This is a genomic window from Martelella sp. K41-7 (genome assembly GCF_055808365.1).
This window is the reverse complement of sequence record NZ_CM147867.1, coordinates 2,301,954-2,529,746: the sequence shown is the minus strand read 5'-3', so window position 1 is coordinate 2,529,746 and position 227,793 is coordinate 2,301,954. Positions and strand designations below refer to the sequence as shown.

The following is a 227,793-nucleotide window of genomic DNA, read 5'->3' as shown; positions in this document are numbered from 1 at the left end:
CAAATATGTCATTTAGAACTGACCTGTTTTCTCCGAGATAGCTGTGAGATGACTCTCCAATTTGCGAATCATTGACCAATACCGTATCGAGGCCGTCACTTACGAAGGTAGGAGGTGTGATTCCAATGCGAGGAAATTCGTGAAGCCAGCCTGAAACTTTAAGGGCATTGTCCTGATCTGATATATAGGATGTGGTCCTCGTACAGTATTTAAGTGTGCGTTTAATTTGGTACGGCATTGTGGCGGCGTCTATGTCGGCCGCAGCTAAAATAATTTGGTTAATCTTTTTAAGAGTATTCGTTCGCCCATTCGCCAAAATTTCCAAGGCGCCGATGAGACAGCGGCACCCCATGCTGTGTGCAATTATGTTTACGCGACCTTTTTCCGAATTCGACGTAAAGGTATAAATGTGTTCAGCAAGAAGGTATTTGCTCGCTTCGGAAGATGCCTCATCGGCACTGTAACTACCAATTCTACCTTTGGAGGGCCAGCTAAACAGACCGATTCCTTGACCTAAACCTAGGTCATGACCTAATTGAGCCGCTCTTTTCACTGATTCAGAAAATGAAACATTGTATCCATGAATGAATATAGTTGGATGTTCCTTGATTTTCATTTTTTCCGAAGAGTCTCGGATATGCCGCCAAAATAGATTATCGTTCAGGGAAATTAAGCTTTCCAAATATATGCGGTCATCTTTTCTACTTAAAAGCCTCTTCCAAAGCGGAGATCCCAGCGACCCAACTGTGTGTGAATCGGGGATAATTACCTCTGACAGTCCGTAGCTCAGCTTCTGATTGTTCTCGCCGCTGAAATCAATTAGCTCGCCGCGGCCATATATTGGCTTTCTATTTGTGGCATAAAATACATCATACTTTACTTTTTTTGTCCTTTTGTCGTCTCCTTCCTTCGATTCTTTTTTTAAATCAGACAAAGGGGCTGGCGACAATATTTTGCTGTCAAGATAAGATTTTTGGTTGCTGAATATTTTTTCAGGTTCTATTTCAAGTTCATTTTTTTGCTTTGCAGTGAGCCTACTATTAATTAATATAGAACCATCAAATTCTGAACCAAATAGTCTGACTTTTGCGAAATTGCAATTCTCAAATTTTGCCGAGTTGAAAAGGGATTTTTCTCCGTTCGCCGAAAAAAGGTTAGTGTCTTTGAAAATAGCCTTTTGAAAATTCGACATCGAAAGGTCTGAATGCGACAAGTCAGCATTCGTGAATTTCGCGCCAGAGAAATTCATATTTGATAAATTTGCGCCCGAAAGATTTGCCCCGGACAGATCAATCTTCTCGAAAAACCGTGAAGTCTTTGGAGCGTCGCGAAAATCTTTAGGAAGCAGATCAAAAAAGACGACCCCTGACAAGTCCGGCGAAAAAGCTATCCTTTTTCTTCGCCTATTCCAGCTTTTAACCCCTTCTTTTAGCCATTCTACATGCCATTCGTTGGGCATAGCTACCTTCAATGTAATACATTAGAATGTAGATATGTTTCATCATCGATGTCTGTGGAGTCAATCCCTTCTTTTTTGCGATCGATCCGCTATCAGAAGAAGAGAACAAAAAATGCTGTTAGCCTTCACCGCTCGGAATAATCCACGGCTTCTTCCCCTCCCTTGCCATCAAACCCATGCATCTTCAGCGCCCATTGCAGGCCGATGACGGCGCCTTTCATGGGTTGGATGAGGGCGAAGGCGGCAAGCGCTGTCAGCGGCACCCAGACGGCAAGGTGGACCCAGTCGGGCACGTCGAAAAGCTCCGCACCGGTCATATAGCCGCCGACCATGAAATGGCCGAGCACGAGGATGACGAGATAGGCGGGCAGGTCATCGGCGCGGTGGTGATGGATCTCCGTGCCGCAATGGCCGCATTCATCCACGGTCTTCAGATATTTGTAGAACAGCTTGCCCTTGCCGCAGGCGGGACAGCGGCCCTTGAGTCCCGTCAGCATGGCAGGCGCGAGCCGGCGTTCGTCGGTCGGCTTTTCGCCATAGCGTTGGTGGTTGTCGTCAGACTTTGCGGGCATGGTGTCCTCCGTGAGGCCCGATTTATCCCGAAAGTCTGATGAAACGCAATGGCTCAGGCACTCACGTGGAGCCAGAGCGGGGGCCTTGTTCGTCACCGCGCGGCGCAGACCGTGGCGCTGCCGTTGGTCCAGCAGCCGCCACTTGCCAGGCGGAAATCATCGCCCAGAGGAGCCTGGGCATGGGTCGCACCGGCTTCGGCATTCCAGTGGGCGCCTGCCGTTCCATCGCCGAACGGCGAGACTTCCGCAAAGAATTGGCCGAGATAGTTCTCGCGGTCGGTGTTGATCCAGAACGTGCCGGTGCCGTCATTGGCAAGCCAGATCGGGCAACCCGCGGCCATGTCCACATAGGTCTTGCCGGACACGATCAGCTTGCAGGCGCCGTAGATCACATTCGGCCCGGATGATAACTGCTGCGGCGCGGGTTCCGGCACGCTTGATGCGTTCTGGAAACAGGCGGAGGTCTCTTCTAAGGCCCGGTTGCTGCCGGTCAGCGCGAAGGCCGCTTCGGTCCATCCCGTTCCGGTGTCATAGCCGAAATGGATGGAGGAGGCGTTGGCGAAGAGATCGATCTCGCCCCACGGTTCGTCATTCGGCAAAAGCAGCGTGCGCCATTCGAAGCCGTTGGCGTCGGTCACCGGCTGCATCGCATAGGTCATGCGTGATGAACGGTCGCCGTCAAACCACATCTCGACATCGGTCGGAAAGGGCGAGGCGGCCGAGGCATAGCTTGAAAAGCCGATGCCGGTGGCTGCGCCATCATGGCGGAAATAAAGCCCCTCTTCAGAACCGGTGATGCGCATGGCCTCGCAGGCGGTGACTGCGCCATTGTCTTTCAGCTGCGTGATTTCCCAGCCATTGGCCCCGCCATAGGGCACGGCCTGCTGCGCCAGCGCCGTCGGAGCCACCCCAAGGGCGGCTGTTGCGAGCGCTGCCGCGCATGCCGAGCAGATCGATTTCATCCGGACGCTCCCCTGTTCGCTCAGGCGGACATCCCCCTCGGATCCGCGCTGGCGATGATAGCGTTATCCAAAGCTCTCGATCAGTCAAGACGGACTGCGTAACAGGTGGCAGAATTTCATTCGATTTTTCTAATAAGAGAAGGTCGAGGGTCGCCGGCTCACTCAGCGGCGGCCGCGTCCGCTGCGTCGTCCCGCACCGCCGCCGCGCATCGGACGGCCGGTTTGCGATTTGTGGAAGGAGCGGGTCGGGGCTGGGAGCTTGCGGCCGGATGAGAGCATCTCGAACCGCAGTGCACCGGCAAGCGGGATCGCCTCCACAAGCTGCACTTCGACATTGTCGCCGAGCTGATAGCCGAGATTGGATCGCTCCCCGACAAGCGCCTGGCGCACCTCATCATGGACGAAGTAATCGCCGCCCAGCGTGGAAACCGGCACAAAACCGTCGGCGCCATATTCTGGCAGGGCGATGAACAGGCCGGAACGGGTGACTCCGGCCACACGCCCGTCGAAACTCTCGCCGATTCGGTCCGCCAGATGGTGGGCAATCAGCCGGTCGACGGTTTCCCGCTCGGCGGCCATGGCGCGGCGCTCGAAGGTGGAGATTTCGGCGGCAATATCGTCGAGCTGCTCTTCCTCTTCGCGTTCCAGCCCGCCTTCGCCGAGGTGAAGGGATGCCACCAGAGCGCGGTGGACGATCAGGTCTGCATAGCGGCGGATGGGTGAGGTGAAATGGGCGTATTTCAGCAGGTTCAGGCCGAAATGGCCGCCGTTTTCGGGCGAATAGACCGCCTGGCTCTGGGAGCGCAGCACCATCTGGTTGACGAGATCCTTGTGCGGGGAACCATCGGCCTTGGACAGGATGCCATTGAACGAATTGGCCCTGAGATTGCCCCCCTTGGCCAGCGGGATCGAAAGCGTCGCCAGGAATTCGCGCAGGCTTTCCTGCTTGGAAAGCGAAGGCGCGTCATGGGTGCGGTAGATCAGCGCCTGGCGCTTCTTTTCCAGCGTTTCGGCAGCGGCGACATTCGCCTGGATCATCATTTCTTCAATGAGCTTGTGCGCATCGAGGCGTGGCGGCACCACCACCTTGTCGACAGTGCCGTCTTCCTTCAGGAGGATACGGCGCTCGGGCATGTCGAGTTCCAGCGGCTGGCGGCGATCACGGCCACGCTTCATGGTCTCGTAGGCAGCCCAGAGCGGCTTCAGCACGGGTTCCAGCAGCGGGCCGGTCTTGTCATCGGTCGTGCCATCAACGGCAGCCTGTGCCTGTTGGTAGGATAGCTTGGCCGCGCTCTTCATCATGATGCGGTGGAAGGTGTGGGAGGCTTTGCGGCCATCCTTCGAGAATACCATGCGCACAGCCATGGCCGGGCGGTCTTCGCCCTCGCGCAGCGAGCAGAGGTCGTTGGAAATCCGCTCGGGCAGCATCGGCACGACGCGATCCGGAAAATAGACCGAATTGCCGCGCTTCAGCGCCTCGCGGTTGAGCGCGGATTTGTGGCGGACGTAATAGGAAACATCGGCAATGGCGACGGTGACGATGACGCCGCCCTCGTTTTCGGGCCGGGTGTCGGGCTCGGCAAAAACCGCGTCGTCATGGTCTTTGGCATCGGCCGGGTCGATGGTGACCAGCGGAATATTGCGCCAGTCCTCGCGGCTTTTCATGTCCGCGGCAGTCGCCGCATCGGCTTCGTCGATCACGTCCTTTGGAAAGATATGCGGAATGCCGTGGGAATGGATGGCGATCATCGAGACCGCTTTTTCCGAGGCCAACGAGCCGACAATGGTCAGCACTTCGCCGCGCGGCAGGCCGTAGCGGCCGGACCGCTTGACGTCGACTTCGACGAGATCGCCGTCCTTCGCACCGTTGAGCGCGGTGTCCTCGATATCAATCTCGTTGTCGCGGCGCTCGATCGGCATCAGCCGTACCGAACCGTCGTCCAACACGCGTATGACCCCGAGAGCGGCCGCACCGCGCTTGTCGATCACCTTGATGATGCGGGCTGTATAGGCCGGGCCGGTGTCGGATTTCGACGGGAAAATCTTGGCGACAACGCGGTCGTTGAGGCCCGCGGTCGGTGCCTTGCGCTTGCCATTCTTGCCGCCGCCGGACTGGCGAATGAGCACGGCAGGTGCTGCACCGTCCTCTTCCGGCCATTCGGCCGGCCGGCCGATCAACTCGCCATCCTTGTCACGCGTGGTGATGTCGAGAACGGTTACCGGCGGCAGTGCGCCGGGCCGCAGCAGGCTCTTGCGCTTTTTCTGCAGCAGGCCTTCATCCTCAAGGTCGCGCAACAGGTCCTTCAGAGCAACGCGCTCGGCACCCTTGATGCCGAACGCCTTGGCGATTTCACGCTTGGATCCGCGGTCGGGGTTGTCGGCAATGAACTTCAGCAGCACATCGCGCGGCGGCACCTGGCCGTGAATGATTGCGTCGGGTTTGTTTGCACCCGCGCCGGTTTTCGGTTTTGCGCTCAACTATCGCTCTTTTCGGCCTCGGCATCATCGGCCTTCTTCTTCTTTGAAGCCGATGCCTTTTTGGTTGCCGAAGCGGTTTTGGTTGTCGTTTTCTTCGTTGCCGTCTTTTTCGCCGGCGCTTTCTTCTTGGCGGGCTTTTTCAGCCCGGCCTTTTCCGCGCGGGCGGCCAGAAGCGGAACGGCCTCTTCCATGGTCACCGATTGCGGGTCCTTGCCCTTGGGAATGGTGGCGTTGATCTTGCCCCATTTGACATAAGGCCCGTAGCGCCCTTCATTGACGGTGACTTCGCCGCCGCCGTCGGGATGCTCGCCCAGCGATTTCAGCGCGGCTGGCGCACCGCGCCGCCGTCCGCCATTGGCACGCTTGTCGGCAATAATGGACACCGCGCGGTTGACCCCGACGGAAAACACTTCGTCGATGCCTTCCACATTGGCATAGGTACCGTCATGCAGCACGAAGGGGCCGTAGCGCCCGAGGCCGGCGGTGATCATCTTGCCGTCTTCCGGATGCGGGCCGACGTCGCGTGGCAGCGAGAGAAGCCGCAGTGCCTTTTCCAGGTCGATATCTTCCGGCTTCCAGCCCTTCGGCAGCGAGGAGCGCTTGGCCTCCTTGCCTTCGCCGCGCTGGACATAAGGGCCGAAACGCCCGGTTCTGAGCGTTACGGTTTCGCCGGTTTCCGGGCAGGTGCCCAGTTCGTTGGGCTCGTTCGGGTTGATGCCGTTGGCCTCTGCTTCTCCATCCGCACCCAGCTGCCGGGTGAAATTGCAATCAGGATAATTGGAGCAGCCGACGAAGGCGCCGTATTTGCCGAGCTTCAGAGACAGATTGCCGGTGCCGCAAACCTGGCAGATACGCGGATCGGAGCCGTCCTCACGCTTAGGGAAGACGAGCGGCGCCAGCGCCTCGTTCAGCGCATCCAGCACGTTGGTGACGCGCAGTTCCTTGGTGCCCTCGACCTGGGCAAAGAAGTCCTTCCAGAAATCGCGGAGAACCTGTTTCCACTCGAGCGTGCCGTCGGAGATCTTGTCGAGCTTTTCTTCAAGGTCTGCAGTGAAATCATATTCCACATACCGGTCGAAGAAGTTTTCAAGAAAGGCCGTGACCAGCCGGCCCTTGGCCTCCGGCGTCAGCTTGCGGTTCTCAATGACGATATATTCGCGATCGCGCAGCGTCGCCAGTGTCGAGGCATAGGTCGACGGGCGGCCGATGCCGAGCTCTTCCAGCTTCTTGATCAGCGAGGCTTCCGAATAGCGCGGCGGCGGCTCGGTGAAGTGCTGGGTGGCGCGGATCTTTTCCTTGTCGATATTTTCCTGAGCATTGATCTCGGGAAGACGGCCATCGTCCTCATCCTCGTCGGATGGCTGTTTTTCCTCGCGGTTGTCGGCATAGGCCTTGAGGAAGCCGTCAAACTTCACGACCGTGCCGACAGCGCGCAGGCCGGCGCTTTCGCTGCCCTTGGTCGCGGTAATTTCGGCCGTGGTGCGTTCCATTTCGGCAGAGGCCATCTGGCTGGCGATGCCGCGCTTCCACACGAGGTCATAGAGGCGGAACTGGTCGGCATCGAGGAATTTCTTGACCGATTGCGGCGTGCGGGTGAAGTCGGTCGGGCGGATGGCTTCGTGGGCCTCCTGCGCGTTCTTGGCTTTCACCGAATAGTGTCGCGCCTCAGCCGGCAGGTAGCGCTGGCCGAACTGGTCGCCGATCGCATCGCGCGCGGCGGAGACCGCTTCGGGCGCCATCGAGACACCGTCGGTACGCATATAGGTGATAAGACCGGCCGTTTCGCCACCGATATCGACACCTTCATAAAGCCGCTGCGCCACCTGCATGGTGCGCGAGGCGGAGAAGCTGAGGCGCGACGAAGCGGCCTGCTGCAATGTCGATGTGGTGAAGGGCGGGCCGGGATTGCGGCGGACGGGCTTGGCCTCGACGCTGGCGACAGAATAGGTCGCGCCCTCAAGCAACTCTTTGATACGTCCGGCGTGTTCGCCATCCTTGACGGAGTTTTTCTGGATGCGCTTGTCGTCGGCTTTCACCAGACGGGCTTCGAACTGATCGCCGCGCACGGTTTTGAGGTCGGCGACAATGTTCCAGTATTCTTCCGGAATAAAGCGCTCGATCTCGCTTTCGCGCTCGCAGACGAGACGCAGCGCCACCGATTGCACGCGACCGGCAGAGCGCGCGCCGGGCAGCTTGCGCCACAGCACCGGCGACAGGTTGAAGCCGACCAGATAATCAAGCGCGCGGCGGGCGAGATAGGCATTCACCAGCGCTTCATCGATCTCGCGCGGATTGGCCATGGCTTCGAGTACGGCCTTCTTGGTGATGGCGTTGAAGACCACGCGCTTGACCGGCTTGTCCTTGAGCACCTTCTTCTTTTGCAGAAGGTCGAGCACATGCCAGGAAATCGCTTCACCTTCCCTGTCCGGGTCGGTCGCGAGGATCAGGCCGTCGGCGTTCTTCATCGCGTCGGCTATGTCTTTCACGCGCTTCGCCGATGCGGTGTCGACTTTCCAGGACATGGCAAAATCGTCGTCGGGCAGCACGGAGCCATCCTTGGCCGGCAGGTCGCGCACGTGGCCGAAGGATGCCAGAACCTTGTAGCCCGAGCCCAGATACTTGTTGATGGTCTTTGCCTTGGCGGGGGACTCTACAACGACTACGTCCATATCTTCCGTCTCAATTCTTCTTTGCCACGTAAGGTGCCGTCCGCTCTCGTATCGGCACATCGCGTTTTCCGGTAAAAGCCGTTCTGTCGTTGGCCGAGCCGTCGGTAACGCATTCGAAAAAAATGCCCGGAATCAGAGCGTTTCCGGCCGTATACAGACTGTCCGCAAGGCCCGCTTTCGAAAGCCGGCGAGGAATGGGCGGTATGTCCGTCTTCCGGCTTGCAGGACTGTTCAGCGTTGCCTTTACCCCGAAAGATGCCCTGGACGCAAACCGGATGTTTCTGTTGAGCATGTTCCGGACTCGAAATGGACAGAGTTTGCTCGTTGGTCAAGTCCCAGTGCGTGAAAATTCACGACGCAGGTCCGATGTAACCAGAAGGATATTCTTTTTCAGGTTGCGATTAATAAATCAGCAACTACTCTTTTGAGTTGAGGTATAGCTGAATGGTACATGAAACGGGCATCAGGGATTTGGATGTAGCATGTTGCTGCACAGGTCTGGAAAACAAAGCGGCAAAACACTGACGGAAGAAGAATTATCTATATCAGGCAGATTCTTGCTCAGGTTCGGCGTCTTGCCGACAAGGAAGGGGCGGAGTTGCTTTGTTATCTGCTCGATATGGCCTGTATCGAGGCGAGCTCGGCTCAGACTCGTATGATTACCGACTTCGCTGTCGACTAGAAATGCGTTAGCACCACGGCTTTCTTGTTGCGCCGGCTTGGTATGACGTTCACGCAGCCCACTGCCGGACTTGGACCTGTTGGGCGACATTGAACGTGCAACAGGCTGCCAGATCGGCGGAAGAAACCCACCGCTGGAAATAGGGCATTCCCGGCTTGGCTCCGGGAACGCGTGTTTTAGAAAATGTGTGGGGGCTGAACGCCAGTCGGTCAGAAATCGCGCTCGAGGCGCACCCAGCCAAACCAGTTCTGCTGGTTCCAGCTATCGTCCAGAAAGGCGTAGTTGATATTTGTGCGGACATGGAAATCATCAACAATTTCCCAGTCTGAGGTAAAGCCTGCCTCCCAGAATACCTTGTCATTGCTGGCGACAGTGTACTGGGTCTGCGGCGCCAGGATAAAGTTTTCGGTGACATTGAAATAGTAGTTGGCCGCGACCGCATACTTCATATAGGTGTCAGCGATCGGCAGAATCGTCCCAGTTCGCGGACGTGAAATCGGGCACATAGGCGATGAAGCCGCTTGCATAAAGGCCCGCGATTTCAAACGTGCCTGGACCGATCCCGAAGCCAGCCCAGGGGCGGACGGCATAGGTCTCGTTATAGGTATCGTAGGCGGTATCCAGCTTCAGGTAATTGCTGTCAGAGACCACATAGCCGAGACGCCCTGAAAGACCGATCTTGGCGAGCTCGCCATCACTGCCGGTTTCATCCGGCGTCATTCCGACGGCAGCAAGCGCGATCTGGAAATGATCTGCGCCATTATAGGCAAGGCGGATCGAGTTGTAGCGGCTCACATTGTCAATGTTGTCGAGTTCGCCCCAAAGGTCTTCATTCCAATAGCCCTTGATGTAGCCGGCTCTGAATGCGAGCGCATCGCCAATTTCAAGATAGGCTTCGTCAAACTTGAAGTCGTCGCCCGTACCGTTGGAATAGAAATAGAACTCCGGGACCATTCTCGACGTCAGCGTACCAAGCTCGGTTGCGGACTTGGCCGTTACTGCCAAGTTTGTCTTGACGTAAGGATACCAGTCGTTGTCGAGAGACGAGCCTGTCTGAATGCCGCCAAATTTGGTCTCGAAGCGGACATAGCCGCCGATCTGGAGGCAGGTCTCTGTACCCGGGATAAAGAAATAACCGCTGCCGAAGGCATCGCAGGCTTCGACGTAGTTGGCTGTGACCGGTTCGATCATCACGACCGGATCAGCGGCCTTGGCACCTGTTGCAGCCACGATCATCGAAGCGGAGCCGATGAGCAATTTCTTGATTTTCATTGCAGCAATCTCCAGAGACTTTTTCGTTAATCATCACACCAGTGCAGGACGCCATGACCGCATTATAGTTTTTTCTGTTTCGGCGATTGCACGTAAAACTATACGTCTCCTCGCTCTAAACACAATCCATGCAAGACCCGTCGGTCCGTAAATGCAAGCATGTAGCCTTGTTTGGGCTGGAAGTGTTGTCAAACAGCAACGCCTGGCACATCGATATTATCGATTATTCATGGACAATGATGCGAACGCCAAGCGACACTTTATCGCGGAAAAACAGTTCCTTATCCCAAAGACGGAGTTTGATTCGCGGCTAGACGGAAAATCGAATTCGTGGCAACCTTTCCAAGGTTGCGCACGCACATCTGGTCGTAAACCATCTGGATGCAATTGCATCCTTAAGCTGCATCGTGAATTATCTTTTGTCTCGGAATTTCTGCCCTCGTCTTGTGCGAATCGCGCGGGTAAGGCGGATTTGAAGCCAAAAATCAATGATTTGGGTGCTTGTTCGCTCAAAACAATTGGAGTATCAGCCAATTCGACAAAAAGGGGCCGTAGCTCAGCTGGGAGAGCGCTGCAATCGCACTGCAGAGGTCGGCGGTTCGATCCCGCTCGGCTCCACCATTTCTGCGAACGCTTTGCTGCGAATTTCGCAGCCGGCGCGCCGGCTAGTTGTTGTCTTCCGGTAGGGTTGGAAGCGGCATGATCTCGATGCCTTCCTCAAGCAGATCGCGGACCTCGTCTGCCTTTGCTGCGCCGATAATACCGCGCTGTTCGCTCTCGCCATAGTGGATCTTGCGGGCTTCTTCGGGGAAGCGCTCACCGACATCTTCCGAGTTCTTGCGGATTTCGGTCACGGCCTGTTTCAGCTTTTGCAAAGCCTCCCGGCGTGCCTTGTCGACAAGAGCGGTCTTGCGCTCGTCCTGCTTGCGCGCGGTAGAGACCTGCGGTGCCATCAGACCCTTGGCGATTTGAGCGGAGTTGCAGACCGGACAGGTCAGGAGGCCGCCCGCCATCTGCCTGTCGAAGTCTTCACTGCCGGAAAACCAGCCGTCGAAGGCGTGGCCGTTATCGCAAGAGAGTGAGTAATGGATCACAGGGTCGGTCTTTCGCTCAGGCCTATACGTCAGCGCCGTGCAGATTGTCGCTTTCTTCAAGCGTGAAAGCGCGGATGTTCTTCAGGTTCGGCACTTTGCCGCGCGCCGCCGTCACCGCATCGGTGTCGATCTCGGCGGTGATTACCGCTTCGCCCGTGCCGCCCGCTTCTGCCAGAACGCGGCCCCAGGGATCGATGATGATCGCGTGGCCGAAGGTTTCGCGCCCGTCATCGTGAAAGCCTGCCTGCGCCGCCGAAATCATGAAGGCGCCGTTTTCAATGGCGCGCGCACGCTGCAACACATGCCAGTGGGCTTCGCCGGTCTGTTTTGTGAACGCGGCAGGCGCAGTCAGAACCTCGGCGCCTGCAAGTGCGTAGGCGCGGAACAGGTCAGGAAAGCGCACGTCATAGCAGATGCCCATGCCGATCTTTGCAAACGGAAGGTTCGCCAAAACTGCGCTCTCGCCGGGCCGGTAGACCGCGCTTTCACGCCAGCTTTCGCCATTGTCGAGGTCGACATCGAACATGTGGATTTTGTCGTAGCGCGCGGCAATGGTGCCGTCGGGCGCAAACAGCAGTGCCCGATTGGCGACCATTCCGTCGTCAACGGCAATCGCCGTCGAGCCGATATGAAGGTGAAGGGCGTGTTCACGCGCAAGGGCGGCGGCCGTGCGGACGGTGATGTCGTCAGCTTCCGCCTTTAAACCCGCCATCAGTTGTTTTCGGTCTTTCTGGACCGCGCCCGTCATTTCCGGCGTCTGCACATATTGCGCGCCTTTGACGGCGGCCTCTCGAACCAGCGTTGAAAGCGTATCGGCGTTCTGCTCGGGATCGGTGCCCGAGCGCATCTGGATGGCGGCGGCGGTGAAACGGGTCATGCGCGGATCCTTAAGCGGCAAGAAGCGGATCGAGCTTGCCTTCGCGCTCAAGCGCGAATAGCTCGTCGCAGCCGCCAATGTGCCGGTCGTCAATGAAAATCTGCGGGAAGGTCGAGCCGCCCTTGGCACGCTCGATCATCGTTGCGCGCACGTCCGGGGTCTCGGTGGCATTGTATTCAGTGAAGCCGACGCCCTTGTCCGACAGAAGCTTTTTTGCACGGGCGCAGAAACCGCAGAATTCCCGCGTGTAAATCTCGACATTCGCCATGATGATACTGGGGTCCTTTCGTTGCAGGCCGGGGTGATCAGCCCTTCATATAGTTTCATCGAGCACGCGTGCAAAGGTCAAAACATTGATCTCGCTTGCGCCCTTGCGTCTCAAAACCCTTGCGGCCGCCGAAACGGTGGCACCGGTGGTGTAGACGTCATCGATCAGCAGGATCGATTTTCCGAAGACCTGGTCTTCGTGATCGCGCGCAAGCGCGAAGGCGCCCCGCACATTGTCCTCGCGCGCCGATCGCGTCAGGCCGACTTGCTGGCTGGTGCGCCGCTTGCGCCGCAAAAGCCCCGGCAGAAACGGTTTGCTGGAAAGCCGTGCCAGATTGCGTGCAAGCTCTGCCGACTGGTTGAAGCGGCGCGACATCAGCCGGGTCGTATGCAGCGGCACAGCGGCAATGCCGTCACAGCGTGCGATCATTCCATCATCGGCGCGCTGCATCCATGTGGCCATCATCACCGCAAGATGGGTGTTGTCGCGATATTTCAGCGCGTGGACGAGGTTGCGCACCGTTCCGGAATAAAATGCAGCCGAACGCAGCCGATCGAAATCCGGCGGGTGGGCGATGGCCTCTGCACTCATGATCTCGGGGCCCAGATCGTGTGAGAACGGCGTTCCGAGAACCGCGCAATAGGGGCGTTCGATGAAACGGATATTGCTCCAGCAATTGACGCAGAGCGCGCGATGCGTCCCCGTGGTTTTGCCGCAGGCCGCACAGACCGGCGGGAAGACGAGATTGCCGAGCATGGCCAGCGTATCACGGGCCACAGCCGCAGATCGGGCGCGCATCGCCTGAAGTCTCAACGGTCTGATCTCATCCATGACCTCAAGGTAGCGCGTTGACGGACGCTTTGCGACTCCCTAATTGGCGGGGATTATGTGAACTGGAAAGGCCGCAGGCGATGGAACAGGTTTTCGATGCACGACGCGTGGAGGCGAACCGGCTGAAGGCCTGGCGCGCGGCAAAGCCCGGTGCCGATTTTCTGCTCGACATCGTGGCCGAGGAAATCGCCGACCGGCTTGCCGTGGTCGAGCGGCAATTTGATGAGGCCGTCGAACTGCACGGAGTTACAGGCGCTGTCGCCAGAGCCGCGCTTGCCACAGGCAAGGTCGGAGCGATCACGCGGGTGGAGAGTGACGCGGCCTTTGCCGATGGGACTGTGCCAAACCAGGTGGCTCCGCTGGAACTGCCCGGGCTTGAGGACCAGTCGCTTAATCTGGTGCTGTCGCCGCTGGTCGCTCATCTCACCAATGACACGCCCGGCTATTTCATCCAGGCGCGCCGGGCGCTCAAACCGGACGGGCTGTTTCTGGCGGCGATCCCCGGTTCCGGCACGCTGGCCGAGCTGCGCGAATGCCTGCTTGCGGCTGAAACGGAGCTTTACGGCGGCGTCAGCCCGCGCGTGATCCCCTTTGCCGATGTGCGCGATATTGGCGGTTTGCTGCAACGGGCGGGGTTTGCCCTGCCTGTGGTCGATCAGGAAAATTACACGGTCCGCTATGACACGCTGTTCGAGCTGATGGCGGATCTGAGGGCGATGGGTATGGCCAATCCAATCGCAGACCGCTCGAAAAAGCCTGTCAGCCGGGCGTTCTTTCTGCGTGCGGCCGAACTCTATGCCGAACGCTTCAGCGATACGGATGACCGCATTCGCGCGACTTTCTCGATCGTTTATGTCTCCGGCTGGGCACCGCATGAAAGCCAGCAGAAGCCGCTGAAACCGGGTTCGGCGAAAGCGCGCCTTGCCGACGCGCTCAACACCGAAGAATACAAACTCAAGCGGTAGCGCCGCTTCACCGCTTCAAATGGGGGAGTCTGCCGCTTGCCAGAAGGATACCGAAGATCGCGATGGCAACACCGGCGATCTGGAAGAGATCGGGCATGCGCCCGAACAGCGCCGCGACCAATAGGGCAGAGACCGGCACAAGGTTGAAGACTACCGATGTTGCGCTGGGTCCGCGCCGGGCAATGCCGATCTGCCAGAAAATATAGGCGAGAACCGAGCCTATGAGCGCCATCCACAACACTGCGCCGAGAGCCGGTGCATCCGCGGCGGTGAGTGCGGCAAAGGGATTTTCGAAGAAAAAAGCGGCAAGCAGAAGCGCGATTGCGCCACCGCTCATGGTCCAGGCTGTTGTCTCCATCGGCGTGGCTTCGTGCACGATCCGGCGGCAGCCGATGGTGTAGAGCGCCCAAGCGAGGCTGCCCGCAAGGATCAGGATATCGCCGGAGGTGAACTGGGTGCCTGAAAATGCACCGACTGTCAGTGAAACGCCAAAAAGGCTGATGGCCATACCGACAATGGCGCTAAGCGAGGGGAGGCGTCGCTGAAAGACGGCGTCGATGAGATTGGTCGTCAGCGGGCTTGTGCCCATGATCAGCGCCGCCGTGACCGGGCTTGATGTTTGCATGCCCAGAAACAGCGCGGCGTTGAAGCCTGCGACGCCGACGATCCCGAGCGCCAGAAAAGCGCAGACGTTCTGTTTCAGGACGCTGACACGAAAGCCGCCGCTGAAGTATAGCCATGTCAGAATCGCGATGGCGGCGATTGCAAACCGAAGGGCCGCAGCCGTCCATGGCGGCAGGCCGGAAAGCGCAATCCGCGTTGCCTCGAAATTCGTGCCCCAGAAAATGGCGGAAAGGGCGCTGAGCCCGAGTGCTGCCGCGTCGGCGGAAGCAGCATTGGCCCGATTGGACAAAGCGTCGTTTGAGACGGTCATGGCAACCTCGTCTGTTAATCGAATGCGCGGAGGATGCCTTTCCGAAAAAGAGTATGATACAGACAATATCGGTATGTCGTTTTCCGAAAATGGAAAATTGAATGGTTCAATTCAACTGGGATGATAACCGTGTTTTTCTCGCTGTTGCCCGCGAGGGAACACTGTCCGGCGCTGCGGCACAGCTCAAAAGCGGTGTCGCCACGATTGCGCGGCGGATCGAGCGAATGGAAAACGCACTCGGGGTCCCGCTCTTCCTCAGGCATCAAAGCGGTTACATCCTGACCGATCAGGGTGAGGCGCTACTGCCGCGTGCCGAAGCTGTGGAACTGGCCGTCGGTGACATGCGCCTTCAGGCCAGTGACGATGCGGGTATTCGCGGTCAGGTGCGACTTGCCAGTGTTGAAAGCCTGGTGGCAGGCTTCATCGTGCCGGCGCTCGAACCGCTGCTTGCCCAAAACCCGGGACTGGATGTCGAGATCGCGTTTTCAACGGTGGCGGTCAATATGCACCGGCACGATGCTGACCTCGCGCTCAGAATGGTCCGGCCGGAGCGCGGCAATCTCCGGGTCCGCCAGCTCGCCACCATGGGCTTTGGCCTCTACGGGCCGAAACACGGTGCGGAGCCATTGCGGATCGTCACATGGCCGCAATCGGAAAGCCTCGCCGTTCCGCTCGGCTGGTCGAAAGCCTTTGCAAATGAAAGAAACGCACGTTTTGCCGTCAACACGCTTGCGGGGCAGGTGGAAGCCGTGCGGCGCGGCATTGGCAGGGCTGTGCTGCCGCATTTCCTGGCTCAAGATGACCTTCGGCTGCTGGCAGATCGCTTGCCGGACGGCGGTATGATGGAGCGTCCGATCCTGCTGGTGACCCACAGTGACCTGATTGCCTCGCAAAGGGTCAAAAGCGTGGCGGATGTCGTCTCGGCCGAGATTACACGCCGCAGGGGCGAACTGTCAGGGCTTTGACGCTGTTTACAGCAGATCCTGCAGGATGGGGATGAGGGGCTCGTCTGCGGGTGGCATCGGGTAATCGCGCAGGTCTTTTGCGCGCACCCATTTGATCGCCTGGCCTTCTTGGCCGGAGGGAATGCCCTGATAGCGGCGGCAGACGAACAGCGGCATCAGCAGATGGAAGTCGTCATAGGTGTGGCTGGCAAAGGTCAGGGGCGCGAGGCAGTCGGCCTTGGTGGTGATGCCCAGTTCCTCTTCCATTTCGCGGATCAGGCAGGCTTCGGGCGTTTCACCGGTTTCCACCTTTCCGCCGGGAAATTCCCACAGGCCCGCAAGCGTCTTGCCCTCAGGGCGTTGCGCCAGCAGAATGCGGCCATCGTTGTCGATCAGGGCACAGGCTGCCACCAGCAGCAGCTTCTTGTCGGTCATTGTTCAGCCTTTTCACGCCAGTAGCGATATCGATATGCCTCTTTGAAGCTGAAGCACCGGTAGAGCGAAAGCGCCGCTTCATTGCTTTCCGTCACCTGAAGCCAGACGGTGCGCGCGCCGCGCCCCTTCAGCCACCGCATCATGCCGGTTGCCAGTTCGCGTCCATGGCCTTTGCGCCGCGCATCTGGTGCGACTGCGAAGGCTTCAATGCCGGCCATATCGAAATCATGTACGCATAGCCCGGCCGCGACAGGCTCACCGCGATCTTGCGCGCGGATGAAGAAGCCATGCGATGGCTTGATGGCGGTAACCACTTCGGCCAGGCCAGCCTTGGTTAGACCTGGCACGGGGTTCACCTTCAGTGCTGCGCCAACGAAACGGCTGACATCCTGGCTCGGCAACAGTTCGATGCCTTCCAAGGGGTCAAAAAGGTTGAGATCGAGTGTCATGACAACGGTCGTGTCAAACGGCTCGGCGCCCTCGGCTATCAGATATTCGACGAGCGTGGGCGGTGTCAGCGGGGTTTCGCGCACCAGAAGCGGCCGTCCGAAAGTCTCGTAGTGACGACGCGCCTTCTCGATCCTGATCTCGATATCGGAAGTATCCGACTGATCAAGAACTGACAGGCTGTTCAGACGTTTTGACGGGTGACCCGCTGTCAGCCGAAGCTGCCAGGCGCCGTCATATAGCACGTTCTTTGCCGGCCACGCGCGCAACCCCATGGCTTCAAGCCGACGCACAAGTGGAAGATCCGCACTCACCTTTGATCCGATCCTGTCGCGACGTTATCGTTGTTTTTCATTCATCTAGTGCGGGAGAGGCCGGTCTGTAAACACAGGCTTTTTGTTGAGGCGGTCGGTGTTGCGCGATGGCAACGCGACCGCCTGCCGGTTCAGCTGCGATAGTCGCCGTTGATGGCGACATATTCCTTGGTGAGGTCGCAGGTATAGACGGTTGCCTGTCCGTCACCGAGGCCGATATCGGTACGGATGATGATTTCGTCTTCGCGCATGACTGCGGAGGCGAAATCTTCCTCGTAGTCAGGATCGCGCTCGCCGTTGACGGCCACGCGGATATCACCGAACCAGATCGCGAGCCGATCGCGGTCGGCCTTCTCCCCGGCCTTGCCGACAGCCATGACCACACGGCCCCAATTGGCGTCCTCGCCGGCAACTGCGGTTTTGACCAGCGGGGAATTGGCGATCGAGCGGGCAATCACGCCGGCGGCGCGGTCATTTTCAGCACCCGTCACGCGGACGGTCACCATCTTGCGGGCACCTTCGCCATCGCGCACGATCTGCAGTGCCAGATCCTGCATCAGCGCGTGCAACGCCGCCCGGAAGTCGTCCAGCCGCGGGTCGGTGCCATCGTTGACTATGTCCTGACCTGGCGCCTTGCCGGTGGCAAAGGCCAGCACGGTATCGGAGGTGGAGGTGTCGCTGTCGATGGTGACAGCATTGAAGCTTGCGCCCACGCCTTCGGAAAGGAGTTGCTGGAGGGCTTCGGCGGAGACCGCCGCGTCGGTGGCGATGAAGGATAGCATGGTTGCCATGTCGGGCGCGATCATGCCTGCGCCCTTGGCTATGCCGTTCAGCGTTACGGAAACCCCGTCGATCATGGCGCCACGGGTGGCGACCTTCGGATAGGTGTCGGTTGTCATGATCGCCTTGGCCGCATCGAGCCAGCAGTCGGGCCGGGCTCCGCCTGCCATGGCCGATAGAACGTCGGAAAACTTGGTTGCGTCGAGCGGCTCGCCGATGACGCCGGTGGATGCGAGGAACACATCACCTTCGGAGCAGTTTGCAGCCTTGGCGGCGGTTTGTGCTGTCAGCGCGGTTGCTTCCGCACCCTTCTTGCCGGTGAAGGCATTGGCGTTGCCGGAATTGACCACAAGTACCCGGGCTGATCCGCCGGCAAGATTGCTGCGGCAGAAATCGACAGGCGCGGAGGGGCATCTGGACCGCGTGAAGAGGCCAGCGACAGAAGTCGTCTCGTCGAAAATCATCATCATGACGTCCGTCCGCCCCTTGTATTTGATGCCAGCGGCGGCGGTCGCGATACGCACGCCGTCAATCGGTGGCATCGGGGAGAAGAATTTGGGCGCAAGCGGAGATACGGCAGTCGTCATGGCAGGCCTCTGAAGTTCCGGCCCGCGGTGATGCGCGGGCCGGGTGGTTTGGATCACTGCATTTTATTGACGGCGTTATAGGCGTCTTGCAAGTCCTGATCTTCGATCACGATCTTGTCGTTGGTCTTCAGCTTGCTGACCACCTCGTTGTATTTCTCGCTAGCGACGAGCTGGCGCAGCTGCGGTTCGACCTGTTCGAACGGGGCCGGTGCCTTTTCGCGGACGTCCTCGACCTCGATCACATGATAGCCGAACTGGCTCTGGACAGGGGTCTCGGTGTATTCGCCGGGCTCAAGCGCGAACGCGGCTTCTTCGAATTCCGGAACCATCTGGCCCTTGGAGAAGTACCCTAGATCGCCGCCATTGGATGCGGAAGGACCGGTCGAATGCTGCTCGGCGAGTTTGGCGAAATCGGCGCCATTGTCGAGTTCTTTGATGATTTCCTGAGCTTCGGCTTCGCTGTCGACCAGAATATGGCGGGCGTGAACCTCTTCCTGCTTCGGCGCGTCGGCGATTTCCTCGTCATAGCGTGCCTTCAGCGTTTCCGGGGTGATCTCGGCGTTGATCTTTTGCTCGAAGAATGTGTTGTAGAGCTCTTCCTGGCGAAGCTGATCCATGCGGGTCTTGAAGGCTTCTGTTTTGTCTAGGCCATCTTTTTCGGCCGCGTCGGCGATGACCTTCATGTCGATCAGGCTCGAAAGCGCAATCGCGCGGACCTGCTCTTCCGGCATCTGGCCGAACTGACCCTGAAACTGTTCAACAGTGCTACGCAGTTCCGACTGGTAGATCGGAGTGCCGTCAACGGTTGCGACAACCGGTTCATTGGCGGGTGAACCGCTATCCTGGGCGAAGGACGGCACAGCGAAGCTGACGGTTGATGCCAGAAGTGCCGCTGCTGCCAAATGTCTTTTCTGCATGAAATCACCTTTTATTCTTTGGTTTTGCGAAATGTGTTGTTTCGCCGTCTGCGCTGAACGGTACAGCCGCATGTGGTGGAAGCGCCACCGGGCGTCAACGGATGGCGGCGAATTGTGTTGCACCCTTACAGACTTTTAATGTGCAGCGGCTCATTTGAAGACCGGCAACACAGGAATGTGGCCATTCTGGCGCGGCGTTTGACGTTGACATCCCCCGACCCCCTCTTATCTGTCTGCCAAGCCCGCGTCCAGTGAAGCTCAAAAAGCAATCTGGACCCTGCTTGTCAGGAGTGCGTCTGTACGGCGCCACGTACAGGATAGATATGACAACTTTCGGAAAGAGCTTTTGAAATGGTCTCACTCGGTGGCGTAGCCCGCAAATTGTTCGGTTCGGCCAATGAACGCCGTATTCGTGCCTACAAACCCCGTGTGGCTGCAATCAATGCTCTCGAAGAGCAAATGGCTGCTCTTTCTGACGACGACCTCAAGGCCAAGACCTCAGAATTCAAAAAGCAGATCGCCGATGGCAAGAGCCTGGACGATCTTCTTGTTGAAGCTTTCGCCGTTGCCCGGGAGGCCTCCAAACGTGTGCTGGGCCTGAGACCCTTCGACGTTCAGCTGATCGGCGGCATGATCTTGCATGAAAATTCGATTGCCGAGATGAAGACCGGTGAGGGCAAGACTCTTGTCGCAACGCTTCCCGTCTATCTTAATGCGCTTTCAGGCAAGGGTGTTCATGTCGTAACCGTCAACGACTATCTTGCCCGCCGCGACAGCGAGAATATGGGCAAGCTTTACGGCTTTCTCGGCCTGACCACCGGTGTGATCCATCACGGTATTGAAGACCAGCAGCGCCGGGCGGCCTACCAGGCCGACATCACCTACGCCACCAATAACGAACTCGGTTTCGATTATCTGCGCGATAACATGAAGATGCAGCGCTCCGAGATGGTTCAGCGCGGCCACAATTATGCGATCGTCGACGAAGTTGACTCGATCCTGGTTGATGAAGCCCGTACGCCGCTGATCATTTCCGGTCCGCTGGATGATCGCTCGGATCTTTACGTGACCATCGACAAGATCATCCCGATGCTCGAAGAGGGCGATTACGAAATCGATGAAAAGCAGCGCTCGGCCAATTTCTCCGAAGACGGCATGGAGAAGCTCGAGCAGATGCTGACCGAGTCGGGCCTGATGAAGGGCGCCTCGCTTTACGACGTCGAAAACGTCACAGTCGTCCATCATCTGAACAACGCGCTCAAGGCCCACAAGATGTTCTCCCGTGACAAGGACTACATCGTGCGTGACGGCGAGGTCGTGATCATCGATGAATTCACCGGCCGGATGATGCCGGGCCGCCGTTATTCGGAAGGCCAGCACCAGGCGCTCGAGGCCAAGGAAAATGTCAAGATCCAGCCGGAAAACCAGACGCTGGCCTCGATCACTTTCCAGAACTATTTCCGAATGTATGACAAACTGGCCGGCATGACCGGTACTGCTGCGACAGAAGCGGAAGAATTCGGTAATATTTACGGGCTCGAAGTGGTTGAAGTTCCGACCAACCTGCCGATTGTCCGTCTGGACGAGGATGACGAGGTCTACCTCACCGTCCAAGAAAAATATCTGGCGATCGTCGAAGAAATCAAGATTGCCAAGGAAAAGGGCCAGCCTGTTCTCGTCGGCACAACTTCGATTGAGAAGTCCGAACTTCTGGCCGCGGCCCTGACGCGCGACGGCATCACCGATTTCAAGATCCTGAACGCGCGCTATCATGAAAACGAGGCCTTCATCATCGCCCAAGCCGGCGTTCCCGCCGCGCTGACCATTGCCACCAATATGGCCGGTCGCGGTACCGATATCCAGCTCGGCGGCAATCTCGAGATGCGCATTCAGGAAGAGCTTGGCTATCTGGAGCCGGGCGTCGATATCGTCACCAATGAAGAGGGCGAGCGCGTCGAAGTCGAGCGCAAGGTCACACCGGCCGGTCCCGAGCGCGATGCCAAGGAACAGGCGATCCGCGAGGACGTTGAGCGTCTCAAGCAGGAGGCACTTGCCGCTGGCGGTCTTTACGTGATTGCGACCGAGCGCCATGAGAGCCGGCGTATCGACAATCAGCTGCGCGGCCGCTCAGGCCGTCAGGGCGACCCGGGCCGTTCGAAATTCTACCTGTCGCTTCAAGATGACCTGATGCGCATCTTCGGCTCCGACCGCATGGAGAGCATGCTCACCAAGCTTGGCCTGAAGGAAGGTGAGGCGATCGTCCATCCTTGGATCAACAAGGCACTTGAGCGCGCGCAGAAGAAGGTCGAGGCCCGCAACTTCGACATTCGTAAGAACCTCCTGAAATATGACGACGTTCTCAACGATCAGCGCAAGGTGGTCTTCGATCAGCGCAAGGAACTGATGGATTCCGACGATATTTCGGAAATCGTAGAGGATATGCGCCACGAGGTGATCGAAAATGCCGTGAACCGCCGTATTCCGGAGCGCGCCTATGCCGAGCAGTGGGATACCGCAGGTCTTAAGGAAGATTGCGTCCGCATCCTCAACCTCGACCTGCCGATCGAAGAGTGGGCCGCAGAAGATGGAATTGCCGAGCCTGAAATTCTCGAGCGGATCAACGCCGCTGCCAATCAGGCTGAAGAGGTGCGCGCCAACCAGGCCGAGCAGTTCGGTCCCGATGTTATGAAATATGTCCAGCGTCAGGTTTCCATGCAGGCTTTGGATCATCTCTGGCGGGAGCACATCGTCAATCTCGACCATCTTCGCTCGGTCATCGGTTTCCGCGGCTATGCCCAGCGCGACCCGCTGCAGGAATACAAGGCCGAAGCCTTTGAGCTGTTCAGGGTGCTGTTGGGCAGTATGCGCGAGGTCGCGATTTCGCAGCTTTCGCGCGTTCAGCTCGTGCGCGAGGCTCAGCAACCACAGCCCCAGCCGGAAGTCGATCCGGCCAGCCTGCGCGCAAGCCATATCGATCCGGATACCGGCGAAGACGAGATGAACGGCGAGCAGGTCGGCGCCGGAGAAGCAGCAGCGCGGGTAGGCGAGTTGCCCGAGGAATATCGCAATGTCGGTCGCAACGATGTGTGCCCTTGCGGATCCGGCCGCAAGTTCAAGCATTGCCACGGCCGGTTGGCCTGAGGTATTTTTAACCCAGGCATAATATCAAAACGGCGCCCGCAAGGCGCCGTTTTGCATTTCAGGCTTTTTCCGCGTCAGGCAGGAAGCCTCAGGACCACCGCTTCCCAGGGCGAGAGCGTCAGTGTGTCATCTGACAGGGTGTCGCCGCGACTGGTGTCATTGCTGATGAGGATTGCAGTGCCTTCAAGCCGCGCATCGCTCCATGTCTCTGGTTCACGCGAGAAATTGATGACGGTGACGAGGCGAACATCATCAAGCTTGCGTTCGAAGGCGAAGACCGTTTCGTGGTCGGGGGCAAGGTCTTCATAGGTGCCGTAAGTGAGGGCAGGGATATGGTGGCGAAGCGCAATCAGCCGCCGGTAGTGATGATAGATCGAGCTTTCATCTGAGCGCGCGGCCTCGGCATTGATCTCCGGATAATTCGGGTTGATGGCCAGCCATGGCTTTTCGGCGGTCGTGAATCCGGCGTTTTCCGAAGCATCCCACTGCATCGGTGTGCGGGCATGGTCACGGCTGACCTTGTTGAGGTTTTCCAATAGCTCCTCGGCGCTCGCCTTGCCTGTTTCCACGTAGTCCTGCCTCAAGCCCCGCACCTCGATATCGTCGAACTGGTCGAGGCCGGTGAACGGGTAATTGACCATGCCCAGTTCCTCGCCTTGATAGATGAACGGTGTGCCGCGCATGGTCAGCATCATCGTCGCCAGCGCCTTGGCGGAAAGCGCGCGATATTCCGGCGCAGGGTCGCCGAAATGGCTGACAGTGCGCGGCTGGTCGTGATTGCCGAGAAAGACGGTGTTCCAGCCGGTCATGCCGACGGCCTTGTCGAGACGGTCGAAGGTCGCTTTCATCTCGGTCAGCTTGCGCTGTTTCCAGCGCCAGCCATCGCGGTCGAGCATGACCACGGCGAAGTTGAAGATCATGTTGAGCTCGTTGCGGGCCTCATCGACGAACAACGGGGTCTGGGCGTCGGAAACGCCTGCGGCCTCGCCCACCGTCATGCAGTCGTATTTCGACAGCACCTCGCGATTCATTTCCTGCAGATAGTCGTGCAGACGCGGCCCGGAGGCATAGACACGGCCCGGGTCCTTCATCTCTTCTTCCGTCAGGTCCGGAAATGCAAAATTCTTGGAAATGAAGGGGATCACATCCATGCGGAAGCCGGAGATCCCCTTGTCGAGCCAGAACCGCATCAGGTCGTAGACTTCCGCGCGAACGTCCTCATTGTCCCAGTTGAGGTCCGGCTGCTTTTTGGCGAAATAGTGCAGGTAGTAATCGCCGGTAGTCTCGTCTTTTTCCCAGGCGGAGCCGCCGAAATAGGAAACGAAATTGTTGGGAACGCCCTTCGCGCCATCGCGCCAGATATAGTAGTCGCGTTTGGGGTTGTCGTGCGATGACCGGCTTTCCACGAACCATTCATGTTCGTCGCTGGAGTGGTTGATCACAAGATCGATGATCAGCCGCATGCCGCGCTTCTGGATCTCGGCAAGCAGGTGGTCGAAATTGGCCATGGTGCCGAATTCTTGCATCACCTTGCGATAATCGCGGATGTCATAGCCGTTATCGGCATTAGGACTGTCGAAATGCGGCGACAGCCAGATGACATCGATGCCGAGGCCGGCGACATGATCGAGCTTTTCGATGATGCCGGGGATATCGCCGATGCCGTCACCGTTGGAATCGGCAAAGGAGCGCGGATAGATCTGATAGGCGACGGCTTCTTTCCACCAATGCCTGCTTTGCGCGGGTTGCGGCATGTCTGCCTCCCTTAAGGATTGTTTTTCAATATGTTTCTGCTTCCGGATTATGTCCGCGCGCGCGTGAGGGCAACCGTCGCCCAGTGAAATGCGCTTTTCATCCATGTGCGTATCAAGGCTCCTGAACCGCCAGAAACGCCGTCATTGCGCTTCCTGCTTGCCAGCCCGCACAAGCTGGGTTAGAAATCATCCCATGATGATCACGATAAACATTGCAAACTGGTGGTGGGCTCGCTAAAGGCGGCCGCGATCACGCATGTCTGGATGATCTGACGAAGCCGCCCTCAAACCGAGGCGGCTTTTTTCGTATTGTCGCCGCCTTTGCGGGGTTCAACGATTGAAAATGCGGGATGCGCGGGAAAACCGCTTCCGTGAAAAGGTGGAGCAGGGACAATGAACCTTCATGAACGGCCGGATGGCGGGGAAAGCTATGTGACGAAAGGCGGCGTGAAGATCACGCGCACCCGCCGTTTCGTGCCCTATGGCGATTCCGTTTCAAGCTATATCGAGCGGCTGGACGAGCGGCGCGGGGCGGTGTTTTCGTCCAATTACGAATATCCCGGTCGCTACACTCGTTGGGACACCGCCGTGATCGACCCGCCCGCTGCCATTTCCTGCAATGGCCGCACCATGTGGATCGAAGCGTTCAACGGCCGGGGCGAGGCGCTGCTTTCTCTGATGGTGCCCGTTGTCGAGGCGCTGGACGCGGCGACGATCACAGCCCGTTCGCCGCGCCGCATTGACCTGCTGGTCCGCGAGCCCGATCGCCAATTTACCGAGGAAGAGCGTTCCAAGGCACCGACGGTGTTTACTGTCCTGAGGGCCATTGTTGACCTGTTCCATTCGGATGAGGATGCGAGCCTTGGGCTTTATGGCGCGTTCGGCTATGACCTTGCCTTCCAGTTCGATGCAGTCAAGCTGAAGCTTGAACGTCCTGAAGAACAGCGCGATATGGTGCTGTTCCTGCCCGACGAAGTGTTGATGGTTGACAATCACGCCGCCAAGGCCTGGATCGACCGCTACGATTTCGAAAAGGACGGGCTTTCGACCGAGGACAAGAACGGCGATATCGAGCCGGAGCCTTTCCGCCCCTCCAACAGCGTGCCGCCGAAGAGCGACCATCACAAGGGCGAATATGCCGAACTCGTCACCAAGGCCAAGGATAGCTTCGTGCGCGGCGACCTGTTCGAGGTCGTGCCCGGCCAGCAGTTCATGGAGCGCTGCGCCAGCAAGCCGTCGGCGATCTCCAAGCGGCTGAAGGCGACCAACCCGTCGCCCTATTCCTTCTTCATCAATCTCGGCAATCAGGAGTATCTGATCGGGGCATCGCCGGAGATGTTTGTGCGGATTACGGGACGGCGGGTCGAGACCTGCCCGATCTCCGGCACCATCAAGCGCGGCGAAGATCCGATCGCCGACAGCCAGCAGATCCTGAAGCTTCTGAACTCGCAGAAAGACGAATCCGAACTGACGATGTGTTCCGATGTCGATCGCAACGACAAGAGCCGGGTTTGCGAGCCGGGCTCGGTCAAGGTCATCGGTCGTCGCCAGATCGAGATGTATTCGCGTCTGATCCACACCGTGGACCATATCGAGGGCCGTCTGCGCCCCGACATGGACGCTTTCGATGCGTTCTTGAGCCACGCCTGGGCTGTGACGGTCACCGGCGCACCAAAGCTCTGGGCCATGCGTTTCATCGAAAACCACGAGAAGAGCCCGCGCGCCTGGTATGGCGGCGCCATCGGCATGGTTGGCTTCAATGGTGACATGAACACAGGGTTGACGCTGCGCACCATCCGCGTGAAGGAAGGGGTGGCCGAAGTCCGCGCCGGTGCTACCCTGCTTTACGATTCCGACCCTCACGAGGAAGAAGCGGAGACCGAATTGAAGGCTTCAGCCATGCTCGCCGCCATCCGCGAGGCAGAGACGGAGAAACTTGCGCCGGCGACCCGGCCGGTTTCGAAAATCGGGGCGGGGCTGAAGGTGCTGCTTGTCGATCACGAAGACAGTTTCGTTCACACGCTTGCCAATTATTTCCGCCAGACCGGTGCGGAGGTCGCAACCGTGCGCTCTCCGGTTGCCGACGAGACCTTCGATCGCATTGCGCCCGATCTCGTCGTGCTCTCACCCGGCCCCGGCATGCCGAAGGATTTCGACTGCAAGGCGACCATCAAGAAAGCCCGCAGCCGCAAGCTGCCGATCTTTGGTGTCTGCCTTGGTCTTCAGGCCTTGGCAGAAGCGTATGGTGGCTCGCTCAGGCAGCTTGCGGTGCCGATGCATGGCAAGCCTTCGCGCATCCGCATTCTGGAACCTGGCCGGATTTTTGACGGGCTTCCGAAGGAAATCACCGTCGGGCGCTACCACTCGATCTTCGCCGATGCCGTGCAACTGCCGACCGATTTCGCGATTTCGGCGGAAACGGATGATGGCATCATCATGGGCATCGAGCATGCGCGTGAGCCGGTCGCTGCCGTCCAGTTTCATCCCGAATCGATCATGACACTCGGCGGCGACGCCGGCATGCGCATTATCGAAAATGTGATGGGCAAGCTGGTTACCCGTTCCGGCGAGGCGCTTGCTGCTCGAAAAGCGGCAGGCTGAGAGTTGTCTTGCTATTGTCGCGGTAAGGCGCTAGCAAGCCGATAGCGCCGGACGACTGATCCGGCCCTGTCGTTCGGCAAAACGGGAATTTCCAATGACTGGTGATCACGCACAGGGCGGCGGCGCAAGCCGTACGCGAACACTGGCATTCTGGACGATCCCGCTTTCGCTTCTGGTGCTTGCAATCAAGCTTTTGGCCTGGCGCGTGACCGGCTCGGTGGCGCTTCTTTCCGATGCGCTGGAATCGATCGTCAACGTGGTGGCTTCGATCGCGGCCTTCGTCGCAATCGTCTACGCATCCAAACCAGCCGACCATGACCACCAGTTCGGTCATCACAAGGCCGAGTACATCTCTGCGGTGATCGAGGGCGTGGCGATTGTCGTTGCGGCGCTTATGATCTTCAAGGAGGCGTTCGGTGAGCTGTTCGACCCGACCATGCCGACCGAAGTAGGTCTCGGCCTTGGCGTGAACATCTTCGCCAGCCTGATCAACGGGGTCTGGGCCTATGTGCTGATCCGGGCCGGACGGGCTATGCGATCCCCGGCGCTGGTGGCAGACGGCAAGCACATCCGCACCGATGTTGTCACCTCTGTCGGTGTCGTCATCGGTCTCGGCATCGCGCTGGCTACGGGTTTTCCGATCTTCGATCCGCTGATCGCGCTTCTGGTGGCGGCCCACATCCTTTACGCTGGCTGGCAACTGATCGCCGAATCGGTTGGCGGACTGATGGATGCTGCCCTGACCGGCGAGGAGGAAGACGCCATCCGCAAGGCGATCCTCGACAACGCCGACGGATCATCCGACGTGCACGACCTGAAGACACGCCGCGCCGGTTCCGCTGCTTTCATTGATTTTCATCTCGTGGTCAGCGAGGACATGACGGTGGGAGAGGCCCACGGCATCTGCGACCGGCTCGAAGGTGCAATCAAGGAGGCGATCCCAGGCTCCACGCTTGCCATTCATGTCGAGCCGGAGGGGGTCAAGCCGCACGGGATGCGGGTCAAGATCGAGTGAAGCAGGTAAAGCGTGGAGCTTGCCTCAGGCGGTAATCGAGCGAATTGTCATTTACCTGACCGGAGGAGCTGCAGTGCTTGCGACACCAGCTCGGCATTTTCGTTCGCAACGTCACCGTTTCTAAGCAGGCAGCCATCTTCAAGGCCGATCCGCGTCGACAGACGCTGATGATGTGCACGTTCGACAAAGCGCCAGACGGTTGCGTCAAAGCCGTGCAAGAGCACGGGCCTTTTGACACCAGTTCGCGCAAGAACTTCGAAAATCCGGCCCGCAGTGCTATCGGCCTCGTCGATATCCTGCTCTTCGATTTCAATGAGAATACGGAAGGCTCTGTGACAATCCGGAAGCGTCACAAACCGTTCGGCGTCCGACTGGGAAGCAAGGCCGGCTTCAACGCCTACACCAATTTCGTGGAGCAAGGCGGTGACGGCCGGGGCATCCGGCTCCGAGAGGTTGACGGATGCGTAGTCGGGCAATGCGGTCCATGAGGCGATGCAGTCGCGGGTTTTCTGCTCGTCTTCCTCGATCCAAGCCCCGGTTGAAACGCCCAGGAGCGTTCCAGGGCAGGCTGCTCGTGTGGCCTCTATCACGTCACTGACTGTCGAGAGGCTTTCGCGTCCATCAGAGCTGCGCGGGTGTATGTGAAGCTCGGCAGCGCCTGCGGCAACATAGGCTGCGCCATCGCGGGCGATCGTTTCAGCCGAAAATGGCAGTTTCGGGTGGTATCCGGCAGGGCGGGCGCCATTCAGGCAGGCTTGAAGGATCATGATTGTCTCGCTTCATGACAGCTTCCCTCGCAAGGAAGGCGCTGCAAAATCCCGCCTATGCGACTGGATTTTAGAGGTTTTCACTGCGGCATTGCCTGTATATCAGCACGGGCATGCATGCGAACATGCCCGTGCAAAGCTTCGTTTATCAGCCTGCCATCATGGCAATGCCGGCAAGAGCGGTTGCGCCGCCGAGAATACGCGAAAGGCGCATGCCGCCAAACCGGTTGAGGCCGATGCCGAGGCCAACACCTGCGGCATGCAGAAGGGCTGTGCCGGCCATGAAACCGAGCCCGAATGACATGGCACCGGCACCACCGAGTTCGCTACCGTGGGCAAAGCCATGAAACAGAGCGAACACGGCAACAACAGCGGCCGAGACCGGGGTGGGGACCTTGACCGCAAGAGCCACCAGCAGACCGAGACCGACGACCGAGGCGAGAATGGCCGGTTCAACGAAGGGAAGATGGAAGCCGGTAAGCGCCAGTGCAAAGCCGATTCCCATGGTGATAACGAAGGATGCAGGAACGGCAAGCATCGCCCGCCCGCCAATCATCGCCGCCCAGATGCCGACCGCGACCATCGCCAGAATATGATCCGCACCGAAGAGCGGATGCGAGAAACCGGCCATGAAAGAGCCGTGCTCGACCGGATTTAGGTGGGCAAAGGCTGGTGCTGCAGCTGCGAGAAGAAGACCGGTGGATAGACTGGCGCTTTTGGCGATGCGCTTGAACATTGTTCCCTCATTTATCGGATGCCCCGGTGGCGCACAGAAAAATCAATGCACTCAGACTATCGCTGCCGGTCCTTTTCTGTCCACATGGAAAATGACGTATGCCCTTATGAAAGAAAGGCGGCCCGGGAAATCCGGACAGCCAGACGCATCTGTATTGCTTTGCTGAGCTTATTTTGGAACGCGCGGCGGCGACACGGTTTCTCCGCCGGACTGGCGTTCCAGCATCCAGCCGGGATATTCGCGCGGCAGTGCGGAAACCGTATCGAGGCGTTCCATCTCTTCGGCCGTCATCTCGACTTCGGTCGAAGCGATATTGTCCTTCAACTGTTCCGGCCGCTTGGCGCCGACGATGACGCTGGTGACCGCCGGTTGGTAGAGCAACCAGGCGAGCGCGATCTGCGCCACCGAAACACCTTTGGCCCCGGCAATCTCGCGCATCACGTCGATCACCGCAAAACCGCGTTCCTTGTCGATAGGCGGGAAATCAAAATTGACGCGGCGGCCTTCGCCGTCTGTCTGATTGTTGCGGTCATATTTGCCTGAGAGGAACCCGCCGGCAAGCGGTGACCAGACCATCAGCCCAAGCCCTTCGGATTTCAGCATCGGTACGATTTCGCGTTCGAGGTCACGGCCGGCAATGGTGTAATAGGCTTGCAGCGACTGGAACGAGGCAAGACCCTTGCGCTCGGAAAGGCCAAGCGCCTTGGCGATTTGCCAGGCTGCCCAGTTTGAGACGCCGACATAACGCACATGGCCGTGGCGCACGAGCGTGTCGAGGGCCTCAAGCGTCTCCTCGATCGGCGTCGTATTGTCGAAACCATGAAGCTGATAGAGGTCGATGTGGTCGGTCTGGAGCCGTCTGAGGCTGTTCTTGACCTGCTCCATGATGTGATAGCGCGAACTGCCGCGCGCGTTCGGCCCTTCGCCCATGCCGCCGAACACCTTGGTGGCAATCACCACCTCGTCGCGCGGAACACCGAGATTTTTGATGGCCTGACCGGTGATCTCCTCAGAGAGGCCCTCGGAATAGACATTGGCCGTATCGATGAAGTTGATGCCGGAATCGATGGCCAGCTTGACCAGCTCTTCCGACGCGCTCTGGTCCAGCTCGCCGATTGCTGTCCACATCCCCTTGCCGCCAAAGGTCATGGCGCCGAGACAGAGTTCGGAGACCTTCAGCCCTGAATTCCCAAGTCGGTTGTAACGCACGGTCCAGTCCTTTCAGATTTTTTGAGATTGGCCGGTTTGCTGCCTTGTTCAGTTCGCTGAACGCGCCCAAATCGGATCGGATGTGCCGGGCCGCTGGTCCGGATATCGAATTGACATGACTGACGTGGGGGCCGGTTCCCGCAGTTTCAAGGCAGGGGCGCTGTTTGCGGCAAGGCCGAAGCGCAGGGGACATTGTATTGGCGCGATATTCGCATTAAGTCGGGTATCAGAACCCTTACCCTTGGAGATGCCGAATGAACGAAGAAGACGACGACAAGAAGACCGAACTGCCCCTGGGCAAGGAAGCCGAAGCCAATCTGTTCAAGTCGCGGTCGATCTTCATTTACGGCCCGATCACGCAGGAACTTGCCCAGCGCGTCTGCTCACAGCTTGTGGCCATGGCTGCCGTATCCGATGAGGATATCCGCGTATTCGTGAATTCGCCGGGCGGTCATGTGGAATCGGGCGATTCGATCCACGATATGATCAAGTTCATCAAGCCGAAGGTCGTCATGGTCGGTTCCGGCTGGGTTGCCTCTGCCGGTGCGCTGATCTATGCGGCGGCTGCCAAGGAAGATCGCATCTGCCTGCCGAATACCCGCTTCCTGCTGCACCAGCCCTCCGGCGGCACCCGCGGTCCGGCATCGGATATCGAAATCCAGGCGCGCGAAATCATCAAGATGAACCAGCGTCTGATCAAAATCTTTTCCGTTGCCACCGAACAGCCGGAAGACAAGATCGCCAAGGATATTGACCGCGACTACTGGCTCTCAGCTGAAGAGGCAATCGAATACGGCCTCGTGTCGCGGATTGTCACCAGCGAGGCTGAAATCTGATCATCAGTATCTGCTTGCGAACCGAGAAACCGGGTGTGGGGCTTGCTCCGCCCGGTTTTTTCATGCTTGCAATTGACTGATCAGGTGGCCGTATTCAGGAGGGCAGGGCTTGTTCAGGGATTTTTCGGCACAGAGCCTGTTCATGGGCCTTCTGGTTGCCTTTGTCGGTTTTGCCAGTTCTTTTTCAGTCGTCCTTCAGGGGCTTGAGGGGGTCGGCGCAAGTCCGGCGCAGTCGGCTTCCGGTCTGATGGCGCTTTCGATTGTCATGGGCGTCAGCGGGATCGTCATTTCTGCCGTCACCCGCATGCCGGTCAGCGTGGCGTGGTCCACGCCGGGTGCCGCTCTTCTGGCAACGGCGGGAACGCTGCCGGGTGGCTTTGCCGAGGCCGTCGGCGCCTTCATCATCGCCAATCTGCTGATCATCGCTGCCGGTCTTCTGAAACCGGTCGGCCGGGCGATCTCATCGATTCCCGCACCGCTTGCCAATGCCATGCTTGCCGGCGTTCTGCTGGCTCTGTGTTTTGCACCGGTGGAGGCGGTGAAGTTTGATCCGCTGCTGGGGCTTCCGATCATCGCCGCCTTCATTGTTGTCGGCGCGTTCAATCGGCTGCTGGCGGTGCCCGCCGCGCTTGGGGCCTTTGTTCTGGTGCTGGTCTTCGGCGTCGATATTCCGGCCGGTGCCTGGGCCAGTGTCTGGCGCGAAGCGGTGCCGCTTCCCGTCTGGGTGACGCCGGTGTTCAGCCTTCAGGCGGCGATCTCCGTTGCCCTGCCGCTGTTCATCGTCACCATGGCCTCGCAGAATATCCCCGGCGTGGCGATCCTCAATATCAATAATTACCGGCCGTCTGCGGGGCGCATGTTTTCGGTGACCGGGCTGTTCTCGCTGCTGTCTGCGCCCTTCGGCGGGCACGGCGTCAATCTCGCGGCGATTACGGCGGCGATGTGCGCTGGCCCCGATGCGCATCCTGACCCGAAGCGGCGATACTGGGCGGCGATCATTGCCGGCATCGGCTATATCGCCTTCGGGCTGATGAGCGGGCTGGTGGTGGCGCTGGTGTCGCTGGCACCGCCCATCCTGATCGAGGCGGTCGCAGGTCTTGCTCTGATCGGCGCATTCGGGGCTGCCGCCGTCGCCGCCTTCAAGGATCCCGGTGCACGGGAAGCCGCTGCGGCAACCTTTCTTGTGGCGGCATCCGGGGTCGGCTTCTTTGGCATTTCAGGCGCGTTCTGGGGACTTGCGGCCGGGCTTGCGATAACAGGCGTCAAGCGCTTGGCACACAAACGGGCATCAGGCAGCTGAGGCGATTTTGGATTGCAATCGGCTGTCGATGCCGCTATGGAACATGCCATGATGAATTTTGATGCATATCGGCAGGGCAGATTTTCGGGTGGCGCATGCGCCGCCGCCGCTCCCATGCGCGCGTCAAACTCGCTCCTTCTTCTCGGCCTTAACAGCGGTTGCCGGGTCCTTTAAGGAGCGCCCGGCGGCCGGAAAGCCGCTTGGCACCAAGCGCTCCTTCATTCCCGAACACTTGATGATAACGAGAATGGCCCAAGCCGGAATGCGCCCCTGAGGCAGCATATGGCAGGCCGGATAAGAGGACAAAATGGACGCGAGTCATTCCACAAAATCCAAGGGTATGCCGACGGCTGCCAGCAAGTACCAGCCTTACCCGCAGATCGATCTTTCCGATCGGCAGTGGCCGTCGCGACGCATCGAAAACGCGCCGACCTGGTGCTCGGTCGACCTGCGCGACGGCAATCAGGCGCTGGTCGATCCTATGGGGCATGACCGCAAGGCGCGCATGTTCCAACTGCTGCTCGATATGGGGTTCAAGGAAATCGAGATCGGCTTTCCCTCCGCCTCGCAGACTGATTTCGATTTTGCCCGCTGGTGCGTCGAAAACGATCAGGTCGGCGATGATGTTTCGCTGCAGGTTCTGGTGCAGTGCCGGCCAGAGCTGATCACGCGGACCTTTGAGGCGCTGGAAGGTGCGCACCGCCCGATCGTGCATTTCTATAATTCCACCAGTGAATTGCAGCGTCGCGTGGTGTTCGCCAAGGACGTGGCCGGCATTCGGCAGATTGCTGTCGACGCCGCCAGGATGATCACCGACATGGCTGCAAAGGCCGGCGGCGGCTACCGGTTCGAGTACTCACCGGAAAGCTTCACCGGAACGGAACTGGACGTTGCGCTGGAGGTTTGCAATGCCGTGATCGCGGAAATGCAGCCGACGCCCGACAACAAGCTGATCATCAACCTGCCGTCGACCGTCGAGATGTCGACGCCGAACATCTATGCCGACCAGATCGAGTGGATGTGCCGCAATCTCGACAATCGCGAAAACCTGATCATCTCCGTCCACCCGCATAATGACCGGGGAACGGGTATTGCGACCGCTGAAATGGGCCTGCTGGCCGGTGCAGACCGTGTCGAGGGCACGCTGTTCGGCAATGGCGAGCGCACCGGCAATGTCGATATCGTCACGCTGGCGCTCAACATGTTCACGCAAGGTGTCGATCCAGAGCTCGACTGTTCCGAGATCGGGCGGATCAAGGAAGTCTACGAATATTCCAACCAGATGGTGATCCCGGAACGCCATCCCTATGTCGGCGAGTTGGTCTATACCGCCTTTTCCGGATCGCATCAGGATGCAATCAACAAGGGCATGAAGGCGATCCGGATTGCCAACAAGCCGGTCTGGGAAGTGCCCTATCTGCCGATCGACCCGCAGGATGTGGGCCGCACCTATGAGGCAATCATCCGCATCAACTCCCAGTCGGGCAAGGGCGGCATCGCCTACATCATGCAGAGTGATTACGGTATCAACCTGCCGCGCGGCCTGCAGGTGGCTTTCCGCGAACTGATCCAGAAGATCACTGACGAGGAAGGCCGCGAACTGCCTTCGAAACGCATTTACGACGTGTTTATGGAGCACTATGTCGATCAGCCGGAAGGCCGCATCAAGTTCATTGACCACCACACCTACCCGCAGGGAGCGGCCAAGGGCGTGCGTGTCGTGACCGCCGAAATCACTGACGGTGGCGAGAAAAAGCGGATTGATGCGAAGGGGAACGGCCCGGTCGACGGCTTTGTCAATGCGCTGTCAGCCTATCTCGGGATCAATCTTTCCGTTGAGGACTATTCCGAGCATTCACTCAATCACGGTTCGGATGCCAAGGCGATTGCCTATGTTGATGTGAAATATGACGGTGGCCGGATGTTCGGCGCTGGTATCAACACCAATATCGTGGCGGCCTCGCTGGAGGCCATTGTTTCGGCGGTAAACCAGATCCTGGCAGGGCGGGGCTGAGAAATCCCCGCTACGGCGGCGTCCCCGGGTGGATGCCGCCGCTTCAAAAATGCAGATATACAGACTGGGCAAGCGCAGGCATATCGGTATCTGAAGACGGGCCGACGACGGCAATCAAGGTTCTTTCGGCCTGCCACCATGCCACTGTCAGATCGTCGCGGATCGTTTCCTGAACGTCGGTGATTTGGTTATCCGTCGATGTCGGACGTGCCAGGATGAACAGGGAAAGCAGGTCGCCGCTATTGTTGCGGTAGAACAACTCCACACCTGGCGTGCGATCGATGGCGACGATCCTTGCACCTTCAAAAATGCTTGCACCCTGATCGAATGACGGGATTGTGATATCAAGGCCGGTCGTTCTTGCAATAAGTTCCGTCACAGCGGCCGGATTTTCCGGACCGATGTCGGTGATCGGCTGATATTTTTTGCCAAAAATCCGGAAGCTGGCACAGACATCGTCAATCCAGTCGAAGGACCGGTCCAGGCTAAGGTCAACAGTCTGGGTTGCGACGGAGCCGCGTGACGCAGCCATGCCGATAGCGATGCCGATACCGAGAAATGCACAGCAGAGCAGTGCGGGCAGCCAGTGTCGTCTTGCTTTTCCGCCAATCATGTTGCCGGTCTGTTTTGTTCTGACGGCGATGTCCATCGTTTCCTTGAGTGTCTCGACTATGGAATGGGCCGGGGTTAGCGTTCACGCAGATATGCGGGTTGCCGGCGCGATATTGCCCCGAGTGAAACACGGAAACAAGAGGCGCGCGACAGTTTGTCGACGAACACAAGAGCGATGCAATTGTGGACTATCCCGCTTCTGTGCTTGTTATGATACGGCTGATTAAAAAATGAGGCATAAATGTGTTTTTCATGACTTGTCCCATTGCGATGTGGATCATTTGCAGGGACGATGACGTTAACGGGGAATAAAAAGAGAGCCGGACAATTACCGAGCAATCGAAAGTAAACATGAACGCAATGACAGAAAATCTTCAGGGGGCAGCGGCCACACGCAATGCGATTATCTCAACCGCTGTGCGTCTCTTCGCCGAATACGGATATAATGCCGTCTCCACGCGCAAGATCGCTGAGAAATCGGGCGCTAACATTGGCAGCATCGCCTATCATTTCGGGGGCAAGCCGGGACTTCTGATTGCCTGCGCGCATCGCGCGGTCGAGGCAATCGAGCAAACGCTTGGAACTTCGGTTCTTCAGCCGATGGCTGATGATGTTTCGGCAGATGAGGCCCGCACGGAGCTTCTGGCGATTGCGCGGCTGCTCGTGACTCCGATCTCCGGACGGCCTGATGCAGATGACATTTCCGCCTTCGTGATGCGCTTTATCAACCAGCGCAGCGAGGCCTTTGACCTGCTCTATAAACAGATCAGCGAACCGATCCACCGTCATCTCTGTCAATTGCTGGGACGTGCCGCCGGTCGTGACCCTGATGCGGAAGAGACAAAAATTCTGATATTCACCATTATGGGGCAATCCATGTATTTTCGCACCAGCCCCCAGGCCGTCAAAAACGGTATGGGGTGGGACAGCTTCGGCGGTGGCGAATGCGCGAAGGTTGGGGCTGCTCTTTCTCTCAGCATAAATGCCCTGATTGATGCCTATGCCGCCGGCGCTCAGGTGTAGGAATAGCTGAATTCGCTTTCCGGTTCGATGGTGCCGCTGATCGCGTCAAGCGCGTGGCGCCTGCAGTGCATTTCCCATTCTCCCGTTTTGCCTTTGACAGTGATCAGGTTGAAGGCCGACGGCGGTTTTTTTCCGCCTGTTCCCTGGCCAGCCGCAGCGATCCCGATAACCGGGGTCTTGCCGTGCGGCGTTTCAATGAAATTGACGGTGTTGAGGTGAGTGTGTCCGTGCAGTACGAGCTCGCATCCGCCTGTCGAAAGCGCGGCGCGAAACCGCCTGATTCCGATCAGTCGCTTGTGGCGGGCCGCCGCATTGCGCACCGGCGGGTGATGGATCATCACAATTCGAAACAACCCTTCCTCGCCAGCCTGGCGCAACAGCTCGGATGTTCTGCGCGCTTGTTTTCTCTCGAATGCCCCGATGGCCATGAAGGGTGGCGATGCGATCGCGGATGAACAGCCAATCAGCGCCACCGACCCACGTTTGCGCAGGTAGGGAAATGTGAGCGAATCGGATGTCTTGCTGAGGGGCCGGACGTCGTCGCCCTGCATATTGTCGTGCCAGGCCTTTGCGACCTTTGCATAGGCGCCGCCGACATAAGCGTCGTGGTTGCCGGGCACCAGAGAGACGTCTTTCGCGGGGCCGACGCTCTTAAGCCATTCGGCGGCGTTTTCGATTTCCTTGGTGGTGGCAAGATTGACGAGGTCGCCAGTGATCGCGAGATGATCCGGCGCTTCGTCGGCAATCGCCAGAAGCAGGTTTTCCAGCGTGTTCTTGCCCAAATGCTTGCGGCGATTGCGATGCCAGTTCAAAAACCCGGTGATCCGCTTGGAGACCAGCTCGCGCGGCGAGAGCTGCGGCAGGGGACCGAGATGAATGTCTGAAATGTGGGCCAATGTGAACATGGGAAATTCATAGACGGGCGGGCTGCAAGCTGCAAGCGGTGACTTTCGAAGCGGGCGGCGGAAGCCAGATAGGCTTGACTTATCGCATAATAAGGATATCAAATATCCTTAAGGATAAAATGTATCCTTATTATTGCAAGAGGAAGAGATCATGAAACAGCCGTCTTATGTTGAGTTCACGCCTGCGCTTGCCGAGGCCTACATCGCTTTTTCGACAAAGCTCAAGGCAAACAGCCTCAGTGCGCGCCTGAGGCATCTGGTGGATATCCGGGTGTCGCAGCTAAACAGCTGCGCATTCTGCCTCGACATGCATAACAAGGAAGCCAAAATCGCAGGTGAAAGGGAGTTGCGCCTCTACCATGTTGCCGTCTGGGATGATTCACCGCTGTTTACAGACCGGGAAAAAGCCGCACTGGCTTATGCCGAGGCGCTTACCGGCATAATCGATCCGCACAAGGCGGTCGCGGCGCGCACGGCTCTTGCTCTCCATTTCAGCGAGCAGGAGATCGCTGAATTGACCTATGTGATCGTGTCGATTAATGGATGGAACAGATTGGGCGTTGCCTATCAGAGCCGGCCCGGCTCGATGGACAGACTTTACGGTCTTGAAAAGGCCGGCTTGGAAGCGGATGCAGCTTAGAAATCAGGTCGAATGGGTCCTTCATGCGGCCACCGTGCTCGCCGGTCTGCCGCCCGGACGCTATTTGCCCACAAAGGTGCTTGCAACCTTCCATGGCATTCCCAAGGAATACCTTTCGAAGGCTTTGCAATCCCTTTCCCAGGCCGGGCTCGTTGAGAGCGCACTCGGCCCCGGAGGCGGCTACAGGCTCGCTGCAGATCCCAGAGATATCTCATTTCTCGAGATCGTCGAGGCAGTTGAGGGGAAAGCGCCGTTGTTTCAATGCCGCGATATCCGCTTTGCCAATCCGTGTCTGCCGAAGGGTTTTTGTCCCAAGGCGATATGCCCGATCGCCAAGGTCATGATGCGTGCCGATGCTGCCTGGAGGGCCTCACTGGCTGAAACAAGCCTTGCCGACCTCGGGGCGGAGGTTCTGGAAAACCTCGGCCCCGAGCTCATGGAGGAAACCCGGCACTGGCTCGAAGAGCGAAGCGGCGCGGGATAGAACCACGACTTGGCCCTTTCGCTTTCTGGCAGGAACCACTATCGCCCGTGGGGGTATCAAGTTCCTGGATCGGCCCTTCCGGTACGATCCCGGTTGGATTGATTGTCTTGTGCGATCCGTAGTAGTGGCCCTTGATGTGATCGAAATTGACCGTCCCGGCAATCCCCGGCATCTGGTAGAGTTCGCGCAGATAGCCATAGAGGTTCGGATAGTCGGCGATCCGCTTCAGATTGCACTTGAAGTGGCCGACATAGACCGGATCGAAGCGAACCAGCGTCGTAAACAGCCGCCAGTCGGCTTCCGTCAGGGTGTCGCCCAACAGATAGCGGTTTCCCCCGAGCCGCTCTTCAAGCATGTCGAGCGTTTCGAACAGTTTTTTCACATGTTCCGAATAGGCGTCCTGCGTTGTCGCGAAGCCGGACTTGTAGACGCCGTTGTTGACCGTGTCGTAGACGATGGCGTTGATCTCGTCGATCTCGCCGCGCAGGTCTTCGGGGTAGAAGTCGAGGTCGTTGCCGGTCAGATGATCAAAGGCGCTGTTGAACATCCGGATGATTTCGGCGGATTCGTTTGAAACGATGGTCTCGCGCTTCTTGTCCCATACCACCGGAACGGTGACGCGGCCGGTATAGTTCGGATCGGCCTTGGTATAGACCTGCCAGAGAAAATCGGTGCCGTTTACGGGGTCGTCGGTGCCGCCGTCGCGGTTCTTGAATTCCCAGCCATTTTCCAGCATCAGCGGATCGACGATTGAAACGTCGATGAAGTCCTCAAGCCCCTTGAGCTTGCGGAACACCAGAGTGCGATGCGCCCACGGGCAGGCGAGCGCGACATAAAGGTGATAGCGGTCCTTTTCAGCCTCGAACCCACCTTTGCCATCCGGTCCGGCGCTGCCATCGGCGGTGATCCAGTTTCTGAACTTCGAGCTTTCGCGCTTGAAATGGCCCTTGGACTTATCGGTGTCATACCAGACGTCCTTCCAGACGCCGTCTACCAGCATACCCATCGGATGCTCCTTTCATTCCTCTCTCTTCTCTTTGCACCTTACATACGGCGCCATATTTGCTTTGCCAGTCCCGAAACGTTTGACACTGTGTTGCGGGTCACCAGAAATTGCGCTTTTCTTCCCGTCATGCTGGACGGTCTGCGGTTTTCCTGCTAGTGGCGTTTGGCCCAGAAACTGGAATTTGTCATGCGGATCCTGCGACGACGCTGATTGAAGATTTGAAACCGGAGATTTTCTTCGGCGACTTCCAATTGCGTATTCCAGACAGGTTCTTAGAAAAATGACAAACGAACTGTGCTACCTCCCCGAAGAGGTTTCCCACGACCAGATCATTGAAGAAATCAACGCCGAGGCTTTCGGACCAGGTCGTTTCGCGCGTACGGCCAGCCGTATCCGTGAGCAGGGGCCGCATGATCCCGCGCTGTCATTCGTCTGTCTGGATGAAGGCGCAGTGATTGCCTCCGTGCGGCTGACGCCGGTCTGGGCGGGCAGGGCTGTCGGCCACATGCTCGGCCCGCTCGCCGTCCGGCAGTCCCACAAGAACCGGGGGATCGGGCGCAATCTGGTCCGCATCTCCGTGGAGGCTGCTGCAAAGGCGGGCTCCGAGGTTGTGATCCTGATCGGGGATGCGCCCTATTACGGTCCGCTCGGCTTCCGTCCGACCGTTCCTCCGACCCTGCTTCTGCCGGGGCCTGTCGATCCCCGTCGTATCCTTGCCGATCCGCTGGTGGAGGGCGTCGAGGCAAAGCTCGTTGGCATGATGCGTTTCAGGCTAATCGCCTGATGCTCCGGAGCGGCCCTCGCGCCACCAGGTTGCCGAAATCAGTGCCAGAAGGGCGGCCAGTCCGAAAAAACCGTTAAAAAGCGGCAGTGAGCGGATGCTTTCAAGCCTTGTATCTGACGTAGCGACAATCGGCATGAAGCTGTTATTGCCGGGCCTGAGCGGGCCGGAGGTTACCCGCACCGGCGGCAGGCCGTCGGCAATCCGCTGCACCATCCCGAAACTTTCACGCCCAAGCGGTGCCAGAGTTTCGGTGGTCGAAATCATCGCCTTGAATTCCGGCGCATCGGGATCGCCGATATTGATCAGGCGTTGCAGGTCGCCGTTCTGAATGGAAAAAAGCCCCATTTCGCTGACAGGAGCTTCGCCTCGGAAGAGCCCCGGTTCCTGTTCTTCAAGCGTCACGGTTATCGCTTGCCCCGAAGGTGTGCTGACCGTTGCATCACGTGGGGCCTCGCCCATGGTCTGGCGGGTGATTTCAAGCCGCTCGCCATCGCTTGTCGCCGTCAGCGCTTCTTCTTCCAGCGCCGGTTCCTGCATCAGCCAGTGGGCGATGCGCCGGTAAAGCGGCACATAAGGCCCGCCGCCTTCAAAGCCGCGCGCCCAAAGCCAGCCCTGATCGGACAGAAATTCTGCGATCCGGCCCTGACCTTCGCGTGAGAGCACCAGAAGCGGGGCACCGTCTGCCGTCAGCACCGTTTCACCGCGCGCTTCACCGACGGGAATGGAGCGGAACCAGCGGCCCCAGGCCGGCGGTTCTGAACCATCACCCGGCAGATCACGGGTGACAGGATGCATCTCGCCTGTGTCGGAGACTTCCGGATAAAAACCGCCCTCTGACAGATTGCCGGTGGGAATTGCCGGAAGCACGGCAGACAGCGGCGTTGCCGCAATCGATTCCGGGCCTGCAATTTCCGGCCCGGCGGCCACAAGAAGCGCACCGCCATTCAGCACATATTGGGCGATATTGTCGTAATAGAGCAGCGGTAGAACGCCACGGTTCTGGTAGCGGTCAAAGATGATCAGGTCAAAATCGTCGATCTTGTCGATGAACAGTTCGCGCGTCGGAAAGGCGATCAGCGACAATTCGTTGATCGGCGTGCCGTCCTGCTTTTCCGGCGGGCGCAAAATCGTGAAGTGCACGAGATCGACGGACGGATCGGATTTCAGCAGGTTGCGCCATGTGCGTTCGCCCGAATGCGGCGAGCCGGACACCAGCAGCACGCGCAGATTCTCGCGAATGCCCTCGACGATCTGGACCGCGCGGTTATTCACCTCGGTCAGTTCGCCGGCAACGGGATCGACGGAGAGTTCCAGAATATTCTCGCCGCCATTTTCGATGTCGAAGACGTAACGCGTCGAAATACCGGGCGCGACCAGCATTTCGGCCACCACAGTGCCGTTCAGCCGGGCGGTGACCATGGCGGGACCTGTGCCGCCCTCGGCCTGGTCTACCGGACCATCATTGACCACGGTGAACTCCACCGGCAGGCTTTCGCCGACAAGGCCGAAACGCGGGGCCTCGTTGATCTCGATGCGGCGGTCATATTCCTGCGCCGTGCCCGTCACCAGCGCGTTGACCGGAATGTCGGCTGGCAGCGCGGCAGCGTTATCCGGAATGTCGTGGATCTGGCCATCGGTGATGAAAAAGGCGGCCCCCATCCGGCTTGGCGGCACATCGCGCACGGCATCGGCAAGAGCACGGAAGGCAAGCGTTTCGGCGCGGCCGTTTTCGTTGGCGGTTGCCACGTCAACGATGCGGGGTTCCAGCATCGGGTCTTCGGCAAGCCGTGCCTTCAGCGTTTCGAGCGCCGCGTCTGTCTGTCCGGTGCGATCTTCTGTCAACTGGCTCTGGCTGCGATCGACAATGATCGGCACGATGGTCGTCAGCGGCGAGCGCTCCTCCTGGCTGATCGTCGGGTTGGCAATGGCTGCGACCAGCAGAAAACCGGCGGCGGCACGCAGTGTCGTTGCGCGCATACGGGTGAGATAGCCGAGCACCATCAGGGCGATGACGGCGGCAAGCGCTGCGTAGATTGCGGTCAGCGGCACCAGGGGGGCGAAGGTCAGGTTCATTATTGCCCCAGCCTTTCCAGCAGCGCCGGAACATGCACCTGATCGGCCTTGTAGTTGCCTGTCAGCATATACATCACGATGTTGACGCCGGTGCGGTAGGCGAACTGGCGCTGGCGCGGGTTTTCGGGCACGGTTGGCAGCATCGGCGTCATGTCGGCATTGGTGGCCCAGGCGCCGGCGAAATCATTGCCGGTGATGATAATCGGCGAAACGCCATCACCGCCGCTCGTCACCATGTCGGAGGTCGCGCCCGAACGCGCCTCGACCCAAAGCGGCGAACCGTCATAGCGGCCGGGAAAATCAGACAGCAGATAGAATGAGCGCGTCAGCACGTGACCTTCGGGCACCGGCTCGAGCGGCGGCACGTCGATATTGTCGAGGATTGCACGCAGCCTTGCTGTATTGGCGCTGACGGCATTCTGGCCGAGCGGCGAATACTGGTCACGGGTATCGAATAACACCGTGCCGCCATTGCGCATATAGGCCTCGATCCCGGCAATGGCCTCCTGCGAGGGCATCGGTGCGGAGGCAGAAACCGGCCAGTAGATCAGCGGATAAAACGCCAGTTCGTCTTCCGCCGGATCGACACCGATGGGGTCGCCCGGCTCCAGTGCTGTGCGATAGGAGATGTAGTCGGACAGGCCCTTGAGCCCGCGTTCGGAAATCCGGTCGGTCTCCGCCTCGCCGGTGACGACATAGGCAAGATGCGTTTCATAGAGCAGGTCGGCGATTTCCATGTCGCTCATCTGCGCATGGGCCTTGCTGACGACGTCGGGCGCAAAGGGCAGAGCGGCGGCAAGGCTTGCCGCGAGGATCAGCGGCAGCGCCGCGCGCCGCGCCTTGAGGCTCGAAAATGCACCATTCATGGCCAGCATGATCAGCCCGTCGGCAATCAGCAGTATCATCGCGGCCGTCAGCAGCCAGGGTTTGAGGCTGAAGGCACGGGCATCGCCGATCGGCTGGAAACGACTGCCATCGCCAAACGCGGAAACGTCCAGCGGCGAAAGCGTATCCTGCGGGCCGAAGAGATTGACGGCGGTAAAGCCGTCGGCCGAGCCGTAGAGCCCGGGCGGGTTTTCCGCTGTCGCGATCAGATTTCCACCGGTATCGGCAAGCGGGTTTGCGCCGCTGATATTGCCGGTCAGCGTGCCGTTGGCAACAAGCAGACGATAGGGGGCGAGCAGGGGCGCTGAACCGCCGTCGCCGTCAGCGGCCGCACTGGCCTGCGAGAGATTGACGATCCGGCGCAGCATTTCGACGAAATAGCCAGAGATCGGAAGGTTCGACCAGTTGGGATCGGCAGAGGTATGGAACAGCACCAGCCGCCCGTCGCCGAGCACGCCTTCGGTCACCAGCGGCGTGCCGTCAGCAAGGCTTGCCCAGGTGTGGTCGGCCAATGTCGGTGCGGGTTCGGCCAGAACCTGGCGGGACACGGTGATGTCCTCCGGCACGGGCAGGCCGTAAAACGGGCTGGTCTGCGGGAAGGGCGCAAGGCTTTGCGGCTCGCTCCAGCTCATGGCCCCACCGAATGCGCGCGCGCCGGAGCGAAGGCGCACCGGCAAAAGCGTATCGTCACCTTCTGAAGATGCCAGACGAGGCCCGGCAAAACGGATCAGCGTGCCACCGCCTTCCACCCAATGTTCGAGAAGCGCATGGGTCTCCTCGCTCAACGTTCCTATGTCGCTTAAGATGATGACGGACGGCTTCTGTTCGATAAGGGCGTCAAGCTGTTCGGGCAGCGTTGCCGTATCACTTGAAATCAGATCGGCATAAGGGGCCAGCGCCTGGCGCAGGTAATAGGCTGCAGACAGCAGCGGCTGGGCCTCATTGGCTGGGCTGCCGGAAACGAGTGCCACTCTGCGGCGCTGGAAGCCGTCGTCGAGAAGCTGCACCGCACCTGCATTGGCTGCGCCATCGATCGCGATCCGGGCGAAATCATTGCGGACTTCGAAGGGCGCGCGGATTTCCGTGGTTGACGCGCGCGCGCCGGTCTCGAAGACAAGTGGGCTCGCAGCGATCACGCGCCCCTGCAGGTCATAGGCGTTGACGGTCAGCTCTTCACGCGGGCCCGGTTCGGCTCGCACAGCCGTGATCCGGCTCGCCGTTGCGCCGTTGTCCACTTCTGTGATCGCTGACGGGAGAGGGCGCTCGGAGCGCATCACAAGAAGGTCATCGGCGTTCGCGCTGGCCAGCATGTCGATGGTGGCGGCATCGTCCGGCCCGGCAAGCCCGTCGGTCAGGAAGGCGATGGTGCCGGGGGGCGTGCCGTCCAGCGCTGCGACAAGCGCGCTCGCGGCCGGCAACCTTTCGGGACGCGCGGCTTGCGGCTCGGCAGCGGCCAGTCTCTGCCGGGCCTCGCTTGCCGAAACCGGGCGTGTGTCTGCGGTTCTGTCTGCGGTGAATGCCAGTGCCACGGGCTGGTCGGCGCGCCCGGCCGCCTCGATCAGCGCGTCGGCGGCGCTGGTTCTGGCGGCCCAGTCTTCGGCGCTCGCCCAGCCATTGTCGATCAGCAGTGCCAGCGGGCCATCTGATGATATCTCGGTGCGGTCCGGATTGATCACCGGATTGGCGATGGCGAGAACGACGAGCGTTGCAAGCGCCATCCTCAGCAATGTCAGCCACCACGGGCTTTTGGCCGGGGTTTCGTCGCGCTTTGCCAGACTGAGAAGGATGGCAAGCGGCGGAAATACCTCGCGGCGCGGGCGTGGCGGCGTGAGTTTCAAGAGCCACCAGATTGCGGGCAGCACCACCAGGGCGGCGAGCACAAACGGGCTGATAAATTCAAAACCACCCATCAGCGCTGCCCTCCGTTATCACCGGAAAGCCGCATATGCATCGCCGTCAGCGCTTCGGAGGCCGGGCGGTCGGTGTGATGGGTGAAGAAGGTCCACCCGGAACGGCGCGCGGTGTTTGAAATCACGTCACGTCGGGCCAGATATTGCTCCAGATAGGCGTCCTTCAGGCTTTCGGCACGACCGAGGGTGAGTTCCTGGCCCGTTTCCGGATCGGCAAAGGCGGTGCGGCCGCTATAGGGAAAGCTTTCTTCCGCCGGGTCTGCAACCTCCACCAGATGGGCTTTCAGCCCGCGCTCTGAAAGCGGTGCAATCTGCGAAAACAGCGCGTCCGGGGTATCAAGGAAATCGCCGATGATGATCAGTTCGGATGGTCCCCGCATCATCTGTGTGTCTGGCAGAACAGAAGGCATGTCGGGCGCGGTGGCCAGAAGGTGGGCGAGCTTTTCCGCGCCATTGCGGTTTGCCACAGGCTCCATCAGGCCGGGACAACCGACCCGCTCGCCCGAGCGCAGCAGCGTGTCGGCAACGGCCAGCAGCAGAACCAGCGCGCGGTGCTCCTTGGAGACCGGGGCAAGTTCGGAGCGGAAATGCATCGATGGCGTCAGGTCGGCAAAAAGCCAGACCGTGTGGGCCGCCTCCCATTCCATATCCCGCACATAGGTGTGGTCGTCACGCGCAGAGCGCCGCCAATCGACCTTCATCAGAGATTCGCCCGGCGCATAGGGGCGGAACTGCCAGAAGTTCTCGCCCGGTCCCCGACGGCGGCGACCATGCCAGCCGGCAATCACCGTATTGGCAATGCGACGCGCCTCGATCAGGCAATCCGGCAGCAGTGCTGCACGTCTCTTGCCTTCGACAAGGGCCGAGTTGCGGGCGGTCGGCGGTGTCGTTTGTCCGATCGAAGCCAATGGCGGCTGCCTGTCAGTTTAAGTCGCGCTCGGCGATGGTGGCGATGACGTCGGTGACGGTAATGCCTTCGGCGCGTGCGGAAAATGTCAGCGCCATGCGATGCTGGAGAACCGGTGCAGCAAGCGCGCGCACATCGTCAACAGAAGGCGCAAGCCGTCCCTGATAAAGCGCACGGGCGCGTGCCGTCAGCATCAGCGCCTGTCCGGCGCGCGGGCCCGGACCCCAGGCCACATTGCGGTCGGTCTCCTCAAAGCCCTGGCCAGGGCGGGCGGCGCGTACAAGTTCCAGGATTGCGTTCAGCACGTTTTCGCTTACCGGCATCTTGCGGATCAGCGCCTGGATTTCCATCAGCCGTTCGGCTGTGACGACGGCGCTTGCCGTTTCTTCCGTCGCGCCGGTGGTTTCCAGAAGGATACGGCGTTCCGATGCCATGTCCGGATAGCCCACATTGACCTGCAGCAGAAATCGGTCGAGCTGGGCTTCGGGCAGGGGATAGGTGCCTTCCTGCTCCAGCGGGTTCTGGGTGGCGAGCACATGGAAGGGGCGCGGCAGATCGTAATGCTGGCCGGCGATGGTGACGGAATATTCCTGCATCGACTGCAAAAGTGCCGACTGGGTGCGCGGCGAGGCACGGTTGATTTCATCGGCCATCAGCAATTGCGCAAACACCGGCCCCTTGATGAAACGGAAGGACCGGCGTCCGGTCTCGCTTTCCTCAAGCACTTCGGAGCCCAGAATATCCGACGGCATCAGATCCGGGGTGAACTGGATACGGCTGCCCGCAAGCCCGAGCACTGTGCCAAGCGTCATCACCAGCTTGGTTTTGGCCAGTCCCGGAACGCCAACGAGCAAGGCATGCCCGCCGGAAAGAACGGCCAGCAGCACGCTCTCCACAACATTCTCCTGGCCATAGATGACCTTGGAGACTTCTGCCTTTACGTTCTGGATGTCTTCAAGCGCTTTTTCGGCCTCTGCCACGATCTCCTGAGCAGCATTCGTGTCAGTCGCATCCATACAAACGTCTCCACGGCCTAGAGCCAGTTCGGGTTTTGCCAGCATATCGCTGGTTTTGTCTTTCAAAAAGGATAATCACCTGCCAGCGGCTGACAAGCCGGTTTGGAATGACTATTTCGAGAGCGAACAATATTCGACCCGAAACTGGGACGGAAAGATGACGGACCGGACGACATCACAGATAAACGACGCGCAGGGGCTGGCCTCGGCGATTGCGCGCCAGCTTGAGGGCGGAGGCAAACGCGGGCCCGCGCCGGTTGAAAAGTGGGACCCGGCGTTTTGCGGTGATCTCGACATCGAAATCCGCCGCGATGGTACATGGTTTTATTGTGGGACGGCCATCGGCCGTGCAGCGCTTGCGCATCTGTTTTCAACGGTATTGCGCAAGGATGCCGACGGCGAGACCTATCTGGTAACGCCTGTTGAAAAGATCAGGATCCGCGTCGAGGATGCCCCGTTTGTCGCCGTTGCCATGGATATTTCAGGCGAGGGCGATCAAAAGATTCTTTCGGTGCGGACCAATATGGGTGACGTGGTGGAGATCGGCGGCGACCATCCGTTGCGGTTTGAAATTTCAGGGGAAAACGCGGAACTGAAGCCCTATGTGCTGGTCAGGGGACGGCTGGAGGCGCTGTTTTCGAGGGCGCTGACCTATGATCTGGTCGAATTTGGCGAGGAGGTTGTTATCGAAGGTGAAGCTATGTTTGCGATACGTTCCTGCGGTCAGCTGTTCCCGGTGATGGAAATGGCGAAGCTGGAGAAAGGCCTGTGACTGCCATGAACCCGCCTTTTGCCGCGGCGAACTTTCGCCAGCGCGCACTCAGCCAGCGCGGGCTCCCGGCAGAACAGGCATGGCGCGATCACGGCGATCACAAGCTCAATCCGGACCTTTCCGCTTATATCGAGAACCTTGAAATGCGCGCGGCAGCCGTGCTGATCCCTGTCGTCGATTACGGAGATGAGGCGCGGGTGATTTTTACACGGCGTACCACCAAGCTTCGCAAGCATTCCGGCCAGATTGCCTTTCCGGGTGGATCAATCGACCCTGAGGACCTGTCGCCGGAGGATGCGGCTTTGCGTGAGTGCGAGGAAGAAATCGGCCTCGAACGCCGTTTTGTGCAGCCCGTTGCACGGCTTCCGGTCTATCTCGCAGGCACCGGTTACAGGATTACGCCGATCCTCTCGGTAGTGCGGACGGGATTTTCGCTGAAGGCGAGCCCGGACGAGGTCGACCACATTTTCGAAGTGCCGCTCGGTTTCATCATGGACCCGGCCAACCATCAGCATGGAAGCGGCATGCTGGGCGGCAAAACCAGGCGCTATTACGAAATCAATTATGGCGAATACCGGATCTGGGGCATTACGGCCAGCATCGTCAGGACAATATATGAAAGGCTTTATGCGTGAAAACAGTCAGTGACGATCCATGGTTCAACGAAACCCGGCTGCAACAGGTGCTTGATGTGCTCAACGGCGAAGGCGCTGAAACGCGGGTTGTCGGCGGGGCCGTGCGCAATGCGCTGATGGGCATGCCTGTCGGCGATATCGATATGGCGACCACGCTGGTGCCGGACGCGGTCATCGCGCGAGCAAAGGCGGCGGGTATGAAGCCCGTGCCGACCGGTATCGAGCACGGCACGGTGACAATTGTCTGCGAGGGTAAGCCCTTCGAGGTCACGACACTGCGGGCCGATATTGAAACTTTCGGGCGCCACGCGACGGTGCGGTTTGGCACCGACTGGGCTGAGGATGCCGCGCGCCGCGATCTGACGATCAACGCGCTCTACGCCGGTCGCGATGGCAATGTGATCGATCTCGTCGAGGGGCTGGCCGATATCGAGACCAAGACTGTCCGTTTCATCGGTGAGGCAGAAACGCGGATCACCGAGGACTATCTCCGGATCCTCAGGTTCTTCCGGTTCTTCGCCTGGTATGGCGGCGGCAGACCCGATGCGGATGGCCTGAGAGCAAGCGTGCGCCAGCGCGACGGATTGAAGACGCTTTCGGCTGAACGGGTCTGGGCCGAGTTGAAGAAGCTTCTGGGCGCCACTGACCCATCGCGTGCGCTGTTGTGGATGCGCCAGACCGGTGTTTTGACCATCGTGGTGCCGGAAACAGAGAAATGGGGGATTGATGCCATCCCGGGCCTGATTGACGCCGAGCGCCATTTTGGCTGGGCGCCGGATCCCTGCCTCAGGCTTGCAGCCATGGTGCCACCCTATGATGTGCGGCTGAAAGAAATGGCGGAACGGCTCAAGTTTTCGAATGCCGAGCGCGACCGGATGCTGGCCTTCGCCGTCGCACCTTCCGTAGAATCTGCAAGTTCAAAGGCGCGTCTGCACAAGCTGCTCTATGAACACGGACAGTCGGGGATCATGATGCAGCTCCGTCTGGCACTTGCAACGGCGCGGACAAAAGCGGCTGGCGGTGACCACGACGCGCTTGCCGATGCTGCGGGATTGTCACGGCTCGTCCAAGAGGCAAAGGTTTGGGAGAAGCCGCAAATGCCGATTTCGGGCGGGGAGGTCGTCAAGGCCGGAGTTCCGGCTGGTCCCGAGGTTGGCAAAATACTTGCAAGCCTGGAAAAGCAGTGGGTGGAAAGCGATTTTGAACTGGACCGGGCAGCGCTGGCCGCCCGGTTGGATATGCTGAAGTCAGATAGGACGTAGGGTAGGGCCTCAGGCCTTTTCTTCGTCCTTGATCCGCTCCTTGATATTTTCGACCATGTTTTCGCGAATAATGTGTTCGCCATGGCTTGTGCGCAGATGCTGAACTGAGCGGCGGACAACTTCGGCTTCGTCTTCTGCGCTTGTGTGCCAGGTGCAACCCGGCACCAGCGTTCCGCAATCAAAACGTTTCATGTCTTCCTCCTTCGTTTTCCGTCTTCAGTTAAAACGCCGGTGGAGGTCAATTGTTCGCCCGAAACCGGCGCCTTGAGACATTTTTTCGTGGTTGCTGCCGCCTCGGCGGTAAATATGCGCCGAGGTGGAGCGTTCAACACCCTTTCAACGGAAAAGAGCATTTGTCCATTGTATCACCGCTGGGACTCAGTGCTGGGCCCAGGTCTCGAACACTGCTGAGGATTCGCATGGCCGACCATGCCGGTATGCCATCTCGGCGGCGTATTTGCTGTCATCGGTACCCGCCACCTTCTGAGGTTTGGGTTTGTAGTCGTCCAATGATGCCTTGTGTTCGGTATGCTTGACTTTGTCTGCCATTGTCCTGCTCCTCTCGGACAAGTTCGGGGTTCAAGTCTTCTTCCGACTTGGTCAGTAGAACCCTTTTGTGCAAGGTGAACAAGGCAAATTATGGGTAAAAAAATAACTATAACGATTTAGATTAAGGCCATCTCGTGACAGGCGGCAGGGAAGAGAGAATTGCCTCGATATTGCCACCGGTTTTCAGCCCGAAAACGGTGCCGCGGTCATAGAGCAGGTTGAACTCGACGTAGCGCCCCCGGCGGATCAACTGCTCGTCGCGATCGGCAGATGTCCATTCGTGGTTGAAGTTGGAGCGCACCAGCCGCGGATAGACGAGATTGAAGGCGCGGCCGACATCCTGCACGAAGGCAAAATCGGCATCCATGCCGCCTTTTTCATCCGCCGAGTGCTGCCAGTCGAAGAAAATGCCGCCGACGCCGCGGTGCTCCTTGCGATGCGGCAAATAGAAATAGTCGTCGCACCACTTTTTCATCTTGTTGTAATCAACGACGCCCTGATGCCGGTTGCAGGCAATTTCCATGGCGCGGTGAAACAGGATGGTATCCGTGTCTTCCTGGCGACGGCGGCGGTTGAGCACCGGGGTAAGATCGGCGCCGCCGCCGAACCACCAGCTTCCGGTCACGATCATCCGCGTGTTCATGTGGACGGCAGGTACATTCGGATTGACGGGATGGGCGATCAGCGAGATGCCGCTTGCCCAGTAGCGCCCGTTTTCATCGGCGCCCGGCATGGACTTGGCCATCTCCTCGGAGAATTCGCCCTCGACGGTCGAGGTGTGAACCCCGACTTTCTCAAACACGCGACCGTGCATCACCGACATCCGGCCGCCGCCCTCTCCGTTTTCACGGGTCCAGTCCTTGGCCTCGAACTGTCCGGGCTCAAGATCGCTGAGCGGGCCGGTAAGCTCTTTTTCAAGGGTCTCGAAGCCGGAACAGATCGTATCGCGCAGGCTTTCGAACCAGGCTCGGGCCGCACTCTTTCTGGTCTCGATATCGTCCGGTAGACCTGTGGACAGGTTCGGCCGTTCCATGTCATGCACTCCGCTTCGACGCACGAGAACATTTCCGGTGAAAGTTGTGTCACCTGCAATGCTCTGTCTTTTCGTTTTTACGCATTCCGAACGGAAAACCGGTTTCCACTTTTCCTGGAATTGCTTTTCCCCGGTTGTCCGGGCTTTTGATTTGACTCGCAAATCTAACGATAAAACCTTATCTTTTTTGCAGGTTGAAGGATAGCGGGATGGCCAATCTTCCCAAGCCGCCCTCCATGGACGGGCTGAAAAAGCGGATCAGGCAACACCGTCAGCTTGAAGGCGGCGGCGGTTTCGTGCGCGAACGCTATTGCCTGTCACGCGAGGACGCCCGCGCCAAGGCGCGCGAATGGTTCGACAGCTATCCCAAGGCCGCTTACTGGACCGAGGTCGAAAGCTGGCGTGTGCTGAGCGGCGACCGGATCGAGTTTACCATGCGCAGGCTGTCGTCGGCGGATTGAGTTCTCACGAGAGTCCTTCAAATCCGCCTGTCTGCCTGAGCGCCTCTCCGGCCATCATCCCGACGGAAACGGCGAGGTTGATCGAGCGCTCGTCCGGCACCATCGGAATGCGCACCCGGTGGTCGGCGCTTTCATGGACGATATCCGGCACCCCCGCGCTCTCGCGACCGAAAAGCAGAATGTCGTCTGTTTCAAACGGAAATTCAGTATAGGCAAGGCTTGCCTTGGTGGAGGCCAGCACTAGGCGCCTGCCGCTCTCAAGCCGCCAGTCCTCAAACGCTTGCCAGTCGACATGCCGGGTCATCACCGCCTTGGCGATGTAATCCATGCCTGCGCGTTTGAGGTTCTTGTCGGAGAGTGCGAAACCCGCCGGCTCGATAATGTCGACGGCAAGGCCGAGGCAGGCCGCGAGCCTCAAGATCGTGCCGGTATTGCCGGCGATATCAGGCTGATAAAGTGCGATACGCAGGGTCATTGCGGCAATCCATGTGCTGTTCATGCAGTTCTCAACCGGGCCTGATTACATGAAGCCGAGCAACTTCCACCAGAGAAAATCGAGCGGCACCAGAATGAATGTGGTGATCAGCGCCAGCGGCAACAGAATCTTCATCATGTTTTTGATCGGTTGCTCCGTCACCTGCATGCCGACCATCAGCGGCGCGGACTGGTATGGGAACAGAATGGTCGAAAAGCCGATGACCTGCGTCATCAATACGGTCATCAGGGAAAGCCCCGTCAAAGACGACAGCTCCGCGGCCATCGGTGTCAGCACGGCGGGCACCCCGGGCAGAATCGAAATGATGCCAACCACGAACGCCATCAGCGATAGTGACAGGAAATTCAGGAAATCCTGGCCGGGGGCGAGCGGCAGAACCTGCTCCATACCATGGGCGATGACAACGCCAAGCCCGGTGATGTTGACGACGGCGCCAACGGCAAGGAAGCCCGCCATGAACAGGAAGACGCTGAAATTCATGTTCTTGTCGAAATCCTCCGGACCCACGGGACCGATGCCCGGCATCAGAAGCGCAATCGAGGCGCAGATCCCGATCCAGGCCGGATTGATGCCGTGAAATGTGTCCGTCATCCAGAAGGCGAGCGTGACGACCAGCACCGCGATCACATACCATTGCCGCCAGTCGAGCGGCGCTGGTTGCGTCTTGGTCTGGTCCTGCGAGGCAACAGGGACTGGCGTGTCAGGGAAGAAATGCAGGATCAGGGCGATGATGATCAGGCTTTTCACAAGGCCCAGAATGGGAAAGTGCAGAGCCATGTATTGGGCATAGGTGAGATCGACGCCGTAAATCGTCTGCGCCGCACCCGCGAGCACGAGGTTTGGCACGTTGGACGGCAGCAGTGTGAAACCGGGAATGTGGCAGGCAAAGGTGGTGGCAAGCGCGACCGCCGCCCGTCCCGCCGTTCCTTTGGAAAAGCCGAGTTTGTCGGCGAGAGCGGATGCGATTGGCCAGAGCAGGAAGAACCGGCCAAGCGAGGAAGGCATGACGAAACTGAGGACAATGGCAATCGCGAAGATGCCGAAGATCAGCAGCGTGAAATTATGTGAAATCCGCGCTGTCAGGCCAGCACCGATGCGTTCGCTGAGCCCTGCCTTGCGGACACCGGCAGCGATCAGAAAGCCGGAGAAGATCAGCCACATGGCCGAAGAATGGAAACCGGAAAAGACGACGTCCGGCGGTGCCAGTTTGAACAGCAGCGCTACGGCGACGAAAATCAGGCTTGCCAGATAGGCGGGAACAAGCGCGGTCGCCCACAGGCTGAGCGTCACCAGAACAATGCCGAGGGTACGCGCCTGTTCCGTGGTCATCAGCGATTGGGGGTAGAAGGCAAGCCCAAGCGCGAGAGCGGCAAGGGCGGCAACGATGATCTTCTTGTAGGTCAGCATGCGAACCGTTCGAATGTCTTGGAAAATTTCACAACCCATACTATGCGTACAGCCGAAACTACGGAACAGCTACATGATGCCAAATGATATTGAATTTGCGTCATTCTTGATGCCGGAGGTCGGTCCCGGCTGGATCATCGATGCCTCGCGTCCGGTCACGGCGCGGGTGCAGCGCTGGCGGGCGGGGAAATCGGCCGTGCATCGCACGCGCATCCCCGCGGCCAGCTTCTGTGGGCAGAGGAGGGCATCCTCAGGGTGCGCTCCTGCGGCGCGCACTGGCTGGCGCCGACCAGCCATGCGGTCTGGATTCCCGGCGATACCGTACATGAGGTGATGATGGAGACAGATGTGTCGGCGTGTTTCATCTATATCGACCCCTCGGTGACTGGGGTCCGTGGCAAGCGCTGCGAGGTTCTGCACATGACGCCGCTGATGCGTCATCTTCTTCTGCGGTTTCGCATACCCGAACCATTGACCGAAGAAGCAGAGGGACGCCTGTCACGCCTGGCTGCCGTTATTATCGACGAGCTTTCAACCTTGCCGAACGCTCCGCTGAACCTGCCGGCGGGCAGTGATCCGCGCCTCAAGCGCGTTACCAACAGGCTTCTCGAAAACCCCGATGATCATGCCAGTCTGGAAGAACTGGCGCGTTTCGCCGGCGCCGGCGCCCGCACGCTCGAGCGCTTGTTCCAGAGGGAGACCGGGCTGCGCTTTTCCGAGTGGCGCAACCGTCTGCGGCTGATGGAGGCCGTGGAACACCTGAGCCATGGCCGGAGCAGTGTCGAAATTGCCGGGCTTCTGGGATATCGCAGCGCCAGCGCCTTTGTGGCCGCCTTTCGGCGACATTTCGGGCTACCGCCGCAATCCTATCTGAGAACCGGTTCGGGCGATGTCGGCTGAGCCTGCTTGGTGCCTGGCCTGCGCTTGAGATAGCTCCGGATCCAGGCGATTTCTGCCTCGACCTCACCGAAATGATCATCCTTTTCTCGCCCGTTGGCTTCATCTGCGGGCTTGCCGACACCTGCAATGGCGGCAAGTGCTGCTTGGGCACGTTGCGCGCGCTCGGCATCAGGCGGTGGATCGCCGAGTCGGCGTCCCTCCGCATAAACGGTGATGGCGTCGGAAAGCCTTTCGGCGCCGGCGACCGCCGGAAACCAGGAGGCGGCTTCGCGACCAGCAGGTGGAGGTTCGGCAACCAGGCGGCCGAGCACGGTGCGAAGGTCGGAGAGAGCCCGCGAGGCTGTAAATTCACTGCTGAGGAGGGTTTGACGCAGCTGCGCAAGCCCGGTTTCATCTTCAGGCTTGGGTACGGTTGCCGCGGCGAGAAATGCGCCTACCTTGAGCATCGTGTCGGCAAATGCCTTGCCAAGTTCCTTTTCCTGCGACCGAGGCCAGATCAGGTAGCCGAATATGAGCGCGATCACGGAGCCGGCGATTGTGTCGGCAAGCCTCTGAATATCATAGCTTGCGGCCGGTCCCGGTGCCACCAGATCGATCATCAGCAGGATGACGGGCGTCAGAAAGGTGACCATCACGGCATAGCTGCGCAGAACGGCATACGGAATGAAGGCGCAGAGCACCATGATGACCGGTATGAACGCGAGGCCCTTCGGAACGACGGCGGCAAGTGAAAGGGCGATGGCGACGCCGACGAGCGTGCCGAGGCTGCGGTGGATCGCCCGGAGAAAGACCGAGCCGAAATCGGGCTTGAGTACGATAGCGACGGTCATTGGCAGCCAGTAGGAGTGATCGCCGGGGATCTGGCGGCTGACGGCAACCGCCAACCCCATGCAGAGCGACAGCCTGACGGCAGAAATGACGACCTCGCGACCGAGGACGAGGCGGCGTGCGATCCTTTTGACGAGACCGGCGGAAAAGACGGCGTCGTGTGCGGTGTCGGGCAGAGCGTCGCCAGCCGTGTCGGCTGCGGATGATGAAGGCCACATCGCCGCGGCGAGGCGCGCAACAAGCCGGTCCGGTTCATGCGCGCCGCTATCGTCTGACGCGGCGTCGGATGGCCGCCGGGCGCGGGTCATATAGGCGGCGGCAATGGCGTCGAGCTGTCGCGCGGTCGCTTCCATTTCGCTGCCGCGCGCGGCGATGATTGCCATTGAGAGCTGGTTGACGAGTGAAAGCACGGCCGCGGTTCTCAGCGTGTATCTTGTGCGCGCCCGTCCGTGGCTTCGTTTTTCGATCAGCGTCGCATAGGCGGTCTTGGTGGCATCCGCCAGCGCGCGCCGCGCTGCGATCATCTGGCTGCGGTTTTCCGGCGTCGGGGCCTTTCCTGCTGCCTCGGAGGCGCGGGCGAGACGCGCCAGCATGCCGACAATGTCGGAGAGCATGCGCCGTTCGGGCCGGTCGCGCTCAAACAACGCGCCGATGCCGAGCATCGCCGCCACAAAACCCGCACCGGCGAGAAAATTTATAAAAACCAGCCATGCCGGAATGGCCGCCGGAGCATGGGCATTGACCACGGCAAGCACCAGCATGTTGAGCGCCCCGGTGGAAAATGCAGCGCCATAGCCGCTGATGAGGCCGGAAATGAGGCCGACCGCCATCAAAAGCGCAATGGTCGCTAGGCCGTGCTCACCGATTTCCGGGCCGATCAGGCACCCCGTTGCACCGATCAGCGCGGAGATGCCAAGCTGGCGGAAACGCTCGCGATAAGGATCGAGGCGCACGGTCACGGCTGCCAGAAAGCCACCCAGCGCGACATAGAGCATCGGCACCGGATGGCCGCTCAGTTCGCCGATCAGCAACGGCAGTCCGGTGCCGAGCGACAGCCGGATCGAATGACGCCACGGTCGGTAAGGGGTTGGCTTCAGCAAAGCGAGATTGTGGAGCCAGCGTGCTTTCCCGAACACTTCTGTCCTTTCAAAGGATGATTCTCAGCCCATCTAACACGGCTACCTGCAAGCGACACAACACCGGACTGTGTCCAAAAATCATTTCAGGTGCCGCAAAGGGCGTTGCCGAGAGGCAACATAATTGCACTAAACCTCGGGCTCCGGGCAAGGGCTATGGCCAATCCAGACGGATGGGGCTATAACGGCCCGGCTTTTCTCAAACCGGCGAAAGGAGCACGGCAGGATGAACATCACTGGCTTTGAATTGCTCCGCGTTCCACCGCGTCGCCGTCTCGTGTGACCTTTCACACGCCCTTCTTGTTTCCTATTTAATCATCTGAATTAGCGCGGCCGTTTGAACGGCCGCCGTTCCTGTCCCGGATCCGTTTGTGCGGATGCCTTGTGCTCTTTGCGTTTGAGGGCAGCCGGGGGTCATTGGAGTCCGATTATGTTTCGTTGGTTTGAAAACCGCCTCAATCCTTATCCCGAGGCAGAGCCCACCGCACCCCCCACGGGGCTGATCCCGTTTTTGTGGCATTATTCGAAGCCTGCCGCCCCCTATCTGGCGGTGATGGCTTTCGTGGCCGCGCTGGTGGCTTTCGGGGAAGTCTATCTGTTCCGCTTTCTCGGTGACATCGTTGACTGGCTGTCGACGGCCGATCGGTCAACCTTCCTGGCCGACGAAGGCTGGCGCCTTGCCTTTATGGGCGCGCTGGTGCTGGTGCTGCTGCCGGCGTTGACGATCTTTTCCTCGCTGCTGATCCATCAGGTGCTTTTGGGCAACCTGCCGATGATCAGCCGATGGCAGATGCACCGCTATGTGCTGCGTCATTCGATGAACTTCTTCGCCAACGAGTTTGCGGGGCGGGTGTCGCAAAAGGTCATGCAGACCTCGCTGGCTATCCGTGAAACCGTGATGAAGGCGCTCGACATGTTCGTCTACGTCATCACCTATTTCGTCTCGATGATTTTCATTGTCGCGGCGGCGGACAAGCGTCTCGTCATTCCGCTTCTGGTGTGGATCGTGGTCTATGCGTTGTTGTTGTGGTATTTCATTCCGCGTCTGCGCAAGATCTCGGCAGATCAGGCCGATGCCCGGTCGCTGATGACGGGGCGGGTGGTCGACAGCTATACCAATATCGCCACCGTCAAGCTGTTCTCGCATGCCGGACGCGAGGAGCTGTTCGCGCGCGAAGGCATGGATGGGTTCCTCGAGACGGTCTACCGTCAGATGCGGCGGGTAACCCAGCTTCAGGCTCTGGTCTACCTCAACAATGCGGTCGCGCTGTTCGCAGTGAGCGCGCTGGCGATCCGCTTCTGGCTTGAGGAGAGCATCACCATCGGCGCCATTGCTCTGACGCTCGGCCTTGTGATGCGCATTGGCGGCATGTCGCAATGGATCATGTGGGAAGTTACCGCGCTGTTTGAAAACATCGGTACGGTTTATGACGGCATGTCGATGATGGCGAAGAAGCACGAACTGGTCGATGTCGAGGATGCACCCGTACTTGTCGTGAAAAAGGGCGAGATCGTCTATGACGATATCTCCTTCCACTACGGCAAGCAGGGCGGTGTGATCACCGGTCTCTCGCTCATCATCAAACCGGGCGAGAAGGTCGGCCTTGTCGGGCGCTCCGGCGCGGGCAAGACCACGATGATGAACCTGCTGCTGCGGTTTTTCGATCTGGAGGCCGGGCGCATCACTATTGACGGTCAGAGTGTCTCGGATGTGACGCAGGACAGCCTGCGTTCGATGATCGGTGTGGTGTCGCAGGATACCTCGCTGCTGCATCGTTCGATCCGCGACAACATAGCCTATAGCCGTCCGGGCGTAACCGATGAGGAGGTGATTGCCGCGGCCAAACGCGCCAATGCCTGGGAGTTCATTGAAGGGCTTTCTGACCTGCAGGGCCGCACCGGCCTTGATGCCCATGTCGGCGAGCGTGGTGTGAAGCTTTCCGGTGGCCAGCGCCAGCGCATCGCGATTGCCCGCGTGTTTCTGAAGGACGCGCCGATCCTGGTGCTGGACGAGGCAACCTCGGCGCTCGATTCCGAAGTCGAGGCGGCCATTCAGGAAAGCCTGTTCGGGCTGATGGAAGGCAAGACCGTGATCGCGATTGCCCACCGGCTGTCGACGCTGACAGAGATGGACCGGCTCGTGGTCCTCGACAAGGGTGAGATCATCGAGACCGGCACGCATCAGCAGCTTGCCGAGGCCGGCGGTATCTACGCCGATCTCTGGAAACGCCAGTCCGGCGGCTTTCTTGCCGAAGACGACATTGTCGCCGGAGAAGCAGCCGAATGAATATGAACGGGCCCGCTGATCGGTGGGCCCGTTCTCTTTTGATCAAACGATAATTGCGCGTTTGCGCGGAACGCGAATCCCTGTATCTCTTTTCATCATGATATTTCAGCGCATTGCAGAACTTTTCGAGCGGTGGATCGATCCGCTGGCCGCGCGCTCGCCGGAGCGGCCGCCCGAGAAGCTCGTGCCGTTTCTCTGGTATTTCCTGCGTCAGGCCAAATGGCCGTTCTTCGCCATGCTTGTGGTCGGCGGCGGTGTCGCGGTCATGGAAACGGCCTCATTCTGGTTCATGGGCGTGCTGATCGATATTCTCGATAGCATCCCGCGTGAGGCCGGCTGGTCGGGGCTGATGGCCGAGTATGGCTGGGTGCTGATCGGCATGGCCTTCGCCATGGTCGTTGTCCGGGTTAGCCTGACAACATTGCAGATGCTGATCGAGGAACAGACCATTGTTCCCGGATTCAACAATCTGGTGCGCTGGCAGTCCTATCGCTATGTTGCGCGCCAGTCGCTCGACTTCTTCCAGAATGATTTCGCAGGGCGGATCGTCACCAAGGTGTCTGCTGCGGGGCAGTCGATCGGCGATTTGATGTCGTCACTTCTGCAGGTCGTGTGGTTCATGGCAATCTATGCGATCTCGACCATGGCGCTGGTGGCAGCGCTTGACTGGCGGCTGGCAGCGCTCATTGCGCTCTGGATTGTGGTGTTTGCCGTTTTGGCGCGGTTCTTCGTGCCGCGCATCCGCGAAAACGCCCGTGAACTGGCCGAGGCCAATTCGATGATGTCCGGGCGGATGGTCGATTCCTTCTCCAATATCATGACGCTCAAGCTGTTCGGCAGCGACGATGGCAATGACGGCTACATGCGTCGCGGGTTCGAGCGGCTGATCGCCCGTGTCCAGGCGTTTACGCGGCTGATCACCGGGGTCAGGGCCTCGCTCAGCCTGCTGTCCGGCGTGATGATCACGGCGATTGCCGCCTTTTCTGTGCATCTGTGGTTCACCAGTGATATTTCCTCTGGCGATGTCGCCTTCACGCTCGGCCTTTCGCTGAGGCTTTCCATGCTGCTCGGGCGGTTGATGATGCAGCTTAACGGCATCATGCGCGCCATCGGCACCATTCAGAACTCGGCCGAGTTGATCTCGCAACCGATCGGACTTGTCGACAAGCCGGAGGCAGTGCCGCTTGTCCTGCGCAGTCCCGAGGTTCGCTTCGATAGTGTCAGCTTCGGCTATGACGGCGGCAAGGGCGTGATCCGCGATCTGTCGCTCGAGGTATCGGCGGGGGAGAAGGTCGGCATCGTTGGCCGCTCGGGCGCGGGTAAGTCCACGCTCGTCAATCTGCTGCTACGCTTCTATGACATCGACACGGGAAGAATTCTGATCGATGGCCACAACGTTGCCGACGTGACACAGGAAAGCCTGCGCGCGCAGATCGGCATGGTCACCCAGGACACAGGCCTGTTGCACCGCCCGATCCGCGACAACATCCGTTTTGGCAATGAAGACGCCGATGATGACATGCTGTGGGAGGCTGTCGAACGGGCGGAAGCTGACAGTTTCATTGCCGATCTTGCCGATATGCGCGGGCGAAAAGGACTTGATGCTTATGTCGGAGAACGCGGGGTGAAGCTGTCGGGTGGTCAGCGTCAGCGCATCGCGATCTCGCGCGTGATGCTGAAGGATGCGCCGATCCTGGTGTTGGACGAGGCCACGTCCGCGCTCGATTCCGAGGTTGAGGCCGCAATCCAGGCCAATCTGATGAAATTGATGGAAGGCAAGACCGTGCTTGCCATCGCCCACCGGCTTTCCACCATCGCGGCGCTGGACCGGCTGATCGTCATGGACAAGGGACGAGATCGTCGAGGAGGGTACCCATGACGCGCTGATCGGATTGGGCGGGCTTTATGCCTCGCTGTGGGCCCGCCAGTCCGGAGGTTTTCTGCCGGAACTGGGCGACGAGGACGCTTAAGCTGCGTCGTATGATGTCTCGTCCAGACTATCCGTAGTTGGAAAATGAGGCGTGTTTCGATTGCTTCGCAAACGTCAAGAAGGGTCTGAATTTCACAGACTTTTTTCTTTGCCTCTTGCCTGTTATTGAAATAGGTCAAACACTGGACATCGAAAGTAATCGCGCATAAAACTTGGCGATCATATGAACGTTGCCTAGGCGCTTTCGCAAACCATGCGAAGGAGGGACGTCACCGCAGGCAACGGCATCAGCTGATGGAGGGATAGCGGTGCAAGACGAGACTGTTTCGACGGATCATTCCGGCGAACCGACCCGGCGTGATTTTCTGTATCTGACGACTGGCGTGGCTGCGGCAGTGGGAGCGGCAGCTGTTGCCTGGCCGTTCATCGACCAGATGCAGCCCGATGCTTCGACGCTGGCCCTTTCGACCGTTGAAGTGGATGTTTCCAGCCTTGAGCCGGGAATGTCACTGACGGTGAAATGGCGCGGTAAGCCCGTCTTCGTTCGCAACCGCACAGAGCGCGAGATCGAAGAGGCAAGGGAGGTGCCGCTTTCCGAACTCAAGGATCCCGAGGCACGCAACGAGAACTTGCCTTCAGGCTCTCCGGCAACCGATGTTGACCGCTCTGCTGGCGAATCCAACGAAAACTGGATCGTCATGATCGGGTCCTGCACCCATCTCGGCTGTATCCCGCTCGGTCAGGCCGGCGATTTCGGCGGGTGGTTCTGTCCCTGTCATGGCTCGCACTACGATACGGCGGGCCGCATCCGCAAAGGCCCCGCGCCGCAAAACCTTGCCATACCGCTATACGAATTTACGTCCGACACTGTGATCAGGATCGGTTGAGGGGGAGAGACTGAATCATGAGTGGACACTCGAGTTATGTGCCGAAGAATGGTGTGTCGAAATGGGTGGATACGCGCCTGCCGCTGCCCCGCATGCTGTATGACAGCTTCGTCAGCTATCCCGTACCGCGCAATCTGAATTACGCCTACACCTTCGGCGCCATGCTTTCGGTGATGCTGATTGTGCAGATCGCGACCGGCATTGTCCTGGCCATGCACTACACCTCCTCCACGTCCGCCGCCTTCCTGTCGGTCGAGAAGATCATGCGGGACGTGAATTATGGCTGGATGCTGCGCTATATGCACGCAAACGGTGCCTCTTTCTTCTTCATTGCGGTCTATCTGCATATCGCCCGGGGGCTTTATTACGGGTCCTACAAGGCACCGCGCGAAATTCTCTGGATGCTCGGCGTCGTGATCTATCTCTTGATGATGGCGACCGGCTTCATGGGCTATGTGCTGCCCTGGGGCCAGATGTCGTTCTGGGGCGCGACCGTGATCACCGGTTTCTTCACCGCCTTTCCGTTGATCGGCGACTGGGTCCAGCAACTTCTGCTCGGCGGGTTTGCCGTTGGTGAGCCGACGCTGCAACGGTTTTTCGCGCTGCACTATCTGCTGCCCTTCATGATCGCCGGCGTTGTGGTTCTGCATGTCTGGGCGCTGCATGTGACCGGGCAGACCAATCCAACCGGTGTAGAGGTCAAGCAGAAGAGCGATACCGTGCCGTTTACGCCCTATGCGACCCTCAAGGACGCGCTCGGGGTGACGATCTTCCTGATCGCCTATGTCTGGTTCGTGTTCTACATGCCGAATTTCCTCGGCCATCCGGATAATTACATTCCGGCTGATTCGATGAAGACGCCCTCCCATATCGTTCCCGAATGGTATTACCTGCCGTTCTACGCGATGCTGAGAGCGATCACCTTCGACATCGGCCCGATCGATTCCAAACTCGGCGGCGTGCTGGTGATGTTCGGCTCGATCATCATCCTGTTCTTCCTGCCCTGGCTCGATACCTCCAAGGTTCGCTCCGCATCCTATCGTCCGTGGTTCAAGCTGTTCTTCTGGCTGTTCGTTGCCAATGCGGTTCTGCTTGGCTGGCTTGGCTCACAGCCTGCCGAGGGCGTCTTTGTGGTGATGTCGCAGCTTGGAACGCTGTTCTATTTCGGGTTCTTCCTTGTGATCATGCCGGTGCTGGGACTGGTCGAGAAGCCAACCCGGATACCGAACTCAATCACCGAGGCGGTGCTTGAAAAGGAGGCCGCGCGCAAAAAGCCGGCCGGGAGCAACGGTTGATGCGTGGCGAGAGGGAAAACATCATGAAAAAGCTTATCGCCCGTGTCCTGTTCACCGCACTGCTGACGCCCTTCTGTCTTCCTGCTGCTCAGGCGGCAGAAGAGGGCGAGGGCGGCGGAACGCCGCACTATCCGATCGAGCACCCGCATCCCGTCGACTGGAGCTTTGCCGGGCCGTTTGGTACCTATGACCGCGGCCAGCTCCAGCGCGGTCTGAAGGTCTACAAGGATGTCTGCTCGGCCTGTCACTCGCTCGATCTGGTGGCCTTCCGTACCCTTTCGGGGCTTGGTTATTCCGAAGAGCAGGTGAAGGCCTTTGCCGCCGAATACGAGATAGAGGCCGGTCCCGACAATGATGGCAACATGTATATGCGGCCCGGCATCCCGTCGGACTATTTTCCGGCGCCTTTCGAAAACACCGAACAGGCAGCCGCCTCAAATAATGGTGCCGCTCCGCCTGATCTTTCTCTGATGGCCAAGGCGCGCGGGATCACGCGCGGTTTCCCGACCTTCGTGTTCGATATTTTCACGCAGTATCAGGAAGGCGGCCCGGACTATATCCATGCGCTGCTGACTGGCTATGAAGAACCGCCCGCAGGTGTCGAAATCCCGGCTGGGACCTACTACAATCCTTATTTCGCCAACGCTGCCTCGCTTGCCATGGCGCCGCCGCTTTCAGATGGCGTTGTCGCATATGACGATGGTGCACCGGAAACGGTTGATCAGTATGCGCGGGATATCTCCGCTTTTCTGATGTGGACGGCCGAACCCAAGCTGGAAGAGCGCAAGCAGACAGGCCTCGTGGTCATGATCTTCCTGGTGATCATGACCGTTCTGGTCTTTCTCACGAAAAAATCGGTCTATGGACGCAAGCACGATTGATTTTTCGTGCATGGGCGTGAACAAGGAAAGGCGGCTCAGGCCGCCTTTTTGATGAGGCGGCCCGGTCGCGTGTGCCTGGACAAAAGCCGAGAAAAGGACGTCAGAAGATGAGTGCCAATCCCGAATTGCTCAATGCCATTCGCTCGATTCCGGATTATCCGAAACCCGGTATCATCTTTCGTGACATCACCACGCTTCTGGGCGATGCGCGCGCCTTTCGCCGTGCCGTCGACGAACTGGTGCAGCCCTATGTCGGGATGAAGATCGACAAGATCGCCGGTATCGAGGCGCGCGGCTTCATTCTGGGCGGTGCATTGGCACACCAGCTTTCCGCCGGTTTCGTGCCGATCCGCAAGAAGGGCAAGCTGCCCGACAAGACCGTTTCCATGACCTATTCGCTGGAGTACGGCGAAGACGAGATGGAGATGCATGTCGATGCCGTCAAACCGGGCGAGAAGGTCATTCTGGTCGATGATCTGATTGCCACCGGCGGTACGGCCGAAGGCGCTGTCAAACTTCTCCGTCAGATCGGCGCGGAGATCGTGTCTGCCTGCTTCATCATCGACCTGAAGGACCTGCCCGGCCGCAAGAAGCTCGAAGCCATGGATGTCGAGGTCCGTTCACTGGTTCAGTACGAAGGTCATTAGGCCCTCGCCGCCAGTCTCCTCAGTCCCTCGCGGCGGCCAGAGCGTCGTTGATATCGTCCTGGATATCTTCCGGCTTGACGGTCGGGGCATAACGTTTGATCGGTTCGCCATTGCGGCCGATCAGGAATTTCGTGAAATTCCATTTGATGATCCCGGAACCGAGAAAGCCCGGCCGTTCCTTCTTCAGGAACCGGAACAGCGGGTGGGCGTCGTTGCCGTTGACGTCGACCTTGGCGAACATTGGAAAGTTGACGCTGAATTGCGTTTTGCAGAATTCAGCGATTTCGGTCTCATCCCCCGGTTCCTGACCGCCGAACTGGTTGCAGGGAAAGCCGAGCACCGAAAACGCCTGTTCGCGGTATTTCGTGTAAAGGTTTTCGAGGCCTTCATATTGCGGTGTAAAACCGCAGCCGCTCGCCGTGTTGACGATCAGAAGCACATGTCCGCTGTATTCGGAAAGGTCGACGGTGCTGCCGTCGATGCTTTTGGCTGAAAAATCATAAATGCTCATCTGCTGCCCGCACGGTTTGTTTCGCTGTGGCACGAAGGTGGGGCAGAGCGGCGGGCGCTTCAAGTCAAAAAAGGCCGGCGCGCTGATGCGCGGCCGGCCTTTCCTGTCATCGGTCGTGTGTTCGGCGGTTAAGTATTGAACCGGAAGTGGATCACGTCGCCGTCCTGGACAACATATTCCTTGCCTTCGTCGCGGGCCTTGCCGGCTTCCTTGGCGCCGGTTTCCCCCTTGAAGGTGATGAAGTCGTTATAGGCGATGGTGAAGGCGCGGATGAAGCCGCGTTCGAAATCGGTGTGGATCACGCCTGCGGCTGCCGGTGCCTTGGTGCCCTGGTGCACGGTCCAGGCGCGAGTCTCCTTGGGGCCGACGGTGAAATAGGTAATCAGCTCCAGAAGCTCGTAACCGGCGCGGATCAACCGGTCGAGGCCAGCTTCCTCAAGACCCATTTCGGAGAGGAACATTTCGGCTTCCTCGGCGTCGAGCTGGGCGACTTCCGCCTCGATCGCCGCTGAAATGGTGACTGTTCCGGCCGATTGTTCCGTGGCCATGGCGGCCACTTTTTCGGTCTGGGCGTTACCCTTCGAGGCATCGCCCTCGGCGACGTTGCAGACGTAAAGCACCGGCTTTGAGGTCAGCAGGTTCAGCCCCTTGAGGATTTTGATATCCTCGGCGTCAAGCTCATTCAGAAGGCCGCGCACCGGTTTGCCATCCTGAAGCAGCTTCAGCGAGGCTTCCATGACCGGCAGCAGGGTCTGGGCTTCCTTGTCCTTGCCGGTCGCGCGCTTGCGCGTCTGGTCGACACGGCGCTCCAGACTGTCAAGGTCGGCCAGCATCAGTTCGGTCTCGATGGTATCGGCGTCGGCGACCGGGTCGATTTTGCCTTCGACATGGGTGATGTCATCGTCTTCGAAACAGCGCAGCACATGAACCACGGCATCGACCTCGCGGATATTGGCGAGGAACTGGTTGCCGAGGCCTTCGCCCTTGGAGGCGCCACGCACGAGGCCTGCAATGTCCACGAAGGAGATGCGGGTGGGAATGATCTCCTTCGAGCCGGCGACCTGGGCAAGTGCTGCCATGCGCGGATCGGGAACGGCGACTTCACCGGTATTGGGCTCGATCGTGCAGAACGGATAATTGGCGGCCTGAGCTGCGGCGGTCTTGGTCAGCGCGTTGAAGAGGGTTGATTTGCCGACATTGGGCAGGCCGACAATTCCGCATTTGAAGCCCATGGGGATATCCTGCTTTAAACTCGTTTCTCTGGCCCGAGGCTATGGGCGATGAAGGCGGCCAAGGTCAAGGCCTCATCGCCAATGAGCGGCTTTTCTGAAGGCGGAGCCTTGCGAAATCGGGCCTTAGGGCGCAAAATGGGTCAATTGCGGTTTGTCAGTTTCAGAGGCGATGCGCGCTTGCGCCGGCCGCACATTCTTCATTTTCGAACGCTGAAAAGAAGGGACGGGTCGGCCATGAGCGACACGGGCTCCGATACGAAACGCAAGACAAAGACCAAGCTGAAGCTAGCCAAGCCGCGACTTTACAAGGTCATTCTCGTTAACGACGACTTCACGCCCCGCGAGTTCGTGCTGGTCATCCTCAAGGCGGTTTTCCGCATGAGCGAGGAGCAGTGCTACAGTGTGATGATGACCGCGCACCAGAAGGGCAAGTGCGTCGTCGCCGTCTACAGCCGCGATATTGCCGAGACCAAGGCCAAGGAAGCGATTGACCTCGCCAAGCAGGCCGGTTTTCCGCTGATGTTTGTTACCGAACCAGAAGATTAGCATCCGGCCTTGCGGTCAGTCCTTCTTCTGGCCGAACATTTTTTTCAGCATATCGGCCATCGGGCCGCTTTCGGGCAGTTTCTGCTGTCCGCGCTGGCGTGCTTTATGGATGTGCGATTGCGGTTTTGCCGCCGGTTTTTGCACTGGCTTCGGTTTCGGTTTATCCCCGCCGCCGAGTGCAATCTTGTTCATGAATTGCGAATCCTCGCCGCGCACCAGAAGATCGGCGTTGAGCGCAATGCCTTCCAGCAACGGTTCCAGCCATTCATTGTCGACCTTGGCGAAATTGCCGAGCACATGGCCGTGGACACGTGCCTTGTCGCCCGGATGACCGATGCCGAGGCGCAGGCGCCGGTAATCCTTGCCGCAATGGGCATCGATCGATTTGATGCCGTTATGCCCGCCCGAGCCGCCACCGGTCTTGATCCGTGCCTTTCCGGGGATCAGGTCGAGCTCGTCATAGATCACCAGAAGGTCCGCGACGGTAAGCTTGTAGAAGCGCAGCACTTCGCCGACGCTTTCGCCTGACAGGTTCATGAAGGTCTGCGGCTTGATCAGCAGCGCTTTCTCGCCGGCAAGGCTGCCTTCGGAAATCAGCCCTTTGAATTTGGCCGTCCAAGGCGAAAAACGATTCTTGTCGGCGATGACATCGACGGCCATGAATCCGATATTATGCCGGTTTCCGGCGTACTGGCCGCCCGGATTGCCGAGCCCTGCAATAATGAACATGTAATGCCGTCCTCTGGAGAAGCGGCCCTTTTCCAGCGTGTTTCGCGTCTTGTGTCAATATGTGTTGCCGGACAACGCGTAAAGCATATTGCGATTCCGCCTGCCACAGGGGGGACAACCAGGGAAAGGCAGGCCGGTAGTGAAAACGTTTTGGAAACGTCAGGGATGCGTTAGCGCGCGCCGCCGGCCACATGCAGGCCGCATTCGCGCTTGGCGTCGTTTTCCCACCACCAGCGCCCGGCGCGTTCCGGCTCACCCGGTTTGATGGCGCGGGTACATGGCTCGCATCCGATCGAAGGGTAGCCGCGTGCGTGAAGCGGGTTCAGCGGAACATCGTGGGTGTCGGCGAAGGTCTGCACGTCCTCGATGCGCCAGTCGGCCAGCGGATTGATCTTGGTGAGCCCGCGCGCGGCATCTTCTTCGGCAAAGGGAATTGTGGCGCGGTTGCCCGACTGGCTGCGCCTAAGCCCGGTGACCCAGTATGCCGCACCCTTGAGTGCGCGGGCCAGCGGCTCGATCTTTCGGATCTGACAGCAGGCATGGCGTGCCTCGATGCTCTCATAAAACCCGTTGCGGCCATATTCGGCCACATAGTCGGCAACCGTATTTTCGCGCGGCGTATAGCGCTCGATCGTGATGCCGAACCGTTGTTCGGTATCGTCAATAAGCTGCAGCGTTTCCTCAAAAAGCCGGCCGGTATCGAGTGTGATAACCCTAATCGGTAATCCGGCCATGGCGATCGCGGCGGTGACCACCTGATCCTCGATGCCGAGGCTTGATGTGAACACCGCGGGGCGTCCCGTCTCGGCAATGCGCCGCAACCGTCCCTCAAGGTCCAGCTCTGCCAGAGTGTTTTCAAGATCAGTCGTGGTCGAAAGCGTCATCATCAAACTCGTTTTCGGGGCATTTGATGCAGTATCGCGGCGCAATGCATTGCGGGCGAGGAACCGGCTTGCCGATTTTCAAACGCCAACGGAAAAACCATGGCGTTGAAACCGTGATTGCTAGAACGCACCGCTCTTTATCCGGTCCTAGACTGCGCCCTTGTCGTTGAAACGGCGGGTTTCCTCGCGCATTTCGTCAACGGTGTCGCGGTCTTCGTCGGAGGTCTCCCGTCGGCGTGCGCGCTGGAATTTGATACTGTCGGCGATGAAGGCGCGCGACAGGCCGTGATAAAGCGGTTCGCGCGAGATCATCCGCGACGCGATATAGCCGAGCATCGAGGTTGCCATCAGCGTGATGATGCCGTCGTGATTGTCGGTCATTTCCAGAATGATGACGAAGGCCGTCATCGGCGACTGAACGACACCGGCGAAATAACCCGCCATACCCAGGATCGCGCCAAGGCCGATGCTGACTCCGAGAACATCGGCGACCGTCGAGCCGAGCGTTGCACCAACGGAAAGAGACGGTGCGAAGATGCCGCCGGGAATGCCGGACGCCATGGAAAGGAACGTTGCCGCAAGCTTGCCGAGGAAGAAGAACGGGCTGATCGACCCGCCTTCGATGACGGTTCTGGCCTGCGCGTAACCCGTGCCGAAAGTCGCGCCATCAAAGACGATGCCGATCAATGCGACGGCCAGTCCGCAACCGCCGGCAACAAGCGCCATCCGCTTGACCGGCGTGCGCTGCGCCCAGCGCTTGATGCGGCGGGCCGCCTTCAGTGAGTAGAGCGAGAACATCGCGCCCAGAAGACCGCCACCGATGCCGCAGACGAAAACCGCGACCCATTCCTCAGGTTTGACGGCAATGGCCGAGGCCTGGCCGAAATAGGTGTAGTTGCCGGCGAGGCCGATGGCGGCCAGACCGGACAGGATGATGGCCGAGACGACAAGGCCGTTGGCGCGCGATTCATAAGCCCGGCTCATTTCCTCGATCGCGAACACGATGCCCGCCAGTGGCGTGTTGAAGGCGGCCGAGATGCCGGCCGCCGAACCCGCGACGATCAGGCCCTTGGTCTGGATCATCTTTCCCCAGCGTGCGGTCTGGATCATGATCGAGGCGCCGACCTGCACGGTCGGACCCTCACGGCCAATCGAGGCGCCGCAGAACAGCCCGATAATGGTCATCAGGATCTTGCCGGCGGCGACCTTCAGATTAAGCAGGCGATGTTGGCTTTCGGTATTGTGCAGATGCCGCGCGGCGATTGCCTGCGGAATGCCGGAGCCTTGCGAGTTGGGAAACCAGCGACTGCTCATATAGGAGCAGAGCATGAACCCAAGCGGGGTCAGAATGAGGGGCAGGTAGGGCGAATAGGCGGTCGCGTGCCGCATGGTTTCGAACAGCTCATAGGCGAAATCAGCGGCCCAGGCAAAACCCACGCTGATCACGCCGATCATGAGGGCTCCGATCCAGAACACCAGCCGCGGCTGCCAGATGCGCCATGATCCCCACATCACCCGTGTACGGCGGACCATTTTGACGTTCTTGTAATAGGGGCGCATGGCTCGGCTTTCGCGGCAATGTCTTGAATGTTCGAAAATATCCCGGTCCGAAGCCCGGTATCAATGAACAGGAAGCGGGGCGGTTGCCCCGTTATCCTCTTGCCTTTGGCCGATTTCAAGGCCGGATAACGGAAATTCCGTTCATGGTCCGGCTTTTGTGTTTTGCCCCGCAAGTTGGCGGAAATGTTCACTGAGCCGGGTACTGCCGAAACATGGAGCGATCATGTCACCGCGCGAGGCGGCCAGAAAAAATTCGAAGGGGCCCCATGTGCCAGGCCCGGAAAACCTTTTCAGAATAAACAATGCGCTATCGGCAAGAATGAAGGGAAGGCGCAAAAAACGCGGCTTTTTTCCAAGGGCGGAAAAAGCGAGTGCACCAATTTCGTTGAAGGTAAGGATATCGGGGCCGCCGACATCGACAAATGGTGAGCCGTTTTTCACTGCATCCACCGAGACTGCCGCAAGGTCCGCACCGTCAATCGGATTTACGTGTTGACGGCCATCGCCGAACAGATAGACGCGTCCGCGCGCGGCCATGTCGAAAATATCGCCCATGTCCGAAAAATAGCCAGTCGGCGCGATGACCGTCGAAGGCAAGGCGCTGTTTTCAAGTCTTGTGACAAAATCCTGTTTGGCACGGGCAAGGGCGCTTTTGGAGGCCATCTGAGCGCCGTTGAAAACATGGACATAGGCAAAACGCGAAACGCCGGCCCGTTCAGCCTCTTCGAGCAGATTGCAATTTGCGCCGAAATCGACGTCACGATAGGTGAGGCCGTCCTTTTGCCGGGTGATGCCGAGGGCCGATATCACGATATCGACGCCCTTCATGATGCCCTGAAGGCTTTCGGGCGCTGTCGCCTCTGCCTCGATCAATCCGTCTGCTTCGGGCAAAATCTGTTTCGCACGCTCTTCGTTGCGCACAAGGGCGATCACCCTGAAACCGGATGCCCGGAAGGCTGAAACCAGATGACGTCCAAGATAGCCGGTAGCCCCGGCGACAAGCACCGTGCGGGGCGAAGTGCCGTCTCTCTGCCGGGAATGTTCATTTTCAATGTTGTCATTCATTTTGGGCGCAACCCTTCGTAGGATACCATGACATGAGTGCGATAGGCCTCGCGTTTGCTCAAAGCGGAATAATAGGCCTCGACTGCCGGGCGAGGCGGGCGATCGATCTCCATCGTGTAATAGCGGTAGAGCAGGTGGCCGAGCATGATGTCGGCGAGCGTGAACAGGTCGCCTGCCAGAAAGGCGTGTTTGGAAAGCTGGGCTTCGGCCATGCCCAAAAGCCTGTCGAAAGCGGCAATGGCGCTGGCGATTGATTGCGGATCGCGGTCTTTTTCCGGCATGCGCACCATCGGCCAGAAGATCGGCATGGTAAAGGCGGCAGCGGCTGTGATCTTGGCCCATTCGGCCCATTTGTCGACCTGCGCGCGTGCAACAGGGTCGGCCGGCCAGAACGTATCGCTGCCATAGCGGGCGGCGAGATAGCGGCAGATGGCAGCCGATTCGAACAGCGCCTCGCTGCCGTCCCCGTCTTTCAGCACCGGGATCAGCCCGTTCGGGTTCATTGCAAGGAATTCCGGTGTGTCGGTGCCGCCGAACTTGAAGCCGACATCATAGCGTTCGAATTCAAGATCGAGTTCGCCGACGGTCCACATGACGGCCTGCACGTTGGATGATGTCGTGCGCCCCCAGATTTTCAGCATGTCATGGTCCTTCAGTTGTGATTCGTTTGCGAAGGGTATTATGCAGTGCTGCATTGCCGCAATCAGCCCGCTCGTGGCTTGCCTGCAACAAACTGATCAAGATCAAAGCGAAGGCGGCCGAGATTGCTAGATATCGGCCACGCGCCCCTCCCAAGCGCATACTGACGGAGTTTCCTGATCATGCAGCATTTCAATTTCGATGCCTTCCCGCCCCATGTCATGGCCGAAAAGGCCGAGACAGCCGGTATTGCAAAGGTCAACAAGGATCCCGTTTCCCTGCTCGTTTCAGCGATGATGGCCGGGGCCTTCATCGGCATAGCGTTCATCTTCTACACAGTCGTGACAACCGGCAATGGCGACATGGGCTGGGGTGCCAACAAGTTCATCGGCGGGCTGGCCTTCAGCCTCGGACTGGTGCTGGTCGTACTGACGGGCGCCGATCTTTTCACCAGCACCGTTCTCACCATCCTTGGCAAGGTGACCGGACAGATTACCTGGGTCGCGCTCGCCCGTAACTGGGCGACGGTTTATATCGGCAATTTCATCGGTGCGATGACGCTGGTGATCATCATGCAGGCCGCACGTCACTATGAAGGCGATGGCGGTCTTCTGGGGATCAATTACATGCACATTGCCCAGCACAAGCTACACCACACCTTCGTGCAGGCTGTGGCGCTCGGGATCATGTGTAACGTGCTTGTCTGCCTCGGTGTGTGGATGACCTATGCCGGCCGGACGGCGACGGACAAGATCCTGGCGATCATTCTGCCGGTTGCCATGTTCGTGGCTGCCGGGTTCGAACACTGTGTTGCCAACATGTTCCAGATCCCGATGGCGATCCTCACCAAGGCGTTTGCCGGGCCGGAGTTCTGGGAGGCTTCGGGTGCGAATATCGCGGATTTTGCCGACCTTACATGGAGCAATTTCGTTTTTGCCAATCTGATACCAGTCACCATCGGCAATATCATCGGCGGCGCTCTCTTCGTCGCTATTGCCTATTGGATCATTTATCTCCGACCTGCTGTTCGCCATCAGGCGCATTGAAATCGCAGGCGGAAAACGCTGCTGCTCGCGAAGAATAGTTGCTAATATTCAGCTTCCTCACTATCGTCTGCTCGATTTTACGCGGTGATGAAGGGGATATTCCACCATGACAAATTTTGCGGGGCAGGGCCCGGATGTTGACAAGATGAGGGGGCGCTGGGGCTGGGTCATGGCCTTTGGCCTGTTGCTCGTTCTTTTCAGCCTGATACTTCTGGGCAATCTGGTGGTGGCAACTGTCGCCTCGGTGGTGTTCTTCGGCGCCATGCTGATCGTTGCGGGCGTGGTTCACCTGTCGCAGCTCTTCTACAACCGCTCCACCGGGCATGTGGCCTTCTGGGTGATTTCGGGTCTGCTTTATGTGCTGGCCGGCATTCTTCTGATGCGCAATCCGGTGCTGGCTTCCAGCCTGTTCACGATTATTGTCGGTATTTCACTGGCCGTTGCCGGGGGCTTTCGTCTTTACCTCGGCATGACCATGCGGCCGGTCAAGGGCTGGGGCTTTATGATCTTTTCCGGTCTGGTGCTGATCCTTGCCGCCGTGATGATCGCCTCCAACTTCCCGCAGAACAGCCTGTGGCTGCTCGGCCTGTTCGTCGCCGCCGACTTCCTGGTCTATGGCGTATCGATGGTGGTCTTCGCGCTCGCACTGAAGCCGCGCAGCAACGGATGACCCTACGCGACAGGCCCGGCTGACGCGCCCACAACAGGGCGGAAGCCGGGCCTTTGTGTTATCGGATACAGGTGTTTTACGGCCGAGGGAGGAAGCCGATGTCTTCAATGCGCTATATCGCAATCAGCGGCTTTGGCGGTCCGGAGGTGATGTCGGTCGCAACGGGACCGCGCCCGAAGCCGGGCCCGAACGATGTGCTTGTCAGGGTCGCTGCCGCTGGTGTGAACCGGCCGGATGTGGCCCAGCGGCAGGGCAGCTATCCGCCACCGCCCGGTGCCAGCGCGGTTCTGGGTCTGGAAGTCGCCGGCACCATTGTTGCAAAGGGTGATCAGGTCAGCGGGTTCGAGATCGGCGAACGGGTCTGCGGCCTCGCCAATGGCGGTGGCTATGCGGAATATTGTGTTGTTCCTGCCGGTCAGATTTTGCCGGTCCCTGATGGCATTGACGATGTCGCGGCGGCAGCGATCCCCGAGACCTTCTTTACGGTATGGGCCAATCTTTTCCAGATGGCGGGGCTGCGTGAAGGGCAGGATGTCATGATCCATGGCGGCTCGAGCGGTATTGGCACCACAGCCATCCAGCTCGCCAGCGCCTTTGGCGCCCGGGTGTTTGTGACCGCAGGAACCGACGAAAAATGTGAGGCCTGCCTGAAACTCGGCGCTGCCGTTGCGATCAACTATCACCAGCAGGATTTCGTCGAGGTTGCGAAGGCCGAAACCGACGGGCGCGGCGTCGACATCATTCTCGACATGGTCGGTGCCGCCTATTTCCAGCGCAACCTTTCCGCCCTTGCCAGAGACGGCTGTCTTTCGATGATCGCGTTTCTGAGCGGGCCGAAGGCTGAAAACGTCAATCTGGCGCCTATCATGGTCAAACGCCTGAAGCTGACCGGGTCGACCATGCGGCCGCGCACGGATGACGAAAAGCGATCCATTCGCGACGAACTTCTTGAAAAGGTCTGGCCATTGATTGAAGCGGGCCGCGTGACGTCGCTGATCGACCGCGTGTTCGCGTTCGAGGATGCTGCCGATGCGCACCGCCACATGGAAGCGGGCGATCATATCGGCAAGATCGTTTTGACATTCGAATGATACCAACGTTCCGAGAGGTTGTGATCCATGGTGAATCCTGTTCTGGTTGAGGTGACGCGCGGCGCGCTTACCGAAAGCCGCCACCGTGGCATGATCGCGGTAACCGATTCGGCAGGCAGCGTGGTCTATTCCGCCGGTGATATCGATGCGGTGGTGTTTCCGCGTTCGGCCTGCAAGGCGATCCAGGCGCTGCCGCTTGTCGAAAGCGGTGCGGCTGACGCTTATGGCTTCGGCAATCGCGAGATAGCGCTCGCGGCGTCCTCCCATTCCGGCGAGGATGCGCATGCGGCCCTTGCTGCCGACATGCTCGCAAGGGCAGGGCGCGGCGTTGCCGATCTTGAATGCGGTGCGCACTGGTCGTTTCAGCAGCCGGTTCTCATTCATCAGGCCCGCACACGGGATTTCCCTGACGCATTGTGCAACAATTGTTCGGGAAAGCATGCCGGCTTTGTCTGTGCCTGCTGCCATCAGGACATCGATCCGAAGGGCTACACCGGCTACGATCACCCGCTTCAGGTGCAGATCCGGGAAGCGATGGAGGACGTCACCGGTGCCATTGTCGGAACCGATGTCTGCGGCACGGATGGCTGCAATATTCCGACCTACGCTGTGCCGCTGAAGGCGCTGGCACGCGGCTTTGCCCGGATGGCCACGGGTGACGGGTTTTCAGCTGAAAGGGCCCGTGCGTCACGGCGCATTCTGGATGCGGCCATGGCCGAGCCATATTATGTCGCCGGCACGGGACGGGCCTGCACCACGCTGATGTCCCTTGCTCCAGGGCGGATTTTTGCCAAGACCGGTGCAGAAGGCGTGTTCTGCGCGGCTCTGCCGGAACAGGGGCTTGGCATTGCACTGAAGTGCGAAGACGGTACGACGCGTGCCGCTGAGGTCATGATTGCTGCCGTTTTCGCCCGGCTTCTCGGCGATGATCAGGAACTGGCAGAGCGGCTCCTCGGCATCGCCGATTCCGAGTTGAAAAACTGGAACGGAACTGAAGTGGGACGTGTGCGCGCCGTTCTGCCCTGATTATTCCTCTTCGCTCGCGAGCAGATGCTGGCGCAATGCATTCAGCCGTGCGTGAAGCTCGCGGGCCTCTTCGGCTGTGCAGCCGGTCTTGACGGCAATCGAGCGGGCGACGGCTTCTGCGTCCTTGCGGGCATCCATGCCTTTTTGCGTGACTGTGATCTCGACGCGGCGCTCGTCGTCTTGCGCGCGCCGCCTTGCGATGTAGCCTGCCGTCTCGAGTCGCTTCAGCAGCGGTGACAGCGTGCCGCTGTCGAGCCCCAGCCGGGCGCCGATTGCATTCACCGAAAGCGTTCGGTGCTCCCACAAAACCATCATCACCAGATATTGCGGATAGGTCAGCCCCAGCTGCGACAGCAGCGGCTTGTAGGCGCGGGCAAAGGCATGCTCGGTCGCGTAGACGGCAAAGCAGAGCTGGCTGTCAAGCCGGGGCAAAAATGTCAGGTCGTCATCATCAGTCATAACCGGAATATAATAGCTGAAATAAAATTTTGCAAAATAATATTGTAAACAACTAAATTGCGCACTATGTAAAATACAAGCGAGGCATAATGGAACCGATCCGTTTTCGCCGCCTCGTAGAAGAAACGGGAATTCTCCCGCAACAAGACGATTTCTCGTCCCGAAAGGAGTAACGCCATGATCAAGACGCTTTACACCACCAAAGCCATTTCGACCGGCGGTCGCGAAGGTACTGCCCGCACAGAAGACGGCGCATTCGAAGTCAATCTGGCTCTGCCCAAGGAAATGGGCGGCCCGGGCGGCGATGGCGCCAATCCCGAGCAGCTGTTTGCTGCCGGTTATGCAGCCTGCTTCAATTCCGCGCTTCACAATGTTGCCTCCAAGAACAAGGTCAAGCTGCCGAAGGATACGGCCGTTGCCGCAACCGTCGGCGTCGGTCCGCGTGACGACGGCGAAGGTTTCGGCATTACCGCCGAGCTTACCGTCGCGATTCCCGGCATTGATCGCGCAACGGGCGAAGATCTCGTCAAGCAGGCCCATATCGTCTGCCCCTACAGCCATGCGCTCAGGGTGAAATATGAGGTTCCGGTATCGCTGGCCGAATAAGGCCAATCGAAATCAACATGACCAGGCCGGTGGGTTTTCCGCCGGCCTTTTCGTTTGCGTTTTTGCGGTCGTGGAAAATGGACCTTAGAAGAATTTCCGCTTGACCTTCTGGCGGGCGAAGTCTTGATTGGCGACGTTGAATTTCCGCCGCCATCCTGCCGCGCTGGCTGCCGCTCCGGCCCATTTTCCAAGTGACCGACACTGCAGCGCGCATTCCAAGAGCCGCGGCGTTGCAAGGAGAATGAAATGGCAGTCGATACGTCCCCATCATCTGAAACCTGGACCCATGTCGATGGGGAGTGGCTTCCCGGCAATCCGCCGCTGATCGGCCCGACCTCACACGCGATGTGGCTTGCCTCGACAGTGTTCGATGGCGCTCGTTTTTTCGAGGGCATGGCGCCGGATCTGGATGAGCATTGCAAGCGCATCAACCGTTCGGCCCGTGCGCTTGGCCTTGAACCGACACATACGCCTGAGGAGATCGAGGCGCTCGTCTGGGAGGGGCTGCAGCGCTTCAAGGGGGCCGAAGCCGTTTATATCAAGCCGATGTACTGGGCCGAGCACGGGCTTGCCGGTCTGGTGCCGCCCGACCCCACGTCGACACGGTTTGCGCTTTGTCTGTTTGAAACGCCGATGCGCTCGACCGTGCCGGTTCGCCTCACGCTTTCGCCTTTCCGCCGCCCGTCGCCGGAAGTGGCGATGACCCAAGCCAAGGCCGGCAGCCTTTATCCCAATTCCGGCCGTATGATGCTGGAGGCGCGCAGCCGCGGCTTCGACAATGCCCTTGCCTGCGACATGAACGGTAATATCGCCGAAACCGCCTCTGCCAATATTTTTCTGGTCAAGGACGGCGTCCCGATGACACCGGCCGACAATGGCTGTTTTCTTGCCGGCATCACCCGCCGCCGTACCCTGAAACTGTTCCGCGAAAACGGCATTGCCGCCGAAGAACGGACGCTGACGGTCAAGGACTTCATGGAAGCCGACGAGCTGTTCATGACCGGCAACTACAACAAGGTTGTCCCGGTCTCCAAACTCGACGACCGTGATTACGACCTCGGGCCGATGGCTAAAAAGGCGATGTCTCTCTACATGGACTGGGCCCGCGTCAACTGCAAATAGGCGGAGGGTCTTCGCTCAGATAGGAAGCCCGGACGGCACCGTCCGGGCTTTTTATGTCTCAGCCGCGCCGATGGCGCAACAGCCGTAGCCTTTTCTTGAAGCATCCAAAATGCCGTTTAAAAGGGGGCGTGGTCATGCCCGCAATGCGCGCTCATTGTCTGGTACCTGTTGTTTTTGGTATTGAGCGCCACCATTATAGCTCCAGAGACTATAGCTTCAGAAGGTTTTTCAAAACATGTTTTCAATCGGTGAACTTTCCCGGCGCACCGGCGTCAAGGTGCCGACGATCCGTTATTATGAGCAGAGCGGATTGATGGCGCCGGCCGAGCGCTCCGAGGGTAATCAGCGGCGCTATGGGCGCGAAGAGGAAAGCCGGCTGACCTTCATCCGCCATGCCCGTGACCTCGGCATCAAGGTTGATGCCATTCGCGAATTGCTGGAGCTTTCGGCCCATCCGGAAAAGCCCTGCGAACGCGCGGATGCCATTGCCCGTGACCATCTTGCGCTGGTGCGCGAGAAGATCGCACGGCTGAAACGTCTGGAGGCGGAGCTTGCGCGGATCACGGAGCTTTGCGGGGACCATGCCGTTGGTGAATGCTATGTGCTGCGATCTCTTTCAAATCATGATCTTTGTGAGAGCGATCATTGAAGTGAAATAATTATTACTTGTGTTATTGAGTATAGTATTTGTCATGTGTATTTTATAGTAATTGTTATAAATAAAAAATGGAGGGTAAAATGAAGAGTAATGTGTTCTTTTTGACGGTTTTTGCATTATTGGCAACCGTTCTTCTTCCCACCTCTAAAGCCCTTGCTGATGATTGTGTGCCCACTATCAGTCTCGCACAAAAATCAATGGCTTACTATCACGGAGGTTTCTACACCGTCTGGAGTTTCTCGGGTGATACATACGAATCAGGCAATTTTACCGTAACAAGCGGGAAGCTCACGGGTGATGGCGTCGTAGATTTGGCGGCAGGAAGTTGGTCGACAACATGCTACGATTATACTTTTGATGGTGTATCAGGATACGAAACCGAGTTGAAGTTCAACGCTGTAAATAAAATGGGAATTGTCACTGGCGGATGTTATTCCCAAACGGGATCTCAAAAAGTAGATGGGATGTATCCGTGTTCTTCCAATGGATATTATCTGATCGTTCCGAATTCAAATACCAGTCCTTTGTGGATTGTAAAGCATGTTTCTTATGAAAAATTTGTTGGTACTACAGGTAGCAATATATTTAATTCTGCGCAATATTCACCAATTTACTGATGGGGTGATTGTCATGCCAATATTTCGTGCTCTCGTTGTGATCACTATTACTTCTATTGGATTGGGGGCTGGGGTTGGATCTGCCTCAGCCGATAGTGGAACGCAAGACTGCCAGAATACGCTGGATCCAACAGGGAACTACATCGGAACACTTGTCTTTCTGGATGAAAATGCGTGTAGCGGTGGACTTCTCGATCCGGCTTTAGGGGTAACCCTGGTTCCTGAGTGGAACGGACAGGCCGTTGCCAGCGGATATACGCTATGCTCGTTTGAGCGGTCTGCCGTATCTGCCAGGGACAATCCGCCGGAAACATACATATGCCAATTAGATCACCATGATATTTCGTTTAGTAAATATCGAGTGAAGTATGGGTATCAAGATAATATTGACTATGAATCCTATTCTCGAGTTGAGTATTTTTACTATTTGAACGGACGTAAGTCTAATATGTACAAATATAACACAGGAGGTAGAACTCATATTAATGCCGCTTATAGTAAAAATGGATCATATTTCAGCATTCCTTCTGTAGTTACAGCCCCAGATGGTACGACATCGTATTCGCAAGCGGACTCAATGTTGTTTGGAACGGAGGTCCTTGATTATGTCTCTGGAGACAGCGCAAGTGTATCAGTGCAGCTCCTGTTTAAAATCCTGTATGATTGATGATATTGCTTTCTTGAGCCTCGGTTGAGACGCTAAGCGTGATACTGAGGCAACTTGGAGCTTTGATGCGGCATGCAATGGCTGTTTTCTCGCGTGATATTGACAACAGGATCAACTTGAAGCATTGGAACTGTGATGATCAAGCACATGACCCACATTTGCGCGTATTTTTGGCAGTTCCAATAGGAGCGGCCGCGATTGATCATGTTCATCACCGGCCGCCTGGGGCGGCACGGTGTTGAAAACATAACGTCCCAAGCGGCACTGCAGAAAAGGCCAAGGGACGACAATGACTGAAGATCAAGACGAAATTTCGCTGGAAAGACCCGCTCTGATGACCATCAGAAAAGCGGTCGAAACTGATATTCCCCAAATTCTTGAAATGATCGGCCTCTTGGCTGCGTTTCACGGCGATGCGCTGGAAGCAAGCGCTGAGGGACTGAGACGCGACCTCTTCGGAGCTTCACCCTGGGTGACGGCGCTTGTTGCCGACAGCGGATCAACGCTTTTGGGGTATGCGCTGATGACACCGCTTTACAGGGCCCAGCAGGGCAAGCGCGGCATGGATCTGCACCATCTGTTCGTGCGCGACGGTCACAGAAGCCATGGTGTCGGCCAGCATCTGATCTCCCGCGCGCGTGACTTCGCAAAGGCGGCGGGTTGCGCCTACCTGTCCGTCAGTGCAGCCACGGGTAACACCAGGGCGCACCATTTTTACCAGCAGATGGAGTTTGTCGCCCGGCCGGTGACGGGCATGCGCTATCTGCAGACGTTGGCCTGACGGGCTGGTTCTTCAGTGTGCCGGAATGGCCTTCAGATAGGCGCCGATCGCTTCAAGGTCGGCGCGCGGCAGACGCGAGATGTTTTTCTGCACCTCCACCATTGAACCGCCGACCGTGTCGTAATCGGGCGTGAACCCGGTTTCGAGGTAGTCGGCGATTTCGCTTGCTGTCCAGCTACCGATTTCGGGGGATCCCGGTGTGATATCGGGCACTATGCCGCCGCCTTCGGGGTTTCGCCCGCCAGCCAACCAGTCGTCATATTTCAGCCCGCCGAGAATATTGCGCGGGGTGTGACACTCCCCGCAATGGCCCGGGCCTTCCACCAGGTATTGTCCGCGCATCACGTCCGGTGCGGCATTGGCCAGTTGAATACGCGGCTCATCGTCAAAAAAGAGCTGCTTCCAGAAGGAAACGGCCAGCCGGTTATTGAAGGGGAAGGCGAGGTCATGGGGCTTGCTCGGATCGCTGCTTTTCGGCAGTGTCATGATGAAGTCGTGAACGTCCCTGACATCCTGGACCTTCATGTGCACATAGGAGGTGTAGGGCAGGGACGGATAGAGGTTTTGGCCATGCCGTCCGATGCCTTTTTTCAGCGCGTTGGCAAACTCATAGAAGGTCCAGTCGCCGATCCCTTGGCTTTCATCAGGTGAAACGTTGGGCGCATAAAACGTGCCGAAATCGGTTTGAATGGGCAGGCCCCCGGATAACACCAGCCTTTGGTCACCCTCTGCATACGGGGCGGCATGGCAGCCGGAACAGCCGCTCGCCCAGAAGATATTCTCTCCGTTTTTGGGGTTGGCGGCTGCAAGGCTTCCAAGATCGTCCGGGTCAAGCTTGGGGGCGCGAGCGCAACCAGAAATGCTGAGCCCATGAACAGACCTGCAATGATCAGAACCCCAATCGTAATGCCTGGTTTCACGCCTTGGCTCCTTCAGGCCCATTATCGCCAGAAGACGACCGGTCCTGCCCTGTCACTTCTTGACGCGATAGATCTCGTGGCAGGCGCCGCAATTTGCGCCGAGTGTCTGCATTGCCTTGCCAACAGCGGCTTGATCCGCCGGCAGGTTGGCGAGAAGAGCGTTGGCGTCGCTGGCGAGCTTCTTGGAACGGGCCGTGAAGTCGTCCATGTTTTCCCAGATCGCAGGGCTTGCTTCGCTATCGTTTCCGGTTTTCGAATCCGGCGGGAAATGCGTCGGGAAGTCCGTCGCGTGCGTGGCGATCGAGGAAAGTGCGCCCTCGACGACGACCGGATCATAGTCCTTCTGGCCCTTGGCGATGGCGCCAAGCTGGCCCATCGCTTGACCGATGGCCTTCATGTCATCCTGACGCAGCATTTGTGGGGCGTCCTGTGCAAAAACAGCACCCGCGCTCAGACACAGCGACAGAGCGCCCGCAATCAAAAAACCGTTTTTCATCAATGCCTCCTTCTCTTCTCAGGATCAGTATAGCGTGCTGCCAACAGGAAACCAGAGGCAAGAGAATGTTGCATAATGTCAATTCGACATGGTCGCTGATATCGCCATCACGATTTGTTGAGATCACGACCAGAGCGCGTGGAAATGATGGGTGGGGCCGTGGCCGGATCCGACGGCAAGCTTGTCGGATGCGGCAATGGCGCCAATGACATAGGCCTTTGCCTCGGCTACGGCTTCCGGCAATGAAAGCCCTTTGCCGATTTCGGCGGCAATCGCGCTGGAGAGCGTGCAGCCTGTACCGTGTGTATTGGCGGTGTCGATGCGCTCGCCTTCAAGCCAGTGATGACCTTCGGCGGTCACCAGAAGGTCCGGGCAATCGTCGCCTTCGAGATGTCCGCCCTTCATCAGCACAGCCTGGGCCCCAAGTCCGCGCAGGGCCTTGCCCTGGGCAATCATCGCCGCGCGGTCGTTCGCAACGTCTTCGTCAAGCAAGGCGGCGGCTTCCGGCAGGTTGGGTGTCAGAAGCGCAGCAAGTGGCAGCAGATGCTCCTTCAGCGCCTCAACCGCGTCTTCCGGCAGCAGCCGGTGACCGCCCTTGGCGACCATCACCGGGTCCAGGACGACCGGCACTTCGACATGGTGGCGCAGACTGTCGGCGACGGTGACCGCGATATTGGCATTGGCGATCATGCCGATCTTGATCGCGCTGACCGAAACATCGTCGAAGATCGCTGCAATCTGCTCGGCCACAAAAGCTGATGGCACCTGGTGCACGCTGGTGACACCGCGCGTGTTCTGTGCCGTCAGCGCCGTCAGCACGGCCATGCCGTAGGTTCCGCGCGCCGAAAACGTCTTGAGGTCGGCCTGAATGCCGGCGCCGCCCGAGGGGTCGGAACCTGCGATCGAAAGAATGTTCGCAATCATGTCTTTGCCTTCCCGATGGCTTCCATGAGCGCCATCGATGCCTGATAGGGATCGGTTTGTCCGCAGATCGCGGAGACCACGGCAATGCCGTCGGCGCCCGCTTCGAATGTGGCGGCCACATGTTCGGCTTTCAATCCGCCGATAGCGACGACGGGCAGGGCGGAAAGCGCCGTTATTTCTGTGAGCCCCTCAAATCCGAGAGGAACGGCATGACCGGGCTTGGTATTCGTCGCAAAAATTGGCCCGGCGCCGATATAATCCAGCCCTGCCGGGTCGAAATTGTGCGCGGCCTCAAGGCTGTCGATTGACAGGCCGAGCAGCATATCCGGTCCGATACGGCCTCTGACCGCTGCCGGATTGTCATCCGACTGACCGACATGGACACCATCGGCGCGAAGCGCGATTGCCGCGTCGACATCGTCATTGACGATCAGGCGGGCATTGGTCCCGTCGAGCCCCTTTTTCAGTTCTTGGCCCGCAGTGATGCGTTCCACTGTTGTGGCGTCCTTCATGCGGAGCTGCACCATGGTCACGCCACCACGCACGGCGGCTCTGGCTGTTTCTGCCATGCCAAAGGAAGCGCAGAGCACAGGGTCAAGTACGAGATAAAGCGACAGATCGAAAACGAGCCTCATGAAAGGGTAACCCTTGCACCGGCCTTGAGTTCCGCAGGTGTGACAGCCGCAAGCTGATCCAGGAACTGAACGGCGAAAGAACCCGGTCCGTTGGCACGCTCATGGGCACGTTCACCGGCGACGGCGTAGAGCGTGAGCGCGGCGACAGTTGCGGAAAACGGGTCGGCGGGGCGGGTGCCGGCGAAGGCGCCGACAAGGCAGGTCAGCGCGCAACCGAGCGCTGTCACGCGCGGCATCAGTGGCGATCCGCCTTCTATGCGGGCACTGCGGCTGCCGTCGGTCACAAAGTCGCTTTCTCCGGTGACGGCCACCACCATGGAGCGTTCATTGGCCAGGTGGCGCGCCGTTTCTTCCGCCGCCTCAACACTGTCACCGGCGTCCACGCCCCTGCCGCCGCTGGTCGCACCGGAAAAGGCGAGAATTTCGGAGGCGTTGCCGCGCAAGACTGTCGGGCGGAGATCAAGTAGTTCGAGGGCTGCATTTTTTCGGAACCCGGTCGCAAAATGGGCAACGGGATCGAACACCCACGGCGTGCCCTTTGCCGCGGCACCCGCGATTGCCGCCTTCATGCCTCCGATCCATTGCGGCGACAGCGTACCGATATTGATGGTCAGCGCGGAGACCAGGCCGGCGAACTCTCCGGCTTCCTCCTCACAATGGACCATGGCAGGCGAGGCGCCTGCGGACAGCAGTACATTGGCTGCGACATTCATCGCCACGTAATTGGTAATGCATTGCACAAGGGGAGCCTTTGCACGCATCTCGGTCAGCAGAATATCGGGGGTCGCATCCGTCATCCCGGTTTCCCTTTCTTTTGTGGCGGGAAAGCCGGTCGGGCCAGATTGAGGAAAGGCCCGAGTGACTCCCTCCGCCGGTATGATCCGGATCAGGTTCCAAGGGTGCTTCTCAGCCCGCAAAAGCGGACGCCCCCGTCGCTCATCATGGCAGTCTTATAGCAGAAAAATCCGCCCCGATAAGGGGGCGGATTGAACCGGCAGGAATTTAATCTCTGCCGTTACTTCATCGTCGGCATGGAGAATTCTGCGCCTGAGCGGATGCCCTTGGGCCAGCGGCTGGTGATGGTCTTCAGGCGCGTGTAGAAGCGCATGCCTTCCGGGCCATGCATGTGATGATCGCCGAACAGCGATGCCTTCCAGCCGCCAAAGGAATGAAACGCCATCGGAACCGGGATCGGCACATTGATGCCGACCATGCCGACCTGGATCTTGTGCGCGAATGCGCGGGCTGCATCGCCGTCGCGGGTGAAGATCGCCGTGCCATTGCCGAATTCGTGGTCGTTGATCCACTGTGCCGCCTCGTCATAGCTGGATGCACGGGCGACCGAGAGAACCGGGCCGAAGATTTCTTCCTTGTAGATCTTCATGTCGGTGGTGACGCGATCGAACAGGGTTGCGCCGACGAAATAGCCGTTCTCGTAGCCCTGAAGATTGAGGTCGCGTCCGTCGATCACGAGGTCCGCACCTTCTTCAACGCCCGAATCGATATAGCCGAGGATCTTGTCGCGGGCAGCAGCTGTAACGACCGGTCCCATGTCGGCTTCCGGATCGTTGCCGGGGCCGACCTTGAGGGCGGCAATGCGGGGCTTGAGCTTTTCGATCAGACGGTCCGCTGTCTCGTCGCCGACGGGAACCGCGACCGAGATCGCCATGCAGCGCTCGCCGGCCGACCCGTAGGCCGCGCCCATCAAAGCGTCGGCTGCCTGATCCATATCGGCGTCGGGCATCACGATCATATGGTTCTTGGCACCGCCGAGGGCCTGGCAGCGTTTGCCGTTTGCTGTGGCCGTGGTGTAGATATAGCGCGCGATCGGCGTCGAGCCGACGAAGCTTACGGCCTGAATATCAGGATTGGCGAGGATAGCGTCGACGGCCTCCTTGTCGCCCTGTACGACGTTGAAGACGCCATCGGGAAGGCCGGCTTCTTTCAGCCATTCGGCAATCAGCAGTGCGGCGGAAGGGTCGCGCTCGGATGGCTTCAAAATGAAGCAGTTGCCGCAGGCAAGCGCCACCGGGAACATCCACATAGGCACCATGGCGGGAAAGTTGAACGGCGTGATCCCGGCAACAACGCCAAGCGGCTGGCGCATCGACCAACTGTCGACGGCGGTGCCGACATTTTCGGTGAATTCGCCTTTCAGAAGCTGCGGGGCTGAGGTGGCGAACTCAACGACCTCCATGCCGCGCTGGATTTCGCCGAGCGCATCGGAATGGACCTTGCCGTGTTCGGCGGTGATCACCTTTGCAAGGTCGCCCACGCGTTCCTCGAGAATGCCGAGAAATTTGTTCAGGATGCGGGCACGGCGCAGCGGGGTTGTTTCTGCCCAGCCGGGAAAGGCAGCCTTTGCGGCCTCGACAGCGGTGCGCACATCGGCAGTATTGGCAAGCGACAATGCACCGCTTTGTTCGCCCGTCGCCGGGTTATAGGTCGGCACGGTGCGGGTGCCGGAACCGCTGACGATCTTGCCGCCGATAAAATGCTGGATGGATTTCATGGTGTTTCCTCCGCAGTCTGTCTGCATCATGTTTTTCACTTGCCGCCATCTTGCCTGTTAATTTCTGCAAAGAAACAGGATAGTTTACAAATCCATTGTGCAAAAATTAAAGGCCATGCATGGATTGGGATCACCTGCGCATCTTTCTCGCCGTCGCACGACGCGGCCAGATCCTCGCCGCCGCACAGGCACTCGCGCTCAATCATGCCACGGTTTCGCGCCGCCTTAATGCGCTGGAAGATACGCTCGGGGAGCCGTTGTTCGAACGCACGCCTGCTGGTTCGGCATTGACGGAAGCGGGGGAACGGCTTTTGTCGGTTGCCGAAAGGGTGGAGACGGAAATCCTCGGGGTTGCCGAGGATACACGGGCGCGCGGGGCAAGTCTTGCCGGAACCGTGAGGGTCGGCGCGCCGGATGGTCTCGGGACCTATTTCCTTGCCGGTGAACTTGGTCGGCTGCAGGAAGACCATCCCGGGCTCGTGATCGAACTGGTGCCTCTGCCGCGCACATTCTCTTTGTCAAAGCGTGAGGCAGATCTGGCGATCACGCTTGATCCGCCAGAAGAGGGCAGGCTGGTGATTTCGCGGCTGACGGATTACACGCTCGGGGTTTACGCAGCCCGTGCCTATCTCGACCGTTACGGCACGCCGGAGGATGAGCATGCACTGTCCGGCCATGCGGCGGTGACGGGGGTTGAGGACTACGCCTATGCCTCATCGCTGAACTATGCCAATCATCTTGGACGGTCGGCCGGGCGGCTGTTCCGCTGCGCCGGTGTCGCCGGTCAGATCGAGGCGGTGCGCGCCGGCATCGGCATCGGCATTCTTCATGATTTTGTGGTGCGTGACAGTCCGGGCCTGGTCAGCATCCTGCCGTCAATTCGCTTCAGGCGCTCCTATTATCTTCTGTCGCATCCCGATACCGGCAATCTGGCGCGCATCGCGCTGGTGCGGGCCTTCCTGACCCGACGGTTCCGTGAGGAACGAAGCCGGTTTATCTCAGACCCTGCCTGATGCCGTCAGCTCGGCAGGCCGAAATCCTTTTCCAGCTGCTCCCAGGTCTTGTCCATGGCATAGGGACGGGTCAGGGGAATATTGAGGTGTCCGTAGATCGGGGAGAGCTGCCATTCAGCGCGTTCCTCGTCCACACCGGCCACCTGCTGGAGATACATCACCGAGGCCAGGCCCGTGCGGTCGGCGCCGGCCTTGCAGTGGATCAGAAGCGGTTTTTCGGCATCCCGCATCAGTGCCAGAAGTTCCATGCTGCGCTCAAGCGGCAGTTCCTCGCCGTCCGACATGGCGAAATCGATATGGGTTATGCCCAGCGCTTTGCTTGCCGCAACTTCCGAATCATACCATTCCCGGTTCGGATGCGCCCCGCGCAGGTTGATCACCGTCCTGATGCCATGACGCTTGGCATAGTCTGCAAGATCGCCGGCACTTGGCTGAGCCGAGCGATAGAGCGTACCCGCATGAACCTCATGGAAGTTGCCTGTCAACTGCAGGCCGCCAAGATAGAGGCCACCGCTAATCAACAGTGCCCCGGCCATCCAAGTACAGCGCTTCAAAGCGGATTTTACGCCCATTTGCCTTCACCTTCGACCTTTTCAGTAGGTTAATTAGCATCGCTTTGATGGCGGACCAAGCCTGAGATGGCATCGAATAAGTCATCTGTCTGCTGCGGTGTAACCACAGCGTGGAAATTGTGACAGAAATCAGGCAATTTAACTTGACAATAAAACTCATGTTTTATAGCGGATAACTCTAGAAGCCGGCGTGCTGCCGGTCCAGAATGCCCAGCCAGCCAGTTCGTTTCGGGTTTTCCCTTGCGCCAGCCAGCCAGGTTCTCGAGAGAACAGAAGGAATGGGTGATGCGTATGGGAATTTCCCGCACGGTATTGCTGGCGTCGTGCACAGCGCTCGCGTCGGCGTTTTTGACACATTCTGCGTTTGCGCAGGATGCCACATTGGCCGACACGACCACGGTTCTGGCCCCGGTCAACGTGACCACGACCAGCGGCAAGACGGGGATTGCGGACACGCCGCTTGCCACCGAGACCACGCGCGATGCGCTTGATGCCAATATTGTCACCAACTTCGATGACTTCACGCGCATCCTCGAACCCGGCGTCACTTTTGTCGGCGACGATTCCGGCTCGGTCAATATTCGCGGCATGCAGGGTCCGCGCGTCTCCACCGTTATCGACGGCATCCAGATTCCGTATCTGGACGATACCGCGCGTGGCGATGCCAATGGCGGCATGGACAGCTTCAGTTTCGACTCGATTGCAACCATCGACATTGTGCGCGGCTCCGATTCGTCGCGCTCCGGCAGCGGATCGCTCGGCGGCACTGTGGTGCTGCGTACACTTGAGCCCGAAGACCTGATCGATCCCGAAAAGGGCTGGGGCGGGCGCACCGGCATCATGTATGACAGTGCCAGCGAGAGCATTAATGCCCAGGGGGCGTTTGCGATACAGTCGGGCAACACCTCGATGTTGTTTCAGGGTGATATCACCTCGGGCAGCGAAACGGAGAACCAGGGCACGGTCGGAGGCTACGGCGCGACACGAACCGAAGCGAACCCGGCAAACTTCGATGAGAATAATCTTCTGTTCAAACTCCGCCAGCAGTTTATGGGCGCCCACACGCTCGGCCTGACGCTCGAGCGTTATGACAGGGACAAAAATACCGAGCTTTTGACCGAGCAAGGTTCGACCTATGCGCCGGACAACTGGGATGGCAGCGAGAACAAGCATCGCGACCGCGTATCGATCGACTATAATTACGAGGCGATCGCCAATGACGGCCTGTTCGACAGCGCGTTCGGCACGCTTTATTGGCTGAAGAGCGAGCGCGACAGCGGCACCAGCGGTATCCGCCTGCCAAGCGGACGCCCCACGCCGCCCTACGGCCCCTATTCGCGGGCCTCGAATACATCTGACGAACGCTATGGCTGGTCCGGCTGGGCAGAAAAGGGCGTCGACACCGGTTCACTGTTCCACACTTTCACGCTCGGCGGCGATTTCTACTATTCGCAGACCAGTCAGTATTCGAGTGGCAAGGACAATTGCGGCCCCGGACCCTATTCGCCCTACAGCGCATGTAACTTCCTCCACACCAACCAGGCGGACACGCCGGATGTGGATGGCTATGTTCTCGGCCTTTACGCCCATGACGAAATTGTCTTCGGTGACAGCGGCTTCGCGCTGACCCCGGGCGTGCGTTTCGACTGGTACCAGTATGATCCGAAGGAAACGGAAGCCTACACCAACAACCCGAACTACAACGGGTTGCCGGATGGCCAGAGTGACTGGCGGATTTCGCCGAAGATCCTGGCGACCTACGATCTGACCGATTTCACCCAGCTCTACGGGCAGTTTTCGACGGCTTTTCGTGCGCCGACGCCGGGCGAACTTTATGTGAATTACGGCGGGCCGGGCACCTATCTCAGGATCGGCAACCCGGACCTCAAGCCGGAAACCAGTTGGGGCTTTGAACTCGGCGCCAATTTTGGTGACGACATGAATGGCGGCCGGCTCTCTGCCTTCTACAGCCGCTACAAGGACTTCATCGACACTCAGTCGGTGGAACCGGGCGATGTTGGAATTCTGCCCGGCCTCTATCCGTTCGGGATCACCCAGACGGTCAATATCGACAATGTCGAGATCGCCGGTGTCGAGGCAAGCTTCCAGAAGTCATTCGTCAACAACTGGGACATCCATGCTTCGCTGGCCTTTGCCCGTGGCTTCAATATGGATACCAACGAGAAACTGGGCTCCGTGGCGCCGCTCAAGGCTGTCATCGGCGGCGGATACAATGACGAGACCTGGGGCGTGAACTCAAACTGGATCCTCGCCGCCAAGGTGCCGGATGGTTCGACGGCAAGCTTCCAGGCGCCGGGTTACGGCATTGTCGATGTTACCGCCTGGTGGGCGCCCGAGCGTTTCGAGGGCATGACGCTTCAGGCCGGCGTCTACAACCTGTTCGACCAGACCTATTATGACGCACTGGACCTGCAGGATGTAACGATGGATCAGCCGGAGCCCTTCTATTCGGAGCCCGGACGGACCTTCAAGATCTCGCTCACACAGACTTTTTGAGGTCGTGCAACAGCAACGAAAATGAAAGGCCGGGCGCTTTCGCACCCGGCCTTCGCAATTGGTTGATGCTGTGACGCGGATCAGACGCCGGAGCGGCCGTCCATGCCGATATAGGCAATGCGCAGCATGTTGGTGGCACCCGGTGTGCCGAGCGGTACACCGGCGGAAATGATGATCCGGTCGCCGGGCTTGCCAATGCCTTCGTCAACGACGATCTGGCAGGCGCCGTCCACCATGGTGTCGAGGTCCGTCGGTTCGTCGGCGACGACGCAATGCAGACCCCAGACCACCGAAAGTCGCCGCGCGGTCTTGACCACCGGTGACAGCGCGATAATCGGAACATTCGGCCGCTCGCGGGCAGCGCGAAGACCGGTGGTGCCGGAGGCGGTGTAGCAAACCAGTGCAGTCAGCTTCAGCGTTTCGGCGATCTCGCGTGTGGCGAGCGAGATGGCGTCGGCGCCGGTGGCTTCCGGCTGCGGGCGCTGCGCGTAGAGGATCTGCGGGTAAAGCTGCTCACGCTCGATTGTGCGGGCGACCGAGGCCATCGTGGAAACGGCTTCGACCGGATACTGACCGGCAGCCGATTCGGCTGACAGCATGACGGCGTCTGCACCTTCGAACACGGCGGTTGCGACGTCGGAGACCTCGGCGCGGGTGGGAACCGGCGATTCGATCATCGATTCCAGCATCTGGGTGGCCACGACAACCGGCTTGCCGGCGGAGCGGCACAGGCGGATCAGCTTCTTCTGGAGGCCCGGTACGGTTTCAAGCGGCATTTCGACACCGAGGTCGCCACGCGCAACCATCAGCGCGTCGCTCATCTCGATGATCTCCTCGATACGCTCGATGGCCTGCGGCTTCTCGATCTTGGACATCAGGCCGACCTGGCCACGGGCGATCTTGCGGACTTCGGCAATGTCGTCGGGGCGCTGCACGAAGGAAAGCGCGACCCAGTCGGCATCACCGGTTTCCAGAACGGCGTCGAGGTCGGCGCGATCCTTGTCCGTCAGGGCGCCGACAGCCAGAAGCGTGTCGGGGAGCGAAACACCCTTGCGGTCGGAAATCGTGGTGCCGGCAACAACGGTGCATTCGATGCTCTTGCCGTCGCATTTTTCGGCGCGCAGCTGCAGCTTGCCATCATCGATAAGCAGCCGGTGACCGGGCTGAACCGATTGCAGAATTTCCGGATGCGGCAGGAAGACCCGCTTTTCGTTGCCGGGTTCGTCCTTGTCGTCGAGGGTAAACGTCTGGCCGATTTCAAGCTCTACCTTGCCGTCGAGAAATTTGCCGACGCGCAGTTTCGGGCCCTGAAGGTCGCAGAGAATGCCGATCGGACGGCCGATGCGGGCTTCGACGTTGCGGATTCGTTTGATCAACGTGCGCATCAGGTCATGGCTTGCATGGCTCATATTGATGCGAAAGAGGTCGGCACCGGCTTCATGGAGCTTCTGGATCTGCTCTTCTTCAGACGAGGCGGGGCCGAGCGTGGCGAGGATTTTGACTTTTCTGTTACGTCTCATCAATTCTGACTTTCTTGAGTGCTGGGCTTATTGGAGAGCTGAACGGTCCAGCTTTCTTCCCGCCCTGTGTCGTATTCGCTGAACCCCATCTGCTGAAAGCCGCGCGTGAAGCAGTTCTGGACGCCGACGACTTCGAATTCGTCTTCGGCGACACACATGTTTGTGTAGCCCGTCCAGCGCCCGCTTCCGGAGGCGTCTTCTGCGTAGAGGTAGTAGTAGCGTGATTGCAAGGGGCCCGGAACAACGGTCGCGCAGGTGGTGGCCGGGAGTTGCCACCAACCTTCCGAAGTCCAGCCTTCTTCTGCGCGATAACCGACCGCAACACCGACAAGGTTGGCCGTATCGTTGCAGACGCGAAATTCGGCGTGCGCCTGATCTGACGGCCATAGTGTCGCCAGGACGAGTCCGCCGGCGAACATGCCGAAGCAAGTGAGGGACCGCGCCATGCTCTTGGGTGCATGGAACGCAAGGCCGTTTATGGGACGTTTCGGTTTATCTCGCATGTGCCTAGTCTCAATTTGCGTCTCCTCATCGGAGTCGCTTTCAATCGATTTGCAGCCCCTATCATAATCCCCCGCCGCAGGCGAGGCAAATGGCGCTGTCGCGGCTTGCCGAATGTGCCGATCCTATGCCATCACCCGCATTATTGTTAATTATGCGGCGGATATCCATGCCGAACATCAACGCTTATGAGAGAATAGACGGAAAATATGACACGGGTTTAGTCCTGCTGGCTGATCATGCCATGGCGGCGGTGCCTGCGGAATATGGCGATCTCGGCCTGGACCCCAGCGTTTTCAGGCGTCACGTCGCTTATGATATCGGCGTGGAAGCCTTGACGCGGGCGCTTGCCCGGCGGCTTTCCTGTCCTGCGGTCCTGTCCACCTTTTCCCGTCTTCTGATCGATCCCAATCGCGGCGAGGACGATCCCACGTTGATCATGAAAATATCTGACGGGGCGATCATTCCTGCCAATCATCCAATGTCCGTGGAAGAGCGTGAAAGACGGCTTCATCTTTTCCACAGACCCTATCACGACGCCATCGACACGGTGATCGGCGCGGCCGAAGCGGCCGCCGGCAAGCCACCATTGGTGATTTCGGTGCATTCCTTCACGCCGCGCTGGAAAGCAACTGCGCGACCCTGGCATGCCGGTGTGTTGTGGGATAGCGATCCGCGGGCCGCACGCCCGATGATCGAGATGCTTGCCGGCATTGACGGTGTGATCGTCGGAGACAACGAGCCCTATGACGGCGCGCTGAAGGGCGATACAATGAACCGGCATTGCATGAAAAACGGCATCGCCCATGTGTTGCTGGAGGTTCGCCAGGACCTGATTGCGGATGAGGCCGGTGTTAATCTCTGGGCTAGCCGTCTCGAGCCGATCTTCGCCCTTTTGAATGCAGATGACCAGCTGCATGAACGCCGCCTTTATCCCACCCGAACCGAATGAAAGTGCCGGAGGCTGAGATGACAGATTTGAGTGAAGAGCAGCAACGCGATCTTGAGGCTGCGGCCTTCCGGCGGCTGGTGGCGCATTTGCGCGAACGTAGCGACGTGCAGAACATCGATCTGATGAACCTTGCCGGTTTCTGCCGCAATTGCCTGTCCAACTGGTACCGCGAGGCAGCCGAGGCGGACGATATAGCGCTGACCAAGGACGAAGCGCGCGAAATTGTCTACGGCATGCCCTACGAGGTTTGGAAAGCGCTCAATCAGCAAGAAGCAAGCGCGGCGCAAAAGGCAGGATTTGAAAACAACAAGCCAAAGTGAATAATCGGGACAATCGAAGAACGAACTTGACCTGACCGGCCGTTTTCGGCAGGCAGAAGCCCAAACATTTTTCAGCGACATAAGGAGTTGACCATGGCCGACGACGCACACGGCATTGCGCGCGATCAGTTGCGTTCGATCATCGAGCGGATCGAACGTCTCGAAGAAGAAAAGAAAACGATCTCGGATGACATCAAGGATGTCTATGCCGAGGCCAAGGGCACCGGTTTCGATACCAAGGCGCTGCGCAGGATCATCGCGCTGCGCAAGAAGGACGAGCAGGAGCGTATGGAGGAAGAAGCCGTTCTGGACACCTACATGATCGCGCTCGGCATGATTCGCGAGCCTTCCGAGGGGTAGTGGTTCGCGCGCCCTGAACGGCAGAACGCGGCCAACGGCCGGCTGAGACCGTGGCCGCGATCAGCTTTCCTAAAAGCCGTCGAGGACGAGTTTCATGCCGGCCAGAAATGCCATGGCGTACATGAACGGATAAAAAACCTCCATCCGCATGCGCTTGACGACCATGGCGCCGGCCACCGTGGCGACCACGGCGAACGGCAACAGGCTTGCCGACGCCACAAGGTTCGGCGTTCCGAGCTCGCCGAGCGCGTAATAGGGCAGAAGCTTCATCACGTTGACGATGGCGAAGAAGCGGACACTGGCGCCGGTGTAGGATTTCGGATCGAGCTTCAGCGGCAGGGTATAGATCTGATAGGGCGGTCCGCCGGAATGGGAGATGAAGCTGGTGTAGCCGGCGATGCCGCCCCAGATGGTGGCGGCAACAGGGCGCTGGCCTGCGGCAGGTTTTTCGATCTTTTCGCCGGGCTTCCATCTGTCATAGAAATATTTTCCGGCAAATGCCACAGTGGCGAGACCGACGAGCATGCGTGTCAGCTCGAAGGGAACGGCAGAGAAAGTGTACCAGCCGAGAATAGTGCCAATCACAGCACCGGGGAGGAGTATCCGCAATGTCGGCCAGTGGCCGTATTGTCGCCACGACCATAACGCGACCGCATCCATGACGATCAGGATTGGAAGCATGATGGCTGCTGCTGTGGCCGGTTCGACAACAAAGGTCAGGATAGGGACGCCGAGCAGCGCGAGCGCGCCGCCCATGCCGCCTTTCGTCAGGCCGACAAGAAGAACGGCGGGGATCGCCGCCGCGTAAAAAATCGGATCGGGAAGCATGAAATCAAAGCACCTGTTGAAACTCCGCTCTAACGGATTTATCGGGAAATAGCGAGGGGGCGAACCGCCGCCTCCGCACCGGAAGGGATTGAGGAACATGGATACGGAACAGGATCGTTGCCGACTGGTGCTGATAGCGCCGCAGATCGCAGATATGAAAACGCAGGAAAAGGCGATTGCCGATGCGCTGCGCGGTGGGGATGTTGCCTCGGTGATACTTCCCCAGTTCGATGAGCCGGTCGAGGCCTTTCAAGAACGCGCCGAGCTGATCGTGCCGATGATCCAGAACTATGAAACGGCCGCAATCATTGCCGGTGATACGCGGGTTGCCGGGCGCGTGAAGGCGGATGGTGTTCATGTCGAAGGCGGCGGGGTGGAGGCCCTTGCCGATGCGATGGAGCGGTTCTCTCCGCGCATGATTGTCGGTGGCAGCGCCCCCAAGGACCGGCACCAGGCGCTGGGGATGGGGGAACTAAACCCGGACTATGTTTTCTTTGGAAAGCTTGATGGTGACACCCATCCGCATGCGCACCCCAAAAACCTCGAACTCGGGGAATGGTGGGCTTCGATGGTCGAGATTCCCTCCATCGTGATGTCTGGAAGCGAACCCGCCAGCGTTATCGAAGCGGCGCTGACCTGGGCGGAGTTTGTTGCTGTCGGCAAGGCCGTCTTCTCGGCACAGGGGGCGCTGCTGCCATGGTTGCCCAGATCAATGCCGCGCTTGACGAAAAAGCGCCACGGTTTGATTATTGATGAGGTCATGACCCTTTCCTGTCGTCGCACACTTGCCGCTATTCTCGTTGTTCTCGCGTCTCCCGGGGTCGGCTTGGCGTTGACGGCGCGGGAGTTCGCAACAGATGCAGGGTTGGTGGCCGGTGCGCCGGGCGATGCCCTGCAAGGCGGAACCTTTCTGCCGCCCGATCTGGCCGCTCGGCCGCATCAGGGTTTCCTGTTGAGCGGAGAAGATGCCGTCCCCGCTTCCAGTCTTTCGGAGCCGCCTGAACGGACGCCCTATGAGGGGCCGGTCGACGACGCCTACGGGGCGTATCAGCGCGGCCTGTTCAATGCCGCCTATGAGGCCGCGATCAAGCGTGCCGGCAAAGGCGATCCGCGTGCCGAGACCCTGATTGCGGAACTTGTTGAACGAAAGCTGATCGCTGAAAGCCGAGCCGGGCCGCCCGACCCATGGTATCGCATGGCCGCCGACAGCGGTATGCCCTTTGCGCTTAACCGCTATGGCATGCTTCTGCTGGAATCCGATGACGAGGGTGAGCACGACAAGGGGCGCATTCTCATCAAGCAGGCTGCCGAGGCGGGCGACCCTATTGCCGCTTTCAATTATGCAAGCCTTCTTGTGCAGGACAGTCCCGGACGAGAGGGGCTTTTGGCGGCGCTGCCCTGGTTCGAACGTGCCGCCGAGGCCGACGTTGCAGACGGTCAGTATGCACTCTCGCAGATCTATCGGTCGGTTGAAGGTGTCCCTGATGAAAAGAAACGCCTTTGGCTCTACTGGCTGCGCCGCGCGGCCGCTGCGGAACACGATACCGCCCAGATCGATCTGGCGCTTGCGCTGATCAATGGCGCGGGCATTCCCCGCAATGTTGCCGAAGGCTTCGACTGGATGCACCGTGCCGCCCTCAACGGTAATCCGGCCGCGGCAAGCCGGCTCGCTTATCTCTATCTCAACGGCATCGGCACACCTGTCGACGAGGATGCTGCCATCACTTTTTATCTCAGTGCAAGGTCCGTCGGACTGAAGGACCAGAAGATGGAGTCGCTCCTGTCATCGTTGCCGCCTCAAGAGCGTGCGAAGCTGAGATTGAGATCGCAGGCAATCGTCAGACGGTATTAGGTTGAAATTTGTTTTTGCCTATCGCTTCGGATGGGGGTGGTGTATCTCTGAAAGGGGCAAAGCGCTTGTGGCATGTCTCGCGGGGGCGGCGAAAGCGGGGAGTTCGGTTATTTGATACAGTTCAGTATTCTCGGACAATTGATAGCGAGCCTCGGAATGGGCGCGCTCGTTGTGATGGGATACGGACTGATCCTGCGCCATTTTCGCGGGCGGTGGTATGAGCAATATGCCAGCGCTATCGTGCTGGCATGCGGCGCTCTGGCTTCAATGACAAATCCGATTACGCTTCAAACTGGCATCATCTTCGATGCGCGTGCGGTGTTTATTGCGCTTGCAGGTCCGTTCGCGGGGCCTGCCGGGGCAGCTCTGGTCGCAATCTTCGTCGCGATACCCCGGATCCTGATCGGAGGCGAAGGGATGATAGCGGGAGTGGCCGGGATCGCTATTTCGGCGTCCGTCGGGGTGGTCTTCGCCAGGTTCGCTCCGAAGCGACGTACGATCGGAAGTCTGTTCGTTCTGGGGTGTATGACGTCGCTGACGGCCGCTTCTGTTTTTCTTCTGGATTTTCGGACCGCGATGGTGGTTTTGGGCAGTATCGGTATTCCGACTACCCTGACCAGTATTGTTGGCGTCATCATTCTCGGCTCGGCCCTGGAAGCAACGAAACGAAACACCGACTATCTGCGCGTTGTTGAGTTTAATGCCGAGCGTGATCCGCTGACGGGGCTTTTCAATCGCCGTGCCCTGTATCAGTTCGAGGGAAATATATCCCAGGCTGCGAACTCGGAAAATCAAGTCGGCTGTGTTGTGCTGTTCGATATTGATCGCTTCAAATCGGTCAATGACCGGTTTGGTCATGTGCGCGGCGACGATGTGTTGAAGACGGTCGCGACAACAGTGAAAAGCAGGGTGCGTCGATCTGACTTTGTCGTGCGCTATGGCGGAGAGGAGATTGCCGTCATTTTGCTTTCAACATCGGTCGACAATGCTTGGCTTATTGCCGAGAAAATCCGCGTGATAGTCGAAAGCCATGTATTCAGCCATGATGGCGAACCCTTTTCGGTCACAGTCAGCGCCGGAATTTCTGAATTCGAGGTCGGCAAGATACGTATCGAGGCGGCCCTCGATGGAGCCGATCGTGCGCTCTATAAAGCCAAGGATGCAGGACGAGAACCGCACGGAAGTCCTTGTTGTCCCGAGTGTTCAGAAGGTTTCCATGACCGCAAATGCCTGACAGGCCTTGAATTTCGGTGCGTTCTGTGGTCATGAACCGCCCAACAGCCTGTTTGCCGTCAGCGGAATGACCGTGCCGGCGCGTTAATCAAGGAATCCCGTTATGGCCCGTTCAGCCCTTCTCAATGTCATGGTTCAGGCCGCGCTGAAAGCGGGTCGGTCGCTGACCCGCGATTTCGGCGAGGTGCAGAACCTGCAGGTGTCCGTCAAGGGACCCGCCGATTTTGTATCCCAGGCGGATATCAAAGCGGAAAAGATCGTTCGCACCGAACTCTTGCGAGCGCGCCCGACCTATGGTTTCCTGGGTGAGGAAGGCGGCGAAGAGACCGGCTCGGATGGCCAGCATCGCTGGATCGTCGATCCTCTCGATGGCACTACAAACTTTCTCCACGGAATTCCGCAGTTTGCAGTGTCGATCGCGCTTGAGCGCTCCGGCGAAATCGTCGCCGGTGTCATCTTCAACCCCATACTGGACGAGCTTTATGTGGCGGAAAAGGGTGGCGGTGCGTTCTGCAATGACAGGCGCATCCGCGTTTCGGCACGGCGCAAACTTACTGACGCGGTGATCGGATGCGGCGTGCCGCACCTCGGTCGCGGCCAGCATGGCAAGTTCCTTGTGGAGCTGCGCCATGTCATGGGCGAGGTCGCCGGTATTCGTCGTCTCGGTGCCGCTTCGCTGGATCTTGCCTATGTCGCAGCTGGAAGGCTTGACGGCTATTGGGAAGAGGCCCTCTCTGCCTGGGATATGGCAGCCGGTCTCATTCTTGTCCGTGAGGCGGGCGGATTTGTTTCCGACACCAAGGGTGGCCAGCAATGCCTGGAAACCGGCAGCGTTGTCGCCGGTAACGAGATGATCAGGATCGCGCTCTTCGATCAGCTTCAGCGTCGACTGGAAAAATAGGGCCGGCTGTTCCGGTGGACCGAACACCAGTTTTGCGGGCAACGCCCTTCAAATCGCCCGCATTTTCGAATAGAGCTTTGGTGACCGGCCGGAACGGAAGGTTGTTCGGCCTCGCAGCAATGCGGGGTCGCTGAAGGTGATGAGCGGAGGATAGGGCGAAATGTCGGATTTCGAACTCGAGCAGGACGATCGGCGTCACCCACAGCCGCGTGGTTTCGCACAGAAGATGTCGAGCCCGATGACCTTTGTCTGGACGATGGTCATCTTTCTGATTCTCGTCGGCTTTCTTGTGGCGATCCTGTATCGTCAGGCGAACGAATATTTCATGACCAATCCGGGCCTGAACGGGCTGATCCTCGGGGTTTTGCTGATCGGCATCCTGATGGTGTTCTCGCAGGTTATGGCGCTTCGCCGAGAGGTCACCTGGCTGAATTCATTCCGCGCTGCGGGAAGCGCCGACCGCGTCGGACGCGATCCGAAACTGCTGGCACCGATGCGCGCCCTGATCGGTAGCCGTCAGACGATGGCGCTGTCGACCGCGTCATTGCGGTCCATTCTCGATTCCATCGCAACCCGGCTGGACGAGCAGCGTGACACCTCGCGCTATCTGGTCGGGCTTCTGGTTTTTCTGGGCCTGCTTGGCACCTTCTGGGGCCTGCTCGGCACCATTGGGTCGATCGGCGACATCATTCAGAATCTGGATCCGAATTCCGGCGATTCTGCCGATGTTCTCGATGCTCTGAAGGACGGTCTTGCCGGACCTCTTTCGGGCATGGGCACGGCGTTCTCGTCTTCACTACTTGGCCTTTCGGGCTCGCTCGTTCTGGGGTTTCTCGATCTGCAGGCGGGCCGCGCCCAAAACCGCTTTTACATGGAGCTGGAAAACTGGCTCTCAACCCTGACCGACGTGACATCGGATCTGGCACCGGCGCTTGAAGGTGTCGCCAGCGGATCAGCCGAACAGTTTGAGGTCCTCGCGGGAGAACTGCGTCGCATCGCCGAGGCGAATGGCGCAGACGCCGCCTCCGTGCCTGCCATGGCCCAGCTTGCCGAAGGCATCCAGGGCGTTGTCAAGAACATGCGCAACGAGCAGCAAATGCTGCGCGACTGGATCGAGGCGCAGCATGAGGAATCGCAGGAGATGCGCCGCACGCTTCAGCGCCTGACCGACAAGCTTGGAGACCGGTAGACATGGCGCTGGCCCGCAACCGTCGATCCAACCGCAACGTCGACTACTGGCCCGGGTTCGTCGATGCGCTGTCGACGCTGCTGCTGGCGATCATGTTCCTTTTGACCGTGTTCGTGATCGGCCAGTTCATTCTGACCCGAGAAATCTCCGGCAAGGATGAGGTGCTGAACCGGCTGAACAGCCAGATTGCTGAATTGACGCAGCTTCTGGCACTCGAAAAAAGCAACACCCAGGACGCCAACGATACGATCGCTTCTTTGCAGGCCTCTCTTGCCTCCGCACAGGCAGACAGGTCCCGCCTGCAGTCGCTTCTGGACGAAGGGGCGGGTGTCAGTGACGTCGCCCAGACCCGCATCAGCATGCTTTCGCAAAACCTTGAGGAAGAGCGTCAGCTGACCGCAAAGGCGCAGAGCCAGCTTGCACTGCTCAATCAGCAGATTTCGGCGCTTCGCGCGCAGCTTGCCGCCGTCGAGGAGGCGCTGGAAATCTCCGAAGCCAAGGACGACGCCTCGCAGGCGCGGATCGCCGATCTCGGCCGCCGCCTGAATGTCGCTTTGGCGCAGAAGGTGCAGGAACTCAACCGCTACCGCTCCGACTTCTTCGGCAGACTGCGGCAGATCCTCTCCGACCGCGAAAACATCCGCGTTGTCGGCGACCGCTTTGTGTTCCAGTCCGAAGTGCTGTTCCAGTCCGGCGCCGACGAGCTCAATGATGATGGCCGGGCCGAACTGGCCAAACTGGCGACGGCCCTTCTCGAGATTGCGCCTGAAATCCCCGAGGATATCAGCTGGGTGCTGCGCGTTGACGGTCACACGGATGATGTGCCGATCCGGCCCGGTGGTCAGTTTGCGGACAATTGGGAGCTATCGTCTGCACGTGCGAATTCCGTTGTGCGCTATCTGATCTCGCAGGGGGTACCGGCCAATCGGCTTGTTGCGGCGGGTTTTGCGGAATACCAGCCGATCGCTCCCGGCAATTCGCCCGAGGCGCGCGCCCAGAACCGCCGTATCGAGTTCAAGCTGACAGAACGCTGAGGCTTTCGCGAAACCGTATTGTTCTCCGCCATCGAACGGGCGGTTGCGCTTGGGCTTGCCTTTGTCGGCGCTCTTTCCTATCCTGAATACTCCGCAAGGGTGGTACGGTATCTTGTATGCCCATCCGCCGCGCCTTGAAGGGGCGCTGTTCTTCCTGACAAGCGGACGGGGGTTCCTCCAGGAAGCATCCCAAAACGAACAGATGCTTGTTCAGGAGTTATTGATGACCTTCGTCCTGCCCGCTCGGGCTGTGCGCTGGCGGCCAGACAGCCGCCTTGCCGCTATTTTTCTGATGATTGCCGGCGTTGCCGCTTTCACGTGTGTCGATACATTCACCAAGATACTGACGGCGCGTCATGCACCGGTCGTGCTGGTTTTCGTGCAGTCCGGGCTGGCGGCGCTGATGGTGCTGCCGATTGCCGCCATGAAAGGCTCGGCCGGGTTCCGACTGCGCTCGCCGCGCCTGTTGCTGATCCGCTCCGCGCTGGGCGTTGCGGTTAGTTTTCTGATCTTCACCTCATTGTCTCTGTTGCCGTTCACCATTGCCTCCTCGCTGTTTCAGCTTGAGACGTTTTTCGTGATCCCGCTGGCGATCCTGCTCTTGAAGGAAAAGGCGGACTGGCGTCGCTGGCTTGCCGTCGCACTTGGCCTTTGTGGAGCGTTCCTGATCCTGCGTCCGGGCAGCGAGGCATTTCAGGCCGCGGGGCTGGTGGCGATTGCGGCAGCCATCGCGCTCGCTGCAAAGAACATCGTGTTGAAGATGCTGGCAATGAACGAGGCCTTCGTGCCTGCGCTGTTCTGGATGTATGCACTGATGGCGACAATCGCCGCCATTCCCGCCATGTTTTTCTGGTCGCCGATCGGATTGGATGACCTCGGGCTGCTGCTTGTGTCGGCGTTTTTGGTCAACGCCAGCAATTACTTCATGCTGAAGGCGTTTTCGATGGCCGATGCCATGGCGCTCACACCGGCGCTGCACATGGCACTGCCGCTGGCGGTGATAATGGGGCTGATCGTCTTCGGAGAATGGCCGCAGCCGATTGTCTGGGCCGGTATCGCGCTGATCTTCGCGGCAACTTTCATGCCCACCGGCAAAAAGTTGGCAGGCTGACCCGTACTCAGGCGCTTTCCTCGGAATTGAACTGAAGGCGCGCAAGCCGGGCGTAAAGTCCGTCGCGGGCGACCAGTGTTTCGTGTGTGCCTTCTTCGACGATGTGCCCTTCATCCATTACCAGGATCCGGTCGGCTGAAAGCACGGTCGCCAGCCTATGGGCGATCACGAGTGTTGTGCGGCCTTTCATCAGCGCGCCGAGTGCAGCCTGAACCAGTGTCTCGCTTTCCGCATCGAGTGCCGATGTTGCCTCGTCCAGCAGCAGAACCGGTGCATCGCGCAGCACGGCACGGGCAATCGCGATCCTCTGGCGCTGACCGCCTGACAAGGTGATGCCGCGCTCGCCTGCCATCGTATCGTAGCCGTTCTCGAGCCTTTCGATGAAGCCGTCGGCCTGAGCGGCGATCGCTGCTGCGCGAACCGCTTCGCGCGTCGCGTCGGGTTGGCCGAGCGCGATATTGTCGTGGATGCTGGCGGCAAAGATGGCGACATCCTGTGGCACCAGCGCGAATCGGCTGCGCACGGCCTCGGGGGCCGCCTTGCGCAGGTCCACGCCGTCCAACCGGACTTCACCCTCGTCGGGATCGTAAAACCTCAGCAGCAGTGAGAACAGCGTGCTTTTTCCGGCTCCCGAAGGGCCAACAACGGCAACGGTCTCTCCAGGTGAAACGGCAAGAGAAAGCCGGTTCAATGCACCGGCTTTGGCACCACCAGTCGGGTAACGGAATGAGACCTTGTCAGCTTCAAGGCCGCCGCGCGACGGCGCGGGCAGGGTCACGGGGTTGTCCGGAGCCTTGATGGCGGAGGGTTCAACCAGGAGCTCGGTGAGCCGCTCTGCAGCCCCGGCGGCAAGCGACAGCTCGCCCCAGACTTCCGAAAGCTGGCCAAGGGCGCCAGCGGCCAGAACCGAATAGAGCAGAAACTGGCCAAGCGTGCCGCCCGACATGGTGCCGGCGAGCACGGATTGGGCACCGAACCACAGAATGGCTGTAATTGAGCAGAACACCATGGAAATGGCCACCGCCGTCAGTGTCGCCCGCGCCTTGAGCGTCAGGCGTACCGCCGAAAACGCGCCTTCGACGCCGTGGCTGTAGCGGTTTGAGGCCATGTCTTCGGCGGTAAAGGCCTGCAGGGTTCGGGTGGCGCCGATTGCCTCGCCGGCAAATGCGGTGGCGCCGGCCAACTGGTCCTGTGCGGTGCGTGAGCGTGATCGCACCTTGCGTCCGGCAGCAATCAGCGGCAGGACCACCAGCGGGATGGCTGCGATCACCAGCACCGAAAGGCGCGGCGACGTGTAGATCATCATCGCCAGCGCGCCGGTCCCCATGATCAGATTGCGCAGCGCGATCGAGGCGCTCGCGCCGAAGGCGGATTTGATCTGCACCGTATCGGCCGTAAGCCGGGAAACGATTTCGCCCGACTGGTTGATGTCGAAGAAGGCAGGAGACAGCCTGATGACATGGGCAAACACATCACGCCGGAGATCGGTGACGACCCGCTCGCCGAGAATCATCACGAAGAAATAGCGAAGAGCGCTGGAAATCCCCAGTGCCAGTGCCATCAGGCCCAGCACCAGAAAATAGTTGTTGATCAGTTGCGCGTCGTCGGAGGAAAAGCCATGGTCTATAACCCGGCGCACGGCGACAGGCAGCGCGAGCGTTACAAGAGAAGCGATCAGCAGGAAGGTGAGGGCACCGGCAACAAAGCCTCGATAGGCTGTGATGTAGGGCAAAATCGCAGTTAGCGGGCGAAGCTCCTTGGCCCTTCCGCCGCTCGTCTTGGCATTTCTGCTCACGGGTATTTCCTTCACTCGCGCCGGTCAGGATATTGCGCCCGGCGGCTCTTGTTATTCGGCTCACGTTCCTGTATAGCGACCGCAACCTAATCGACAGCCGTGGCCTTTTTTGAGGTCCCACGGCTTTGTTTATTCAATAGGCCCGGCGGGCGCAATGGCAGCCGGACCTGGAACGAACTTGCAGGAACGAGAGTTATGAAGGCTGATATTCATCCCGACTATCACATGATCAAGGTCGTCATGACGGACGGCACGGAATACGAAACGCGTTCGACCTGGGGCAAGGAAGGCGATGTTCTGAACCTTGACATCGACCCGACCTCGCACCCGGCATGGACCGGCGGATCGCAGCAGATGCTCGACCGGGGCGGTCGCGTCTCGAAGTTCAACAAGCGCTTCGGCGGTCTTGGTATCTGATTTCTCAATCAGACGGCAGAATACAAAAACCCGGCCTGCGCGCCGGGTTTTTTGTTGCGGCATTTTCGGATGATTTATCGTCTTGCGAATGCGGCTTGCAGCAGGTCGATCTGGGCGATGACCTGATTGTTGGCCGGTTCCGGTTCGACACGATCGCGCATCAGGCTCTCATCGAGCTTGCGGATACGGGTTTCAAGCCGTGTGGCGTGGTCTGCCAGATCGCGGAAGCCGGGGGGAGTTCGCGCCATGACGAAAGCCCGTCCTCGTTTCCGCCGCCGCCCAGCCGCAGCTTGGTGCGCTCCTGGATCACCTGTTCACGGCTCATTTCACCGGAATTAAGTGATCGCTGCAGCAACAGCCAGGATGCCAGCTGCATCAGGCGTGTGGTGAGGCGGATCGATTCTGCGGAATAGAGCGCAGCAGCCTGTGGGCTGAGCAGTTGCGACGCCGCCCGACCGGGCCCGTCCAGATAGGCCGCCGTATCTTCGACGAGCGACATGCCTTCGGCATAAAGGACTTCGAATTGCGGTGAGTTGGCGGCTCGTCCGGCAAAATTAATCGGGTTTGCCCCTGTATTGGTCATCTGCATACTCTGGCTACGCTTGTTCCCGCGGTACTCTTGGTGCGGCACGTTTTCAACAATGTTGACAACAAATAGACCTGTACAGCATTTCCGCAAGCCGTTTCTTAATGAACGGTTAATACCCACCGCCGATTGTGATTTGGCCAAAAAAAGAGCCGCGAATAGCGGCTCGTAAGTCAAAGGGTGATGATCGGAATAAAGACAGAGATCCCGACTCCGGCAAGCGGATGCCCTATAGAAACGCGGGAAGGTTAATATCCGGTTAATCGGCGTTCGGTCCCGCATCGGCTACTTCTTCTTGAAGAAGTTTTCGGCGGCTTCGCGGCCGCTGCCCTTCTTGCCGATGGCAGTCTCGAGCCGTTCAATCTCGCGACGCAGATCCGCGATAAAACCATGCAGGGCTTCGACCGAGTGCTCCTCAAGGTCAGCGCCGATAACGTACTGACCTTTCGGCGGTTTCTTGGCGTCGTTTTCGTCATCAAGCGGCATGATCGTCCCTCCTTTCCTCGTCTTCCGAAACGGGCGTGTCTCGGTTCGGGTTCTTCAGCGCCATGCCTTCGGTTGTGGAAACCGGGGTCGCCGCATCCGGCATCGCGGTGAAAGCATCGCGATCGGAAACGGGGATGGCGGCGCGGATGCGCGAACGGATGATCGCATAAACGAGGATCAGCACATGGGCAGTCGCGGTTACCATGAACAGCGCATAGGGGCCGAAGTTTGACATTATCGGACCGCCGACCGTCGGGCCGATGATCGTGCCGATGCCGAACAGGAACAGCAGACCACTGGCGATCTTGACGTAATCTTCCGGACGGGCGAAGTCGTTCGCATGCGATGCCGTGATCGGGTAGAGCACGTTGGCGGTTGCGCCATAGATGGCGATGAGGACGATCAGCGTGGTGCTGCCGGGCCTGAAGACAACGACGGTGATGGCCGCCGCTGCCGCGATTGCTGCCAGCCCGGCGATCACATGGCGACGGTCCAGGCGGTCGGAAAGCCGACCGAAGGGAACCTGCGCCAGCGCGCCGGCCAGAATGGCACCGGTGACCAGATAGGCAATCTGTGAGTCTGGAAGTCCTGCACGCGAGGCGAAAACCGCCGCCAGTGTGCCGAAAGCGCCATTGGCAATGCCGGTCAACAGCACGCCGAAGAAGGCGACGGGCGAATTGCGATAGAGCAATTTGAGATCGATCCTGACCGCCTGGAGCGGACGCGGCGAGGCCGCGTTCGAAACCGTCGTTGGCAGCATTGCGATGCAATAGAAAATGCCGGCAACCATGAACAGGATCGGCGTATTGGGGTTGCCGAAGCCGACGGCCATCTGTCCGCCAACGACACCGAAAAGTGTGATGCCGGTGTAGAAGGTAAAGACCGTGCCGCGGCTTGAATTGTCGACGCGCTCATTAAGCCAGCTCTCGATGATCATTTGGGTTCCCGCCATCGCGAACCCGGTCGCTGCGCGCAGCACGATCCAGCCGAACTGATTGACGAAAACGCCTGTGATCAGCGCCACCATGCAGATGACAGCGATGAAGCCGGAAAAGGCACGGACATGACCAATGCGCATGATCAGCTTCGGTGCCAGCAGACAGCCAAGCACGAAGCCCGACGCCCAGGACGTGCCGATGAAACCGAGCGCAATGTCGCTGTAGCCTTCCGCCGTGCCGCGCAGTGGCAGGAGAAGGCCGTGAAGACCGTTGCCGAAAAACAGGAAAAGGGTGCCAAGGAGCAGCGCGAAAACAGGGAAGAGATTGCGTTTCATCAAGTCGCCTGAGTGAATGAAAGTCATAAAGGATGCTTAGGTGCAACGCAGCATCAGCCGCGTATGTTCCAACGATATTATCACCAAGTACCGGGAATGCACTGAAGAATTCGCCTTGCACCGGGTGACGCGCCAGCGTGTGCAGGCTATGAGGGGAGCAGTTTTGCAACAAACCGCCCGAAGCTCGGGCGGGCAGGGGTGTCCATGGCCAAGCTGATATCACTGCTTCTCATCGCCGCCATGGCGGTTCAGATCATCAGGCCGCTTGGTCTGCCGGGGCTGAAAAAACGAATGGATTTCTGGAAGATTGCCCCATTTGCTCTGGCGATGATGGTGCTCGTCCTGATGATCCGGCCGTCCTGAGGCGAAAAAGGCGGCCCGAAGGCCGCTCTCGTTGATGCGCCGTCTTATGCGGACATTACTTCTTCAGGATATCGACGCCGGGAAGAACCTTGCCTTCCATCCATTCCAGGAAGGCGCCGCCTGCGGTCGAGACATAGCTGAATTCGTCCTTGACACCGGCATGATTGAGCGCGGAGACCGTGTCGCCACCGCCGGCAACGGAAGTGAGCTTGCCAGCTTTTGTCTGTTCTGCGGCAAACTTGGCAGCTGAGACCGTGGCGGTATCGAAGGGCTCGATCTCGAAAGCGCCAAGCGGACCATTCCAGACCAGCGTTTCGGCCTTGCCAATCCACTCATTGATGACCTTGACGGACTGAGGCCCGACATCCAGCATCATCGCATCGGCGGGCAACGCGTCGATCGCGACCGTTTCGTTTTCCGCATGAGCCTTGAACTCGCGGGCCACGACGCCGTCGACCGGCAGCACGATGGCGCAGTTCGTGTTCTTTGCCTTTGCCATGATCGCGCGGGCTGTGTCTGCCAGGTCATGCTCGCACAGCGACTTGCCGACATCGATGCCCTTGGCAGCAATGAACGTGTTGGCCATGCCGCCGCCGATGACCAGCGCATCGACCTTTTCAATCAGGTTCTGCAACAGCTCGATCTTGGTCGAAACCTTGGCTCCGCCGACAATGGCGACGACCGGATGCTTGGGATCGCCGAGACCCTTTTCCAGCGCTTCGAGTTCCGCCTGCATGGTGCGGCCGGCATAGGCCGGCATGTGGTGGCCGAGGCCCTCGGTTGAGGCATGGGCGCGGTGGGCGGCTGAGAAGGCATCGTTGACGTAGATATCGCCGTTCTTGGCCAGTTGAGCCACAAAGTCGGGATCGTTCTTTTCTTCACCCTTGTGGAAACGGGTGTTCTCAAGCAGCAGTATGCCGCCATCCTTAAGAGCGCCGATCGCGGTCTCGGCGGCCGAGCCGACGCAGTCGTCGGCAAATTGCACGTCGTGGCCCAGAACCTTCGCGACTGTAGGAACGATCAGCTTCAGCGACATGTCCGCAACGACTTCACCCTTCGGACGGCCGAAATGGGCCATCAGGATGACCTTTGCACCCTTTTCCGAGAGTTCGAGAATGGTTGGGGCAACTCGTTCGATCCGCGTCGCGTCAGTGACCCTGCCTTCGCTGACAGGCACATTGAGGTCGACGCGGACCAGAACGCGCTTGCCGCTCAGGTCGGAAAGGTCATCGAGTGTTTTGAAGGCAGGCATGGATGTCTTCCTTTTTCGGTTGGAAGGCCGGCAGAGCGGCTCTTCTGGATTGTTCTGCCGGCAGCGGCCTGTTGAAAGGCTTCGGCATGCCGGTCTTTTCGTCCGGTGCGGGTTGCACTGTCAAAATCGTCTTGGGCGCTTCGATTCCTATTCAAAAACGGTGCAAGCGGCAATGACAGAGGTCAGAAAAGCGCACAGGAATGAAAACCCTTCTTTTGCCCGAGGGCCTAACGCTTAAACTTGCTCCATCTTTTCGTGGTCCGGTCCCGCCACCGCCGGAAAAGGCGCGGCGTGTTCTGCTCTTCTGGTTCACGCCAGACGCCGATGGACGTTACATTGTGGGCCTCGTCCGCTTCACGCACGATCAGCGACAATGGCCCCAGATGCAGGCGGTCGGCGATCTGTGGCTTTCCACCGAGCTTTTCCTTCATGAAATCGGCCAGCCGGTTTTCTTCTGCACCGGGCGGGATCACAACCTTCGGGTCGATGGCGCGCAGCTCGCGAAGCGGTCGGTCCGGCATCAGTACATCGGTGCCGAGCATCGGTTCCTCACCGTCATTGCCAACCGTTTTCGGATCCGCAAAAAGCCGGTCCAGAAGATAAGACATGCCCGGAACGACGAACAGATAGAGATAATCCCCGGCCTTCAGATTGCCGGCATAGAAATAGCGCATCGACAGTCCGTCGCGGACAACAAGCGACGGGATGGCCCAGCGTGGAATAAGCGCACCTTCAAGCACCGGGGCGCCTTCGGCAAGCCGGTAGACCAGCAGCTCATGTTTGGCGTTGCCCGGCAAGTCGATTTCGACGGTTTCAAGCGCGCCACTCGCCTTGGGGCGTACCAGTTTCAAAAGACGGGCAACGGGGCCAAGCATCCAACCCTGCATGATCAGGGATACGAGCACCATGATGAAGACAATGTTGAAATACAGGCCCGCATTCTCCAACCCGTAGATCGCCGGCAGGATGGCGAGCAGAATGGAAGCCGCGCCGCGCAGCCCGATCCAGGCGATGAAATTTGTTTCGCGCGGCCGGTAATTGAAGAGACACAGGCAGAGCCAAACGGCGATCGGCCTTGCGACAAACACGAGAAACAGCGCCAACGCCATAGCGGGAAGAAAGATATCCGGAAAGTTGCGCGGTGTCGCCAGAAGGCCGAGCAGCAGGAACATGATGATCTGGGCAAGCCAGGTCAAACCTTCCTGAAACCGCCTGATGGAACCAGAATAGCGCACGCGCCGGTTGCCCGCGACAAGACCGGCAATATAGACCGCCATAAAGCCGCTGCCGCCGGCTGCTCCGGTGGCAGAAAACACCAGAAGCGCTACGGTCAGAACCAGGATCGGCGCCAGCCCGCGGTTAAGCCCGAATGAATTGGCGATCACGGTGGTCAGGATGCCGCCCGCAAGCCCGAATAAGAGCCCGAAACCGATTTCCCGGATGAAATGAAGCACCATCTCGAGCGTCTCTTCCCCAGCCGAACCTTGCACCGAAAGTATGGAAACAAGTGTCATGGTCAGGAAGATCGCCATCGGATCATTGATGCCGGATTCCACTTCCAGCGTGGAGCTTACCTTGTCGACGACATGGATATTGCCGATGCGCATCAAAAAGAACACTGCAGCCGCGTCTGTCGAGGCGACGATAGCGCCAAGCAGAAAGCCTTCGAGCAGAGAAAAGCCGAGAATGACTGTGGCTGCCACGGCCACAAGGGCTGCGGTGAGCAGAACTCCGACTGTTGCCAGAAGGACCGCCGGAGCCGCTGTGCTTTTGAACCTCTTGAAAGAGGTGCCGAAGCCGGAATCAAACAGGATCACGGCAAGCGCAAGCGAACCGACATAGAATGTCAGAGCATCATTATCGAATTCGATGCCAAAACCGTCTGTGCCCGCCAGCAGGCCGACGACGAGAAAGAGCAGCAGCAGCGGTGCGCCGAACCGGTATGCGAGGGCGCTGGAAAGCGCGGCGAGGAGGACGAGTGCGGAGAAAATCATCACCGCGAGATAAAATGTAGTCAATCGTCTTCCCTTTCGGCAGGCAGACGCAAACGCACCAACCCCGTACACAATTTAAATAGTTGATTTTGTAGGCAAGATAGTACGTGCCAGACTACATTTAAAGTCTTGGTCGCGATCGCCGGCGGAGATTGGCGCGGTGGTATCGATGTTTTTGTTTTGTTCACTTTTCTCTGGAAGGCTCGGGGCAACACGGATAGGGTGAACCCATGGAAAAGACGATTCGTATTCTCGGCATCGATCCGGGCCTTAGGCGCACCGGCTGGGGTGTGATCGAAACGCTGGGCAATTCGCTGAGATTCATCGCCTCCGGCACGGTGACCACGGATTCTCAGATGGATCTTGCCTCACGTCTGCGGCAGTTGCATGACGGACTTTCGGAAGTGGTCCATGGCCAGCGTCCAGATGAAGCGGCTGTTGAGCAGACCTTCGTCAACAAGGATGCGGTGGCGACGCTGAAGCTCGGTCAGGCGCGCGGCATTGCGCTTCTGGTGCCATCGCTCGCCGGACTGCATGTCTCCGAATATGCACCCAACGCGGTGAAGAAGGCGGTGATCGGCGTCGGTCACGGCGACAAGAAACAGATCCACATGATGCTGAAGGTCTTGATGCCAAAGGTTCAGTTCACGGGTAGTGACGCAGCTGATGCACTGGCAATCGCCATCTGCCATGCCCATAACCGCGGTGCAAACCGGATGATGAAGGCGGCATTGGCCGGGTGACGGGATAACGAGCATGATCGGCAAGTTGAAGGGTGTGATTGACGAGATCGGCGACGACCATGTGCTCGTCGATGTCCACGGCGTCTGTTATGTGGCGTTCTGCTCGGCGCGCACTTTGTCGCGCATCGGTTCGCCCGGCGAGGCGGTGACGCTGGTGATCGAAACCTTCGTGCGCGAGGATCAGCTTAAGCTTTACGGCTTCATCAGCGCCGAGGAGCGCGGATGGTTCAATCTTCTGCAAAGTGTGCAGGGGGTCGGAACCCGGGTGGCGCTCGCCATTCTCTCGACACTGACGGCGGGCGAGATATCCAATGCCATTGCCCTTGGCGACAAGACGGCCGTTTCGCGTGCGCCAGGCGTTGGTCCCAAAGTCGCCACCCGCATCGTCACCGAGCTGAAGAACAAGGTTCCGGCTGGGCTTTCGATGAGCGACAGTGAAGGCATTGCCTTCCGCCAGGACGTCGGCGAGGGCACTGCGCCTGCTGCCGTTTCCGATGCGATTTCCGCGCTTACCAATCTGGGCTATTCGCGTGATCAGGCGGCCGGTGCCGTCTCGGCGGCGCTGAAAAAGGCGGGCGAGGGGGCCAACAGCGCAGTTCTTATCCGTCTGGGGCTGAAGGAATTGGCGAGTTGATCCCGGTTCGTTATGCTCATCTGAAATGGCCTGGAATTTGGAAAAGTCTGAATCATTATGAATGACGATGCTCGCCTGATCTCGCCCGACAAGCGAACCGAGGATCTCGATGCCGCCATGCGGCCGCAGACGCTGGATGATTTTACCGGCCAGGCAGAGGCGCGCGCCAATCTGAAGATCTTCATCGAAGCGGCCAAACGGCGCGGCGAGGCGCTGGATCATGTCCTGTTCGTCGGCCCGCCCGGCCTCGGCAAGACCACGCTGGCGCAGATCATGGCCAAGGAACTCGGCGTCAACTTCCGCGCCACCTCCGGACCAGTGATTGCCAAGGCCGGCGATCTGGCGGCGCTGCTGACCAATCTCGAAGAGCGCGATGTCCTGTTTATTGACGAAATCCACCGGCTGAGCCCGGCGGTTGAGGAAATCCTCTATCCGGCGATGGAGGATTTTCAGCTCGATCTTATCATCGGCGAGGGACCGGCGGCGCGTTCGGTCAAGATCGATTTGTCGAAGTTCACGCTCGTGGCGGCGACGACGCGGGTCGGGCTTTTGACGACGCCGCTCAGGGACCGGTTCGGGATTCCGGTGCGGCTCAATTTCTATACGGTCGAGGAGCTGGAATCGATAATCCGGCGGGGAGCCCGACTGATGGGGCTTGGCATGAGCGATGACGGCGCGCGAGAGATTGCCCGGCGCGCCCGCGGTACGCCGCGCATCGCCGGCCGGCTTTTGCGCCGGGTGCGCGATTTCGCCGAGGTTGCGGATGCTGACGCTGTTTCGCGCACCATCGCCGATGAGGCGCTGACACGGCTTGAGGTCGACCATATGGGGTTCGATCAGCTCGACCGGCGCTATCTCAACATGATCTGCCAGCATTTCGGCGGCGGCCCGGTCGGCATTGAGACCATCGCAGCAGGGCTTTCGGAACCGCGTGACGCGATCGAGGACATTATCGAGCCCTACATGATCCAGCAGGGTTTTATCCAGCGCACGCCGCGCGGTCGGGTTATGACGGCTACGGCCTGGAAACATCTCGGCCTCAATCCACCGAAGGAAATCGACCAGTTCCGGTTGTTTGACGAGGGCGAGTGAGTTTGTCGCCAAGGCGCTGCGGCGGGGAGAGTCTTATGTCCGGTGTTGTGCCGTTAGCGCCTGAAACCGCCCCGGCGTTATGCCATAGGTTTTCCTGAAATGCCGGGTCATGTGGCTCTGGTCTGCAAAGCCCGCGGAGACTGCCGCCCCGGCAAGCGTTTCTCCGGCCGCAATCATTGCCTTTGCCCGTTCCAGCCGCCGCTGCACCAGATAGCGGTGCGGGCTGGTGCCGAATGCCGCGCGGAACTGGCGCGATAGCGAAAACCGGTCAAGACCGGCGATGGCCTCAAGGCTCTCTGATCCGATATTGGCCTCGGCGCTTTCCGCAAGATAGTCCCGACAGCGAAGGAGTGCCTGACGCGCGAGCGGTCCGCGTCGGCAACCTGCTTCGCCATCGCCAAGGCGCAGCAGATGACTGGCGATTTCCGCCGTCACATCGTCACGTTTCAATTCTCCCATCTGCGAATCGAGGTCACCAAGCGCCTCCATCAGGCTTGAACGCAGGGCAGGATCATCCACCACAGGCGCCCGCACGAAAGGCAGGCTGGCGACGCGCGATAGGCCATGAAGTGCAGCACCGATCCTGTCCGGGCCGAGATAGATCATCCGGTAGGTGAGCCCGTCCTCACCGCCGGCGCCGCCATCATGCAGTTCGTCCGGGTGCAGGATGATCAGCCGGCCAGGCGTGGAAAACCGCGCGGCACCCCGATAGCTGAATGTCTGAACCCCGGAGACCGTCAGCCCGAGCGCATAGGTGTCGTGGCGATGCGGGGAAAACCCGTTGCCTGAAAACCGCGCTTCGATCCGCTCAATGCCGTTTTCGGCCGGAGCGGTGATGATCGCGTCGCGCCTGCACAAACGTTCAAGATCGCCGGGCTTCCGGCGCGCTAGGCTGCCGTTCGGTCCTTCAAATCCTATTCCGGAGTTTGCATTCATGTTCGACACCAAATTCGTCATCATCGTGCGCGACGATCTCGCCGTCTGGCAGAAGCTCAACGTCACGGCGTTCCTGTCCACCGGCATTGCCGCAGCCCAAGAGGAGCTGACAGGCGAAGACTACAGGGACCGGGACGGCAATGTCTATTACCCGCTTTGCGCCCAGCCGATCATCGTGCTCGGCGGCGATCAGGCCACGCTTTCGAAGGTGCTGAAGCGAACGGTCGAGCGCAGTGTGCCGGCCTCGCTTTATCTGGAAGAAATGTTTGCAACCGGCCATGACGACGCAAATCGCGCCGTCTTCGCCGAGTTTGCGCCGGAAGACGCCAGGGTCGTCGGGATTGCCTTCCGGACAGAAAAGAAGATCGCGGACAAGATTTCCAAAGGGGCGAAAATGCACGCCTGAGACCATCAGACTTCGATCATCTGAACCTTTTTGTCGACAAAACGCAACGCGACTTCGCCGTTGAGCAGTTTGAGCGCCGGTTCGCCGTAAAGCTTGCGGCGCCAGCCCTTCATCGCTTCCACATCGGCTTCTTCGCCCTCTGCGGCGATCCGGTCGAGGTCATCGGATGAGGCGATCACGCGGGCGGCGACCTGGTTCTGCTCGGCAACGATCTTGAGCAGGACCTTCAACAGTTCAGCGGCGGCGGCGGCTCCCTCCGGCAATTGTGGCTGACGGGGAATGCGCGGCCAGTCTGCCTTGGGGATCTCTAGCGCCGTCTTCACAGCATCCAGCAGGTTTGCCGCAGTGTGCGAACGCTCCCAGCCCTTCGGGATCATCCGCAGTTTTGCAAGCGCTTCCGGCTCTGTCGGGTGCTGTTGGGCGATTTCATAGACCGCGTCGTCCTTCAAAACACGGCGCCGCGGTACGTTGCGGTCGCGGGCCTCGCGCTCGCGCCAAGCGGCAATCGCCTGCATGATGGCGAAATCGAGCGGTTTCTTGACCCTCAGTTTCAGCCGCGTCCAGGCCTGTTCGGGCGGCAGGTCATAGGTCGCCGGCGTCTCCAGGATTGCCATTTCCTCGTCGACCCAGTCGGTGCGGCCTTCGCGCAGAAGTTCATCCTTCAGCTTCAGATAGACGTCCCTGAGGTGAGTGACGTCTGCCAGAGCATAGGAGAGCTGCTTGTCGTTGAGTGGGCGCGCGCGCCAGTCGGTAAAGCGCGAGGATTTATCGATATGCGCGCCGGTCAGCCGTGAGACCAGCTGATCGTAGGAAATCGAATCGCCGAAGCCGCAAACCATGGCGGCAACCTGCGTATCGAACAGCGGCGCGGGCAGGAGACCGCCCATGTGATAGACGATTTCGAGATCCTGACGGGCGGCATGAAATACCTTGACCACGGATGGGTCGGCCATCAGGTCGAAAAACGGCTTCAGATCGATGCCCTTCGCCAGCGGATCCACGAGGACCTCCAGATCGGGACTTGCCATCTGGATCAGGCAGAGTTCCGGCCAGAACGTGCTTTCGCGGATGAATTCCGTATCGACGGTGACAAAATCGGACTTGGCGAGCTTTAAGCAGGCCTCTTCAAGAGCGGCAGTGTTTTCGATCATAAGCACTATATCGTCGGTTGGTTTCCCTATCGTTCCTTGGCCTTTAGGACGGTGATGTCAAGGCGCAGTGACAAAAGGGAGATGGAAAAGGCTGAAGTCGGTCACCTTTAAACCGGTAAAGCTTGCTGTTGACCGCCTGATGTGGTTTAGCAGCGTCCAAACGGGCTTTGCCTTGACAAAGAAGGGCTGCCATGCGCTTTTCCGCCGGAATTCACCGCGAAGTCCGGCGCGGAACACCGCCTGCCTGCCTTCCAAAACCTTTTACGGATGAGACTATGCATCGCTATCGCAGCCATTCCTGTGCCGCCCTCAACAAGTCCGACGTTGGCCAGACTGCCCGCCTTTCCGGCTGGGTGCACCGCGTTCGCGACCATGGCGGCTTGCTCTTCATCGACCTGCGCGACCACTATGGTATGACCCAGGTGGTCGCCGATCCGGATTCACCAGCCTTTGCCACCGCCGAGAAGGTGCGCGGCGAATGGGTGATCTCGCGTTGACGGCAAGGTGCGGGCCCGTACCGATGAGACGGTGAACGCCAACATGGCGACCGGCGAAATCGAGCTTTACGCCGAGGAAATCGAAGTTCTGTCGGCGGCCAAGGAACTGCCGCTGCCGGTGTTCGGCGAGCCGGAATACCCGGAAGACTTGCGACTGAAATACCGCTTCCTCGATCTGCGCCGGGAAACGTTGCACGCCAACATCGTCAAGCGCACCAAAATCGTTGCATCGATGCGCTCGGCTATGGCCGACGCCGATTTCGGTGAATATTCGACCCCGATCCTGACGGCGTCGTCACCTGAAGGCGCGCGCGACTTCCTGGTGCCGAGCCGCATCCATCAGGGCAAGTTCTATGCCCTGCCGCAGGCGCCGCAGCAGTACAAGCAGCTTTTGATGGTGGCCGGTTTTGACCGCTATTTCCAGATCGCTCCATGCTTCCGTGACGAAGACCCGCGCGCAGACCGCCTGCCGGGCGAATTCTACCAGCTCGACGTCGAGATGAGCTTCGTGACCCAGGAAGACGTCTGGGACACGATGGAGCCGGTGATCGGCGGCGTCTTCGAGAAATTCGCCGATGGCAAGCCGGTGACGAAGAAATGGCCGCGCATTCCCTATGACGAAGCGATCCGCAAATATGGCTCCGACAAGCCGGATCTACGCAACCCGATCGTGATGGAAGCGGTGACCGAGCATTTCGCCGGTTCCGGCTTCAAGGTGTTTGCCGGCATGATCGAGAAGAACCCGAAGGTCGAGGTCTGGGCAATCCCGGCCAAGACCGGCGGCAGCCGCGCCTTCTGCGACCGGATGAATTCCTGGGCGCAGGGCCAGGGTCAGCCCGGTCTCGGCTATATCTTCTGGCGCAAGGAAGGCGAAGAGCTGACCGGCGCAGGCCCGCTGGCCAAGAATATCGGCCCGGAACGCACTGACGCGATCCGCACCCAGCTTGGCCTTGGCGAGGGCGATGCGTGCTTCTTTGTCGCTGGCGAGCCGTCGAAGTTCTACAAGTTTGCCGGTGAAGCGCGCACCCGTGTTGGCGACGAGCTGGAACTGACCGACAAGGACCGGTTCGAGCTTTGCTGGATCGTCGACTTCCCGTTCTACGAATGGCTGGAAGACGAGAAAAAGGTCGATTTCTCGCATAACCCGTTCTCGATGCCGCAGGGCGGTCTCGAAGCGCTTGAGAACGACGACCCGCTGACGATCAAGGCCTATCAGTACGACGCCGTCTGCAATGGCTACGAGATCGCCTCCGGTTCGATCCGTAACCAGTTGCCGGAAGTCATGGTCAAGGCGTTCGAGATCACCGGCAAGAGTGCCGCAGATGTAGAGGAACAGTTCGGCGGCCTTTACCGTGCATTCCAGTACGGTGCGCCGCCGCATGGCGGCTGCGCATTCGGCATCGACCGCATCGTGATGCTGCTTGCTGGCGCCAAGAGCGTGCGCGAGGTCGCGCTGTTCCCGATGAACCAGCAGGCGCAGGACCTGCTGATGGGCGGTCCGTCCGAGGCCGAACCCGCGCAGCTTCGTGAACTCGGCCTGCGGTTGATGCCGCAGAAGAAAGACTGAAGCGCTTTACCCGTTATGAAGAAAAAGCCCCGGCGATGATGATCGCCGGGGCTTTTTTTGGTTTGACTGTGAGGCCTGGAGAAGCCCGAGGGCTTACTCGTTGGCCGTCACCTGAAGGTTCAACAGCTGCGGGATCGACTGCGGAGCGGCCGCACCTGCCATGATCACGGCCAGAATCGGCATCTGCATCTGAGGTTTGATGCTGATGGTAAAGGTCTGCGGGTCGGCAAAATAGGTGCCAACCGCTGTCGTGACCATGTCAGCAAGGCCCGGCACATTCATCGCGGTCAGGTTGGAGCCGAGATCCACCTCGATCTTGTCGGCCATTTCCTCGGCGATCAGGCCTTCTTTCTCAGCCGCATATTGCAACGCTCGCGTGGTGATCGAGGCATCGGCAAAATTGACCCGGAATTCGGAAAGGCCGATTTTCTGGCCGAGCTCCAGAAGGTATTTCTGGTAAGGACTTTCCGCGTTTGCGGTTGCATTTGCGTCGTCGCTTTCGCTGATATCGCCAGAATCGGGCATTTCGGCGGAGAGCTTCTGCAGGGTCTCGATTGTTTCGAGCGTCAGTCCGGTCATGGCGAAATTGATGCTGAGCGTACCGACATCTTCCACCGCGATTTCGTAGGTCGAGATTTGGAAATCGCCGGACTGCGCATCCCAGACGCCGCTGAATGTGCCGCTTGAATGCGTTTCCATCAGGTCGAGCGCCGTCAGTGCCTCGCGGAAGTCGTCTTCCATGTCGTCAAAGCCTGAAAGGTCGAGCGTGATGCCGGAGACGGTGCCGAGGAAGCTGGCCTTGCTTGTATCGTCGTTGAATGTCTGGGTGCCGGTCGCACTCGCGATGGTGAGCACTTGGTGGCCTTCCGTGGTCACGGTTATGTCGCTCGCTTCGGTGTTGCCGGCATAGCTCCAGCCGGCAAGGGTACTCGTGTCGGGGGTTGCCGGCACTTCGATATCGCCCTGGATCAGCGAACCGATATTGACTTCAACATCTTCGCCGGTAAAGACCATGTCGGCGGCTGAGATCTTGTCGATGGAATAGCTGCCGTCGCCGTTTTCCGTCACCCCTTCGAAATCGAGTGTCATCGGTCCGGCCTGTTCAAGGCCGCCGAGCGCCTCCGGGTTGTCCGCCTCGGGACTGTAGACCACGCCGGAGACCGTCAGGTTCCCGTCTGCGCCCTCCTTGACATCGTCATAGGTGAAGGTGACGCTGCCCTGCGCCCTTGAGGCGGCATTGAGTTTTGCGAGCATATCCTCGGCATCGAGCGCGAAAGCGGGAGCGGATGTCGCTGCCAGGAAACTGCCGGCGAGGAGAAGGTTGCGGATGGGCGCTTTGCGCATGGGGTCACTCCCGGAATAGGTTCTGATTCTGGTTCACGTTATTCGGCATATAAGACAGAATTGCAATTCTGCCAGCATTGAGTTTGCCGGAGCCTCGTGTCCGGCGCGCGCCGTCCCTGCCATATTTAGCACGAGACCCCCTTGTTTTCAGGGGATTGAGATATCACGCGCCTTGCGGCGCGAGGTTGCATCCTCTAACAGAACTGCATGGGAAATGAAATTCTTCCGCCGGATAACGGCGACAACCACATCGATGCCGTGGACCTGCGCAAGGCGCTGGAAGAACGCTATCTCGCCTATGCGCTGTCAACAATCATGCACCGTGCTCTGCCGGATGTGCGCGATGGGCTGAAACCCGTCCACCGCCGCATCATCCATGGCATGAGCGAAATCGGGGTCCGTCCCAACGCGGCCTACAAGAAGTGCGCTCGTATTGTCGGCGATGTCATGGGTAAGTTTCACCCCCATGGCGATGCCTCGATCTACGATGCGCTGGTGCGGCTTTCGCAAAATTTCGCCCAACGCTATCCGATGGTCGATGGTCAGGGCAATTTCGGCAATATCGACGGTGATAGTGCAGCGGCGATGCGCTACACCGAGGCGCGCATGACCGATGTGGCGGCGCTGATGATCGAGGGCCTCGGTGAAGATGCTGTCGATTTTCGCGCGACCTATAACGAGGAGGACGAGGAGCCGGTGGTCATGCCCGGCGCCTTCCCGAACCTGCTTGCCAACGGCTCCACCGGCATTGCCGTCGGTATGGCAACCTCGATCCCGCCGCACAACGCGCATGAGCTGTGCGAGGCGGCGATCCACCTGATCAAGCATCCCGAAGCCGATGTCGAAGATCTGATGACGCTGCCAGGTGCTGATGGCCCCAAGGCCAACATGATCCAGGGGCCGGATTTCCCCACCGGCGGGATCATCGTCGAGGATTTCGACTCGATGGTCGAAACCTACAAAACCGGACGCGGCGGCTTTCGCGCCCGCGCGCGGTGGGAGAAGGAAGACCTCGGACGCGGCAATTATCAGATCGTCGTCACCGAAATTCCCTATGGCGTACAGAAATCACGACTGATCGAGAAGATCGCCGAGCTGCTGATTGCCCGCCGGCTGCCGCTTCTGGAAGATATTCAGGATGAATCCGCTGAAGACATCCGCGTTGTTCTGGTGCCGAAATCGCGCGCTGTTGATCCGGCACTGATGATGGAATCGCTGTTCAAGCTGACCGATCTGGAACAGCGGTTTTCGATGAACATGAACGTGCTGTCCCAGGGCAAGGTGCCCAAGGTGATGGGGCTTGTCGCTGTTTTGAAGGAGTGGCTTGGCCACCGCCGCGAAGTGCTGCAGCGCCGCTCAAACCATCGGCTGGCTGCGATTGACCGGCGGCTGGAAATTCTCGGTGGCCTGCTGGTTGCCTATCTGAACCTCGACGAGGTCATCAAGATCATCCGCGAGGAAGATGAGCCTAAGGCCGTGATGATCGCCCGCTGGTCGATTACCGACGTGCAGGCCGAGGCGATCCTCAACATGCGGCTTCGTGCGTTGCGCAAGCTCGAGGAAATCGAGATCCGCAAGGAGTTCGACGCGCTGTCCGCTGAAAAGGCCGGTATCGAGGCACTGCTCGCGTCGGAAGAAAAGCAGTGGCAGACGGTCGCCTGGGAAATCGGCGAGGTCAAGAAGACCTTCGCCAAGGCAACCGAGCTTGGCCGCCGGCGCTCGACATTCGACCACGCGCCCGAAACCGATGTCGAGGCGATCCATCAGGCCATGATCGAGAAGGAACCGGTCACGATCGTGCTCTCGGAAAAGGGCTGGATCAGGGCGCTGAAGGGGCATGTCGACACCTCCGGCGTGTCGTTCAAGGATGGTGACAGCCTGAAACTCGCCTTCCCGGCGCAGACCACGGACAAGCTGGTGATCGTCACCACCGGCGGTAAGGCCTTCACACTCGGCGCTGACAAGCTGCCGGGCGGGCGCGGCCATGGCGAGCCTCTGCGCATCATGGTCGATATCGAGGCCGAACAGGACGTTGTCACCGCCTTCGTGCATGAGCCGGGCCGCAAACTGCTGATCGTATCGACCGGCGGAAACGGCTTCGTGGTCGAAGAGGATGCAATGGTTGCCAACACCCGCAAGGGCAAGCAGGTGATGAATGTCACCATGCCTGCAGAGGTGAAGCTGCTGACACCTGTCGTCGGCGATCATGTTGCCGTCATCGGCGAAAACCGCAAGCTTCTCACATTCCCGCTGTCTCAGATTGCCGAGATGACCCGCGGAAAGGGCGTGCGCCTGCAGCGCTACAAGGATGGTGGCCTGTCAGACGCCAAGTGCTTTGTGCTCGAAGACGGTCTTACCTGGACCGACAGCGCCGGCCGTACCCACACCCGCAGCAAGGATGAACTGCTGGAATGGCGCGGCGACCGCGCCATGGCCGGCAGGATCGCGCCGAAGGGGTTCCCGCGCAATGGTACGTTTCGCGGGTGAGGTGATGTCTGTCAGGCTGGTACTGGCATGATTGCGCCGTAGATTTGTTTGACGGGGCGGGCCGACGGTCCGCGGCCGACCAGAAGAACCCGGGACTGAGCCCCGGGCCAGTATGGTGCCCGGGTCAATGTCCGCCTGAAAAGACCAGCTGATTGACCGGCAACATCAGCACTTCCAGTCTGAGCAATGCGGCGTGCAGAATGCCCACTGTGTCGATGACGTGCAGCAGGATCTTCTTGCCGGTGCCGATATCCGGATTGTCATACAGATCGTGATTATTGGTATAAACATTGGCAATACAGGAACTGCCCGGTGGTATCGCAGCGTCCTGCCCTTTGTATAGAGCCTTCATGCGCACCAGCACCGAGCCTGGTTTGCTGGTGCGTTCGACGGCGTCAACCAATTGATCCGATGGGCGAAACTGTCCTGCTGCGATCACATCCTGTACACTCTCGACCACCACCGGCACGATGTTGAACGGGTTGGTGGCGCAGGACAACTCGCCGATCATGCCTGGGTGGATGACCTGAGCCGTGAGCTGCCCGAAGCCGGCAACGAAGAACTCGCCCTCCGGCTCTTCCGGCACGAGGATCCCGGCCGGTCGCAGATACGGGTTGACGATATCGCCGGGCCGGAGTTGAAACTGCTGGACGCGGCCTGAGACACTGGCTCGGATTGTCCGCTTGTCGAGTTCCGCTTCGGCTTGGCGCAGCAAGGCCTCGGCATTGCCTTTCTGGGCCGGTAACAGGGCTTCGATACGAACTTCGACCGTCCTTTTCTGAGCCAGCGCAACATCCACCGCGCTTTTCAGCTCTTCGACGCGACTGCTTTGGGTATCGACAACCCGCTGGGAGACAGCATCCTGATTGCGGCTTTGCAGTCCGAGATTGCGATCCAATTCCGTCTGGACCTGTTGCAGCGCGCTGCGGGCTTGCTCCACCGACGCAGAGGCCGCAGCGAGTTCCTCGCGCGCGACTGTCTGTTGAGCCGCGACCTCAGCGACTTTTTCCCTTGCGGCATCGACTGCTGCGCGCTGCTGGCGGTCGTCCAGTGTGAAGATCACATCGCCATCATCTACAATGTCACCGGTGCGAACATAGACCTCTTCGACACGGCCTGGCGCGTCCGGCAGAAGGGAAACGGTGCGGAAGAAGGATGTCACCGCCGTTGACGTCGGATGGTAGAAAAACACGGTGGTGATCAGGATGATGGTCAGCATTGCGCATCCGGTAATTCCCCAGCGCAGCTCATACCAAACAGAAAAGAGATTGATTTCCTGGCCGATTTTCTTGTTCTGACCATACCGGCGATAGAGGTAATCCGGGAAGATTGTGAAAAGAGAGCAGAACAGCAGTTCAAGCATTGTCTTTTCCTTCCCGTTCGGCATCGACGGTATCGCTCTCAGGCGTCGCGGTGGCATGAGCGTCTTCGTCAGGCGTCGCCTGCGCAGGCGAAGGTGTGGCTGGTGCAGCCGGAGGAGAGGCTCGTTCGGCTACGGACGTCGTCGTCCCCGAAAGGCGCTGCAGCGAAGCTGCTATGGAATTGACCGGCGTAAGAAAGTCGGGAACGCGAATTGCCACGATCAGGAGCGCTACCACCCAGAAAATATTGTTGTGTGTGAACAGTGAGAGCAGCGCGAGAACGCCGACAAGCTGCAATTGAACGCTGTTGCTCTTGTGCGCCATCCGTTCCGGCAGGGAGTGGAGGTAAAGGTAGAACACCCCGATCAGAAGGACGAGCACAATGGTGAAAATGATCATCCCGACAAGGAGGACATCGGTTTGACCCGGTCCGGTGATGAACATCGGCAGATATCCGACATGCTCGACTGTATTTGCTTCCATTTTGTCCCCCGTTACCCGGATTGAACCCAGAAGGCGTGTATCCGGAAAGCCTGTCAGACGCTGTCACGCAGTCAGACCGTATTATATGCCCTTTTTGTCCCTTGAAACCCAGTATAAAATGAAATTTATGGCGACGTCATAGCTAAATAACAGCAGAATCGATCATTCGAGTGAATCGATGGTCATGGTCAGCTTGGTTGCCTGCGCGACCGGTCGTTCTCCTCGGGAGGGCTATTTCTGTGTCGATCGCTTTTTTTGTGTCGCATGCGGCTTGTCGCGCTGTGTGATGGTGACGTCGCGAATGGCTTTGTTAGTCGCGACGAGGACGTCATCACGACCGTATTGCGGGAATGCCGCAATGGAGACCGAAGGTCGCAAAGAGAAGTCTCTCCGCTGGCTTTTTCGGTGCATGTTTTGGCTTTGGTGATGCGACGGGCGGTTCAGGGACCGGTGCTGTTCTTCGGGCACGGCTGCAGCGCATCATAGGCGCGGTAAAGGTGGCTCGCCGTCTCGGCGTATCCAAGACGCATGGACAATTGCAATGTGATATCGATCAGATCGAACAGGTCTCCGCTGCTCATTTTCCTTACCTTTGAAGGGGATCTCGCTTTGCGATCTTGTTCGGTGGTATTGGTCATGCTTCCCTCCACACGCCCTGTTTGACCAGCGGAAAACCGGTTGTGGGCGTTTCAAAACCTTATCGTGCAGCCTGTTTCAGCTCGTCGAGGCCGATGGCATTTTGTGCACGCAGTGTGTGCTATGTGCGTTCACAGCAGAATTTCGTACCATTGGTATGATGCTGACATTTTCATCTACTGCAGGTGAACACAAAATAGCTTCATTAATATTTTCGACATTAATAATGGTGCGTTGAAATGCAATATTACACATAATTATTATTTTATTTATATTTAATAATGCCTACTTTTTCGGCTTTAAGTTTTTTATTATTTAATCGGGGTGTGCTCTGGTGATCCGGGGCTCAACATATTTTGTGCGCCGCCGCCGGGCTTTGGAATGTGACGGCGAGGAGATCAGCCAACACCATCGAATAAACGGCTTGGTCTGGCCAAAGAAAAATGACCGAGTATTCCAGACTTCTGCATCGTTATGTTTTACTGTTTAAATACAGTGTCTTGTTGTGGTTCTTCATGGGGCGTTGACCACAAGGTCGACTTGACAGAGCTTCTGGTTTTCTATCTGGTCAGTCCAAACTGAGGGAGGTTTCGCGGTGCCAGTCCGGTCTTTGTTGACCGGCCACCGCGGTTTACAGGTCAGATCGAGGAGTGTTTACTGATGCTGAAGTTTGCGGTCGTGGGTATCGATCACGGGCATATTTTCAATCACGTCGACGGGTTGCTTGCGGCCGGTTGCACATTTGTTGGCTATTGTGAGAAGACGTCCGTTCCTGACCTGCTGGAGGACTTCCGGCAAAAATACCCAGACATTCCGGCAATAGACCGCGACGCGATTTTCGAAAACCCCGAAATAGACGTCATTTGTATCGCCGCGATTCCCGCCGATCGCGCTGGCCTTGCGGTACGTGCCATGGAAGCGGGCAAGGATGTGATGGTCGACAAGCCCGGTGTGACCACGTTCGATCAGCTCGCTGCGGTGCGGGATACGGTTGAGAAAACAGGGCGGATCTTTTCCATCTGCTTTTCGGAGCGGCTTTGCGTGCGCTCCGCTGTAAAGGCCGGCAAGCTCGTTGCGGAGGGTGCGATTGGCAGGGTCGTGCAGACACTCGGCATGGGCCCGCATCGCAAGTCGCTGAGTGTGCGGCCCGACTGGTTTTTCATACCCGAACGCTTCGGCGGCATCATCGTCGATATTGCTTCGCATCAGATCGACCAATTTCTATTCTACACGGTCTCAAAGACGGGCGAGGTCGCTGCATCCAGCATCGGTAATTTCGGCACAACCGCGACGCCGGAATTCCAGGATTTCGGCGAGGTGCTCCTGCGCAGCGACCGCGCCAGCGGATATGTTCGTGTTGACTGGTTCACGCCGGACGGCTTGCCGACCTGGGGTGACGGTCGCCTCACCATTCTGGGAACAGAGGGCTATATCGAGCTTCGGAAATATGTCGATATCGCAGGGCGACCGGGCCAGGACCACCTTTATCTGGTCAATCAGTCGGGTGTGGAATATCTCGACTGCTCCTCTGAGCCGATTGAGTATTTCGATCAGTTCGTCGCGGATGTGCGAGACCGCACTGAAACCGCACTGAGCCAGAGCCACGTCTTCGAAGTATGCCGCCTGTCGCTGGAAGCCCAGTCGAAAGCGGACAACATCACCGCGTGTTGAGCGGATCCGGGAGAACACCATGACCACAAAATTGCGTGTTGCAGTCATCGGCTCGGGGATCGCGGCCCAGCACCTCGCGGGTTTCAGATCGAATGCCGACCGTTTCGAGGTTCCGGTGCTTTGCTCGCTCGACGAAGAGCGTGGCCGCGCGCTTTGCGATGAATACGAGATTGCCGAATATACTCAGGAAACCGCGTCCTTGTTTGCACGAGATGATATCGACATCATCGATATCTGCACGCCACCGCATAGCCATTTCGATTTGAGCCGGATGGCGCTTGAGGCCGGCAAGCATGTGATTTGCGAAAAGCCACTGTTCGGCTCTGTGGCCGATGTCGACCGGATGATGGAGATCGCCGCGGCGTCCGGGAAATCGTGCATGCCGATCTTTCAGTACCGCTATGGGACAGGACTGCAGAAGCTCAAACACCTCACCGAACTTGGTCTGACCGGTCGCCCCTTCATGACCACGATAGAGACCCATTGGTGGCGTCCGCCGGCGTATTTTGCGGTTGAATGGCGCGGAAAATGGAAGACGGAGCTTGGGGGTGGGCTGCTCGGCCACGCGATCCACGCCCACGACATGCTGAATTATATCCATGGGCCCTGCGCGGAAGTGTTTGCCTATGGCTCCACGCTGGTCAACGATATCGAGGTCGAGGATACGGCTGCACTTGCGGTGAAAATGCAGAACGGCTCTCTGGCCTCGCTCTCGATGACGCTCGGCTCCCGCGAGCAGATATCCAGACTGCGCTTCTGCTTTGAGAAGCTGACGGTTGAGAGTATCCGCGATCCCTATAAAGTCAGTCGCGATCCCTGGCGGTTTGTCGCAGAGGATGAAGCGCATCAGCGGCTGGTCGACGATGCGCTTGACGCGGTTGTGCCGGTGGCGGACGGCTATGCACGCCAGTTCGCGCTGTTTGATCAGGCGCTTCAGGCCGGAGAAGCGCCGCCCGTGACGCTGCAAGATGCCCGCAACTCGCTGGCCCTTGTCACGGCTGCCTATCATTCGACACGCACCGGCCGCCCAACGCCGATGCCCATTACAGCAGATCATCCGCTCTATAACTCGTGGCTGCCTGAGCAGGGATAGCAAACGCGTGCAGGACACACCGAAGAACGAGGACGAGAAGGCAGGCGGCGCTCGCAAGGTTCGCCTGCTTGCCGCCAAACGGCTCTATCAGGTCGTTGCCCGGCGGATCGCCCGGATGATCGAGGAAAACCAGGCGACGCCGGGCTGGCATCTGCCGTCCGAACGCGAGCTTGCCGAACAGCTGGAAGTCAGCCGCACAGTCGTGCGTGAGGCGGTCATCGCTCTGGAAATGCGTGGCATTGTCGAGGTGCGCGGGCGTGCCGGTATCATTGTGCTGCCGGCCCACGTCAACACGCTTTCCTTCGATGCGCTCAACACCGATATCGGCCCCGGTCCGTTTGAGCTGTTGGAGGCACGGCTTGCACTGGAGACGAGCGCCGCTGCTCTCGCTGCCGAGCGGGCCACGCGCTACGACATCATGGAGCTTGAAGAGTGTATCGAGCACATGCAGCTCGAAACCGATGAAGTGTTCATGAACGAGAAGGGGGATCGCGAGTTTCACCTGACCATCGCCAACATGACCGGCAACGCCATTATCCTGTCGATGATTCAGGCCCTGTGGGACCAGCGCGATTCCTCGCGCATGTGGCAGCGGGTCCATCGCCATATCCATGCGCCGAAGGTGAGGGCCTTGTGGATCGGCGATCACTACGCGATCGTTGCGGCACTCAAGATGCGAAACAGCGAAGCGGCGCGCCATGCCATGGAACGCCATATCACCAATGTTACGGATGAACTGCTGAAGGCCGACGAACTTGGCCGTTTCTCATCCGGCGATGCGGATGAATGAGGAGTTGATGAACCCATGTTGAAAGGCATCGAGCATGTCGGCATGACCGTCAGCAGTATCGATAAAAGCCTGAATTTCTACGTCGACCTGCTGGGCCTGAGACTGGTCGTCCGGCGCTCCGGTGACGAGCGTTCCGATGGCCGGCCGATCGATCGGGGTCCGGCGGGCCATCAGCTATGCTTTCTCGATGCTGGCAACGGCATGCTGGAGATCATGGGGCCGGCAACAGGGGCGCTGCAGGCCGAGGATGTTGCCGCCGGGCGGGCCGGCCTGCGTCACCTGACCTTCTGCTTCGATGATGTCGAGGCGCTTTACCAAAAGCTGCAGGTCGCCGGTGTGGAAATGGTCGAGGCGCCGCGTCAGGCTTACAACAGCGACATCATCAGCAAGGTTGCCTTCTGCCGCGATCCCGACGGAATTCTGATCGAGCTTGTGGAGCGGTAACGGCGGCTTCGCATGCGGGCCAAAATGCATAACGGTCGGTCCTGTCATGGGACCGGCCGTTATGCATTTTGGCATTCGCAGTTTTGGCTCAGAGCATGCCCGCCGCGCGTGGCAGCCACAAGGATAGGGCCGGTATGAAGGTGAGCGCCATAAGCATGGTGATCAGGATCGCCATGAAGAACCATGTCTCCCGGATCATCTCGCCAAGCGGTATCCCGTTCAGTGCCTTGATGATGAACAGCAATATGCCGTAGGGCGGAGTAATCAGCCCGATCATCATGTTGAAGACGAGGACGATACCCAGATGGTTGAGGTCGATGCCGAGCGCTGCCGCCGTCGGAATGAACAGCGGTGTGACGACCAACATGATCGTCGAGACATCAAGGATACAGCCGAGCAGCAGGTACAAGATGTTCAGCAGTATCAGGAATTGCCAGGTCTCAAGCTGGTAGTTGTCGAACGCCTGGAACACCATCAGCGGCACCCGCTCAACGGTGATCACATAGTTGAAGATGAAGGCGCCACACAGCACCATGGTGACCACAGCCGTGGTTTTCATGCTGGAGATGACTACGTTCCAGAAGGACCTGAGCCCGAGCACCCGGTAGGCGAAAACGGCTAGCAGCAGGGCGTAGAGCGCCGAGACGGCAGCCGCTTCTGTCGGGGTGAAGATGCCGGAATAGATGCCGCCGAGCAGAATGATGGGCATCAACAACGCCGGGAAAGCGCGGATGATGATCAGCGGCAGGGCGCGGAACGGAACGGCTTCCTCAATCGGAAAGCCGCGAATCTTGGCCATGATGCCAACTGCGACCGCCATGACCGTGCACATCAGGAGCGCCGGCACGACGCCGCCGAGGAAGAGCACGCCCACCGATGTGGAAGAAATCAGGGCATAGAACACCATCGGGATCGATGGCGGGAAGATCGGCCCGACGACGGCGGAGGCTGCGGTCAGCGCACCCGCGAAACCGCGTGGATAGCGGTTCTCTTTCATCATCATATCGGTAATGATCTTGCCCACGCCCGCCGCATCGGAGATCGCCGAACCGCTCATACCTGAGAAAATCAGGCTGGTGAAGATGTTGACCTGCGCTAGGCCCCCGGGAAGTCTGCCGACCACAGCAAGGGCAAAATCGAGCAGCCTGTCGGAGATCTTGCCCTCGTTCATCACATTCGCGGCGAAAATGAAAAGGGGCACGGCAAGCGCAACAAAATTGCCGAAAACGCCGTTCAGCACATTTTCGGCGGCGAGCCCGACATCGCGCCCGGCCAGGAAAAGATAGAAAATGCTGGCGACAATCATCGAGATACCGAAGGGTAGCCCTGTGATGGTGATCGTCACCATGATAACCAGCATGACGATCAGCGCATGCTCGGACAGAAATGACATGTCAAAAATCCCCGTCAGATCTCCTCGGTCCATTTTGGTCCGGAAAGACGTATGAGTCGCCAGATCGCCTGCACGGTGAAGCCGAACAGGAAGAACAGATAGCAGCCATAGACCAGGTTCATCGGAATGCGGAGAACCGAGCTCTTCTTGCGTGTCAGAAAATCGAGATAGTCCCAAGTATAGGGGATCAGGAGGGCAAAGGCCGCGATCAGCATCACCATTGAGAACATGGTGAAAAACCGGCGTGCGCGCTCCGGCACGATATCATAGACGACATCGAAGGAAACATGCTCGCGGATTGGAACGCAAAAGGCCGCCGCCCAGAATACCGCCCAGATGAAGGCGATCATCGTAAACTCTTCGGTCCACAGCAGCGGCCGGTTCATCACGTATCGGTAGAAAATCTGGATGATGAAGCCGACGAACGCTGACAGAAAGAACAGGGCGCCGATGGCATCCGCGACGGCCTTTAGAAAAATGCCCCACTTTCGTAGGGCATTGGCAGTATCTCGGGCCGGCATGGCGGATCACTCAGCCAGCTGGTTGATCTGTTCGACCCAGCCTTTTGGCCAGTCCGCCGCACGCGGCGAATTCATATAGGCCTGCTGAACATGGGATCGGAACGCGTCAACATCGGGTGTCGTCACGGCAAGGCCTTTTTCCTCGAGAAAGGCGACAAGATCTCCTTCCACCTTCACGCGCTCGGCATTGTTCCAGTCGCAGGCGGCCTTGGCGGCCTTGGTGACAGCCTCTTTCTGCGCGTCGTCCAGTTCATCCCAGAAAGTGTTGGAGACGGAGAAGTTGATGGCGTCAACGAGGTGCGACGTCAGCGTGATTTGGTCGGTGACTTCGTAGAATTTTGCGGCTGCGACCGTCGGCAGAGGGTTGTCCTGAGCGTCAATCGTGCCGGTCTGCAGGCCGAGATAAACTTCGCCGAAGGGGAGCGGTGTCGGGTTGGCGCCAAGCGCCTGACCGAGAAACAGCCATGCGTCGGAGCTCGGCATACGCAGCTTCACGCCGGCAAGATCGTCCGGGGTCTGGATATCCATCTTGTTGCGCAGGTTCAGCTGGCGGGTGCCAAGATAGCAGGCGTCCAGAATCTTGATGTCCATTTCATCGGAAACGGTTTGCTCGAATTCCTGGCCGATATCGCTTCCCAGGAAGGTGCGGTAATGTTCCGGGCTCTGAAAAAGATAGCCGGCTGTCAGCAGGCCGTATTGCGGCAGAGCATCGGCGATCAGCTGATAGGACACATAGGTCATTTCGGCATTGCCGCGCTGAAGCGCATCAAGGTCGGCACCCTGGCCGAACAATGAGCCGGAATCATAAATCTGCACATCGAACGTGCCGGGCAGTTCCTTTTCGACAGCGTCTTTGAACACGTGCAGAGCCTTGGTGTGCAGGTCGGTCGGCACGCTCGGCACGGTCATTTTCAGTTCGATCGGATCCTGGGCCAGAGCGGGCGTCGCGATGAACACGGAGCACAGCAGCGCCTTGGCGATAAGTGACTTCTTCAAAATCATTCCTCCCTACAAGTCGGCCGGTCTCCTCATTTATCAAAATGTCCCGGCAGGCAAAATCAACTTTACGGGTTTCGATCACTGATGTAAATACTGATTGTATCAGCCATACGATCAACGTCCGGGAAGGAACATCATGCTGGCGGAAAGTGATCTGAGGGGCGTTGTCGGAGCTTGTGTAACGCCGGTAACAGAGGCTTGTGAAATCGATCTCCAGCGCCTCAAGTCTCATATGGAATTTATGCTCGAAGGTGGCTGTTCCTTTGTTTCGGAGTTCGGCACGACGGGTGAGGGCGCTTCTTTCTCGACCCGCCAGAAAGTTGAAGCTTTGAGGGCGCTTGCTGAGGCAGGCATGGATATGAAGCGCCATATTCCGGGTGTTGTCGCCTCCGCGCTTGACGAAGCAGCAGGCATGCTTTCTGCAATAGCAGAGGTCGGCGCGCGCGCGGCTCTCGTTATCCCGCCCTATTATTACGCACCCTCTTCACGTGGGGCGGTTGCCGATTTCTATGAGGCAATGATCGAGCGGGCCGATTCTCCGGATATCGAGATCGTGCTCTACAATTTCCCGCACTTCTCCGGCGTCACCTTCGACGTGCCGCAGGTGGAAGTGATGCTTGAGCGATTCGGGAAGCGTATTGTCGGGATCAAGGATTCCACCGGGAGCTTTTCCGAGGGGCTGAAGCTGATCGAAGCGTTTCCGCAGCTTTCGATTTTCACTGGAGATGACCGTATTCTGCCGGATATGGTCGCTGCCGGCGGCGCTGGTATGATCGGTGGTATGACAAACCCTTATCCCGCTGATACAGTCCAGCTTTATACCGGACCGGTCACCGATGCGCTCAGGGCTCGGGCCAAGGCGCGGATAGAGGCCGTTGATGGCTATGGCGGAACGGTGGTTTTGAAGGCGCTGGTTTCCGAACTGCGCAATGATGATGCCTTCAGACGAACGCTGCCGCCACTTTCTCCGGCAAGCGCTGCCGTTATGGAGAGGGTTCATGCAGCAGCCGTAGAGCAACCGGTCGCAAGCTGAGGCGGTTGATGGCAAGGGCAGCGCCCGGGCACTGTCTGTAACTTGGAGAGGGAAGAAAAGCCGTGGTGAAACAAGGTGCAATCGAGGCCGGTGGCGCGGGCGTGAAGGATGCGGCCTACGATCTTTTTCAGGATGCGCTGATGAGCGGGCAATTGCGCCCTGGCCAGATGGTATCGCAGCGTGCGCTCGTTGAAATGCTGAACCTTTCAATTGGCGCACTTAGGGAACTTCTGCCGCGACTTCAGGCTGAAGGGCTCGTCAGTGTGCTGCCGCAACGCGGAATTCTGATACCCGCAATCGATCTTTCTATGATTCTGCAATACCTTTCAGATGCGCGCCGCGCTTGAGCGCGAAGCGGTGATGCACGCGGTGCAGCACATGTCCGATACAGTGCTTGAAAGCCAGCGCAAGCTGCATATCGAGATCATTGATGCCGTGCGCAAGGCACCGACACCGGAGCTTTTGGCGCGCGGCCAGGAGGTCGACACCGGGTTTCACAACTTGCTGATTTCTGCCACCGACAACGAGCTTTTGCGTAGCGCCTACAACATCAACGCTATTCGTATGCGGTTGATCAAGCTTGACCGGATCCGACTGAATGAAACCGTGCTGCCGGAGGCTTTCGGCGATCATCTGGCGGTTATCGATGCCATTCAGAAGCGGGACCTGACGGCGGCCGTTGAAGCGATGGACAAGCATGTGCGCAATGCGCGCAACCGTGCTCTGCAGCTTTAAGTGTCTGTCCAAGAATTCAACGAGGCCGGAAATTCAAAGTGTGTCGATGCAATATAACCGCGCCGTAAACTGTGGTTTCAGGATCGATCGAGGATGGCGGTCACCGGAATTCCAACGTTCTCTTTATTCTTGGACAGACACTAACATCCAGTAAGATAATTCGGGGAACAGAGATATGCTGAAACCCTTTCGCCTGCGCGTTGCCGCACTGGATGAAGCATCCGGGCTGAATGGCGAGATGCCGACATTTTCATGGGCCTTGGACGGCGATGCGAAAGCGCAGTGCGCTTTTCGTGTCGTTGCCGGGACCGATCCCGATAGCGTGACGCAAGGCAAAGGTGACCTCTGGGACAGCGGCAAGCGGGAAGAAGCGTGGCCGGGGGTGACATGGGATGGCCCGCCGCCGGTCTCCGATCTTGCCATCTGGTGGTCGGTGCAGGTTTGGGACGAGAACGGCCAGGCCTCTGGCTTTGCGGCACCAGTGCGTTTTTTTCCGGGCTCAGAGCCGAAGATTGGCGCGCGGATTGGATTGCCCGCTATATCGTGCTGCCGGCTGGCCGCGATGTGCCGCAGGGAAATCGCTATGACAACCGGTTTCAGGCGCGTCCCGCCGACTATCTGCGTCGCGCCGTCAGGCTTGATGACAGGCCTGTCCGCGCCTTTGCCTATGTCACGGCGCTGGGGCTTTACGAATTCTCGATCAACGGAAGCCGGGTCGGCGACCATGTCATGGCGCCCGGCTGGACCGACTACCATACCCGCGTCGAATATCAGACGTTTGATGTGACCGAGATGTTCTGCGCCGGCGAGAATGTCATCGGTGCAATCCTCGGAGAGGGCTGGTATTCCGGACGGATCGGCCACAATCAGCGTCGTGCGGGCAACCATTACGGCGGTCGTCCGGCATTCAAATGCCAGATCCATCTCGAATATCAAGACGGTCGCCTTGAACGCATCGTCAGCGACGGCGACTGGCAGACGACGCAGGGGCCGATCCTCTACAGTGACTTTCTGGCAGGCGAAGCCTTTGATGCGCGGCTGGAAATTGATGGCTGGGATCAGGCCGGTTTCGACACCTCGGCATGGCAGCCGGTCGAGGCTTTCGTTCCCGAGCCCGGTGCGCCGGTGCTCGATGCCCAGCGGGTGCAGCCCGCCCGCGAGATTGCCCGTTTCGAAGGGCGCTTTCTGCACGAAAAGGGCGGCATACGAATCTATGACTTTTCGCAGAACCTTGCAGGCTATGCCGAGCTGAAGGTGAAGGCCCCGGCGGGCACCGTCTTCAGGCTGCGGTTTGCCGAGCGCCTGCAAGATGACGGTGCGCTCTACCTCGACAACATGCGCTATGCGGTCAATGAGGATATCTACATCGCCAAGGGGGAGGGTGAAGAGGTGTTCAAGCCGCGCTTTACCTTCCGTGGCTTTCAGTATGCAGGGCTTACGGTTGAAGGCGAGGTCAGCGATGCGCCGCAGATCACGGCAATTGCGATCCAGACGGATACGCCCTGCCGGGGAATGATCGAAACCGGCAGCCCGCTGGTCAATCAGCTTTTGTCGAATATCGTCTGGGGCCAGCGCGGCAATTTCCTCTCCGTGCCGACTGATTGCCCGCAGCGCGACGAACGCTATGGCTGGTCGGCGGATGCGCAGGTGTTCTGGCGCACGGCCGGCTACAACATGGATGTAGAGGCGTTTCTGACCAAGTGGATGGAGGATCTTGCCGACGGGCAGTCGGCGGAAGGTGCTTTTCCCGACGTCGCACCGACCAAGCCGCTCAACCCCTATCGTCTGACCCCGCAGCCCGGCGCGCCCGGCTGGGGCGATGGTCCGATCATCATGGCCTGGCATCACTTCATGCGCTATGGCGACCGGGCGCTGTTGCTCAGAACCTATGACCGGCTGGTGGCGTGGATGGATTATATCGAGGCCGCAAACCCTGATGGCCTGCGCGTCAACCGTAACAATAATAATTATGGTGACTGGCTGAACGTCGGCCCGAAAACCGACCCTTTCCTTGTTGCCACGGCCTATTGGGTGCACCTCGCCGACCTGATGGACAAGATCGCCGCGACCTCCGGCCGGGATTCCACGCGCTGGCAATCATTGGGGCGAAAGCTCCGAAAGGCCTTTGTTGCAGCCTACTGGCGTGATGGAAAGCTGGTCTCCGATACCCAGACAGCCTATCTTCTGGCGCTCGATTTCGCGATCCTGCCGGAGGCAGAGCGAAAGCAGGCGGCGGCACGGCTGGAAGCGCTGTTCGACGACGCTGGCTGGCATTTGCAGACCGGGTTTCTCGGTGTTCGCCATGTTTGCCCTGTGGTGGCCGATCATATCAGTCCGGCCCACGCGGTGGGCCTTCTTCTAAAGGAAACCTATCCTTCCTGGGGCTTTTCGATCCGTCATGGCGCGACCACGATCTGGGAGCGTTGGGACGGGTGGACGCCCGATGGTGGCTTTCAGAGCCCGAACATGAACTCGTTCAACCACTATGCCTATGGTGCCGTCGGCGAGTGGATCTGGTCGCGCCTTGCCGGCATCGACTGGAACGAGGCCGATCCCGGCTATCGTTCTGTTCTGGCCCGTCCGATTTTCGATCGCCGAATCGGGCATGTTGCTGCAACCTACGAGGCCCGCACGGGGATGGTGGAAAGCCGTTGGCGGATAGAGGGCGACAACGGTGAATGGCAGCTTGTGTTGCCGCCTTCGGTGACGGCCGATGTTGTGCTTCCAGACGGGCTCAGCGATATCGTTGTCGATGGTGCGCCGGTTGTTGCGCGCCGAAGCCGGCTGCAAACCGGATCGCATGTTTTCCGGTTCAGGCTTTCGGCCTGAACCCGTGACGTGGCGTGCCTCCGACTGTGGGCTACGGTGACAAGGACTTCTCGGCACCCCCGTGATGTGCACGTATCTCAAGGTTGGCAGGTTTTTGCCTTGCAATCTGTCTGTAGCTATGTTGTATTTTTAAAAATGGAATGCCGTTTCAGAAAAAATGGTGCGCATTTTTAATGTGTATCTTCCTGAAGCACGTTTCTCTGGCCGGGGCCTGCGTGGAGGACGCAGATCGGTCGGTTGACGAGGCGGGGCATACGGCTTCGTTTTAAGAGGGAGGATTTTCTGAAATCAAGGAGCGGGCCTTGGCGGGTCTGTTCGCGTATTGGGCTTTTCGGTGTTCGTATTGGGCGAATTCTGATGGCTGTGAGACGTATATATCTGATTTCAAAAGAGTTTTTGTGGCGCGCAATATTTCATTGAATGTGAGCGCCGGTGCCGACTGACAATATATCGCAACGGTCCGGAGCCTTTCCGGACTGCAGACTGAAAAGCCATGAAAAGGAGGAGTTTATGGCCGTTTCACGTAGAAAATTCCTGACCACCACGGGCGGATTGGCGCTCGCCGCCGGTCTTCCGGCAATGCCTGCATTGGCCCAGGATCGCAGTATCCGCCACTTCTGGTGGGGTAATCCGGAGCGCGACAAACGCACCTTCGAAGTGATCGAGATCTTCGACAAGAACCATCCCGGCATCTCGGTTTCCGGCGAAACCATCGGCTGGGGCGACTACTGGACCAAGATGGCAACCCAGACCGCCGGCCGCAACATGGCCGATCTGGTGCAGATGGACTATCGCTTCCTGTTTGAATATGTCCGTCGCGGCGCGCTGCAGGAACTCGACCCCTTCATCGGCAACGGGCTCGATCTTTCCAATTTCGACAAGGGGCCGCTGCAGGGCGGTATGGTCGACGGCAAGCTCTACGCCCTAAACATTGGCTCCAACAGCCAGGTCTTTGTTTATAACGAGGCCATCTTTGAGGAAGCCGGCGTAGCCGACACGGATGTGATCAACTGGACCTGGGACCAGTTTGCCGACGTCTGCAAGACCATCACTGAGGCAACCGGCGGCAAGGTCAAGGGCTCCGACGATTGCTCGGTGGTTCTCGAAGTCTGCGAAGTCTGGATTCGCCAGAACGGCAGCAGCTTCTTCGGTCCGGATGGCGATGTGACCGTTACGCCGGATATCATTGCCGACTACTGGCAGTTCTGGCGCGACCTGAGGGCCGAGGGCGCTTTGCGCTCCGCCGACAAGTCGCTCGATGCCAACCTGCCGATGTCGGACGTCGGCATCGTTTCGGGCGACACAGCGATATCCAACTTCTGGTCGAACCAGATCGTCGGCGTTCAGGCGCTGATGCAGGATCCGGTCGGCGCCGCCATGGTGCCGCACAAGGAAGGCGGCGACCCGGGCCAGTTCATCAAGCCTTCGATGTTCATGAGCCTGACACGCGACAGCGAGGATCCTGAAGCCGCGATCATGTACATGAACGACTGGATCAACAATCCGGAAGCGACCAAGGTCCTCGGCCTGGAGCGCGGCATTCCCGCCAACCCCGATGTCCGTGCAGCGCTGGCGCCCGATTTCACGCCCGCCGAAAGGGTCTCTGTGGATTACTTCAACGCGATCCAGGACAAGGTCGGCACGTTGCCGCCGCCCGAACCCAAGGGCGCCGGTGAAGTGCGTGATGCGTTCATCCGTGCCGCCACGAATGTTGTGCTTGGCGACATCGAGCCGCAGCAGGCAGCGGAGGTGTTCGTCGACGACGCCCAGGCGATCATCGATCGCGCCCGCTGACAAGCGATCACAGACCGGTCCCCGCTTTCGTCCGGGGACCGGAATCCCGTTTGAAAGAGTGGTTCGATGAAGAATACGAAAGCGCGCAACGCTTCCGGATACATGTTCCTGACGCCGTGGCTGCTCGGGTTTTTCCTGCTTGCCATCGGTCCGATCCTGGTGTCGCTGTACCTGTCATTCACGCGCTATGACATGGTCGGCGATCCGCGCTGGACCGGTTTCGATAACTATATCTACATGTTCACCCGCGACCGGCGGTTCTGGAAAACGCTGGAAGTCACCTTCCACTATGTCTTGTTTGCCGTGCCGCTCAGGTTGATCATGGCGCTGAGCGTCGCCATGCTGCTCGACAAGGGCTTGCGGACGATCGGGCTCTATCGGGCGATCTTCTACCTGCCGTCGCTGCTCGGCGCCTCGATCGCGATCGCGATCCTGTGGCGGCAGCTGTTCTCGATTGACGGCGTGGTCAACCAGGTCCTGGCCGTCGTCGGCATTCAGGGCGTGGGCTGGATCACCAATCCCTCGACCTCGATCTACACGCTGATTATTCTGGCGATCTGGCAGTTCGGTGCGCCGATGCTGATCTTTCTTGCAGGCCTTCGCGGCATACCGCGTGATCTCTACGAGGCGGCGGATATCGATGGGACATCGCGGTTCAGGAAATTTTACGCCATCACCCTGCCGATGCTCGCCCCGGTCGTGTTCTTCAATCTGGTGCTGCAGATTATCGAGGCGTTCAAGATCTTCTCGCCCGCCTTCATCATTTCAAACGGCACGGGCGGTCCGGCCGACAGCCTGCTGGTTTACACCGTCTATCTCTTCAACGAGGCCTTCAAGTTCTTCCGCATGGGCTATGCCTCCGCGCTGGCCTGGGTGTTGCTGCTGATCATCGGATTGTTCACGGCGCTTGCCTTCGCGACCTCGAAATATTGGGTGCATTATGAAAATGAACGCGACTGAGGCCGCGCTGGCCGAGAAGGAGCTTGATGAGGCCGCACGGGTCGCCCATGAATATCGGCTTGCAAAGAACAAGCGGGAGAGGCGTGCGCGGCTGTTCAAGCACATCTTCCTGATCTTCTTCTCCTTCATCATGCTTTATCCGCTGCTGTGGCTGCTGGCGTCCTCGCTGAAGCCGGAAAACGAGATTTTCGGCAGTCTCGGTCTCTGGCCGTCGACCTTCAACTGGAGCAACTACTCCGAAGGTTGGGAAGCGCTGCCCGTTTCCTTTACGATCTTCTATCGCAACTCGACGATCGTCACGGTTCTGTGCGTGCTCGGCAATCTGTTTTCCTGCTCGTTTGCGGCCTATGCCTTTGCGCGGCTGGAATTTACCGGAAAACGGCTTTTCTTCGGGCTGATGATGATGACGCTGATGATCCCCTATCACGTCGTCCTGATCCCGCAATATGTGATGTTCCTGAAACTGGGCTGGGTCGATACCTATCTGCCGCTGATCGTGCCGCGTTTTCTAGCGTCCGACGGGTTCTTCATCTTTCTGATGGTGCAGTTCTTCCGCCAGATCCCGCGTGAGCTTGACGAGGCGGCGCAGATCGACGGTTGCTCCAGCTTCAAGATCTACTGGGCGGTGATCCTGCCGCTGTCGCTGCCGGCGCTTGCGACATCGGCAATTTTCTCGATGATCTGGGTCTGGGAGGACTTCCTGGCGCCGCTGATCTATCTGAACGACATCCAGAACTACACCGTGCCGCTGGCGCTCAGACTGTTTATCGCGCAGGAGGGTGAATCCGCCTTCGGACAGATGTTCGCAATGTCGGTGCTGTCGCTGGTGCCGGTGGTGATCTTCTTCGTCGCTTTCCAGAAACTCATCGTTCGCGGCATCGCGACATCCGGCATGAAATAAGTAGGAGCTGAAAAATGGCTGAACTCAAACTCAGAAAAGTCGGCAAATCCTACGGTACGCTGTCGGTGATGCACGACCTCAATCTTGAAATCCACGATGGTGAATTTTTGGTTCTCGTCGGCCCGTCGGGCTGCGGAAAATCGACGCTTTTGCGCATGATCGCCGGTCTGGAGGAAATCACCGACGGAACGATCGCGATCAACGGCAGGGTGGTGAACGACCTGCCCGCTTCCAAGCGCGAGCTTTCCATGGTGTTCCAGTCCTACGCGCTCTATCCGCATATGACTGTACGCAAGAACCTCGCCTTCGGGCTGCAGAACCTGAAAATGGACCGTGCCGAGATCGAACGGCGGGTGGATGAGGCGGCGCGGATCCTGCAGATCGAGCCGCTGCTGCATCGCAAGCCCCGTCAGCTTTCCGGCGGCCAGAAACAGCGTGTCGCCATCGGCCGCTCGATCGTGCGCGAGCCGCAGCTTTTCCTGTTCGATGAACCGCTTTCGAACCTTGATGCCGAACTGCGCGTCCAGATGCGGGTGGAACTTGCGAGCCTTTACGAGCGCCTGAAGACCACGATGATCTATGTGACCCATGACCAGGTTGAAGCGATGACACTCGCGACCCGGATTGTGGTGCTGCGCGCCGGGCGCATCGAACAGGTGGGAACGCCGGAAGAGCTTTACACAAAGCCCGCAAATTTGTTCGTCGCCGGCTTCATCGGGTCGCCGAAGATCAACATGTTCGATGCGACGGTTACGGGGACAGGGGCGGATCGAAAGCTCAATCTGGGTGATTTTGGCACCTATCCGCTGCCACCGGAACTGGCCGAGGGCCATGAGCGCATGACGGTTTGTGTCCGTCCAGAAGCGATCAAGCTGGATTCCGGCTCGGTGCAGGCCGAGGGACGGGTCCGTCTTGTCGAATATCTCGGCAGCGAGACCATCGTTCATGTCGATCTTCCGTCCGGTACACCGCTGATTTTTCAGACACACCAGATGGAAAAGCATCGTGTCGGGGAGGTGGTTCGGGTCGGATATGATCCCGCCGATCAGCATCTTTTCGATGCAGACGGCCAGCGGCTGATGCTCGGTGAAACGCTTGTTGCCTGAGTGTAGGGGGGCTGCCTGACCTGCGGGCCGCCGCTACTAAAGACCCGGACACTCTGTTCTGATTTCGGGCATGAGGGCGGCGGCGGTTATGCTCTGTCTTTCCTCGGAGGGCCGAGGCGTTTTTTCGCTTCGCCGCCCGAAAGGCTAGGCGAGGCGGTAAGTAGGTACTAGAAGGTGCTGCGGCCTTTGTGAGGCAGCGCATTACCTTTGAAGGCGAGGGCCGGTTTGCGGCTTATGCGACAGGTGGAGCATTTGGATGAAAGATAGAGGGCCGAAAACGGAGAATGTGGCCGCCGTCCTCAAGGTATTTGCTGTTCTGGAGACGCTGGCGGACAGCCGTAGTGCTGCCCTTGCCGATATTGCCCATTGCGCCATGACCTCAAAAAGCACAACGCACCGTTTGCTGCATACCATGATGGAGCTTGGCTATGTGGCGCAGGATGAGGAAAGCGAACGCTATGAGCTGACACCACGCCTCTTCAGTCTGGCGGCGCAGACCATGAAGAGCCAGGCCGATATCCTGCGCGTTGCCGACAAGGCCATGGGGAGGCTGTCACGGGCCACGGGAGAATCGATCAATCTCGGTATTCTCGACGGACGCGAACAGCGTGTGGTCTACATCCACCAGTATGATTCCACCTACAGCCTGTCGATGAACTCCACGCTCGGTAAACGCAATCCGCTTCACTCCACCTCGCTCGGCAAGGCGCTTCTGGCGTTTCGTGATGATGAGGAGATCGAGGAGCGGCTTGCGGCGATGGAGATGGAAGTCACCACCCCCAAAACCGTAACCGACAAGGCGGTTCTGCGCGAGCAACTGCGCGAGGTGCGCACGCTGGGCTATTCGGAAGAAATCGAGGAAAGTGAGGCCGGTGTGCGCTGCATCGCCGCGCCGGTGCTCAACCATGTCGGCAAGTCGATCGCCGCGATCAGCATTGCCTTTCCGCTGTTTCGTTTCGATGTTGCCCGCAAGGACGAATATGTTGCGCTGCTGAAATCGGCAACGCTCGATGTCTCGCAGGCGCTCGGCTATTATGTCGCGTGAACGGCGCGAGGCTTTCTGCTCTCACAGATACTGCCGAAGATATTCGCTGAGGCAAAACATCGCCATCGCCTGTCCGTAGGGCATGGAGGTGAGCTTGATCTGCCGGTAGTGGTCGAGGTCCTGTCCCAGGGCGGTTCCGAAGGAGACATTCAGCAGTTCGCCATCGGCACTGATATTGTCGACCACGCCTTTGACCGCCCGCTCGGCAGTTTCGAGATACTCCGGCCCAATCAGTCGCATCCGCGCACCCTTCAGAAGGCCGTAGGCGAAGCCTGCGGCGGCCGAACTCTCCTCATAGCTGTCCGGATCGTCGATCAGTGTATGCCAGAGTCCGGATGCGGCCTGCGTTTCTTTCAGCGTACGCGCCTGCCTGCGGAAGGTTGCGGCAAGGTGCCGTGCGACCGGGTCGCTTTCGGAAAGTTTCAGCAGGTCGATGAATTCGGGAATGGCAATCGTGACCCAACTATTGCCGCGCGCCCAGAGCGCCTTGGCAAAACAGTGGTTCCCGTCAAAGGTCCAGCCATGATACCAGAGCCCGGTCTTGCTGTCGGCAAGATACTGGGTGTGGATCAGGAACTGATATTTCGCCTCTTCGATATAGTCTGGCCGGTTGAGCACGAGGCCGATCTTGGCGAGCGGCAGCACGGTCATCATCAGCGTATCGTCCCACATCTGCTGATGGTTCACCGAATTGTAGACGATATGCTGAATGCCGCCTTCTTCGGTGCGCGGCATGTCATGCATGACCCACTCGGCCCAGCTTTCCAGATAGGGTTTCCAAACCGGGTTTTTCGTTTCCTCGTAGAGGTGGGCGAGCGTCAGGAACGGCGCGACTGTATTGACATTGCGGGTTGGCGGGCCTTCTGCGAGGCGCTCGGAAAACCAGCGGGTGATAATGTCCAGCGCCAGTGCGCTTCCGGTCATCTCATGGTATTTCAACAGCCCGTAGAGCCCGATGCCGTGGGTCCATTCCCAGCCGGCCCAGCCCTTGGTGTCGATCACCCGGCCATCTTCCAGACGGAGCAGAAATTCTCCGGTCTCATCTTCGATGTTGACCAGATTGTTCGCAAGTTTTTCGATCAGTGCGCAGACTGCGTCCCGTTCGATAAAATGCGCCTTTTGCGCCAGAAGCGGATCTATCGCCATTTGGTTCCCCCAGCCCGTGTTTGCCTTGTGCGGTGATTCACAGACCACAATTGCCTTTGCGCGGCAAGCGTCGACACGCACTGGGCGCTCGCATGGCCGCTGCTCCTGCAAGCGTTCACACGGATGTAGAAGCGTTTCAGGGACAGCCTGCAGCGCTCTATCGTTCGTCGCCGAAATATTGCTGGGCGAGGTCCTGCAGGTAGCCATTCTCCTGAAGGGCGAGCAGGCGAACGGTCACCGGATAGATCAATGTATCCTGGCCGTAGGGAAGGGCGAATCCTAATTTTTCGGGCGCGAACAGCCTGCCAACCACATCGACACCGAGCCCCGGGTTCTGGGCCTTGAAATATTCTAGGATCGGCGCATCGGCGACCAGTGCGTCGACTTCGGCGTTGGCCAAGCCGTCGACCGCGCTGTCCATGTTCTTGTAGGTCACGAAATCAAAACCTTCGCGCCGGGCCAGATTTTGGGCGGTGGAGCCTTGAAACACGCCTATTGTGCGACCGGGAAGGTCGTCCGGACCGGTCACGCTGCCGGAGATTGCGATGTTGGTCATGACGCTGGTCACCGATGAGGTGACATAGGCGACGACAGCAATGCCGATGATCAGCCAGAAAGCGGCAAAGACTCGCCCCAGCCAGCCGAAGAGTTTGGTCCGGCTCGGAAGAGAGCCCTTTGTCACCACCAGCATCACCGCATAGAAGCTTTCAGCCACGCCATCGCGCCAGCGTCTGGGAAAATTCTTGTCGAAATGACGGTCGAAGAAGGTGAGCCCAACCGTGCCCAGAACGATGAAGACGAGCAGCCAAGCGTAATAGCGAAGGAAACCGGCTTCGGCGAGACCGGTCCAGATGTTTGCGAGCGAAGACGACGCCCGGTCGTCGACCATGACCCTGAGCCCTGAATCGAACCAGGGCTGGGTGAAATCGACAACTTCAGCGCGATCCTCGGTAATGGAGATGGCACCGACCGCGACATCGAGCTCATTCGCCCGGACGGCTGCCAGAAGATCGGCGACAGTTTCGAATTCCACATAAGTGGGAGCGACATTGAGACCGACCTCGATTTCCTTCCAGAGTTCGGTGGCCATGCCGCCAAAATTGCCTTCACTGTCGCGGGTCACGAATGGTGGCAGGATGCGGAAGCCGACCCGGATTTCGCGTGGCGTCTCGCTGTCTTGCGCCCAGACGGCTGTTGCGCCCAGAGCGGTGAAAACCATTGAGAGGAAGAGACTGACCAGAAGCGTTTGTCTCACCCGCGATAATCGTGTTTTCGCTGCGTTGGTCATTGGCTATGCGTTCCTTTCAATCATCCCAGTGGCAGCGGAAAAGTCGCTTAGCCAGTAAAGTTCAAGAGCAGAAATGCGATAAATATCAGAAAGTGCACTGCGCCCTGGAGTAGATTGGTACGACCGCTGGAAAAAGTCACAATGCTGACGGCAAGCATGAGGATTAGCAGCAGGGTTTCGGTTGGTCCGAGCCCCAGTTCCAGGTCAAGGCCGAGCACGCTCGAGATCACCAGCATGATCGGGACGGTCAGGCCGATGGTCGCAAGCACGGACCCGAGGAAGATGTTCACCGAGGACTGCAGGCGTTTGCCGAGCGCCGCGCGTACCCCGCCGATGCCTTCAGGCGTTGTCACGAGAACGGCCATCAGTATTCCACCGAGCGCGGCGGGCGCTGCGAGTGTCTCGATGACATAGTCGACCGGTTTGGCGAAATGTTCGACAAGAAACACCACCGGTATGATGTAGCACAACAGCATGACAACATGAAAAAGAAGCGGGTAGCCTGCGGTTTCGTGCTGGACCTGTTGGTCTCCGTCCTCAACCGGTTGAGCGAAATAGCCGCGGTGCCGGCCCGTCTGGATCATCAGGAAAATGAGATAGAGTCCGGCCGACATGGAGCCCACCATGATTTTCTGAAGGGCCGTCAGGGTCGGGCCCTGTGTGGATTGGGTAACGTCCGGCAGGATCAGACTGAACACGGCCATCGGAATGATGACGCTCAGATAGGCACTCGCGCCCTGAAGGTTGAATGTGAGTTCGCGATGCCGGAGCGCGCCGAGCAGCAGCGATATGCCCAGCATGCCCCCCATGATGATCATGACCACAGAAAACAGCGTGTCGCGCACGAGGGCCGGGTTGTTTTCCCCGTGCAGCATGACCGCCGTGATGCTCATGACCTCGATTCCGGTGATGGAGAGCGTCAGCACCAGCGTTCCAAACGGTTCTCCCAAGCGTACCGAAAGGGCTTCGGCGTGACGGACGACGCCGATGGCAGCTGCCAGAATCACGATGAACAGCCAAGCCATGACAGCCACAAGCTTCGTCCGGTTTTGAAGATTGCCCATCAGCACATCATCAAACTGCATCACGATCAGGCTTGTCAGCAGAGCTATGCCGAGGATCCACTCGCTCTTCGCGATCTGGCGAAGAGAAGGGTAGCGCGCGGATTTGGATATGTGCTGTCGCGAAGTGTTCAAGCCGCGCCTCCCCAAGTTTGAAGCCTATCATGCTATACTGGCATGCTGCGGCATAGTCGTTTCTGAAGCGATCAATATTCCTTTTCGTAGAATATACCGCCGCTAGCCTCGCCGCGAGAGCCGGCCGAGCCCTTGACGATGAAATTGCGCCCGATATCGATGTTGACGCTGGCCCTGGTGCCGGTGTCACGACTTTGCTCGACCTCAACATAGGTATTGCTGTTCAGGTATTTCCCGACGCTGACAGCCGTATTGCCGGCCGAGATCGGTAGAGACGTCAAGATTGTCGATGCCTAGTACATCGCGAATCGATCCGAACAGCGACTGATCCGTGCCGCCGGTCATCTGAATTACGGCATCGGCAAGCTGGGCAATCTGCAACGCCGATAGTCCGGAAGACGACTGGTTGAAGAGCAGTTGCGCCAGGATCTCGTCATCCGGCAGCGCGGGCGTGGAGCTGAGGCTTACTTGCGGGTCGGTTGCAACGCCCTGAAGCGAGATTGTGATAGCTGTCGAACCAGCCGTCGTTCGGGCTTGCAGGTCGATGAGCGGAACCAGTGCACCGCCGAAGGTGATCCGGCCGCGGTCGAAATCGAACCGTCGGCTGAGGATGGACAAGCGACCTCGGATGAGGTCGAAACCGCCGGTGATGATCGGGTTTGCGGTCGTGCCGGCGACACGAATAGAGCCGCCAAGTTCAGCGTCCACACCGCGCCCCCTGACAAAGATCGCATTGGGCGCCGAAACGGTGATGTCGAGGTTCACAGATGATCGTGCATCGGTCGTTTGTTGCGGGGCCAGCGCTGCGGCCTGTCGTTTCACGGCAGGCGAAGCGTTTTCATGGACAATATTGATTTCCGATATCGACGCCGGCAGACGGTCTGGAATGACGATGGCCGTTCTGGCCAGGTTGATCTGACCTGAAACCGTTGGCTGACCGAGCAGAGGGCCATTAAGCGAGATATTGCCATTGGCCGTAGTTGTCAGCAGCTGTCCGTCATTGATCACTGCATTTTCGGTGTCAAGCCGCAGGGAAGACTGAAAATCCCCTGTAAGGGCAACGCTGCCACTGATTTTCAGCGTGCCGCCGGCGGCAAGCCGTCCGGTGATGTCTTCCACGACCATGCGGTCGCCGGAAAGCGTGACGCGGCCGCGTATGTCGTTGATCCGTAAATTGCGCCTCAGATCGGTCACGGAACTGATGTTGACATCCATGCCGCCCGAATAGGACGGTGCCTGCACGCTTCCGCCGATGCTCATGTTCACGTCGGCGTTGCCGGCAACCGCAAAACCGGCATTGCCCGCAGCGATAGACGCAAGCGCCAGCGGCAGACGACCGTTGACGGAGATGTCGAGCGGCATGTTTCCAGTGAGGCCCACGGAGCCGTTGGCGCGTGCCGTCAGCCCCTGCGCATTGGTGATCGTGGTGTCCGTGGTGACGCGGTCGTTCTGGTAGCGACCGCTGGTCGACAGGGTGAAGGGCTGGCTGCCGATCGCGGCGCTTTGTGCCAGATTGGCATTGTTCCATCTGATGTCGTAATTGGCCGTCGGACTGGAAAGCGCGCCGCTGGCCGTCACTGTGCCGGAAATCGTGCCCTGTGCGCCGATGCCCGGTACGAACTGGTTGGCAATCGATGCGCTAACGCCTGCGATATTGACGCTGAGATCCATGCGATCGCCGACGCTTCCACTGGCGCTGATCGTTCCGCCGCCAATGCCTATGCTGAAATTCTGAATATTGGCCGTGCCGTCCGCGATCGTGATCCTGGCCGGCTCGGCAAGCTTCAGAGCCAGCGACATCGGTGATCCTTCGAGCTTCAGAAGCTCGATTTCCATCGCGTCCGAGCGGGTCACCCTGGCTTCAGCGCTCACCGGCTGTCCATCATGACTGGCGGAGAGGTCGAAGGTCGTCGTGGTTCCCGCGTTGCGCGCCGAAAGTGCGATGTCGCTTATGCGCTGTCCGCTTGCGGTGACCGAGCCGACCGTGATCTTGCCGTTTGCCTTCAGTTCCGAAAGGTCGGAAACAGTCAGGGCGGCGTCGATATCCTGTGCCGTGACCGTCGCGAAAGAAAGGCTGTCGCCCTTGGCGTCAAGCGAAAGGCCGATCTTGTCGTTAGCATTGTCAAGCGCGATGCGCCCGGAAATGCCGCCGGCCGCCTCTTGTCCGGCAAGTCCGGCGAGAAGCTTAAGGTTGGGAAAGTCGAAACTGATACCGCCGGCCGGAAGAAAGCTCTCATTGAGCGTCAGACTGCCGGAAAGCTTATTCTCGCCGACAGCGCCGTCAATGCCGGCGATTTCAATCGTGCCGTCTGAAGAGGTAATCTCGGCGGCAAGCGAAAGCGGTGCGCCGGCATAGGAGCCTTTGGCTGAAACCGTGCCGGTGGGGGCTGCCGGGTCGGCCTTGCCTTGGATCGAAAGCGAAAAGTCCTTGAGGGTTTCGCCGGAGATGACGAGATTATCCGCTGTTGCGGTTGCATCGATATCGGGTGCGGAAAGGGCGCCGGTGAGCGAAGCGGAAATTTTCGCAGCGCCGCCGACCTGTGGCGCAAGCGCGCCAAGCTCGGACAAGGCTGCCTTCAGTGAGGCCTCAATTGTATCGCCAGCCAGAGAAACGTCTCCGGTCGCATTGACGAGACTGTTCTCGATCTGAAGGTCCGAAAGCCTGTAGCTGGCGTCTGCGAGATCCGCCGAAAAACCGGTCTCGATCCGGGTCATGCCATTGATCATGCCGGCGGCCGGGGCCGGAAGCGCATCGGCCAGCACGAAGACACGGGCAGAGCCCGAGGCCTTCTGTGCATCCATGTCATAGGATGCGGATACCGTGCCGCCGATACTGCCGCTTTCAAGTTCGGCAGAATCGATTTTGATGTCGGACCCGGAAAGCGTAATCGGAGCAGAAAGAGAAATCGGCGCCTTGACGAGCTGGTTCAGGTTTTCGTTTTCGAAAGTGATGCCTTCGACCGTCAGTGCGGTGTCGAGAGTGCCGCGGCGGGTCTGAAGATCGAGGTCCGTTCCGCTCGCCACCAGGGCTATGCCGCTGACGCTGACTTGCGGCATCGACAGCCGGTCAAGCGTCACGGATGTCTGAAGATCGGCATTGTCGGCAGCCCCCGTCAGGGCGAGAGACGCATTTTCGATTGCAAGGTCGAGCGTTTCTTCGCCCATCGGCCATGAGAATGGCACAGGCCCATCGACGCCGTTCAATGTTGCCTTCAGGTCGTTGTTGCCTTTCGGGTCGTAGGCGCCGGAAGCGGCAAGGGCGAAGCTGCCGGTCGTGACATTGCCTTTCGATATCGCGATCCGGCCCGATGGCGACAGCGTCACTGCGATATCGAGCGCCGTTGTACCCTCGACGAGGCCCGCAAAGGCTTCCGGCGTCAGCGGCGCGAACTGTCCGCTGCCTGTGACCGTGATCATCCGCGCGCCCGCATTGTCGAGCCGGTGGTGGATGTCGATCGTCCCCAGGGCCGTGCCGGAGAGTTCTGCCGTCACCTTGCCCTGCCAGTCTGAGAGCGGCCCGTCCCCGTCAAGCGCGATGTTGAGTGCCGGAGCGCCAGGCAGTTGCATCAGCGTAGCGACGAGGCCGCCCTGCGGCTCGTTGATCTCCGCTTCCAGATCAAGACGGTTGTCGGCGGGCGCATATTCGACATCGGCCTTCACATAGGTTTCCGGACGGCCGCGATGACGGGCATCGAGCGATGCGGAAATCGTTTTGGTGAGCGCGGTGACGCTACCGGCGGCGGAAAGCGGATAATCTTCACCAAAAACCGGCGCGGCGATATCGATTTGCGGGAAATCGAACCGGTCGATCTTGATGCCGACTGGAAGTGAAAAACCGCCGCCTTCAGCTTTTTCCTTGGGCGCGCCGTCTGCGGCAGCTGGCAGACGGTCAAGCACGACAGACTGAGCAGAAAGGCTTTCGGCGACGAAACGCCTGCTGAAAAGAGCAAGCGGCGACCAGTCCAGGGTGACATCCTCGACCGCGACATAGGGGCCGTTGATATCGGAGACAGAGACGGATTCGATGGTAAAGTGACCCGTCAGTGGTGCACTGACCCGGCCGACATGAACCGCAAAATCAGGCGAAGCGATCCGCTTGGTGATCTGCTGCACGGCGAAATTGGCGCCAAATCCGGTAAAGCCCACGAGTATGACGGCGGTCAGCACAATCAGGATCACGCCGGCCAGAAGCCCCGCAATCACTTTGGTCAGAATTCGAAGCGTAGCCGTCAATGTTCTCATTTCCTGGCGCAATCCCTGATTTATGCCCATTGGTTAACTGGGGCAGTCTATACGCTATGGAAGGGGTGATTACAGCGTCAATTAAGGCCGGTCGACCGCACTTTTTTCGGCATCCCGTCGAGCCGGCGGATCAGAACGTCTGTCCGATCCCGGCATATATGCCGAATTTGTCGCCACCCGGATAGCGGTCGAGCGGTAGAGCAACATCGAGCCTGATCGGGCCGAAGCCGGTCAGATAACGCACTCCGAGGCCGGCGCCGGCGCGGATATCGCTGAAATCCGGGAAATTGTCCGCCGAAACATCGGCAGCATCGATAAAGGGCACGATCTGAATGTTCTCAGTCAAGCCGATGCGCGCTTCAAGCGTGGCTTCGACATAGGAGCGACCGCCCGTCTCGTCGCCCTTTGCATTGCGTGGCGAGATCGACTTGTAGGCGTAGCCGCGCACACTGCCGCCGCCGCCGGCATAGAAACGCTGATTGGCCGGGATGTCTTTAAGACCGTTGCCACCGACAATCGTGCCTGCGCCGACCCTTGCAGCAAGCGTAAGGCGGTCATCCTCGCCCGCCGAAAGATAGGTCGAGCCGATCGCGTCAAATGACGAATAGATCGTGCCGTTGAGAAAATCATAGGCCGGTTCGGCGGTGGTCACGAGGTAGATTCCCTCGGTTGGGTTGAGCGCATCGTTGCGGGTGTCGCGATCAAAGCCGACGGGTATCGAAAAAGTCAGGTAATCCTCGGTGCCGAACGCATCTTCAATATTGGAATATTCGGTCGTCGAGCCAACGGTAATCGTGTTGTACTCGTTCTGCTCGTAGCTGTAAGTGATACTGCCGGCAACGGTTTTGGCGTTGTAGGGATCGGGGTTTTCTGTTCCGGCAAGCAGGCTTGCTGTGAACATCCCGGAGGGGTGGAACAGGCCAGGCTTGGTGAAGGTGAGCCCGCCGGCGTAGTCGAGCGAATCGAGTGAGTCGCTCGCGCCGATGCGTGATACGCCCGCTTCAAGCCGAAGCCCCTCCGCCTTGCCAAACAGGTTCCGGTGGCCCCAATAGCCCTCCAGGCCGAGGCCATCGATCGAGGAAACTGTCGCGCCAAAGCCGAAATAGCGGAACTTGCCGTCCTTGACGGTGATCGTCGTCGGGAGTTGACCGTTGTCGTCAAGCGCACCACCGGTATTGATCACGACCGAATCGAAGGTTTTCAGCGTACGCAGCCGGTTGGCGGCATCCGAAAGCTCTTTCGGAGAATATGTTTCACCGGCTTTCAGCCGCGAATAACGACGTATGAAATCGGGGTCGACAGCTTCCGAGCCCTTGATGGCAATCGGCCCGAGATCGGCCTTCGGCCCTGCCTCGGCGTCGATCATCACATCAATGGTTGAATTGTTATGGTTTGCGATCACTTCACGCTTGGTGATCTTCGCGAACGGGTGCCCATCACCTTTCAGCTTCGCTACGATATCATTGGCTGCCGAGAGGATGATCGTTGAATAGGCCTGCTTTCCGGCGACAAGCTCGGCCTTTGCCGGGTTGAAATTCGGCGGTGCGCCCCGGATATCGATTTTCGCGAAGGAAAATTGCGGTCCGGCCTCGATCGTGACGGTGACCGGTACGGGATTGACCCGGTCGAAGTTCGGCAGGCCGACGATATCTTCGATCGACTGCCCCTCTATGCTGATGTCGACGACGCCGCCATAATAGGCTTTTTCGAACAGTGAGCCAACCAGGATCTGCAGGTCGTCGCGGGCCTTGACGAGAAGGCCGAGGTCGCCATCGACAGGTTGCTTTTCATCGCTGACCAGTTGGGACCGATTGCGCAGGAACTTTGTCAGTTCGCTATCGCCGCCATCGACTGAAAATGTGACGTTGTAGCGCACGGGATCCTGGACGCTTTCCACGTCTTCTTGCTGTTCGCCCCACAAATGTACGCCGAAAAGACTGAATGCGCGTGCTTCGTCAACACCGGTGCAAAGTACTGCCAGCAAAGCAGGAGTAAGCAACAGACCTTTATTCAAAGAGGCCATGTCGCTGAACTGTCTCCGGATTGGACGGGTTTTCATGATTTGCTCAAACTATGCCGCTGATCCGCAATTAAGGTGGCGCGGCAACATATTAGCATGGATGCCAGGCGTGCATCCCGACAAAATCCGAAACCCCACAACAGCGTTAACCGAATCTTTCGGAAGCGCCGGTCTGTCGGGTCTTCGTTTTGTGTGCACTCACTTTGGACGAATGAGCTGGAACCCGGCGGCAGGAAATTGCTGCTGCCGGGTTCTGTAACTCAGCGGTTTACCGCGGGCAATTGTCGACATATTCGCGACCGTAGCGGTCGCGATAGTAGCATTTGCCTGGCTGGTTTTCGACAGCTCTGCCGACCAGCGCGCCGGCACCCGCGCCGATTGCGCCGCCGAGAAGCGCACCGCCGAGGCCGCCGCCGTCAATGGCGGTGCCGATCAATGCGCCGCTGCCAGCGCCGATAGCGGCACCTTCCTGCGTAGGCGTGCAGGCCGTGGCCGCAAGCGAAAATACACCGATCAAAAGTCCTGCGATTAGTTTATTCATGATTCCCTCATCACCGATTGGTAGCGCTGCGACCGGACGCTTCCCGGGGTCCCGTGCCTGCCGCCACTCGCCTTGCCGCGACCGTTTCTGCCGGTCGCTTACAAAAATACATATCTGAATAGCGCTGGTGCGGGAAGTAAAAAAGCGCCCCCGGTTGTGAGGCAGATGTTTCGAAGGCTTCAAAATTGCGCGCGCGGTCAGGGGGTTGTCCCCGCTCTCGCACCGTGTCGCTGGCGGCTTTGCAATAATGTCGATCAATTGACCTTGATCAAGTTTTGGCGTGAACGGTTGCGTGTAGAAGCAGTTTGGAATAATTCAAACAAAAGGGCCTATTGCCGCACCTGTCCGAATTTTGGCACTCTGCGGCTTGACGTTGCGCAAACTTCGTCAAATTCTAGCGCAAAACAACACGGCCTTGCGGTGGAGCACTTGAGCGATGGACTTCGAAGCATTTTTCAAAAGTGAACTTGCGGGACTGCACGATGAGGGCCGGTACCGTGTCTTCGCTGAACTGAAGCGGCATCGCGGTGAATTTCCCCGCGCCTCGCGTTTCAAGGATGGCACGGCTTCGCCTGTCACAGTCTGGTGCTCCAACGACTATCTCGGCATGGGGCAGTGTCCCACCGTGATCGCCGCCATGCAGGAGGCGATCGAGGCTTGCGGGGCAGGGGCCGGCGGCACCCGCAATATTTCCGGCACAAATTACTATCACGTCCAGCTTGAGGAAGAGCTCGCAGACCTGCATGACAAGGAAGCGGCGCTGATCTTTACCTCCGGTTATGTTTCCAACTGGGCAACGCTCGGCACACTCGGCCAGAAAATTCCCGGCCTCATCATTTTTTCCGATGCGCTCAACCACGCCTCGATGATCGAGGGGATCCGCCACGGCAAAAGCGCGCGGGTGATCTTCAAGCACAACGATCTCAATGATCTGGAATCGAAGCTGAAGGCGGCCGATCCGGATGCGCCGAAGCTGATCGCATTCGAATCGGTCTATTCGATGGATGGCGATATCGCACCGATCAGGGAAATCTGCGATCTCGCCGACAAATACGGTGCCATGACCTATCTGGACGAAGTCCATGCGGTCGGCATGTACGGTCCGCGCGGCGGCGGTGTAGCTGAGCGCGAGGGCCTGATGGATCGGCTGACGATTATCGAGGGGACGCTTGGCAAGGCTTTCGGCGTCATGGGCGGCTATATTGCCGGTTCCAGGGCGGTTGTCGATTTTGTGCGCTCGTTTGCCTCCGGGTTCATCTTCACGACCGCGCTGCCGCCATCACTGGCCTCTGGTGCAGTCGCGTCAATTCGTCACTTGAAGGTCAGCCAGATCGAACGCAAACGACACTGGGAACGGGTCGCGACGCTACGCGGTAAGCTCGACGCGCAGGGCATTCCGCACATGCACAACTCAAGCCATATCGTGCCCGTGATGGTAGGGGATGCATCGAAGTGTAAATGGATATCGGACATCCTGCTTGATGATTTCGGCATCTATGTCCAGCCGATCAATTACCCGACCGTGCCGCGCAAGACCGAGCGTTTGCGCTTCACCCCGACGCCGCTGCACACCGATCAGGATATGGACCATCTGGTTGAGTCGTTGCATTCGCTGTGGTCTCAGTGCGCGCTGGCAAGAGCAGTCGCCTGACGGCGGTCATCGGGAATTCACTTGACACAGATAAAGGCTTTCCGGATCAAGCAGGCAATGCAGTTTCTGGTTCGGAGAGCTTTTCATGGAACTTTCGCAACGTATTGACGCGGCAATCGACCGTGCGGTCGCTGAGGCACGGGTCGTTGGCACAGTGGTCATGGTCTGGCGGGGCGGCGAGCCTGTCTATGAACGGGCCGCAGGCTATGCCGACCGTGCGGCGGGCAGGCCGGTTGCGCTTGACACGGTATTCCGTTTTGCATCCGTGACCAAGCCGTTTGTTGCCGCAGCGGCGCTTGCCATGATCGATCAGGGCCGGCTTTCGCTTGACGACAGTGTTACCGATTATCTCGACTGGTTTCACCCGCCTGGGCCGGATGGCCGGATGGCCAATATCACGATCCGTCAGCTTCTGACACACACCGCCGGACTGACATACAAACCCGGCTTCGGTGTGTTGCCCGATCACGAGGCTGTCAATGTCGGCCTCGAAAACACCGACATGACGCTCGAGGAGAATTTTTCGAAACTGAACACCGTGCCGCTTGCCTACAAGCCTGGAACGGCCTGGGAATATTCGATCGCGATCGATATTCTGGGGGCTGTGCTTGCCGAAATTCACGGCGGCTCGGTTGAAGACGTGATCCGGTATTATGTGTTCGGCCCACTGGGCATCAAGGACACAAGCTTCACCGCGGTTGATCCGGAACGGCTCGCCGTGCCTTACGTCAATGATGAGCCCGAACCGCGCCCTATGGGGGAACCGGAACGTGTGCCGGGGCCCTTCGAGACGGTTTATTGCTTCTCGCCCGCCCGCATTTTCAACCGGCACGCCTTTCAAAGCGGCGGCGGTGGTATGGCGGGAACCGCCGGCGACGTGATCCGGCTCCTCGAGATGGTTCGCAAGGGTGGTGACTGCGTGTTGAAACCCGAGACAGTCGCAGCGGCTATCGGCAACCAGATCGGTCAGTTCAATGTCCGTCCGGGTGTGAAGTTCGGATTCCTTGGCGCGGTCACGGAAAATGCCGCGCTCGACAATTCACCGCTGCCGGATGGCGCTGTCTCCTGGGGCGGGGTCTATGGCAATCGCTGGTGTTATGACCCGAAAAGCGGCACGGTGGCCGCCGCCATGACCAATACGGCGCCGGAAGGCTGCGATGGTGCTTTTCCCTCAGATCTCTGGCGGGCGGTCTTCAATACCTGATCCGGGCAAGACACTCGCGCGTAGATCTTTTCCGACAGGGAGAGATTGATGTCGAACATGGACATGACCAGTCTGGTGCAAGGTTATCGTGCGCTTGTTATCGGTGCATCGGGTGGCATCGGCCAGGCCTTTTGCGAGACAATCGAAGCTGATCGGCGCTGCGGCGGCCTGAACAGGCTATCGCGGCGCGATCACGGCTTTGATATCACAGATGAAAATTCCGTTGCAGATGCTGCAGCGCGTCTCGGCGATACGCGCTTTGATCTCATCATCTGTGCGACCGGCGCGCTGCATATCGATGGCATCCGGCCCCGAGAAGACCATCCGGGCTCTGGATGCCGGGGCGATGTCAAAGCAATTCGCCGTCAATGCTGTCGGTCCGGCCTTGGTGCTGAAGCACTTCCTGCCGCTGATAGTGCGCAACCGCCGGGCGGTGTTTGCCTGTCTTTCGGCACGCGTCGGCTCGATTGGCGACAATCATATCGGCGGCTGGATGTCCTATCGGGCCTCAAAGGCAGCGCTCAACCAGATTGTCCGCACTGCATCGATCGAGGCCAGCCGCAAATTACCGCTGCTGTCTCTGGCTGCACTTCATCCGGGCACTGTGGTCACGGCGCTTTCCGAGCCGTTTGCAGGCAGTAACCGACGTGTTGCGGCTGATGCAGCGGCAGGCAATATGCTGTCGGCCCTAAATCGGATCACCGAAGGCGAGACCGGTATTTTCATTGCCTATGACGGCAGCCGGATCGCGTGGTAACGCTCAGCCCTTGACCAGAGCTGTGGCCCGGCGTCGTGCCTCCTGGTCGGCGGCGAAAACGTCGTCGATGTTGGTGGCATCCCTCAGATGACTGAGGCCATCCATCACGGTCTCGGTGATTTCAGCCATTTCCAGAAAGCCGCAGCGCCCGGCAATAAAGGCCTCCAGCGCCACTTCCTTGGCGCCGTTCAGCACCGCGCCTTGAAGCCCGCCGCGATCCATGGCGACGCGCGCCAGTCGCAGGGCGGGAAACCGGGTCTCGTCCGGGGCCTCGAAGTCGAGTCGGGCAAGCTTTGCGAAATCGAGCCTTTCCACAGAAAGCACGGGGCGGCCGGGATAGGCCAGCGCATATCCTATTGCCGTGCGCATGTCGGGCGCACCAAGCTGCGCCAGCACCGATCCATCGGCATATCCGACCATGGAATGAATGATCGACTGCGGGTGGACGATCACCTCCACCTGCTCTGGGCTTAGCCCAAACAGGTGCATGGCCTCGATCATCTCCAGCGCCTTGTTGAACATCGAGGCGCTGTCGATAGAGATTTTCAGGCCCATCGACCAATTGGGATGCGCGCGCGCTGTGGCAGCATCCACATGGCGCATCTCCTCAAGGCTCTTGGTTCTGAACGGTCCGCCGGATGCCGTGATGATCACCCGCTCCAGTGCGCGGCGCTGGTTTTCCTCGAACACCTGAAAGATCGCTGAATGTTCGCTGTCCACCGGGATCATCGTGCCGCCACCCTCGGCAATCGCCTTGATGAACAGCGGGCCGGCGGAAACAAGGCATTCCTTGTTGGCAAGGGCGATGTCCGCGCCGGCGCTTGCCGCTTCAAGGGTGGGTTTCAGGCCTGCCGTGCCGACGATGGCAGCCATGACCATATCATTGTCCATCCGGGCGGCTTCGCAAAGCCCGCTTGTCCCGGCGGCTGGTGTGACGCCCGAGCCGGAAAGCGCGTCCTTCAAAGCCTTGTAACGGGTCTCGTCAGCAGTGACCGCCATGGCCGCGCCATGGTCTATGGCCTTGCGGGCCAGCGCCTCGATATTGGCGTTGCCCGTCAGTGCGGTCAGTTCGAAAGTGTCGCGCCCGCCGAGCTGTTCGATCACATCGAGCGTGTTGACACCGATTGATCCTGTCGCGCCGAAGATGGCGATGCGTCGCGTACTCATTATGCCGTGCCGTTTCAGTCCGTTTCCTGACCAAGGCTCTATCGGACTTTTGTGGCGAGCGACAGAGGCGATGCAAAGATTTAGCCTGTCCCTGACTTGATATCGGCAAGGCGTGGCACTGGAAATGAAAAGCCTGAAAGACTATCAAGTGGTACAAACGATGGTGTGTGGCATCCCGCCCGCCTCTCGGAATGAATGAAGGAGCGCGAAATGGCTGATATCATAAAGCGCATAGGGATTGTCGGTGCAGGCGCCATGGGGTGCGGGGTTGCCCATGTCTGTGCGGTGGCCGGATATGACGTGCACCTGATCGACCGTGAGCGCGAACAGGTCGAACGCGCGCTGGCGACCATCAACGGCAATCTCGCGCGTCAGGTCAATTCCGGCAAGCTATCGGATGAAGACCGCAAGAAGGCTTTGTCGCTGATCAGCGGATCGACCGACCTGCAGGATCTTGCCTCTGCCGATATGGCGATTGAGGCAATCGACGAAGACGAGGCGGCCAAGCGCGAACTATACGCAAGAATATGCCCGATTCTGAAACCGGAAGCCCTGCTGGCGACGAATACCTCGGCCTTCTCCATCACCCGGCTTGCCGCCGCCACCGACCGCCCGGAACGGTTCATGGGCGTGCATTTCATGAACCCTGTGCCTGTGATGGAGCTTGTCGAACTGGTGCGTGGGATCGCGACAGAAGAGGTGACGTTCGAGACAGCCAAGCAATTCGTCCGCTCGCTCGGCAAAACGCCGACCGTTTCAGAGGACTTTCCCGCGTTCATCGTTAACCGTATTCTACTGCCGATGATCAATGAGGCGATCTATGTGCTTTATGAAGGTGTCGGCTCTGTCGACGCCATCGATGTTGCCATGAAGCTCGGCGCGCGCCATCCGATGGGGCCGCTGGAGCTTGCCGATTTCATCGGGCTCGACACCTGCCTTGCGGGCATGCAGCTTCTGCATGAAGGGCTGGCCGACAACAAATACCGCCCCTGCCCGCTGCTGGTGAAATATGTCGATGCCGGCTGGCTCGGCCGCAAATCCGGCCGTGGGTTTTACGATTATCGCGGTGAGGAACCGGTTCCGACGCGGTGATCTGCCGTGTCGTTCACGCCTGTCGCGGCGGTGCAGCAGCCTTTTTCGCCGGAAAGCTGCTCCAGGATCGGGCAGTCCGGGCGATGGTCGCCATGGCAGTTTTCGGCAAGATGTTGCAGCGTGGCTTTCAGCCCGGAAAGCCTTTCGAGCTTGGCGTCGATTTCCGTGATTTTCGACAGCGCCAGCGCCTTCACTTCCGCGCTCTCGCGGGCATTGTTGTCATAGAGCGACAAGAGAAGTCGGCATTCCTCGACCGAAAAGCCGAGGTCGCGCGAGCGGTGGATGAAATTCAGCCGGTGAACATGATTGTCGGAATAATCCCGATATCCGTTGGTGGCACGGTCTGCGACCACAAGGCCGATTTCCTCGTAGTAGCGGATCGTTTTGGGCGGCAGGCCCGATTGTCGTGCGGCTTGGCCGATATTCATCCACGCTCTCCTGACATACGATTTCATTAATCTGATGCCGCCATCAGGATTCTTCAAGCCTTGGCGTGTTGCCCCCGGCCGCTTCCCCGTGGCATGAACACCATCCCAATACAAAGCGGAGAATAAACCATGGACGTCACCGGAGGCTGCTTTTGCGGCAATGTGCGCTTTGCGGCAAGTGTTGATCCCGATGCCGTCGTTGTCTGCCACTGCAATCAGTGCCAACGGCTCTCTGGCTCGCCCTATCGCGTGTCGGTCCTTGTGTCGCGAGACGACGTCCAGATATTGAGCGGCGTGCTCAGAGAATACTGGAAAATGGCCGAAAGCGGCGCCAAACGCGCCCAGGCCTTCTGCGAGACCTGCGGCGGGCCGGTGTTTTCAAGAGGCGAGGGCGATGCGGCTGAGGACTGGACCCTGCGCTGGGGGCTGATCGACCAGCGCGGCGATCTGCCACCCAAGCGGCAGATCTGGTGCGAGGCGGCGGCCGCCTTCGTCAGTGAACTCAGCACGCTTCCGGGAGAGGCGAAGGAATAGAACTCAGCCCTTTTTAAGCGCCGTCCTCACCATTGCAGACAGATCCTCGTCACCGTGACCGGCCTCAAGACAGGCGGAGTAACTCTTGACGGCGGCGTCGATGGCGGGTGTTTCGATACCGAAACTTTCGGCGACACGTGCAAACAGCTTTGCGTCCTTGAGTGCGCCCCTGACCGGAAAGCCGACGGACTTGTCTTCACCCAGAATACGGGAATCCGGGTCCTGAGCGCCGGCGAAGCGCCGGGGCTGGCGAGCAGGATTTCCAGCATGGTCTCCACCGGAAGCCCGGCCTCTCTGCCGGTCAGAAGTGCCTCCTTCAAGACCTCCCAATAGCCGCAAAGCATCATGTTGTTGACGACCTTGGCGGCAGCACCCATGCCGAGCGATCCGGCGTGGTGGACCCGGTCGGACAACGCCATGGCGACAGGATGAAAGCGCGCGAAATCGGCATTCGCGCCGCCGATATAGAGACCCGCCTTTCCGTCAGCAATCAGTTCCGGGCCGCCGGAAACCGGCGCATCAATAGCGCTTCCGCCCTTGGCCTTGATTGGTTCGGAAAAGCGGCGGAGCGTTTTCGGGCTGACGGTGGACATCTCGGCGACCAGCTTGCCGGGCAGCGATGTTGTCATCAGCGCGGTGAGCACCTCTTCCACCGCCGCGTCATCAATCAGGGATGTGATAATGATATCGGCCTTGCCGGCAAGGGCTGCCGGGTTGCGTGCCTTTTGTGCGCTGGTCTTGATGGCCAGTTCATCCGGCACCCCGCTGCGCGACCACAACACCAGTTCAAAACCGGCGGCAGCCAGACGGCGTGCCATCGCCGAACCCATGCGTCCGGTACCGCAAATGCCGATTTTCTCTTTCTCGACCATGATGCCTCCCTAGGCAGCTTTTACCTGCTGATATTCCTTGATCGCGATCATCCTGATTTCAGGTGCGCGTTCGCTTTCATAATTCAGCGAAAAGCCGTCCTGCGCCAGGAAAACCGGGTCGCCATCAAGATCGCGCGCGATATCGCCGCGATGGGAGGAGACGAATTTCTCCAGCTCGGCGTTTTTTTCGGCAGAAATCCAGCGGCATATCGAAAAACGTGCCATTTCGAAGGACACCGGCAGGCCGTATTCTGCCTTCAGCCTCTCCTTCAGCACATCAAGCTGCAGCGCGCCGACAACGCCGACAATCGCCGGTGAGCCGTCTTCCGGGGTAAACAGCTGCACCACGCCTTCCTCGGCCATTTGCTGCAATGCTTCCTTCAGCTTCTTGGCCTTCATGGCATCTTCTAGCCGCACGCGGCGCAGGATTTCCGGCGCGAAGTTGGGAACGCCCTGAAACACGAGCTGTTCGCCATCGGTCAGCGTATCGCCGATCCGAAGCGCGCCATGGTTGGGAATACCGACGACGTCACCGGCATAGGCCGCGTCTGCAAGCTGGCGCTGCGAGGCGAAGAAGAATTGCGGCGCCGTTAGCCCCATCTGCTTGCCGGTGCGCGAAAGCCTTGCCTTCATGCCGCGCTTCAATTCACCCGAACATACGCGCACGAAAGCGATACGGTCGCGGTGATTGGGATCCATATTGGCCTGAATCTTGAACACGAAGGCGCTCATTTTCGGGTCTGTGGCTTCGACCGTGCGCACATCCGCGACCTGCGCGCGTGGCGGCGGGCCGAATTCGGACAGCGCGTGGATGAGGTCGCGCACGCCGTTGTTGCGTAGCGCCGATCCGAAATAGACCGGGGTCATGTGGCCCTCAAGAAAGGCCTCGCGCGAGAAGGCTGGATAGCCGTCAATGGCCAGTTCCGCCATTTCGGCCCAGTCCTGGCGTTCATGCTCGGGCAGTTTTTCTGACACCACTTCCGGGCCGTTCACCTTGGTCAGTTCGCGCTCGCTGTCGCCGTAGCGCACCGCGCTGTCGCGCAAGTGATACGTGCCGGCAAAGCTCTTGCCCTGTCCGATCGGCCATGTCATCGGCACGGGATCAAGCGCCAGCTTTTCCGCCACCTCGTCGATGATCTCGAACGTGTCGCGGGCCTCGCGGTCCATCTTGTTGACGAAGGTGATGATCGGAATGTCGCGCATGCGGCAGACTTCGAACAGCTTCAGCGTCCGTGGCTCGATGCCTTTGGCTGCGTCGATGACCATGATCGCCGCATCCACCGCCGTCAGCGTGCGGTAGGTGTCGTCGGCAAAGTCTTCGTGACCGGGGGTGTCGAGCAGGTTGAATACGGTATTCTCATATTCGAAGGTCATCACCGAGGTGACCACTGAAATGCCGCGTTCGCGCTCGATCTTCATCCAGTCGGAACGCGTCTGGATACGGTCCTTCTTGGCCTTCACCTCGCCGGCAAGCTGAATAGCACCGCCGAACAGCAGCAGTTTTTCCGTCAGCGTGGTTTTACCGGCGTCCGGATGGGAGATGATCGCGAAGGTTCGGCGGCGGGCAACCGCCTCTGCAAGCGTTTCGGGCATTTGTCGTTAAATCCTGTTGATTGACGCCTATCTAGCGATTTGGGCATCAAGATGCAATTGACCTGTCGCCGTCGCATGGCAAGGTTGCCGCGATTAAACCAAGGTGATTGAAGACAAGATGACACTGAAGCTGAAACGTCTCGAACATGCCGACGGCCTGGCGCCTCCGTCTTATGAGACCATTGGTTCCGCCGGGATGGATATCCGTGCCGCTTTGCCTGAAGGCGAGCCGCTGGTGCTGGCGCCCGGCCAGCGCGCATTGGTGCCGACCGGTTTCATCTTTGAAATTCCCGAAGGTTACGAGGCGCAGATCCGCCCGCGCTCCGGCCTTGCGTTCAAGCACGGCATTACCTGTCTCAACACACCCGGCACCATCGACAGCGACTATCGCGGCGAGGTGAAGGTGCTGCTCGTCAACCTCGGCGACGCGGAATTCGCCATTGAACGGGATATGCGCATCGCCCAGGTCATCATCGCACCGGTAACGCAGATGCCGGTAACTGTGGTCGGTGATCTGACGGAGACAAAGCGCGGTGCAGGCGGGTTTGGTTCAACGGGCGTTTGAGGTGGAAGATCGGCTGACATTCCGGCAGGACTATTTCTCCGATCTCACTGCCTTCGAGGCGCTTGCAGCCTTGCTGCAGGAGATGTTCGGGATCGATATCCGATCAGCGCTTGGACTTGCCGGTCTGGATAAAACCACAATGCCGTTCGGCTATTTCGATACGGATGGACGATGCGTTGCGAATTTTTCGGTGTTTTCAGTGCCGCTGATGGTCGAGGGCCGGCGGGTGATAGCGGCGGCCTATCAGTCCGGTGCGGTCAGGCCGGAATATCGGGGGCAGGGGCTTTACCGAGACCTGATGCGCCGTGCCTTCACCCATGCCCGCACGACCGGCCACGAGGCCGATATACTGATGACCCACAAGCCGGGGCTCTATGAGCCCTATGGCTTGCGGCAGGTCCGGTTATTCGGTTTCCGTGGTCCTGCGCCGGCAAGCCATCCGCAAACGGCATCCGGTCGCAAGATCTCGATTGATAATGAAGGTGATGTCGCGCTTATTGCCGGAATGCTCGACCGCCGCGAACCGGTCTCCCGGCGATTTGCCGTGCGGGGGATGAAGGAATTCTTCCTGCTCAACGCGCTCTGGCAGAAGGATGAGACAACCCTTACGCATCTCCCCGGTTTGGATGCGGTCATCGCCTGGAAGGCGGCGGAAGGGCGCCTGGTGATCTGCGATATCGTTGCCCCGGCGATGCCCGCTCTTTCCGAGATTTGCGCCGGTCTCGGCGGTGGCTTCTCCGAAGTCGAGACCCGGTTCAGCCCGGACCTCCTCCAGTGGCTGCAAGCGCACCCGGTCGCCGATCCGCATATCTATCTGATGGTGTCGGCGGCGCTGACAAAGCAGTTGAGCATGGCACCCGTCGGATTTACGCCTCTTGCTGAATTCTGACGCGACAGGCGCGCTAACGCCGTGCCTCTAGCGCCATCCGGGTGGCAAGGCCCACCAGGACCGTTCCCATCAGATAGCGCTGGATATGCGACCAGAGCGGTCGCTCTGCCAGAAAGACGGCAATGGCACCTGCGCCAAGCACAATGAGAGCGTTGACCGCCAGACTGACGGCGATTTGCGCAAACCCCAGAACCAGCGTCTGCGACAGAATGTGCCCGCGTTCCGGGTCGATGAATTGTGGCAGCAGCGACAGGTAAAGCACGGCCGATTTCGGGTTCAGGAGATTGGTCACCAGCCCCATAACGAACAGTTTGCGGATGCTGTCCGATGGCAGGTTGCGCACGGTGAAGGCAGATTGGCTGCCGGGCCTGACCGCATTCCACGCAAGGTAAAGCAGGTAGCACGCCCCCAGAAACCGTATCGTGTCATAGGCAAAGGGAACCGCCAGCAGCAGCACCGTCAGCCCGAAGGCCGCCGACAACATGTAGACTGCAAAGCCGATGCCGACGCCGGCAAGCGAGACCATTCCGGCAACCGGCCCCTGGCAGATTGACCGCGAAATCAGGTAGATCATGTTCGGCCCTGGCGTCAGCACCATTGCAAGGGCAATGAGGACAAAGGCCAGGAGGTGGTGGGGCTCGGGCATGACAGTTTCCTTGGTCAATTAAGCTGTTATAGCCGAAAACCGAATGGCGACAAGTGAGGAGAGATCGGGTAATCCCTTCATTTCTCATTCCGTTTTCGCCGATGATGGGGTAATTTCCGCCAAACAGGGACAAGTGGCCTTTTACGCCTCATGTTTTCCCGGAGGCATGGTTCATGGACATGGTGGACGCGTTTCAGCGCGTGGGACTGGCGCTTGCGATTGGCCTTCTGGTCGGGATCGAACGCGGCTGGCAGGAACGCGAGATGGCCGATGGCGAGCGCGCCGCCGGTATCCGTACCTTTGCGCTGGTTGGCCTTTTGGGCGGGCTTTCGGGATATCTGGGGCAGATATCGGGGCCGGTCCTGCCTGCAGCGCTCGGTGTGGGGATGGTGGGCGCATTTATCGTTTTCAGCTACCGTGCCGCCACACCGCGAAATGATTTCTCAGCCACGGGCGTCGTTGCAGCTCTGGTGGTGTTTGCGCTCGGCATCGTTTCGACAACAGGTGATATGCGGCTGGCTGCTGCAGGCGGTGTGGTCTCAACGGTTCTGTTGGCGGCTCGTCACAGTCTCCATGGTTTCCTGAGAACAATGACATGGGTTGAACTGCGCTCGGCGCTGGTGCTGTTGACCATGAGCTTCGTGGCACTGCCGCTTCTGCCGAACCGGGCGATTGATCCCTGGGGCGGGTTCAACCCGTTTACCGTCTGGCTGATGACGATCATGATCGCCGCCCTTTCCTATGCCGGATATGTGGCTATGCGGGTGGCGGGGCCGGAACGCGGCATCCTGTTTGCCGGTGCGACCGGCGGGATTGTCTCTTCGACAGCGACGACGCTGTCTTTCGCCCATATTTCCACGGCTCAGCCGCTGCTTTCGCGGCAATTGGCCGGCGCCGCTTCGATTGCCGGCGGGCTTTCGCTGGTGCGCTGTTTCATCATCGGTGCGGCTGTCGCGCCTGCGCTGATCGTGCCGTTGGCCTCGGCCCTGGTGCCGGGGTTTTGCGTCTTCGCCAGCGCAAGCCTGTTTCTTATCGGCCGCAACAGAGCGGCGGGTGGCAATGCCGAGCTGACGCTCTCAAACCCATTCGAGCTGGGCGCGGTTTTGCGCTTTGGTGCATTGCTCGGTGCCGTCAGCTTTATCGCAAAAATGCTGGTGCAGCTTCTGGGGCCGGAGAGTATCATCGTGATCGCGCTGGTTTCCGGCATTCCCGATCTCGATGCCATTACGCTGTCGACCGCGCATTTGGCTGGTTTTTCAGTTCCTATCAACACCGCAGCCCTTGCCGTGATGGTGGCAGCTGCCTCCAATCTCATCACCAAGGTGGCGCTTGCCTATGGCAGCGGCACGCGGGTTTACGGCCGGTTGTTGGGGCTCGTAACGTTTGCAGTGTTGGTCGCCGGTGGTGCCTGTTTCTGGATATTTGTCACATTTGTACACTGAGTGGCGTAGCATTCTTCAGGCGTTGGAATGAGATTTCGGGAAAATTGCGTTGGTTGGAATCATGTTTCCCGTGATGTCGTCGGATCGCTGTTTCGTGCCTCGAATTTTGCGTTGTCGAGCCCTACCTAGAGGGTAACTCATTCAGGGAGAACTACCATGGAACAGAACGGCAAGCCCGGACGCGGGAAAGTTTATTCCTCAATTCTCGAAACCATCGGTGACACGCCAATCGTCCGCCTCGACAAGCTGGCGAAGGAAAAGGGCGTGAAGGCCAATCTTCTGGCCAAGCTGGAATTCTTTAACCCGATTTCCTCGGTCAAGGATCGCATCGGCTTTGCGATGATCGATGCGCTGGAAAAGGCGGGAAAGATCACCCCCGGAAAATCCGTGCTGATCGAGCCGACATCGGGTAACACCGGTATCGGGCTGGCCTTCGCCGCCGCCGCAAAGGGCTATCGGCTGATCCTGACCATGCCGGAATCGATGTCGATCGAGCGCCGCAAGATGGTCGCGCTGCTCGGCGCTGAACTGGTGCTGACCGAGCCGCCGAAGGGCATGAAGGGCGCCGTCGCCAAGGCCGAGGAACTGGCCGCCGAGATCGAAAATTCAGTCATCCCGCAGCAGTTCGAAAACCCGGCCAACCCGGAAATTCACCGCAGGACGACGGCGGAAGAAATCTGGAACGACACCGATGGTGCGGTCGATTTCTTCGTCTCGGGCATCGGTACGGGTGGCACCATCACCGGCGTCGGCCAGGTGTTGAAGCAGAAGAAGCCGGATGTGAAGGTCATCGCGGTCGAACCGGCTGCCTCGCCGATCCTGTCGGGCGGTTCACCTGCTCCGCACAAGATCCAGGGCATCGGTGCCGGTTTCGTGCCGGGTGTGCTCGATACCTCGGTCTATGACGAGGTCGTTCAGGTGGAAAACGACGATGCCTTTGCGCTTGCTCGCGAAGTCGCGCGCGTTGAAGGCCTGCCCGTCGGCATTTCCTCCGGTGCGGCGCTGAAGGCGGCGATCGAGGTCGGCTCGCGACCGGAAAATGAAGGCAAGAACATCGTCATCATCATCCCGTCCTTTGCCGAGCGCTATCTCTCGACGGCGCTGTTTGAAGGTCTTGGCGCGTAAAAATCCGACTGTCCCGTCGCGTTGTTTACGGACTTGACCTTTGAGCAACGACGGCAGGTACTATACCGAAAAAAACGAGCGCTGGGCCTTGCCCGGCGCTCTTTACATATCGTGCAGGACATAAGCTGCCTTGACGGCAGCCGAGGCGCGGTTTTCGACGCCGAGCTTCACATAGATCGTCTCAAGGTGCTTGTTCACCGTGCGGGTTGAAAGCCCGAGAATTTCGCCGATATCGCGGTTGGTCTTGCCCTTGGCGATCCACAGCAGTACTTCGGATTCGCGCATTGTCAGCGGGAAATGCTTGCGCAGCGTCTCGTCATCGCTGACCGGATTGGCGGAGGTGACGCGAAACAGGAATTCGTCCGCGCCGGTCTTTTCCAGAAAAGCGAGCTGAAACAGCGTTTTTTCGTTCGACGTGACCGGCAGAGGAGGCTGATTTCCAGCGGTGGCATCCGCGCTTCCGTCAGCAAGCCAGGCGGCGATCTGTTCCCCGATAAAAGTGTGATCCGGTGCGCCTCCGGCTGTGTCGCCGATCAGCCTTCCTGCTTGCGGTGTCATCCACCGGGGCATGCCATCGGGACCCGCCGCAAGCAGGTGGCGGCCGGTTGCATCGAGCGCCACCCGGGCGCTCTGGGCCGAGCGGGCATTAGCCAGATGCACGCGGATGCGGGCGCGCAGTTCGTCGATATTGATCGGCTTGGTCAGGTAGTCGACCCCGCCCGATTCCAGCGCGTGGACGATATGCTCTGTCTCCGAAAGCCCTGTCATGAAAATGACAGGGCTTGAAGTCGCAGGGCCGGATTTCAGCCGCCGGCAGGTCTCGAAACCGTCCATCTTCGGCATCACAGCATCCATCAGCACGATGTCGGGCTTGATCCGGTCGACGATGTTGATGGCGCTTTCTCCGGACGTTGCGATCAGAACAGAAAATCCGCTGTCCTCAAGTGCTTCGGTCAGAAAGCTCAACGCTTCCGGACTGTCATCGACCAAGAGTACGATTTCCTGTGCGGCTGCTTCAGCCATTGTTCTCTGCGTCCTTTCCGGCCGTGCCGGATTTGAGCGATTTCAGATAGCCGACAAGGCCGTCCATATCAAACCGGGTGACGAAGGTGGTCGCTTCGCTGACAAAGGGTTGATAGGCCTCATCTGCCGAAAGCGCTGCAAGCTTGTCCCTGATCCCGCGGTGATAACCGATCTCGCCAAGCCGGATCAATTCAACAATGTCTGATTTCGGTGGTGATTGCAGGCTCTGCGGTGGCGTCGCCGTCTCGCTATCGGGTGCCGCAGGCGTTGCCTGCCAGTTGATGCCAAGGTGCAGCGCCAGCACATCGCGCAGACGTTTCAGGTCTACCGGTTTTGAAAGTGTGTCGTTGTGGCTGTCGTCACCATGGCCGATGATGGCATCGTCACCGATATTGGCCGAGAGCATCACGATAGGGCTGGTGATGCCCTGATCGCGCAGTGTCGTGGCCAGTTGCCAGCCATTCATGCCGGGCATGCGGATGTCGAGAAGGAAAAGGTCCGGCATCGTGTCCTCAAGCTGATCCAGCGCGGTCTCACCGTCTTCAACGGTCAATACGTTGAAACCGAGCGGTACGAGAATATCGCGCATCATTGCCCTGTGATCGGCATTATCATCAACAACCATGACCGTGCGGCGCGGACCACCATAGCCGGCGGTCGCGGCGGTATCGCCTGCGATGCGCGCAGGCTGCGGCCGCTCGATGGAGGCGAGCATCAGGCGCACGGTAAAGCGCGTTCCGGCTTCTTCCTTGCTTTCCACCTCGATTTCGCCGCCGAGCGTGTTCACCAGAAGCCGGGTGATGGTGAGGCCGAGGCCGAGGCCGGGCTTTTCGCTCCTGCCGCCGCCGCGCTCGAATGGTTCGTAGATGCGCGACAGGTCTTCTTCGGCGATGCCGCTTCCGGTATCGGCAACGGTGAAGGTCGCCACCTGGCTGCGATAGCGCGCCGACAATGTCACGCTGCCAGTGTCGGTGAATTTCACGGCGTTGGAAAGCAGGTTGACGAGGATCTGGCGCAGCCGCTTTTCATCAGTGCGCACATAGGCGGGCAGGTTGCGGTCCAGCTTGTTTTCGAATTTCAGCCCCTTGGCGCGGGCCTGGGTCTCGAACATGTCGATGATCTGGTCAAGGAATTCGGTCAGGTTGATCTCGTTGGAGAAGACCTGAAGGCGGCCGGATTCAATGCGTGAGATATCCAGAAGGCCGTCAATCAGGCCCGACAGATAGTCGGCGGAACGGCGAATTGATTTGATCGCCGGCTGACGCGCCTCGGGAATGGTCGGATCGCGCTCCAGAAGCTGGGCATAGCCCGACACTGCATTGAGCGGCGTGCGAAGTTCGTGGGAAAGGCCGACGACATAGCGGCTCTTGGCACGGTTTGCGGCCTCTGCACTTTCCTTGGCGGTCTGCAAGGCTGCATCGGTTTTTTCGTGGGCGGCGATTTCCTTCAAAAGCAGCGTCGTCTGGCGCGAGGATTCCTCCTCGGCGACCATGCGGCTGTCATGGGCGAGCACGTAAAACCAGGCGACGATACAGGCGAGCATGGAGAAGACGAAGAACACGATCAACGCTGTGTCATAGACCACCGAACTGGTTTCCGGTGCGGCCTGCACCATCTGGTAGGCGATCATGAACAGGATGGCGCCGATGAAGGTGATCGATAAGGCAACGGTGATGCCGTAGCGGCCGAGCCTTGTCGAAAGCTGCTCGACCACACGGGCGGGCAGCAGCGCGCCAGCAACGGTGGCGATCTGTGTTTTGAGCCGGGCCTTCGGCTTGCACATGTCATGGCAACGGCTGTCGAGCGAACAGCACAGCGAACAGATCGGACCGGCATAGGCCGGGCACCAGGCCATGTCCTCGGGTTCGAAGGGATGCTCGCAGATCGAGCAGGTGATCGCGCTTTTGGACTGCCAGCCCTTGCGCTGCTTGCGCGCCAGATAATAACGCCCGCCCGTGCCCCAGGCGATCAGCGGAGAAGCGATGAGAGCGACGATCAGCGCGATAAAGGGCGCAAAGGAAACGGCAAGCGCACCGAACAGGCCGAAATGGGCGGCAATCGCAATACCGCCGGAAAGCGCCATGGCCCCCAGCCCGACCGGGTTGATGTCATAAAGATGCGCCCGCTTGAACTCGATGCCGGGCGGTGACAGGCCGAGTGGTTTGTTGATGAGGAGGTCGGCGGAGATCGTTGATAGCCAGGCCATGGCAACGATCGAGAATACGCTGAGCGACGCCTCCAGCAGGCGGTAGATGCCGAGCTGCATCAACAACAGCGCAATCGCCACATTGAAGACAAGCCACACCACCCGGCCAGGATGGCTGTGGGTGAGGCGGGAAAAAAGTTCGACCATGCGAGCGAGCCCGCATAGGCATTCATCACATTGATCTTCAGCTGTGAGACCACGACGAACGCGGCCATCAGCAGAAGTGCCGCTGTCTGGTTCGGGATCATGTAGCCAAATGCCGTCAGATACATATGGGCCGGATCTGCCGCCTCGGTTGCGGGCATGCCTGTCGAAAGCGCCAGAACGGCCAGAAACGAGCCGGCCATCAGCTTCGGCACGCCAACCACGACCCAGCCAGGACCGGCCAGAAAAATGGCGAGGCGATGACGAAACTTGCGCTCGCCGGTTGCCGGCAGGAAGCGCAGGAAATCCACCTGTTCGCCGATCTGCGGCATCAGCGCGAAGATGACACCGGCGGCCGCCGCAAAGCCTGCCAGCGTAAAAGGTGCCGCCATTCCCGGTTCGGCAGCTGCGGTGTTCAACCCTCCGAAAGCCCGCCATAGCTCGAATTTTTCGAAATCCATGAAAGCGATGAAGATGAAGGGCAGGATGTTGAGGATGATCCAGAACGGCTGGGTGAGGATCTGAAACCGCGAGATCATCTGCACGCCGTAAGTCACCAGCGGGATGACCAGCACGGCGGAGATGATGTAGCTGATCCACAGCGGAATGCCGAAGGCAAGCTCCAGCGCGCCGGACATGATCGAGGCTTCGATGGCGAACAGGATGAAGGTGAAGCTGGCATAGATCAGCGAGGTGACCGTCGAGCCGATATAACCGAAGGAAGCGCCGCGCGTCAGAAGATCGATATCGACACCGTGGCGGATCGCATATTTGGCGATTGGCAGCCCGGCCAGCAGCATCACGGCCGCAGCAACAATGGCCGCGAAGAAGGCATTGGTGGTGCCATAGGACAGCGTGATCGTGCCGCCGATCGCTTCCAGCGCCAGAAAGGAAATCGCGCCGATCGCCGTTTGCGAAATCCGACTTGATGAAAACCGGCGCGCGCTTTTGGCGGTAAAACGCAGCGCATAGTCTTCCAGCGTCTGGTTGGCGACCCAGCGGTTATATTCGCGCCGGACGGGAATGATGCGTTGGCGTGGTGTCATGTATCGATGCGGCGCCTGCCTGGAAAAGAAACTTGGGCTTTGTTGAATGTTCAGACAATGGCAGACAATGGCAAGCAAAAACACGGCCCGATCTCGTCTCATCCGTCGCACTGTTTCCTTTTTTGCCGGAATGTTAAGATGATGGACGTGAAATGAAGCTGCCGCGGCCGCATTAAGGGAGAGGTTCATGACAAACACTGAAACAAAAGACAAGGACGGCCAGAGCTTCGGGACCGATGGCATTGCACCGATGGAGCGTCCGAGTGCGGTGACGCGGTTTTTCATGGGCCTCGTCAACTGGGCCGAAAAGCTCAATCTCAAACATGCCATCCACGGCAATCCCCCGGTCTATGACAATGCGACCTTCCCATGGTCGAAGGAAATCGAGGCGGCAGCGCCCGCCATCCGCGCCGAACTCGACAAGGTGCTGGTACGCCAGAGCGAACTGCCGAGTTTCCAGGATATCTCGACTGACGTGAAGACGATCTCCGATGACAATCACTGGAAGACCTTCTTCCTTCTCGGTTATGGGCTGAAATCGGAACAGAACATCAAGGCCTGCCCGAACACCTGGGAGGCGATGCAGAAAATCCCGGGGCTGACGACTGTGATGTTCTCGATCTTCGAGCCCGGCAAGCACCTGCCGGCCCATCGCGGCCCTTATAACGGCGTACTCAGGCTGCATCTCGGCATGATCGTGCCGGAGGCCGGTCCGGATGAACTGGCGATCCGGGTCAAGGACCAGATCTGCCACTGGGAAGAGGGCAAGGTGCTGATTTTCGATGATGCCTATGAGCACGAGGCCTGGAACCACACCGACAAGACCCGCGTGGTACTGTTCGTCGATTTCGTCAAGCCGACGCGCTTTCCCGCCCGCTTCGTCAACTGGATATTGATGAACATGGCGATCTTCACGCCCTTCATTCGCGAAGGTCTCGACAACCACAAGGACTGGGAAAAGAAGTTCTACGCCGAGGCAGAGGCGCTGCGAAACAGGCCTTAGCAATCACCTCTGGCGGCAGTCTTCCACCCCACCTACGTCAAATGACGTATGTGGGCTTGGCTATCCCTCAACGATAGTTGTCGCAGGCGTTCTTTGACGGACGCCGCGATTTCAAAACGCCGTTCAGGCGACAATTCGTTGAGGGGAATAACATGAATTTCAAAAAGGCATTTACCGGCGCGGCGCTTCTGGCGGCGCTGACCGCTTCGACGGCGACCGGCGCGCTGGCGCAGGAAGACACGATCAAGGTCGGCATCCTGCACTCGCTGTCCGGCACTATGGCGATTTCGGAGACGACGCTGAAGGACGCCATGCTGATGCTCATCGAAGAGCAGAACGAAAAGGGCGGTCTTCTCGGCAAGCAGCTTGAAGCCGTGGTTGTCGATCCGGCCTCCGACTGGCCGCTGTTCGCCGAAAAGGCGCGTGAGCTCATCGAAGGCGACGGCGTTTCGGCGGTATTCGGCTGCTGGACCTCGGTTTCGCGTAAATCGGTTCTGCCGGTGTTCGAAGAACTCAACAGCATCTTGTTCTATCCCGTCCAGTATGAGGGCGAGGAAAGCCAGCGCAACGTGTTCTACACTGGTGCCGCGCCGAACCAGCAGGCCATTCCCGCCGTTGATTATCTGATGGAGAATGAAGGTGTCGAGCGCTGGGTTCTTGCCGGCACTGACTATGTCTATCCGCGCACGACCAACAAGGTTCTTGAAGCCTATCTGAAGGATCATGGCGTCGCCGAAGAAGACATCATGATCAACTACACGCCGTTCGGCTTCTCCGACTGGCAGACGATTGTTTCCGACATCAAGAATTTCGGCTCGGAAGGCAAGAAGACCGCCGTGGTCTCCACCATTAATGGTGATGCCAACGTCCCGTTCTACAAGGAACTGGCCAACCAGGGCATCGAAGCTTCCGATATTCCGGTCGTTGCATTCTCGGTCGGTGAGGAAGAGCTTGCCGGTCTCGACACTACGCCGCTGGTCGGGCATTTGGCCGCCTGGAACTACTTCCAGTCCGTCGATACCGATGCCAACTACGAGTTTATCGACGCCTGGCATGCCTATACCGGCGACGACACCCGCGTGACCAACGACCCGATGGAAGCCCATTACATCGGCTTCAACATGTGGGTCGACGCTGTTGAGAAGGCCGGCACCACCGATCCTGATGCCGTCATCGATGCGCTTGTCGGCGTTGCCGTGCCGAACCTGTCAGGCGGCTATTCGGCGATGATGCCGAACCACCACATCACCAAGCCGGTTCTGATCGGCGAAATTCAGGATGATGGCCAGTTCGACATTGTTTACGAAACGCCCGGTCTCGTCGCTGGTGACGCGTGGTCCGACTACCTGCCGGATTCGAAGAACCTGATCGCCGACTGGCGCGCTCCGATGTCGTGCGGCAACTTCAACGTCGAAACCGGCCAGTGCGGCGGTATGGCCGCCGAATAAGAACCGCAACTCGACGCCCGGCGCATTTTGCGCCGGGTGAACAGGGGGACGGTTCTTTGCGAGGCAGGGACCGTCGATGTTGGGGGCGCACATGTCCACTTTTTTCTATCGCGCTATTTAAGAACACTCTTATTACCTGCATTTTTGATACTGACATGTGCGTCCTCGCATGCCCGCGCCGCTGATGATGTCGGCGCGCTGATCGACCGGTTCGCAGACGCACGCAATTTCACCCAGACGGAAGAGATCGTTCAGGCGCTGGCGGCCACCGGTGACCCTGCCGTTATTCCGGTGCTTGAGATCCTGTCGGACGGCGATCTCTATTATCGCGAAGATGACGGCAAGGTGTTCATCACCGCCGATGCCGACTCCCGCCGCGACCTGCTGCTGATTGATCCGCTGACCGGTGAAGAGGTTGGTGAGCTTTCCAAGCGCGATCTCGAAAAGATCAAGGTCAACAACAATCTGCGCAGTTCCATCAATGCCGCACTGGCTGGGATGACGTTGATGAGTCCCGACCGCGCTGTGCGGCTCTCGGCTGCCCGCTCGATGATGGATGCGCCGAGCGAAGACAATCTGGCGCTCATCGAAGAGGCGCTTGCCGCAGAAGAGGACGGCGAGATCGAGGCCGCGCTTCGAAAGGCCCGTGCTGTTTCCATTCTCAATTCCGACCGTGGCATCGAGGCCAAGGCGGCTGCAATCGAGGATATCGCCGCCATCGGCGGCCGCGATGCAATCTCCATCCTGCTATCGGCGCGCGGTTCGCTCGATCCTGAACTGCAGGACGAGGTCGATGCCGCGCAAGCGAAGATTGAAAAGCGCCTTGCCTTCTGGGATGTCGCGCAGAATGTCTGGTACGGCCTGTCGCTCGGCTCAGTCCTGCTCTTGGCGGCCATCGGCCTTGCCATCACCTTCGGCGTCATGGGGGTGATCAATATGGCGCATGGCGAGATGGTGATGCTCGGCGCCTATTCCACCTTTATGGTGCAGGAAGTAATCCGCACTTCCTATCCCGGCATGTTCGACTGGTCTCTGGCGATTGCGCTGCCGGTTGCCTTCCTGATCACCGGCGCCGTCGGATTGGTGATCGAACGCGGCGTCATCCGTTTTCTTTACGGGCGGCCGCTTGAGACGCTGCTTGCCACCTGGGGTGTGTCGCTGATCCTGCAGCAGGCGGTGCGCACCATTTTCGGACCGACCAATCGCGAGGTCGGCAACCCGTCCTGGATGTCCGGGGCGTTTGATGTCGGCGGGCTGGTCATCACTTGGTCAAGGCTCTGGATCGTGGTGTTCTCGCTCGCCGTCTTTTTGGGCTTGTTGATGCTCATGAAGCGCTCCGCCTTCGGCCTGCAGATGCGCGCTGTGACCCAGAACCGGCGTATGGCTGCCTCCATGGGCATCCGCACGCCCTGGGTCGACGCCTTCACCTTCGCGCTCGGTTCGGGTGTTGCAGGGCTTGCCGGTGTCGCTCTTTCGCAGATCGACAATGTCTCGCCCAATCTCGGCCAGTCCTACATCATCGACAGTTTCATGGTGGTGGTGTTCGGCGGTGTCGGCAATCTCTGGGGCACATTCGTCGGGGCCTTCTCGCTCGGTATCCTCAACAAGTTCCTGGAGCCCTATGCCGGTGCCGTTCTCGGCAAGATCCTGGTGCTCGTTTTCATCATCCTGTTCATCCAGAAACGGCCGCGCGGTCTGTTCGCACTCAAGGGAAGGGCGGTTGAAGCATGATTACGGCCTATGTTCTCCGCTCGCTCGACCGCAGGGTTTCCATCGCGATTGCCATTCTCTTCGGCATCGCCCTGCTGGTGCCGGTCTTGAACCTCGTCATCCCGGCGGCAAGCCCGTTTCATTTGCCGACCTACATGGTCTCGCTGTTCGGCAAATATCTCTGCTATGCGCTTCTGGCGCTTTCGCTTGATCTCGTCTGGGGTTTTTGCGGCATTCTCTCGCTCGGCCACGGCGCGTTCTTCGCGCTCGGCGGTTATGCGATGGGCATGTATCTGATGCGCCAGATCGGCTCGCGCGGTGTCTATGGTGATCCGGTGCTGCCGGACTTCATGGTGTTCCTCAATTATCAGGAATTGCCATGGTTCTGGCACGGCTTCGATATGTTCTGGTTTGCCATGCTGATGGTGCTTCTGGTGCCCGGTGCGCTTGCCTTTGCCTTCGGCTGGTTCGCCTTTCGCTCGAGGGTGAACGGCGTTTACCTCTCGATCATCACCCAGGCGATGACCTATGCGCTGCTTCTGGCCTTCTTCCGCAACGATATGGGGTTTGGCGGCAATAACGGGCTGACGGACTTCAAGGACATTCTCGGTTTTTCGGTGCAGGCAGGCGGCACGCGCGCGGCTCTGTTCGCGGCGTCAGCGATCTTCCTGGCCATCGGGCTGTTCATCGCCTCGGCCATTGTCCGCTCCAAATCCGGCAAGGTTCTGGTTGGTGTGCGTGATGCGGAAAGCCGGGTGCGTTTTCTGGGCTATCGGGTGGAAAACTACAAGCTGTTTACCTTTGTGACCTCGGCGATGATGGCAGGCGTTGCCGGTGCGCTGTATGTGCCGCAGGTCGGCATCATCAATCCGGGTGAATTCGCTCCGGCCAATTCGATCGAGGTGGTCATCTGGACGGCTGTCGGCGGGCGAGCAACGCTGATCGGCCCGATCATCGGTGCCATTCTGGTCAATGGCGGCAAGACCATTTTTACCGGGCTTTTCCCTGCCTATTGGCTGTTCGCGCTCGGCGGCCTATTCGTTGCCGTCACCCTGTTCCTGCCCAAGGGCATTGTCGGAACGATCTCCGACCGGTTCAAGAAAAAGGGCAAAGGTGTCAGCGAGCGCAACGAACGTTCCGAAGAGGCCGAGGCCGGCATGGATGTAGTTCCGAGCAAGGAGGGTGCCCGATGAGCCCGAGTGAAAAACGCGCCAAAAGCCTGCTCTATCTCGACAATGTCTCGGTCTCCTTCGACGGGTTCAAGGCGCTGAACAGCCTCTCTTTCGTGATCGAGCCCGGCGAGTTGCGCGCCGTGATCGGCCCGAACGGGGCGGGCAAGACCACGATGATGGATATCATCACCGGCAAGACCCGGCCAGATACCGGCGAGGTGTTCTTCTCCGACACCATCGACCTGACCAAACGGGATGAGGCGGATATCGCCCAGCTCGGCATTGGCCGCAAATTCCAGAAGCCGACGGTGTTTGAAAGCCACACGGTCTGGGACAATCTGGAACTGGCGCTCAACCGCAAGCGCGGCGTATTCTCGACCCTGTTCTACCGGCTCACCAGCGAGGACCGGATCCGAATCGCGGAAATTCTGGAAACCATCCGCATGACCGCGCGCAAGGACGAGCTTGCCGCCAACCTCTCCCACGGCCAGAAACAATGGCTCGAGATCGGCATGCTGCTGGCGCAGGAGCCGAAGCTTCTTCTGGTCGATGAGCCGGTGGCCGGGATGACTGACGCGGAAACTGTGGAAACCGCCCGTCTGTTGCGCGAGATCGCCAAGACCCGCGCCGTTGTCGTGGTGGAGCACGATATGGGCTTCGTCCGCGATCTCGGCGTCAAGGTCACCTGTCTGGCTGAAGGCTCGGTGCTGGCAGAAGGCTCAATCGACTTCGTGTCCAATGACCAGAAGGTCATTGAAAACTATCTGGGGCGGTGAGGGACACCATGCTGACAATCGAAAATGTCAATCTGCATTATGGTGCCGCTCAGGCGCTGCGCGATGTGAGCCTTTCCGCCGAGATGGGAAAGATCACCTGCGTTCTGGGGCGAAACGGTGTCGGAAAGTCGTCTCTGCTCAGGGCTGTGACCGGGCAGCACCCGATTTCCGGCGGCGCCATTACCTTTCAGGACCAGAGGCTTGACGGTCTGGCGCCCTATGGCCGGGCAAAGCGCGGTGTCGGCTATGTTCCGCAGGGGCGGGAAATCTTCCCGCTTCTGACGGTGAAGGAAAACCTCGAAACCGGGTTTGCCCCCTGGCTTCTGCAGAGCGCACCATTCCTGATGATATTTTCAGCCTGTTTCCTGTGCTGCAGACAATGCTGTCGCGTCGTGGCGGCGACCTTTCCGGCGGGCAGCAACAGCAGTTGGCCATCGGTCGCGCCATGGTCACCCGCCCGAAAATCCTGGTGCTGGATGAGCCGACCGAAGGTATTCAGCCATCGATCATCAAGGATATCGGCAGGGCGATCCGATACTTAAGGGATTCCACCGGTATGGCCATTCTGCTGGTCGAGCAGTATCTCGATTTCTGCCGCGAACTGGCCGACAAGGTCTACATCATGGATCGCGGCGTCATCGTTCATGAAGGCCCCGCCGAAACCCTCGATACCGAAGAAGCGCGTCGCCACCTGACCGTCTGATGCTTCCGCACGCATCCTGCGGATAAAATGTGCGTCTGGGCAAAACATATGCTGCTATTGTGTCCACGAAACCGGGGCGCTTGAGACTCGGATGTCTCGGGATTCAACGAAAGACAAAATTCATTTCAACGGCGGCACGAAACTTGCTTTTCTTTGGTTGATAAAGAAAACGAGGTCAAACAAATGTGCGGTGCGAGAAAATGTGGCTCGAACAAAACGCCCTGGCGGGCGGAGTGGATGTGTTGATAGCGGACATGCCGGGACGAGCGCAGCGAACATTCGGTAAGGGCGAAGTCCGGGCCAAGTTTTCGGTCGGAAAAACACGGCTGGACGCGTTCTATCAGGAGGGTGCGGCCAAAATCCGTATCCCCGAGAGCTTTGACGGTTCGATGGAGGCCGTGCTGATCAACACCTCCGGCGGGCTGACCGGTGGCGACCGGCTGCAATGGGCGATGACAGCCGAGGCCGGCACGACGCTGACCGTGACCACGCAGGCGTGTGAGAAGATCTACAAATCTGACAGCGGCCCGGCGATGATTGACAGCGAATTGCGGGTCGAAGATGGAGCCAGGCTCGACTGGCTGCCGCAGGAAACCATTATGTTCGACGATGCTTCGCTGCATCGCCGGCTTGATGTCGATCTTGCAGAAAATGCGGAGTTTCTGGCGATCGAAGCCGTGCTTCTCGGCCGCAAGGCCATGGGAGAGGCGGTGCAGCGTGGTCAGTTTCGTGACCGCTGGCGGGTGCGTCGGCAAGGCACCCTTATCCATGCGGAAGACGTGCGCATGACGGGTGATATCGAAAACCTGGTGTCGCAAACGGCAGTGCTTGGCGGCGATGTCGCTTTCGCCACACTGCTTTACTGCGGGCCGCGCACTGAGGCGCTGTTGCCCAAAGTGCGCGAGGCGCTGGGTAATTCCGCCGGTGGTGCCAGCGAATGGAACGGCAAGCTCGTCGCCCGTGTGGTCGCGCCCGATGGCTATCAGTTGAGAAAAAGCCTTATTCCCGCTCTTAGGGTCTTGCGGGACGGCGAAAATCTGCCGAAAGTCTGGCATCTATGAAATCTGCAAGCTGTGACAGCAAGAGAGTGACGCATGAACCTGACGCCGCGTGAAAAGGACAAACTGCTGATTTCCATGGCCGCCATGGTGGCGCGCCGCAGGCTGGAACGGGGCGTCAAGCTCAACTGGCCGGAATCGATTGCGCTGATTACCGATTATGTGGTCGAGGGCGCGCGTGACGGCCGGCCGGTGGCTGAGCTGATGGAAGCCGGCGCCCATGTGCTGACCCGTGACCAGGTGATGGAAGGCGTGCCGGAGATGATCCACGACGTGCAGGTGGAAGCAACCTTCCCCGACGGCACCAAGCTGGTAACCGTGCACGAGCCGATCAGGTGAGGAGAACAGATATGATCCCCGGTGAAATGATCGTCGCAGAGGGCGAAATCGAAATCAATGCGGGTCTGCCGACCGTGACGCTGACGGTTTCCAATACCGGTGACCGGCCGGTGCAGGTGGGTAGTCACTACCACTTTTTCGAAACAAATCCGGCGCTCACCTTCGAGCGTGACAAGGCGCGTGGCATGCGGCTTGATATTGCCGCAGGCACGGCGGTGCGCTTCGAGCCCGGCCAGACCCGCGATGTGACGCTGGTGCCGTTTGCCGGCAACCGCAATGTCTACGGTTTCCGGCAGGAAATCATGGGCAAGCTCTGAACCTGAATGCGCCGGTCCCGCGCTGTTTGCGCGCGGAAAAGTCAATTTGTCTCACGGGGAGTGATCCATGCCCTTCAAAATGTCCCGCCAGTCCTATGCCTCGATGTTCGGGCCGACCACGGGTGACAAGGTGCGCCTTGCCGATACGGAACTGTTCGTCGAGGTGGAGAAGGACTTCACCCGCTATGGCGATGAAGTGAAGTTCGGCGGCGGCAAGGTCATCCGCGACGGCATGGGGCAGAGCCAGGCAAGCCGTGCGGAAGGCGCGGTGGATACGGTGATGACCAATGCGCTGATCATCGACCACTGGGGCATCGTCAAGGCTGATATCGGCATCAAGGACGGCCGCATCTCGGCGATCGGCAAGGCCGGTAACCCGGATACGCAGGCAGGCGTTGATATTATCGTCGGTCCCGGCACCGAGGTGATTGCAGCCGATGGCAAAATCATCACGGCTGGCGGTATGGACGCCCATATCCACTTCATCTGCCCGCAGCAGATCGAGGAAGCGCTGATGAGCGGCCTCACCTGCATGCTCGGCGGCGGCACCGGTCCCGCCCACGGAACGCTCGCCACCACCTGCACGCCCGGCCCGTGGCATATCGAGCGGATGATACAGGCGGCCGATGCCTTTCCGATGAACCTCGCCTTTTCCGGCAAGGGCAATGCCTCGCTGCCCGGCGCGCTGGAAGAACAGGTTCTCGGAGGCGCGGCGGCGCTGAAGCTGCATGAGGACTGGGGCACGACGCCGGCGGCGATCGACAATTGCCTGTCCGTTGCCGACAAATACGACGTTCAGGTGATGATCCATACCGACACGCTGAACGAGTCGGGCTTCGTGGAAGATACGGTCAATGCCTTCAAGGGCCGCACCATCCATGCCTTCCACACCGAAGGTGCTGGCGGCGGCCATGCACCGGACATTATCAAGATTTGCGGCTTGTCGAACGTCATTCCGTCTTCGACAAACCCGACGCGACCCTATACCCAGAACACGATTTCCGAGCATCTCGACATGCTGATGGTCTGCCATCACCTGTCGCCGTCGATCCCGGAAGACATCGCCTTCGCCGAAAGCCGGATCCGCAAGGAAACCATTGCCGCGGAAGACATCCTGCACGATATCGGTGCGTTCTCGATCATCTCGTCCGACAGTCAGGCCATGGGCCGCGTCGGCGAGGTGATCATCCGCACCTGGCAGACCGCCGACAAGATGAAGCGCCAGCGTGGACCCTTGCCACAGGAAACAGGCCAGAACGACAATTATCGGGTGAAGCGTTATATCGCCAAATACACCATCAACCCGGCGATTGCGCACGGCCTCAGCCATGAAATCGGTTCGGTCGAAGTCGGAAAACGCGCCGATCTGGTGATGTGGTCGCCGGCTCTTTTCGGCGTCAAACCGGATATGATGATCATCGGCGGCACGATCGCCGCCGCCCAGATGGGTGATCCGAACGCCTCGATCCCGACGCCGCAGCCGATGCATTACCGCTATATGTTCGGCGCTTATGGCAAGTCGCGCACCAATTCCTCCGTCACTTTCGTTTCGGAAGCTTCACTCGATGCCGGCCTGTCGCACAAGCTCGGCGTCGCCAAGCAGCTTCTACCGGTGAAAAACACCCGCGGCGGCATCTCCAAGGCTTCGATGGTGCACAATTCGGCGACACCGGAAATCTCCGTCGATCCGGAAACTTATGAGGTGCGGGCCGATGGCGAATTGCTGACCTGCGAGCCGGCGGACGTGCTGCCAATGGCGCAGCGGTATTTTCTGTTCTAGAGCTGTTAAACACCTTCTGCGAGGCTTTAGAATGACTGCTTGGGAATTATTCATACCCGCCTGTTTCGCGCTCAATTGCGCGCCGGGGCCCAACAATATGCTGGCCTTTTCCAACGGGGCGCGGCTTGGCGCGGTGCGTGGGCTTCTGGGCGGCATGGGGCGGATGCCGGCCTTTACCTTTCTGATTGCAATCACGGTGGCGGGGCTTGGAACCATTCTGGCAGCGTCCGCCACTGCGTTTATGGTGATCAAGCTGGTTGGCGCGGTCTATCTGGTCTATGTCGGAATTCAGATCCTGCTGAAGGCGCGTGCGCTTGCCGAGATGCAAGCGCTTGATACCAGCATAACCGCCCTGATGCGGCGCGATTTCTCGATTGCCATCACCAATCCAAAGGCGATCGCGATCTTCACGGCCTTCTTCCCGCAGTTCATCGTGGAAGGTGCGCCGATCTGGCCGCAGTTGACCGCTATGGGGTTGGCCTTTTTGGTCATGGAGGTTCTGGCTGTCTGCTTCTATGTCGCAGGCGGCGTTGTTCTCGGGAAATTCATCACCTCGAACCGCGTGTTCGTGCAGCTCAACCGGCTGGTCGGCGGTGCGCTGATCTTTGCCGGCGGATCGATGGCATTGTCACGTCACTAGCGGCGGTCCGATTCCAACATTTGGTTCCCCTCGCTGTGACCTCATCAGCAAATGTTGGAATCATAGGGATCACTGGCAAATATATGTTTTCTAGTGGAATTTTAGGATTTGATATTTGATGGACGAGGTCGCTGAAACGGGACTCGAATGTCAAATTCATTCCACTGGAGCTATTTGTGTTGGCTGCGCCTGAATGACGCAGTGATGTGGGGTTGAATCGTCGAGCGCAGCTATCACCTATACAACAGAGGCGGAGCTGGCACAGCTATGCAGACAGTGCATGGCAGCCATTACATTGGAATAATTCTAATGTTGTGGGTTTATTCCAATTTGAAATTTGATAAAATCCGTCAACGTTTTTCGAACGAATTCCTCCCAAGGGTTCAAGACAACAGGAGATTGAGATGATCGGCCGTAAAGTCCCGAACGTAACCTTCCGCACGCGTGTTCGCGATGAGAGCATTGAGGGTCCGAATCCGTTCCGCTGGCAGGACACCACCTCGGACGATTACTTCAAGGGCAAACGAGTGATTCTGTTTTCGCTGCCAGGCGCCTTTACCCCAACTTGCTCGACCTACCAGCTGCCTGATTTTGAAAAGCTCTTTGGCGAGTTCCAGGCGCAAGGCATCGACGACATCTACTGTATGTCGGTCAACGATGCTTTTGTTATGAACGCCTGGGCCAAGGGCCAGAAACTTGAGAACGTCAAGGTCATTCCGGATGGCTCCGGCGAGTTTACCCGCAAGATGGGCATGCTGGTCAACAAGGACAATCTTGGCTTCGGCATGCGCTCATGGCGTTACGCTGCTGTCATCAATGATGGTGTCGTCGAGAAGTGGTTCGAGGAAGAAGGCTTCTCCGACCTCTGCGAGACCGATCCATACGACGTTTCCTCACCACAGAATATCCTTGAGAATATCAAGGGCGAAGCCAAGGCGGCTTGAGGCATTTCAGGTCAATGCACTGAAGGGCGGTCGGTTTTCCGGTCGCCTTTTTCATGGGCTTTATTCAAACACGATCCGCGGAAAATAGAACGACACCACCCAGTTGGGTGCGTCGACAATCTCGCTGATTTTCAGATCGCCGCAGACGGAACACAGCATATAGGCATCCACCGGATCGAGATTGCGGGTTCTGCCCAGATGCTCGATCATGTTGGAGACAGCCTCCCGCGCAGCTTGCATCAGGTCTGGACCGATGCCGGTGGTCACTTCGTAGCCCGCAGCGTCGAGATGGCGCGAAATCGGGCCGGGCGCCGAGAAATGCGGTGTTTTCGGCGCGGCATCCCTGATGACTTCGACCGTGACCGAAACATCCATGGCGCTTTCGATCGCTGTCCCGCAGACCTCGCCATCACCCTGGGCCGCGTGTGTGTCGCCGATGGATAGCAGCGCGCCGTCGACCTCGACGGGCAGGTAAAGCGTCGTGCCGGCTGCGATGTCGCGAATATCCATATTGCCGCCCACCCGGCGTGGCGGGATCACCGAATGATTGCCGGGCTCGGCCATCGCCACCCCGATCGTGCCGATGAAGGGCCTGAGCGGAATGCGCGCCAGCGGGTTGAAGACGGCCGGCGTGGCGATATCAGTTTCGTAATCCCAGAGCTTCAGTTTCGGTTCGTCAAACTGGTCAGCCAGCAGGCCGAAGCCGGGAATGATCGCCGTCCAGCCAAAGCCGGAGGGGGCGAATTCGTTGATCGTGAGTTTCAGCGCATCGCCGGGCTTTGCACCTTCGACGTAAAGCGGGCCGGTCAGCGGGTTGGCCTTGCTTGGCTCCGCTGTCAGGATGTCGGCGGCCACGCTTTCAGGGCCGTAATGCCCGTTTCCGGCATCCCGGCAGGAAAACGCGATGGTTTCGCCGGAACGCGCGAAGTGAACCGGTTCGATTGAGCGGTCCCAGCCGAGATGGCCCTCATGGTCGTGGATCGTATGCGCGCATTTCATGATTGTCGCTCTCCGCTGTCACTTCGTCGGGTCATCTTTTCCGTCGCGCTGGTTCCGCATCGCGTTGAGGCGCGCCCTTTCCAGCATGTAAGCCTCTGCCTCCGCCATATGTTCCGCCATGATGGCTCGGGCCTTTTCGCTGTCCCTGGCGCGGATCGCCTTGATCAGCTCGATCTGGTAGAAAATACCGGTTTCGCGCAGGCCCGGATTGGGTTCCTGATAGATGGCGCGGCAAGCCGGCAGATCGCGCAACAGGTTCAGCAACAGACCGCAGGTGAAGCCCAGAACCGGGTTTTGCGCATGGCGCGCCAGTTCGGCATGGAAATCCAGCTCGGCGAGCCTCTGGACATATTCCTGTTCCGCCGTTTCTGCCTGCCCTTCATAAAGCCTGATCTTGTCCTGCAGCGTTTTGGTGGCACCCGACGGCAGGTGCAGTGCTGCATCGGCGGCAAGCTGCGGCTCGAGTGTCTTGCGCAGCGCGTAGATATCGGCAATCGAAGGCGGGGCCTGGAGAAACAGGCTGGTGACAGTCTGGATCGCTTCGGCGGGCTGGACAGCGCGGATGAAGATGCCGCCGCCGGGGCCGGTCTTTGATGCGATCAGGCCCTGGAATTCGAGTATCTTCAAGGCTTCCCGCACCGTGCCGCGGGAAGCGCGCAGGAAACCGGGTCCGAGCCATTCCGCTGGCATGCGGTCGCCGGGTTTGAGGTCCGCATCGATCATGCGTTCACGCAACATATCGGCGATGACATCGGGCCGTTTGCGTTTCTTCTCCGCCAAAGGCGGGCCGAAGGCCTGCCGGCTTTCAAGACTGGGATTGCTCATGCCGTCCTTTTCGTCATCGGGTAAAAGCAGGCGGCCTTGTGGCCTGCTTCGCCCATCGCCTCGTCGATCGGCGGAACAGAGCGCTGGCATTGCTCCGTTCCGTTGGGACACCGGGCGAAGAACGCGCAGCCCGGCGGAGGATTATAGGGGTCCGGCAGTTCGGCCTCCCGATCACCGCCGGAAACGGCCTTTCTGCCGGGCGCCGGGGCGGAATTCAACAGAAGATGTGTATAGGGGTGGAGCGCCCCGGAAAATACAGAATCGCGTGTTCCCAGTTCAACGATGCGCCCGAAATACATCACTGCCACCCTGTCGGAGATCGATTCCACCACCGAAAGATCATGGCTGATGAACAGATATGTGAGCCCGAACCGCGCTTTGAGGTCATCGAGAATATTCAGCACCTGCGCCTGCACCGAGACATCGAGCGCTGACACCGGCTCATCCAGCACGATCACCTCCGGATTGGCAGCGAGCGCGCGGGCAATGCCGATGCGCTGGGCCTGGCCACCGGAAAACTCATGCGGGTAGCGATCGAGAAACTCCGGCGCCAGATTGACGGCGTTCATCAGTTCCTCAAGCCGCGTCTCCCGTTCGGCCTTCTTCAGGCCGAGAAGGTGAATGAGCGGGGCTTCCAGAATTGTGCGGACCCGCTTTCTCGGATTGAGCGAGGAAACCGGGTCCTGAAACACATACTGCACCTGACGGGCCAATGCGCGCGGGTTCTTCCGGGCTTCTTCGGCAAGGTCCTTGCCCTCGAATGTGATCGTGCCGCCCGTCGGGATATCAAGACCGGAGAGAAGCCGGGCGAGTGTGGATTTGCCACAGCCGCTCTCGCCGACAATGCCGAGCGTCTCGCCTTTCTTGACGTCTATGGAGACATCCTGCACCGCATGGACGGCCGGGAGCTTCTTGCCGAACAGCGTCTTGCCGCCGCCGAAAGTACGCTCGGCACGATCGATCGCAATCAATACGTCATCAGCCATCGGCGTTCTCCCGGTTGAGCGGATGCAGGCAGCGCACGCCGCGTTCTTCGCCAAGCGCTGTCATGGCAATATCGCCCTTGCGACAGTCCTCCTGAACGAAGGGACAGCGGTCCGCGAAGGCGCAGCCGTCCGGCAGGTTGTTGACCACGGGAGGGCGGCCCTCAATGGCGTCAAGCCGGCGGTCCGGCTCGCCAAGCACTGGCACGCATTCGATCAGTTTGGACGTATAGGGGTGGGCGGGGCGTTCAAGGATTTCCTCGGTGGTGCCGGTCTCGACGATGCGTCCGGCATACATCACCGCCACCCGGTCGCAGATGGCAGAGACCACGCCAAAATCATGGGTGATGAACAGGATCGCGGTATCGCGCTGCTTGCGCAGCCCGTGCATCAGTTCGAGGATCTGCGCCTGCACGGTGACATCGAGCGCTGTCGTTGGTTCGTCGGCGATGATCACCTTGGCGTCGTTGGCAAGTGCCATGGCAATCGAGATGCGCTGGCGCATGCCGCCGGAAAGTTCGTGCGGAAAGGCCTTCAACCGCTCGGGCGCATTGGGGATGCGAACCGATTCCAGAAGTGCTGCCGCCTTCTCGCGCGCCTTCTTTTTCGAGAGCGGCTGGTGTGCCTGAATGGCCTCGACCAACTGATCGCCGACGGTGAACAGCGGATGCAGTGTGGAAAGCGGATCCTGAAACACATGGGAGACAGCGCCGCCGCGCAACTGACGAATGCGCTCATCACTTGCGGCAAACAGGTCCTCATTGTCGAGCCATGCCGCGCCGCCGGCAATGCGTCCGGGCGGCGTCGGCACCAGCCCCATCAGCGACATTGCGGTGACTGATTTACCGGAGCCCGATTCGCCGACAAGGCCGACGCATTCGCCCTGGCGCATATGTATGTCGATGCCGCCGACAGCCTTGTAGATGCTGCCGCCGATATGGAATTCGGTGCGCATGTCCTGAACGTCCAGAACCGTTCCCGGCTTCTGGCCGCGTGCGGGCGTATCTTCGCGTTTGACGGCGGTGCGTGCGCCGGGCCGGGCCAGCGCGCCGGATTTCAGCCGGGGATCGAGCACGTCGCGAATACCGTCGCCGAGAAGATTGATGCTCATCACCAGAGCAAAGATCATCAGCCCCGGAACCATGGAGACGTAGGCATCGGTGAACAACACCTTGCGGCCGTCGCCGAGCATCGAACCGAGATCGGCCTGGGGCGGCTGGGCGCCAAGGCCCAGAAACGAAAGCCCGGCGGTTTCCAGGATCATCCAGCCGATGGTGGTCGACATGGTGATGATGATCACCGGCAGCACGTTCGGCAGCACTTCGCCGAACAGGATCGCAAAATGCGATTTGCCGGACAATCGCGCTGCGTCAACAAACTCCCGCCGCGAAAGGCCGAGCGTCATGCCGCGAATGTTTCTGGCGAAGAAGGGGATATTGACGACCGCTATGGCGTAAAGCGCGTTCAGCAGGCCGGGGCCGAGCACGGCCACAATGGCGAGCGCCAGCAGGATATAGGGAAAGGCCATGACCATATCGATGCCGCGCATCAGGATATTGTCGGTGCGGCCACCGGCATAGCCCGCCACAAGCCCGATCAGCGAGCCGAAAAAGGCTGCAATCAAGGTGGCTGAAACGCCGACGGCAAGGCTGACGCGGGTGCCCCAGATGAGGCGTGACAGCAGATCGCGGCCAAGCGCATCGGTGCCCAGCAGATGGCCGTCGGTCAGCGGTGGCGAAAGGCGCACGGAGGGATCCGTCACATTCGGCGGCTGCAACGGCAGGATCGGCGCCAGAAGCGCGATCACGATGATGATGGCAAAGACGATCAGTCCGCCGGTTGCCAGTGTGTTGTTGAGAAGCAGCTTGAGGGCGCTCGGTCGACCGCTCTTTTTCGCCGGCTTGGCGGGGGCGGTGTTTGCAGAGGCATCTGTCATCAGCGCAACCTCGGGTCAAGCATGGTCTGGACGACATCGGCGACCAGATTGAACAGCACATAGGCTGCAGCGACGATCAGAACCCCGCCCTGAACCGTCAGCAGGTCACGGGTGGAAATCGCGGTCACCAGCATCGAGCCGATGCCGGGCCACTGGAACACGGTCTCGATATAGACCGCGCCGCCGAGCACGAAACCGGCCTGTATGCCGAGCACGGGAATGACGGAAACAAGCGCGGCCTTGAAGGCGTGGCGCATGATCACGCGGCGCTCCTTCAGCCCCTTGGCGCGGGCGGTGCGGATGTAATCTTGCCGCAGCACCTCCAGCATAGAGGTGCGCGTCAGCCGCGCCACAACGCCGGTTGCTACCACGGAAAGCGTGAAGGCCGGCAGGATCAGGTGTTTCAGAAGGTCTATCGGGCCGCCTCCGCCATAGATCGCATACATGCCGCTGGCGGGCAGCCATTGCAGCTTGACGGCAAATAGCAGGATCAGCAGCAGACCAAGCCAGAACGAGGGAATGGAAATGCCGATCAGCACAAACAAGGTGACCAGCTTGTCGGTCGCGCCGTACTGGCGCACCGCCGAGACGATACCGGCAAGCAGACCGAGAACGGAACACAGAACAAGCGAGGTGCCGGCGAGGATCAGGGTATTGCCAAAACGCTCGGTGATGATGTCGATGACCGGCCGGTTCTGGGTATAGGAGCGGCCGAAATCGCCCTGGAGAATATTGCCGAGCCAGATGAAATATTGCTGAACCAGCGGCTTGTCGAGACCAAGCGCCCGGTTGACGCGGTCGACATTTTCCGGCGTCGCATAAGACCCCAGAATGGCCGTTGCCGGATCGCCGGGGATCATCGCCATGATGGCGAAGACGATCACGGTCAGGCCCAGAAGGACCGGGATGACGGTCAAGAGCCGCCGCAGGATATATTGGGCCATGACGTGTTCTCCGTGTGAAAGCGCTTGCGCGGAACAGGAGGATATCGAGGCCGCCGAAACCGTTGCCCCACCCTCTGCGCCACCCTCGGGTCAAGTCCGAGGATGACGACGAATGGGGGAAGGTCACATAACAACAGCGCCAGACAAGAACTGTCGAAACGACCTTCCCAAAGTCACTCAGTTCGGCTTGGAAACGTCCTGCAGCAGCAGGAAGAAGGACGGCTGCAGCTTGAAGTTTTCGACGCTGGCCTTGGTCACGGCGTTCTGCTTCCAATTGGCGATGAAGGCCCAGGGCGCATCATCGTGCACGATCGCCTGCATTTCCTTGTAAAGCTCGGCGCGCCTGTCCTGATCAGTGGCCGTGCGGGCCTCTTCCAGAAGCTTGTCGACCTCTGGATTGGAATAATAGCCGGAGTTAAAACCGCCCTTGTCGGGGAAGGCGTCGGTTCTGAGCGCCAGGAAAGGCAGGGTGTCCGGGTCGTTCGTCATCCAAGCCATTTCCGCCATGTCGGCTTCGCCTTCAAGGCCAGGGTTCACCTTGCCGAGGAAGGTATTCCATTCATAGGTCTCGATGGCAACCGGCATGTCAACGGCCTCGAGGTCAGCCTGGATCTGGGTTGCCATGGCCTGCGGCTCCAGCATGCCCGAACCGCCTTCGGTGACGTAGAAGGTCAGCTCCGAGCCGTCATACCCGGCCTCTTCCAGAAGCGATTTCGCCTTTTCCGGGTCGTACGGGTAGGGCGACAGGCTGTCGTCATAGGCCCATGCGAAAGCCGGCGGCGTCGGGCCTGCGGCCACTTCGGCCGTACCTTGCAGAATGTCGTTGACGATGGCTTCCTTGTTGATGGCATAGTTGACCGCCTGACGGATCTTCTTGTCGGCGAAAACGCCATCCTTCATGTTCAGGATCAGAAACCAGAGGTGCGGACCCGCCTGTTCGTAAACCTGATAGCGATCATTGTCCGAAAACTGCGACAGCGAATCCGGGGGAACCTCGACCATCACGTCAAGGCCGCCAGACATCATTTCGGCAACGCGGGTGTTGGCATCGGTGACGGGGCGGAAAACGACGGCCTCAAGCGGCGGTGCGCCATCCCAGTAATCTGCATTTTTCGTTACGACGACCCTGGAATTGGGGGCCCACTCCTCGAATTTGAACGCGCCTGTGCCGGAAGGGTTGCGGCCGAAATCGGCGCCATATTCCTCAACCGCCGAGGGCGATACGATCAGGCCTGTCGGGTAGGCAAGGTTTGACAGAAACGGAGCATAGGGCTCCGACAGCGTGAACTTCACCGTCATGTCGTCGACGGCCTCGACAGTGTCGATAGAGGAGAAGAAGAAGGACAGCGGAAACGGCCCGGTGTCATAAAACGGGTGGTCTTCGTTCAGCATGCGCTCGAAGTTGAACTTCACCGCATCGGCGTTGAAGGGTGAACCGTCATGAAACGTGACGTCCTCGCGCAGCTTGAAGGTATAGGTCTTGCCGTCTTCGGAGATTTCCCAACTTGTCGCAAGTGCGGGCTCGACTTCGAGCGTGCCATCCTTGTAGCGCACAAGACCGTCATACATGTTCACCAGAATGCGGAAATCATTGACGGCTGTGTCAACGGCGGGGTCGAGCGATTTCGGCTCGGCAATCTGGCCGACGATCAGAACATTGGGCGGCGTCTGCGCAAGGGCTGGCGCGGCAAAGGCCAGCGATGCGGCTGCAAACGCGGCGGCGAGAAGGCGTTTCATCTATCGGTTCTCCTCTGTTGGTGTTTGGTTAATTAATTATGAAAATTTTGTAATTTACAAGGATTGATCATAATAAATTGCAACCTGTTTCACCTGTTGGAATAGATCTTGTATTGAACTCAATGGGTTACAGAAGAGCAGCAGCGGCGGAAATAAAATCACCATTGCTACAGGGGCTGGTTTATCGCCTTTAAATTGTCATGAAGCGGGGCTTTCTACCGCGGGCAACGAGCTTGGATATCAAACATCGTTTTCCGGCTTGTTCTGAAAAACGGAAGGCACACCAACATGACCACGCCAAATCTCAACCGCCGCCAGATGATGATCGGCGGCGCCATGGCCGCAGCGTTCACCGGGCTCGCGCCGATGGTGGCCAATGCCAATATCGTGACGTCGAACTATGCCAGCAGCACACTTACAATCGGGTTGTTCTCCGGCGATATTTCCAAGCTGGCGGTCAACAAGGCTGTTCATCCCATGGTGCAACATTTCGCGCGGCTGGAACAGGAGGAGACCTCCGCCGTGGGCGGTCTGCTGCTGGGCGCCGGAGCGGCCAAGCCCGACCGTCCGGAAACGCTTGCCGACACGCTGAAAAAACTGAAGGCAATGGATCCCGGCACGAAATTCGACCGGCTGTATCTCAGGAGTGAAATCGACGGCCATGAAGAGTTGCTGAAAATTCAGAAGCAGCGTGTCAAGGAAGGCAAGGCCGGCATGGATACAACCATCGCCACTATCCTGGTGCCCTTCATCGAATCGCACCTGGTCATGCTGCACGCCGCACGCAACAGCATGGCAACCTAAACGCCCAATCCATGCGTTCGGGAGCGCAGCCGTGTCCGCTACGCCGCCTGCAATACCGCGGCAAAGCCGGTGGTGGCGCAAGCATGGCAGGGCGGACATCTGACTCTTAAAAGGCCGTCAGTTTCAGATGCCGCGTTTGCGACTTGGCGGAAATTATCATAATAAATTCCCCAAAGACGAAGCCGTCATGCGGCAAACAAATGGGGAGGCCTTTATGATGAGCAGCAAACCGAAAATTAATTCCAGGCGGCTCAGGGCGCTTCTTGACGGCGTCAATGGCTTTGGTGCGGGCGGGACAGGCGGCGGCTTCAACCGGCCCGGTTTCTCCGATGCCGACATGGCGGTGAGAGACTGGTTCGCCGGTGAAATGGCAAAGGATGGGCTTGCCGTCACCCGCGATGGCGCAAACTCGGTTTTCGGGCGCTATGGTGACGCTGAGGTACCCTCGATCATGGTTGGCTCGCACCTCGATACCGTCGTTGATGGCGGCGCATTTGACGGATCGCTCGGCGTGGCTGTCGCGCTTGAATGCGTGCGGGCGATGAAACAGGCGGGTTTTGAACCGTCCATCCCGGTGGAGGTCGTTGCAACCTCCGAAGAGGAGGGGCGTTTCGGCGGTATGCTGGGCGCGCAGGCGATTGCCGGGCTGGTGACGCCGGAATGGCTGGCAAACGCGGCAGATGCCGATGGCGTGCTTCTGAGCGATGCGATGCGTGCGCAGGGGCTTGATCCGCAGGCTGTCATGAATGCGGCCCGGCCGGCCGGCTCTGTTCGGGGATTTCTGGAGCTTCACATCGAGCAGGGGCCGGTGCTGGAACGCGAGGGGCTTGCGATAGGCCTGCCGGAAGGAGCGACCGGGATCCTCAACCTTCAGGTGACGCTGAAGGGAACTGCCAACCACTCCGGCACGACGCCGATGGATATGCGCGCCGATGCCTTTGCGGGTCTTGCGGAGATCGCCACGCAAATTCCGGCGATGATCGAAAAATCGCGTTCCGACATTGCCCGTATCACCATCGGAAAGGTGGAGCTTTTTCCCAACCATCCGCACACGGTGCCCGGCGAGGCGGTATTCTCGGTGATTATCCGCGATGCTTCAGAAACCGTGATGCGCGGTTTGCAGACGCTGTTCGGTTATGTCACGGCGGTTAGTGCGGAGGCCCATGGTCTGGCGTACGAGATTGAGGAAAAGAGCTTCATTCCGCCGGTCGCCTTTAACGCCGACCTTGTCAATCTCCTGTCCGAGGCAGCGGGACAACTGAGCCTTCCGGCAAAACGGATGATCTCCGGGGCCGGCCATGATGCTCAAACGATGATGGCGCTTTGCCCATCCGCCATGATCTTCATCCCGAGCCGCAACGGCATTTCGCATGCGCCGGAGGAATATTCCGAGTGGGCCGATATCGAAAAGGGCGCGGAACTGATGCTGGCAGTTTTGCTGCGGCTTTGCTCGAACTGACAAAACCATGGCCCGTGAACCCGCACTCTGCTACGGCAATAAAGGTTCGGACGCACAACGCGGAAGCCCGTTCTCGTTCAGTCCAGCGTTTTGATTCCATCGAGAAATAGCCGCCATGACCGCCCGATACGATAGCTACATCATCTGCACCTCGCCGCGCAGCGGCAGTACATTGCTTTGCAAGCTGCTCGCCGCCACCGGTATGAGCGGCAACCCGGATTCCCTTTTTCATCGCCCGTCGCTCGCCGCATGGCAGAAAAGCCATCATGTGGCTGAGATCCTCGGCGAGGACGAGCGTTCGGCCCTTGCCCGCGTATTTGCTGCGGCTATCGCCGAGGGCAGTGGAGACACAGACATGTTCGGCCTTCGCATGCAGCGCGGCAGTCTCGACTATTTCAAGGAAAAACTGGCGGTTCTCCATCCCGGTCGGACGAGCGACAAGGCGCGCATCGAGGCGGCCTTCGGCCGCACTCTGTTCATCTATCTCTCGCGAGCCGACAAGGTTGCCCAGGCGGTCTCCTGTGTGAAGGCGGAGCAGACCGGGCTGTGGCATGTGGCGTCTGATGGCGGTGAACTGGAGCGCACTGCGCCGCATAGCGAACCGGTTTATGACGGTCCGGCGCTGATGAAGTGGTACGAGACGATGACCGGCTATGAGCGCGCGTGGGAGGACTGGCTGTCGCGCGAGGGCATAGCGCCGCTGCGGATCGATTACGATGCGCTGTCGCATTGGCCGCGCGAGACTTTGCGCACAGTGCTGCTGACGCTCGGCCTTGACGGAAAGGCTGCGCCTTCAGATCACCGAATAAAACTGGAAGGCCGCGAAGCTGACAGCGATGATCGCCGCCAGCACGACGCCTGCGATCAGGGCGAATTCGGCGCTCTGGCCTAGGACGCCGGTCCGGTGTTCATATCGTTGCCGCATGACAGGTCTTGCTCTGGCTGCTTCGGTGGCAGTCATCATGGCGCGTTTGCCTTCCCGCGGGGTTAAAATACATGGTTACTATTTAATGAAACGCATGGTCGCCGGGACGTGTTCCCATCTCGGTCTGCGCAGGCCCTAACGGGCCATGTCCGATCGTTTGCCAAGCTGGAAGGCAGGCGATAGATATGCGTATTCGAAACTCACGGAATGGACCGCATGGCTCGTGCCTTTCTCTACGTTCTTGATTCCTTCGGTATTGGCGGTGCGCCGGATGCCCGGGCCTATGGCGATCTCGGTGCCGATACGCTGGGCCATATCGCGGAGTTCTGCGCCGCCGGGCTTGGCGACCGGCAGGGATTGCGATCCGGCCCCCTCAAACTGCCCAATCTTGCCGCGCTCGGTCTTCTGGAGGCTGCAAAGCTTGCCACAAGGCATTATCCAGCCGGCATGGAAAAGCCCGAGCGGCTTTTCGGGCGTTACGGTGCGGCAAGCGAGGTGTCACGCGGCAAGGATACACCGTCGGGCCATTGGGAGATTGCAGGAACGCCGGTGATGTTCGACTGGGGCTATTTCCCGGATCAGAAGCAGTGCTTTCCGGCCGACCTTCTGGAGGTGATCTATCGCGAAGCGGGTATTTCCGGCAGTCTCGGCAATTGTCATGCTTCGGGAACGGACATCATCAAGCGCTTCGGTCAGGAGCATGTCTGGACCCGCCGGCCGATCTTCTACACCTCCGCCGACAGTGTGTTTCAGATCGCCGCTCACGAATATCATTTCGGTCTCGACCGGCTGCTGAAACTTTGCGAGACCGTGCGGGAACTGACTTATGATCTGAACATCGGCCGGGTGATTGCGCGCCCCTTCATCGGCGAAACGGTGGAGACCTTCAAGCGCACCGGCAATCGCCGCGATTTCTCGATCGCGCCGCCGGAAGAGACATTGCTGGACCGGTTGATGGCAGCCGGGCGCAACGTCCTGGCCGTCGGCAAGATTTCAGATATTTTTGCCGGTAAGGGCGTGTCGCGGCTGACCAAGGCCGACGGCAATGACGCGCTTGTCTCCGCCAGCCTGAGGGCAATGGATGAGGCGGGCGAGGGCGATCTGGTGTTCACCAATCTGGTTGATTTCGACATGGTTTACGGTCACCGCCGCGACGTGCCGGGCTATGCGGCAGCGCTTGAGGCTTTTGATGCCCGCGTCGGAGAAATCGCAGGGCGGATGAGGCCCGGCGACATCGCTGTGCTGACCGCCGATCACGGCTGCGATCCGACATGGCGCGGCTCAGATCACACCCGCGAGCGCGTGCCGGTTCTGGTCTTCGGCCCGGGCGTTGCTCCGGGCTCTCTCGGCATTCGCGAGACCTATGCCGATATCGGCGAGACCATTGCACGCCATCTCGGGCTTTCTCCCGGCAAACACGGAGTATCGTTCCTGTGAAAACACCGAAAGCCGAACTTCACTGCCATATCGAAGGGGCAACCCCGCCAGCTCTTGCAGCCCGGTTGGCCGATAAATACGGCCTTGATCTTTCCGCCTATTTGCGTGATGGCCGCTATCGCTGGCACGACTTTTCCAGCTTCATCGCCTGCTATGCGGCCATCGCCAATGTGTTCCGTTCGGAAGACGATTTCGCGGCCTTGGCCGAAGCCTATCTCGGTGAGCTTGCAGCAGAGGGCACAATTTATTCCGAGCTGTTCGTTTCACCCGAACAGGGGCTTGCCGCCGGTCTTTCCAGAGATGGCTATATGCAGGCGATCTCCGCCGGAATCGCGGCGGCGAAGGCGAAGACCGGCATTGAATGCCGGATGGTGATGATCGGCGAGCGGCACATGGGGCCTGAGCAGGTCGAGGGTGCCGCGCGCTATGCCGTTTCCTGCGGGTTTCCGCTTCTGACAGGCTTCAATATGGCCGGTGACGAACGCATGGGCCGCGTGGCAGACTATGCCCGCGCCTTCGATATTGCGCGCGACGGCGGCCTGAAGCTGACAATTCATGCCGGCGAAGTCTGCGGGCCGGGTTCGGTGCGCGACGCGCTGGATCTGGTCCGCCCGGATCGGATCGGCCATGGCGTGCGGGCCGTTGAAGACCCTGAGCTTGTCAGGCGGCTTGCCGATGAGGGCGTCGTGCTCGAGGTCTGTCCGGGTTCCAATGTCGCGCTTTCCGTCTATCCCGATTTCCATTCCCATCCGCTGCGCCAATTGTTCGATGCAGGCGTCCAGGTGACGCTCAATTCCGATGACCCGCCTTTCTTCGACACCACGCTTGCCCGCGAATATGCGGTGGCAGAGAGCGAGATGGGGTTTTCAGCCGGCGAGATCGCCACCATGACGCGTACGGCAATTGCGGCTGCGTTCGTCGACGAAACGACGCGCGCGAAACTTTACACGCAGCTTGAGCGCTGAAACGGTGGAAAAAGAGGCGTTTCTGCGGGTAGGCGGGCGCGGTGCTTGCTGCACAGGTGCCTTTTGCGTCATATACAATTTCAGCAGGAAAATATGAAAGCGGGATTGAAGCTCATGGACGGCGTTACGGTCATCGACCACCCCTTGGTTCAACACAAGCTGACGAAGATGCGTCAGAAGGATACGTCGACGGCAAGCTTCCGCAGGCTGCTCAGGGAGATTTCCACCCTGCTCTGCTATGAGGTGACGCGCGATCTCGAGTTGAAGATGGAAACCATCGAGACTCCAGTGACGACGATGCAAGCGCCGGTTCTGGAAGGCAAAAAGCTGGTCTTTGCCTCGATCCTGCGCGCCGGAAACGGTCTTCTTGAAGGCATGCTCGATCTCGTGCCGTCGGCGCGTGTCTCCCATATTGGGGTTTACCGCGATCATGAAACGCTTGAGGCGATCGAGTATTTCTTCAAGGCGCCGGAAGATATCGGCGAACGGTTGGTGATCGTAGTCGATCCGATGCTGGCGACCGGCAACTCGTCAATCGCGGCCGTTGATCGGCTGAAGGAACGCGGCGTTTCGAATATCCGCTTCCTCTGCCTGCTGGCAGCCCCGGAAGGCATTGAACACTTTCGCAACAGCCATCCAGATGTTCCCGTTTACACGGCCGCCATCGACAGCCATCTGAACGAAAAAGGCTATATCGTTCCGGGGCTGGGCGATGCCGGCGACCGGATGTACGGCACCAAGTAAGGTGCTGTCACGGCGTTAAAGGCAGCCGGTACCGCACGAAATCATCGGCCTTGTCGTAGTGGTCATAAAGCCGGCGCGCGGTCTCGTTGTCGCTGTTGGTGTGCCAGTAGAGATTGGTCCAGCCATCGCGCCGGCCCATTGCTATCAGATCGTCGATCAGCCGTGCCCCGATGCCGCGCCCGCGATGGTTATCGTCGACGAACAGGTCTTCCAGGTAGCAGGCCGGTTCAATCGCCCATGTGCGGGGATGCAGAATGCAGGTGGCAAAGCCTACCGGCCTGTCATCGACTATCGCCAGCCGGGTGAAAACGGGGACAACCGGGTCGATAATCCGCGACCAGGTCGTTTCCGTCACATCTCGCCCGATACCCGAACCATAGAAGGTCAGGTAGCCCTGCCATAGCTCAAGCCAGTCCGCCTTGTCATCGGCGGCGGCAGCACGAATGCTGATCTCGCTCATTCGCCGGCCTCCTGAAGCCGTTGCAGCGCCTCCTGGGAAAGTTCGATATCCGGCGCTCGCAGCAGGGTATCCATCTGCTCAGGCCGCGAGGCGCTGGCGATCGGCGCGGTGACGCCGCGCCGTGTCATCAGCCATGCAAGCGCGATTGCCGCGGGGTGTTCGCCTGTTTCTGACGCAACGGTTTCAAGGGCTGCAAGAATGCGTGTGCCGCGCTCATCGAAGTATTTCGCGACATGCCCCCCGCGGGCCTGACCTTCGGCATCCCCGGCCGATTTGTATTTTCCGGTCAGAAATCCGGATGCAAGGCTGAAATAGGTGATGACGCCGATATCGTGCTCGACACAGAGTTCGGCCAGCGCGCCCTCGAAGCCGGAACGGTCATAAAGGTTATATTCCGGCTGCAGCACATCGTAACGCGCACGCCCTGTGTGTTCGGCGACCCTGAGTGCTTCCGCAAGCTGCCCGGCATCAAGGTTGGATGCTCCGATGGCCCTGACCTTGCCCTGCTCGCGCAGCCTTGTGAAGGCGCCGATGGTTTCGTCATAGTCGGTATCGGGATCCGGCCAATGGGCAAGATAGACGTCGAGATAATCTGTCTGTAGCCTGCGCAGAGAATCCTCCACCGCCTCCATGATCCAGTCTTCTTTGAGGCCTTTCTTGCCGGGCCCCATTTCGGAACCGACCTTGGTGATGATGACGACATCCTCACGCGGGACACCGGCGCGCTTCAGCCAGTTGCCGATGATGATCTCCGACTCTCCACCCTTGTTGCCATCGACCCAGGCGGAATAGACATCTGCGGTATCGATTGCGTTGAAGCCTGCGCCGACAAAGCGATCCAGAAGCGCAAAGGATGTCTGCTCATCCGCTGTCCAGCCGAATACATTGCCGCCGAAGACAACGGGCGATATTTCGATATTCGTTCGGCCTAGTCTTCGTTTGTGCATGATTTTCTCCCGGGTGATGATCATATCGTGAACCCAACGTAAGGTTCCCCGGGCTGGATGACAATGCAATGGTTGAAGCGGGAAGTGCAGGACTGGCATCAGATCGGCTTGCACACGTCCCGGCCGGTTTCTATGCTGTTGCCTGAAATAACAGGTGAGGAAACCCTATGTTGCGTTTTGGAATTGTTTCGACCGCCAAGATCGGTCGTGAGCTCGTTGTGCCGGCAATCGTCGATGCCGACAATGCGGTGCTTTCGGCCGTCGCCAGTCGCGATCTCGAACGGGCTCAGGCCATGGCGACCCGTTTTGGCGCGCCGCATGCCTTTGCATCCTACGACGAGATGCTGGCAAGCGATGTGATTGACGCGGTTTATATTCCCCTGCCCACATCCCAGCATGTGGAATGGGCAATCAAGGCGGCAGATGCGGGAAAGCATGTTCTGGTCGAAAAGCCACTGGCGCTGAAGGCTGAGGATATCGCTCCGGTGATTGCCGCGCGCGACCGCAACAAGGTGCTGATCAGCGAGGCCTTCATGGTCACCTATGCGCCGGTGTGGCAAAAGGTGCGTGCGCTGATTGCCGATGGTGCCATCGGCGAGCTTCAGCATGTTCAGGGCGCGTTCTCCTACTTCCTGCGCGATGCCTCCAACATGCGCAATATTCCCGCACTCGGCGGCGGCGGTCTGCCCGATATCGGCGTCTACCCGACGGTGACCACGCGGTTTGCGACCGGTGCTGAGCCTGAGCGGCTTCAGGCAAATGTGCGCTATGACAGTGAATTCGGCACGGATATCTATGCCTCTGTTCGGGCGGAGTTCCCTGGCTTCGAGACAAGTTTTTACATCTCGACCCAGCTTGCAAACCGGCAGACCATGGCTTTCCACGGCACTGAAGGCCTGATTGAAGTGCTCTCTCCCTTCAATGCCGATCGCTGGGGGAGGAATCGGTTCTGCTCTCCAACCAGAGCCATTCGGAAACTCAGACCTTCCGTTTTCAGGACAGCCGTCAGTATGTCCGCGAGGTCGAGGCATTCTCTAGAGCCGCGACCGGGGAAAAGGTCGAAGTGTTCACGCTTGAGGAGTCGGTGAAGAACCAGCGCGTGATTGACGCGATCTACCGCGCCGGCAAATTGGATGGCGGGTGGGAAACCGTCTGATCAAATTGCTTCGGGGGCAGGCTGATAACAAACCTCTCCATTCTACGGACGTCATCCTCGGCCCTGTGCCGAGGATCCAACCGCGTTGCTGCATAAGCGGCGCTTTTGTTCTAAAACAGGCTGAATTATTTTGTCTTCCCACCGCAGATGCTTGTTTTAGCGAAAGGTGTCTGGATGCTCGGGACAATCCCGAGCATGACGAATGAGAGTGAAGCAGGCTATGCCAACAAGCTGACGGCCCTTGAGCAGGGACGTTTTTGTCTGCAGAGCAAGCGTGCGGAAAGGACAATGTCATGGCGGCGACGCTGTATGGAATTCGAAACTGCGATACCATGAAGAAGGCCTGGAGCTGGCTGGACGATCACGGCATTGCCTATCAGCTGCACGACTACAAGAAGGCCGGTATCGACCGCGATCACCTGGCGCGATGGTGCGAGGAGGCGGGATGGGAAAAGCTGCTGAACCGCGCTGGTACGACCTTCCGCAAACTCTCCGACGCTGAGAAACAGGATCTCGACCGCGACAAGGCCATCGGCCTGATGCTCTCCAACCCCTCCATGATCAAGCGGCCGGTGCTGGAAGATGGTGACCGGATGCTGGTCGGCTTCAAGCCGGAAATATACGCAGACTTTTTTGGCAAGGCATGAACAATGGCGAAGACCACCCAGGCAACCCGGTTTCTGGACAAGGCCGGTGTGACATACACCATCCAGCAATATGACTATGATCCCAACGCCTTCAAGGTCGGGCTGCAAGCAGCGGAAGCCATTGGCGAGCCTGCCGACCGGGTGCTGAAAACGCTGATGGCGGAAGTCGATGGCAAGCCGGTCTGCGCCGTGGTGCCATCCAATGCAGAAGTGTCGATGAAGAAACTGGCCGCGGTTTTTAAGGGCAAGCATGCCCACATGTTGGACGTGCCCGCCGCCGAGCGCCTTTCCGGTTTTCACGTCGGCGGCATCTCGCCGTTCGGCCAGAAAAAGCGCGTGCCGGTCGCCTTTGAGGAGCAGGTCCTTGGCGAAACCTATGTGATCATGAATGGCGGCCAGCGTGGCCTTCAGGTCAAGCTTGCACCTGCCGATGCGGTGAAAGCGCTTGGTGCTGTTACCGCTGGCATCATCGCCTAGGCATCAGATCGGATCACCGCGCGCGGCCTCACGCGCCTCTGCCCGTGCTTCAGGCGTGAAGGCCGAACAGGGTGGGCTGGTCTCGATCACCGCAAAAAGATCATTGCGCTCGATGGCGTCCTCGACGAAGGCGAGCCGCTCCTTGCTCTGAAGCGCGATCACGGTGTCGCGCAGGATGGGCGCAGGCTCATTGCCGTAGCGTCGTGCATGCCTGGCTGCAACAAAATAGCGGATGTCCGGATTGAGCCGGATATCGGACCAGTCTTCGAGCTCGGCAAGTGCGGGAAGCGCGAAGTCGTTGCCGGTCGCGGCATAGCTGACGAGCCTGTCGAGAAGTCCCGAAATGTGGCTTTCTTCCGCGTTGATGTACGGACGACCATGTTTGCCGCAGAACAGACCTTCGGTCGGTGTTGCAAAATCGTAGGAATAAAGTTCGCGCAGTTCCTCGGTCACCTCGATGACAATGCAGAACGAAGAGGCTGCGCGATTGGTCTCAAGCACATGAAGCTTCCAGGCTTCCAGTCCTTTGTTGAACGCGTGGGTAAAAGCGAATTCGGGATAGCGGCGGTTGTAGATCAGATACTCGAACACGATTTCGGCAGAGCAATTATCAATTCCCGCCCCCATAGCTTCCAGATCGGAGAAAATTGCATCCTCTTCCGCGCTGTACTCATCGGTAAAGTCCGGGTGAGGGTGGTCTGCGAAAGACCAGTTTTCGGTTGCCCGGACCGGCAAAAACGCCGCGAACAGAAACAGACACCCGGCAAACAATGAACGCATTGGTTTTCTCCCCGTCAATCCCCACACCAACGATAGGATCTACGATGGGTTTACGCAACCTAAAGGAGAGGCGAGTATGCGTGAACCGGAAAAGGATCCCGACAAGTGCCGTGAACGGCGGCAAGCGGAGGTGCGAATTAACAAACAGATCATAGATGCAGCCGATACCTACAGAGAGGCTGCCCGGCGAAATGAAAAAGCCAGATCTGACAGAGCAAGCGCTCAAAATGAAGTCTACAGATTGCAGGCCGCACAAGCGGCCGCGACGGCAGCCGGTATGGCGCCACACCCGGCGATTCGGGGCGGAGCCAGCGTCGTCGGAATAGGTCTGGACGTTGCGCTGGCGCGTGCAGAGGAAAAGCTGCGTCAACTTGATGGCGCCAGCATGAGGAGCAGGAATGATATGGAAAGCGCCAAGGAAAAACGGCGCTTTTGGAGCAACAAGCTCGCGGAAAATGCTGCTGAGATGCGCGACCTGAATTGCGTATTTTCATACTAGCCTGGCTCGGTGAGGCCGGGCCGCTTCAATTTCGTCCGAAAACGCACTAGATAGGGTCACGATCCATCAATCAGTTTGCGAGGCGACCATGAACGCTGAACCCCGGCTTCCCCACCCCATCGACCTGAAAACGCTGGAAAAGCTGGCGGAGGTTGCTGTCAATGTCGGCCTCAATCTGGCGGAGGGACAAGACCTTGTGATGACCGCGCCAATTGAAGCGCAGCCGCTGACCCGGCTGATCACACGCCATGCCTACAAGGCAGGCGCTGGCGTGGTGACAACGGTCTTTTCCGATCCGCAGGCAACGCTTGAACGCTTCGAAAATGGCCATGATGCAAGCTTCGACAAGGCCGCCAACTGGCTGTACGAGGGCATGGGGCTGGCCTACGAGCGCGGTGCTGCAAGGCTGGCGATTGCCGGCGATGACCCGATGCTGCTTGCCGCTCAGGACCCTGAAAAGGTCTCCCGCGCCAACCGGGCGAATTCGACCGCTTACAAGCCTGCGCTTGAAAAGATCGCCGGCTTCGACATCAACTGGAATATCGTTTCCTATCCCTCGCTTGCATGGGCAAAGACCGTATTTCCGGGCGACCCGGACGCCATGGCCGTCGCCAAGCTGGCAAAGGCAATCTTTGCCGCCTCCAGGGTTAACCTGCCGGATCCGATCGCCGCCTGGCGCGAACACAATGATCAGCTTCATGCGCGCTCCACATGGCTGAACGGCAAGCGCTTTTCCGCGCTGCGTTACACCGGGCCGGGCACAGATCTGACCATTGGGCTTGCCGATGACCACGAATGGAGCGGGGGCGCCTCGATGGCCAAGAATGGTATTATCTGCAACCCCAACATTCCAACCGAGGAAGTCTTTACCACGCCGCACCGTCTGCGTGTCGAAGGTCATGTCTCCTCAACAAAGCCGCTTTCCCATCAGGGTACGCTGATCGACGATATTCGCGTTCAGTTCGAAAACGGCCGGATCGTGCATGCCGCCGCCGCAAAGGGTGGCGATGTGCTCAACAGGGTGCTGGATACCGATGAGGGTGCGAGCCGCCTTGGCGAGGTGGCGCTGGTGCCGCATTCGTCACCGATTTCGGCGAGCGGTATCCTGTTCTACAACACGCTGTTTGACGAAAACGCCTCCTGCCATATCGCGCTTGGCCAGTGCTATTCGAAGTGTTTCATCGACGGCGACAAGCTTTCCGCCGACGAGATTGCGGCCAAGGGCGGCAATTCGTCGCTTATCCACATCGACTGGATGATCGGCTCGGACAAGATCGATATCGACGGTATTGATGCGAACGGCAATGCCACGCCGGTGATGCGCGGCGGCGAATGGGCTGACTGAGGCCGTGTTGTCGGGTGGGTGGGGCTGGCCCTTGATTGATCGGGTGTCACGCTCCTCCCGATGGCGTAACCCTCGGGCAAGACCTGAGGGGCGTGCTTGCCCGCAAGATCACCAATAAAAACCGCCCGGCTGCAAAACTCTCTAAAACAGGCTGCCCTGTTCAGGCGGTTTTGGTTTTGATGCCGTTTTTTTGCGTTTTGGCTTGGGCTTTTCCGTCTTTGGCTCCGGTGCAGCAACGCCTTCGACGGTCGTCGCGCTGACACGGCCATCGGAAAATTCAATCTCGATGCCTGTGCCGGGACCCAGGCCGGAGGCGTGTGAGACGGGCTGGTTTTCACCGTCGCGGATCACGGCAAAGCCGCGCGCCAGCACATTCTTGTAGGACAGCGAATTCAGCACCCTTTGCTGGCCCGCAATGGCCGCCCGGTGGGTTTTCAGCTGTGCTGAAATTGCGGTATCGGCGCGTGCTGCCAGAACGGAAACCTGCTCGCGGTCACGCGCCATGATCATTGCGAGCCGCTGCGGCATGCCCGAAAGCCCGGAGACGCTGCGCTCAAACGTCCGGCGCTTGTTGATGGTGTTAAGCTCCAGCGCCCGCGTCAGCCGCAGGCCCGCTTCATCGAAACGGCGGCGCGGCAGGGCCAGCAACTGGTCGAGAGAGGGCAGGCCGCGCGCCAGACCCGTGAGTGTCTGGCGGCGGAAATCCATCAGGCGGGCCATCGCGGAGGAAAGACGGGCCGTGGTTCGGGCCTGATCTGCGACCAGTTCAGCCTTCACCGGGACCGCGCGTTCGGCGGCACCCGTCGGTGTCGGCGCGCGATAGTCGGCAGCGTGGTCGATCAGTGTCCAGTCGGTCTCGTGTCCAACAGCGGAGATCAGCGGAATATCGCTTTCATGAGCCGCGCGCACCACGGCCTCATCATTAAAACCCCAGAGGTCTTCCAGCGAGCCGCCGCCGCGTGCAACGATCACCACGTCCGGGCGCTTGACCGGGCCGTCCGGCGTGCAGGCATTGAAGCCGCGAATGGCAGCGGCCACGGCATCGCCGGAGCCTTCGCCCTGCACCTTGACCGGCCAGACCACGACATGAACCGGAAAGCGATCGGTGATGCGGTGGAGAATATCGCGGATGACGGCCCCGGTCGGCGAGGTCACGACACCGACGACGCGCGGCATGAACGGAACCGGCTTTTTGGAGTTCTCGTCAAAAAGCCCTTCGGCGGCGAGCTTTTTGCGGCGCTCTTCCAAAAGCGCCATCAGCGCGCCGGCGCCTGCAGGTTCCAGCGATTCCACCACGATCTGGTATTTCGAGGCGCCGGGGAAGGTCGTGACCTTGCCGGTCGCGATCACCTCCATGCCTTCTTCCGGCTTGATCTTGAGGCTGGAAAACACGCCGCGCCAGATGACTGCATCGATGCGGGAGCGTTCGTCCTTCAGTGAAAAATAGGCATGGCCGGAAGAATGCGGGCCGCGATAGCCCGAAATCTCGCCACGAAGCCGGATCCGGTCGAAACGGTCCTCGACGGTGCGCTTGATGGAGCCGGAAAGCTCCGAGACCGTGAACTCGGTCAGATTGCTGGCTGATTCGGTGTCAAACAGGTTACTCATGGCGCCAGTTTAGCCGATCCGTCCCCGTCTTTCACCGGCGTTCCCCGTAAATTCCCGCTGCCTGTGGCTCTGGCACAATCTGTCCTAAGCGAACCTATCAAGGAGAACTGAGATGACAGACCGTTTTGCTACTCGCAATGCAACACCGACAAGCCCGGCCTATAGCGGATTCTCGATCACTGCTGATGACGCATTGCCACTCGAGGAAGTCACACGGGCGCTTTATATCGGCATCTCCGGCAATCTTTCGGCGACGCTGATTTCCGGAGAAACCCTGACCTTTGAAAACTTGCCTTCGGGGTTCATTCTGCCCGTTCGCATCAGTCATGTGCTTGCCACGGGCACCACGGCCGGGGCTTTGGTGGGGCTGGTATGAGGATCACAAACAGGATATCGCTGATTGATCGCCTGAACAGGGCGCAGGGGTTTTGGCTGACACCGTTTTATCAGGCCCTGCCCGAGGGGGAGGCGGAGATGCTGGGCCCCGCCGCTGTTGTTGATGCCGCTAGCAGCCAGTATGCCCTTACAGTGGTTGCCTCCGCCGATATTGCGCCTGCCTTACCCTCAGACCTGACGACACTCACGACCGTTACCCTTGATAATCTGATCACCTTTACCCGGCCGGGTGAGGCGACCTATGTCGGCGCTGACGGGCTGATCCATACCGCTGCGGTAGATGTTCCGCGCTTTGATTACACCAATGGGCGGCGGCAATTGCTGCTTGAGGGGCCGGCGACGAATTTGTGCCTCAACAAGGACATCACTCTTTTGAGCAGGGGCGCAAATACGACCGTTACCCATATGCCCGACGAGATCGGTCCGGATGGGCAGACCGGCAATGTTTACCGGGTAGAGATGCCGGCGGCGAGCCTCACTTACGTGCTGTTGCACTCCATCAATCAAGGGGTCTCTGTTACGGCCTCCTTGTTTGCGAAGAAATACAGCGAAAGCCTGAAGGATTTTTCCATAACCGTCGGAAGCAGCGTTCAAACAGTGCACACGGCAACAGACGAATGGACACGGTATTCGGAATCCCGGGTGACGGGGAATTACAATGTCGGATTGACGAATAATACCCCGGATTCAAGTGACGCTTACGCCATAGATATTCTGGTGGCGTTTCCGCAAGTTGAAAGCGAGGTCGGGGCAACGTCATATATCCCGACAGCGGGAAGCGCGGTGACCCGTCCTGCTGACAAGGCGCAGCTTTCCGAAGCGCTCGCGGCATTGCTGCGGCGTGGCGAGGTCAGTGTCTTGCTCCAGGGCGAGAGGATTTACGGAACCGGAACGGGCGGATCCGGCTGGCTTCTCAGTGGCCCGGGCGGCGGAGATTATCTGTTTGTTCTCGCCAGCAATGGCGTGCAGATCAAGGGCGGAATGCCAGGTTATGTCCTGGCGTCCATAGCCCAGCCGCTCCCGAAGTTCGGGGTAATCTCGGCCTGGGATAGCCTCAATCTTGAAGGCGTTTATTCCGGTGATGGGGTCATCAGAACTGGCTCCGGCCCGCAAAGTGCAGACCTGTCTTCCGTCCTCATTGCGCGCAACGCGTCGTCTGGCTTTGCCAATGTTTGGTATGATCAGATCGTCATCTGGCCCTTCCGGATGACAAATGCAGACCTTCAGGCAAAGGCGGTGCCCTATGCGTGATTTTTATCTCAGATTCGCAGATCACGCCGAGGCGCATTCGGTGCTGGTAACCGCAGGCGCTGACGTTCCGGATGCGCTGGAATATCGTGACAGCGGCCTGCCCAAGGGCATGCTGATCATCAAACCCGTGGGTGCCGACTGTGATGGCCTTGTCTATGCCCCGACAGGTGAGATTGAAACCTACGAAGACGGGTTTGAATATCCCGTCACAGACCCGGTTTCCGGCTATCACGTCAATATTCGCATGGCCGAAGACGCCGTGCTTCCAGCAGGGCTTGCTGGTTTTGAGGTGGCGCCGAAACCGGAAACACCGACGGAACGGTTCTCTTGACCAAAATGAAACAAGGGCGACCGTCTCGGTCGCCCTGAGCATTTTAGCCATCGCATGACGCGGACGGACAAATCTATTCGTTGATCAGCCGCTTCAAAAGCTCGACTTCCTGCGAAAGCTTCTGGTCCTTGTCGAGAAGATCCTCGATCTTGCGCACGGCGTGGAGAACGGTGGTGTGATCGCGACCACCGAACCGGCGGCCGATCTCGGGAAAGGACCGCGGCGTCATCGTCTTGGCGAGAAACATCGCGATTTGCCGTGGCTTTACGATTACGCGCGTGCGGCGATTGGAAACAAGCTCCTGCCGAGTCACGCAATAATGGCGGGCGACGACGCGCTGGATGTCCTCGATCCTGACGCGTCTCGGTTCGCCCGTTCCCACCAGATGAACGAGCAGCTCGTCGACGCGCTCGATCGAAAGGTTCGGCTCGAATGAGCGGCGGAACAGAAGCTGGTTGAACGCGCCTTCGAGCTCACGACCGCTTGCCGTAACCTTGTCGGCAACATGTTCGAGCACGCTTGTCGGGATATCGATAGAAGGATCTTCCTGCTGCGCCATAGAAAGACGGCGCTTCAGCATCTCTAGCCGCATCGTGTAATCGGGGGCCTCGACTTCCAGCGAAACACCGCCGGTCAGGCGAGAGCGGACGCGCGGGTCGAGCGATTCCAGTTCCCAGGGCGCGCGATCTGCTGCGACGACAACCTGTTTGGCGCTGTCGAGCAAAGTGTTCAGCAAGTGGCAGAACTCGTGCTGGATCATCTTGCCTTGCAGGAACTGCATGTCATCAATGACCAGCAAATCGATGTTCCTGAGCAGAATCCTTGAGAGTCAGCGCGTCATTGTCACGGATCGCGGTCGCAAACTTCCACATGAAGTATTCAGCCGTCAGATAGACCACGCGCTGTTTTTCAGGCGCGGCAAGCGCAGCATTGGCGATTGCCTGCAGAAGATGCGTTTTGCCAAGCCCGACAGACGAGTGAATGAACAGCGGATTGAAGCGTACGGCTGCCATTGATGATTCAGCAATGGTTTTCGCGGCAGCGAAGGCCACCCTGTTTGATGCTCCTTCAACAAAGCTGTCGAAAGTGAAGAACGGATCGAGCGGCGATCCGAACACCGTCTGTCCGCCGCCGAAAGAGCCGCGCGCCGGGTTGCTCTCGGGTTCGTGCATCACCGGCTGGTCGTTCTGCGCGCGCGGCATCGGGCGGGCGGCTGGTGTCTGCTGCGTCTGACGCAGTTTAGGCTTCTCGGCGGCGACCGGCGCGGGCTGAGCCCGTGTTGCCGAGCGTACGAGAATTTCGACCTTCAGCAACTGCGGGCGTTCGGAGCGGGCGATTTCCGCCAGCAGATCAAGATAGTGATTGTTGATCCATGATTTCAGAAAGGCGGTTGGCACCGAAAATCGAAGAACGCTCTTTGAAGAGGACGGGTGAAGTTTCAAGCGACCGAACCAACTGGCGTAGACGTCGGTGCCCACATGGGCCTTGAGCGCCGTGCAGAAGCGCTCGAAAAACAGATTGTCGGTGTTCAAGGCAGCGTCTGGTGTTTCATCGTGCTCTTCCCTGCAAACCTCCGAAACGCCTGCGTTCTGCTCAGTGCTCGGGGCCACCATTCTCGTTCTCATTCTCTGCCGCCTTTCAAATTTCATCACCCTGGCGCAAGCGGACAATGCGCTTGCGGCCTGTTTCATCCTTCGGCCTTTCGCAAAAGGCCTTTTTGAATTGCCCGGTCATTGCCGGGCTTGGGACCATCTTCGCGGAACCTGCATTCCCTTCCTCGTATTGGGTGATGCCGACTGCAAAGTGTCCGATATGCGTTTCTGGCTCCTGTTGCCCGTTCCTCAATTTTACATGCCTAAAAAAGGGCACAAAAAAACCGTACCGGTTTTGATGCAAACCAGTGCGAAATCTGAGATTGTTGGAAGAGCGAAACCAAAACGGTCACGCTTCCAGCTTCAGGAAGACAACGCGCTCCTTGAGAACACGCCCCTCCCGCGAGTGCGAGAGCTCAATCCGTCCGCTGATGTGGAAGCCATTTAGGCAATAACGGTGGACAATTTCAACAAGGATTTTTACTCAAATCGACGCTGGCTGCATTGACTCAGAGAGGCGATTTTGACTCGCCGGAGCCGGTCGGAAAAGAATCGCTGTTGAATCAACTAGATTCAGAACTCACTCAATTTCAAAGCGCGAATCGGCCACAAAAAAATAAAATGACTTGACGTGTCATGGACGTCCAAAACGATACCGAAAATTGCCGGAGTATGGTGGACCTCTTGTAAGCATCTGAATTTATTAACTAAAAGTCGTCATTTTTGTGACATGTATCTGAAATGTGATTGTCATGCAGGCCAAGCCTATGAAGACAAACAAAAAACCCGGCCAGTGGCCGGGTTTTCAAAAATCTAATCGATGCGCGCTTGTTTAGGCAGACAGCGTCTTAACCCGCTGGGTAAGGCGCGAAACCTTCCGCGATGCCGTGTTACGGTGCAGGACACCCTTGCTGGCAGCGCGTGCGATTTCAGGCTCGGCCACCTTCAGTGCTTCCTTCGCCTCGTCAAGATTGCCGGCTGCAAGCGCCTCTTCAACCTTGCGGACGTAGCCGCGAACACGCGAGCGGCGGGACTTGTTGATGGCGGTACGGCGGGCCATTTTGCGCGTCGCCTTTTTCGCCGAAGTTGTATTGGCCATTTAAAGTCTCTCTTCGAATTTGGTCGCAAGCTCCGACATCGGCGGCGCGCCGTAAGGCTCAGATCGCTTTTCTGCCGGGAGCAATTGATGAAGCTACGATCAGCTTTCAATACTGTGGGCGGGCATATAAAGCCAAATGGACTGTCCGTCAATGTTGAATTGTTGAAAAGTCCCGTCTAGCCCGGCGCTTTATGATAGCTTTGGCAACCTGCGGCGTCCGGTACCATTGCCATTATGCCGGTGCGTTCTAAACTTCAAGAGCATATGATTTCATCCGGCGCCTGCCGATATCCCGGCGGGCCCAGCACAACGGGCAAAAACATGCGTGTCACTGTCTTTTCCGCAAAACCCTATGACGAAGACTTTCTCAAAGCCGCCAATGAGGGACGCCACGAACTGGTGTTCACCGAGGCGGCGCTGCATGCGCCGACGGCCAGGATCGCAGCTGGCTCAAAAGCCGTTTGCGCCTTCGTCAACGATGATCTCGGGGCCTCGACGCTTTCTGAACTTAAAGAGGTTGGGGTAAAGCTTGTGGCGCTCAGATGCGCCGGCTTCAACCGGCTCGACCTGACTGCGGCGGATGATCTGCAGATTGCTACAGCCCGTGTTCCCTCCTATTCGCCTTACGCGATCGCGGAACATACGCTGGCGCTGGTGATGACGCTGAACCGCAAGATTCATCGTGCCTATAACCGGGTGCGGGAAGGCAATTTTGCGCTCAATGGCCTTCTCGGTTTCGATCTGCACGGCAAGACGGTTGGAATCGTCGGCACTGGCGGTATCGGCCGGAACGTAATGCGGGCATTCAGCGGCTTTGGCTGCAATATCCTCGCCTTCGATCCCTATCCCAATGACGAGGCCGTGGCTCTCGGCGCGCGCTATGTCGACAAGGACGAACTGCTGGAACGCTCCGAGATCATCACGCTGCATTGCCCGCTGACGCCCGAGACGCGGCATTTCATCGACGAGGATGCGATCAACGCCATGCAGCGCTGCCGCATGCTGGTCAATACCAGCCGCGGCGGTGTCATCGACACGCTGGCCGTCATCGAAGGGCTGAAGTCGGGGCGAGATCGGTGCGCTGGCTCTCGATGTCTACGAGGAAGAAGAGGACCTGTTTTTCCGGGATCTGTCCTCGACGGTGATCCGCGATGATATTTTCGCGCGGCTTCTGACATTCCCCAATGTGCTGATCACTGGCCATCAGGGCTTCTTCACCGAAGAGGCGCTTTACAATATTGCCCGCACCACCATCGGCAATATCACGGCCTTCGAGGAGAAGGGCGCAGCACTTCACCCGATCGAGCGGCGCTAGCCCTTCTGGCAGGCCGGGCAGTAAAAAGTCGACCGGCCGGCTTGGACGGCGCGCGCTATAGTGCCGCTGCAATCCGCGTGCGGGCAAGGGGAGCCGGTGCGGTCATAAGCGGAGAAGGAATGCTGGAAATAGCCGAGCGTTCCGTCGGTCTTGCGATGGTCGCGCAGCGTCGAGCCTCCTGCTTCAATGGCCTCGGTGATGACCGCGCGGATGGCGGGAACGAGGGTTTTCAGGCCGCCTTTCGGCCTTCCCGTTGGCGTGACGAGGTGACCGGCGGCACGGAACGGCGAGAGCCTTGCCCGCCACAACGCTTCGCAGACATAGATATTGCCGAGGCCCGCGATATTACGCTGGTCGAGCAGAGCACTCTTGATGGCCTGGGTTTTGCCGACGAAGCGGGTGGCCAGGTATGCGGCATCCAGGCGGTTGCCGGTCGGCTCCGGTCCGAGGCCGGCAAAGCCGGGATCGGCCTCAAGCTCGGATTTCGGCGAAAGCTTGATGAAGCCGAAGCGACGTGGGTCATTATAGATGACGCGCCTTGCCGGCGACCCGCTCAATTGAAACACCACATGATCATGCAGCGCATTGACATTGCGCGGCGCATGAAACCAGCCAGGCAGTTGCGCATTGTCTGCCTCCTCGACCCGCCAGGAGCCGGACATGCCGAGATGAGCGATGATCGTCATGCCGTCATCGAGGTCGATCAGCAGGTATTTCGCGCGGCGACCCAGCGCGACAATCGTCTTTCTCTCCACAGTCTCGACAAGGTTTTCAGGAAAGGGAAAGCGAAGGTCGGCGCGGTTGAGGACGAGTTTTTCGATCCGGCGGCCCTCCATGGCAGGCGCCAGTCCGCGACGGACGGTTTCGACTTCGGGCAATTCCGGCATGTTATTTTAAGCCTTTGGCGTTTCGCTTTATTCCGTTTCGGTTTATAGCCGCACTGTCGGCGGGCGGCAGCAATAGCGCAAGGCTTCAGCTTTCGCTATGGTCGCCTGCAAAATCAATCGGGTAACGGATAGGTGCGAACATGGCGGAAAGCCGAACCGGCGCGAACGGTGGCATGGAAACCTCCTTCGGCTTCAAGGATGTGGCCGACGGTGAAAAACAGCCGCTCGTCAACGACGTGTTTCACAAGGTCGCCAAGCGCTACGACATGATGAACGATCTGATGTCGGCAGGCCTGCACCGGGCCTGGAAGGAGGGCATGGTTGGTGCGCTCAATCCGCCGCCGAGCCCCGATTACCGTGTGCTCGATGTTGCCGGCGGCACCGGCGACATTGCGTTTCGCATCGTCAAGGCCTCGCGCGGTCTGGCGCAGGCAACAGTGCTGGATATCAACGGCTCCATGCTCGCCGTCGGCGAGGAGCGGGCGGCCAAGAAAGGGCTTTCCGGCAATCTCACCTTTGTCGAGGCCAATGCGGAGGATCTGCCGTTCGAGGACAAGAGTTTCGATGCTTATACGATCGCCTTCGGCATCCGCAACGTGCCCCATATCGACAAGGCGCTGGCGGAGGCATATCGCGTCTTGAAGCGCGGCGGGCGCCTTCTGGTGCTCGAATTTTCAGAGGTCGAGATGCCAGTCCTCGACAAGGTGTACGAGGCGTGGTCGTTCCACGCCATTCCGCTGGTCGGCAAGGCGGTCGCCGGCGACGGCGAGCCCTATCGCTATCTAGTCGAATCGATCCGCAAATTCCCGAGCCAGAAGGATTTTGCCAGCATGATTGAGCACGCCGGGTTCTCGCGCGTCAAATTCACCAATTATTCGGGCGGTATTTCCGCACTTCATTCTGGCTGGAAGCTTTAGGCACGGCTCATGGGCGCGTTTCGATCCTATTTCAGTCTCCTCGGCGTCGGCTGGGTGCTCGCCCGCGAAGGCGTGATCAATGCACTGCCGTCGGAAGGCCTGCCGGCCTATGCGCGCCTTGTGAAGACCCTGCTTGTGCCGTTTGCACGGCCCGGCGCGCGCAAGAAGGCGCGGTCCGACCGGCTTGGCAAGGCGATCTCGCGGCTCGGTCCTTCCTATGTCAAGATGGGCCAGTTTCTGGCGACGCGTCCCGACGTGGTCGGCGATGGCTTTGCCAACGATCTTGCGCAATTGCAGGACCGGATGCCGTTTTTTCCGGTGGAGGCTTCGAAGTCCACCATCCGCAATTCGCTCGGTCGCCCGGTTGAGGAACTGTACACGTCTTTCGGTGACCCGATTGCTGCAGCCTCTATCGCGCAGGTGCACCCTGCGGAAGTGATTGACCGCGACGGGCGCCGGCATAAGGTCGCCGTCAAGGTGATCCGCCCCGGCATCCGACAGCGTTTCCAGGAAGACCTGGGGGCGATGTATCTGGTTTCGCGCATGCAGGAGCGGTTTATCCGTTCCAGCCGGCGGCTGCGCCCGGTTGATATCACACGCACGCTGGAACAGACTACCAAGATCGAGATGGATCTGCGGCTCGAGGCGGCGGCGATTTCCGAGATGACGGAGAATACCGCCGAAGATCAGGGGTTCCGCTTGCCGAAAGTGGACTGGGAGCGCACCGGGCGCGATGTCGTCACCATGGAATGGATCGACGGCGTCAAGATGTCCGATCTCGAGGGTCTGAAGGCTGCCGGTCACAATCTGGAAGAACTGGCGGTCACGCTGATCCAGTCCTTCCTGCGCCATACGCTGCGCGACGGTTTCTTTCACGCCGACATGCATCCGGGCAATCTGTTCGTCGACCATGACGGCATCATCGTCGCGGTCGATATGGGCATTGTCGGACGGCTCGGAAAGAAGGAAAAGCGGGTTCTCGCCGAAATCCTTTATGGTTTCATCACCCGCGATTACATGCGGGTGGCCGAGGCCCATTTCGAGGCCGGCTATGTGCCGGGGCATCACAACAAGGCCTCGTTTGCTCAGGCGATCCGCGCCATCGGCGAACCGATTCACGGCCAGTCTGCCGAGACGATCTCCATGGGCAAGCTTTTGACGCTGCTGTTCGAGATCACAGAAATTTTCGACATGTCGACCCAGACGCAGCTCATCAACCTGCAGAAAACCATGGTGGTGGTCGAGGGCGTGTCACGCATGCTGGACCCGCATTTCAACATGTGGAAGGCCTCCGAGCCGGTGGTCGGCAAGTGGATCGAGGAGAATCTCGGGCCGAAACGCGTGCTTTCCGATATGCGTGATGGCATGCGCGCCGCGCTGAAGCTGGCTGAAGCCGTGCCGGAAATCGCCGACAAGACCGAGAAATTCCACAACGAAATCATCGCCATGAGCGAAAAGGGCCTGCGGTTTGATGAGACGACGGCCGAAGCGATCGGCAGGGCCGAGGCCCGTCACACCCGCTCTGGCCGTTTGGCCCTCTGGCTGATCGCCATTGTGCTTGTCTACATCGCAGTCGCAGCGTCGTTCGTCTGGTTCGGCTAAATCTGGCGAAAGCTGTTTTTGTTTGCCGCTGGCCGCACCAGGCTGTCGGCGTTTTTGACCATTTTATGGAGTATTGCTGATGCGCATCGGCGGACGCCTTTCGGGCGCGATTGAAGTTCTGACGGATGTGGATGAACGGCGGCGGCCAATCGCCAGCGCTCTGAAGGACTGGGGCACGTCGCATCGTTTCGCCGGTTCCGGCGACCGTGCGGCCATCGGCAACATTGTCTATGATGCGCTGCGGTTGAAGTTGTCCCATGCCTTTCTGATGGATGATGACAGCCCGGCAGCCCTTGCCCATGCAGTGTTGTTCCGCCAGTGGGGGCTTTCGCCCGAGGCGCTGGCTGAACAGCTCGATGGCGACAAGTTCGCCCCTCAACCTCTGCCTGAGGCAGCACTTGAGGCCTTTGCTGCGCGTGACCTCGCCGAGGCTCCGGATGAGGTTCGCGGTGATCTCCCGGCATGGCTGCTGCCATCGTTCAAGGCGAATTTCGGTGACAACTGGCTTGCCGAAGCCGAGGCATTGAACCTCAGGCCGTCGCTCGATCTGCGTGTCAACACGCTGAAGGCAAAACGCGAAAAGGTGATGAAGGCATTGAGCCGAAGCGGGCCCAAGGAAGGTGAGATCGCGCCGGATTGCCTTCGCATCGCGCCTGGGAACGGGTCTGACCGCCTGCCCAACGTCACTGCCGAATTGTCCTTCCAGAAGGGCTGGTTCGAAGTGCAAGATCAGGGATCGCAGATTGTGGCGACACTGGTTGGAGCGAAGGCCGGCGATCAGGTTCTCGATTTTTGTGCGGGCGGCGGCGGCAAGACGCTGGCGCTTTCAGCCGCGATGGGCAATGCCGGGCAGGTTCACGCTTACGATGCCGACCGCAATCGCCTTGCTCCGATCATCGAGCGACTGAAGCGGGCGGGGACGCGCAATGTGCAGGTCCATGACGCAATTGCTGATCTTGATGGGCTTGCGGGGCGGTTCGATCATGTTCTGGTTGACGCGCCGTGCACGGGGACCGGCACATGGCGGCGCCGTCCCGACATCAAATGGCGCCTGTCGGAAAAGAACCTGGATGAGCGCATGGCCCAGCAGGCGGAAGTACTGGCCGAGGCTTCGCGTTTCGTCAAGCCGGGCGGGCGGCTCACCTATGTGACCTGCTCTCTTCTGCCGGAAGAAAACCAGCACCAAATTGCCGCGTTCCTGGCAAGCGAGCATGGCAGCGTGTTCGAAGCCATCGATATGGAGCCGGTCTGGACGGCGACATTCCCGGGCGTTGACGCACGACCGCATTTCTCCGGCGAAGGCTATGCAACACTGACACCGGCAGCAACGGGGACCGATGGTTTCTTTTGCGCGACTGTCAGCCGAAAATTCTGAGAACCAGCACCTGAACTGACGAACATCAAGGCGCGAGATCGGCGTGTGTGGCAAATGTCCAGTCGATAACTGGATTATTTGACACAAGTTTATTTTTCCTTCATGTAGGCCGCGATTAACTTAGCGTGAACTTCACTGAAGGAGAGGGATTTGATGAAACGCACGACCCAGATGCGCGTAGCGCTTTCCGCTATCGCGGCCTCAACCGTTGTCGCTGCCATGCCGGCGTTTGCAGCGGATGTGACGCCGGAAGATGTCGTCAAGCATTATGCCGATGTCGCTCATGCCAAATATCAGGATTCCCTGACGACGGCGCAGGCACTCGATCAGGCCATCCAGGCTTTCATCGAAAGCCCAAGCGAAAAAACGCAGACTGCCGCCAAGGACGCCTGGATCGCTGCGCGCGTTCCCTATCAGCAGACCGAGGTCTACCGTTTCGGCAACCCGGCCGTCGATGATTGGGAAGGCAAGGTTAATGCCTGGCCGCTGGACGAAGGCCTGATCGACTATGTCGACGCTTCCTACGGCATGGAAAGCGACGAGAATACGCTCTACACCGCCAATGTGATTGCCAATCCGCAAATCGAGATCAATGGCGAAACGGTCGACGCGACCGAGATCACGCCGGATCTGCTGGCCAACACGCTGCATGAGGCCGGTGGCATCGAGGCCAATGTTGCGACCGGTTATCACGCGATTGAATTTCTGCTTTGGGGACAGGATCTGAACGGCACGGATGCCGGTGCGGGCGAACGTTCCTATACCGATTACCTGACGGGCGAGGATTGCACCAACGGCAATTGCGACCGTCGCGCCGCCTATCTTGTCGCAGCATCCGAACTGCTGATCTCCGATCTTGAAGACATCGTGGCGGCATGGGAACAGGGCGGCCAAGCCTACACCTATGTGACCGAGGACCCGACGGTCGGCGTTTCGGCGATCCTGACGGGCATGGGCTCGCTCTCCTATGGTGAGCTTGCCGGTGAGCGCATGAAGCTCGGCCTTCTGTTGCACGATCCGGAAGAAGAACATGATTGCTTCTCCGACAACACGCATGCCTCGCATCTCAACGATGTCATCGGCATCCTGCAGGCCTATACCGGCGACTATGTCCGCGTTGATGGTACTGAGATGACCGGCGCTTCGGTGTCCGAACTGGTGGCTGCCAAGGACGCGGCGCTTGACGCGGAAATCAAGGCCAAGCTCGTTGACACGGTCGAGGCCATGGAAGCCATGGCGACGCGCGCCAACACGGTCGAGGCCTATGACCAGATGATCGGTGAAGGCAATGACAAGGGCAATGCCACCGTTCAGGCCGCCATCGATGGCCTGATCGCGCAGACCCCGTCGATCGAGCGCGCCATTGCAGCCCTTGAACTCGGCCAGATCGAACTTGAAGGTTCCGACAGCCTGGACAACCCCAACGCTGTTTTCCAATAAGATCAATATGGATGGTCCCGTGTCATATGCGGGACCCTCCTTCCAGCGGGCATGAATGACGATGATATTGCAGTATTCGAAAGCTATTCCTTTGGCGGCTTTTGCCGCCTTGTTCGGTTTTGCAGCACTTGCCCAGGACTGGCCGCTGCCTGAGGCGCGAGACGATCTCAACGCCAAGGACAAGGTCCGCGTGGAGAGCGTCACGCAACCGACTGATGATTTTACCAGGGCTGAACGTTTCGAGACCATGCAGGGTGGCGCGGCGACCACCAAGGCCACCGTCAACCGCGATGTGTTTTCAAAATCCTCTGCCAATATCACCTTCGCCGAAGAAGAAACCTTCAAGCTCGGCAATGCGCTGTTTCGCAAATTCTGGGTGTCGTCGCCGTCCTCCACGCAGGCCTCGGACGGTCTCGGCCCGCTCTTCAACGCTCGCTCCTGCCAGAGCTGTCACCTGAAGGACGGTCGCGGCCATCCGCCCGAAGGCGACAGCGACGCGACCTCGATGTTTTTGCGTCTGGCGCGGCCAGCCCGCACGCCGGAAGAACAGGCCCGTATCGACAGCTATGAGACGGTCAATTTTCCCGACGAAGTCTATGGCGGTCAGTTTCAGGACTTTGCCGTTCCGGGCCTCGAAGCGGAAGGGCACATGAAGATTGATTATGCGGAAAAGCCGGTTACGCTTGGAGACGGTACGGTCGTCTCGCTGCGCGAACCGAGCTACAGCGTGACCGATCTCGCCTATGGTCCGTTGGGCGATGACACGACTCTTTCGCCGCGGATTGCCAACCAGATGATCGGCATGGGGCTGATCCAGGCGATCCATCCCGCTGACATTCTGGCAAAGGCCGACCCCGAGGACACCGATGGCGACGGCATTTCCGGCCGCCCGGCCATCGTCAGCGATCATCGCACAGGTGACGTCAAGCTCGGCCGGTTCGGCTGGAAGGCCCAGAATGCCAGCGTCCGCGATCAGTCGTCTGGCGCGTTTTCCGGTGATATTGGCATCTCGTCACCCGATGCGCCGAACCACTGGGGCGATTGCTCTGAAACAGAAGCCGCCTGCCTCGACCTGCCGCACGGCGCCCAGCCCCGGCTCGGCGAAACCGAAGCGCCTGATCCGGTGATGGATCTGGTCACGTTTTACTCCGAAAATCTCGCCGTGCCCGCGCGTCGCGATGTCGATGATCCTGAGGTTTTGCGCGGTAAGCAGGTGTTTTACGAGGCCGGCTGCGCCGCCTGCCACACACCGAAATATGTGACCAGCCGCAATGCGGAAAACCCTGCCCATCGGTTTCAGCTGATCTGGCCCTATTCCGATTTTCTGCTGCATGATATGGGCGAGGGGCTTGCCGATCATCAACAGGTAGGCGTTGCCGATGGCTATGAATGGCGCACCGCGCCGCTCTGGGGCACGGGGCTGACGGAGGTCGTGAGCGGCCATTCCTTCTTTCTGCATGATGGCCGGGCACGCAACCGTACCGAGGCAATCCTCTGGCATGGCGGCGAGGCTGAAGCCGCGCGCGACAATTTCGCCAATGCGCCGAAAGAGGATAGAGACGCGCTGATCAAATTCTTGGAATCGCTTTGAGACATGAGGTCGCTGTGAGACATCTTGCCGGAACCGCCTTCGCCGTCCTGCTCGCGCTGCCGTTTGGTGCGGGCAGTGCCCGGGCAATGAACGAGGATGCCGTGCCGATGGTACTGGAAAAGGCCGTCGACGGTTTTATCCGCCCCGGCTATCACGCATTCGAGGCGGCAACCGGCACCATGGCTTCGGCAATGGCCGCCTTCTGCGCGGCACCCGACGAAGCGACCTATGGCGATGCGATCACAGCCTATGACCAACTGGTCACGGCCTGGTCGCATATCGAGATCGTGCGCACCGGCCCTGTGATCGACGATCATCGTTTCGAACGCATCCTGTTTTACCCCGACCGCAAGAGCATCGGCCTGAAACAGGTGCAGGCCGCGATCATAGAGCAGGACGAGACCGCCACCGATCCCGCCTATCTGCCGGAAAAAAGCGTTGCCATGCAGGGACTGCTGGCGCTCGAATTCGTGCTGTTCGGGACGCAATACGAGACGATGTTCGATGAGCCGGAGACCTATCGCTGCCGTTACGGTGCGGCGATTGCCGAAAATGTCGACACTATCGCAGGTGAACTCGCCGCCGAATGGGATGCGCCTGATGGTGCTGCTGCCCACTGGAAAAAGCCCGGACCCGACAATCCGCTGTTTCGCACCAATGACGAGGCGCTGACGGCGCTGCTCGGCGTGCTGGTGCACGGTATGGAGACGGTGCGTGATTACCGGATCGAATATTTCTATCGTGGCGAGGACGGCCCGAACATTCCCACCCGTGCAATCTACTGGCGTTCAGAAAACACCTGGCCCTCGATCCTTGCCAATCTCGAAGGGCTGCAAGCGCTTTTGAACCAATCGGAAATGGTTGATCTGCTTGACGAGGGCGTGCGTTCCATCATCTCCTCGATCAACTTCCTGTTTTCGTCTGTCGAAGGCGTGGTCGGCGACATGGACCCGGATATCAAGGTCGCGATGTCCGACCCCGATCAGCTTGCCAAACTCAATTACCTGCTGATCAACACCAAGGATCTGATCCTCAGGCTCAATGACCGGTATGGCGGCGCGATCGGCCTTGGCGCAGGCTTCTCCTTTTCTGACGGAGACTGATTGCCATGCGCTCGCCGCTTGTTGACCGTCGAAGCTTTGTGAAGGCTGCGGGTGCGGCTTTTCTGGCCGGGCTTCAACCGCAGGCCGCTTTGGCGCTGTCGCGGGCCGATGCGGTTTACGCCACCGGCATTCGAAAACCCGACCGCAGCTTTGCACTGGCCCTGATGAGCGAGGCCGGGGACTTTATCGCCGAAATCGACCTGCCTGACCGGATTCACGGCCTCGCCGCTTCGCCCGTAACGGGGCAAGTGGTGGCCTTCGCGCGCCGCCCCGGCACCTTCGTTCTGGTCTTCTCGCCGGATGGCAGCGGTGGCCGGTTCATTATCCACGCGGTTGCCGACCGGCATTTCTACGGTCACGGCGCCTTCTCGCCCGATGGCCGGTTTCTATATGCCAGTGAGAATGATTTTGAAAACCGCAGCGGCGTGATCGGGATTTATGATGGTCATGACGGTTTTGTCCGTGTCGGCGAATACCCGACCTATGGCATCGGCCCCCATGATCTGGCGGTCTCCCCGGACGGCCGGTATCTGGTGGCGGCCAATGGCGGGATCGAAACGCACCCGGATTTTGGCCGCACCAAACTCAATCTTGATCATATGGAACCGTCGCTGGCGCTGATCAATGCAGCTTCGGGCGCGCTTGTCGAAAAACACGCCCTGCCGGCAGATCTCAGCCAGCTTTCGACGCGCCATCTTGCCATAGGTGAGGCGGGCCGCGTTTGGTTCGCCTGCCAGTATGAGGGGCCGCGCAATGCTCTGCCGCCGCTTGTCGGTCGTTTCGCGCCGGGCGAGGCGCTTTCCTTTGCCGAACTGCCGGATGAGATGACCATCGGGCTTGGCAATTACGTCGGCGCCATCGCCTACAATCCGCGCGACGGCCTGATCGGCCTGTCTTCGCCAAAGGCGAGCGGCATGGTGGTGACACTTGATGAGGCGTCAGGCGAATTGCGTTCTTCACGCAGGCTCGCCGATGCTGCGGGCATTGCGCCGGCGCGCCACGGCTTTGCCGTCGGCACTTATAGTGGCACCTTCAATGCCCGCCACCACAATGTCGCTTTCGACCAGCATATCCAGCGCCTGACTGGCCAAACGAAATCTGCGCTCTAGATTAGGCTTGCCATGAAAAATATCTTTATCCAAGCCGTCTTCATTGTCGGCGTCGTCGTCGCAGGGTTCATCGTCGGCATCGCCAACGTGCCGGGTGAATGGTACCAGTCGCTCGCCAAGCCGCCCTTCAACCCGCCGAACTGGGTGTTCGCGCCCGCCTGGAGCCTGCTTTATGTGCTGATCGGCTGGGCCGGAGCGCGGCTTTTCATAAGACGACCGGAAACATCAGGCGCACTGACGCTCTGGACAGCCCTTCTGGTGCTCAACCTTGCCTGGTCACCGTTGTTTTTCGGGATGGAGATGCCGGTGGCAGCCCTCGTTGTCGTCTTGGCGCTTCTTGCCGGCATCTTGTTGTTCATTGCGCGCAGCTGGGGGAAAGACCGCATTTCCGCCGCCCTGTTTCTGCCGTATGCAGCCTGGGTCGCCTTCGCGACATTGCTTAACGTTTCAATCGTTTACCTCAATTGATCTTTCCCGCTTGTTGGGAAAACGCGGTCGTGCCAATCTCACCTCAGGACGAGGTGATGTATGGCAAATTTCGAGCACGGCGACTTCCACGCCCGGATCATGAACAGTTTTGCAAGCCAGGGCGCGATGGAGATGCTCGGTGCGGAGCTGACGCGCATCAGCCATGGTGTGGTCGAGATCGAGTTTCCGTTTGACCAGAAGCTGACCCAGCAACACGGTATTCTCCATGCCGGGGTGATCGCGACGGGGATGGAGACCGCCTGCACCTATGCCGCCTACACCATGATCGATACCGATGCGTCGCTTCTCACCATTGAGTTCAAGGTCAATCTGCTTTCGCCAGGGCGCGCGGGTCGGTTTCTGTTTCGCGGCGAGGTCACCAAGCCCGGCAGTAATATCATCGTTACCGACGGGCGCGGCTATGCGCTGGGCGACGATGGGCCTGCGAAACTGATCGCATCGATGTCCGGCACATGTATGGTCGTGCGCGACCGGGAAGGGTTTCAGGGCTAGATGCTCGATCGTGTTGCAGGAAAGGACGTTCTCTTCGTCATGGCGGCAGAAGCCGAGTATGGCGAAAAGCTGAAAGCCCGGATTTCGCCGCTGATGGCGGGCGTGGGCCCGGTCGAGGCTGCGATATCACTGACCAAGGCGCTGACGGTTTATGCCGCGGCAAACAGATTGCCGGCGCTGGTCGTTTCGCTCGGCTCGGCAGGTTCAGCCACGCTGGAGCAGACGGAAATCTACCAGGCCGCCTCGGTCTCCTATCGTGACATGGATGCCTCGCCGCTCGGATTTGAGAAGGGGCGCACGCCGTTTCTGGATATTCCCGCCGAAGTTCTGCTGCCGTTTTCGATCCCCGGCCTGCCTTCCGCGCGCCTTTCAACCGGCGCCAATATCGTCTCGGGTGCGGCCTATGACCGGATCGATGCCGATATGGTCGACATGGAAACTTTCGCGCTTTTGCGCGCGTGCCAGCTCATGGGCGTGCCGTTGACCGGCCTTCGGGGTATTTCCGATGGCAGGGAAGAGCTCAAACATGTCGATGACTGGAGCCAATATCTGCACATAATCGATGAAAAACTCAGCCAAGCCGTCGATCGGCTGGAAAGCGCCATTGAAACGGGCGCAATTCCCCTCTAAACGCAGCTTTTAGCTTTCATCGACCGGAAGGCCTTCCCATGACCGCAGACATTTCCCATCCCGATTCCGTCCTGATCATCGATTTCGGCAGCCAGGTGACGCAGTTGATCGCGCGTCGCGTGCGCGAAACCGGCGTGTTCTGCGAGATCGTGCCGTTTCAGAAAGCGGAGGAAGGCTTCGAGCGACTGCAGCCGAAGGGCGTGATATTCTCGGGCGGACCGGATTCTGTGACACGGGACGGTTCGCCGCGCGCGCCGCAGGCGGTGTTCGACAGTGGGGTGCCGATCCTTGCCATCTGCTATGGCCAGCAGACGCTCTGCGTTCAACTCGGCGGCTCGGTCGAAGGTGGTCACGCAGCGGAATTCGGCCGCGCCGATGTTGAGATCCTGAAAGCCTCACCGCTTTTCGAAGGCATCTGGGAAGTCGGTCACAAATATCCCGTGTGGATGAGCCATGGCGACCGCGTGATGCATGCACCGGATGGTTTTGAAGTGATCGGCACCTCGCCGCATGCGCCCTTTGCCATCTGCGTCAACGAGGAAAAGCGCTATTACACCACCATGTTCCACCCGGAAGTGGTGCACACGCCCGATGGCGGCAAGCTGCTTTCCAATTTCGTGCACAAGATCGTCGGGCTGAAATCCGACTGGTCGATGGCGGCCTACCGCGCTGAAATGGTCCAGAAGATCCGCGATCAGGTCGGCGACAGTAAGGTGATCTGCGCGCTCTCCGGTGGCGTTGACTCATCCGTTGCCGCACTCCTGATCCACGAGGCCATCGGCGACCAGCTCACCTGCATCCTCGTTGACCACGGCCTGATGCGCAAGAATGAGGCGGCCGAAGTGGTCGCGATGTTCCGCGAGCACTACAATCTCCACCTCATCCATGTCGATGCGGTCGATAAATTCGGCGGCGAGCTTGAAGGCGTGGCCGATCCGGAAACCAAGCGCAAGATTATCGGTCGCCTGTTCATCGAGACCTTCGAGGACGAGGCGAAGAAGCTCGGCGGTGCCGACTTCCTCGGCCAGGGCACGCTCTATCCGGATGTGATCGAAAGCGTCTCCTTCTCCGGCGGCCCATCGGTCACCATCAAGTCGCACCACAATGTCGGTGGCCTGCCCGAGCGCATGAACATGCAGCTCGTTGAGCCGTTGCGTGAACTGTTCAAGGATGAGGTTCGCGTACTCGGCAAGGAGCTTGGCCTGCCCGATAGCTTCATCGGTCGCCACCCATTCCCGGGCCCGGGCCTTGCGATCCGCTGCCCCGGCGGCGTGACCAAGGAAAAGCTCGACATCCTGCGCGAGGCCGACGCCATCTATCTCGATGAAATACGGAAAAACGGCCTCTACGACGTCATCTGGCAGGCCTTCGCCGTGCTGCTGCCGGTGCAGACCGTCGGTGTGATGGGCGATGGCCGCACCTATGAATTCGTCTGCGCACTGCGCGCCGTGACCTCCGTCGATGGCATGACAGCCGATTTCTACCACTACGACATGAACTTCCTCGGCAAAGCCGCCACCCGCATCATCAACGAAGTCCGCGGCATCAACCGCGTGGTCTACGACGTGACGTCGAAGCCGCCGGGCACGATCGAGTGGGAATGAAGCTGCAGTTGGCAATGGTGGGCTGGACCGCGCGTCAGCGGTTCAACTCAAGCTCGCCTTTGACATAGTCGATCTTCGGTCTTCGGAACCTCATCGCAACCCAGGCCGCCAGCAGTCGGACGAAGAAGCCCGCCGAATAGGCTTTTAGGTTGGGCACGTCTTGCGGCAGCGATGATTGATCGTCGAGGGTTCCGGCCATGGATCGTAATTGGAGCGGGGGCAGGGTGCCCTCCGGCCAGAGTATGCCGTAAAGATCAACCCAGTGGCCCACTGTGACGTCGAGGATCATCGGTGTGTTGCAGCAGACCGCAACGATGCGCCGGGTCTTGGTCTTGTCGTTCAGGCGAAACTCACGCAGATTTTCCGAGCCGCTCAGGCATCGCACCCGGTCCTTGCGGAAAACCTCCATGCGCGTGCCGCCGGATGCCTCGCGCAGACGCGGCGCACCGGGAAGCGCCTCCATCAATTCGGCGGCGCTCCGGCAGGAATTGCAAAGGCATTCCGCACTCATGATCGGGGCGTCTGCCGCTTGCATTTTCACAGCACCACAGCGGCACTGCAGCTCCGTCACGTCGCCCATTGATCTGCCCCCAAAAAAACAACGCTAGACTGTCACGCCGGCCCTCAGCGTTCTGTCCTGTGTTCGTTACTGCTGCTGCTTCAGCGAATCGCGAATCTCGAGCAGCACTTCCAGCTCGGTCGGTCCAGGTGGCGGGGCTGCAGCGGCCGCGACCTCTTCCTGACGCTTGGCCTTACGCTCGGCTGCTACGCGCACCCGGTTGATGGTTTTGACCAGCATGAAGACCACGAATGCGATGATCATGAAATTGATGATGGAGGTGATGAAGGCGCCGTACGCAAAAATCGCGGCGCTTGAATCGCGCGCGTCCGCAAGGCTTGCTCCCTCGGGGACGACGCCGTTCATCACGAAATACATGTCGGAAAAATCGATGCCGCCGACGATCAGCCCGATAATCGGATCGATGATATCGGCCACCAGCGAACGGACGATTGCGGTAAATGCCGCGCCCACAATGATGCCGACGGCCATGTCGACGACATTGCCTCTGGCGATGAAATCCCGGAATTCCTTAAGCATTGTCTCTCCGTTTTTGCCTCATATGCCTGTTCTGACAGGCCGACGTTAGGCGATTGTGACGGAGGGTTCCATATTCCGCGGGTTGAAAAGAGCTCTAATTGGCGGAAATGGCACTGGCTGGCGGCCTAATCCACAGGCTCTTCGATTTCGGCCCGTTCCCAGCCCTGGCCGGTAAGGTGTTCCTGCGGCTGGAAGCGTTTCTTGTAGTCCATCTTCTGTGAGCCTTTGACCCAGTAGCCGAGATAGACATAGGGCAGGCCAAGCTTCTGGGCCCGGCCCACATGGTCAATGATCATGAAGCTTCCAAGCGAACGCTTCACATAGGCCGGGTTGAAAAAGGAATAGACCATGGACAGCCCGTCGACGAGGAAATCCGAGAGCGCTACGGCAATAAGCTCGCCCTCCTCACCGAGGTGGCCGGTTGAAATGCGGTATTCGAACATTCGGGTTTCCACATGGGTCTCTTCCACCATCACGACATAATCATCGATCGTCATGTCGGCCATACCGCCGCGCTGGTGGCGGCTGTCGAGATAGGTGCGAAACAGGTCATATTGCTCAGACGTGGCAATTGCGGGTCGCTCGGTCGCCACGAGGTTGCTGTTGCGTGAGGCAATACGTTTCAGCGACCGCGGCTTTTCAAACTCGTCCGCCAAGATCCGCACGGATACACAGGCGCGGCAGTTCTCGCACGCCGGGCGATAGGCAATATTCTGCGAACGTCTGAAGCCGCCCTGCGTGAGAAGGTCGTTCATCTCGTTGGCGCGGGGGCCGACGAGATGGGTGAAAACCTTGCGCTCGCGCTCTGCCTCCAGATAGGGGCACTGCGCCGGAGCAGTCAGGTAAAACTGTGGTGACTGGATGGCTTGCGTGTTCATGACCGGCACAACATGCTTCGGGTTACTGATCCTAGAATGGCGCAATCGGCCAAAAGGTCAACCTTGCCTGCGGCGATCTTGTGCCGAGAATGCTTCCGCTTCAGATCGCTTCTTCACGCACGATCACGGCGCCGACCAGAAAATCGTGCAGCAGTCGCTTGCGATCGGTGAAGAGACCGACCAACAGAACCAGCGGCGTCAGGATGGAGTTGAACAGCCAGAACAGGGCCAGATGCACGGCGGCGGTCAGAAAATCCATCCTCAAGCCATCGGTGCGAACGATCCTGAGGCCCATGGTCCGCATGCCAAGCGAGGCCTGCGCGAACCCGCCCATCGTGAAGCCGAAATAGAACACGGCGACGATGAAATAGAGCACCGGATACAGCAAAAAGGCGAGCCCCAGCGTGGCAATCCCGACAAAGAACAGCAGAACCGCTGCAGGCACCCACAGGATTGCGATGATGAGGTAATCGACCAGAAACGCCAGAACCCGGCGCGACAACACGCCGGAATAGGCGGCGCTGCCAGCATTCGGTGCTGCGTAGGGCATGTCTCGTTGAATGCTCATCGTTGTCACTCGCTCGTTTCGATCCAGCTAGGCGTTCCGCCTCAGCTTTCATTCCAATGTGGGATGGCCGTGGCTGATTGCAACGCCGGGAGCGTGACGATGGTCACGATTTCGCCAGTTTTTCGGCGACCTCCATTGCGAAATAGGTGAGGATGCCGTCGCAGCCGGCGCGTTTGAACGACAGAAGCGTTTCCATCATCACCCGGTCGCCATCGATGGCGCCGCGTTCCGCGGCCATGCGGATCATCGCGTATTCGCCGGAGACCTGATAGGCGAAGACCGGAAGGCCGAAGGTTTCCTTCATCCTCCAGCAGATATCGAGATAGGGCAGGCCCGGTTTGACCATCAGCATGTCAGCGCCTTCCTCGACATCGAGGGCGGCGTCGCGCAGGGCCTCAGTACCATTTGCAGAGTCGACGTAATAGCTTGCCTTGTCGCCCTTCAGCAGTCCTTTGGTCGCAATTGCTTCGCGGTAAGGCCCGTAGAAGCCGGAGGAAAATTTGGTCGCATAGGACATGATGCCGACATTCTGGAAGCCTGCAGCGTCCAGCCGTTCGCGGATCGCGCCGATCCGCCCGTCCATCATTTCAGAGGGCGCCACAATGTCAGCACCCGCCTCTGCCTGCAGCACGGCTGCCTCGCAGATATGATCAACGGTGCCGTCATTGACGATCTCGTCGCCGATCAGGATGCCGTCATGGCCGTGACTGGTGAACGGGTCGAGCGCGACATCGGTAATCACGCCGACACCGGGGGCTGCCTTCTTGATGGCACGGGTGGCGCGGTTGATCAGATTGTCGGGATTGAGAATTTCCGAACCGTTCATATCGCGCTTTTCGAGCTCGATATTGGGAAAGGTGGCGATTGCGGGGATACCGAGCGCCTCGGCCTTGCAGGCGGCCTCCGCCAGCCGGTCAACGCTCATGCGGGAAACGCCGGGCATGGCCGGGATCGGCTCTTCGATATTCTCGCCCGGGATGACGAAAACCGGCCAGATCAGGTCATCGACCGTCAGTCGGTTCTCGCGCACCAGCCTGCGGGTCCAGTCGGCCTTGCGGTTGCGGCGCATGCGGCGGTGACCCGTGATCCGGTCGACGAGATGGGTCTTGTCGTTGGCGTCGTTCATCCTGTTTCTCCGGCCTGCTGGACAGTTTTGATGTTCGTCAGGCTTGTAGCACGCTGACAGCGAGCGCTAAACACTCCAAATTGTCACATCGGCAACGCCGCTCCCGGGTTTGTCGGCAGGCATTTGCCGCGTATAAGGCGATCATGAACTCAGAATCGAGCGTTACCCCAAGTCCCAGTTTTTCGCAGTCCGCTTTTCTGGTTTTTAAGCGGTGTGTTGCTGTGTTTCTTCTTATTTTGGCGCTTTTCAGCTGGGCGGCGCTCATTGGGCTTTCTGAAGGTGGTGCCGGACGATTCGATATCGTCCATCCCGATATCCGTTTTGTCGAAGCGGTGCTGTCCGTGCTCTATCCGGTCGCCGCTCTCGGTCTCTGGTTCGGGGTAAGGTGGGGCGGGGTGCTATGGGTGGTCAGCGTCGCATTCCAGATCGGTGTGCGCAGTGCCTACCCGCAGATTTTCGGCGATGCAGCCGGGCTGACAGCCGTTCACGTTTTATTGATCGGCTTCTATGTCTCCTTCTGGGTTTACCTTGCCTTCATTCGTCAGCGTTAAAATGCGCGAGAGTGTCCTGCCGGCTTGGGTTTGAAATCCGACAATAATTGGCCATATTGCTGTGACAGGGCTTCACTGAAGCAGTGACGCCTGCTTCCGGCGTTTGAGGGACTGAACGAGATTTGGATTTCATGACAAAAAAACTAGACCAGAAAGCGCACTCCAAAACTGTGTCGCGCCGACGTTTCATCGCCGGTGCCGCGGGTGTGCTGGCTCTGCCGCAACTGGCTTCTGCGCAGTCGGCGGTCGACGCGCTGATCAACACGCCCGGGCGCGGCAACTGGGATGACCAGTTCGATGCCGTGACCTCGCGTGCCCAGGCCAGTGTCAGTTCCAACCAACCGATACTCGGTCCGAACGCACCGTCGAATCTGATGCAGGCAATCGCGGAGTACCAGCGAATTGTCACCGGTGGTGGCTGGCCCGAGGTGCATCCCAATGTTCCGCTGCAATTCGGCGTTTATGATGCCTCCGTGCAGCAGTTGCGTCAGCGGCTGATTATCTCCGGCGATCTGTCGCGGTCAGCCGGTATTTCTGATTCTTACGACTCCTATGTTCAGGGTGCGGTTCGCCACTTTCAGGCGCGTCACGGTCTTGCCGAGACCGGCTATATTGACGAGTACACGCTGAAGGCGCTCAATGTCAGCGCCCGGGTTCGCCTTGCCCAGCTTGAAACCAATCTGACACGCGTTGAGGACCTTGGCTCGAACCTCGGTGAGCGTTATGTGCTGGTCAATATTCCCGCAGCCTATGCCGAGGCGGTGGAGAACAATGCCGTCGCGTTGCGTAATGTCGCCATTGTCGGTCGGCCTTCGCGCCCAACGCCGTTGCTGAACTCGAAAATCTTCGAGATCATCTTCAACCCACCCTGGACCGTGCCGCGTTCGATCATCCAGAAGGATATCATGCCGCTGATGCGCGAGGATCCGAACTATCTGGTGGACAACAAGATCCGGCTTTATGACAACAAGGGCAAAGAGGTCGATCCGATGACGATCGACTGGAATGCCGAAAAAGCGCCGAACCTGACTTTCCGTCAGGATCCGGGGCCGAACAGCGCCATGGCGTCAACCAAGATCAACTTTCACAACAAGCATGCTGTCTACATGCACGATACGCCGAGCCAGTCGTTGTTCAACGATATGCTGCGTTTCGAATCATCCGGCTGCGTGCGTATCGAGAACGTCCGCGACCTTGATGTCTGGCTTTTGAAGAACACGCCCGGATGGGACCGTCAGAAAATCGAGCAGACCATTCACGCCGGTATTTCCGCGCCTGTGAACCTTGCCGACCCTGTGCCAAACCATTTCGTCTACATCACCGCCTGGTCCGCGAAG

At 59.1% G+C, this 227,793-nt stretch carries 204 protein-coding genes, 1 tRNA gene, 11 pseudogenes and 1 riboswitch (2 of these 217 running past the window's edge); of the genes and pseudogenes, 118 read left to right on the top strand and 98 right to left on the bottom strand.

The genetic code is table 11. The annotated features are described in order from the left end of the window. The 7 genes from AC0L7L_RS12005 to AC0L7L_RS11975 all read right to left on the bottom strand — a co-directional run. Positions 1-1,459, bottom strand: partial view of an alpha/beta hydrolase gene (locus tag AC0L7L_RS12005; RefSeq protein WP_473509200.1) — the 5' portion only. Its footprint begins 92 nt before the window's first position; only the first 1,459 of its 1,551 coding nucleotides appear in the window; its start codon is at positions 1,457-1,459; its stop codon lies beyond the left edge, outside the window. 125 nt (positions 1,460-1,584) lie between these two features. Beyond that, positions 1,585-2,031, bottom strand: a complete 447-nt coding sequence (locus AC0L7L_RS12000; RefSeq protein WP_272212159.1) for a DUF983 domain-containing protein — start codon at positions 2,029-2,031, stop codon at positions 1,585-1,587. A 92-nt stretch (positions 2,032-2,123) separates the two neighbouring features. After that, positions 2,124-2,993 (bottom strand): hypothetical protein, encoded by an 870-nt coding sequence (locus AC0L7L_RS11995; protein ID WP_272212158.1) that lies wholly within the window; start codon positions 2,991-2,993, stop codon positions 2,124-2,126. Between the two features lie 162 nt (positions 2,994-3,155). Beyond that, on the bottom strand, positions 3,156-5,471 hold the full coding sequence (gene rnr, locus AC0L7L_RS11990; RefSeq protein WP_473509196.1) for a ribonuclease R: 2,316 nt from the start codon (positions 5,469-5,471) through the stop codon (positions 3,156-3,158). After that, positions 5,468-8,140: a type I DNA topoisomerase gene (topA, locus tag AC0L7L_RS11985; RefSeq protein WP_473509194.1), complete on the bottom strand. Its 2,673-nt coding sequence runs from the start codon at positions 8,138-8,140 to the stop codon at positions 5,468-5,470. Before topA ends, rnr begins: the two co-directional genes overlap by 4 nt. Before the next feature lie 891 nt (positions 8,141-9,031). Beyond that, a complete protein-coding gene (locus AC0L7L_RS11980; RefSeq protein WP_473509192.1) occupies positions 9,032-9,271 on the bottom strand; it encodes a porin in 240 nt (79 codons plus the stop codon). A gap of 7 nt (positions 9,272-9,278) precedes the next feature. Then, a complete protein-coding gene (locus AC0L7L_RS11975) occupies positions 9,279-10,094 on the bottom strand; it encodes a porin (protein WP_473509190.1) in 816 nt (271 codons plus the stop codon). A 545-nt stretch (positions 10,095-10,639) separates the two neighbouring features. Here AC0L7L_RS11975 and AC0L7L_RS11970 point away from each other — a divergent pair. Beyond that, a tRNA-Ala gene (locus AC0L7L_RS11970) sits at positions 10,640-10,715 on the top strand. 44 nt (positions 10,716-10,759) lie between these two features. On the opposite strand, the gene AC0L7L_RS11965 is transcribed toward AC0L7L_RS11970, so the two are convergent. Genes AC0L7L_RS11965 through AC0L7L_RS11950 form a run of 4 tightly spaced genes read right to left on the bottom strand, consistent with a single transcriptional unit; the run spans position 10,760 to position 13,131 of the window. Next, entirely contained in the window at positions 10,760-11,188 is a 429-nt protein-coding gene (locus tag AC0L7L_RS11965; protein ID WP_272212153.1) for a DUF1178 family protein, read from the bottom strand. Positions 11,189-11,210: 22 nt separating this feature from the next. Then, entirely contained in the window at positions 11,211-12,065 is an 855-nt protein-coding gene (locus AC0L7L_RS11960; protein WP_272212152.1) for a carbon-nitrogen hydrolase family protein, read from the bottom strand. Between the two features lie 10 nt (positions 12,066-12,075). Continuing rightward, the gene (gene grxC / locus AC0L7L_RS11955) at positions 12,076-12,333 is read right to left on the bottom strand and encodes a glutaredoxin 3 (RefSeq protein WP_473509187.1); all 258 of its coding nucleotides are present in this window, start codon (positions 12,331-12,333) and stop codon (positions 12,076-12,078) included. A gap of 45 nt (positions 12,334-12,378) precedes the next feature. Then, entirely contained in the window at positions 12,379-13,131 is a 753-nt protein-coding gene (locus AC0L7L_RS11950; protein ID WP_473513904.1) for a ComF family protein, read from the bottom strand. Positions 13,132-13,244: 113 nt separating this feature from the next. On the opposite strand from AC0L7L_RS11950, the gene AC0L7L_RS11945 reads away from it, so the two are divergent. Further along, positions 13,245-14,129: a methyltransferase domain-containing protein gene (locus AC0L7L_RS11945; protein WP_272212150.1), complete on the top strand. Its 885-nt coding sequence runs from the start codon at positions 13,245-13,247 to the stop codon at positions 14,127-14,129. Positions 14,130-14,136: 7 nt separating this feature from the next. Here AC0L7L_RS11945 and AC0L7L_RS11940 read toward each other — a convergent pair whose 3' ends face one another. Then, positions 14,137-15,063: a DMT family transporter gene (locus tag AC0L7L_RS11940; protein ID WP_473509185.1), complete on the bottom strand. Its 927-nt coding sequence runs from the start codon at positions 15,061-15,063 to the stop codon at positions 14,137-14,139. A gap of 101 nt (positions 15,064-15,164) precedes the next feature. Between AC0L7L_RS11940 and AC0L7L_RS11935 the strand changes: the two genes are divergently transcribed. Continuing rightward, entirely contained in the window at positions 15,165-16,028 is an 864-nt protein-coding gene (locus AC0L7L_RS11935) for a LysR family transcriptional regulator (RefSeq protein ID WP_272212146.1), read from the top strand. 6 nt (positions 16,029-16,034) lie between these two features. On the opposite strand, the gene mutT is transcribed toward AC0L7L_RS11935, so the two are convergent. The 4 genes from mutT to AC0L7L_RS11915 form a co-directional block, all read right to left on the bottom strand. Next, on the bottom strand, positions 16,035-16,442 hold the full coding sequence (gene mutT, locus AC0L7L_RS11930; RefSeq protein ID WP_272212145.1) for an 8-oxo-dGTP diphosphatase MutT: 408 nt from the start codon (positions 16,440-16,442) through the stop codon (positions 16,035-16,037). Next, positions 16,439-17,203 carry a GNAT family N-acetyltransferase gene (locus tag AC0L7L_RS11925; protein WP_473509183.1) on the bottom strand — a complete coding sequence of 255 codons (765 nt, stop codon included), beginning with the start codon at positions 17,201-17,203 and terminating at the stop codon, positions 16,439-16,441. The genes mutT and AC0L7L_RS11925 overlap by 4 nt, the downstream gene beginning before the upstream one ends. Positions 17,204-17,334: 131 nt before the next feature. Next, positions 17,335-18,570, bottom strand: a complete 1,236-nt coding sequence (gene argJ, locus AC0L7L_RS11920; protein WP_272212143.1) for a bifunctional glutamate N-acetyltransferase/amino-acid acetyltransferase ArgJ — start codon at positions 18,568-18,570, stop codon at positions 17,335-17,337. A 53-nt stretch (positions 18,571-18,623) separates the two neighbouring features. Beyond that, positions 18,624-19,487 carry a peptidylprolyl isomerase gene (locus tag AC0L7L_RS11915; RefSeq protein WP_272212142.1) on the bottom strand — a complete coding sequence of 288 codons (864 nt, stop codon included), beginning with the start codon at positions 19,485-19,487 and terminating at the stop codon, positions 18,624-18,626. 351 nt (positions 19,488-19,838) lie between these two features. Between AC0L7L_RS11915 and secA the strand changes: the two genes are divergently transcribed. Further along, the gene (secA, locus tag AC0L7L_RS11910) at positions 19,839-22,628 is read left to right on the top strand and encodes a preprotein translocase subunit SecA (RefSeq protein WP_272212141.1); all 2,790 of its coding nucleotides are present in this window, start codon (positions 19,839-19,841) and stop codon (positions 22,626-22,628) included. A 74-nt stretch (positions 22,629-22,702) separates the two neighbouring features. Here the strand turns inward: secA and AC0L7L_RS11905 are convergent, their stop codons facing one another. Next, positions 22,703-24,382, bottom strand: coding sequence for an alpha-glucosidase (locus AC0L7L_RS11905; RefSeq protein WP_473509180.1), 1,680 nt, complete (start codon positions 24,380-24,382; stop codon positions 22,703-22,705). A 393-nt stretch (positions 24,383-24,775) separates the two neighbouring features. Here AC0L7L_RS11905 and AC0L7L_RS11900 point away from each other — a divergent pair, with 393 nt between their 5' ends. Together AC0L7L_RS11900 and AC0L7L_RS11895 are read left to right on the top strand one after the other, a co-directional pair. Then, positions 24,776-26,983: an anthranilate synthase gene (locus AC0L7L_RS11900; protein WP_272212140.1), complete on the top strand. Its 2,208-nt coding sequence runs from the start codon at positions 24,776-24,778 to the stop codon at positions 26,981-26,983. 94 nt (positions 26,984-27,077) lie between these two features. Beyond that, positions 27,078-27,998, top strand: coding sequence for a cation diffusion facilitator family transporter (locus AC0L7L_RS11895; protein WP_473509178.1), 921 nt, complete (start codon positions 27,078-27,080; stop codon positions 27,996-27,998). 47 nt (positions 27,999-28,045) lie between these two features. Here AC0L7L_RS11895 and AC0L7L_RS11890 read toward each other — a convergent pair whose 3' ends face one another. The 3 genes from AC0L7L_RS11890 to AC0L7L_RS11880 form a co-directional block, all read right to left on the bottom strand. Beyond that, the gene (locus AC0L7L_RS11890) at positions 28,046-28,765 is read right to left on the bottom strand and encodes a 3-keto-5-aminohexanoate cleavage protein (protein WP_272212138.1); all 720 of its coding nucleotides are present in this window, start codon (positions 28,763-28,765) and stop codon (positions 28,046-28,048) included. A gap of 148 nt (positions 28,766-28,913) precedes the next feature. Further along, the gene (locus AC0L7L_RS11885; RefSeq protein ID WP_473513902.1) at positions 28,914-29,489 is read right to left on the bottom strand and encodes a HupE/UreJ family protein; all 576 of its coding nucleotides are present in this window, start codon (positions 29,487-29,489) and stop codon (positions 28,914-28,916) included. A 180-nt stretch (positions 29,490-29,669) separates the two neighbouring features. Continuing rightward, positions 29,670-30,710, bottom strand: a complete 1,041-nt coding sequence (locus AC0L7L_RS11880; RefSeq protein WP_272212136.1) for an aldo/keto reductase — start codon at positions 30,708-30,710, stop codon at positions 29,670-29,672. Between the two features lie 254 nt (positions 30,711-30,964). On the opposite strand from AC0L7L_RS11880, the gene AC0L7L_RS11875 reads away from it, so the two are divergent. The 3 genes from AC0L7L_RS11875 (at position 30,965) to leuA (ending at position 34,860) form a co-directional block, all read left to right on the top strand. Next, positions 30,965-31,546 (top strand): ATP-dependent Clp protease proteolytic subunit, encoded by a 582-nt coding sequence (locus tag AC0L7L_RS11875; RefSeq protein ID WP_272212135.1) that lies wholly within the window; start codon positions 30,965-30,967, stop codon positions 31,544-31,546. A gap of 109 nt (positions 31,547-31,655) precedes the next feature. Next, positions 31,656-32,846, top strand: a complete 1,191-nt coding sequence (locus tag AC0L7L_RS11870; protein WP_473509175.1) for a benzoate/H(+) symporter BenE family transporter — start codon at positions 31,656-31,658, stop codon at positions 32,844-32,846. Positions 32,847-33,153: 307 nt separating this feature from the next. After that, positions 33,154-34,860, top strand: a complete 1,707-nt coding sequence (gene leuA / locus AC0L7L_RS11865; RefSeq protein ID WP_272212132.1) for a 2-isopropylmalate synthase — start codon at positions 33,154-33,156, stop codon at positions 34,858-34,860. A 43-nt stretch (positions 34,861-34,903) separates the two neighbouring features. On the opposite strand, the gene AC0L7L_RS11860 is transcribed toward leuA, so the two are convergent. Next, positions 34,904-35,509 carry a hypothetical protein gene (locus AC0L7L_RS11860; protein ID WP_473509173.1) on the bottom strand — a complete coding sequence of 202 codons (606 nt, stop codon included), beginning with the start codon at positions 35,507-35,509 and terminating at the stop codon, positions 34,904-34,906. Between the two features lie 314 nt (positions 35,510-35,823). Here AC0L7L_RS11860 and AC0L7L_RS11855 point away from each other — a divergent pair, with 314 nt between their 5' ends. Further along, entirely contained in the window at positions 35,824-36,495 is a 672-nt protein-coding gene (locus AC0L7L_RS11855) for a CerR family C-terminal domain-containing protein (protein ID WP_473509171.1), read from the top strand. Here AC0L7L_RS11855 and AC0L7L_RS11850 read toward each other — a convergent pair. Next, positions 36,486-37,400, bottom strand: a complete 915-nt coding sequence (locus AC0L7L_RS11850; protein ID WP_473509169.1) for a metallophosphoesterase family protein — start codon at positions 37,398-37,400, stop codon at positions 36,486-36,488. The genes AC0L7L_RS11855 and AC0L7L_RS11850 overlap by 10 nt on opposite strands. 151 nt (positions 37,401-37,551) lie before the next feature. Here AC0L7L_RS11850 and AC0L7L_RS11845 point away from each other — a divergent pair, with 151 nt between their 5' ends. Both AC0L7L_RS11845 and AC0L7L_RS11840 read left to right on the top strand, forming a co-directional pair. Further along, positions 37,552-38,040, top strand: a complete 489-nt coding sequence (locus AC0L7L_RS11845; RefSeq protein ID WP_272212128.1) for a carboxymuconolactone decarboxylase family protein — start codon at positions 37,552-37,554, stop codon at positions 38,038-38,040. Next, positions 38,030-38,524: an RrF2 family transcriptional regulator gene (locus AC0L7L_RS11840; protein WP_473509167.1), complete on the top strand. Its 495-nt coding sequence runs from the start codon at positions 38,030-38,032 to the stop codon at positions 38,522-38,524. Before AC0L7L_RS11845 ends, AC0L7L_RS11840 begins: the two co-directional genes overlap by 11 nt. On the opposite strand, the gene AC0L7L_RS11835 is transcribed toward AC0L7L_RS11840, so the two are convergent. Further along, positions 38,475-39,530 (bottom strand): glutathione S-transferase family protein, encoded by a 1,056-nt coding sequence (locus AC0L7L_RS11835; RefSeq protein ID WP_473509165.1) that lies wholly within the window; start codon positions 39,528-39,530, stop codon positions 38,475-38,477. The genes AC0L7L_RS11840 and AC0L7L_RS11835 overlap by 50 nt on opposite strands. A gap of 280 nt (positions 39,531-39,810) precedes the next feature. Here AC0L7L_RS11835 and AC0L7L_RS11830 point away from each other — a divergent pair, with 280 nt between their 5' ends. Next, positions 39,811-40,314: a GNAT family N-acetyltransferase gene (locus tag AC0L7L_RS11830; protein WP_473509163.1), complete on the top strand. Its 504-nt coding sequence runs from the start codon at positions 39,811-39,813 to the stop codon at positions 40,312-40,314. Here AC0L7L_RS11830 and AC0L7L_RS11825 read toward each other — a convergent pair. Genes AC0L7L_RS11825 through AC0L7L_RS11810 form a run of 4 tightly spaced genes read right to left on the bottom strand, consistent with a single transcriptional unit; the run spans position 40,303 to position 47,105 of the window. Further along, the gene (locus AC0L7L_RS11825; RefSeq protein WP_473509161.1) at positions 40,303-42,387 is read right to left on the bottom strand and encodes a hypothetical protein; all 2,085 of its coding nucleotides are present in this window, start codon (positions 42,385-42,387) and stop codon (positions 40,303-40,305) included. The genes AC0L7L_RS11830 and AC0L7L_RS11825 overlap by 12 nt on opposite strands. Continuing rightward, entirely contained in the window at positions 42,387-45,182 is a 2,796-nt protein-coding gene (locus tag AC0L7L_RS11820; RefSeq protein ID WP_473509159.1) for a DUF4159 domain-containing protein, read from the bottom strand. Before AC0L7L_RS11820 ends, AC0L7L_RS11825 begins: the two co-directional genes overlap by 1 nt. After that, positions 45,182-46,090: a DUF58 domain-containing protein gene (locus AC0L7L_RS11815; protein WP_473509157.1), complete on the bottom strand. Its 909-nt coding sequence runs from the start codon at positions 46,088-46,090 to the stop codon at positions 45,182-45,184. Before AC0L7L_RS11815 ends, AC0L7L_RS11820 begins: the two co-directional genes overlap by 1 nt. Before the next feature lie 13 nt (positions 46,091-46,103). Beyond that, positions 46,104-47,105 (bottom strand): AAA family ATPase, encoded by a 1,002-nt coding sequence (locus AC0L7L_RS11810; RefSeq protein ID WP_272212118.1) that lies wholly within the window; start codon positions 47,103-47,105, stop codon positions 46,104-46,106. A 157-nt stretch (positions 47,106-47,262) separates the two neighbouring features. Here AC0L7L_RS11810 and AC0L7L_RS11805 point away from each other — a divergent pair, with 157 nt between their 5' ends. Genes AC0L7L_RS11805 through AC0L7L_RS11795 form a run of 3 tightly spaced genes read left to right on the top strand, consistent with a single transcriptional unit; the run spans position 47,263 to position 49,774 of the window. Then, positions 47,263-47,877 (top strand): DUF1285 domain-containing protein, encoded by a 615-nt coding sequence (locus AC0L7L_RS11805; RefSeq protein WP_272212117.1) that lies wholly within the window; start codon positions 47,263-47,265, stop codon positions 47,875-47,877. A gap of 5 nt (positions 47,878-47,882) precedes the next feature. Next, entirely contained in the window at positions 47,883-48,512 is a 630-nt protein-coding gene (locus AC0L7L_RS11800; protein ID WP_272214215.1) for a CoA pyrophosphatase, read from the top strand. Further along, positions 48,509-49,774, top strand: coding sequence for a CCA tRNA nucleotidyltransferase (locus tag AC0L7L_RS11795; protein WP_272212116.1), 1,266 nt, complete (start codon positions 48,509-48,511; stop codon positions 49,772-49,774). The genes AC0L7L_RS11800 and AC0L7L_RS11795 overlap by 4 nt, the downstream gene beginning before the upstream one ends. Positions 49,775-49,783: 9 nt before the next feature. Here AC0L7L_RS11795 and AC0L7L_RS11790 read toward each other — a convergent pair whose 3' ends face one another. From AC0L7L_RS11790 to hemF, 3 genes are all read right to left on the bottom strand, one after another. Next, positions 49,784-49,966, bottom strand: a complete 183-nt coding sequence (locus tag AC0L7L_RS11790) for a DUF1059 domain-containing protein (protein WP_272212115.1) — start codon at positions 49,964-49,966, stop codon at positions 49,784-49,786. A 186-nt stretch (positions 49,967-50,152) separates the two neighbouring features. Then, positions 50,153-50,323: a hypothetical protein gene (locus AC0L7L_RS11785; RefSeq protein WP_473509154.1), complete on the bottom strand. Its 171-nt coding sequence runs from the start codon at positions 50,321-50,323 to the stop codon at positions 50,153-50,155. A 121-nt stretch (positions 50,324-50,444) separates the two neighbouring features. Then, entirely contained in the window at positions 50,445-51,356 is a 912-nt protein-coding gene (hemF, locus tag AC0L7L_RS11780) for an oxygen-dependent coproporphyrinogen oxidase (protein ID WP_473509152.1), read from the bottom strand. Positions 51,357-51,565: 209 nt separating this feature from the next. On the opposite strand from hemF, the gene AC0L7L_RS11775 reads away from it, so the two are divergent. After that, positions 51,566-51,817: a hypothetical protein gene (locus AC0L7L_RS11775; RefSeq protein WP_272212114.1), complete on the top strand. Its 252-nt coding sequence runs from the start codon at positions 51,566-51,568 to the stop codon at positions 51,815-51,817. Positions 51,818-51,821: 4 nt separating this feature from the next. Here the strand turns inward: AC0L7L_RS11775 and AC0L7L_RS11770 are convergent, their stop codons facing one another. Together AC0L7L_RS11770 and AC0L7L_RS11765 are read right to left on the bottom strand one after the other, a co-directional pair. Then, positions 51,822-52,316, bottom strand: coding sequence for a tRNA (cytidine(34)-2'-O)-methyltransferase (locus tag AC0L7L_RS11770; protein ID WP_473509150.1), 495 nt, complete (start codon positions 52,314-52,316; stop codon positions 51,822-51,824). A gap of 21 nt (positions 52,317-52,337) precedes the next feature. Next, positions 52,338-53,720 (bottom strand): SLC13 family permease, encoded by a 1,383-nt coding sequence (locus AC0L7L_RS11765; RefSeq protein WP_272212112.1) that lies wholly within the window; start codon positions 53,718-53,720, stop codon positions 52,338-52,340. A gap of 255 nt (positions 53,721-53,975) precedes the next feature. Between AC0L7L_RS11765 and AC0L7L_RS11760 the strand changes: the two genes are divergently transcribed. Continuing rightward, positions 53,976-54,620, top strand: coding sequence for a helix-turn-helix domain-containing protein (locus tag AC0L7L_RS11760; RefSeq protein ID WP_272212111.1), 645 nt, complete (start codon positions 53,976-53,978; stop codon positions 54,618-54,620). Here AC0L7L_RS11760 and AC0L7L_RS11755 read toward each other — a convergent pair. Further along, positions 54,587-56,584 (bottom strand): FUSC family protein, encoded by a 1,998-nt coding sequence (locus AC0L7L_RS11755; protein WP_473509147.1) that lies wholly within the window; start codon positions 56,582-56,584, stop codon positions 54,587-54,589. The two genes, AC0L7L_RS11760 and AC0L7L_RS11755, sit on opposite strands and share 34 nt — an antisense overlap. A gap of 430 nt (positions 56,585-57,014) precedes the next feature. Between AC0L7L_RS11755 and AC0L7L_RS11750 the strand changes: the two genes are divergently transcribed. From AC0L7L_RS11750 to AC0L7L_RS11725, 6 genes and pseudogenes are all read left to right on the top strand, one after another. Then, positions 57,015-58,871 (top strand): ABC transporter ATP-binding protein, encoded by a 1,857-nt coding sequence (locus AC0L7L_RS11750; RefSeq protein WP_473509145.1) that lies wholly within the window; start codon positions 57,015-57,017, stop codon positions 58,869-58,871. Positions 58,872-58,968: 97 nt separating this feature from the next. Continuing rightward, positions 58,969-60,841, top strand: a pseudogene (locus tag AC0L7L_RS11745) (ABC transporter ATP-binding protein). Positions 60,842-61,109: 268 nt separating this feature from the next. Then, positions 61,110-61,688: a ubiquinol-cytochrome c reductase iron-sulfur subunit gene (petA, locus tag AC0L7L_RS11740; RefSeq protein WP_272212107.1), complete on the top strand. Its 579-nt coding sequence runs from the start codon at positions 61,110-61,112 to the stop codon at positions 61,686-61,688. Between the two features lie 17 nt (positions 61,689-61,705). Further along, the gene (locus tag AC0L7L_RS11735; RefSeq protein ID WP_473509143.1) at positions 61,706-62,983 is read left to right on the top strand and encodes a cytochrome b; all 1,278 of its coding nucleotides are present in this window, start codon (positions 61,706-61,708) and stop codon (positions 62,981-62,983) included. A gap of 23 nt (positions 62,984-63,006) precedes the next feature. Next, complete coding sequence (locus AC0L7L_RS11730) at positions 63,007-63,864, top strand: cytochrome c1 (protein WP_272212106.1); 858 nt, start codon at positions 63,007-63,009, stop codon at positions 63,862-63,864. A gap of 107 nt (positions 63,865-63,971) precedes the next feature. Then, the gene (locus tag AC0L7L_RS11725) at positions 63,972-64,511 is read left to right on the top strand and encodes an adenine phosphoribosyltransferase (protein WP_272212105.1); all 540 of its coding nucleotides are present in this window, start codon (positions 63,972-63,974) and stop codon (positions 64,509-64,511) included. Between the two features lie 19 nt (positions 64,512-64,530). On the opposite strand, the gene AC0L7L_RS11720 is transcribed toward AC0L7L_RS11725, so the two are convergent. Continuing rightward, positions 64,531-65,022: a glutathione peroxidase gene (locus AC0L7L_RS11720; RefSeq protein WP_473509141.1), complete on the bottom strand. Its 492-nt coding sequence runs from the start codon at positions 65,020-65,022 to the stop codon at positions 64,531-64,533. Between the two features lie 128 nt (positions 65,023-65,150). Further along, the gene (gene ychF / locus AC0L7L_RS11715) at positions 65,151-66,254 is read right to left on the bottom strand and encodes a redox-regulated ATPase YchF (RefSeq protein WP_473509138.1); all 1,104 of its coding nucleotides are present in this window, start codon (positions 66,252-66,254) and stop codon (positions 65,151-65,153) included. A gap of 234 nt (positions 66,255-66,488) precedes the next feature. On the opposite strand from ychF, the gene clpS reads away from it, so the two are divergent. After that, positions 66,489-66,800, top strand: coding sequence for an ATP-dependent Clp protease adapter ClpS (gene clpS / locus AC0L7L_RS11710; protein ID WP_272212104.1), 312 nt, complete (start codon positions 66,489-66,491; stop codon positions 66,798-66,800). Positions 66,801-66,815: 15 nt separating this feature from the next. Here clpS and pth read toward each other — a convergent pair whose 3' ends face one another. From pth to AC0L7L_RS11685, 5 genes are all read right to left on the bottom strand, one after another. Next, entirely contained in the window at positions 66,816-67,529 is a 714-nt protein-coding gene (gene pth, locus AC0L7L_RS11705; protein ID WP_473509136.1) for an aminoacyl-tRNA hydrolase, read from the bottom strand. A gap of 170 nt (positions 67,530-67,699) precedes the next feature. After that, positions 67,700-68,413 carry a phosphoadenylyl-sulfate reductase gene (locus AC0L7L_RS11700; protein ID WP_272212102.1) on the bottom strand — a complete coding sequence of 238 codons (714 nt, stop codon included), beginning with the start codon at positions 68,411-68,413 and terminating at the stop codon, positions 67,700-67,702. 147 nt (positions 68,414-68,560) lie between these two features. Continuing rightward, positions 68,561-69,973: a chloride channel protein gene (locus tag AC0L7L_RS11695; RefSeq protein WP_272212101.1), complete on the bottom strand. Its 1,413-nt coding sequence runs from the start codon at positions 69,971-69,973 to the stop codon at positions 68,561-68,563. Positions 69,974-70,114: 141 nt separating this feature from the next. Next, positions 70,115-71,038: an SDR family oxidoreductase gene (locus AC0L7L_RS11690; protein ID WP_473509134.1), complete on the bottom strand. Its 924-nt coding sequence runs from the start codon at positions 71,036-71,038 to the stop codon at positions 70,115-70,117. Beyond that, positions 71,035-71,679 carry a glutathione S-transferase family protein gene (locus tag AC0L7L_RS11685; protein ID WP_272212099.1) on the bottom strand — a complete coding sequence of 215 codons (645 nt, stop codon included), beginning with the start codon at positions 71,677-71,679 and terminating at the stop codon, positions 71,035-71,037. The genes AC0L7L_RS11690 and AC0L7L_RS11685 overlap by 4 nt, the downstream gene beginning before the upstream one ends. Positions 71,680-71,859: 180 nt before the next feature. Here AC0L7L_RS11685 and focA point away from each other — a divergent pair, with 180 nt between their 5' ends. The 4 genes from focA (at position 71,860) to AC0L7L_RS11665 (ending at position 75,510) form a co-directional block, all read left to right on the top strand. Then, complete coding sequence (gene focA, locus AC0L7L_RS11680; protein WP_272212098.1) at positions 71,860-72,723, top strand: formate transporter FocA; 864 nt, start codon at positions 71,860-71,862, stop codon at positions 72,721-72,723. A 106-nt stretch (positions 72,724-72,829) separates the two neighbouring features. Beyond that, complete coding sequence (locus tag AC0L7L_RS11675) at positions 72,830-73,393, top strand: HdeD family acid-resistance protein (protein WP_473509131.1); 564 nt, start codon at positions 72,830-72,832, stop codon at positions 73,391-73,393. A gap of 98 nt (positions 73,394-73,491) precedes the next feature. Beyond that, complete coding sequence (locus tag AC0L7L_RS11670) at positions 73,492-74,484, top strand: NAD(P)H-quinone oxidoreductase (protein ID WP_272212095.1); 993 nt, start codon at positions 73,492-73,494, stop codon at positions 74,482-74,484. A gap of 27 nt (positions 74,485-74,511) precedes the next feature. Next, positions 74,512-75,510 (top strand): asparaginase, encoded by a 999-nt coding sequence (locus AC0L7L_RS11665; protein WP_473509129.1) that lies wholly within the window; start codon positions 74,512-74,514, stop codon positions 75,508-75,510. Here the strand turns inward: AC0L7L_RS11665 and AC0L7L_RS11660 are convergent, their stop codons facing one another. Next, the gene (locus tag AC0L7L_RS11660; protein ID WP_272212093.1) at positions 75,511-75,969 is read right to left on the bottom strand and encodes a MarR family winged helix-turn-helix transcriptional regulator; all 459 of its coding nucleotides are present in this window, start codon (positions 75,967-75,969) and stop codon (positions 75,511-75,513) included. It lies immediately after the preceding gene. A gap of 180 nt (positions 75,970-76,149) precedes the next feature. Here AC0L7L_RS11660 and AC0L7L_RS11655 point away from each other — a divergent pair, with 180 nt between their 5' ends. The 6 genes from AC0L7L_RS11655 (at position 76,150) to AC0L7L_RS11630 (ending at position 80,420) form a co-directional block, all read left to right on the top strand. Continuing rightward, positions 76,150-76,575, top strand: a complete 426-nt coding sequence (locus AC0L7L_RS11655) for an organic hydroperoxide resistance protein (protein ID WP_473513899.1) — start codon at positions 76,150-76,152, stop codon at positions 76,573-76,575. Between the two features lie 246 nt (positions 76,576-76,821). Further along, positions 76,822-77,697 (top strand): branched-chain amino acid aminotransferase, encoded by an 876-nt coding sequence (locus AC0L7L_RS11650; RefSeq protein WP_473509127.1) that lies wholly within the window; start codon positions 76,822-76,824, stop codon positions 77,695-77,697. A gap of 235 nt (positions 77,698-77,932) precedes the next feature. Further along, positions 77,933-78,346, top strand: coding sequence for a MerR family transcriptional regulator (locus AC0L7L_RS11645; RefSeq protein WP_272212090.1), 414 nt, complete (start codon positions 77,933-77,935; stop codon positions 78,344-78,346). 89 nt (positions 78,347-78,435) lie between these two features. Then, positions 78,436-78,972, top strand: coding sequence for a hypothetical protein (locus AC0L7L_RS11640; RefSeq protein WP_272212089.1), 537 nt, complete (start codon positions 78,436-78,438; stop codon positions 78,970-78,972). Further along, positions 78,896-79,639: a hypothetical protein gene (locus tag AC0L7L_RS11635; protein ID WP_272212088.1), complete on the top strand. Its 744-nt coding sequence runs from the start codon at positions 78,896-78,898 to the stop codon at positions 79,637-79,639. The genes AC0L7L_RS11640 and AC0L7L_RS11635 overlap by 77 nt, the downstream gene beginning before the upstream one ends. Before the next feature lie 289 nt (positions 79,640-79,928). Beyond that, positions 79,929-80,420: a GNAT family N-acetyltransferase gene (locus AC0L7L_RS11630; protein WP_272212087.1), complete on the top strand. Its 492-nt coding sequence runs from the start codon at positions 79,929-79,931 to the stop codon at positions 80,418-80,420. Positions 80,421-80,432: 12 nt separating this feature from the next. On the opposite strand, the gene AC0L7L_RS11625 is transcribed toward AC0L7L_RS11630, so the two are convergent. The 6 genes from AC0L7L_RS11625 to AC0L7L_RS11600 form a co-directional block, all read right to left on the bottom strand. After that, positions 80,433-81,356, bottom strand: a complete 924-nt coding sequence (locus tag AC0L7L_RS11625; RefSeq protein WP_473513897.1) for a c-type cytochrome — start codon at positions 81,354-81,356, stop codon at positions 80,433-80,435. A 36-nt stretch (positions 81,357-81,392) separates the two neighbouring features. Beyond that, positions 81,393-81,836 (bottom strand): c-type cytochrome, encoded by a 444-nt coding sequence (locus AC0L7L_RS11620; RefSeq protein ID WP_473509124.1) that lies wholly within the window; start codon positions 81,834-81,836, stop codon positions 81,393-81,395. A gap of 123 nt (positions 81,837-81,959) precedes the next feature. Next, entirely contained in the window at positions 81,960-82,760 is an 801-nt protein-coding gene (gene thiD, locus AC0L7L_RS11615) for a bifunctional hydroxymethylpyrimidine kinase/phosphomethylpyrimidine kinase (protein WP_272212084.1), read from the bottom strand. Continuing rightward, positions 82,757-83,395 (bottom strand): thiamine phosphate synthase, encoded by a 639-nt coding sequence (gene thiE, locus AC0L7L_RS11610; protein ID WP_272212083.1) that lies wholly within the window; start codon positions 83,393-83,395, stop codon positions 82,757-82,759. Before thiE ends, thiD begins: the two co-directional genes overlap by 4 nt. Continuing rightward, positions 83,392-84,192, bottom strand: coding sequence for a hydroxyethylthiazole kinase (gene thiM / locus AC0L7L_RS11605; protein WP_473509121.1), 801 nt, complete (start codon positions 84,190-84,192; stop codon positions 83,392-83,394). The genes thiE and thiM overlap by 4 nt, the downstream gene beginning before the upstream one ends. Before the next feature lie 49 nt (positions 84,193-84,241). After that, positions 84,242-84,336, bottom strand: a riboswitch (TPP riboswitch). Positions 84,337-84,410: 74 nt separating this feature from the next. Then, positions 84,411-85,907 (bottom strand): CoA-acylating methylmalonate-semialdehyde dehydrogenase, encoded by a 1,497-nt coding sequence (locus AC0L7L_RS11600; protein ID WP_473509119.1) that lies wholly within the window; start codon positions 85,905-85,907, stop codon positions 84,411-84,413. Positions 85,908-86,026: 119 nt separating this feature from the next. Between AC0L7L_RS11600 and AC0L7L_RS11595 the strand changes: the two genes are divergently transcribed. Then, a complete protein-coding gene (locus AC0L7L_RS11595) occupies positions 86,027-86,920 on the top strand; it encodes a LysR family transcriptional regulator (protein WP_473509117.1) in 894 nt (297 codons plus the stop codon). 5 nt (positions 86,921-86,925) lie between these two features. Here the strand turns inward: AC0L7L_RS11595 and AC0L7L_RS11590 are convergent, their stop codons facing one another. After that, entirely contained in the window at positions 86,926-87,456 is a 531-nt protein-coding gene (locus tag AC0L7L_RS11590) for a dual specificity protein phosphatase family protein (protein WP_272212080.1), read from the bottom strand. Between the two features lie 321 nt (positions 87,457-87,777). Here AC0L7L_RS11590 and AC0L7L_RS11585 point away from each other — a divergent pair, with 321 nt between their 5' ends. Then, positions 87,778-90,009, top strand: coding sequence for a TonB-dependent hemoglobin/transferrin/lactoferrin family receptor (locus tag AC0L7L_RS11585; RefSeq protein WP_473509115.1), 2,232 nt, complete (start codon positions 87,778-87,780; stop codon positions 90,007-90,009). 80 nt (positions 90,010-90,089) lie between these two features. Here the strand turns inward: AC0L7L_RS11585 and pyk are convergent, their stop codons facing one another. Together pyk and AC0L7L_RS11575 are read right to left on the bottom strand one after the other, a co-directional pair. Then, positions 90,090-91,529, bottom strand: coding sequence for a pyruvate kinase (gene pyk, locus AC0L7L_RS11580; RefSeq protein WP_473509113.1), 1,440 nt, complete (start codon positions 91,527-91,529; stop codon positions 90,090-90,092). Next, entirely contained in the window at positions 91,529-91,948 is a 420-nt protein-coding gene (locus AC0L7L_RS11575) for a DUF1036 domain-containing protein (RefSeq protein ID WP_473513895.1), read from the bottom strand. The genes pyk and AC0L7L_RS11575 overlap by 1 nt, the downstream gene beginning before the upstream one ends. A gap of 251 nt (positions 91,949-92,199) precedes the next feature. Between AC0L7L_RS11575 and AC0L7L_RS11570 the strand changes: the two genes are divergently transcribed. The 3 genes from AC0L7L_RS11570 (at position 92,200) to AC0L7L_RS11560 (ending at position 93,662) form a co-directional block, all read left to right on the top strand. After that, positions 92,200-92,982: an N-formylglutamate amidohydrolase gene (locus AC0L7L_RS11570; RefSeq protein WP_272212075.1), complete on the top strand. Its 783-nt coding sequence runs from the start codon at positions 92,200-92,202 to the stop codon at positions 92,980-92,982. Positions 92,983-92,999: 17 nt separating this feature from the next. After that, a complete protein-coding gene (locus tag AC0L7L_RS11565) occupies positions 93,000-93,302 on the top strand; it encodes a DUF1244 domain-containing protein (protein ID WP_473509111.1) in 303 nt (100 codons plus the stop codon). A gap of 93 nt (positions 93,303-93,395) precedes the next feature. Next, on the top strand, positions 93,396-93,662 hold the full coding sequence (locus AC0L7L_RS11560) for a DUF2312 domain-containing protein (RefSeq protein WP_272212073.1): 267 nt from the start codon (positions 93,396-93,398) through the stop codon (positions 93,660-93,662). A gap of 69 nt (positions 93,663-93,731) precedes the next feature. Here the strand turns inward: AC0L7L_RS11560 and AC0L7L_RS11555 are convergent, their stop codons facing one another. Continuing rightward, complete coding sequence (locus AC0L7L_RS11555) at positions 93,732-94,490, bottom strand: sulfite exporter TauE/SafE family protein (protein WP_473509109.1); 759 nt, start codon at positions 94,488-94,490, stop codon at positions 93,732-93,734. Positions 94,491-94,587: 97 nt separating this feature from the next. On the opposite strand from AC0L7L_RS11555, the gene AC0L7L_RS11550 reads away from it, so the two are divergent. The 6 genes from AC0L7L_RS11550 to AC0L7L_RS11525 all read left to right on the top strand — a co-directional run bounded on the left by AC0L7L_RS11550 (position 94,588) and on the right by AC0L7L_RS11525 (position 101,810). After that, a complete protein-coding gene (locus tag AC0L7L_RS11550; RefSeq protein ID WP_473509107.1) occupies positions 94,588-96,342 on the top strand; it encodes a thiamine phosphate synthase in 1,755 nt (584 codons plus the stop codon). 111 nt (positions 96,343-96,453) lie between these two features. After that, entirely contained in the window at positions 96,454-97,611 is a 1,158-nt protein-coding gene (locus AC0L7L_RS11545; RefSeq protein ID WP_473509105.1) for a GGDEF domain-containing protein, read from the top strand. A 67-nt stretch (positions 97,612-97,678) separates the two neighbouring features. Continuing rightward, entirely contained in the window at positions 97,679-98,476 is a 798-nt protein-coding gene (locus AC0L7L_RS11540; protein ID WP_272212067.1) for an inositol monophosphatase family protein, read from the top strand. Positions 98,477-98,636: 160 nt separating this feature from the next. Then, positions 98,637-99,665 carry a flagellar motor protein MotA gene (locus AC0L7L_RS11535; RefSeq protein ID WP_473509102.1) on the top strand — a complete coding sequence of 343 codons (1,029 nt, stop codon included), beginning with the start codon at positions 98,637-98,639 and terminating at the stop codon, positions 99,663-99,665. A gap of 2 nt (positions 99,666-99,667) precedes the next feature. Then, entirely contained in the window at positions 99,668-100,699 is a 1,032-nt protein-coding gene (locus tag AC0L7L_RS11530) for a peptidoglycan -binding protein (RefSeq protein ID WP_473509100.1), read from the top strand. A gap of 223 nt (positions 100,700-100,922) precedes the next feature. Beyond that, the gene (locus AC0L7L_RS11525) at positions 100,923-101,810 is read left to right on the top strand and encodes a DMT family transporter (protein WP_272212063.1); all 888 of its coding nucleotides are present in this window, start codon (positions 100,923-100,925) and stop codon (positions 101,808-101,810) included. Between the two features lie 7 nt (positions 101,811-101,817). Here the strand turns inward: AC0L7L_RS11525 and AC0L7L_RS11520 are convergent, their stop codons facing one another. Then, on the bottom strand, positions 101,818-103,605 hold the full coding sequence (locus AC0L7L_RS11520) for an ABC transporter transmembrane domain-containing protein (RefSeq protein WP_473509097.1): 1,788 nt from the start codon (positions 103,603-103,605) through the stop codon (positions 101,818-101,820). A 195-nt stretch (positions 103,606-103,800) separates the two neighbouring features. Here AC0L7L_RS11520 and rpmE point away from each other — a divergent pair, with 195 nt between their 5' ends. After that, complete coding sequence (rpmE, locus tag AC0L7L_RS11515) at positions 103,801-104,022, top strand: 50S ribosomal protein L31 (RefSeq protein WP_272212060.1); 222 nt, start codon at positions 103,801-103,803, stop codon at positions 104,020-104,022. 74 nt (positions 104,023-104,096) lie between these two features. On the opposite strand, the pseudogene AC0L7L_RS11510 reads toward rpmE, so the two are convergent. The 3 genes and pseudogenes from AC0L7L_RS11510 to AC0L7L_RS11500 all read right to left on the bottom strand — a co-directional run bounded on the left by AC0L7L_RS11510 (position 104,097) and on the right by AC0L7L_RS11500 (position 106,367). After that, positions 104,097-104,521 (bottom strand): annotated as a pseudogene (locus AC0L7L_RS11510) (DUF1465 family protein). 372 nt (positions 104,522-104,893) lie between these two features. Then, complete coding sequence (locus tag AC0L7L_RS11505; protein ID WP_272212058.1) at positions 104,894-105,094, bottom strand: DUF1192 domain-containing protein; 201 nt, start codon at positions 105,092-105,094, stop codon at positions 104,894-104,896. After that, positions 105,084-106,367, bottom strand: coding sequence for an MFS transporter (locus AC0L7L_RS11500; RefSeq protein WP_272212057.1), 1,284 nt, complete (start codon positions 106,365-106,367; stop codon positions 105,084-105,086). The genes AC0L7L_RS11505 and AC0L7L_RS11500 overlap by 11 nt, the downstream gene beginning before the upstream one ends. 204 nt (positions 106,368-106,571) lie before the next feature. On the opposite strand from AC0L7L_RS11500, the gene AC0L7L_RS11495 reads away from it, so the two are divergent. Beyond that, the gene (locus AC0L7L_RS11495) at positions 106,572-106,730 is read left to right on the top strand and encodes a hypothetical protein (RefSeq protein WP_272212056.1); all 159 of its coding nucleotides are present in this window, start codon (positions 106,572-106,574) and stop codon (positions 106,728-106,730) included. 55 nt (positions 106,731-106,785) lie between these two features. On the opposite strand, the gene AC0L7L_RS11490 is transcribed toward AC0L7L_RS11495, so the two are convergent. Together AC0L7L_RS11490 and AC0L7L_RS11485 are read right to left on the bottom strand one after the other, a co-directional pair. Then, positions 106,786-107,982: a phosphoglycerate kinase gene (locus AC0L7L_RS11490; RefSeq protein ID WP_272212055.1), complete on the bottom strand. Its 1,197-nt coding sequence runs from the start codon at positions 107,980-107,982 to the stop codon at positions 106,786-106,788. A 227-nt stretch (positions 107,983-108,209) separates the two neighbouring features. Continuing rightward, positions 108,210-110,000, bottom strand: a complete 1,791-nt coding sequence (locus AC0L7L_RS11485; protein ID WP_473509094.1) for a potassium/proton antiporter — start codon at positions 109,998-110,000, stop codon at positions 108,210-108,212. Between the two features lie 206 nt (positions 110,001-110,206). On the opposite strand from AC0L7L_RS11485, the gene ruvC reads away from it, so the two are divergent. The 3 genes from ruvC to ruvB are packed head-to-tail and all read left to right on the top strand — an operon-like array spanning position 110,207 to position 112,445. Continuing rightward, the gene (gene ruvC, locus AC0L7L_RS11480; protein ID WP_272212051.1) at positions 110,207-110,719 is read left to right on the top strand and encodes a crossover junction endodeoxyribonuclease RuvC; all 513 of its coding nucleotides are present in this window, start codon (positions 110,207-110,209) and stop codon (positions 110,717-110,719) included. Between the two features lie 13 nt (positions 110,720-110,732). Continuing rightward, positions 110,733-111,353 carry a Holliday junction branch migration protein RuvA gene (gene ruvA, locus AC0L7L_RS11475; RefSeq protein ID WP_473509092.1) on the top strand — a complete coding sequence of 207 codons (621 nt, stop codon included), beginning with the start codon at positions 110,733-110,735 and terminating at the stop codon, positions 111,351-111,353. Positions 111,354-111,410: 57 nt separating this feature from the next. Next, a complete protein-coding gene (gene ruvB, locus AC0L7L_RS11470) occupies positions 111,411-112,445 on the top strand; it encodes a Holliday junction branch migration DNA helicase RuvB (protein ID WP_473509090.1) in 1,035 nt (344 codons plus the stop codon). A gap of 33 nt (positions 112,446-112,478) precedes the next feature. On the opposite strand, the gene AC0L7L_RS11465 is transcribed toward ruvB, so the two are convergent. Further along, positions 112,479-113,381, bottom strand: a complete 903-nt coding sequence (locus tag AC0L7L_RS11465; protein ID WP_473509088.1) for an AraC family transcriptional regulator — start codon at positions 113,379-113,381, stop codon at positions 112,479-112,481. On the opposite strand from AC0L7L_RS11465, the gene AC0L7L_RS11460 reads away from it, so the two are divergent. Then, on the top strand, positions 113,380-113,787 hold the full coding sequence (locus AC0L7L_RS11460; RefSeq protein ID WP_272212047.1) for a DUF2000 family protein: 408 nt from the start codon (positions 113,380-113,382) through the stop codon (positions 113,785-113,787). The genes AC0L7L_RS11465 and AC0L7L_RS11460 overlap by 2 nt on opposite strands. Before the next feature lie 5 nt (positions 113,788-113,792). On the opposite strand, the gene rnd is transcribed toward AC0L7L_RS11460, so the two are convergent. Beyond that, positions 113,793-114,938, bottom strand: a complete 1,146-nt coding sequence (gene rnd / locus AC0L7L_RS11455; RefSeq protein WP_473509085.1) for a ribonuclease D — start codon at positions 114,936-114,938, stop codon at positions 113,793-113,795. Positions 114,939-115,213: 275 nt separating this feature from the next. Here rnd and aspS point away from each other — a divergent pair. Further along, positions 115,214-117,002, top strand: a pseudogene (gene aspS, locus AC0L7L_RS11450) (aspartate--tRNA ligase). A gap of 93 nt (positions 117,003-117,095) precedes the next feature. On the opposite strand, the gene AC0L7L_RS11445 reads toward aspS, so the two are convergent. Next, the gene (locus AC0L7L_RS11445) at positions 117,096-118,346 is read right to left on the bottom strand and encodes a hypothetical protein (protein WP_272212042.1); all 1,251 of its coding nucleotides are present in this window, start codon (positions 118,344-118,346) and stop codon (positions 117,096-117,098) included. Between the two features lie 207 nt (positions 118,347-118,553). Between AC0L7L_RS11445 and parC the strand changes: the two genes are divergently transcribed. Further along, positions 118,554-120,833: a DNA topoisomerase IV subunit A gene (parC, locus tag AC0L7L_RS11440; RefSeq protein ID WP_272212041.1), complete on the top strand. Its 2,280-nt coding sequence runs from the start codon at positions 118,554-118,556 to the stop codon at positions 120,831-120,833. A gap of 124 nt (positions 120,834-120,957) precedes the next feature. On the opposite strand, the gene AC0L7L_RS11435 is transcribed toward parC, so the two are convergent. The 3 genes from AC0L7L_RS11435 to AC0L7L_RS11425 all read right to left on the bottom strand — a co-directional run bounded on the left by AC0L7L_RS11435 (position 120,958) and on the right by AC0L7L_RS11425 (position 123,258). After that, on the bottom strand, positions 120,958-122,196 hold the full coding sequence (locus AC0L7L_RS11435) for an HlyD family secretion protein (RefSeq protein ID WP_473509083.1): 1,239 nt from the start codon (positions 122,194-122,196) through the stop codon (positions 120,958-120,960). Next, positions 122,189-122,677, bottom strand: a complete 489-nt coding sequence (locus AC0L7L_RS11430) for a hypothetical protein (protein ID WP_272212039.1) — start codon at positions 122,675-122,677, stop codon at positions 122,189-122,191. The genes AC0L7L_RS11435 and AC0L7L_RS11430 overlap by 8 nt, the downstream gene beginning before the upstream one ends. 440 nt (positions 122,678-123,117) lie before the next feature. Beyond that, the gene (locus tag AC0L7L_RS11425) at positions 123,118-123,258 is read right to left on the bottom strand and encodes a hypothetical protein (protein WP_272212038.1); all 141 of its coding nucleotides are present in this window, start codon (positions 123,256-123,258) and stop codon (positions 123,118-123,120) included. A 715-nt stretch (positions 123,259-123,973) separates the two neighbouring features. Between AC0L7L_RS11425 and AC0L7L_RS11420 the strand changes: the two genes are divergently transcribed. The 4 genes from AC0L7L_RS11420 to AC0L7L_RS11405 are packed head-to-tail and all read left to right on the top strand — an operon-like array spanning position 123,974 to position 127,311. Beyond that, positions 123,974-124,984: a Gfo/Idh/MocA family protein gene (locus AC0L7L_RS11420; protein WP_272212037.1), complete on the top strand. Its 1,011-nt coding sequence runs from the start codon at positions 123,974-123,976 to the stop codon at positions 124,982-124,984. A gap of 19 nt (positions 124,985-125,003) precedes the next feature. Then, positions 125,004-126,077 carry a Gfo/Idh/MocA family protein gene (locus AC0L7L_RS11415; protein WP_272212036.1) on the top strand — a complete coding sequence of 358 codons (1,074 nt, stop codon included), beginning with the start codon at positions 125,004-125,006 and terminating at the stop codon, positions 126,075-126,077. 7 nt (positions 126,078-126,084) lie between these two features. Then, positions 126,085-126,867 carry a FadR/GntR family transcriptional regulator gene (locus AC0L7L_RS11410; RefSeq protein WP_272212035.1) on the top strand — a complete coding sequence of 261 codons (783 nt, stop codon included), beginning with the start codon at positions 126,085-126,087 and terminating at the stop codon, positions 126,865-126,867. Positions 126,868-126,882: 15 nt separating this feature from the next. Further along, positions 126,883-127,311, top strand: a complete 429-nt coding sequence (locus AC0L7L_RS11405; RefSeq protein WP_272212034.1) for a VOC family protein — start codon at positions 126,883-126,885, stop codon at positions 127,309-127,311. Between the two features lie 88 nt (positions 127,312-127,399). On the opposite strand, the gene AC0L7L_RS11400 is transcribed toward AC0L7L_RS11405, so the two are convergent. Genes AC0L7L_RS11400 through AC0L7L_RS11390 form a run of 3 tightly spaced genes read right to left on the bottom strand, consistent with a single transcriptional unit; the run spans position 127,400 to position 130,221 of the window. After that, the gene (locus tag AC0L7L_RS11400) at positions 127,400-128,704 is read right to left on the bottom strand and encodes a TRAP transporter large permease (protein ID WP_473509080.1); all 1,305 of its coding nucleotides are present in this window, start codon (positions 128,702-128,704) and stop codon (positions 127,400-127,402) included. A gap of 14 nt (positions 128,705-128,718) precedes the next feature. Continuing rightward, positions 128,719-129,225 (bottom strand): TRAP transporter small permease, encoded by a 507-nt coding sequence (locus AC0L7L_RS11395; protein WP_272212031.1) that lies wholly within the window; start codon positions 129,223-129,225, stop codon positions 128,719-128,721. A 6-nt stretch (positions 129,226-129,231) separates the two neighbouring features. Continuing rightward, on the bottom strand, positions 129,232-130,221 hold the full coding sequence (locus AC0L7L_RS11390; RefSeq protein WP_473509078.1) for a sialic acid TRAP transporter substrate-binding protein SiaP: 990 nt from the start codon (positions 130,219-130,221) through the stop codon (positions 129,232-129,234). A gap of 139 nt (positions 130,222-130,360) precedes the next feature. On the opposite strand from AC0L7L_RS11390, the gene AC0L7L_RS11385 reads away from it, so the two are divergent. The 10 genes and pseudogenes from AC0L7L_RS11385 (at position 130,361) to kdgR (ending at position 140,627) form a co-directional block, all read left to right on the top strand. Further along, positions 130,361-131,257 (top strand): dihydrodipicolinate synthase family protein, encoded by an 897-nt coding sequence (locus tag AC0L7L_RS11385; RefSeq protein WP_272212029.1) that lies wholly within the window; start codon positions 130,361-130,363, stop codon positions 131,255-131,257. 65 nt (positions 131,258-131,322) lie between these two features. After that, positions 131,323-131,604 (top strand): GntR family transcriptional regulator, encoded by a 282-nt coding sequence (locus AC0L7L_RS11380; protein WP_473509076.1) that lies wholly within the window; start codon positions 131,323-131,325, stop codon positions 131,602-131,604. After that, on the top strand, positions 131,588-131,992 hold the full coding sequence (locus tag AC0L7L_RS11375; RefSeq protein ID WP_473509074.1) for an FCD domain-containing protein: 405 nt from the start codon (positions 131,588-131,590) through the stop codon (positions 131,990-131,992). The genes AC0L7L_RS11380 and AC0L7L_RS11375 overlap by 17 nt, the downstream gene beginning before the upstream one ends. A gap of 175 nt (positions 131,993-132,167) precedes the next feature. Further along, positions 132,168-132,422: pseudogene (locus tag AC0L7L_RS11370) on the top strand (glycoside hydrolase family 78 protein); the annotation flags it as partial. Beyond that, the gene (locus AC0L7L_RS11365) at positions 132,380-134,821 is read left to right on the top strand and encodes a family 78 glycoside hydrolase catalytic domain (RefSeq protein ID WP_473509072.1); all 2,442 of its coding nucleotides are present in this window, start codon (positions 132,380-132,382) and stop codon (positions 134,819-134,821) included. The pseudogene AC0L7L_RS11370 and the gene AC0L7L_RS11365, both read left to right, overlap by 43 nt. A 510-nt stretch (positions 134,822-135,331) precedes the next feature. Continuing rightward, a complete protein-coding gene (locus AC0L7L_RS11360; protein ID WP_272212024.1) occupies positions 135,332-136,615 on the top strand; it encodes an ABC transporter substrate-binding protein in 1,284 nt (427 codons plus the stop codon). Between the two features lie 66 nt (positions 136,616-136,681). Further along, a complete protein-coding gene (locus tag AC0L7L_RS11355) occupies positions 136,682-137,575 on the top strand; it encodes a carbohydrate ABC transporter permease (protein ID WP_272212023.1) in 894 nt (297 codons plus the stop codon). Between the two features lie 130 nt (positions 137,576-137,705). Next, complete coding sequence (locus tag AC0L7L_RS11350) at positions 137,706-138,476, top strand: carbohydrate ABC transporter permease (protein ID WP_473513893.1); 771 nt, start codon at positions 137,706-137,708, stop codon at positions 138,474-138,476. Between the two features lie 14 nt (positions 138,477-138,490). Next, positions 138,491-139,582 carry an ABC transporter ATP-binding protein gene (locus AC0L7L_RS11345; RefSeq protein ID WP_473509069.1) on the top strand — a complete coding sequence of 364 codons (1,092 nt, stop codon included), beginning with the start codon at positions 138,491-138,493 and terminating at the stop codon, positions 139,580-139,582. Between the two features lie 256 nt (positions 139,583-139,838). Further along, complete coding sequence (gene kdgR / locus AC0L7L_RS11340; RefSeq protein ID WP_473509067.1) at positions 139,839-140,627, top strand: DNA-binding transcriptional regulator KdgR; 789 nt, start codon at positions 139,839-139,841, stop codon at positions 140,625-140,627. Positions 140,628-140,648: 21 nt separating this feature from the next. On the opposite strand, the gene bglB is transcribed toward kdgR, so the two are convergent. From bglB to AC0L7L_RS11310, 6 genes and pseudogenes are all read right to left on the bottom strand, one after another. Then, on the bottom strand, positions 140,649-141,773 hold the full coding sequence (gene bglB, locus AC0L7L_RS11335; protein WP_473509065.1) for a beta-galactosidase BglB: 1,125 nt from the start codon (positions 141,771-141,773) through the stop codon (positions 140,649-140,651). A gap of 157 nt (positions 141,774-141,930) precedes the next feature. After that, entirely contained in the window at positions 141,931-143,061 is a 1,131-nt protein-coding gene (locus AC0L7L_RS11330; RefSeq protein WP_272212017.1) for a transporter substrate-binding domain-containing protein, read from the bottom strand. A gap of 47 nt (positions 143,062-143,108) precedes the next feature. Beyond that, on the bottom strand, positions 143,109-144,257 hold the full coding sequence (locus AC0L7L_RS11325) for a calcium:cation antiporter (protein WP_473509063.1): 1,149 nt from the start codon (positions 144,255-144,257) through the stop codon (positions 143,109-143,111). A 71-nt stretch (positions 144,258-144,328) separates the two neighbouring features. Continuing rightward, positions 144,329-145,382 (bottom strand): annotated as a pseudogene (locus AC0L7L_RS11320) (translocation/assembly module TamB domain-containing protein). 3,247 nt (positions 145,383-148,629) lie between these two features. Next, positions 148,630-150,396, bottom strand: a complete 1,767-nt coding sequence (locus AC0L7L_RS11315) for an autotransporter assembly complex protein TamA (RefSeq protein ID WP_473509061.1) — start codon at positions 150,394-150,396, stop codon at positions 148,630-148,632. 391 nt (positions 150,397-150,787) lie between these two features. Further along, entirely contained in the window at positions 150,788-151,060 is a 273-nt protein-coding gene (locus AC0L7L_RS11310; RefSeq protein WP_272212013.1) for a YMGG-like glycine zipper-containing protein, read from the bottom strand. Positions 151,061-151,496: 436 nt separating this feature from the next. Here AC0L7L_RS11310 and hemA point away from each other — a divergent pair, with 436 nt between their 5' ends. The 3 genes from hemA to AC0L7L_RS11295 all read left to right on the top strand — a co-directional run bounded on the left by hemA (position 151,497) and on the right by AC0L7L_RS11295 (position 154,672). Then, positions 151,497-152,711 (top strand): 5-aminolevulinate synthase, encoded by a 1,215-nt coding sequence (gene hemA / locus AC0L7L_RS11305; protein WP_272212012.1) that lies wholly within the window; start codon positions 151,497-151,499, stop codon positions 152,709-152,711. A gap of 85 nt (positions 152,712-152,796) precedes the next feature. Next, positions 152,797-153,915 (top strand): serine hydrolase domain-containing protein, encoded by a 1,119-nt coding sequence (locus AC0L7L_RS11300; protein WP_272212011.1) that lies wholly within the window; start codon positions 152,797-152,799, stop codon positions 153,913-153,915. 211 nt (positions 153,916-154,126) lie between these two features. Continuing rightward, on the top strand, positions 154,127-154,672 hold the full coding sequence (locus AC0L7L_RS11295) for an SDR family NAD(P)-dependent oxidoreductase (RefSeq protein WP_473509059.1): 546 nt from the start codon (positions 154,127-154,129) through the stop codon (positions 154,670-154,672). 3 nt (positions 154,673-154,675) lie between these two features. Here AC0L7L_RS11295 and dxr read toward each other — a convergent pair whose 3' ends face one another. Continuing rightward, a complete protein-coding gene (dxr, locus tag AC0L7L_RS11290; protein WP_272212009.1) occupies positions 154,676-155,839 on the bottom strand; it encodes a 1-deoxy-D-xylulose-5-phosphate reductoisomerase in 1,164 nt (387 codons plus the stop codon). 210 nt (positions 155,840-156,049) lie between these two features. Between dxr and AC0L7L_RS11285 the strand changes: the two genes are divergently transcribed. Continuing rightward, entirely contained in the window at positions 156,050-156,931 is an 882-nt protein-coding gene (locus AC0L7L_RS11285) for a 3-hydroxybutyryl-CoA dehydrogenase (protein WP_272212008.1), read from the top strand. Here the strand turns inward: AC0L7L_RS11285 and cueR are convergent. Further along, on the bottom strand, positions 156,898-157,359 hold the full coding sequence (gene cueR, locus AC0L7L_RS11280; RefSeq protein WP_473509056.1) for a Cu(I)-responsive transcriptional regulator: 462 nt from the start codon (positions 157,357-157,359) through the stop codon (positions 156,898-156,900). The genes AC0L7L_RS11285 and cueR overlap by 34 nt on opposite strands. Before the next feature lie 129 nt (positions 157,360-157,488). On the opposite strand from cueR, the gene AC0L7L_RS11275 reads away from it, so the two are divergent. Continuing rightward, the gene (locus AC0L7L_RS11275) at positions 157,489-157,893 is read left to right on the top strand and encodes a GFA family protein (protein ID WP_473509054.1); all 405 of its coding nucleotides are present in this window, start codon (positions 157,489-157,491) and stop codon (positions 157,891-157,893) included. Between the two features lie 26 nt (positions 157,894-157,919). Here the strand turns inward: AC0L7L_RS11275 and AC0L7L_RS11270 are convergent, their stop codons facing one another. Next, positions 157,920-158,765, bottom strand: coding sequence for an NAD(P)-dependent oxidoreductase (locus AC0L7L_RS11270; RefSeq protein ID WP_473509052.1), 846 nt, complete (start codon positions 158,763-158,765; stop codon positions 157,920-157,922). Between the two features lie 9 nt (positions 158,766-158,774). Continuing rightward, positions 158,775-160,358, bottom strand: a complete 1,584-nt coding sequence (locus AC0L7L_RS11265; RefSeq protein ID WP_473509050.1) for a peptide chain release factor 3 — start codon at positions 160,356-160,358, stop codon at positions 158,775-158,777. Between the two features lie 118 nt (positions 160,359-160,476). On the opposite strand from AC0L7L_RS11265, the gene dut reads away from it, so the two are divergent. Both dut and AC0L7L_RS11255 read left to right on the top strand, forming a co-directional pair. Beyond that, positions 160,477-160,923, top strand: a complete 447-nt coding sequence (dut, locus tag AC0L7L_RS11260; RefSeq protein ID WP_272212004.1) for a dUTP diphosphatase — start codon at positions 160,477-160,479, stop codon at positions 160,921-160,923. Then, positions 160,892-161,812 (top strand): GNAT family N-acetyltransferase, encoded by a 921-nt coding sequence (locus AC0L7L_RS11255; protein ID WP_473509048.1) that lies wholly within the window; start codon positions 160,892-160,894, stop codon positions 161,810-161,812. The genes dut and AC0L7L_RS11255 overlap by 32 nt, the downstream gene beginning before the upstream one ends. 13 nt (positions 161,813-161,825) lie before the next feature. Here AC0L7L_RS11255 and AC0L7L_RS11250 read toward each other — a convergent pair whose 3' ends face one another. Next, on the bottom strand, positions 161,826-162,458 hold the full coding sequence (locus tag AC0L7L_RS11250; protein WP_272212002.1) for a LysE family translocator: 633 nt from the start codon (positions 162,456-162,458) through the stop codon (positions 161,826-161,828). Positions 162,459-162,631: 173 nt separating this feature from the next. Between AC0L7L_RS11250 and AC0L7L_RS11245 the strand changes: the two genes are divergently transcribed. Both AC0L7L_RS11245 and cysK read left to right on the top strand, forming a co-directional pair. After that, positions 162,632-163,900 carry an MgtC/SapB family protein gene (locus AC0L7L_RS11245; protein WP_272212001.1) on the top strand — a complete coding sequence of 423 codons (1,269 nt, stop codon included), beginning with the start codon at positions 162,632-162,634 and terminating at the stop codon, positions 163,898-163,900. Between the two features lie 156 nt (positions 163,901-164,056). Further along, complete coding sequence (cysK, locus tag AC0L7L_RS11240; protein ID WP_473509046.1) at positions 164,057-165,025, top strand: cysteine synthase A; 969 nt, start codon at positions 164,057-164,059, stop codon at positions 165,023-165,025. 102 nt (positions 165,026-165,127) lie between these two features. Here the strand turns inward: cysK and AC0L7L_RS11235 are convergent, their stop codons facing one another. Together AC0L7L_RS11235 and AC0L7L_RS11230 are read right to left on the bottom strand one after the other, a co-directional pair. After that, on the bottom strand, positions 165,128-166,048 hold the full coding sequence (locus tag AC0L7L_RS11235; RefSeq protein ID WP_473509044.1) for a response regulator: 921 nt from the start codon (positions 166,046-166,048) through the stop codon (positions 165,128-165,130). Next, positions 166,041-169,444, bottom strand: a pseudogene (locus tag AC0L7L_RS11230) (hybrid sensor histidine kinase/response regulator). The gene AC0L7L_RS11235 and the pseudogene AC0L7L_RS11230 overlap by 8 nt, the downstream one beginning before the upstream one ends. A 187-nt stretch (positions 169,445-169,631) precedes the next feature. Between AC0L7L_RS11230 and olsC the strand changes: the two are divergent. From olsC to AC0L7L_RS11170, 12 genes and pseudogenes are all read left to right on the top strand, one after another. Next, positions 169,632-170,447 carry an ornithine lipid ester-linked acyl 2-hydroxylase OlsC gene (gene olsC, locus AC0L7L_RS11225; RefSeq protein WP_473509042.1) on the top strand — a complete coding sequence of 272 codons (816 nt, stop codon included), beginning with the start codon at positions 169,632-169,634 and terminating at the stop codon, positions 170,445-170,447. A gap of 152 nt (positions 170,448-170,599) precedes the next feature. Then, positions 170,600-171,895 (top strand): urea ABC transporter substrate-binding protein, encoded by a 1,296-nt coding sequence (gene urtA, locus AC0L7L_RS11220; RefSeq protein ID WP_473509040.1) that lies wholly within the window; start codon positions 170,600-170,602, stop codon positions 171,893-171,895. A 144-nt stretch (positions 171,896-172,039) separates the two neighbouring features. Then, positions 172,040-173,626, top strand: a complete 1,587-nt coding sequence (gene urtB / locus AC0L7L_RS11215; RefSeq protein WP_473509038.1) for an urea ABC transporter permease subunit UrtB — start codon at positions 172,040-172,042, stop codon at positions 173,624-173,626. Next, complete coding sequence (gene urtC / locus AC0L7L_RS11210) at positions 173,623-174,798, top strand: urea ABC transporter permease subunit UrtC (protein ID WP_272211992.1); 1,176 nt, start codon at positions 173,623-173,625, stop codon at positions 174,796-174,798. The genes urtB and urtC overlap by 4 nt, the downstream gene beginning before the upstream one ends. Further along, the gene (urtD, locus tag AC0L7L_RS11205; RefSeq protein ID WP_272211991.1) at positions 174,795-175,553 is read left to right on the top strand and encodes an urea ABC transporter ATP-binding protein UrtD; all 759 of its coding nucleotides are present in this window, start codon (positions 174,795-174,797) and stop codon (positions 175,551-175,553) included. The genes urtC and urtD overlap by 4 nt, the downstream gene beginning before the upstream one ends. 8 nt (positions 175,554-175,561) lie before the next feature. After that, a pseudogene (urtE, locus tag AC0L7L_RS11200) lies at positions 175,562-176,256 on the top strand (urea ABC transporter ATP-binding subunit UrtE). Positions 176,257-176,495: 239 nt separating this feature from the next. Then, a complete protein-coding gene (locus AC0L7L_RS11195) occupies positions 176,496-177,317 on the top strand; it encodes an urease accessory protein UreD (RefSeq protein WP_473513891.1) in 822 nt (273 codons plus the stop codon). Between the two features lie 33 nt (positions 177,318-177,350). Further along, the gene (locus tag AC0L7L_RS11190) at positions 177,351-177,653 is read left to right on the top strand and encodes an urease subunit gamma (protein ID WP_272211989.1); all 303 of its coding nucleotides are present in this window, start codon (positions 177,351-177,353) and stop codon (positions 177,651-177,653) included. A gap of 11 nt (positions 177,654-177,664) precedes the next feature. Continuing rightward, the gene (locus AC0L7L_RS11185; RefSeq protein WP_272211988.1) at positions 177,665-177,970 is read left to right on the top strand and encodes an urease subunit beta; all 306 of its coding nucleotides are present in this window, start codon (positions 177,665-177,667) and stop codon (positions 177,968-177,970) included. Positions 177,971-178,037: 67 nt separating this feature from the next. After that, the gene (gene ureC, locus AC0L7L_RS11180; protein WP_272211987.1) at positions 178,038-179,750 is read left to right on the top strand and encodes an urease subunit alpha; all 1,713 of its coding nucleotides are present in this window, start codon (positions 178,038-178,040) and stop codon (positions 179,748-179,750) included. 31 nt (positions 179,751-179,781) lie between these two features. Next, a complete protein-coding gene (locus tag AC0L7L_RS11175; RefSeq protein ID WP_473509035.1) occupies positions 179,782-180,390 on the top strand; it encodes a LysE family translocator in 609 nt (202 codons plus the stop codon). Between the two features lie 404 nt (positions 180,391-180,794). After that, the gene (locus tag AC0L7L_RS11170; protein ID WP_272211985.1) at positions 180,795-181,334 is read left to right on the top strand and encodes a peroxiredoxin; all 540 of its coding nucleotides are present in this window, start codon (positions 180,795-180,797) and stop codon (positions 181,332-181,334) included. Positions 181,335-181,394: 60 nt separating this feature from the next. On the opposite strand, the gene AC0L7L_RS11165 is transcribed toward AC0L7L_RS11170, so the two are convergent. The 6 genes from AC0L7L_RS11165 to AC0L7L_RS11140 all read right to left on the bottom strand — a co-directional run bounded on the left by AC0L7L_RS11165 (position 181,395) and on the right by AC0L7L_RS11140 (position 188,758). After that, the gene (locus AC0L7L_RS11165) at positions 181,395-182,333 is read right to left on the bottom strand and encodes an acetamidase/formamidase family protein (RefSeq protein WP_473509033.1); all 939 of its coding nucleotides are present in this window, start codon (positions 182,331-182,333) and stop codon (positions 181,395-181,397) included. Positions 182,334-182,351: 18 nt separating this feature from the next. After that, positions 182,352-183,158 (bottom strand): FadR/GntR family transcriptional regulator, encoded by an 807-nt coding sequence (locus AC0L7L_RS11160; protein ID WP_473509031.1) that lies wholly within the window; start codon positions 183,156-183,158, stop codon positions 182,352-182,354. Next, positions 183,155-184,144: an ABC transporter ATP-binding protein gene (locus AC0L7L_RS11155; protein WP_272211981.1), complete on the bottom strand. Its 990-nt coding sequence runs from the start codon at positions 184,142-184,144 to the stop codon at positions 183,155-183,157. Before AC0L7L_RS11155 ends, AC0L7L_RS11160 begins: the two co-directional genes overlap by 4 nt. After that, positions 184,137-186,077, bottom strand: a complete 1,941-nt coding sequence (locus tag AC0L7L_RS11150; RefSeq protein WP_473509029.1) for a dipeptide/oligopeptide/nickel ABC transporter permease/ATP-binding protein — start codon at positions 186,075-186,077, stop codon at positions 184,137-184,139. The genes AC0L7L_RS11155 and AC0L7L_RS11150 overlap by 8 nt, the downstream gene beginning before the upstream one ends. Continuing rightward, positions 186,077-187,021, bottom strand: a complete 945-nt coding sequence (locus AC0L7L_RS11145) for an ABC transporter permease (RefSeq protein ID WP_272211980.1) — start codon at positions 187,019-187,021, stop codon at positions 186,077-186,079. Before AC0L7L_RS11145 ends, AC0L7L_RS11150 begins: the two co-directional genes overlap by 1 nt. 177 nt (positions 187,022-187,198) lie before the next feature. Then, entirely contained in the window at positions 187,199-188,758 is a 1,560-nt protein-coding gene (locus tag AC0L7L_RS11140; protein ID WP_473509027.1) for an ABC transporter substrate-binding protein, read from the bottom strand. 288 nt (positions 188,759-189,046) lie between these two features. Between AC0L7L_RS11140 and AC0L7L_RS11135 the strand changes: the two genes are divergently transcribed. From AC0L7L_RS11135 to upp, 6 genes are all read left to right on the top strand, one after another. Further along, positions 189,047-189,562, top strand: a complete 516-nt coding sequence (locus AC0L7L_RS11135; protein WP_473509025.1) for a DUF4142 domain-containing protein — start codon at positions 189,047-189,049, stop codon at positions 189,560-189,562. A 217-nt stretch (positions 189,563-189,779) separates the two neighbouring features. Beyond that, entirely contained in the window at positions 189,780-191,021 is a 1,242-nt protein-coding gene (locus AC0L7L_RS11130) for a Zn-dependent hydrolase (RefSeq protein WP_272211978.1), read from the top strand. Positions 191,022-191,136: 115 nt separating this feature from the next. Then, on the top strand, positions 191,137-191,913 hold the full coding sequence (locus AC0L7L_RS11125) for a Stf0 family sulfotransferase (RefSeq protein WP_473509023.1): 777 nt from the start codon (positions 191,137-191,139) through the stop codon (positions 191,911-191,913). A gap of 249 nt (positions 191,914-192,162) precedes the next feature. Continuing rightward, complete coding sequence (locus AC0L7L_RS11120; protein WP_473509021.1) at positions 192,163-193,383, top strand: phosphopentomutase; 1,221 nt, start codon at positions 192,163-192,165, stop codon at positions 193,381-193,383. Continuing rightward, positions 193,380-194,348, top strand: a complete 969-nt coding sequence (locus AC0L7L_RS11115) for an adenosine deaminase (protein WP_473509019.1) — start codon at positions 193,380-193,382, stop codon at positions 194,346-194,348. Before AC0L7L_RS11120 ends, AC0L7L_RS11115 begins: the two co-directional genes overlap by 4 nt. Positions 194,349-194,462: 114 nt before the next feature. Further along, positions 194,463-195,092, top strand: coding sequence for a uracil phosphoribosyltransferase (upp, locus tag AC0L7L_RS11110; RefSeq protein ID WP_473513889.1), 630 nt, complete (start codon positions 194,463-194,465; stop codon positions 195,090-195,092). A gap of 7 nt (positions 195,093-195,099) precedes the next feature. Here the strand turns inward: upp and AC0L7L_RS11105 are convergent, their stop codons facing one another. Together AC0L7L_RS11105 and AC0L7L_RS11100 are read right to left on the bottom strand one after the other, a co-directional pair. Beyond that, entirely contained in the window at positions 195,100-195,552 is a 453-nt protein-coding gene (locus tag AC0L7L_RS11105; protein ID WP_272211975.1) for a GNAT family N-acetyltransferase, read from the bottom strand. Continuing rightward, entirely contained in the window at positions 195,549-196,499 is a 951-nt protein-coding gene (locus tag AC0L7L_RS11100) for an aldo/keto reductase (protein ID WP_473509017.1), read from the bottom strand. The genes AC0L7L_RS11105 and AC0L7L_RS11100 overlap by 4 nt, the downstream gene beginning before the upstream one ends. Positions 196,500-196,666: 167 nt before the next feature. Between AC0L7L_RS11100 and AC0L7L_RS11095 the strand changes: the two are divergent. From AC0L7L_RS11095 to ybaK, 3 genes and pseudogenes are all read left to right on the top strand, one after another. After that, a pseudogene (locus AC0L7L_RS11095) lies at positions 196,667-197,655 on the top strand (Gfo/Idh/MocA family protein). 293 nt (positions 197,656-197,948) lie between these two features. After that, positions 197,949-198,302 (top strand): ArsC family reductase, encoded by a 354-nt coding sequence (locus tag AC0L7L_RS11090; protein WP_473509015.1) that lies wholly within the window; start codon positions 197,949-197,951, stop codon positions 198,300-198,302. A gap of 3 nt (positions 198,303-198,305) precedes the next feature. Continuing rightward, on the top strand, positions 198,306-198,779 hold the full coding sequence (gene ybaK, locus AC0L7L_RS11085) for a Cys-tRNA(Pro) deacylase (RefSeq protein ID WP_272211969.1): 474 nt from the start codon (positions 198,306-198,308) through the stop codon (positions 198,777-198,779). Positions 198,780-198,782: 3 nt separating this feature from the next. On the opposite strand, the gene AC0L7L_RS11080 is transcribed toward ybaK, so the two are convergent. Beyond that, entirely contained in the window at positions 198,783-199,559 is a 777-nt protein-coding gene (locus tag AC0L7L_RS11080) for a hypothetical protein (RefSeq protein ID WP_473509013.1), read from the bottom strand. Between the two features lie 76 nt (positions 199,560-199,635). Here AC0L7L_RS11080 and AC0L7L_RS11075 point away from each other — a divergent pair, with 76 nt between their 5' ends. Further along, positions 199,636-200,058, top strand: coding sequence for a hypothetical protein (locus AC0L7L_RS11075; protein WP_272211967.1), 423 nt, complete (start codon positions 199,636-199,638; stop codon positions 200,056-200,058). 88 nt (positions 200,059-200,146) lie between these two features. Further along, entirely contained in the window at positions 200,147-201,403 is a 1,257-nt protein-coding gene (locus AC0L7L_RS11070) for an aminopeptidase (RefSeq protein ID WP_473509011.1), read from the top strand. Between the two features lie 141 nt (positions 201,404-201,544). Here the strand turns inward: AC0L7L_RS11070 and xseA are convergent, their stop codons facing one another. Next, the gene (gene xseA, locus AC0L7L_RS11065; protein ID WP_473509009.1) at positions 201,545-203,011 is read right to left on the bottom strand and encodes an exodeoxyribonuclease VII large subunit; all 1,467 of its coding nucleotides are present in this window, start codon (positions 203,009-203,011) and stop codon (positions 201,545-201,547) included. A 112-nt stretch (positions 203,012-203,123) separates the two neighbouring features. Here xseA and AC0L7L_RS11060 point away from each other — a divergent pair, with 112 nt between their 5' ends. From AC0L7L_RS11060 to AC0L7L_RS11050, 3 genes are read left to right on the top strand one after another with little or no spacing between them, the layout of a single operon-like run. Continuing rightward, positions 203,124-203,387, top strand: coding sequence for a spike base protein, RCAP_Rcc01079 family (locus tag AC0L7L_RS11060; protein WP_272211963.1), 264 nt, complete (start codon positions 203,124-203,126; stop codon positions 203,385-203,387). Beyond that, entirely contained in the window at positions 203,384-204,658 is a 1,275-nt protein-coding gene (locus AC0L7L_RS11055) for a phage head spike fiber domain-containing protein (RefSeq protein WP_473509007.1), read from the top strand. The genes AC0L7L_RS11060 and AC0L7L_RS11055 overlap by 4 nt, the downstream gene beginning before the upstream one ends. After that, the gene (locus AC0L7L_RS11050) at positions 204,651-204,989 is read left to right on the top strand and encodes a hypothetical protein (protein WP_272211961.1); all 339 of its coding nucleotides are present in this window, start codon (positions 204,651-204,653) and stop codon (positions 204,987-204,989) included. The genes AC0L7L_RS11055 and AC0L7L_RS11050 overlap by 8 nt, the downstream gene beginning before the upstream one ends. A 73-nt stretch (positions 204,990-205,062) precedes the next feature. On the opposite strand, the pseudogene dnaA reads toward AC0L7L_RS11050, so the two are convergent. Then, positions 205,063-206,128, bottom strand: a pseudogene (dnaA, locus tag AC0L7L_RS11045) (chromosomal replication initiator protein DnaA); the annotation flags it as partial. 108 nt (positions 206,129-206,236) lie between these two features. Next, a pseudogene (locus AC0L7L_RS11040) lies at positions 206,237-206,602 on the bottom strand (DnaA N-terminal domain-containing protein); the annotation flags it as partial. Between AC0L7L_RS11040 and AC0L7L_RS11035 the strand changes: the two are divergent. Further along, positions 206,508-207,029 (top strand): hypothetical protein, encoded by a 522-nt coding sequence (locus tag AC0L7L_RS11035; protein WP_473514028.1) that lies wholly within the window; start codon positions 206,508-206,510, stop codon positions 207,027-207,029. The pseudogene AC0L7L_RS11040 and the gene AC0L7L_RS11035 overlap by 95 nt on opposite strands. Positions 207,030-207,413: 384 nt before the next feature. Here the strand turns inward: AC0L7L_RS11035 and rpsT are convergent, their stop codons facing one another. Beyond that, complete coding sequence (gene rpsT / locus AC0L7L_RS11030) at positions 207,414-207,680, bottom strand: 30S ribosomal protein S20 (protein WP_272211958.1); 267 nt, start codon at positions 207,678-207,680, stop codon at positions 207,414-207,416. Positions 207,681-208,001: 321 nt separating this feature from the next. On the opposite strand from rpsT, the pseudogene AC0L7L_RS11025 reads away from it, so the two are divergent. Next, a pseudogene (locus AC0L7L_RS11025) lies at positions 208,002-208,995 on the top strand (2-hydroxyacid dehydrogenase). On the opposite strand, the gene mutM reads toward AC0L7L_RS11025, so the two are convergent. Continuing rightward, positions 208,992-209,882: a bifunctional DNA-formamidopyrimidine glycosylase/DNA-(apurinic or apyrimidinic site) lyase gene (mutM, locus tag AC0L7L_RS11020; RefSeq protein WP_473509005.1), complete on the bottom strand. Its 891-nt coding sequence runs from the start codon at positions 209,880-209,882 to the stop codon at positions 208,992-208,994. The pseudogene AC0L7L_RS11025 and the gene mutM sit on opposite strands and share 4 nt — an antisense overlap. Positions 209,883-210,022: 140 nt before the next feature. Between mutM and ubiE the strand changes: the two genes are divergently transcribed. The 11 genes from ubiE to guaA all read left to right on the top strand — a co-directional run bounded on the left by ubiE (position 210,023) and on the right by guaA (position 222,234). Continuing rightward, positions 210,023-210,799, top strand: coding sequence for a bifunctional demethylmenaquinone methyltransferase/2-methoxy-6-polyprenyl-1,4-benzoquinol methylase UbiE (gene ubiE / locus AC0L7L_RS11015; RefSeq protein ID WP_272211955.1), 777 nt, complete (start codon positions 210,023-210,025; stop codon positions 210,797-210,799). A 9-nt stretch (positions 210,800-210,808) separates the two neighbouring features. After that, entirely contained in the window at positions 210,809-212,401 is a 1,593-nt protein-coding gene (gene ubiB, locus AC0L7L_RS11010) for a 2-polyprenylphenol 6-hydroxylase (protein WP_272211954.1), read from the top strand. A gap of 79 nt (positions 212,402-212,480) precedes the next feature. Next, on the top strand, positions 212,481-213,776 hold the full coding sequence (locus AC0L7L_RS11005; RefSeq protein ID WP_272211953.1) for an RsmB/NOP family class I SAM-dependent RNA methyltransferase: 1,296 nt from the start codon (positions 212,481-212,483) through the stop codon (positions 213,774-213,776). 153 nt (positions 213,777-213,929) lie between these two features. Then, positions 213,930-215,216: an imelysin family protein gene (locus AC0L7L_RS11000; RefSeq protein WP_473509002.1), complete on the top strand. Its 1,287-nt coding sequence runs from the start codon at positions 213,930-213,932 to the stop codon at positions 215,214-215,216. 61 nt (positions 215,217-215,277) lie between these two features. After that, positions 215,278-216,807 (top strand): di-heme oxidoreductase family protein, encoded by a 1,530-nt coding sequence (locus AC0L7L_RS10995; protein ID WP_473513887.1) that lies wholly within the window; start codon positions 215,278-215,280, stop codon positions 216,805-216,807. Positions 216,808-216,821: 14 nt separating this feature from the next. Next, on the top strand, positions 216,822-217,910 hold the full coding sequence (locus tag AC0L7L_RS10990) for an imelysin family protein (protein WP_473509000.1): 1,089 nt from the start codon (positions 216,822-216,824) through the stop codon (positions 217,908-217,910). A gap of 5 nt (positions 217,911-217,915) precedes the next feature. Beyond that, positions 217,916-219,019: a DUF1513 domain-containing protein gene (locus AC0L7L_RS10985; protein ID WP_473508998.1), complete on the top strand. Its 1,104-nt coding sequence runs from the start codon at positions 217,916-217,918 to the stop codon at positions 219,017-219,019. A gap of 12 nt (positions 219,020-219,031) precedes the next feature. Continuing rightward, positions 219,032-219,487, top strand: coding sequence for a TspO/MBR family protein (locus AC0L7L_RS10980; RefSeq protein WP_473508996.1), 456 nt, complete (start codon positions 219,032-219,034; stop codon positions 219,485-219,487). A gap of 60 nt (positions 219,488-219,547) precedes the next feature. Continuing rightward, entirely contained in the window at positions 219,548-220,000 is a 453-nt protein-coding gene (locus AC0L7L_RS10975; RefSeq protein WP_272211945.1) for a PaaI family thioesterase, read from the top strand. Next, complete coding sequence (locus tag AC0L7L_RS10970; RefSeq protein ID WP_272211944.1) at positions 220,001-220,630, top strand: 5'-methylthioadenosine/S-adenosylhomocysteine nucleosidase; 630 nt, start codon at positions 220,001-220,003, stop codon at positions 220,628-220,630. Between the two features lie 38 nt (positions 220,631-220,668). Beyond that, a complete protein-coding gene (guaA, locus tag AC0L7L_RS10965) occupies positions 220,669-222,234 on the top strand; it encodes a glutamine-hydrolyzing GMP synthase (RefSeq protein ID WP_272211943.1) in 1,566 nt (521 codons plus the stop codon). Between the two features lie 34 nt (positions 222,235-222,268). On the opposite strand, the gene AC0L7L_RS10960 is transcribed toward guaA, so the two are convergent. The 5 genes from AC0L7L_RS10960 to hemB form a co-directional block, all read right to left on the bottom strand. Continuing rightward, positions 222,269-222,814, bottom strand: coding sequence for a DUF6151 family protein (locus AC0L7L_RS10960; protein WP_473508993.1), 546 nt, complete (start codon positions 222,812-222,814; stop codon positions 222,269-222,271). Between the two features lie 66 nt (positions 222,815-222,880). Further along, positions 222,881-223,333 (bottom strand): large conductance mechanosensitive channel protein MscL, encoded by a 453-nt coding sequence (gene mscL, locus AC0L7L_RS10955; RefSeq protein ID WP_473508991.1) that lies wholly within the window; start codon positions 223,331-223,333, stop codon positions 222,881-222,883. Positions 223,334-223,458: 125 nt separating this feature from the next. Then, positions 223,459-224,211: an arginyltransferase gene (locus AC0L7L_RS10950; RefSeq protein ID WP_272211941.1), complete on the bottom strand. Its 753-nt coding sequence runs from the start codon at positions 224,209-224,211 to the stop codon at positions 223,459-223,461. 100 nt (positions 224,212-224,311) lie between these two features. Next, the gene (locus tag AC0L7L_RS10945) at positions 224,312-224,779 is read right to left on the bottom strand and encodes an RDD family protein (RefSeq protein ID WP_473508989.1); all 468 of its coding nucleotides are present in this window, start codon (positions 224,777-224,779) and stop codon (positions 224,312-224,314) included. 103 nt (positions 224,780-224,882) lie between these two features. Then, entirely contained in the window at positions 224,883-225,905 is a 1,023-nt protein-coding gene (hemB, locus tag AC0L7L_RS10940; protein ID WP_473508987.1) for a porphobilinogen synthase, read from the bottom strand. 143 nt (positions 225,906-226,048) lie between these two features. On the opposite strand from hemB, the gene AC0L7L_RS10935 reads away from it, so the two are divergent. Together AC0L7L_RS10935 and AC0L7L_RS10930 are read left to right on the top strand one after the other, a co-directional pair. Next, a complete protein-coding gene (locus AC0L7L_RS10935) occupies positions 226,049-226,456 on the top strand; it encodes a DUF6163 family protein (RefSeq protein WP_272211939.1) in 408 nt (135 codons plus the stop codon). Positions 226,457-226,587: 131 nt separating this feature from the next. Continuing rightward, a protein-coding gene (locus tag AC0L7L_RS10930) for a L,D-transpeptidase family protein (RefSeq protein ID WP_473508985.1) crosses the window boundary here: on the top strand, positions 226,588-227,793 show its 5' portion. The gene runs 87 nt beyond the window's last position; only the first 1,206 of its 1,293 coding nucleotides appear in the window; it begins with the start codon at positions 226,588-226,590; its stop codon lies off the right edge, out of view.

Bases quoted from the DNA above. Each gene is read 5' to 3' on its own strand.
- AC0L7L_RS11575 (WP_473513895.1), bottom strand. From the start codon at position 91,948: ATGTTCGCCGGCGGACTCGTCCTGGCGACACTATGGCCGTCAGATCAG.
- AC0L7L_RS11720 (WP_473509141.1), bottom strand. From the start codon at position 65,022: ATGAGCATTTATGATTTTTCAGCCAAAAGCATCGACGGCAGCACCGTC.
- AC0L7L_RS10935 (WP_272211939.1), top strand. From the start codon at position 226,049: ATGAACTCAGAATCGAGCGTTACCCCAAGTCCCAGTTTTTCGCAGTCC.
- AC0L7L_RS11525 (WP_272212063.1), top strand. From the start codon at position 100,923: ATGACCTTCGTCCTGCCCGCTCGGGCTGTGCGCTGGCGGCCAGACAGC.
- dut (WP_272212004.1), top strand. From the start codon at position 160,477: ATGACACTGAAGCTGAAACGTCTCGAACATGCCGACGGCCTGGCGCCT.
- AC0L7L_RS11820 (WP_473509159.1), bottom strand. From the start codon at position 45,182: ATGGGTGGTTTTGAATTTATCAGCCCGTTTGTGCTCGCCGCCCTGGTG.
- AC0L7L_RS11465 (WP_473509088.1), bottom strand. From the start codon at position 113,381: ATGAATGCAAACTCCGGAATAGGATTTGAAGGACCGAACGGCAGCCTA.
- AC0L7L_RS10995 (WP_473513887.1), top strand. From the start codon at position 215,278: ATGATATTGCAGTATTCGAAAGCTATTCCTTTGGCGGCTTTTGCCGCC.
- AC0L7L_RS11835 (WP_473509165.1), bottom strand. From the start codon at position 39,530: ATGGGTATGCTGGTAGACGGCGTCTGGAAGGACGTCTGGTATGACACC.
- AC0L7L_RS11850 (WP_473509169.1), bottom strand. From the start codon at position 37,400: ATGTTCACATTGGCCCACATTTCAGACATTCATCTCGGTCCCCTGCCG.
- rpmE (WP_272212060.1), top strand. From the start codon at position 103,801: ATGAAGGCTGATATTCATCCCGACTATCACATGATCAAGGTCGTCATG.
- AC0L7L_RS11560 (WP_272212073.1), top strand. From the start codon at position 93,396: ATGGCCGACGACGCACACGGCATTGCGCGCGATCAGTTGCGTTCGATC.
- AC0L7L_RS11190 (WP_272211989.1), top strand. From the start codon at position 177,351: ATGAACCTGACGCCGCGTGAAAAGGACAAACTGCTGATTTCCATGGCC.
- AC0L7L_RS11235 (WP_473509044.1), bottom strand. From the start codon at position 166,048: ATGGCTGAAGCAGCCGCACAGGAAATCGTACTCTTGGTCGATGACAGT.
- mutT (WP_272212145.1), bottom strand. From the start codon at position 16,442: ATGACCGACAAGAAGCTGCTGCTGGTGGCAGCCTGTGCCCTGATCGAC.
- AC0L7L_RS11700 (WP_272212102.1), bottom strand. From the start codon at position 68,413: ATGACGCTTTCGACCACGACTGATCTTGAAAACACTCTGGCAGAGCTG.
- AC0L7L_RS11590 (WP_272212080.1), bottom strand. From the start codon at position 87,456: ATGGCCGGGGCACTGTTGATTAGCGGTGGCCTCTATCTTGGCGGCCTG.
- AC0L7L_RS11375 (WP_473509074.1), top strand. From the start codon at position 131,588: ATGCGCGCCGCGCTTGAGCGCGAAGCGGTGATGCACGCGGTGCAGCAC.
- AC0L7L_RS11685 (WP_272212099.1), bottom strand. From the start codon at position 71,679: ATGCTGAAAATCTGGGGGCGCACGACATCATCCAACGTGCAGGCCGTC.
- AC0L7L_RS11140 (WP_473509027.1), bottom strand. From the start codon at position 188,758: ATGAAACGCCTTCTCGCCGCCGCGTTTGCAGCCGCATCGCTGGCCTTT.
- thiM (WP_473509121.1), bottom strand. From the start codon at position 84,192: ATGACGGATGCGACCCCCGATATTCTGCTGACCGAGATGCGTGCAAAG.
- AC0L7L_RS11415 (WP_272212036.1), top strand. From the start codon at position 125,004: ATGACCACAAAATTGCGTGTTGCAGTCATCGGCTCGGGGATCGCGGCC.
- AC0L7L_RS11125 (WP_473509023.1), top strand. From the start codon at position 191,137: ATGACCGCCCGATACGATAGCTACATCATCTGCACCTCGCCGCGCAGC.
- AC0L7L_RS11860 (WP_473509173.1), bottom strand. From the start codon at position 35,509: ATGGACATCGCCGTCAGAACAAAACAGACCGGCAACATGATTGGCGGA.
- thiD (WP_272212084.1), bottom strand. From the start codon at position 82,760: ATGATTGCGAACATTCTTTCGATCGCAGGTTCCGACCCCTCGGGCGGC.
- AC0L7L_RS11250 (WP_272212002.1), bottom strand. From the start codon at position 162,458: ATGCCCGAGCCCCACCACCTCCTGGCCTTTGTCCTCATTGCCCTTGCA.
- AC0L7L_RS11690 (WP_473509134.1), bottom strand. From the start codon at position 71,038: ATGAATGACAACATTGAAAATGAACATTCCCGGCAGAGAGACGGCACT.
- AC0L7L_RS11695 (WP_272212101.1), bottom strand. From the start codon at position 69,973: ATGCGCCCCTATTACAAGAACGTCAAAATGGTCCGCCGTACACGGGTG.
- AC0L7L_RS11185 (WP_272211988.1), top strand. From the start codon at position 177,665: ATGATCCCCGGTGAAATGATCGTCGCAGAGGGCGAAATCGAAATCAAT.
- AC0L7L_RS11365 (WP_473509072.1), top strand. From the start codon at position 132,380: ATGGGATGGCCCGCCGCCGGTCTCCGATCTTGCCATCTGGTGGTCGGT.
- AC0L7L_RS11555 (WP_473509109.1), bottom strand. From the start codon at position 94,490: ATGCTTCCCGATCCGATTTTTTACGCGGCGGCGATCCCCGCCGTTCTT.
- AC0L7L_RS11060 (WP_272211963.1), top strand. From the start codon at position 203,124: ATGACAGACCGTTTTGCTACTCGCAATGCAACACCGACAAGCCCGGCC.
- AC0L7L_RS11665 (WP_473509129.1), top strand. From the start codon at position 74,512: ATGGTGAATCCTGTTCTGGTTGAGGTGACGCGCGGCGCGCTTACCGAA.
- AC0L7L_RS11890 (WP_272212138.1), bottom strand. From the start codon at position 28,765: ATGATCCTTCAAGCCTGCCTGAATGGCGCCCGCCCTGCCGGATACCAC.
- AC0L7L_RS11145 (WP_272211980.1), bottom strand. From the start codon at position 187,021: ATGGCCCAATATATCCTGCGGCGGCTCTTGACCGTCATCCCGGTCCTT.
- AC0L7L_RS11530 (WP_473509100.1), top strand. From the start codon at position 99,668: ATGGCGCTGGCCCGCAACCGTCGATCCAACCGCAACGTCGACTACTGG.
- grxC (WP_473509187.1), bottom strand. From the start codon at position 12,333: ATGGCGAATGTCGAGATTTACACGCGGGAATTCTGCGGTTTCTGCGCC.
- ychF (WP_473509138.1), bottom strand. From the start codon at position 66,254: ATGGGCTTCAAATGCGGAATTGTCGGCCTGCCCAATGTCGGCAAATCA.
- AC0L7L_RS11650 (WP_473509127.1), top strand. From the start codon at position 76,822: ATGGCAGTCGATACGTCCCCATCATCTGAAACCTGGACCCATGTCGAT.
- AC0L7L_RS11810 (WP_272212118.1), bottom strand. From the start codon at position 47,105: ATGGATGCGACTGACACGAATGCTGCTCAGGAGATCGTGGCAGAGGCC.
- AC0L7L_RS11355 (WP_272212023.1), top strand. From the start codon at position 136,682: ATGAAGAATACGAAAGCGCGCAACGCTTCCGGATACATGTTCCTGACG.
- AC0L7L_RS11905 (WP_473509180.1), bottom strand. From the start codon at position 24,382: ATGCCGCAACCCGCGCAAAGCAGGCATTGGTGGAAAGAAGCCGTCGCC.
- AC0L7L_RS11790 (WP_272212115.1), bottom strand. From the start codon at position 49,966: ATGAAACGTTTTGATTGCGGAACGCTGGTGCCGGGTTGCACCTGGCAC.
- AC0L7L_RS11940 (WP_473509185.1), bottom strand. From the start codon at position 15,063: ATGACCGTCTCAAACGACGCTTTGTCCAATCGGGCCAATGCTGCTTCC.
- AC0L7L_RS11750 (WP_473509145.1), top strand. From the start codon at position 57,015: ATGTTTCGTTGGTTTGAAAACCGCCTCAATCCTTATCCCGAGGCAGAG.
- AC0L7L_RS11350 (WP_473513893.1), top strand. From the start codon at position 137,706: ATGCTTTATCCGCTGCTGTGGCTGCTGGCGTCCTCGCTGAAGCCGGAA.
- xseA (WP_473509009.1), bottom strand. From the start codon at position 203,011: ATGAGTAACCTGTTTGACACCGAATCAGCCAGCAATCTGACCGAGTTC.
- ruvB (WP_473509090.1), top strand. From the start codon at position 111,411: ATGAATGACGATGCTCGCCTGATCTCGCCCGACAAGCGAACCGAGGAT.
- AC0L7L_RS11775 (WP_272212114.1), top strand. From the start codon at position 51,566: ATGGCCAATCTTCCCAAGCCGCCCTCCATGGACGGGCTGAAAAAGCGG.
- AC0L7L_RS10975 (WP_272211945.1), top strand. From the start codon at position 219,548: ATGGCAAATTTCGAGCACGGCGACTTCCACGCCCGGATCATGAACAGT.
- AC0L7L_RS11565 (WP_473509111.1), top strand. From the start codon at position 93,000: ATGACAGATTTGAGTGAAGAGCAGCAACGCGATCTTGAGGCTGCGGCC.
- AC0L7L_RS11430 (WP_272212039.1), bottom strand. From the start codon at position 122,677: ATGGAAGCAAATACAGTCGAGCATGTCGGATATCTGCCGATGTTCATC.
- AC0L7L_RS10960 (WP_473508993.1), bottom strand. From the start codon at position 222,814: ATGGGCGACGTGACGGAGCTGCAGTGCCGCTGTGGTGCTGTGAAAATG.
- AC0L7L_RS11270 (WP_473509052.1), bottom strand. From the start codon at position 158,765: ATGGTCGAGAAAGAGAAAATCGGCATTTGCGGTACCGGACGCATGGGT.
- bglB (WP_473509065.1), bottom strand. From the start codon at position 141,773: ATGGCGATAGATCCGCTTCTGGCGCAAAAGGCGCATTTTATCGAACGG.
- ubiB (WP_272211954.1), top strand. From the start codon at position 210,809: ATGGGCGCGTTTCGATCCTATTTCAGTCTCCTCGGCGTCGGCTGGGTG.
- AC0L7L_RS11840 (WP_473509167.1), top strand. From the start codon at position 38,030: ATGCAGCTTAGAAATCAGGTCGAATGGGTCCTTCATGCGGCCACCGTG.
- AC0L7L_RS11300 (WP_272212011.1), top strand. From the start codon at position 152,797: ATGGAACTTTCGCAACGTATTGACGCGGCAATCGACCGTGCGGTCGCT.
- AC0L7L_RS11830 (WP_473509163.1), top strand. From the start codon at position 39,811: ATGACAAACGAACTGTGCTACCTCCCCGAAGAGGTTTCCCACGACCAG.
- AC0L7L_RS11645 (WP_272212090.1), top strand. From the start codon at position 77,933: ATGTTTTCAATCGGTGAACTTTCCCGGCGCACCGGCGTCAAGGTGCCG.
- olsC (WP_473509042.1), top strand. From the start codon at position 169,632: ATGACAAACACTGAAACAAAAGACAAGGACGGCCAGAGCTTCGGGACC.
- AC0L7L_RS11420 (WP_272212037.1), top strand. From the start codon at position 123,974: ATGCTGAAGTTTGCGGTCGTGGGTATCGATCACGGGCATATTTTCAAT.
- hemF (WP_473509152.1), bottom strand. From the start codon at position 51,356: ATGGAACGGCCGAACCTGTCCACAGGTCTACCGGACGATATCGAGACC.
- AC0L7L_RS11805 (WP_272212117.1), top strand. From the start codon at position 47,263: ATGACGGACCGGACGACATCACAGATAAACGACGCGCAGGGGCTGGCC.
- AC0L7L_RS11400 (WP_473509080.1), bottom strand. From the start codon at position 128,704: ATGTCATTTCTGTCCGAGCATGCGCTGATCGTCATGCTGGTTATCATG.
- AC0L7L_RS11660 (WP_272212093.1), bottom strand. From the start codon at position 75,969: ATGACTGATGATGACGACCTGACATTTTTGCCCCGGCTTGACAGCCAG.
- ureC (WP_272211987.1), top strand. From the start codon at position 178,038: ATGCCCTTCAAAATGTCCCGCCAGTCCTATGCCTCGATGTTCGGGCCG.
- AC0L7L_RS11170 (WP_272211985.1), top strand. From the start codon at position 180,795: ATGATCGGCCGTAAAGTCCCGAACGTAACCTTCCGCACGCGTGTTCGC.
- mutM (WP_473509005.1), bottom strand. From the start codon at position 209,882: ATGCCGGAATTGCCCGAAGTCGAAACCGTCCGTCGCGGACTGGCGCCT.
- ybaK (WP_272211969.1), top strand. From the start codon at position 198,306: ATGGCGAAGACCACCCAGGCAACCCGGTTTCTGGACAAGGCCGGTGTG.
- AC0L7L_RS11620 (WP_473509124.1), bottom strand. From the start codon at position 81,836: ATGAAAAACGGTTTTTTGATTGCGGGCGCTCTGTCGCTGTGTCTGAGC.
- AC0L7L_RS11285 (WP_272212008.1), top strand. From the start codon at position 156,050: ATGGCTGATATCATAAAGCGCATAGGGATTGTCGGTGCAGGCGCCATG.
- AC0L7L_RS11770 (WP_473509150.1), bottom strand. From the start codon at position 52,316: ATGAACAGCACATGGATTGCCGCAATGACCCTGCGTATCGCACTTTAT.
- rnd (WP_473509085.1), bottom strand. From the start codon at position 114,938: ATGATCGAAAACACTGCCGCTCTTGAAGAGGCCTGCTTAAAGCTCGCC.
- AC0L7L_RS11265 (WP_473509050.1), bottom strand. From the start codon at position 160,358: ATGCCCGAAACGCTTGCAGAGGCGGTTGCCCGCCGCCGAACCTTCGCG.
- AC0L7L_RS11585 (WP_473509115.1), top strand. From the start codon at position 87,778: ATGCGTATGGGAATTTCCCGCACGGTATTGCTGGCGTCGTGCACAGCG.
- AC0L7L_RS11730 (WP_272212106.1), top strand. From the start codon at position 63,007: ATGAAAAAGCTTATCGCCCGTGTCCTGTTCACCGCACTGCTGACGCCC.
- AC0L7L_RS11935 (WP_272212146.1), top strand. From the start codon at position 15,165: ATGGTTCAATTCAACTGGGATGATAACCGTGTTTTTCTCGCTGTTGCC.
- AC0L7L_RS11950 (WP_473513904.1), bottom strand. From the start codon at position 13,131: ATGCGCGCCCGATCTGCGGCTGTGGCCCGTGATACGCTGGCCATGCTC.
- AC0L7L_RS11155 (WP_272211981.1), bottom strand. From the start codon at position 184,144: ATGGCTGATGACGTATTGATTGCGATCGATCGTGCCGAGCGTACTTTC.
- AC0L7L_RS11245 (WP_272212001.1), top strand. From the start codon at position 162,632: ATGGACATGGTGGACGCGTTTCAGCGCGTGGGACTGGCGCTTGCGATT.
- pth (WP_473509136.1), bottom strand. From the start codon at position 67,529: ATGTTCATTATTGCAGGGCTCGGCAATCCGGGCGGCCAGTACGCCGGA.
- AC0L7L_RS11135 (WP_473509025.1), top strand. From the start codon at position 189,047: ATGACCACGCCAAATCTCAACCGCCGCCAGATGATGATCGGCGGCGCC.
- AC0L7L_RS11105 (WP_272211975.1), bottom strand. From the start codon at position 195,552: ATGAGCGAGATCAGCATTCGTGCTGCCGCCGCCGATGACAAGGCGGAC.
- AC0L7L_RS11070 (WP_473509011.1), top strand. From the start codon at position 200,147: ATGAACGCTGAACCCCGGCTTCCCCACCCCATCGACCTGAAAACGCTG.
- AC0L7L_RS10970 (WP_272211944.1), top strand. From the start codon at position 220,001: ATGCTCGATCGTGTTGCAGGAAAGGACGTTCTCTTCGTCATGGCGGCA.
- parC (WP_272212041.1), top strand. From the start codon at position 118,554: ATGGGAAATGAAATTCTTCCGCCGGATAACGGCGACAACCACATCGAT.
- AC0L7L_RS11460 (WP_272212047.1), top strand. From the start codon at position 113,380: ATGTTCGACACCAAATTCGTCATCATCGTGCGCGACGATCTCGCCGTC.
- AC0L7L_RS11000 (WP_473509002.1), top strand. From the start codon at position 213,930: ATGAAACGCACGACCCAGATGCGCGTAGCGCTTTCCGCTATCGCGGCC.
- argJ (WP_272212143.1), bottom strand. From the start codon at position 18,570: ATGACGACTGCCGTATCTCCGCTTGCGCCCAAATTCTTCTCCCCGATG.
- AC0L7L_RS11490 (WP_272212055.1), bottom strand. From the start codon at position 107,982: ATGCCTGCCTTCAAAACACTCGATGACCTTTCCGACCTGAGCGGCAAG.
- secA (WP_272212141.1), top strand. From the start codon at position 19,839: ATGGTCTCACTCGGTGGCGTAGCCCGCAAATTGTTCGGTTCGGCCAAT.
- AC0L7L_RS11550 (WP_473509107.1), top strand. From the start codon at position 94,588: ATGGATACGGAACAGGATCGTTGCCGACTGGTGCTGATAGCGCCGCAG.
- AC0L7L_RS11735 (WP_473509143.1), top strand. From the start codon at position 61,706: ATGAGTGGACACTCGAGTTATGTGCCGAAGAATGGTGTGTCGAAATGG.
- AC0L7L_RS11055 (WP_473509007.1), top strand. From the start codon at position 203,384: ATGAGGATCACAAACAGGATATCGCTGATTGATCGCCTGAACAGGGCG.
- dxr (WP_272212009.1), bottom strand. From the start codon at position 155,839: ATGAGTACGCGACGCATCGCCATCTTCGGCGCGACAGGATCAATCGGT.
- AC0L7L_RS12000 (WP_272212159.1), bottom strand. From the start codon at position 2,031: ATGCCCGCAAAGTCTGACGACAACCACCAACGCTATGGCGAAAAGCCG.
- AC0L7L_RS11980 (WP_473509192.1), bottom strand. From the start codon at position 9,271: ATGAAGTATGCGGTCGCGGCCAACTACTATTTCAATGTCACCGAAAAC.
- AC0L7L_RS10945 (WP_473508989.1), bottom strand. From the start codon at position 224,779: ATGAGCATTCAACGAGACATGCCCTACGCAGCACCGAATGCTGGCAGC.
- urtC (WP_272211992.1), top strand. From the start codon at position 173,623: ATGATTACGGCCTATGTTCTCCGCTCGCTCGACCGCAGGGTTTCCATC.
- AC0L7L_RS11175 (WP_473509035.1), top strand. From the start codon at position 179,782: ATGACTGCTTGGGAATTATTCATACCCGCCTGTTTCGCGCTCAATTGC.
- AC0L7L_RS11800 (WP_272214215.1), top strand. From the start codon at position 47,883: ATGAACCCGCCTTTTGCCGCGGCGAACTTTCGCCAGCGCGCACTCAGC.
- AC0L7L_RS11960 (WP_272212152.1), bottom strand. From the start codon at position 12,065: ATGACCCGTTTCACCGCCGCCGCCATCCAGATGCGCTCGGGCACCGAT.
- AC0L7L_RS11495 (WP_272212056.1), top strand. From the start codon at position 106,572: ATGGCCAAGCTGATATCACTGCTTCTCATCGCCGCCATGGCGGTTCAG.
- AC0L7L_RS11945 (WP_272212150.1), top strand. From the start codon at position 13,245: ATGGAACAGGTTTTCGATGCACGACGCGTGGAGGCGAACCGGCTGAAG.
- clpS (WP_272212104.1), top strand. From the start codon at position 66,489: ATGAGCGACACGGGCTCCGATACGAAACGCAAGACAAAGACCAAGCTG.
- AC0L7L_RS11150 (WP_473509029.1), bottom strand. From the start codon at position 186,077: ATGACAGATGCCTCTGCAAACACCGCCCCCGCCAAGCCGGCGAAAAAG.
- AC0L7L_RS11445 (WP_272212042.1), bottom strand. From the start codon at position 118,346: ATGCGCAAAGCGCCCATCCGCAACCTTCTCCTCGCCGGCAGTTTCCTG.
- AC0L7L_RS11120 (WP_473509021.1), top strand. From the start codon at position 192,163: ATGGCTCGTGCCTTTCTCTACGTTCTTGATTCCTTCGGTATTGGCGGT.
- AC0L7L_RS11630 (WP_272212087.1), top strand. From the start codon at position 79,929: ATGACTGAAGATCAAGACGAAATTTCGCTGGAAAGACCCGCTCTGATG.
- AC0L7L_RS11165 (WP_473509033.1), bottom strand. From the start codon at position 182,333: ATGAAATGCGCGCATACGATCCACGACCATGAGGGCCATCTCGGCTGG.
- AC0L7L_RS11090 (WP_473509015.1), top strand. From the start codon at position 197,949: ATGGCGGCGACGCTGTATGGAATTCGAAACTGCGATACCATGAAGAAG.
- AC0L7L_RS10985 (WP_473508998.1), top strand. From the start codon at position 217,916: ATGCGCTCGCCGCTTGTTGACCGTCGAAGCTTTGTGAAGGCTGCGGGT.
- AC0L7L_RS10980 (WP_473508996.1), top strand. From the start codon at position 219,032: ATGAAAAATATCTTTATCCAAGCCGTCTTCATTGTCGGCGTCGTCGTC.
- AC0L7L_RS11405 (WP_272212034.1), top strand. From the start codon at position 126,883: ATGTTGAAAGGCATCGAGCATGTCGGCATGACCGTCAGCAGTATCGAT.
- AC0L7L_RS11310 (WP_272212013.1), bottom strand. From the start codon at position 151,060: ATGAATAAACTAATCGCAGGACTTTTGATCGGTGTATTTTCGCTTGCG.
- AC0L7L_RS11900 (WP_272212140.1), top strand. From the start codon at position 24,776: ATGAACCTTCATGAACGGCCGGATGGCGGGGAAAGCTATGTGACGAAA.
- guaA (WP_272211943.1), top strand. From the start codon at position 220,669: ATGACCGCAGACATTTCCCATCCCGATTCCGTCCTGATCATCGATTTC.
- AC0L7L_RS11825 (WP_473509161.1), bottom strand. From the start codon at position 42,387: ATGAACCTGACCTTCGCCCCCCTGGTGCCGCTGACCGCAATCTACGCA.
- AC0L7L_RS10950 (WP_272211941.1), bottom strand. From the start codon at position 224,211: ATGAACACGCAAGCCATCCAGTCACCACAGTTTTACCTGACTGCTCCG.
- urtA (WP_473509040.1), top strand. From the start codon at position 170,600: ATGAATTTCAAAAAGGCATTTACCGGCGCGGCGCTTCTGGCGGCGCTG.
- AC0L7L_RS11005 (WP_272211953.1), top strand. From the start codon at position 212,481: ATGCGCATCGGCGGACGCCTTTCGGGCGCGATTGAAGTTCTGACGGAT.
- AC0L7L_RS11425 (WP_272212038.1), bottom strand. From the start codon at position 123,258: ATGAGCAGCGGAGACCTGTTCGATCTGATCGATATCACATTGCAATTG.
- AC0L7L_RS11670 (WP_272212095.1), top strand. From the start codon at position 73,492: ATGTCTTCAATGCGCTATATCGCAATCAGCGGCTTTGGCGGTCCGGAG.
- AC0L7L_RS11345 (WP_473509069.1), top strand. From the start codon at position 138,491: ATGGCTGAACTCAAACTCAGAAAAGTCGGCAAATCCTACGGTACGCTG.
- thiE (WP_272212083.1), bottom strand. From the start codon at position 83,395: ATGAGGCTCGTTTTCGATCTGTCGCTTTATCTCGTACTTGACCCTGTG.
- AC0L7L_RS11855 (WP_473509171.1), top strand. From the start codon at position 35,824: ATGAACGCAATGACAGAAAATCTTCAGGGGGCAGCGGCCACACGCAAT.
- AC0L7L_RS11295 (WP_473509059.1), top strand. From the start codon at position 154,127: ATGAAAATTCCGTTGCAGATGCTGCAGCGCGTCTCGGCGATACGCGCT.
- pyk (WP_473509113.1), bottom strand. From the start codon at position 91,529: ATGAGACGTAACAGAAAAGTCAAAATCCTCGCCACGCTCGGCCCCGCC.
- topA (WP_473509194.1), bottom strand. From the start codon at position 8,140: ATGGACGTAGTCGTTGTAGAGTCCCCCGCCAAGGCAAAGACCATCAAC.
- AC0L7L_RS11845 (WP_272212128.1), top strand. From the start codon at position 37,552: ATGAAACAGCCGTCTTATGTTGAGTTCACGCCTGCGCTTGCCGAGGCC.
- focA (WP_272212098.1), top strand. From the start codon at position 71,860: ATGCAGCATTTCAATTTCGATGCCTTCCCGCCCCATGTCATGGCCGAA.
- AC0L7L_RS11275 (WP_473509054.1), top strand. From the start codon at position 157,489: ATGGACGTCACCGGAGGCTGCTTTTGCGGCAATGTGCGCTTTGCGGCA.
- hemB (WP_473508987.1), bottom strand. From the start codon at position 225,905: ATGAACGACGCCAACGACAAGACCCATCTCGTCGACCGGATCACGGGT.
- cysK (WP_473509046.1), top strand. From the start codon at position 164,057: ATGGAACAGAACGGCAAGCCCGGACGCGGGAAAGTTTATTCCTCAATT.
- AC0L7L_RS11100 (WP_473509017.1), bottom strand. From the start codon at position 196,499: ATGCACAAACGAAGACTAGGCCGAACGAATATCGAAATATCGCCCGTT.
- AC0L7L_RS11595 (WP_473509117.1), top strand. From the start codon at position 86,027: ATGGATTGGGATCACCTGCGCATCTTTCTCGCCGTCGCACGACGCGGC.
- AC0L7L_RS11765 (WP_272212112.1), bottom strand. From the start codon at position 53,720: ATGCTGACCTACAAGAAGATCATCGTTGCCGCCCTTGCCGCTCTCGCG.
- ubiE (WP_272211955.1), top strand. From the start codon at position 210,023: ATGGCGGAAAGCCGAACCGGCGCGAACGGTGGCATGGAAACCTCCTTC.
- AC0L7L_RS11975 (WP_473509190.1), bottom strand. From the start codon at position 10,094: ATGAAAATCAAGAAATTGCTCATCGGCTCCGCTTCGATGATCGTGGCT.
- kdgR (WP_473509067.1), top strand. From the start codon at position 139,839: ATGAAAGATAGAGGGCCGAAAACGGAGAATGTGGCCGCCGTCCTCAAG.
- AC0L7L_RS11895 (WP_473509178.1), top strand. From the start codon at position 27,078: ATGACTGGTGATCACGCACAGGGCGGCGGCGCAAGCCGTACGCGAACA.
- AC0L7L_RS11675 (WP_473509131.1), top strand. From the start codon at position 72,830: ATGACAAATTTTGCGGGGCAGGGCCCGGATGTTGACAAGATGAGGGGG.
- mscL (WP_473508991.1), bottom strand. From the start codon at position 223,333: ATGCTTAAGGAATTCCGGGATTTCATCGCCAGAGGCAATGTCGTCGAC.
- AC0L7L_RS11915 (WP_272212142.1), bottom strand. From the start codon at position 19,487: ATGCAGAAAAGACATTTGGCAGCAGCGGCACTTCTGGCATCAACCGTC.
- AC0L7L_RS11570 (WP_272212075.1), top strand. From the start codon at position 92,200: ATGCCGAACATCAACGCTTATGAGAGAATAGACGGAAAATATGACACG.
- AC0L7L_RS11075 (WP_272211967.1), top strand. From the start codon at position 199,636: ATGCGTGAACCGGAAAAGGATCCCGACAAGTGCCGTGAACGGCGGCAA.
- AC0L7L_RS11995 (WP_272212158.1), bottom strand. From the start codon at position 2,993: ATGAAATCGATCTGCTCGGCATGCGCGGCAGCGCTCGCAACAGCCGCC.
- ruvA (WP_473509092.1), top strand. From the start codon at position 110,733: ATGATCGGCAAGTTGAAGGGTGTGATTGACGAGATCGGCGACGACCAT.
- AC0L7L_RS11360 (WP_272212024.1), top strand. From the start codon at position 135,332: ATGGCCGTTTCACGTAGAAAATTCCTGACCACCACGGGCGGATTGGCG.
- AC0L7L_RS11600 (WP_473509119.1), bottom strand. From the start codon at position 85,907: ATGAAATCCATCCAGCATTTTATCGGCGGCAAGATCGTCAGCGGTTCC.
- leuA (WP_272212132.1), top strand. From the start codon at position 33,154: ATGGACGCGAGTCATTCCACAAAATCCAAGGGTATGCCGACGGCTGCC.
- upp (WP_473513889.1), top strand. From the start codon at position 194,463: ATGGACGGCGTTACGGTCATCGACCACCCCTTGGTTCAACACAAGCTG.
- AC0L7L_RS11395 (WP_272212031.1), bottom strand. From the start codon at position 129,225: ATGCCGGCCCGAGATACTGCCAATGCCCTACGAAAGTGGGGCATTTTT.
- AC0L7L_RS11080 (WP_473509013.1), bottom strand. From the start codon at position 199,559: ATGCGTTCATTGTTTGCCGGGTGTCTGTTTCTGTTCGCGGCGTTTTTG.
- AC0L7L_RS11160 (WP_473509031.1), bottom strand. From the start codon at position 183,158: ATGAGCAATCCCAGTCTTGAAAGCCGGCAGGCCTTCGGCCCGCCTTTG.
- AC0L7L_RS11435 (WP_473509083.1), bottom strand. From the start codon at position 122,196: ATGCTTGAACTGCTGTTCTGCTCTCTTTTCACAATCTTCCCGGATTAC.
- AC0L7L_RS11385 (WP_272212029.1), top strand. From the start codon at position 130,361: ATGCTGGCGGAAAGTGATCTGAGGGGCGTTGTCGGAGCTTGTGTAACG.
- AC0L7L_RS11500 (WP_272212057.1), bottom strand. From the start codon at position 106,367: ATGAAACGCAATCTCTTCCCTGTTTTCGCGCTGCTCCTTGGCACCCTT.
- AC0L7L_RS11130 (WP_272211978.1), top strand. From the start codon at position 189,780: ATGAGCAGCAAACCGAAAATTAATTCCAGGCGGCTCAGGGCGCTTCTT.
- AC0L7L_RS11875 (WP_272212135.1), top strand. From the start codon at position 30,965: ATGAACGAAGAAGACGACGACAAGAAGACCGAACTGCCCCTGGGCAAG.
- cueR (WP_473509056.1), bottom strand. From the start codon at position 157,359: ATGAATATCGGCCAAGCCGCACGACAATCGGGCCTGCCGCCCAAAACG.
- AC0L7L_RS11505 (WP_272212058.1), bottom strand. From the start codon at position 105,094: ATGCCGCTTGATGACGAAAACGACGCCAAGAAACCGCCGAAAGGTCAG.
- hemA (WP_272212012.1), top strand. From the start codon at position 151,497: ATGGACTTCGAAGCATTTTTCAAAAGTGAACTTGCGGGACTGCACGAT.
- AC0L7L_RS11540 (WP_272212067.1), top strand. From the start codon at position 97,679: ATGGCCCGTTCAGCCCTTCTCAATGTCATGGTTCAGGCCGCGCTGAAA.
- urtD (WP_272211991.1), top strand. From the start codon at position 174,795: ATGAGCCCGAGTGAAAAACGCGCCAAAAGCCTGCTCTATCTCGACAAT.
- AC0L7L_RS11535 (WP_473509102.1), top strand. From the start codon at position 98,637: ATGTCGGATTTCGAACTCGAGCAGGACGATCGGCGTCACCCACAGCCG.
- rpsT (WP_272211958.1), bottom strand. From the start codon at position 207,680: ATGGCCAATACAACTTCGGCGAAAAAGGCGACGCGCAAAATGGCCCGC.
- ruvC (WP_272212051.1), top strand. From the start codon at position 110,207: ATGGAAAAGACGATTCGTATTCTCGGCATCGATCCGGGCCTTAGGCGC.
- AC0L7L_RS11725 (WP_272212105.1), top strand. From the start codon at position 63,972: ATGAGTGCCAATCCCGAATTGCTCAATGCCATTCGCTCGATTCCGGAT.
- AC0L7L_RS11050 (WP_272211961.1), top strand. From the start codon at position 204,651: ATGCGTGATTTTTATCTCAGATTCGCAGATCACGCCGAGGCGCATTCG.
- AC0L7L_RS11330 (WP_272212017.1), bottom strand. From the start codon at position 143,061: ATGACCAACGCAGCGAAAACACGATTATCGCGGGTGAGACAAACGCTT.
- AC0L7L_RS11635 (WP_272212088.1), top strand. From the start codon at position 78,896: ATGTTTCTTATGAAAAATTTGTTGGTACTACAGGTAGCAATATATTTA.
- AC0L7L_RS11640 (WP_272212089.1), top strand. From the start codon at position 78,436: ATGAAGAGTAATGTGTTCTTTTTGACGGTTTTTGCATTATTGGCAACC.
- AC0L7L_RS11785 (WP_473509154.1), bottom strand. From the start codon at position 50,323: ATGGCAGACAAAGTCAAGCATACCGAACACAAGGCATCATTGGACGAC.